At 41.6% G+C, this 229,993-nt stretch carries 232 protein-coding genes, 8 tRNA genes, 3 rRNA genes, 9 pseudogenes, 4 riboswitches and 1 other annotated feature (2 of these 257 only partly in view); of the genes and pseudogenes, 183 read left to right on the top strand and 69 right to left on the bottom strand.

Features of this window, described 5'->3' with window-relative positions; genetic code table 11:
* The 60 genes and pseudogenes from cysE to G6R08_RS11430 form a co-directional block, all read left to right on the top strand.
* Positions 1–130 carry the 3' portion of a serine O-acetyltransferase gene (gene cysE / locus G6R08_RS11135; protein ID WP_163528005.1) on the top strand. The gene continues 533 nt to the left of window position 1, outside the view, so only the last 130 of its 663 coding nucleotides appear in the window; the start codon falls outside the window, past its left edge; the stop codon is at positions 128–130.
* Positions 120–1,520, top strand: a complete 1,401-nt coding sequence (gene cysS, locus G6R08_RS11140) for a cysteine--tRNA ligase (protein ID WP_163528006.1) — start codon at positions 120–122, stop codon at positions 1,518–1,520. The genes cysE and cysS overlap by 11 nt, the downstream gene beginning before the upstream one ends.
* Before the next feature lie 6 nt (positions 1,521–1,526).
* Positions 1,527–1,943, top strand: coding sequence for a Mini-ribonuclease 3 (locus G6R08_RS11145; protein WP_163528007.1), 417 nt, complete (start codon positions 1,527–1,529; stop codon positions 1,941–1,943).
* Positions 1,933–2,676 (top strand): 23S rRNA (guanosine(2251)-2'-O)-methyltransferase RlmB, encoded by a 744-nt coding sequence (rlmB, locus tag G6R08_RS11150; RefSeq protein ID WP_163528008.1) that lies wholly within the window; start codon positions 1,933–1,935, stop codon positions 2,674–2,676. The genes G6R08_RS11145 and rlmB overlap by 11 nt, the downstream gene beginning before the upstream one ends.
* 2 nt (positions 2,677–2,678) lie before the next feature.
* Entirely contained in the window at positions 2,679–3,188 is a 510-nt protein-coding gene (locus G6R08_RS11155; RefSeq protein ID WP_079525091.1) for an NYN domain-containing protein, read from the top strand.
* 80 nt (positions 3,189–3,268) lie between these two features.
* Positions 3,269–3,925: an RNA polymerase sporulation sigma factor SigH gene (gene sigH / locus G6R08_RS11160; RefSeq protein ID WP_163528009.1), complete on the top strand. Its 657-nt coding sequence runs from the start codon at positions 3,269–3,271 to the stop codon at positions 3,923–3,925.
* Between the two features lie 75 nt (positions 3,926–4,000).
* Positions 4,001–4,150, top strand: a complete 150-nt coding sequence (rpmG, locus tag G6R08_RS11165; RefSeq protein WP_163528010.1) for a 50S ribosomal protein L33 — start codon at positions 4,001–4,003, stop codon at positions 4,148–4,150.
* A 40-nt stretch (positions 4,151–4,190) separates the two neighbouring features.
* The gene (gene secE / locus G6R08_RS11170; RefSeq protein ID WP_079525097.1) at positions 4,191–4,364 is read left to right on the top strand and encodes a preprotein translocase subunit SecE; all 174 of its coding nucleotides are present in this window, start codon (positions 4,191–4,193) and stop codon (positions 4,362–4,364) included.
* A gap of 156 nt (positions 4,365–4,520) precedes the next feature.
* A complete protein-coding gene (gene nusG / locus G6R08_RS11175; RefSeq protein ID WP_163528011.1) occupies positions 4,521–5,057 on the top strand; it encodes a transcription termination/antitermination protein NusG in 537 nt (178 codons plus the stop codon).
* Positions 5,058–5,205: 148 nt separating this feature from the next.
* Positions 5,206–5,631, top strand: a complete 426-nt coding sequence (gene rplK / locus G6R08_RS11180) for a 50S ribosomal protein L11 (protein WP_079525102.1) — start codon at positions 5,206–5,208, stop codon at positions 5,629–5,631.
* A gap of 115 nt (positions 5,632–5,746) precedes the next feature.
* A complete protein-coding gene (rplA, locus tag G6R08_RS11185; protein WP_163528012.1) occupies positions 5,747–6,442 on the top strand; it encodes a 50S ribosomal protein L1 in 696 nt (231 codons plus the stop codon).
* Between the two features lie 53 nt (positions 6,443–6,495).
* Positions 6,496–6,636, top strand: a sequence feature (ribosomal protein L10 leader region).
* Positions 6,637–6,691: 55 nt separating this feature from the next.
* Entirely contained in the window at positions 6,692–7,192 is a 501-nt protein-coding gene (gene rplJ / locus G6R08_RS11190) for a 50S ribosomal protein L10 (RefSeq protein WP_163528013.1), read from the top strand.
* Positions 7,193–7,251: 59 nt separating this feature from the next.
* A complete protein-coding gene (gene rplL, locus G6R08_RS11195; RefSeq protein WP_163528014.1) occupies positions 7,252–7,617 on the top strand; it encodes a 50S ribosomal protein L7/L12 in 366 nt (121 codons plus the stop codon).
* Between the two features lie 128 nt (positions 7,618–7,745).
* A complete protein-coding gene (locus G6R08_RS11200) occupies positions 7,746–8,348 on the top strand; it encodes a class I SAM-dependent methyltransferase (protein WP_163528015.1) in 603 nt (200 codons plus the stop codon).
* Positions 8,349–8,666: 318 nt separating this feature from the next.
* Positions 8,667–12,197, top strand: a complete 3,531-nt coding sequence (rpoB, locus tag G6R08_RS11205; RefSeq protein ID WP_163528016.1) for a DNA-directed RNA polymerase subunit beta — start codon at positions 8,667–8,669, stop codon at positions 12,195–12,197.
* Positions 12,198–12,255: 58 nt separating this feature from the next.
* Positions 12,256–15,861, top strand: a complete 3,606-nt coding sequence (gene rpoC, locus G6R08_RS11210; RefSeq protein WP_163528017.1) for a DNA-directed RNA polymerase subunit beta' — start codon at positions 12,256–12,258, stop codon at positions 15,859–15,861.
* A gap of 167 nt (positions 15,862–16,028) precedes the next feature.
* Entirely contained in the window at positions 16,029–16,280 is a 252-nt protein-coding gene (locus G6R08_RS11215) for a 50S ribosomal protein L7ae-like protein (RefSeq protein WP_163528018.1), read from the top strand.
* 96 nt (positions 16,281–16,376) lie between these two features.
* Positions 16,377–16,790, top strand: a complete 414-nt coding sequence (rpsL, locus tag G6R08_RS11220; protein ID WP_163528019.1) for a 30S ribosomal protein S12 — start codon at positions 16,377–16,379, stop codon at positions 16,788–16,790.
* Positions 16,791–16,843: 53 nt separating this feature from the next.
* Entirely contained in the window at positions 16,844–17,314 is a 471-nt protein-coding gene (gene rpsG, locus G6R08_RS11225) for a 30S ribosomal protein S7 (RefSeq protein WP_163528020.1), read from the top strand.
* A 42-nt stretch (positions 17,315–17,356) separates the two neighbouring features.
* Complete coding sequence (gene fusA / locus G6R08_RS11230) at positions 17,357–19,435, top strand: elongation factor G (protein WP_163528021.1); 2,079 nt, start codon at positions 17,357–17,359, stop codon at positions 19,433–19,435.
* Between the two features lie 128 nt (positions 19,436–19,563).
* Positions 19,564–20,754 carry an elongation factor Tu gene (gene tuf, locus G6R08_RS11235; protein ID WP_163528022.1) on the top strand — a complete coding sequence of 397 codons (1,191 nt, stop codon included), beginning with the start codon at positions 19,564–19,566 and terminating at the stop codon, positions 20,752–20,754.
* A 797-nt stretch (positions 20,755–21,551) separates the two neighbouring features.
* Complete coding sequence (gene rpsJ / locus G6R08_RS11240; protein ID WP_079525128.1) at positions 21,552–21,860, top strand: 30S ribosomal protein S10; 309 nt, start codon at positions 21,552–21,554, stop codon at positions 21,858–21,860.
* Positions 21,861–21,892: 32 nt separating this feature from the next.
* A complete protein-coding gene (rplC, locus tag G6R08_RS11245; RefSeq protein WP_079525129.1) occupies positions 21,893–22,528 on the top strand; it encodes a 50S ribosomal protein L3 in 636 nt (211 codons plus the stop codon).
* A gap of 22 nt (positions 22,529–22,550) precedes the next feature.
* The gene (gene rplD / locus G6R08_RS11250) at positions 22,551–23,174 is read left to right on the top strand and encodes a 50S ribosomal protein L4 (RefSeq protein WP_163528023.1); all 624 of its coding nucleotides are present in this window, start codon (positions 22,551–22,553) and stop codon (positions 23,172–23,174) included.
* Entirely contained in the window at positions 23,174–23,461 is a 288-nt protein-coding gene (rplW, locus tag G6R08_RS11255) for a 50S ribosomal protein L23 (RefSeq protein WP_079525133.1), read from the top strand. The genes rplD and rplW overlap by 1 nt, the downstream gene beginning before the upstream one ends.
* Positions 23,462–23,495: 34 nt before the next feature.
* Complete coding sequence (gene rplB, locus G6R08_RS11260) at positions 23,496–24,329, top strand: 50S ribosomal protein L2 (protein WP_079525135.1); 834 nt, start codon at positions 23,496–23,498, stop codon at positions 24,327–24,329.
* 57 nt (positions 24,330–24,386) lie between these two features.
* Complete coding sequence (gene rpsS / locus G6R08_RS11265; protein ID WP_079525137.1) at positions 24,387–24,665, top strand: 30S ribosomal protein S19; 279 nt, start codon at positions 24,387–24,389, stop codon at positions 24,663–24,665.
* A gap of 21 nt (positions 24,666–24,686) precedes the next feature.
* Positions 24,687–25,028, top strand: a complete 342-nt coding sequence (gene rplV / locus G6R08_RS11270) for a 50S ribosomal protein L22 (protein WP_163528024.1) — start codon at positions 24,687–24,689, stop codon at positions 25,026–25,028.
* Between the two features lie 3 nt (positions 25,029–25,031).
* Positions 25,032–25,698, top strand: a pseudogene (gene rpsC / locus G6R08_RS11275) (30S ribosomal protein S3).
* On the top strand, positions 25,692–26,126 hold the full coding sequence (rplP, locus tag G6R08_RS11280; protein ID WP_079525143.1) for a 50S ribosomal protein L16: 435 nt from the start codon (positions 25,692–25,694) through the stop codon (positions 26,124–26,126). The pseudogene rpsC and the gene rplP overlap by 7 nt, the downstream one beginning before the upstream one ends.
* Positions 26,116–26,316: a 50S ribosomal protein L29 gene (gene rpmC / locus G6R08_RS11285; RefSeq protein ID WP_008636054.1), complete on the top strand. Its 201-nt coding sequence runs from the start codon at positions 26,116–26,118 to the stop codon at positions 26,314–26,316. The genes rplP and rpmC overlap by 11 nt, the downstream gene beginning before the upstream one ends.
* Positions 26,317–26,340: 24 nt before the next feature.
* On the top strand, positions 26,341–26,604 hold the full coding sequence (rpsQ, locus tag G6R08_RS11290; protein ID WP_079525146.1) for a 30S ribosomal protein S17: 264 nt from the start codon (positions 26,341–26,343) through the stop codon (positions 26,602–26,604).
* Between the two features lie 41 nt (positions 26,605–26,645).
* On the top strand, positions 26,646–27,014 hold the full coding sequence (gene rplN, locus G6R08_RS11295) for a 50S ribosomal protein L14 (RefSeq protein WP_079525148.1): 369 nt from the start codon (positions 26,646–26,648) through the stop codon (positions 27,012–27,014).
* Between the two features lie 42 nt (positions 27,015–27,056).
* Positions 27,057–27,368 (top strand): 50S ribosomal protein L24, encoded by a 312-nt coding sequence (rplX, locus tag G6R08_RS11300; protein ID WP_079525150.1) that lies wholly within the window; start codon positions 27,057–27,059, stop codon positions 27,366–27,368.
* Between the two features lie 26 nt (positions 27,369–27,394).
* Entirely contained in the window at positions 27,395–27,934 is a 540-nt protein-coding gene (gene rplE / locus G6R08_RS11305) for a 50S ribosomal protein L5 (RefSeq protein WP_079525151.1), read from the top strand.
* 26 nt (positions 27,935–27,960) lie between these two features.
* On the top strand, positions 27,961–28,146 hold the full coding sequence (locus G6R08_RS11310; RefSeq protein WP_035511674.1) for a type Z 30S ribosomal protein S14: 186 nt from the start codon (positions 27,961–27,963) through the stop codon (positions 28,144–28,146).
* Positions 28,147–28,176: 30 nt separating this feature from the next.
* Entirely contained in the window at positions 28,177–28,575 is a 399-nt protein-coding gene (rpsH, locus tag G6R08_RS11315) for a 30S ribosomal protein S8 (RefSeq protein ID WP_079525153.1), read from the top strand.
* Positions 28,576–28,606: 31 nt separating this feature from the next.
* Positions 28,607–29,143 carry a 50S ribosomal protein L6 gene (rplF, locus tag G6R08_RS11320; protein ID WP_163528025.1) on the top strand — a complete coding sequence of 179 codons (537 nt, stop codon included), beginning with the start codon at positions 28,607–28,609 and terminating at the stop codon, positions 29,141–29,143.
* Positions 29,144–29,178: 35 nt separating this feature from the next.
* Positions 29,179–29,541, top strand: coding sequence for a 50S ribosomal protein L18 (gene rplR / locus G6R08_RS11325; RefSeq protein WP_163528026.1), 363 nt, complete (start codon positions 29,179–29,181; stop codon positions 29,539–29,541).
* Positions 29,542–29,561: 20 nt separating this feature from the next.
* Complete coding sequence (rpsE, locus tag G6R08_RS11330) at positions 29,562–30,059, top strand: 30S ribosomal protein S5 (protein ID WP_079525159.1); 498 nt, start codon at positions 29,562–29,564, stop codon at positions 30,057–30,059.
* An 18-nt stretch (positions 30,060–30,077) separates the two neighbouring features.
* Complete coding sequence (gene rpmD / locus G6R08_RS11335; protein WP_163528027.1) at positions 30,078–30,260, top strand: 50S ribosomal protein L30; 183 nt, start codon at positions 30,078–30,080, stop codon at positions 30,258–30,260.
* A 31-nt stretch (positions 30,261–30,291) separates the two neighbouring features.
* A complete protein-coding gene (rplO, locus tag G6R08_RS11340) occupies positions 30,292–30,732 on the top strand; it encodes a 50S ribosomal protein L15 (protein ID WP_163528028.1) in 441 nt (146 codons plus the stop codon).
* A complete protein-coding gene (gene secY, locus G6R08_RS11345; protein WP_163528029.1) occupies positions 30,732–32,024 on the top strand; it encodes a preprotein translocase subunit SecY in 1,293 nt (430 codons plus the stop codon). Before rplO ends, secY begins: the two co-directional genes overlap by 1 nt.
* A 36-nt stretch (positions 32,025–32,060) precedes the next feature.
* Positions 32,061–32,714 (top strand): adenylate kinase, encoded by a 654-nt coding sequence (locus tag G6R08_RS11350; protein WP_163528030.1) that lies wholly within the window; start codon positions 32,061–32,063, stop codon positions 32,712–32,714.
* Positions 32,711–33,457 (top strand): type I methionyl aminopeptidase, encoded by a 747-nt coding sequence (gene map, locus G6R08_RS11355; RefSeq protein WP_163528031.1) that lies wholly within the window; start codon positions 32,711–32,713, stop codon positions 33,455–33,457. The genes G6R08_RS11350 and map overlap by 4 nt, the downstream gene beginning before the upstream one ends.
* A gap of 16 nt (positions 33,458–33,473) precedes the next feature.
* Positions 33,474–33,809, top strand: a complete 336-nt coding sequence (locus tag G6R08_RS11360; protein WP_163528032.1) for a KOW domain-containing RNA-binding protein — start codon at positions 33,474–33,476, stop codon at positions 33,807–33,809.
* Positions 33,787–34,005 carry a translation initiation factor IF-1 gene (gene infA / locus G6R08_RS11365; protein WP_079525173.1) on the top strand — a complete coding sequence of 73 codons (219 nt, stop codon included), beginning with the start codon at positions 33,787–33,789 and terminating at the stop codon, positions 34,003–34,005. Before G6R08_RS11360 ends, infA begins: the two co-directional genes overlap by 23 nt.
* Before the next feature lie 36 nt (positions 34,006–34,041).
* Positions 34,042–34,155 (top strand): 50S ribosomal protein L36, encoded by a 114-nt coding sequence (rpmJ, locus tag G6R08_RS11370; RefSeq protein ID WP_003156543.1) that lies wholly within the window; start codon positions 34,042–34,044, stop codon positions 34,153–34,155.
* Between the two features lie 25 nt (positions 34,156–34,180).
* Positions 34,181–34,546 carry a 30S ribosomal protein S13 gene (rpsM, locus tag G6R08_RS11375; RefSeq protein ID WP_079525175.1) on the top strand — a complete coding sequence of 122 codons (366 nt, stop codon included), beginning with the start codon at positions 34,181–34,183 and terminating at the stop codon, positions 34,544–34,546.
* A 25-nt stretch (positions 34,547–34,571) separates the two neighbouring features.
* A complete protein-coding gene (gene rpsK, locus G6R08_RS11380; protein WP_079525176.1) occupies positions 34,572–34,967 on the top strand; it encodes a 30S ribosomal protein S11 in 396 nt (131 codons plus the stop codon).
* A 175-nt stretch (positions 34,968–35,142) separates the two neighbouring features.
* Complete coding sequence (locus G6R08_RS11385; RefSeq protein ID WP_163528033.1) at positions 35,143–36,087, top strand: DNA-directed RNA polymerase subunit alpha; 945 nt, start codon at positions 35,143–35,145, stop codon at positions 36,085–36,087.
* A gap of 45 nt (positions 36,088–36,132) precedes the next feature.
* Entirely contained in the window at positions 36,133–36,492 is a 360-nt protein-coding gene (rplQ, locus tag G6R08_RS11390) for a 50S ribosomal protein L17 (protein WP_163528034.1), read from the top strand.
* 202 nt (positions 36,493–36,694) lie between these two features.
* Positions 36,695–37,534, top strand: a complete 840-nt coding sequence (locus G6R08_RS11395) for an energy-coupling factor ABC transporter ATP-binding protein (RefSeq protein ID WP_163528035.1) — start codon at positions 36,695–36,697, stop codon at positions 37,532–37,534.
* Positions 37,510–38,382 carry an energy-coupling factor ABC transporter ATP-binding protein gene (locus G6R08_RS11400; protein ID WP_163528036.1) on the top strand — a complete coding sequence of 291 codons (873 nt, stop codon included), beginning with the start codon at positions 37,510–37,512 and terminating at the stop codon, positions 38,380–38,382. The genes G6R08_RS11395 and G6R08_RS11400 overlap by 25 nt, the downstream gene beginning before the upstream one ends.
* On the top strand, positions 38,375–39,172 hold the full coding sequence (locus tag G6R08_RS11405; RefSeq protein WP_163528037.1) for an energy-coupling factor transporter transmembrane component T family protein: 798 nt from the start codon (positions 38,375–38,377) through the stop codon (positions 39,170–39,172). The genes G6R08_RS11400 and G6R08_RS11405 overlap by 8 nt, the downstream gene beginning before the upstream one ends.
* A 16-nt stretch (positions 39,173–39,188) precedes the next feature.
* Positions 39,189–39,929 carry a tRNA pseudouridine(38-40) synthase TruA gene (gene truA, locus G6R08_RS11410; protein ID WP_163528038.1) on the top strand — a complete coding sequence of 247 codons (741 nt, stop codon included), beginning with the start codon at positions 39,189–39,191 and terminating at the stop codon, positions 39,927–39,929.
* A gap of 260 nt (positions 39,930–40,189) precedes the next feature.
* Entirely contained in the window at positions 40,190–40,627 is a 438-nt protein-coding gene (rplM, locus tag G6R08_RS11415) for a 50S ribosomal protein L13 (protein WP_079525190.1), read from the top strand.
* Between the two features lie 19 nt (positions 40,628–40,646).
* Positions 40,647–41,039, top strand: coding sequence for a 30S ribosomal protein S9 (gene rpsI / locus G6R08_RS11420; protein WP_163528039.1), 393 nt, complete (start codon positions 40,647–40,649; stop codon positions 41,037–41,039).
* A gap of 388 nt (positions 41,040–41,427) precedes the next feature.
* Positions 41,428–41,820, top strand: a complete 393-nt coding sequence (locus G6R08_RS11425) for a DoxX family protein (protein WP_163528040.1) — start codon at positions 41,428–41,430, stop codon at positions 41,818–41,820.
* Positions 41,821–41,849: 29 nt separating this feature from the next.
* On the top strand, positions 41,850–42,704 hold the full coding sequence (locus tag G6R08_RS11430) for a VOC family protein (protein WP_163528041.1): 855 nt from the start codon (positions 41,850–41,852) through the stop codon (positions 42,702–42,704).
* Between the two features lie 115 nt (positions 42,705–42,819).
* On the opposite strand, the gene G6R08_RS11435 is transcribed toward G6R08_RS11430, so the two are convergent.
* From G6R08_RS11435 to G6R08_RS11445, 3 genes are all read right to left on the bottom strand, one after another.
* Complete coding sequence (locus tag G6R08_RS11435; RefSeq protein WP_163528042.1) at positions 42,820–44,091, bottom strand: exo-beta-N-acetylmuramidase NamZ family protein; 1,272 nt, start codon at positions 44,089–44,091, stop codon at positions 42,820–42,822.
* 66 nt (positions 44,092–44,157) lie between these two features.
* The gene (locus tag G6R08_RS11440) at positions 44,158–46,227 is read right to left on the bottom strand and encodes a glycoside hydrolase family 3 protein (protein WP_163531285.1); all 2,070 of its coding nucleotides are present in this window, start codon (positions 46,225–46,227) and stop codon (positions 44,158–44,160) included.
* A gap of 50 nt (positions 46,228–46,277) precedes the next feature.
* A complete protein-coding gene (locus G6R08_RS11445; RefSeq protein ID WP_163528043.1) occupies positions 46,278–47,987 on the bottom strand; it encodes a serine hydrolase domain-containing protein in 1,710 nt (569 codons plus the stop codon).
* Between the two features lie 256 nt (positions 47,988–48,243).
* Here G6R08_RS11445 and cwlD point away from each other — a divergent pair, with 256 nt between their 5' ends.
* On the top strand, positions 48,244–48,972 hold the full coding sequence (gene cwlD / locus G6R08_RS11450; RefSeq protein WP_163528044.1) for an N-acetylmuramoyl-L-alanine amidase CwlD: 729 nt from the start codon (positions 48,244–48,246) through the stop codon (positions 48,970–48,972).
* A gap of 74 nt (positions 48,973–49,046) precedes the next feature.
* On the top strand, positions 49,047–50,099 hold the full coding sequence (locus tag G6R08_RS11455) for an Mrp/NBP35 family ATP-binding protein (RefSeq protein ID WP_163528045.1): 1,053 nt from the start codon (positions 49,047–49,049) through the stop codon (positions 50,097–50,099).
* Between the two features lie 53 nt (positions 50,100–50,152).
* On the opposite strand, the gene gerD is transcribed toward G6R08_RS11455, so the two are convergent.
* Entirely contained in the window at positions 50,153–50,770 is a 618-nt protein-coding gene (gene gerD / locus G6R08_RS11460; RefSeq protein ID WP_163528046.1) for a spore germination lipoprotein GerD, read from the bottom strand.
* Positions 50,771–50,908: 138 nt separating this feature from the next.
* Here gerD and G6R08_RS11465 point away from each other — a divergent pair, with 138 nt between their 5' ends.
* Positions 50,909–51,511 (top strand): KinB-signaling pathway activation protein, encoded by a 603-nt coding sequence (locus G6R08_RS11465; RefSeq protein ID WP_163528047.1) that lies wholly within the window; start codon positions 50,909–50,911, stop codon positions 51,509–51,511.
* 25 nt (positions 51,512–51,536) lie between these two features.
* Here G6R08_RS11465 and pdaB read toward each other — a convergent pair whose 3' ends face one another.
* Entirely contained in the window at positions 51,537–52,292 is a 756-nt protein-coding gene (gene pdaB, locus G6R08_RS11470) for a polysaccharide deacetylase family sporulation protein PdaB (protein ID WP_240339694.1), read from the bottom strand.
* A 125-nt stretch (positions 52,293–52,417) separates the two neighbouring features.
* On the opposite strand from pdaB, the gene G6R08_RS11475 reads away from it, so the two are divergent.
* The 15 genes and pseudogenes from G6R08_RS11475 to rocF all read left to right on the top strand — a co-directional run bounded on the left by G6R08_RS11475 (position 52,418) and on the right by rocF (position 61,207).
* Positions 52,418–52,639, top strand: a complete 222-nt coding sequence (locus tag G6R08_RS11475; protein ID WP_163528048.1) for a hypothetical protein — start codon at positions 52,418–52,420, stop codon at positions 52,637–52,639.
* 56 nt (positions 52,640–52,695) lie between these two features.
* Positions 52,696–53,110, top strand: a pseudogene (locus G6R08_RS11480) (HAD-IA family hydrolase).
* 418 nt (positions 53,111–53,528) lie between these two features.
* Positions 53,529–55,095 (top strand): 16S ribosomal RNA (locus G6R08_RS11485).
* Positions 55,096–55,215: 120 nt separating this feature from the next.
* Positions 55,216–55,292, top strand: a tRNA-Ile gene (locus G6R08_RS11490).
* 6 nt (positions 55,293–55,298) lie between these two features.
* Positions 55,299–55,374, top strand: a tRNA-Ala gene (locus G6R08_RS11495).
* A gap of 167 nt (positions 55,375–55,541) precedes the next feature.
* A 23S ribosomal RNA gene (locus G6R08_RS11500) occupies positions 55,542–58,464 on the top strand.
* A gap of 129 nt (positions 58,465–58,593) precedes the next feature.
* A 5S ribosomal RNA gene (rrf, locus tag G6R08_RS11505) occupies positions 58,594–58,707 on the top strand.
* The 16S, 23S and 5S rRNA genes sit together here with 8 tRNA genes alongside, the layout of an rRNA operon.
* Before the next feature lie 17 nt (positions 58,708–58,724).
* Positions 58,725–58,800 (top strand) — tRNA-Val (locus G6R08_RS11510).
* A 6-nt stretch (positions 58,801–58,806) separates the two neighbouring features.
* Positions 58,807–58,882: transfer RNA gene (locus G6R08_RS11515), tRNA-Thr, on the top strand.
* A 19-nt stretch (positions 58,883–58,901) separates the two neighbouring features.
* Positions 58,902–58,987: transfer RNA gene (locus G6R08_RS11520), tRNA-Tyr, on the top strand.
* Between the two features lie 68 nt (positions 58,988–59,055).
* Positions 59,056–59,130, top strand: a tRNA-Gln gene (locus G6R08_RS11525).
* A 268-nt stretch (positions 59,131–59,398) separates the two neighbouring features.
* Positions 59,399–59,471 (top strand) — tRNA-Lys (locus tag G6R08_RS11530).
* A gap of 51 nt (positions 59,472–59,522) precedes the next feature.
* Positions 59,523–59,598, top strand: a tRNA-Ala gene (locus tag G6R08_RS11535).
* Between the two features lie 104 nt (positions 59,599–59,702).
* Positions 59,703–60,221 (top strand): HAD-IIIA family hydrolase, encoded by a 519-nt coding sequence (locus G6R08_RS11540; protein WP_240339695.1) that lies wholly within the window; start codon positions 59,703–59,705, stop codon positions 60,219–60,221.
* A gap of 83 nt (positions 60,222–60,304) precedes the next feature.
* The gene (gene rocF / locus G6R08_RS11545; protein ID WP_163528049.1) at positions 60,305–61,207 is read left to right on the top strand and encodes an arginase; all 903 of its coding nucleotides are present in this window, start codon (positions 60,305–60,307) and stop codon (positions 61,205–61,207) included.
* Between the two features lie 8 nt (positions 61,208–61,215).
* Here rocF and G6R08_RS11550 read toward each other — a convergent pair whose 3' ends face one another.
* On the bottom strand, positions 61,216–61,404 hold the full coding sequence (locus G6R08_RS11550; RefSeq protein WP_163528050.1) for an aspartyl-phosphate phosphatase Spo0E family protein: 189 nt from the start codon (positions 61,402–61,404) through the stop codon (positions 61,216–61,218).
* A gap of 166 nt (positions 61,405–61,570) precedes the next feature.
* On the opposite strand from G6R08_RS11550, the gene sigW reads away from it, so the two are divergent.
* The 13 genes from sigW to G6R08_RS11615 all read left to right on the top strand — a co-directional run bounded on the left by sigW (position 61,571) and on the right by G6R08_RS11615 (position 78,852).
* The gene (gene sigW, locus G6R08_RS11555; protein ID WP_163528051.1) at positions 61,571–62,134 is read left to right on the top strand and encodes an RNA polymerase sigma factor SigW; all 564 of its coding nucleotides are present in this window, start codon (positions 61,571–61,573) and stop codon (positions 62,132–62,134) included.
* 15 nt (positions 62,135–62,149) lie between these two features.
* A complete protein-coding gene (locus G6R08_RS11560; RefSeq protein WP_163528052.1) occupies positions 62,150–62,809 on the top strand; it encodes an anti-sigma factor family protein in 660 nt (219 codons plus the stop codon).
* 184 nt (positions 62,810–62,993) lie between these two features.
* Positions 62,994–63,812 (top strand): diadenylate cyclase CdaA, encoded by an 819-nt coding sequence (gene cdaA, locus G6R08_RS11565; RefSeq protein ID WP_163528053.1) that lies wholly within the window; start codon positions 62,994–62,996, stop codon positions 63,810–63,812.
* Positions 63,805–64,773 (top strand): CdaR family protein, encoded by a 969-nt coding sequence (locus tag G6R08_RS11570; protein WP_163528054.1) that lies wholly within the window; start codon positions 63,805–63,807, stop codon positions 64,771–64,773. The genes cdaA and G6R08_RS11570 overlap by 8 nt, the downstream gene beginning before the upstream one ends.
* A 44-nt stretch (positions 64,774–64,817) precedes the next feature.
* Entirely contained in the window at positions 64,818–66,167 is a 1,350-nt protein-coding gene (gene glmM / locus G6R08_RS11575; protein ID WP_163528055.1) for a phosphoglucosamine mutase, read from the top strand.
* Between the two features lie 457 nt (positions 66,168–66,624).
* A complete protein-coding gene (glmS, locus tag G6R08_RS11580; RefSeq protein ID WP_163528056.1) occupies positions 66,625–68,427 on the top strand; it encodes a glutamine--fructose-6-phosphate transaminase (isomerizing) in 1,803 nt (600 codons plus the stop codon).
* Positions 68,428–68,594: 167 nt separating this feature from the next.
* Positions 68,595–69,416: a TnsA endonuclease N-terminal domain-containing protein gene (locus G6R08_RS11585; RefSeq protein WP_240339696.1), complete on the top strand. Its 822-nt coding sequence runs from the start codon at positions 68,595–68,597 to the stop codon at positions 69,414–69,416.
* Positions 69,413–71,566, top strand: coding sequence for a Mu transposase C-terminal domain-containing protein (locus G6R08_RS11590; RefSeq protein ID WP_163528057.1), 2,154 nt, complete (start codon positions 69,413–69,415; stop codon positions 71,564–71,566). Before G6R08_RS11585 ends, G6R08_RS11590 begins: the two co-directional genes overlap by 4 nt.
* Positions 71,559–73,169, top strand: a complete 1,611-nt coding sequence (locus G6R08_RS11595) for an ATP-binding protein (protein WP_163528058.1) — start codon at positions 71,559–71,561, stop codon at positions 73,167–73,169. The genes G6R08_RS11590 and G6R08_RS11595 overlap by 8 nt, the downstream gene beginning before the upstream one ends.
* A 19-nt stretch (positions 73,170–73,188) precedes the next feature.
* Positions 73,189–75,060 (top strand): TnsD family Tn7-like transposition protein, encoded by a 1,872-nt coding sequence (locus tag G6R08_RS11600; protein ID WP_163528059.1) that lies wholly within the window; start codon positions 73,189–73,191, stop codon positions 75,058–75,060.
* The gene (locus tag G6R08_RS11605; protein ID WP_163528060.1) at positions 75,061–76,638 is read left to right on the top strand and encodes a Tn7-like element transposition protein TnsE; all 1,578 of its coding nucleotides are present in this window, start codon (positions 75,061–75,063) and stop codon (positions 76,636–76,638) included.
* Between the two features lie 272 nt (positions 76,639–76,910).
* Positions 76,911–78,254, top strand: a complete 1,344-nt coding sequence (locus tag G6R08_RS11610) for an MFS transporter (protein ID WP_163531288.1) — start codon at positions 76,911–76,913, stop codon at positions 78,252–78,254.
* 148 nt (positions 78,255–78,402) lie between these two features.
* Positions 78,403–78,852: a GNAT family N-acetyltransferase gene (locus tag G6R08_RS11615; protein ID WP_163528061.1), complete on the top strand. Its 450-nt coding sequence runs from the start codon at positions 78,403–78,405 to the stop codon at positions 78,850–78,852.
* A gap of 100 nt (positions 78,853–78,952) precedes the next feature.
* On the opposite strand, the gene G6R08_RS11620 is transcribed toward G6R08_RS11615, so the two are convergent.
* Both G6R08_RS11620 and G6R08_RS11625 read right to left on the bottom strand, forming a co-directional pair.
* A complete protein-coding gene (locus tag G6R08_RS11620; RefSeq protein ID WP_163528062.1) occupies positions 78,953–80,344 on the bottom strand; it encodes an FAD-binding oxidoreductase in 1,392 nt (463 codons plus the stop codon).
* A gap of 81 nt (positions 80,345–80,425) precedes the next feature.
* Positions 80,426–80,927: pseudogene (locus tag G6R08_RS11625) on the bottom strand (DinB family protein).
* 185 nt (positions 80,928–81,112) lie between these two features.
* On the opposite strand from G6R08_RS11625, the gene G6R08_RS11630 reads away from it, so the two are divergent.
* The 5 genes and pseudogenes from G6R08_RS11630 to G6R08_RS11650 all read left to right on the top strand — a co-directional run.
* The gene (locus G6R08_RS11630) at positions 81,113–82,108 is read left to right on the top strand and encodes a helix-turn-helix transcriptional regulator (RefSeq protein WP_163528063.1); all 996 of its coding nucleotides are present in this window, start codon (positions 81,113–81,115) and stop codon (positions 82,106–82,108) included.
* Positions 82,109–82,264: 156 nt separating this feature from the next.
* The gene (gene ant(6) / locus G6R08_RS11635) at positions 82,265–83,125 is read left to right on the top strand and encodes an aminoglycoside 6-adenylyltransferase (RefSeq protein ID WP_163528064.1); all 861 of its coding nucleotides are present in this window, start codon (positions 82,265–82,267) and stop codon (positions 83,123–83,125) included.
* Positions 83,126–83,326: 201 nt separating this feature from the next.
* Positions 83,327–83,935, top strand: coding sequence for a GrpB family protein (locus tag G6R08_RS11640; RefSeq protein WP_163528065.1), 609 nt, complete (start codon positions 83,327–83,329; stop codon positions 83,933–83,935).
* On the top strand, positions 83,919–84,704 hold the full coding sequence (gene ant(9) / locus G6R08_RS11645; protein WP_163528066.1) for an aminoglycoside nucleotidyltransferase ANT(9): 786 nt from the start codon (positions 83,919–83,921) through the stop codon (positions 84,702–84,704). The genes G6R08_RS11640 and ant(9) overlap by 17 nt, the downstream gene beginning before the upstream one ends.
* Positions 84,705–84,922: 218 nt before the next feature.
* Positions 84,923–85,036 (top strand): annotated as a pseudogene (locus G6R08_RS11650) (DUF4180 domain-containing protein); the annotation flags it as partial.
* Between the two features lie 205 nt (positions 85,037–85,241).
* Here G6R08_RS11650 and G6R08_RS11655 read toward each other — a convergent pair.
* Positions 85,242–86,843, bottom strand: a complete 1,602-nt coding sequence (locus tag G6R08_RS11655; protein WP_163528067.1) for a serine hydrolase domain-containing protein — start codon at positions 86,841–86,843, stop codon at positions 85,242–85,244.
* Between the two features lie 182 nt (positions 86,844–87,025).
* The gene (locus tag G6R08_RS11660) at positions 87,026–87,604 is read right to left on the bottom strand and encodes a TetR/AcrR family transcriptional regulator (protein WP_240339697.1); all 579 of its coding nucleotides are present in this window, start codon (positions 87,602–87,604) and stop codon (positions 87,026–87,028) included.
* 771 nt (positions 87,605–88,375) lie between these two features.
* On the opposite strand from G6R08_RS11660, the gene G6R08_RS11665 reads away from it, so the two are divergent.
* The 12 genes and pseudogenes from G6R08_RS11665 to G6R08_RS11710 all read left to right on the top strand — a co-directional run bounded on the left by G6R08_RS11665 (position 88,376) and on the right by G6R08_RS11710 (position 98,339).
* Positions 88,376–88,594: a helix-turn-helix transcriptional regulator gene (locus G6R08_RS11665; protein ID WP_163528068.1), complete on the top strand. Its 219-nt coding sequence runs from the start codon at positions 88,376–88,378 to the stop codon at positions 88,592–88,594.
* A complete protein-coding gene (locus G6R08_RS11670; RefSeq protein WP_163528069.1) occupies positions 88,594–88,992 on the top strand; it encodes a hypothetical protein in 399 nt (132 codons plus the stop codon). The genes G6R08_RS11665 and G6R08_RS11670 overlap by 1 nt, the downstream gene beginning before the upstream one ends.
* 376 nt (positions 88,993–89,368) lie before the next feature.
* Entirely contained in the window at positions 89,369–89,494 is a 126-nt protein-coding gene (locus G6R08_RS22275; RefSeq protein WP_275897934.1) for a hypothetical protein, read from the top strand.
* 40 nt (positions 89,495–89,534) lie between these two features.
* Complete coding sequence (locus tag G6R08_RS11675; RefSeq protein ID WP_163528070.1) at positions 89,535–89,975, top strand: RICIN domain-containing protein; 441 nt, start codon at positions 89,535–89,537, stop codon at positions 89,973–89,975.
* A gap of 464 nt (positions 89,976–90,439) precedes the next feature.
* Positions 90,440–93,040, top strand: a complete 2,601-nt coding sequence (ppsA, locus tag G6R08_RS11680) for a phosphoenolpyruvate synthase (RefSeq protein WP_163528071.1) — start codon at positions 90,440–90,442, stop codon at positions 93,038–93,040.
* Positions 93,041–93,336: 296 nt separating this feature from the next.
* The gene (locus tag G6R08_RS11685) at positions 93,337–94,305 is read left to right on the top strand and encodes an ATP-binding cassette domain-containing protein (protein WP_163531291.1); all 969 of its coding nucleotides are present in this window, start codon (positions 93,337–93,339) and stop codon (positions 94,303–94,305) included.
* Complete coding sequence (locus G6R08_RS11690; RefSeq protein WP_163528072.1) at positions 94,305–95,135, top strand: ABC transporter permease; 831 nt, start codon at positions 94,305–94,307, stop codon at positions 95,133–95,135. The genes G6R08_RS11685 and G6R08_RS11690 overlap by 1 nt, the downstream gene beginning before the upstream one ends.
* A gap of 515 nt (positions 95,136–95,650) precedes the next feature.
* A complete protein-coding gene (locus tag G6R08_RS11695) occupies positions 95,651–95,851 on the top strand; it encodes a transcription initiation factor TFIIIB (RefSeq protein ID WP_163528074.1) in 201 nt (66 codons plus the stop codon).
* Between the two features lie 159 nt (positions 95,852–96,010).
* A pseudogene (locus G6R08_RS22470) lies at positions 96,011–96,151 on the top strand (SRPBCC domain-containing protein); the annotation flags it as partial.
* Between the two features lie 141 nt (positions 96,152–96,292).
* A pseudogene (locus G6R08_RS22115) lies at positions 96,293–96,676 on the top strand (VOC family protein).
* 446 nt (positions 96,677–97,122) lie between these two features.
* Positions 97,123–97,683 (top strand): DJ-1/PfpI family protein, encoded by a 561-nt coding sequence (locus tag G6R08_RS11705; RefSeq protein WP_163528075.1) that lies wholly within the window; start codon positions 97,123–97,125, stop codon positions 97,681–97,683.
* A 197-nt stretch (positions 97,684–97,880) separates the two neighbouring features.
* Entirely contained in the window at positions 97,881–98,339 is a 459-nt protein-coding gene (locus G6R08_RS11710) for a GNAT family N-acetyltransferase (protein WP_163528076.1), read from the top strand.
* Between the two features lie 137 nt (positions 98,340–98,476).
* Here G6R08_RS11710 and G6R08_RS11715 read toward each other — a convergent pair whose 3' ends face one another.
* The 5 genes from G6R08_RS11715 to G6R08_RS22475 form a co-directional block, all read right to left on the bottom strand.
* Positions 98,477–99,235, bottom strand: coding sequence for a hypothetical protein (locus G6R08_RS11715; protein WP_163528077.1), 759 nt, complete (start codon positions 99,233–99,235; stop codon positions 98,477–98,479).
* Positions 99,232–100,146, bottom strand: coding sequence for an ABC transporter ATP-binding protein (locus G6R08_RS11720; RefSeq protein WP_163528079.1), 915 nt, complete (start codon positions 100,144–100,146; stop codon positions 99,232–99,234). Before G6R08_RS11720 ends, G6R08_RS11715 begins: the two co-directional genes overlap by 4 nt.
* The gene (locus G6R08_RS11725; protein WP_163528081.1) at positions 100,139–100,909 is read right to left on the bottom strand and encodes a MerR family transcriptional regulator; all 771 of its coding nucleotides are present in this window, start codon (positions 100,907–100,909) and stop codon (positions 100,139–100,141) included. Before G6R08_RS11725 ends, G6R08_RS11720 begins: the two co-directional genes overlap by 8 nt.
* 755 nt (positions 100,910–101,664) lie before the next feature.
* Positions 101,665–102,399 carry a 23S rRNA (adenine(2058)-N(6))-methyltransferase Erm(A) gene (erm(A), locus tag G6R08_RS11730; protein WP_163528082.1) on the bottom strand — a complete coding sequence of 245 codons (735 nt, stop codon included), beginning with the start codon at positions 102,397–102,399 and terminating at the stop codon, positions 101,665–101,667.
* A 57-nt stretch (positions 102,400–102,456) separates the two neighbouring features.
* On the bottom strand, positions 102,457–102,516 hold the full coding sequence (locus G6R08_RS22475; protein ID WP_163531292.1) for an erythromycin resistance leader peptide: 60 nt from the start codon (positions 102,514–102,516) through the stop codon (positions 102,457–102,459).
* 730 nt (positions 102,517–103,246) lie between these two features.
* Between G6R08_RS22475 and G6R08_RS11740 the strand changes: the two genes are divergently transcribed.
* The 6 genes from G6R08_RS11740 to G6R08_RS11765 all read left to right on the top strand — a co-directional run bounded on the left by G6R08_RS11740 (position 103,247) and on the right by G6R08_RS11765 (position 106,510).
* Positions 103,247–103,501, top strand: a complete 255-nt coding sequence (locus G6R08_RS11740) for a hypothetical protein (RefSeq protein WP_240339698.1) — start codon at positions 103,247–103,249, stop codon at positions 103,499–103,501.
* 115 nt (positions 103,502–103,616) lie between these two features.
* Positions 103,617–103,814 carry a hypothetical protein gene (locus tag G6R08_RS11745; RefSeq protein WP_163528084.1) on the top strand — a complete coding sequence of 66 codons (198 nt, stop codon included), beginning with the start codon at positions 103,617–103,619 and terminating at the stop codon, positions 103,812–103,814.
* 107 nt (positions 103,815–103,921) lie between these two features.
* Entirely contained in the window at positions 103,922–104,857 is a 936-nt protein-coding gene (locus G6R08_RS11750) for an alpha/beta hydrolase (protein WP_163528085.1), read from the top strand.
* 122 nt (positions 104,858–104,979) lie between these two features.
* Entirely contained in the window at positions 104,980–105,129 is a 150-nt protein-coding gene (locus G6R08_RS11755; protein ID WP_163528086.1) for a small acid-soluble spore protein P, read from the top strand.
* Positions 105,130–105,393: 264 nt separating this feature from the next.
* On the top strand, positions 105,394–106,014 hold the full coding sequence (locus G6R08_RS11760) for a restriction endonuclease (RefSeq protein ID WP_240339699.1): 621 nt from the start codon (positions 105,394–105,396) through the stop codon (positions 106,012–106,014).
* A gap of 117 nt (positions 106,015–106,131) precedes the next feature.
* A riboswitch (SAM riboswitch) is annotated at positions 106,132–106,237 on the top strand.
* Between the two features lie 102 nt (positions 106,238–106,339).
* A complete protein-coding gene (locus G6R08_RS11765) occupies positions 106,340–106,510 on the top strand; it encodes a YezD family protein (RefSeq protein WP_163528088.1) in 171 nt (56 codons plus the stop codon).
* Between the two features lie 60 nt (positions 106,511–106,570).
* Here G6R08_RS11765 and G6R08_RS22120 read toward each other — a convergent pair.
* Positions 106,571–107,448: pseudogene (locus G6R08_RS22120) on the bottom strand (transposase); the annotation flags it as partial.
* A 533-nt stretch (positions 107,449–107,981) separates the two neighbouring features.
* Here G6R08_RS22120 and G6R08_RS11775 point away from each other — a divergent pair.
* Both G6R08_RS11775 and G6R08_RS11780 read left to right on the top strand, forming a co-directional pair.
* Positions 107,982–108,437 (top strand): ABC transporter permease subunit, encoded by a 456-nt coding sequence (locus G6R08_RS11775; protein ID WP_163528089.1) that lies wholly within the window; start codon positions 107,982–107,984, stop codon positions 108,435–108,437.
* Entirely contained in the window at positions 108,434–109,462 is a 1,029-nt protein-coding gene (locus G6R08_RS11780; RefSeq protein WP_163528091.1) for an ABC transporter permease subunit, read from the top strand. Before G6R08_RS11775 ends, G6R08_RS11780 begins: the two co-directional genes overlap by 4 nt.
* 388 nt (positions 109,463–109,850) lie before the next feature.
* Here G6R08_RS11780 and G6R08_RS11785 read toward each other — a convergent pair whose 3' ends face one another.
* The gene (locus G6R08_RS11785) at positions 109,851–110,294 is read right to left on the bottom strand and encodes a hypothetical protein (RefSeq protein ID WP_163528092.1); all 444 of its coding nucleotides are present in this window, start codon (positions 110,292–110,294) and stop codon (positions 109,851–109,853) included.
* Between the two features lie 234 nt (positions 110,295–110,528).
* Positions 110,529–110,711 carry a helix-turn-helix domain-containing protein gene (locus tag G6R08_RS11790; RefSeq protein ID WP_163528093.1) on the bottom strand — a complete coding sequence of 61 codons (183 nt, stop codon included), beginning with the start codon at positions 110,709–110,711 and terminating at the stop codon, positions 110,529–110,531.
* Between G6R08_RS11790 and G6R08_RS11795 the strand changes: the two are divergent.
* A pseudogene (locus G6R08_RS11795) lies at positions 110,669–111,701 on the top strand (Tn3 family transposase); the annotation flags it as partial. The gene G6R08_RS11790 and the pseudogene G6R08_RS11795 sit on opposite strands and share 43 nt — an antisense overlap.
* A 359-nt stretch (positions 111,702–112,060) precedes the next feature.
* Here the strand turns inward: G6R08_RS11795 and cyoE are convergent.
* Positions 112,061–113,002 (bottom strand): heme o synthase, encoded by a 942-nt coding sequence (gene cyoE, locus G6R08_RS11800; protein WP_163528095.1) that lies wholly within the window; start codon positions 113,000–113,002, stop codon positions 112,061–112,063.
* Between the two features lie 232 nt (positions 113,003–113,234).
* On the opposite strand from cyoE, the gene G6R08_RS11805 reads away from it, so the two are divergent.
* The gene (locus G6R08_RS11805) at positions 113,235–114,092 is read left to right on the top strand and encodes a chemotaxis protein (protein ID WP_163528097.1); all 858 of its coding nucleotides are present in this window, start codon (positions 113,235–113,237) and stop codon (positions 114,090–114,092) included.
* Between the two features lie 90 nt (positions 114,093–114,182).
* Positions 114,183–115,031 (top strand): protein-glutamine gamma-glutamyltransferase, encoded by an 849-nt coding sequence (locus tag G6R08_RS11810; protein WP_163528099.1) that lies wholly within the window; start codon positions 114,183–114,185, stop codon positions 115,029–115,031.
* Positions 115,032–115,144: 113 nt separating this feature from the next.
* Here the strand turns inward: G6R08_RS11810 and G6R08_RS11815 are convergent, their stop codons facing one another.
* Complete coding sequence (locus G6R08_RS11815; RefSeq protein WP_163528101.1) at positions 115,145–115,768, bottom strand: fumarylacetoacetate hydrolase family protein; 624 nt, start codon at positions 115,766–115,768, stop codon at positions 115,145–115,147.
* Between the two features lie 148 nt (positions 115,769–115,916).
* Between G6R08_RS11815 and G6R08_RS11820 the strand changes: the two genes are divergently transcribed.
* The 3 genes from G6R08_RS11820 (at position 115,917) to G6R08_RS11830 (ending at position 119,651) form a co-directional block, all read left to right on the top strand.
* Positions 115,917–117,221, top strand: coding sequence for a (Fe-S)-binding protein (locus tag G6R08_RS11820; protein ID WP_163528103.1), 1,305 nt, complete (start codon positions 115,917–115,919; stop codon positions 117,219–117,221).
* Positions 117,222–117,279: 58 nt separating this feature from the next.
* Positions 117,280–118,248 (top strand): bile acid:sodium symporter family protein, encoded by a 969-nt coding sequence (locus G6R08_RS11825; RefSeq protein ID WP_163528105.1) that lies wholly within the window; start codon positions 117,280–117,282, stop codon positions 118,246–118,248.
* A gap of 203 nt (positions 118,249–118,451) precedes the next feature.
* Positions 118,452–119,651 (top strand): S8 family peptidase, encoded by a 1,200-nt coding sequence (locus tag G6R08_RS11830; protein WP_163528106.1) that lies wholly within the window; start codon positions 118,452–118,454, stop codon positions 119,649–119,651.
* Positions 119,652–119,829: 178 nt separating this feature from the next.
* Here G6R08_RS11830 and G6R08_RS11835 read toward each other — a convergent pair whose 3' ends face one another.
* A complete protein-coding gene (locus G6R08_RS11835; RefSeq protein WP_163528108.1) occupies positions 119,830–120,189 on the bottom strand; it encodes a hypothetical protein in 360 nt (119 codons plus the stop codon).
* Positions 120,190–120,327: 138 nt separating this feature from the next.
* Here G6R08_RS11835 and G6R08_RS11840 point away from each other — a divergent pair, with 138 nt between their 5' ends.
* Complete coding sequence (locus tag G6R08_RS11840) at positions 120,328–121,272, top strand: MBL fold metallo-hydrolase (protein WP_163528111.1); 945 nt, start codon at positions 120,328–120,330, stop codon at positions 121,270–121,272.
* A gap of 204 nt (positions 121,273–121,476) precedes the next feature.
* On the opposite strand, the gene G6R08_RS11845 is transcribed toward G6R08_RS11840, so the two are convergent.
* From G6R08_RS11845 to motA, 3 genes are all read right to left on the bottom strand, one after another.
* Entirely contained in the window at positions 121,477–121,578 is a 102-nt protein-coding gene (locus G6R08_RS11845; protein ID WP_079525257.1) for a putative holin-like toxin, read from the bottom strand.
* Positions 121,579–121,726: 148 nt separating this feature from the next.
* On the bottom strand, positions 121,727–122,479 hold the full coding sequence (gene motB / locus G6R08_RS11850; RefSeq protein ID WP_163528113.1) for a flagellar motor protein MotB: 753 nt from the start codon (positions 122,477–122,479) through the stop codon (positions 121,727–121,729).
* A complete protein-coding gene (motA, locus tag G6R08_RS11855) occupies positions 122,457–123,269 on the bottom strand; it encodes a flagellar motor stator protein MotA (RefSeq protein WP_163528115.1) in 813 nt (270 codons plus the stop codon). The genes motB and motA overlap by 23 nt, the downstream gene beginning before the upstream one ends.
* 348 nt (positions 123,270–123,617) lie before the next feature.
* On the opposite strand from motA, the gene cydD reads away from it, so the two are divergent.
* The gene (cydD, locus tag G6R08_RS11860; RefSeq protein WP_163528116.1) at positions 123,618–125,351 is read left to right on the top strand and encodes a thiol reductant ABC exporter subunit CydD; all 1,734 of its coding nucleotides are present in this window, start codon (positions 123,618–123,620) and stop codon (positions 125,349–125,351) included.
* Positions 125,348–127,069, top strand: coding sequence for a thiol reductant ABC exporter subunit CydC (cydC, locus tag G6R08_RS11865; protein WP_163528117.1), 1,722 nt, complete (start codon positions 125,348–125,350; stop codon positions 127,067–127,069). The genes cydD and cydC overlap by 4 nt, the downstream gene beginning before the upstream one ends.
* A 219-nt stretch (positions 127,070–127,288) precedes the next feature.
* Here the strand turns inward: cydC and G6R08_RS11870 are convergent, their stop codons facing one another.
* Entirely contained in the window at positions 127,289–128,521 is a 1,233-nt protein-coding gene (locus tag G6R08_RS11870) for a threonine synthase (RefSeq protein ID WP_163528119.1), read from the bottom strand.
* 150 nt (positions 128,522–128,671) lie between these two features.
* Here G6R08_RS11870 and G6R08_RS11875 point away from each other — a divergent pair, with 150 nt between their 5' ends.
* Positions 128,672–130,384 carry a DNA-binding protein gene (locus tag G6R08_RS11875; protein WP_163528120.1) on the top strand — a complete coding sequence of 571 codons (1,713 nt, stop codon included), beginning with the start codon at positions 128,672–128,674 and terminating at the stop codon, positions 130,382–130,384.
* A gap of 155 nt (positions 130,385–130,539) precedes the next feature.
* Entirely contained in the window at positions 130,540–131,670 is a 1,131-nt protein-coding gene (locus G6R08_RS11880; RefSeq protein ID WP_163528121.1) for an NAD(P)/FAD-dependent oxidoreductase, read from the top strand.
* Between the two features lie 131 nt (positions 131,671–131,801).
* On the opposite strand, the gene G6R08_RS11885 is transcribed toward G6R08_RS11880, so the two are convergent.
* The 4 genes from G6R08_RS11885 to G6R08_RS11900 all read right to left on the bottom strand — a co-directional run bounded on the left by G6R08_RS11885 (position 131,802) and on the right by G6R08_RS11900 (position 136,096).
* On the bottom strand, positions 131,802–132,650 hold the full coding sequence (locus tag G6R08_RS11885) for a GAF domain-containing protein (RefSeq protein ID WP_163528123.1): 849 nt from the start codon (positions 132,648–132,650) through the stop codon (positions 131,802–131,804).
* Positions 132,651–132,840: 190 nt separating this feature from the next.
* On the bottom strand, positions 132,841–133,503 hold the full coding sequence (locus G6R08_RS11890) for a type 1 glutamine amidotransferase domain-containing protein (protein ID WP_163528125.1): 663 nt from the start codon (positions 133,501–133,503) through the stop codon (positions 132,841–132,843).
* Between the two features lie 149 nt (positions 133,504–133,652).
* Positions 133,653–135,119, bottom strand: coding sequence for a UDP-N-acetylmuramoyl-L-alanyl-D-glutamate--2,6-diaminopimelate ligase (locus G6R08_RS11895; RefSeq protein WP_163528126.1), 1,467 nt, complete (start codon positions 135,117–135,119; stop codon positions 133,653–133,655).
* Positions 135,120–135,265: 146 nt separating this feature from the next.
* The gene (locus G6R08_RS11900) at positions 135,266–136,096 is read right to left on the bottom strand and encodes a YitT family protein (RefSeq protein ID WP_163528128.1); all 831 of its coding nucleotides are present in this window, start codon (positions 136,094–136,096) and stop codon (positions 135,266–135,268) included.
* 177 nt (positions 136,097–136,273) lie between these two features.
* Here G6R08_RS11900 and G6R08_RS11905 point away from each other — a divergent pair, with 177 nt between their 5' ends.
* A complete protein-coding gene (locus G6R08_RS11905; protein ID WP_338035430.1) occupies positions 136,274–137,767 on the top strand; it encodes a UDP-N-acetylmuramoyl-L-alanyl-D-glutamate--2,6-diaminopimelate ligase in 1,494 nt (497 codons plus the stop codon).
* Between the two features lie 7 nt (positions 137,768–137,774).
* Here G6R08_RS11905 and G6R08_RS11910 read toward each other — a convergent pair whose 3' ends face one another.
* Positions 137,775–138,317: an HD domain-containing protein gene (locus tag G6R08_RS11910; RefSeq protein ID WP_163528130.1), complete on the bottom strand. Its 543-nt coding sequence runs from the start codon at positions 138,315–138,317 to the stop codon at positions 137,775–137,777.
* Positions 138,318–138,416: 99 nt separating this feature from the next.
* Between G6R08_RS11910 and G6R08_RS11915 the strand changes: the two genes are divergently transcribed.
* The 5 genes from G6R08_RS11915 (at position 138,417) to bioB (ending at position 142,302) form a co-directional block, all read left to right on the top strand.
* Positions 138,417–139,235, top strand: a complete 819-nt coding sequence (locus tag G6R08_RS11915; RefSeq protein WP_163528131.1) for a riboflavin kinase — start codon at positions 138,417–138,419, stop codon at positions 139,233–139,235.
* Positions 139,236–139,271: 36 nt separating this feature from the next.
* Entirely contained in the window at positions 139,272–139,499 is a 228-nt protein-coding gene (locus tag G6R08_RS11920) for a YuzB family protein (protein WP_163531295.1), read from the top strand.
* Between the two features lie 223 nt (positions 139,500–139,722).
* Positions 139,723–140,547 carry an aldo/keto reductase gene (locus tag G6R08_RS11925; RefSeq protein ID WP_163528133.1) on the top strand — a complete coding sequence of 275 codons (825 nt, stop codon included), beginning with the start codon at positions 139,723–139,725 and terminating at the stop codon, positions 140,545–140,547.
* Positions 140,548–140,673: 126 nt separating this feature from the next.
* Positions 140,674–141,276: a biotin transporter BioY gene (locus G6R08_RS11930; RefSeq protein ID WP_163528135.1), complete on the top strand. Its 603-nt coding sequence runs from the start codon at positions 140,674–140,676 to the stop codon at positions 141,274–141,276.
* 12 nt (positions 141,277–141,288) lie between these two features.
* Complete coding sequence (bioB, locus tag G6R08_RS11935) at positions 141,289–142,302, top strand: biotin synthase BioB (protein WP_163528137.1); 1,014 nt, start codon at positions 141,289–141,291, stop codon at positions 142,300–142,302.
* Here bioB and G6R08_RS11940 read toward each other — a convergent pair.
* On the bottom strand, positions 142,299–142,544 hold the full coding sequence (locus G6R08_RS11940) for a hypothetical protein (RefSeq protein ID WP_163528139.1): 246 nt from the start codon (positions 142,542–142,544) through the stop codon (positions 142,299–142,301). The genes bioB and G6R08_RS11940 overlap by 4 nt on opposite strands.
* On the opposite strand from G6R08_RS11940, the gene G6R08_RS11945 reads away from it, so the two are divergent.
* Genes G6R08_RS11945 through uvsE form a run of 3 tightly spaced genes read left to right on the top strand, consistent with a single transcriptional unit; the run spans position 142,543 to position 145,008 of the window.
* Positions 142,543–143,511, top strand: coding sequence for a nuclease-related domain-containing protein (locus G6R08_RS11945; protein WP_163528141.1), 969 nt, complete (start codon positions 142,543–142,545; stop codon positions 143,509–143,511). The genes G6R08_RS11940 and G6R08_RS11945 overlap by 2 nt on opposite strands.
* 7 nt (positions 143,512–143,518) lie before the next feature.
* On the top strand, positions 143,519–144,022 hold the full coding sequence (locus tag G6R08_RS11950) for a GNAT family N-acetyltransferase (protein ID WP_163528143.1): 504 nt from the start codon (positions 143,519–143,521) through the stop codon (positions 144,020–144,022).
* A 29-nt stretch (positions 144,023–144,051) separates the two neighbouring features.
* Positions 144,052–145,008, top strand: a complete 957-nt coding sequence (gene uvsE, locus G6R08_RS11955) for a UV DNA damage repair endonuclease UvsE (protein WP_163528144.1) — start codon at positions 144,052–144,054, stop codon at positions 145,006–145,008.
* A gap of 98 nt (positions 145,009–145,106) precedes the next feature.
* Here the strand turns inward: uvsE and G6R08_RS11960 are convergent, their stop codons facing one another.
* Entirely contained in the window at positions 145,107–145,637 is a 531-nt protein-coding gene (locus G6R08_RS11960) for a YceI family protein (protein WP_163528146.1), read from the bottom strand.
* 387 nt (positions 145,638–146,024) lie between these two features.
* On the opposite strand from G6R08_RS11960, the gene G6R08_RS11965 reads away from it, so the two are divergent.
* Complete coding sequence (locus tag G6R08_RS11965) at positions 146,025–146,600, top strand: cell wall hydrolase (protein WP_163528148.1); 576 nt, start codon at positions 146,025–146,027, stop codon at positions 146,598–146,600.
* A 55-nt stretch (positions 146,601–146,655) separates the two neighbouring features.
* Here the strand turns inward: G6R08_RS11965 and G6R08_RS11970 are convergent, their stop codons facing one another.
* The 3 genes from G6R08_RS11970 to G6R08_RS11980 form a co-directional block, all read right to left on the bottom strand.
* Positions 146,656–147,483, bottom strand: a complete 828-nt coding sequence (locus G6R08_RS11970) for a 5'-methylthioadenosine/adenosylhomocysteine nucleosidase (protein ID WP_163528149.1) — start codon at positions 147,481–147,483, stop codon at positions 146,656–146,658.
* A 79-nt stretch (positions 147,484–147,562) separates the two neighbouring features.
* Complete coding sequence (gene ade, locus G6R08_RS11975; RefSeq protein ID WP_163528151.1) at positions 147,563–149,302, bottom strand: adenine deaminase; 1,740 nt, start codon at positions 149,300–149,302, stop codon at positions 147,563–147,565.
* An 89-nt stretch (positions 149,303–149,391) separates the two neighbouring features.
* Positions 149,392–149,493: riboswitch (purine riboswitch) on the bottom strand.
* Positions 149,494–149,583: 90 nt separating this feature from the next.
* The gene (locus G6R08_RS11980) at positions 149,584–149,994 is read right to left on the bottom strand and encodes an RDD family protein (RefSeq protein ID WP_163528153.1); all 411 of its coding nucleotides are present in this window, start codon (positions 149,992–149,994) and stop codon (positions 149,584–149,586) included.
* Positions 149,995–150,119: 125 nt separating this feature from the next.
* On the opposite strand from G6R08_RS11980, the gene G6R08_RS11985 reads away from it, so the two are divergent.
* From G6R08_RS11985 to G6R08_RS21965, 6 genes are all read left to right on the top strand, one after another.
* The gene (locus G6R08_RS11985) at positions 150,120–150,923 is read left to right on the top strand and encodes an SDR family NAD(P)-dependent oxidoreductase (protein ID WP_240339702.1); all 804 of its coding nucleotides are present in this window, start codon (positions 150,120–150,122) and stop codon (positions 150,921–150,923) included.
* A gap of 85 nt (positions 150,924–151,008) precedes the next feature.
* Positions 151,009–151,111, top strand: a riboswitch (TPP riboswitch).
* Between the two features lie 115 nt (positions 151,112–151,226).
* Positions 151,227–152,015, top strand: coding sequence for a thiazole synthase (locus tag G6R08_RS11990; protein ID WP_163528156.1), 789 nt, complete (start codon positions 151,227–151,229; stop codon positions 152,013–152,015).
* The gene (gene thiH, locus G6R08_RS11995) at positions 152,012–153,115 is read left to right on the top strand and encodes a 2-iminoacetate synthase ThiH (protein ID WP_163528158.1); all 1,104 of its coding nucleotides are present in this window, start codon (positions 152,012–152,014) and stop codon (positions 153,113–153,115) included. Before G6R08_RS11990 ends, thiH begins: the two co-directional genes overlap by 4 nt.
* Before the next feature lie 14 nt (positions 153,116–153,129).
* Positions 153,130–153,714, top strand: coding sequence for a thiamine phosphate synthase (locus tag G6R08_RS12000; RefSeq protein WP_163528160.1), 585 nt, complete (start codon positions 153,130–153,132; stop codon positions 153,712–153,714).
* Positions 153,711–153,914: a sulfur carrier protein ThiS gene (gene thiS, locus G6R08_RS12005; protein ID WP_163528162.1), complete on the top strand. Its 204-nt coding sequence runs from the start codon at positions 153,711–153,713 to the stop codon at positions 153,912–153,914. The genes G6R08_RS12000 and thiS overlap by 4 nt, the downstream gene beginning before the upstream one ends.
* A 90-nt stretch (positions 153,915–154,004) precedes the next feature.
* The gene (locus G6R08_RS21965; RefSeq protein WP_205439418.1) at positions 154,005–154,157 is read left to right on the top strand and encodes a hypothetical protein; all 153 of its coding nucleotides are present in this window, start codon (positions 154,005–154,007) and stop codon (positions 154,155–154,157) included.
* Positions 154,158–154,202: 45 nt separating this feature from the next.
* Here G6R08_RS21965 and G6R08_RS12010 read toward each other — a convergent pair whose 3' ends face one another.
* Together G6R08_RS12010 and G6R08_RS12015 are read right to left on the bottom strand one after the other, a co-directional pair.
* Positions 154,203–154,784 (bottom strand): CDP-alcohol phosphatidyltransferase family protein, encoded by a 582-nt coding sequence (locus tag G6R08_RS12010; protein ID WP_163528164.1) that lies wholly within the window; start codon positions 154,782–154,784, stop codon positions 154,203–154,205.
* Between the two features lie 201 nt (positions 154,785–154,985).
* Positions 154,986–156,392, bottom strand: coding sequence for an alanine/glycine:cation symporter family protein (locus G6R08_RS12015; protein ID WP_163528166.1), 1,407 nt, complete (start codon positions 156,390–156,392; stop codon positions 154,986–154,988).
* A gap of 419 nt (positions 156,393–156,811) precedes the next feature.
* Here G6R08_RS12015 and G6R08_RS12020 point away from each other — a divergent pair, with 419 nt between their 5' ends.
* The 4 genes from G6R08_RS12020 to G6R08_RS12035 are packed head-to-tail and all read left to right on the top strand — an operon-like array spanning position 156,812 to position 160,574.
* Entirely contained in the window at positions 156,812–157,189 is a 378-nt protein-coding gene (locus G6R08_RS12020) for a GntR family transcriptional regulator (RefSeq protein ID WP_163528168.1), read from the top strand.
* Positions 157,182–158,081, top strand: a complete 900-nt coding sequence (locus tag G6R08_RS12025; protein WP_163528170.1) for an ABC transporter ATP-binding protein — start codon at positions 157,182–157,184, stop codon at positions 158,079–158,081. The genes G6R08_RS12020 and G6R08_RS12025 overlap by 8 nt, the downstream gene beginning before the upstream one ends.
* Positions 158,056–160,023: a DUF6449 domain-containing protein gene (locus tag G6R08_RS12030; protein ID WP_163528172.1), complete on the top strand. Its 1,968-nt coding sequence runs from the start codon at positions 158,056–158,058 to the stop codon at positions 160,021–160,023. Before G6R08_RS12025 ends, G6R08_RS12030 begins: the two co-directional genes overlap by 26 nt.
* A 23-nt stretch (positions 160,024–160,046) precedes the next feature.
* The gene (locus G6R08_RS12035) at positions 160,047–160,574 is read left to right on the top strand and encodes an RNA polymerase sigma factor (RefSeq protein WP_163528174.1); all 528 of its coding nucleotides are present in this window, start codon (positions 160,047–160,049) and stop codon (positions 160,572–160,574) included.
* 23 nt (positions 160,575–160,597) lie between these two features.
* Here G6R08_RS12035 and G6R08_RS12040 read toward each other — a convergent pair whose 3' ends face one another.
* The 3 genes from G6R08_RS12040 to G6R08_RS12050 all read right to left on the bottom strand — a co-directional run bounded on the left by G6R08_RS12040 (position 160,598) and on the right by G6R08_RS12050 (position 165,702).
* Positions 160,598–161,119, bottom strand: coding sequence for a PCYCGC motif-containing (lipo)protein (locus tag G6R08_RS12040; protein ID WP_163528175.1), 522 nt, complete (start codon positions 161,117–161,119; stop codon positions 160,598–160,600).
* 132 nt (positions 161,120–161,251) lie between these two features.
* Positions 161,252–162,886: a thiamine pyrophosphate-binding protein gene (locus G6R08_RS12045; protein ID WP_205439419.1), complete on the bottom strand. Its 1,635-nt coding sequence runs from the start codon at positions 162,884–162,886 to the stop codon at positions 161,252–161,254.
* Positions 162,887–162,903: 17 nt separating this feature from the next.
* Positions 162,904–165,702, bottom strand: a complete 2,799-nt coding sequence (locus G6R08_RS12050) for a bifunctional diguanylate cyclase/phosphodiesterase (RefSeq protein ID WP_163528179.1) — start codon at positions 165,700–165,702, stop codon at positions 162,904–162,906.
* Positions 165,703–166,217: 515 nt separating this feature from the next.
* On the opposite strand from G6R08_RS12050, the gene G6R08_RS12055 reads away from it, so the two are divergent.
* A complete protein-coding gene (locus G6R08_RS12055) occupies positions 166,218–166,490 on the top strand; it encodes a GNAT family N-acetyltransferase (protein ID WP_240339703.1) in 273 nt (90 codons plus the stop codon).
* A 94-nt stretch (positions 166,491–166,584) separates the two neighbouring features.
* On the opposite strand, the gene G6R08_RS12060 is transcribed toward G6R08_RS12055, so the two are convergent.
* Positions 166,585–167,541 carry an iron-hydroxamate ABC transporter substrate-binding protein gene (locus tag G6R08_RS12060; RefSeq protein ID WP_163528181.1) on the bottom strand — a complete coding sequence of 319 codons (957 nt, stop codon included), beginning with the start codon at positions 167,539–167,541 and terminating at the stop codon, positions 166,585–166,587.
* 199 nt (positions 167,542–167,740) lie between these two features.
* On the opposite strand from G6R08_RS12060, the gene G6R08_RS12065 reads away from it, so the two are divergent.
* The 4 genes from G6R08_RS12065 to G6R08_RS12080 all read left to right on the top strand — a co-directional run bounded on the left by G6R08_RS12065 (position 167,741) and on the right by G6R08_RS12080 (position 171,397).
* Complete coding sequence (locus tag G6R08_RS12065) at positions 167,741–168,775, top strand: FecCD family ABC transporter permease (RefSeq protein ID WP_420810399.1); 1,035 nt, start codon at positions 167,741–167,743, stop codon at positions 168,773–168,775.
* On the top strand, positions 168,775–169,797 hold the full coding sequence (locus G6R08_RS12070; RefSeq protein WP_163531297.1) for a FecCD family ABC transporter permease: 1,023 nt from the start codon (positions 168,775–168,777) through the stop codon (positions 169,795–169,797). The genes G6R08_RS12065 and G6R08_RS12070 overlap by 1 nt, the downstream gene beginning before the upstream one ends.
* Before the next feature lie 15 nt (positions 169,798–169,812).
* Positions 169,813–170,802 (top strand): NAD(P)/FAD-dependent oxidoreductase, encoded by a 990-nt coding sequence (locus G6R08_RS12075; protein WP_163528184.1) that lies wholly within the window; start codon positions 169,813–169,815, stop codon positions 170,800–170,802.
* An 85-nt stretch (positions 170,803–170,887) separates the two neighbouring features.
* Positions 170,888–171,397, top strand: a complete 510-nt coding sequence (locus G6R08_RS12080; RefSeq protein WP_163528186.1) for a DinB family protein — start codon at positions 170,888–170,890, stop codon at positions 171,395–171,397.
* A gap of 140 nt (positions 171,398–171,537) precedes the next feature.
* Here G6R08_RS12080 and G6R08_RS12085 read toward each other — a convergent pair whose 3' ends face one another.
* Together G6R08_RS12085 and glsA are read right to left on the bottom strand one after the other, a co-directional pair.
* Entirely contained in the window at positions 171,538–171,939 is a 402-nt protein-coding gene (locus tag G6R08_RS12085; protein WP_163528187.1) for a hypothetical protein, read from the bottom strand.
* Between the two features lie 74 nt (positions 171,940–172,013).
* Positions 172,014–172,958 carry a glutaminase A gene (gene glsA, locus G6R08_RS12090; RefSeq protein ID WP_163528189.1) on the bottom strand — a complete coding sequence of 315 codons (945 nt, stop codon included), beginning with the start codon at positions 172,956–172,958 and terminating at the stop codon, positions 172,014–172,016.
* Between the two features lie 150 nt (positions 172,959–173,108).
* On the opposite strand from glsA, the gene G6R08_RS12095 reads away from it, so the two are divergent.
* Both G6R08_RS12095 and G6R08_RS12100 read left to right on the top strand, forming a co-directional pair.
* Positions 173,109–173,726, top strand: coding sequence for a winged helix-turn-helix domain-containing protein (locus G6R08_RS12095; RefSeq protein WP_163528190.1), 618 nt, complete (start codon positions 173,109–173,111; stop codon positions 173,724–173,726).
* Positions 173,727–173,801: 75 nt separating this feature from the next.
* Positions 173,802–174,830: an MFS transporter gene (locus G6R08_RS12100; protein ID WP_240339704.1), complete on the top strand. Its 1,029-nt coding sequence runs from the start codon at positions 173,802–173,804 to the stop codon at positions 174,828–174,830.
* A 326-nt stretch (positions 174,831–175,156) separates the two neighbouring features.
* Here G6R08_RS12100 and G6R08_RS12105 read toward each other — a convergent pair whose 3' ends face one another.
* Positions 175,157–175,927, bottom strand: coding sequence for a class I SAM-dependent methyltransferase (locus G6R08_RS12105; RefSeq protein WP_163528192.1), 771 nt, complete (start codon positions 175,925–175,927; stop codon positions 175,157–175,159).
* A 272-nt stretch (positions 175,928–176,199) separates the two neighbouring features.
* Here G6R08_RS12105 and G6R08_RS12110 point away from each other — a divergent pair, with 272 nt between their 5' ends.
* The gene (locus G6R08_RS12110; protein WP_079525361.1) at positions 176,200–177,030 is read left to right on the top strand and encodes an ABC transporter ATP-binding protein; all 831 of its coding nucleotides are present in this window, start codon (positions 176,200–176,202) and stop codon (positions 177,028–177,030) included.
* 94 nt (positions 177,031–177,124) lie between these two features.
* On the top strand, positions 177,125–177,607 hold the full coding sequence (gene mscL / locus G6R08_RS12115; RefSeq protein WP_163528194.1) for a large conductance mechanosensitive channel protein MscL: 483 nt from the start codon (positions 177,125–177,127) through the stop codon (positions 177,605–177,607).
* 24 nt (positions 177,608–177,631) lie between these two features.
* On the opposite strand, the gene G6R08_RS12120 is transcribed toward mscL, so the two are convergent.
* Together G6R08_RS12120 and G6R08_RS12125 are read right to left on the bottom strand one after the other, a co-directional pair.
* Complete coding sequence (locus tag G6R08_RS12120) at positions 177,632–177,772, bottom strand: hypothetical protein (protein ID WP_163528196.1); 141 nt, start codon at positions 177,770–177,772, stop codon at positions 177,632–177,634.
* 177 nt (positions 177,773–177,949) lie between these two features.
* Positions 177,950–178,936: a DUF3231 family protein gene (locus tag G6R08_RS12125; RefSeq protein ID WP_163528198.1), complete on the bottom strand. Its 987-nt coding sequence runs from the start codon at positions 178,934–178,936 to the stop codon at positions 177,950–177,952.
* A 430-nt stretch (positions 178,937–179,366) separates the two neighbouring features.
* Here G6R08_RS12125 and G6R08_RS12130 point away from each other — a divergent pair, with 430 nt between their 5' ends.
* The 3 genes from G6R08_RS12130 to G6R08_RS12140 are packed head-to-tail and all read left to right on the top strand — an operon-like array spanning position 179,367 to position 183,082.
* Positions 179,367–180,896: a spore germination protein gene (locus tag G6R08_RS12130; RefSeq protein WP_240339705.1), complete on the top strand. Its 1,530-nt coding sequence runs from the start codon at positions 179,367–179,369 to the stop codon at positions 180,894–180,896.
* Positions 180,889–182,007 carry a GerAB/ArcD/ProY family transporter gene (locus G6R08_RS12135; protein WP_163528200.1) on the top strand — a complete coding sequence of 373 codons (1,119 nt, stop codon included), beginning with the start codon at positions 180,889–180,891 and terminating at the stop codon, positions 182,005–182,007. The genes G6R08_RS12130 and G6R08_RS12135 overlap by 8 nt, the downstream gene beginning before the upstream one ends.
* Positions 181,997–183,082 (top strand): Ger(x)C family spore germination protein, encoded by a 1,086-nt coding sequence (locus G6R08_RS12140; protein ID WP_163528202.1) that lies wholly within the window; start codon positions 181,997–181,999, stop codon positions 183,080–183,082. Before G6R08_RS12135 ends, G6R08_RS12140 begins: the two co-directional genes overlap by 11 nt.
* Positions 183,083–183,395: 313 nt before the next feature.
* Here G6R08_RS12140 and G6R08_RS12145 read toward each other — a convergent pair whose 3' ends face one another.
* A complete protein-coding gene (locus G6R08_RS12145; protein WP_163528203.1) occupies positions 183,396–183,824 on the bottom strand; it encodes a BrxA/BrxB family bacilliredoxin in 429 nt (142 codons plus the stop codon).
* Positions 183,825–183,839: 15 nt separating this feature from the next.
* A complete protein-coding gene (locus tag G6R08_RS12150) occupies positions 183,840–184,976 on the bottom strand; it encodes a conserved virulence factor C family protein (protein WP_163528205.1) in 1,137 nt (378 codons plus the stop codon).
* Positions 184,977–185,142: 166 nt separating this feature from the next.
* On the opposite strand from G6R08_RS12150, the gene G6R08_RS12155 reads away from it, so the two are divergent.
* The 6 genes from G6R08_RS12155 to G6R08_RS12180 all read left to right on the top strand — a co-directional run bounded on the left by G6R08_RS12155 (position 185,143) and on the right by G6R08_RS12180 (position 193,196).
* A complete protein-coding gene (locus G6R08_RS12155) occupies positions 185,143–188,568 on the top strand; it encodes an SCO7613 C-terminal domain-containing membrane protein (RefSeq protein ID WP_163528207.1) in 3,426 nt (1,141 codons plus the stop codon).
* A 106-nt stretch (positions 188,569–188,674) separates the two neighbouring features.
* Positions 188,675–189,595, top strand: a complete 921-nt coding sequence (locus G6R08_RS12160; protein WP_163528208.1) for an ABC transporter ATP-binding protein — start codon at positions 188,675–188,677, stop codon at positions 189,593–189,595.
* Positions 189,588–190,544: an ABC transporter permease gene (locus G6R08_RS12165; RefSeq protein ID WP_163528210.1), complete on the top strand. Its 957-nt coding sequence runs from the start codon at positions 189,588–189,590 to the stop codon at positions 190,542–190,544. Before G6R08_RS12160 ends, G6R08_RS12165 begins: the two co-directional genes overlap by 8 nt.
* A gap of 22 nt (positions 190,545–190,566) precedes the next feature.
* Positions 190,567–191,016 carry a DUF4064 domain-containing protein gene (locus tag G6R08_RS12170; RefSeq protein ID WP_163528211.1) on the top strand — a complete coding sequence of 150 codons (450 nt, stop codon included), beginning with the start codon at positions 190,567–190,569 and terminating at the stop codon, positions 191,014–191,016.
* Positions 191,017–191,178: 162 nt separating this feature from the next.
* Positions 191,179–191,275: riboswitch (SAM riboswitch) on the top strand.
* Positions 191,276–191,520: 245 nt separating this feature from the next.
* The gene (gene sfnG / locus G6R08_RS12175; RefSeq protein ID WP_163528213.1) at positions 191,521–192,609 is read left to right on the top strand and encodes a dimethylsulfone monooxygenase SfnG; all 1,089 of its coding nucleotides are present in this window, start codon (positions 191,521–191,523) and stop codon (positions 192,607–192,609) included.
* Entirely contained in the window at positions 192,606–193,196 is a 591-nt protein-coding gene (locus G6R08_RS12180; protein WP_163528215.1) for an NADPH-dependent FMN reductase, read from the top strand. The genes sfnG and G6R08_RS12180 overlap by 4 nt, the downstream gene beginning before the upstream one ends.
* A 37-nt stretch (positions 193,197–193,233) precedes the next feature.
* Here G6R08_RS12180 and G6R08_RS21970 read toward each other — a convergent pair whose 3' ends face one another.
* Positions 193,234–193,410: a hypothetical protein gene (locus G6R08_RS21970; protein WP_205439420.1), complete on the bottom strand. Its 177-nt coding sequence runs from the start codon at positions 193,408–193,410 to the stop codon at positions 193,234–193,236.
* Positions 193,411–193,543: 133 nt separating this feature from the next.
* On the opposite strand from G6R08_RS21970, the gene G6R08_RS12185 reads away from it, so the two are divergent.
* Positions 193,544–194,437, top strand: a complete 894-nt coding sequence (locus tag G6R08_RS12185; RefSeq protein ID WP_163528216.1) for a formate/nitrite transporter family protein — start codon at positions 193,544–193,546, stop codon at positions 194,435–194,437.
* A gap of 313 nt (positions 194,438–194,750) precedes the next feature.
* Here G6R08_RS12185 and katA read toward each other — a convergent pair whose 3' ends face one another.
* The 4 genes from katA to G6R08_RS12205 all read right to left on the bottom strand — a co-directional run bounded on the left by katA (position 194,751) and on the right by G6R08_RS12205 (position 198,318).
* Positions 194,751–196,214 carry a catalase KatA gene (gene katA, locus G6R08_RS12190; protein WP_163528218.1) on the bottom strand — a complete coding sequence of 488 codons (1,464 nt, stop codon included), beginning with the start codon at positions 196,212–196,214 and terminating at the stop codon, positions 194,751–194,753.
* Positions 196,215–196,463: 249 nt separating this feature from the next.
* A complete protein-coding gene (locus tag G6R08_RS12195) occupies positions 196,464–196,934 on the bottom strand; it encodes a DinB family protein (protein WP_163528220.1) in 471 nt (156 codons plus the stop codon).
* A 129-nt stretch (positions 196,935–197,063) separates the two neighbouring features.
* Entirely contained in the window at positions 197,064–197,276 is a 213-nt protein-coding gene (locus tag G6R08_RS12200; protein WP_163528222.1) for a hypothetical protein, read from the bottom strand.
* A gap of 4 nt (positions 197,277–197,280) precedes the next feature.
* Positions 197,281–198,318, bottom strand: coding sequence for an AimR family lysis-lysogeny pheromone receptor (locus tag G6R08_RS12205; protein WP_163528224.1), 1,038 nt, complete (start codon positions 198,316–198,318; stop codon positions 197,281–197,283).
* A 678-nt stretch (positions 198,319–198,996) separates the two neighbouring features.
* Here G6R08_RS12205 and G6R08_RS12210 point away from each other — a divergent pair.
* Both G6R08_RS12210 and G6R08_RS12215 read left to right on the top strand, forming a co-directional pair.
* Positions 198,997–199,626 carry a flavodoxin family protein gene (locus G6R08_RS12210; protein ID WP_163528226.1) on the top strand — a complete coding sequence of 210 codons (630 nt, stop codon included), beginning with the start codon at positions 198,997–198,999 and terminating at the stop codon, positions 199,624–199,626.
* A 75-nt stretch (positions 199,627–199,701) separates the two neighbouring features.
* Entirely contained in the window at positions 199,702–201,105 is a 1,404-nt protein-coding gene (locus G6R08_RS12215; RefSeq protein ID WP_163528228.1) for an FAD-binding oxidoreductase, read from the top strand.
* Between the two features lie 68 nt (positions 201,106–201,173).
* Here the strand turns inward: G6R08_RS12215 and G6R08_RS12220 are convergent, their stop codons facing one another.
* On the bottom strand, positions 201,174–202,685 hold the full coding sequence (locus G6R08_RS12220; RefSeq protein WP_163528230.1) for a UDP-N-acetylmuramoyl-L-alanyl-D-glutamate--2,6-diaminopimelate ligase: 1,512 nt from the start codon (positions 202,683–202,685) through the stop codon (positions 201,174–201,176).
* 170 nt (positions 202,686–202,855) lie between these two features.
* A complete protein-coding gene (locus G6R08_RS12225) occupies positions 202,856–203,407 on the bottom strand; it encodes an NADPH-dependent FMN reductase (RefSeq protein ID WP_163531299.1) in 552 nt (183 codons plus the stop codon).
* Between the two features lie 302 nt (positions 203,408–203,709).
* On the opposite strand from G6R08_RS12225, the gene G6R08_RS21975 reads away from it, so the two are divergent.
* The 3 genes from G6R08_RS21975 to G6R08_RS12235 all read left to right on the top strand — a co-directional run bounded on the left by G6R08_RS21975 (position 203,710) and on the right by G6R08_RS12235 (position 206,526).
* Complete coding sequence (locus tag G6R08_RS21975; protein WP_205439421.1) at positions 203,710–203,862, top strand: hypothetical protein; 153 nt, start codon at positions 203,710–203,712, stop codon at positions 203,860–203,862.
* 215 nt (positions 203,863–204,077) lie between these two features.
* Positions 204,078–205,094 (top strand): thiazole biosynthesis adenylyltransferase ThiF, encoded by a 1,017-nt coding sequence (locus G6R08_RS12230; protein WP_163528232.1) that lies wholly within the window; start codon positions 204,078–204,080, stop codon positions 205,092–205,094.
* A gap of 274 nt (positions 205,095–205,368) precedes the next feature.
* The gene (locus G6R08_RS12235) at positions 205,369–206,526 is read left to right on the top strand and encodes an AI-2E family transporter (RefSeq protein WP_163528234.1); all 1,158 of its coding nucleotides are present in this window, start codon (positions 205,369–205,371) and stop codon (positions 206,524–206,526) included.
* Positions 206,527–206,629: 103 nt separating this feature from the next.
* On the opposite strand, the gene G6R08_RS12240 is transcribed toward G6R08_RS12235, so the two are convergent.
* A complete protein-coding gene (locus tag G6R08_RS12240; RefSeq protein WP_163528236.1) occupies positions 206,630–207,088 on the bottom strand; it encodes a GNAT family N-acetyltransferase in 459 nt (152 codons plus the stop codon).
* A 22-nt stretch (positions 207,089–207,110) separates the two neighbouring features.
* Positions 207,111–208,112 carry a YeiH family protein gene (locus G6R08_RS12245; RefSeq protein ID WP_163528238.1) on the bottom strand — a complete coding sequence of 334 codons (1,002 nt, stop codon included), beginning with the start codon at positions 208,110–208,112 and terminating at the stop codon, positions 207,111–207,113.
* A 117-nt stretch (positions 208,113–208,229) separates the two neighbouring features.
* Between G6R08_RS12245 and G6R08_RS12250 the strand changes: the two genes are divergently transcribed.
* Entirely contained in the window at positions 208,230–209,129 is a 900-nt protein-coding gene (locus tag G6R08_RS12250) for a LysR family transcriptional regulator (protein ID WP_163528240.1), read from the top strand.
* A gap of 314 nt (positions 209,130–209,443) precedes the next feature.
* Here the strand turns inward: G6R08_RS12250 and G6R08_RS12255 are convergent, their stop codons facing one another.
* Positions 209,444–210,655, bottom strand: a complete 1,212-nt coding sequence (locus G6R08_RS12255) for an MFS transporter (RefSeq protein WP_163528242.1) — start codon at positions 210,653–210,655, stop codon at positions 209,444–209,446.
* Between the two features lie 110 nt (positions 210,656–210,765).
* On the opposite strand from G6R08_RS12255, the gene G6R08_RS12260 reads away from it, so the two are divergent.
* A complete protein-coding gene (locus G6R08_RS12260; protein WP_163528245.1) occupies positions 210,766–211,614 on the top strand; it encodes a LysR family transcriptional regulator in 849 nt (282 codons plus the stop codon).
* A 120-nt stretch (positions 211,615–211,734) separates the two neighbouring features.
* Here G6R08_RS12260 and G6R08_RS12265 read toward each other — a convergent pair whose 3' ends face one another.
* From G6R08_RS12265 to ehuB, 5 genes are all read right to left on the bottom strand, one after another.
* Positions 211,735–212,985, bottom strand: coding sequence for a CYP152 family fatty-acid peroxygenase CypC (locus tag G6R08_RS12265; protein WP_163528246.1), 1,251 nt, complete (start codon positions 212,983–212,985; stop codon positions 211,735–211,737).
* A 165-nt stretch (positions 212,986–213,150) separates the two neighbouring features.
* On the bottom strand, positions 213,151–213,927 hold the full coding sequence (gene ehuA / locus G6R08_RS12270; RefSeq protein WP_163528248.1) for an ectoine/hydroxyectoine ABC transporter ATP-binding protein EhuA: 777 nt from the start codon (positions 213,925–213,927) through the stop codon (positions 213,151–213,153).
* On the bottom strand, positions 213,924–214,634 hold the full coding sequence (gene ehuD, locus G6R08_RS12275; RefSeq protein ID WP_163528250.1) for an ectoine/hydroxyectoine ABC transporter permease subunit EhuD: 711 nt from the start codon (positions 214,632–214,634) through the stop codon (positions 213,924–213,926). Before ehuD ends, ehuA begins: the two co-directional genes overlap by 4 nt.
* A complete protein-coding gene (ehuC, locus tag G6R08_RS12280; protein ID WP_163531300.1) occupies positions 214,631–215,290 on the bottom strand; it encodes an ectoine/hydroxyectoine ABC transporter permease subunit EhuC in 660 nt (219 codons plus the stop codon). Before ehuC ends, ehuD begins: the two co-directional genes overlap by 4 nt.
* 68 nt (positions 215,291–215,358) lie before the next feature.
* Positions 215,359–216,240, bottom strand: a complete 882-nt coding sequence (ehuB, locus tag G6R08_RS12285; RefSeq protein ID WP_163528252.1) for an ectoine/hydroxyectoine ABC transporter substrate-binding protein EhuB — start codon at positions 216,238–216,240, stop codon at positions 215,359–215,361.
* A 347-nt stretch (positions 216,241–216,587) separates the two neighbouring features.
* On the opposite strand from ehuB, the gene G6R08_RS12290 reads away from it, so the two are divergent.
* The 6 genes and pseudogenes from G6R08_RS12290 to G6R08_RS12315 all read left to right on the top strand — a co-directional run bounded on the left by G6R08_RS12290 (position 216,588) and on the right by G6R08_RS12315 (position 221,087).
* Positions 216,588–217,745: an acyl-CoA dehydrogenase family protein gene (locus tag G6R08_RS12290; RefSeq protein WP_163528253.1), complete on the top strand. Its 1,158-nt coding sequence runs from the start codon at positions 216,588–216,590 to the stop codon at positions 217,743–217,745.
* A 101-nt stretch (positions 217,746–217,846) separates the two neighbouring features.
* Positions 217,847–218,407, top strand: coding sequence for an NAD(P)H-dependent oxidoreductase (locus G6R08_RS12295; protein ID WP_163528255.1), 561 nt, complete (start codon positions 217,847–217,849; stop codon positions 218,405–218,407).
* 146 nt (positions 218,408–218,553) lie between these two features.
* Positions 218,554–219,107, top strand: a pseudogene (locus G6R08_RS12300) (spore coat protein).
* Between the two features lie 122 nt (positions 219,108–219,229).
* Positions 219,230–220,096 carry a manganese catalase gene (locus G6R08_RS12305; RefSeq protein WP_163528257.1) on the top strand — a complete coding sequence of 289 codons (867 nt, stop codon included), beginning with the start codon at positions 219,230–219,232 and terminating at the stop codon, positions 220,094–220,096.
* Positions 220,097–220,307: 211 nt separating this feature from the next.
* The gene (locus G6R08_RS12310) at positions 220,308–220,484 is read left to right on the top strand and encodes an asparagine synthase (protein ID WP_079525433.1); all 177 of its coding nucleotides are present in this window, start codon (positions 220,308–220,310) and stop codon (positions 220,482–220,484) included.
* 105 nt (positions 220,485–220,589) lie between these two features.
* Positions 220,590–221,087, top strand: a complete 498-nt coding sequence (locus G6R08_RS12315) for a GNAT family N-acetyltransferase (RefSeq protein WP_163528259.1) — start codon at positions 220,590–220,592, stop codon at positions 221,085–221,087.
* Positions 221,088–221,184: 97 nt separating this feature from the next.
* Here the strand turns inward: G6R08_RS12315 and G6R08_RS12320 are convergent, their stop codons facing one another.
* On the bottom strand, positions 221,185–221,709 hold the full coding sequence (locus G6R08_RS12320) for a type 1 glutamine amidotransferase domain-containing protein (RefSeq protein WP_163528261.1): 525 nt from the start codon (positions 221,707–221,709) through the stop codon (positions 221,185–221,187).
* Positions 221,710–221,768: 59 nt separating this feature from the next.
* Positions 221,769–222,140, bottom strand: a complete 372-nt coding sequence (locus tag G6R08_RS12325; protein ID WP_163528263.1) for a DoxX family protein — start codon at positions 222,138–222,140, stop codon at positions 221,769–221,771.
* A gap of 188 nt (positions 222,141–222,328) precedes the next feature.
* Between G6R08_RS12325 and G6R08_RS12330 the strand changes: the two genes are divergently transcribed.
* Positions 222,329–223,228, top strand: a complete 900-nt coding sequence (locus tag G6R08_RS12330; protein ID WP_163528265.1) for a DUF1002 domain-containing protein — start codon at positions 222,329–222,331, stop codon at positions 223,226–223,228.
* Between the two features lie 32 nt (positions 223,229–223,260).
* Here G6R08_RS12330 and G6R08_RS12335 read toward each other — a convergent pair whose 3' ends face one another.
* Complete coding sequence (locus G6R08_RS12335) at positions 223,261–224,541, bottom strand: tetratricopeptide repeat protein (protein WP_163528267.1); 1,281 nt, start codon at positions 224,539–224,541, stop codon at positions 223,261–223,263.
* A 264-nt stretch (positions 224,542–224,805) separates the two neighbouring features.
* Here G6R08_RS12335 and G6R08_RS12340 point away from each other — a divergent pair, with 264 nt between their 5' ends.
* Positions 224,806–225,339: a sigma-70 family RNA polymerase sigma factor gene (locus G6R08_RS12340; RefSeq protein ID WP_163528268.1), complete on the top strand. Its 534-nt coding sequence runs from the start codon at positions 224,806–224,808 to the stop codon at positions 225,337–225,339.
* A gap of 147 nt (positions 225,340–225,486) precedes the next feature.
* Here G6R08_RS12340 and G6R08_RS12345 read toward each other — a convergent pair whose 3' ends face one another.
* Positions 225,487–226,071, bottom strand: coding sequence for an SCO family protein (locus G6R08_RS12345; RefSeq protein ID WP_163528271.1), 585 nt, complete (start codon positions 226,069–226,071; stop codon positions 225,487–225,489).
* 197 nt (positions 226,072–226,268) lie between these two features.
* Here G6R08_RS12345 and G6R08_RS12350 point away from each other — a divergent pair, with 197 nt between their 5' ends.
* Positions 226,269–227,051, top strand: a complete 783-nt coding sequence (locus G6R08_RS12350) for an alpha/beta fold hydrolase (protein ID WP_163528273.1) — start codon at positions 226,269–226,271, stop codon at positions 227,049–227,051.
* A 6-nt stretch (positions 227,052–227,057) separates the two neighbouring features.
* Here the strand turns inward: G6R08_RS12350 and G6R08_RS12355 are convergent, their stop codons facing one another.
* Both G6R08_RS12355 and G6R08_RS12360 read right to left on the bottom strand, forming a co-directional pair.
* The gene (locus tag G6R08_RS12355; RefSeq protein ID WP_163528274.1) at positions 227,058–228,488 is read right to left on the bottom strand and encodes a hypothetical protein; all 1,431 of its coding nucleotides are present in this window, start codon (positions 228,486–228,488) and stop codon (positions 227,058–227,060) included.
* Between the two features lie 206 nt (positions 228,489–228,694).
* A complete protein-coding gene (locus G6R08_RS12360) occupies positions 228,695–228,871 on the bottom strand; it encodes a hypothetical protein (protein ID WP_163528276.1) in 177 nt (58 codons plus the stop codon).
* A 138-nt stretch (positions 228,872–229,009) separates the two neighbouring features.
* On the opposite strand from G6R08_RS12360, the gene G6R08_RS12365 reads away from it, so the two are divergent.
* Positions 229,010–229,993, top strand: partial view of a GGDEF domain-containing phosphodiesterase gene (locus tag G6R08_RS12365; RefSeq protein ID WP_163528278.1) — the 5' portion only. 1,152 nt of this gene lie beyond the right edge of the window; only the first 984 of its 2,136 coding nucleotides appear in the window; its start codon is at positions 229,010–229,012; its stop codon lies off the right edge, out of view.

Below are 229,993 nucleotides of genomic sequence, written 5' to 3' on the forward strand. Positions count from 1 at the left end.
CAGGAAGGATTTAGATCACCACAAGCTTCCTGACCCGGTTTATGATCGGCTGGACCAAATGGAGAAAGAAATTACACGCTTGCGTGATCAGTTAGATAAGGTGGAAGGAGTCAGTCATAATGAGCATTAACGTTTACAATACACTAACAAGAACTAAAGAAACTTTTCAGCCGCTGGAAGAGGGGAAAGTGAAAATGTATGTATGCGGACCAACCGTGTACAACTATATTCATATCGGCAATGCTCGTCCAGCTATCGTATTTGACACCGTGCGCAGATATTTTGAGTATCGTGGTTATGAGGTCGAGTACGTGCTTAATTTTACAGATGTCGACGATAAATTGATAAAAGCTGCCAATGAGATGGGCGAAGAAGTCCCAGATATCGCAAACCGATTTATCGAGGCGTATAAAGAGGATGTAAAGGCGCTTGGTGTGAAAGAAGCCGTTCATCATCCTCGTGTAACAGACAATATGGAAGAAATTATCGCTTTTATCAATGGATTAATTGAAAAAGGTTTCGCCTATGAATCAGAAGGGGACGTTTATTTCCGTACACGGTCTTTTGATGAATACGGGAAACTTTCTCACCAATCAATTGATGAGCTTCGTTCTGGGGCTAGGATTGAAGTGGGCGAGAAGAAAGAGGATCCCCTTGATTTTACGCTCTGGAAAGAGGCAAAGCCAGAGGAGATTTCATGGGAAAGCCCATGGGGTGAAGGTCGCCCCGGCTGGCATATTGAATGCTCAGCAATGGCGCGAAAATATTTAGGAGATACGATTGATATCCATGCAGGCGGGCAAGACCTTACATTTCCTCACCATGAAAACGAAATTGCCCAGTCTGAAGCCAATAATGGTCATTCGTTTGCTCGGTACTGGATGCATAATGGATATATCAACATTGAAAATGAAAAAATGTCTAAATCCTTAGGGAATTTCGTGCTCGCCCATGACTTAATTCAAAAACACGACCCGCAAGTGATTCGCTTCTTTATGCTGAGTGTCCAGTACCGTCATCCGATTAATTTTAGTGATGAGCTATTAGCGGGAGCGAAAAGCAGTCTGGACCGAATTCGGAATGCTTATGAAAATATTCAGCATCGTAAGAAATCCAGTATGAATTTGCAAGAGTCTACAGAGACTTGGATGGCGCAAATTGCCCAGCATAAACAGCAGTTCATGACTGAAATGGACGATGATTTTAACACAGCTAATGCAATTTCTGTGTTATTTGATTTAACGAAGTCAGCTAACCTCTATCTACAGGCGGAACAGACCAATGAAGCAGTGCTTGAACACTTTGAGCAGGCATTGAAAGAGTTGACGGATGTCTTGGGTGTACAAATCGCCAAAGATGAAGAGCTGTTAGATGAAGAAGTCGATTCATTGATTGCTGAAAGGAAGCAGGCCCGGAAAGATCGTGATTTTACTCGTGCTGATCAGATTCGTGATGAACTGAAGGCGCGTAATATTATTTTAGAGGATACCTCTCAAGGTACTCGCTGGAAACGGGGCTGAGCTTCTATGGCGGCAACGAATGTGAAACAAATGAAGAGCCTCGCTCTCGCTTATATGGGAGACGGGGTCTATGAATTATATGTTCGTAAATATTTACTAGATAAGGGTGAAGTTATTAAGCCTCAACAGTTACATCAAGCAGCTGTAAGATTTGTGTCAGCTAAATCGCAGGCAAAAGTTGTCCAGGCATGGCAGGAAGATGCCTTTTTGACAGAAGAAGAGGAAGGCGTGCTCAGGCGTGGCCGCAATGCCAAGTCCGGAAGCATACCTAAGAATACAAACGTCCAGACGTATCGTTACTCGACTGCGTTTGAGGCCGTGATTGGTTACCATTATTTAGCGGGGCATACGGAGCGGCTTGAAGAGCTGATCACAAATGCTATTGATCTGGTTGAAGAAAGGAGTGAGAGCAATGAAAGATGAGTGGATTATTGGTAAAAACAGTGTACAAGAAGCGCTGCGATCAGGACGAGCTATTAATAAATTGCTCGTTTCAGACCAACTTCAGCACAATGCTTTGAAGAAGCTTGAACAGCTTGCTAAAGAGAATGGTGTCATTGTTCAGAAGGTTCCCAAGCGAAAAATTGATCAATTAGTAGAAGGTAACCACCAGGGTGTAGCCGCTGCTGTAGCCGCCTACGAATATAGTGATATTGATGATTTATTTGCTCGTGCGGAAGAAAAAGGGGAGTCCCCCTTTTTTGTTATTTTAGATGAGATTGAAGATCCTCATAACCTGGGTTCGATATTGCGAACAGCAGACGCGAGTGGTGCCCATGGCGTAATCATTCCTAAACGGAGGTCAGTCGGGTTAACGACTACAGTCGCCAAAACATCAACGGGAGCGATTGAATATATCCCTGTTGCTCGGGTGACGAATCTCTCCCGCACAATTGACGAACTGAAAGAGCGGTTTGTTTGGGTCGTAGGAACAGATGCGGAGGGTACAGAAGACTATCGGCAGTTAGACGGGAATATGGCTGTAGCCCTTGTCATCGGAAGTGAAGGAAAAGGGATGAGCCGCTTAACGAAAGAGAAATGTGACTGGATGGTACGTCTTCCTATGACAGGTCAGGTGACTTCTTTGAATGCTTCAGTGGCAGCATCCCTCTTGATGTATGAAGTCTACAGGAAGCGCCGCCCCCTCGGTGAGTAACGATGATTGTTTTACTTGTTGATGGGTACAACATCATTGGAGCTTGGCCGGAGCTTAAGCGACTTAAAGACCGGGATTTAGGTCAGGCCAGGGACCTTCTGATCGAAAAATTGGCTGAATACCAGGCGTATACGGGCGATCGGGTTATTGTTGTTTTTGATGCGTACCATGTAAGGGGTCTTGAAAGGAAGCAGCACAATTTTAAAATTGAAGTCATTTTTACAAAAGAAAATGAAACAGCTGATGAGCGGATTGAGAAGTTGGCTGGCAGCTTAACCGATATACGGACACAAGTGTATGTAGCTACCTCTGACTATGCAGAACAGCGTACGATTTTTGCCCAGGGGGCCTTTAGGAAATCTGCCAGAGAACTTTACATTGAGGTCATGAATATTCAACGGGAAATAAAGAAAGATGTAGAATCTCATAAAGCGGTTCAATATCAGCCGAAGATCCCGATGAATAAAGAGATACGCGACATTTTTGAAAAATGGCGTCGAGGAGGTAAATAACAAGGGCTTGTTGACGCTAGTGAAGCGCTTACTGTATAATATTTCTATATATTTAGGTACCACGGTCGGAGGGATCCTGAGTGAGCATCGGACAAACTGAGGCAGGCATCGAAGAGCTGGATCTTGATAAGCTTGATGACGAGTTAATTATCGAGCGTATTAACCAGGGTCAGATCCAGGCTTTAGATTATTTAATTAATAAGTATAAGAATTTCGTTCGTGCAAAAGCCCGGACGTATTTTCTTATTGGTGCAGATCGAGAAGACATTGTACAAGAAGGCATGATTGGCTTGTATAAGGCAATTAGAGACTATCAAGGGGAGAAATTATCTTCGTTTAAAGCTTTCGCAGAACTGTGCGTTACCCGTCAAATTATTACCGCAATTAAAACCGCCACAAGACAGAAACACATTCCGCTAAATTCTTATGTATCGCTGGACAAGCCTATCTTTGATGAAGAATCAGATCGTACACTATTAGATGTTATAGCCGGTTCTAAGGTCATTGACCCTCAAGAACTAATCGTCAACAAAGAAAAGTTTGGCGATATGGAAGAAAAAATTTCTGAATTATTAAGCGAATTAGAACAGAAGGTGCTCGCACTTTATTTGGACGGGCAATCCTACCAGGAAATCTCTGTTGAGCTGAAGCGGCATGTTAAGTCGATTGATAATGCGTTGCAGCGGGTTAAGAGAAAGCTTGAGAAATATTTGGAAATGAGTGAAATTACGCTATAAGGTATAATTGACAGCCACTTGAAAGCGTGCTACATTTATGAAAGTGATTATACCTCTAATGTGAGGTGATGAAAGATGTCAACAAAGATTATTCTAGCTTGCGTACAATGTCAAAGTCGCAATTATAGCACTCATAAAAACAGATTAAATCAACCCGAGCGATTAGAGGTTCGTAAGTTTTGCAAAACGTGTACAACTCATACACTTCACCGTGAAACGAAATAGAGCATGAAGCCGGCAGGCATAAGTTTGGAGGTAGTGTAGCATGTTTAAATTCTTCAAGAATGTATCTCGTGAAATGCGCAAAGTAAGCTGGCCTAAAGGACAGGAGCTTACGAGGTACACCATTACCGTATTGGGCACTGTAGCTTTTGTGGCTGTGTTCTTTGCGATTGTTGATCTAGGAATCTCTCAGGTACTTGAACTCATTTCTAAATAATAGTAAAGTCTTAATTGTGATATAATATAATATAGCCTTGCAACAAAAACCCGTTTAACGGGTTTTTTATGTTGGTTAAAGAAAGCGAGGATCATAAAATCGCTTTTTTAAATTTTAAGTTAAGGGAGGGAAGGGCAAGCCACTTGTCCTGTATGAATGGAAAAAAGATGGTATGTGGTTCACACTTATTCAGGTTATGAAAACAAAGTAAGAGCCAATTTAGAAAAACGTGTCGAATCTATGGGAATGGAGGATAAGATCTTCCGCGTTCTTGTTCCTGAGGATGAAGAAACTGAAATTAAGAACGGAAAGCGTAAAGTCGCTAAGAAAAAAGTTTTCCCTGGTTATGTACTAGCTGAGATGGTGATGACAGATGACTCATGGTATGTAGTGCGTAACACACCTGGTGTCACTGGATTCGTCGGGTCTACTGGCTCTGGTTCAAAACCAATCCCTCTCTTGCCTGAAGAAGTGGAGACAGTACTTAAACGTATGGGTATGGATAAACCTTCTGCAGCTGAAGTTGATTTTGAAGTGAAGGAAAGTGTAAAAGTTACAGAAGGTCCATTTGCGAATTTCACAGGATCAATTGAGCATATCGATATAGATAAGCAAAAGGTAAAAGTTCATGTCAATATGTTTGGAAGAGAAACACCGGTTGAATTGGACTTCTCACAGATTGAAAAATTATAAATATCTCCCCTCTTGCATTATATGAAAATAAATGCTAAAATTCTAATGTTCTTTATGTGCCTCTATACAGAGGGGCGTTGATGCATATTAGATGAGTGGGAGGGGAAAACCCTATTACCACATCACGGACTTTAAGGAGGTGTGTCTCGTGGCTAAAAAAGTTATCAAAGTTGTTAAGCTTCAGATCCCAGCAGGTAAAGCTAACCCAGCACCGCCAGTAGGACCGGCGCTAGGTCAAGCAGGTATTAATATCATGGGCTTCTGTAAGGAGTTTAACGCTAAAACGCAAGATGAAGCGGGTATGATTATTCCGGTTGAAATTACGGTATTTGAAGACCGTTCATTTACATTTGTTACTAAAACTCCGCCAGCTGCCGTTCTTCTTAAGAAAGCAGCAGGTATTGAATCAGGTTCAGGTGAGCCGAACCGTAACAAGGTAGCAGCTGTCAAGCGTGATCAAGTTCGCGAAATCGCGGAAACAAAAATGCCTGACTTAAACGCTGCTGACGTTGAAGCTGCCATGCGCATGGTTGAAGGTACAGCGCGCAGCATGGGGATCACAGTTGAAGACTAATCCCACAGCGTCACTTTGATGGAGTTAAAGGTTGCGAGAGAGGAAATTTCCTTGCTATCGCAACCTTTATTCGTGGGAGGTTAATCCGTTAAAACCACAACGAGGAGGAAATAAAATGGCTAAAAAAACGAAAAAGCAACAAGAACTTCTTAAACTTGTTGATCGTACGAAATCATATGATGCACAAGAAGCAATTAACCTTGTAAAAGAAACATCAAAAGCAAACTTTGATGAGACCGTTGAAGCGGCCTTCCGTCTAGGTGTTGATCCGAAGAAAGCGGACCAGCAAATTCGCGGGGCTATGGTGCTTCCGCACGGTACAGGTAAAACCCAGAGTGTGCTTGTTTTTGCTAAAGGTGATAAAGCAAAAGAAGCAGAAGCTGCTGGCGCTGATTATGTTGGAGATCAAGACCTTATTAACAAGATTAATCAAGGCTGGTTCGACTTTGATGTAGTCGTTGCGACTCCAGACATGATGGCTGAAGTAGGGAAGCTTGGCCGCGTACTAGGACCTAAAGGTCTTATGCCGAACCCTAAAACAGGAACCGTTACGTTTGAAGTTGAAAAAGCTGTGAATGAAATCAAAGCAGGTAAAGTAGAATACCGTGTTGACAAAGCGGCTAACATCCATGTACCAATTGGTAAAGCTTCTTTCGAGGCAGAGAAGCTAAAAGAAAACTTCGATGCTATCACGGATGCTTTGGTTAAAGCTAAACCTCAGGCGGCTAAAGGAACTTACATGCGCAATGCTGCTGTTTCTTCAACTATGGGGCCTGGCATTAAAGTTGATATTTCTAGTTACGTAAAATAATTATTTACATGTTGACTTTCCGTTTCTAATTTCATATAATAAGTAACGTTGTATAAATCGAATACGTTATACCGTAGACAGCAGGTGCGAATAATCGCTTAATTTCCTGCCGAGGTGTATGGATAAACAGGACAAACGGATGTCCTGGCATACGTACCTCCATGTCTGCATGGAGGTACTTTTTTTGCCGTTATTTGTTGGTCCTGGCATCGGAAGCGGTATGATGAAACGTCAATAGGAGGTGGAACGATGAGCAAAATTATCGAGCAGAAACAGCAAGTTGTAGCTGAAATAGCTGACAAATTCCGTAACAGTAAATCTGCAGTACTTGTAGATTACCGCGGACTTGATGTAGCAGAAGTAACTGAACTTCGCTCACAGCTTCGTGAAGCAGGTGTAGACTTCAAAGTGCATAAAAACACAATGACTCGCCGTGCTGTACAAGAAGCTGAGCTTACAGAACTTGAAGAGGTTCTAGTGGGGCCTACAGCTCTTGCATTTAGTGAGGATGACGCTGTTTCTCCGGCGAAAATTCTTAACAACTTTGCAAAAGATCATGACAAGCTTGAACTTAAAGGCGGCGTGATCGAAGGACAAGTAGCGACTCTTGATCAAATTAAAGAGCTTGCAACTATTCCGAACTACGAAGGTCTTGTTTCTATGTTCCTAAGCGTGCTTCAAGCACCAATTCGCAATTTCGCTTACGCTACAAAAGCAATTGCGGATCAAAAAGAAGAAGAAAGCGCCTAAGCCAGCGCTCGTTATTGGCAATATAAATTTTTATTTAAAATCTGAGGAGGATCTATCTCATGTCTAATGAACAAATTATTGAAGCGATTAAAGAGATGTCTGTTCTTGAGCTTAACGATCTAGTTAAAGCAATTGAAGAAGAATTTGGTGTATCTGCTGCGGCTCCAGTTGCAGCTGGCGGTGCTGCTGCAGGCGGCGAAGCTGAAGAAGAAAAAACTGAATTTGATGTAGTACTAGAATCTGCTGGAAGTTCTAAGATCAAAGTGGTTAAAGCAGTACGTGAAATCACTGGTCTTGGTCTTAAAGATGCAAAAGATCTAGTTGACAATGCGCCTGGTGCTATTAAAGAAGGAATTGCTAAAGAAGAAGCTGAAGAAATGAAATCTAAGCTTGAAGAGGCTGGCGCTTCTGTAGAACTTAAGTAATCGTACTTGTTAAAGTAAAGCTCGCTGACTATCGGCGGGCTTTCTTTATCTCTTTTTATCTACGAAGTAACCTTTGTAGAATAAATCTTCTGAAGTACTACTTCCCGGTAAAAGAAGGTGTTCACAGTATGTCAGAACATTATTATTCAAAGAGAACGAACGCTAAGAGTGAAGAGCGCTCATGGTCATTTAACCTAAGGGGAATGCTATTAAACTTTACGACAGATCATGCTGTTTTTTCGAAAAGAGAGGTAGACTTTGGGTCTCGCCTTCTCATTGAATCGTTCCAGCAGCCGTCTGTTCGCGGTGATTTGCTGGATCTTGGGTGTGGATACGGACCGATTGGCGTATCTTTAGCTAAAGATTTAAAACAACGTCATGTTTGGATGGCTGATGTAAACGAGCGGGCTTTAACGCTTGCGAAACGAAATGCCGAACAGAATGAAATTGAGAATGTTTCAGTTGTAGAAAGTGACCGTTTTTCGAGTATTCAAGGTAAACAATTCGCTGCTATCTTGACGAACCCCCCTATACGTGCCGGAAAGAAAACCGTGCACCTCATGTTTGAAGAATCGAGAGATGCTCTTGTTAATGGGGGAGAACTTTGGGTCGTGATCCAAAAGAAACAAGGTGCTCCTTCGGCCGAAACTAAATTGAATGAATTGTTCGGCGATGTAGAGGTTGTCGAGAAGAAGAAGGGTTATTATATATTGAAAGCTAAAAAGGTTTGACTGCTCTATTGAATTGTGCTAGTATAGAAAAATGCCAATATGACCTTAGTGTTGTCAAGTCCTTTTTTTTCATTATATTGAATAATTTTTTGATAGAAGGATAGAATGGTAAATCGAACAAGCAAAATGAAACGAGGTTTTTATTTGAAAACCCTTTTTCTTTTTTGTCTAACGTTAGAGAGAAATGAAGAAATACCATCCGGTTTGAGCGGATGTTTACAATAGTGCTTGTGGCAAGATCAACCGCAAGCCTGTTCGGCATGTCTTTGCCGAACCCTTTTTTCGTTATAAAAATGCTTGATTTGAGGGGTGAATCAGTTGACAGGTCAACTAGTTCAATACGGACGACACCGCCAGCGCAGAAGTTATGCACGTATCAGTGAAGTTTTAGAGTTGCCTAATTTAATTGAAATTCAAACAGCTTCTTATGATTGGTTCTTAGAAGAAGGTTTGAAAGAAATGTTTAAAGACATTTCGCCAATTGAAGATTTTACAGGTAACCTATCACTGGAATTTGTAGACTACAGCCTTGGCGAGCCAAAGTATCCAGTAGATGAGTCAAAAGATCGAGACGTAACATACAATGCACCACTTCGTGTGAAAGTTCGTCTTCTGAACAATGAAACTGGCGAAGTGAAAGAGCAAGAAGTATTTATGGGAGATTTCCCGCTTATGACAGACACGGGTACCTTTATCATTAATGGTGCTGAGCGTGTTATTGTTTCTCAGCTTGTTCGCTCTCCAAGTGTATATTTTAATAAAAAGATTGATAAAAACGGTAAGCGAGGCTATTCCGCGACAGTAATTCCGAACCGCGGGGCTTGGCTTGAGATGGAAACAGATGCGAAGGATGTTGTGCATGTGCGGATTGATCGTACACGTAAACTTCCAATTACCGTCCTTTTACGTGCGCTTGGTTTCGGCACTGATCAAGAGATTATTGATCTGATCGGGGATAATGAGTATCTAAAAAACACATTGGAAAAAGACAATACTGAAAATAGTGAGAAAGCATTGCTTGAAATTTATGAGCGACTGCGCCCTGGTGAACCGCCAACAGTCGAAAATGCCAAAAGCTTGCTAGTTTCCCGTTTCTTTGATCCAAAACGTTATGACCTTGCACGAGTAGGGCGCTATAAAATAAATAAAAAGCTCCACATTAAAGATCGTCTTTTCAACCAGACCTTAGCAGAAACATTAGTGGATGAAGAAACAGGCGAAGTATTGGCTGAAAAAGGCGCAAAAATAGATCGTCGCTTGTTGGATAAGTTAATTCCGCACTTCGATAATGAAGAAGAAACGACCAGTGAACGTGTGTTAGAGACGGTTGACGGGGTTCTAGAAGAACCGATTCGTGTACAATCAGTTAAAATTGTAGATCCAACCGATCCTGAAGGTGAGCGTTCCATAAATGTAATTGGAAATGCGAATATTGACCGCGATGTGAAAAACATTATGCCGGCAGATATTCTATCTTCCATCAGTTATTTCTTTAATTTATTGCATAATGTGGGTGGCACAGATGACATTGACCACTTAGGTAACCGTCGTCTTCGTTCCGTTGGAGAATTGCTTCAGAACCAATTCCGTATCGGGTTATCCCGTATGGAGCGTGTGGTAAGAGAGCGTATGTCGATCCAGGACACTTCTTCTATTACGCCACAGCAGCTCATTAATATTCGACCGGTGATTGCGTCCATTAAAGAATTCTTTGGAAGCTCCCAACTTTCACAATTTATGGATCAGACCAATCCGCTGGCTGAGCTTACGCACAAACGCCGTTTATCAGCCCTTGGGCCTGGTGGTCTAACTCGTGAACGTGCAGGCTTTGAAGTTCGTGACGTACACTATTCACACTACGGTCGTATGTGTCCTATCGAAACACCAGAAGGGCCAAACATCGGGTTGATTAACTCACTGTCTTCTTATGCAAAAGTAAATGAATTTGGTTTCATTGAAACGCCGTATCGTCGTGTTGATCCTGAAACGGGTAAGGTTACTGCCCAAATTGATTATTTAACAGCTGATGAAGAAGACAACTATGTAGTAGCCCAGGCCAACGCAAAGCTAGACGAAGATGGCTCTTTCCAAGATGAAGAGGTTATCGCTCGCTTCCGTGGTGAGAACACGGTTGTAAATCGCGATCGTCTAGATTATATGGACGTTTCACCAAAACAAGTGGTGTCTGCAGCGACTGCCTGTATCCCGTTCTTAGAAAACGATGACTCCAACCGTTCTCTAATGGGAGCAAACATGCAGCGTCAAGCTGTTCCATTGCTTAAACCTGATGCACCAATTGTTGGTACAGGAATGGAGTATGTATCTGGTAAAGACTCTGGAGCTGCTGTTATTTGCCAGCATGAAGGAACAGTAGAGCGGGTAGAAGCAAAAGAAGTGCTTGTACGCCGTATTTCTGAAGTGGATGGCAGAGAGGTAGAAGGCGATTTAGACCGTTATCGTCTGCAGAAGTTTATCCGTTCTAACCAAGGAAGCTGCTACAATCAGCGTCCGATTGTTTCTAAAGGAGACCGCGTAACGAAAGGTGAAATCCTTGCTGACGGGCCGTCCATGGATATGGGTGAACTTGCGCTTGGTCAGAACCCGCTTGTTGCCTTTATGACATGGGATGGTTATAACTATGAGGATGCCATCATTATGAGTGAACGTCTCGTGAAGGACGATGTGTACACTTCCATTCATATAGAGGAATATGAGTCTGAAGCCCGCGATACAAAGCTTGGACCAGAAGAAATCACACGTGATATTCCAAACGTTGGCGAAGACGCGCTTCGTGATTTAGACGAACGAGGTATTATCCGTGTTGGTGCTGAAGTAAGTGATGGAGATTTACTAGTAGGAAAAGTAACACCTAAAGGGGTTACGGAGCTATCTGCTGAAGAGCGCCTCCTGCATGCTATCTTTGGTGAAAAAGCACGTGAAGTTCGAGACACGTCTCTACGTGTACCGCATGGAGCTGGCGGGATTGTCCTCGATGTGAAAATCTTCAACCGTGAGGATGGAGATGAACTGCCTCCAGGAGTAAACCAATTAATCCGTGCCTATATCGTTCAGAAGCGTAAGATTTCTGAAGGAGATAAAATGGCAGGACGACACGGTAACAAAGGGGTTATCTCTAAGATTCTCCCTGAAGAGGATATGCCGTTCTTGCCAGACGGAACACCAGTTGACATCATGCTTAACCCTCTAGGGGTTCCATCTCGTATGAACATTGGTCAGGTGCTTGAATTACACTTGGGAATGGCTGCTCGTCAGCTTGGCACTCGTGTAGCGACACCAGTATTTGATGGAGCGCGTGAGGAAGACGTATGGGAAACACTTGAAGAAGCTGGTATGTCCCGTGATGCAAAAACCATTCTCTATGATGGCCGCACAGGTGAACCATTCGATAATCGTGTATCTGTTGGCGTCATGTATATGATTAAACTGGCACACATGGTAGATGATAAACTGCACGCTCGTTCTACAGGACCATACTCTCTTGTAACGCAGCAACCGCTTGGTGGTAAAGCACAGTTCGGCGGTCAGCGTTTTGGTGAGATGGAGGTATGGGCACTAGAAGCGTACGGTGCTGCTTATACACTGCAGGAAATTCTTACTGTTAAGTCTGATGATGTCGTTGGTCGTGTGAAGACGTACGAAGCCATCGTTAAAGGTGATAACGTTCCAGAACCAGGTGTTCCAGAATCCTTTAAAGTTCTGATTAAGGAACTTCAAAGTCTGGGTATGGATGTAAAAATTCTATCTGGTGATGAGAAGGAAATAGAAATGCGAGATATCGAAGATGAACAAACAAAAGAATCTGAGAACTTGAACATGGAAGAACAATAGACGTGATTGTGTTCTAAGCTTAGGGTAGAACCTGGAGACTGAAAGGGAGGTAGGCCCCTTGCTAGATGTAAATAATTTTGAGTATATGAAAATTGGTTTAGCATCACCAGACAAGATACGCTCTTGGTCTTATGGTGAAGTTAAAAAACCAGAAACAATTAATTATCGTACGTTAAAGCCTGAAAAAGATGGCTTGTTCTGTGAACGGATATTTGGTCCTCAGAAAGATTGGGAATGTCATTGCGGTAAATACAAACGTGTCCGGTATAAGGGTGTTGTTTGTGATCGTTGTGGTGTGGAAGTAACAAAAGCGAAAGTACGTCGTGAGCGTATGGGGCACTTAGAATTAGCTGCCCCTGTTTCTCACATTTGGTACTTCAAAGGTATTCCGAGTCGTATGGGGCTTGTTCTTGATATGTCTCCTCGTGCTTTGGAAGAAGTCATTTACTTTGCGGCATATATCGTAACGGACCCAGGGGAGACAGCTCTGGATAGAAAGCAACTTCTTTCTGAAAAAGAGTATCGTTCATACCGTGAAAAATTCGGTCAAGGGTTCCAAGCGGCTATGGGAGCAGAAGCAATTCGCAAGTTGCTTTATGATATTGACCTTGACGGAGAAGTGGAGAAACTGCAAGAAGAGCTTAAAACAGCACAGGGCCAACGCCGTACTCGTGCGATTAAGCGTTTGGAAGTTCTTGAATCATTCCGTCACTCTGGAAACAATCCATCCTGGATGATTTTGGATGTTCTTCCGGTCGTTCCACCTGAATTACGTCCAATGGTTCAGCTAGATGGAGGGCGTTTCGCTACCTCTGACTTAAATGACCTTTATCGTCGGGTGATTAACCGTAACAACCGTCTTAAGCGATTGCTGGATCTTGGGGCTCCAACGATTATTGTTCAGAATGAAAAACGTATGCTTCAGGAAGCTGTCGATGCTCTCATCGATAACGGCCGTCGAGGACGTCCGGTTACTGGTCCAGGGAACCGTCCGCTTAAATCCCTTTCTCACATGCTTAAAGGGAAACAGGGACGTTTTCGTCAAAACTTGCTCGGTAAACGTGTTGACTACTCAGGGCGTTCTGTAATCGTCGTTGGACCAAGTCTTAAAATGTACCAATGTGGTCTTCCTAAAGAAATGGCCCTTGAATTATTCAAGCCTTTTGTCATGAAAGAGCTCGTCTCACGCGGTCTTGCCCACAATATTAAATCAGCGAAACGCAAGATTGAACGTGTGCACCCTGAAGTTTGGGATGTTTTAGAAGACGTGATTAAAGAACACCCTGTTCTGCTCAACCGTGCCCCAACTCTTCACCGTCTAGGGATACAGGCATTTGAGCCGACCCTTGTGGAAGGCCGAGCCATTCGTCTTCACCCGCTCGTATGTACAGCTTATAACGCTGACTTTGATGGTGACCAGATGGCTGTTCACGTGCCATTATCTTCTGAGGCCCAAGCGGAAGCACGCATTTTAATGCTGGCTGCTCAAAACATCCTTAACCCGAAAGACGGTAAACCAGTTGTTACGCCTTCTCAGGATATGGTACTCGGAAACTATTACCTTACCCTTGAACGGCCGGGCGCTGTTGGTGAAGGAATGATCTTTAAAGATCTAAATGAGGCTATTATGTCTTATCAGAACGGATATACACACTTGCACACACGTGTTGCCGTTCAAGCCAGCTCATTGAAGAATGAAACCTTTACTGAAGAGCAGCAGCAACAGTTGCTGATTACCACAGTAGGGAAATTAATCTTTAACGAAATGCTTCCAAACTCATTCCCTTACATGAATGAGCCGACACAAGAGAACTTGGAAGTGAAGACATCCGATCGATTCTTTGTAGAAAAAGGCGCAGATGTTAGGAAAGAGATTGCCGGCCGCGAAGAAGTCCTTCCATTCAAAAAAGGAATTCTTGGGGACATTATTGCGGAAGTATTTAAACGGTTTACAATTAGTGAAACGTCCAAGATGTTGGACCGCATGAAAGACCTTGGCTTTGCTTATTCCACTAAAGCTGGGATTACTGTCGGTGTCTCTGACGTTGTTGTACTTCCAGAGAAACAAGAAATCCTTGACGAAGCACAAGGAAAAGTGGATAAAGTGCTTAAACAGTTCCGCCGCGGACTAATCACTGAAGGCGAACGTTATGACCGTGTCATTGAAATATGGTCAGCAGCTAAAGATGATATTCAAGATCGTTTGATGCAGTCACTGAACCCGCGTAACCCAATTTTCATGATGAGTGATTCAGGCGCACGTGGTAATGCATCAAACTTCACACAACTTGCTGGTATGCGTGGTCTGATGGCTAACCCGGCAGGACGTATTATTGAATTACCGATTAAATCGAGCTTCCGTGAGGGGCTTACTGTACTTGAATACTTTATTTCCACACACGGAGCTCGTAAAGGACTTGCTGATACAGCACTTAAGACAGCTGACTCTGGTTACTTGACGCGTCGACTTGTAGATGTGGCGCAAGATGTAATCGTTCGGGAAGATGATTGTGGAACAGACCGCGGCTTAACCGTTTCTTCTCTAAGAGAAGGGACAGAAATGATTGAGCCATTGATTGATCGTCTAATCGGGCGAACTGCTTTTGAAACAGTTAAACATCCAGAATCAGGAGTAACCCTTGCTAATCGCAACGAGGTCATTTTCGAAGATGCAGCGAAACAAATTGTTGACGCTGGCTTAGAAAAAGTCGTGATTCGCTCTGCGTTCACATGTAATACGAAGCATGGTGTTTGTAAGAAGTGTTACGGTCGTAACTTAGCAACAGGTGATGAAGTGGAAGTTGGAGAAGCAGTAGGTATTATTGCTGCACAATCCATCGGTGAACCAGGTACACAGCTGACTATGCGTACATTCCACACTGGTGGGGTAGCAGGTGATGACATCACACAAGGTCTTCCGCGTATTCAGGAGATCGTTGAGGCGCGTAATCCGAAAGGGCAAGCTGTTATCACTGAAATTGCTGGTACAGTTCACGAGATTAGTGAAGTGAAAGAGAAGCAGGAAATTGTCGTTCAGGGCGCTGTTGAAACACGTTCCTATACAGCTCCATATGGTGCTAGACTGAGAGTTGTAGAAGGGGACGAAGTAGTAGCAGGGGAAGCTCTGACTGAAGGTTCCATTGATCCGAAAGAACTTCTAAGTGTTCAAGGACTAGATGGAGTTCAAGAATACTTGCTGAAAGAAGTTCAAAAAGTATATCGTATGCAAGGTGTTGAAATTTCCGATAAGCACGTAGAAGTCATGGTTCGCCAGATGCTTCGCAAAGTTCGTGTGCTCGACTCTGGAGATACAGACGTATTGCCAGGATCTCTTCTGGAAATTCACCAATTTAAAGAGGCTAACCAACGAGTTCTTATGGAAGGCGGCCAGCCTGCTGTGGGACGTCCGGTTATTCTCGGCATTACGAAGGCTTCTCTTGAAACAGACAGCTTCTTGTCTGCAGCATCCTTCCAGGAAACTACGCGTGTCTTGACTGATGCAGCGATTAAAGGTAAGCGCGATGAGTTACTTGGACTTAAAGAGAATGTTATCATTGGTAAGCTGGTTCCAGCGGGTACAGGTATGACAAGGTACCGTAAGATTAAGGCACAGTCTGAAGCCAGTGAAGAAATTCAAACGGCTGAGGAAGTAACACAGCCCTAAGCGAAAACTTAGAGGAACAAGTGATAAAGCCAACAACTAACACAGGATGAACAATAAGGAAGCATCTTCTGTAAAAACTATTTAAAATCCAGTTGACATGAATTTTAGGTAGTGATAATATAATCAAGGTGCTTCCGTTTATCCTTGTTACTTTGGAGGATATGAAGATGTCTTATGAAAAAGTAGCAAAGGCTAAATCTGATATAGTCATTGGGACCAAACAAACACTTAAAGCTATGAAAAATGGCGAAGTGAATCACGTCATTACAGCTGAGGATGCTGATCAGTTTATGACATCGAAAGTAGCCAAACTAGCCGCGCAATTGAACATCCCTCATTCGAGTGTGGATTCGATGCACGAATTAGGGAATGCGTGCGGTATTGATGTAGGGGCTGCTACTGTGGCGATAAAGCAATAAAGTTTTGGCGGTTAAACGCGAAAGCTTTGTTTTTTGCCTTTTTATGAACCACCTGGATGTGTGGGATTAAGAATAGAAGAAGGGAGGACACTCATAATGCCAACAATTAACCAATTAGTACGTAAAGGACGCGTAAGTAAAGGTAAGAAGTCTGACTCACCTGCTTTGAACAAAGGCTTCAACAGCTATAAAAAGCGTATGACTGATCAGTCTTCTCCACAAAAACGCGGTGTGTGCACGCGTGTGGGTACGATGACACCTAAAAAGCCGAACTCTGCACTTCGTAAATATGCACGTGTTCGTCTAACCAACCAACTAGAAGTTAACGCCTACATTCCTGGTATCGGCCACAACCTGCAAGAGCACAGTGTTGTTCTTATCCGTGGCGGACGTGTTAAAGACTTACCTGGTGTGCGTTATCATATCGTGCGCGGTGCATTAGATACTGCAAGCGTTGATGGCCGTATGCAAGGCCGTTCTAAATATGGTACGAAAAGACCTAAAAAGTAAATAAAACACACAAATAATTGTGTCACTAACTGTATAAGAAAGGAGGGGAACATATGCCACGTAAAGGTCCAGTAGCTAAACGTGATGTGTTACCAGATCCAATGTATAACTCTAAGCTAGTAACCCGTTTGATTAACCAAATTATGGTCAATGGTCAGCGCGGTAAGGCTCAGAAGATTCTTTATAAATCATTTGAACTTGCTCAAGAACGTAGTGGGAATGAAGCTATGGAAACATTTGAACAAGCTATGAAAAATGTAATGCCAGTACTTGAAGTACGTGCTCGTCGTGTTGGGGGTTCTAACTACCAAGTACCTGTTGAGGTGCGCCCAGAGCGCCGTCAAGCACTAGGATTACGCTTCATCGTAAACTATGCGCGTCTTCGCGGAGAGAAAACGATGGAAGAGCGCCTAGCTAATGAAATTCTAGATGCTGCTAACAATACCGGTGCTGCAGTTAAGCGCCGCGAAGATATGCACAAAATGGCGGAAGCAAACAAAGCATTCGCTCACTACCGTTGGTAATCATCTGCGGAATAAATTTTCATTGAGGAAGGAGAAAGAATCATGCCTAGAGAGTTCTCCTTGGAAAAGACACGTAACATCGGGATTATGGCTCACATTGATGCCGGTAAAACAACGGCTACCGAGCGTATTCTTTTCTATACAGGACGTATCCATAAAATTGGTGAAACTCACGAAGGGGCTTCACAAATGGATTGGATGGAGCAGGAACAAGAGCGCGGAATCACGATTACTTCCGCAGCAACAACTGCTCAGTGGAAAGACCACCGTATTAATATCATCGACACACCTGGACACGTAGACTTCACAGTTGAAGTTGAACGTTCCCTCCGTGTGCTTGATGGTTCTGTAGCCGTACTTGATGCTCAGTCTGGTGTTGAACCACAAACTGAAACAGTATGGCGTCAGGCTACCACATATGGTGTTCCGCGTATTGTATTCGTAAACAAAATGGACAAAATTGGTGCAGACTTCATTTACTCCTTAGGCACATTGAAAGATCGTCTAGGAGCAAATGCTGCAGCTGTTCAACTTCCAATTGGTGCTGAGGATGACTTCGAAGGAATCATCGACTTAGTAAACATGGAAGCATACTATTACATGGATGACCTTGGGACGCGTGCTGAAGCACGTGAAATTCCTGATGAGTACAAAGAACAAGCTGAAGAGTATCACAGCAAACTAGTTGAAGCTGTTTCAGAACTTGATGAAGACTTGATGATGAAGTACTTAGAAGGAGAAGAAATCACAACAGATGAGCTTAAGGCGGCTATTCGTACAGCAACTCTAAGTGTAGATTTCTATCCGGTTTTCTGTGGATCAGCTTTCAAAAACAAAGGTGTGCAACTTCTAATTGATGGAGTTATTGATTATCTTCCATCACCATTAGATGTACCACCAATCGAGGGGCATGTCCCACAAACTGAAGAAGAGGTTGTACGTAAGGCTGACGATAAAGAGCCATTCTCTGCATTGGCCTTTAAGGTCGCAACAGACCCTTATGTAGGTAAACTGACTTTCTTCCGGGTGTACTCCGGTACACTTGACTCCGGTTCATATGTTAAGAACTCTACAAAAGATAAGCGTGAGCGTGTAGGACGTATCCTGCAAATGCACGCAAACTCTCGTGAAGAGATTTCTACAGTATATGCTGGGGATATTGCTGGTGCTGTCGGGCTTAAAGATACAGGTACAGGTGATACAATATGTGACGAAAAAAGTCTAGTAATTCTTGAGTCCATGGAATTCCCTGAGCCTGTTATCGATGTTGCGATTGAACCTAAATCTAAAGCTGACCAAGACAAAATGTCAATAGCACTTGGTAAACTTGCTGAGGAAGATCCAACGTTCCGTACTGAAACTAACGTGGAGACTGGTCAAACCATTATTGGTGGTATGGGTGAACTTCATCTTGACATCATCGTTGACCGTTTACGCCGTGAGTTCAAAGTTGACGCAAACATTGGTGCTCCACAAGTTGCCTACCGTGAAACATTCCGTGGAAGTGCGGAAGTTGAAGGTAAGTTTGTGCGTCAGTCAGGTGGACGTGGACAATTCGGCCACGTTTGGGTTAAATTTGAGCCAAATGAAGAAGGCGCTGGATACGAATTCGTAAACAAAATCGTTGGTGGTGTTGTACCGCGTGAATACATTCCATCTGTAGAAGCTGGGATTAAAGATTCTATGGAGAATGGTGTACTTGCCGGATATCCAATGGTCGACATCAAAGCTACCCTGTATGATGGTTCTTACCACGATGTTGACTCCAACGAAATGGCCTTTAAAGTAGCCGCTTCAATGGCACTTAAAGAGGCGAAAAACAAATGTAAACCAGTTCTTCTGGAACCAATGATGAAAGTTGAAATTGTTATTCCGGAAGAATATATGGGTGATATCATGGGGGATGTAACTTCCCGTCGCGGACGTGTTGAAGGTATGGAAACTCGCGGTACTGCTCAGGTTGTTAAATCATTCGTACCACTATCTGAAATGTTTGGCTATGCAACTGCTCTTCGTTCAAACACACAGGGACGTGGAACGTACACTATGCATTTTGACCACTATGAAGAAGTTCCGAAGAGTATCTCTGAGGAAATCATTAAGAAAAATGCTGGTGCGTAATTGATTTTTTTGCTAAGTTGAAGTATAACTTGTAATGTAAGCATAGGAAGAGAAATTCTTCCTATTGCTTCATCATAAAATTAATATCAATAATAACTAAGTTATTTATTTAAAGGAGGAAATATACAATGGGTAAAGAAAAATTCGACCGGTCCAAGTCCCACGTAAACATTGGTACAATTGGACACGTTGACCATGGTAAAACTACATTAACTGCAGCAATCACTACTGTACTTCACAAGAAATCCGGTGAAGGCTCTGCAATGGCTTACGATATGATCGATGGTGCTCCAGAAGAGCGTGAGCGTGGAATCACAATTTCTACTGCACACGTAGAGTACGAAACTGAAACTCGTCACTATGCACACGTTGACTGCCCAGGTCACGCTGACTATGTTAAAAACATGATCACTGGTGCTGCACAAATGGACGGAGCTATTCTAGTTGTATCTGCAGCTGATGGCCCAATGCCACAGACTCGTGAGCACATCCTGCTTTCTAAAAACGTTGGTGTACCAGCGATCGTTGTTTTCCTTAACAAAACAGACATGGTAGACGACGAAGAACTACTTGAGCTAGTTGAAATGGAAGTTCGTGACCTTCTTTCTGAGTATGACTTCGATGGTGATGAAACACCAGTTGTAAGCGGTTCTGCTCTTAAAGCACTTGAAGGTGATGAGAAGTACGAACAAGCTATCTTTGACCTTATGGAACAAGTTGATGCTTTCATCCCAACTCCAGACCGTGACACTGACAAGCCATTCATGATGCCAGTTGAGGACGTATTCTCAATTACTGGCCGTGGTACAGTTGCAACTGGTCGTGTTGAACGTGGCCAAGTTAAAGTCGGCGACGAAATCGAAATCATCGGTATGGCTGAAGATGCACGCAAAACTACGATCACTGGTGTGGAAATGTTCCGTAAGCTTCTAGATTATGCTGAAGCTGGCGATAACATTGGTGCACTTCTTCGTGGGGTTAACCGTGAAGATATCAGCCGTGGTCAAGTACTAGCTAAGCCTGGTTCTATTACACCACACACTAACTTCCAAGCTGAAGTTTATGTACTATCAAAAGATGAGGGTGGACGTCACACTCCATTCTTCTCAAACTACCGCCCTCAGTTCTACTTCCGTACAACTGATGTAACTGGTGTTATTCAACTTCCTGAAGGCGTTGAAATGGTAATGCCTGGCGATAACATTGAAATGACTGTTGAACTTATCTCTCCAATCGCGATTGAGGATGGAACTAGATTCTCTATCCGCGAAGGTGGACGTACTGTAGGTTCTGGCGTTGTTTCTAAAATTACTAAGTAATAAATGGTTTCTTAAATCAGGTAACGGCCAATGGTCGTTACCTGATTTTTTTACTTTCATTTGAACGGTTTTTTTATTTGAAAAAAAAATCGTCATTTATTCTGCAGTTCTATCAAATCTCCCCAAGTCTAGTCATGCACATAATTTAAGTTAATTATATTAGGCTAAGCAGTATCCTGAAATCTCGAGTCGAATGTCTCAGAGGAGAAGGAGAGGGGAATTCAATAGGCTTTCATCAAGACACTATTTCGATTTTAGTGAGATTGTTTTGTTGCCTCATTAGCGAAATGGGGATGGGAAACTGCGAGACTCCTACGGGAAAGGAAAGGCTGGCGAGACCCCGAAGGTCGTTGACCAAGGAGGCTTGCCGGTTTTCAAGGAAGTTCGGTTAAAACCGAAACCTCCTGTTTCAACGCCGAACGACCCCATGTCCTGTGGGGCCCCGTGGAAAGCGAGTGGTTTCGAATGGAAAGTGATCCAACAATCCTTACTTTTGTTAAAGAGCCATTATGAAATTGACTCAAATGAAAAGTTCTATAATCATATCTATTTAAAATGAGGGTTGAATTATGCATGAAACGAATGTATAATATCTTGAGGTGCTCACTTCATAAATTTTTATGAAAACACTCTTGCATTGACCGCGTTTCTTCTATATAATGAGTAATGTTGGTCATAAAAGGCGATGATGCGAAAGGTTGTTGATACACCCGGCCCCTTTGCCATGGCGGGTAACATCAAGGAATTTTCGCGGAGAATGTCTATTTTAAAAAATGGGCGAAGAAGGAGGGAAAATAATGGCAAAAGAAAAAATTCGTATTCGTTTAAAAGCGTATGATCACCGTGTGCTTGATCAATCCGCTGAGAAAATCGTAGATACTGCGAAGCGCTCCGGAGCAAATGTTTCAGGTCCAATCCCGCTTCCAACTGAGAAATCTATCTATACTGTACTTCGTGCGACTCACAAGTATAAAGATGCTCGTGAACAGTTCGAAATGCGTACACACAAACGTCTTATCGACATTGTTAATCCGACACCACAGACAGTAGATTCGCTAATGCGTCTTGATCTGCCTTCAGGTGTGGATATTGAAATTAAATTATAAATTATAAAAGGTAACAATAGGAGGTGGAACGGATGACGAAAGGAATCTTAGGACGCAAGGTCGGCATGACTCAAATCTTTTCTGAAGACGGAGAGTTGATTCCAGTAACAGTTGTACAGGCTGAGCCAAACGTTGTTCTTCAGAAGAAGACAGTTGAAAATGATGGCTATGAAGCGTTGCAGCTTGGTTTTGCTGATCAAAAGTCAAACCGTTTGAAGAAAGCTGACCAAGGTCACGCTGAAAAAGCAAACACATCACCTAAGCGCTACATTCGTGAATTCCGTAATTCTAACCTTGATGACTATGAACTAGGTCAAGAGGTTAAAGTAGATATTTTCGAAAATGGTGACGTAATCGATGTAACAGGAACTTCTAAAGGGAAAGGTTTCCAAGGCGCAATCAAGCGTCATAACCAATCTCGCGGCCCAATGAGCCACGGTTCCCGTTTTCACCGTCGTTCTGGATCCATGGGGCAAGGTGCTGACCCATCTAAAGTCTTCAAAGGTAAAGGCCTTGCAGGACAAATGGGTGGAGAAACAGTTACCCTGCAAAACCTTGAAGTAGTGAAAGTGGACGCTGAGCGTAATCTGCTACTCATTAAAGGGAATGTTCCTGGACCAAAAAAATCATACGTTAAAGTAACAAGTGCAGTAAAGGCTAGCAAATAATTAAAGGAAGGGAGGATATGTCATGCCTAAAGTAGCACTATTAAGCCAAAGCGGCTCCCAAGTTGGAGATATCGAACTGAGTGATGCTGTTTTTGGAATTGAACCTAATACTCATGTTTTACATGAAGCTGTTGTGTCACAACGCGCTTCTTTGCGTCAAGGGACACACAAAGTTAAAAACCGTTCTGAAGTTAGTGGCGGCGGTCGTAAACCATGGCGCCAAAAAGGTACCGGACGTGCGCGTCAAGGGTCAACTCGTTCACCACAGTGGGTAGGCGGCGGAACTGTATTTGGACCGACCCCACGTAGCTACAGCTACAAAATGCCTAAGAAAATGCGTCGTTTAGCATTGAAATCTGCTTATTCTTCTAAAGTACAAGAAAACAACATTGTTGTGCTTGAGGACCTTTCTTTTGATGCGCCTAAAACGAAGGAAGTAGTCAACATGCTTAAAGCGTTAGACGTTAATGAAAAAGCGTTGATTGTCACAGCTGATCGCAATGAGAATGCTGTTCTATCATCTAATAATCTTCCTGCAGTGAAGACATTAACATTTGATGAAGTAAGTGTGTTAGATTTACTAACGCATGACAAACTTATCCTAACGAAGGAAGCAGCTGAAAAAGCAGGGGAGGTGCTCTCATAATGAAAGAACCACGCGATATCGTAAAACGCCCTGTCATTACTGAACATTCTGCTGACCTTATGGGAGAAAAGAAATACACGTTTGAAGTGAGCACGAAAGCAAACAAAACGGAAATCAAGACAGCTGTTGAAGAGATTTTCGGAGTTAAAGTTGCACGCGTGAACACAGCAAACCTTAAAGGGAAGTTCAAGCGTATGGGTCGTTACGGTGGATACCGTTCTGATCGTAAGAAAGCAGTTGTTACACTAACTGAAGACAGTGAAGAACTCGAATTCTTTGAAGTATAAACATTAAATCCACTAAGTGAAGGAGGGAAATAAGATGGCGATTAAAAAGTTTCGACCAATTACTAACGGTCGTCGACACATGTCAGTATCAGATTTCTCCGAAATTACTACTGACAAACCTGAACGCTCCCTATTGACACCATTGCACAAGCGTGGTGGCCGTAATAACCAGGGTAGGCTGACAGTTCGTCATCAAGGCGGAGGTCACAAGCGTCATTACCGTATTATCGACTTTAAGCGTGATAAAGATGGAATACCTGGACGCGTTGCTACGATCGAATACGATCCAAACCGCTCCGCAAACATTGCATTAATTAACTACGTTGATGGAGAAAAGCGCTACATTTTAGCTCCTAAAGGACTGAAAGTTGGCCACGAAATCATTTCAGGTGAAGGTGCAGACATCAAAACAGGTAACTCACTTCGTCTAAAAGATATTCCAGTAGGTACAATTGTACACAACGTGGAACTTAAACCAGGACGCGGAGGACAGCTTGTACGTTCAGCTGGTGCTTCAGCACAAATTCTTGGTCGTGAAGAAAAATATACACTTGTACGTTTAGCTTCCCGTGAAGTTCGTCTGGTACTAAGTACATGCCGTGCGACGATCGGTCAAGTTGGTAACCTTGAACATGAATTAATCAGCGTTGGTAAAGCTGGACGTTCTCGTTGGCAAGGTAAGCGCCCAACTGTACGTGGTTCTGTTATGAACCCTAGTGATCACCCTCACGGTGGTGGTGAAGGACGCGCGCCTATCGGTAGACCATCTCCAGTGTCTCCATGGGGTCAGCCAACTCTTGGTTACAAGACACGTAAGCGTAACAAACCATCAGATAAATATATCGTTCGTAGAAGAGGTAAAAAATAACGGGGTTGGACGACGGGCGATAACACCCGTCTCTCAATCACGAAGGGAGGTTTATGCATGGGCCGCAGCCTAAAAAAGGGACCTTTTGTAGATGATCATTTAATGAAAAAAGTTGAGAAGTTGAACGAAGACAGCAAACACCAGGTGGTGAAGACGTGGTCACGTCGTTCTACAATCTTCCCAAACTTTGTTGGACACACAATTGCCGTTTATGACGGACGCAAACACGTACCAGTTTACGTGACAGAAGACATGGTTGGTCATAAGCTTGGTGAATTCGCGCCTTCCCGTACGTTTAAGGGACACTCAGGCGACGATAAGAAAACAAAACGCTAATGGAGAGAGGAGGCTACTCTAATGCAAGCTAAAGCAGTTGCTAAAACCGTTCGTATTGCTCCTCGTAAGGCTCGTTTAGTTATCGATTTGATTCGAGGAAAAAACGTAGGTGAAGCGATCGCAACATTACGCCTGAAACAGCGTGGTGCATCTCCAGTTGTGGAGAAGGTACTTAAATCTGCGATTGCAAATGCTGAACACAATTATGAAATGGACGTGGACAATTTATACGTTTCCGAAGCGTTTGTAAATGAAGGTGTAACTCTTAAACGTTTCCGCCCTCGTGCGATGGGACGTGCAAGCCAAATCAACAAACGTACCAGCCATATTACAGTGGTTGTATCAGAAAAGAAGGAGGGATAATCAGTGGGTCAAAAAGTTAATCCGGTAGGTCTTCGTATTGGCGTTATCCGTGACTGGGAGTCTAAGTGGTACGCTGGTAAAGACTATGCTGACTTGTTGCATGAAGATATAAAAGTTCGTGAATATATTGAACAACGTCTCAAAGATGCTGCCGTATCTACAGTTGAAATCGAACGCGCAGCAAACCGTGTAAACATTACCATTCACACTGGTAAGCCAGGTATGGTTATCGGTAAAGGCGGTTCTGAAGTTGAAGCACTTCGTAAATCGCTAAATAACCTAACTGGTAAACGTGTTCACATCAACATTGTTGAGGTGAAGAAACCTGACCTAAACGCTACGCTTGTAGCTGACAATATTGCACGTCAACTGGAAAACCGTGTATCTTTCCGTCGTGCTCAAAAACAAACAATCCAACGCGCTATGCGTGGAGGAGCTAAAGGTATTCGTACACAAGTATCTGGACGCCTAGGCGGTGCGGATATCGCTCGTGCAGAATATTACAGTGAAGGAACAGTACCACTTCACACACTTCGTGCAGATATCGATTATGGAACTGCTGAAGCTGACACCACATACGGTAAACTTGGTGTTAAAGTGTGGATCTATCGTGGAGAAATCCTTCCAACTAAAAACAACAATTAAGGAAGGGGGAAAAGCATTATGTTAATGCCTAAACGTGTTAAATATCGTCGTCAACACCGTGCTAGCTTAAGAGGTCGTGCTAAAGGCGGCACTTCAGTAGATTTCGGTGAATATGGTTTGCAAGCAATCGATCCAGCATGGATCACAGCCCGTCAAATCGAGGCAGCGCGTATCGCAATGACTCGTTACATGAAGCGTGGCGGTAAAGTATGGATTAAAATTTTCCCGGATAAGCCTTATACTGCTAAACCCCTAGAAGTACGAATGGGTTCCGGTAAAGGTGCACCAGAAGGCTTCGTAGCTGTAGTTAAGCCAGGGAAAATCTTGTTTGAAATTGCGGGTGTATCAGAAGAAGTTGCGCGCGAAGCGCTGCGTCTTGCTTCACACAAACTGCCGATCCGCACTAAATTTGTAAAACGTGAAGAAATTGGTGGTGAAATCAATGAAGGCTAATGAAATCCGTGAATTAACCACTGCCGAAATTGAACAAAAAGTTAAGTCTTTAAAAGAAGAACTTTTTAACCTGCGTTTTCAGCTGGCAACAGGTCAACTTGAGAACACCGCGCGTATTCGCGAGGTTCGCAAGTCCATCGCACGTATGAAAACTGTTGCTCGTGAACGTGAGTTAGGCGTAAATAATTAATAAATGAGAGGAGGTCACCCTCACATGAGTGAACGTAACAATCGTAAAGTTTACACTGGACGTGTAGTATCAGACAAAATGGATAAAACCATTACTGTTCTAGTTGAGACATATAAGTTCCACAAACTTTATGGCAAACGCGTAAAGTATTCAAAAAAATTCAAGACTCATGACGAAAACAATCAAGCTAAAAATGGTGACATTGTGCGCATTATGGAAACACGCCCGCTATCAGCAACAAAGCGTTTCCGTCTTGTAGAAGTCGTAGAAGAGTCTGTTATTATTTAATATAGTTCGCTCGGAATGATTCCGAAGGGAGGTTACAGTGTATGATTCAACAGGAGACTCGTTTGAAAGTAGCCGACAACTCTGGTGCTCGTGAAATCCAGACGATTAAAGTATTGGGTGGATCAGGGCGTAAGACTGCTAACATCGGTGATATTATTACCGCTACTGTGAAACAAGCAACACCAGGGGGCGTTGTCAAAAAAGGTGAAATTGTAAAGGCCGTTATTGTACGTTCAAAGAGCGGAATGCGTCGTAAAGATGGTTCTTACATTCGTTTCGATGAAAACGCAGCAGTAATCGTGCGTGATGACAAAGGACCACGCGGAACACGTATCTTTGGCCCGGTAGCTCGTGAACTTCGTGACGCTAAATTCATGAAGATCGTATCATTAGCTCCAGAAGTATTATAAAAACTCTCTATTGAAATGCCTTGTTAAGGAGGTGCGCGAAGCATGCACGTGAAAAAAGGTGACAAAGTTATGGTTATTTCCGGTAAGGATAAAGGGAAACAAGGTTCAATCCTTGAAGCATACCCGAAGAAAGACCGTGTTCTTGTAGAAGGTGTGAATGAAGTTAAGAAACATGCTAAACCTTCCCAAGATAACCCACAGGGCGGGATTCTTACTCAGGAAGCGCCAATTCACGTTTCCAACGTAATGCCGATTGATCCAAAATCCGGCGAACCAACTCGTGTTGGTTATAAAGTTGAGAACGGAAAAAAAGTTCGTATCGCGAAAAAATCTGGTGAAGCTTTAGATAAATAATCCAGTGACGAAAGGAGGGCCACTTGATGAACCAATTCAAGAAAAAATATCAAGAAGAAATTGTGCCATCTATGATGAGCAAGTTTAATTACGACTCTATTATGCAAGCACCTAAAATCGAGAAGATTGTCATTAATATGGGTGTTGGAGATGCAGTGCAGAATGCGAAAGCACTTGATTCAGCTGTGGAGGAATTATCATTAATCTCTGGTCAAAAGCCAATGATTACAAAAGCTAAGAAATCTATTGCAGGTTTCCGCTTGCGTGAAGGCATGCCAATTGGTGCGAAAGTAACTCTTCGCGGAGAGCGCATGTATGAATTTTTCCAAAAGCTAGTATCTGTATCTTTACCACGTGTGAGAGACTTCCGCGGAATCTCAAAGAAAGCCTTTGACGGACGTGGAAACTACACACTTGGGGTTAAAGAGCAGCTGATTTTCCCAGAAATTAATTATGACAAAGTAGATAAAGTGCGTGGCATGGATATCGTAATCGTCACAACGGCTGACACTGACGAAGAATCACGTGAACTATTAGCTCAATTCGGTATGCCGTTCCAGAAATAATGAGCTAACTTTAAGGAGGGAAAATTGTGGCTAAAAAATCAATGGTCGCGAAACAGCAGCGCAAACAAAAGTACCAAGTACGTGAATATACTCGCTGCGAACGTTGCGGACGTCCTCATTCCGTACTTCGTAAATTTAAGCTTTGCCGTATTTGTTTCCGTGAACTTGCATACAAAGGACAAATCCCTGGTGTCAAAAAAGCCAGCTGGTAAACCCGATATAGGGAAGGAGGTATATGAGTTATGACTATGACAGATCCAATTGCAGATATGCTTACGCGTATTCGCAACGCGAATATGGTTCGTCACGAGAAGCTTGAACTACCAGCTTCTAAAGTGAAAAAAGAAATTGCTGATATCCTAAAACGTGAAGGTTTTGTACGTGATTATGAATTTGTAGAGGATAGCAAACAAGGTGTCCTGCGCTTATTCCTTAAGTACGGCCAAAATGATGAACGTGTTATCACTGGTGTGAAGCGTATCAGTAAACCAGGACTACGTGTTTATGCTAAAGCCGAAGAACTTCCAAAAGTTCTAAACGGACTTGGTGTTGCCGTTGTTTCTACTTCAAAAGGTGTATTAACCGACAAAGAAGCTCGTGAACAAGCCATTGGCGGCGAAGTTCTAGCATATGTTTGGTAATCGAATTAGATAAGACAGGAGGTGCAAATGAATGTCTCGCGTAGGATTAAAATCATTAGAAATCCCTGAAGGTGTAGAAATCATTCAGGATAATAATACAATCACAGTTAAAGGGCCAAAAGGTGAATTAACTCGTACATTCCACGAAGATATTACGGTGAAGATTGAAGATAACGTTCTTACAGTAGCTCGCCCTAGCGATCATAAAGAACATCGTGCTCTTCACGGTACCACCCGCAGCCTGATCGGAAACATGGTTGAGGGAGTATCTAAAGGATATGAGAAAAGCCTTGAAATTATCGGTGTAGGTTACCGTGCGCAAAAACAGGGAGAAACTGTTGTCGTTAATGCTGGTTACTCTCACCCTGTAGAAATTGAGAAGCGTGAAGGAATTGAAATCGATGTACCATCCAACACGAAGCTGACTATTAAAGGAATTGACAAAGAACTTGTCGGCGCTGTTGCTGCAAAGATTCGTGCTATTCGTCCTCCAGAACCTTATAAAGGTAAAGGAATTCGTTATGAAAACGAACGTGTTCGCAGAAAAGAAGGTAAAACAGCTAAATAAGGTGCTAAGGTAAGGAATAGAAAGGAGTGACCCAGATGATCACGAAGGCTGATAAAAATGCCGTACGTAAGAAGCGTCATGCCCGTGTTCGTACAACTGTTGCTGGTACAGCAGAGCGTCCGCGCTTGAACGTTTACCGTTCTAACAAACACATCTATGCACAATTAATCGATGATACGAACCAAGTTACAATAGCAAGTGCTTCTACTGTTGAAAAAGACTTCGGTCTTGATAACACTGGAAACATTGAAGCAGCTGAAAAAGTCGGTGAATTAGTAGCTAAACGTGCCAAAGACAACGGTTATAAAGTCGTTGTGTTCGACCGTGGCGGTTACTTGTATCATGGACGTGTAAAAGCTCTAGCAGACGCGGCTCGCGAAGCCGGCCTGGAATTTTAATCGTTAAAGGAGGGACATAAATGCTAACAAACATTGACCCTAGTAAACTAGATCTAGAAGAACGCGTAGTAACGATCAACCGTGTTGCAAAAGTAGTTAAAGGTGGCCGTCGCTTCCGTTTTGCTGCATTGGTCGTTGTAGGAGACAAAAATGGTCATGTCGGGTTTGGTACTGGTAAAGCGCAAGAGGTACCGGATGCGATTAAGAAAGCTATTGATGATGCGAAGAAGAATCTTATTTCAGTACCAATAAAAGATACGACGATTCCACACGAAATCACAGGACAATTTGGTGCAGGCAGCATTCTTATGAAGCCAGCAGCAGAAGGTACCGGAGTTATCGCAGGTGGTCCTGTACGTGCGGTTCTTGAGCTTGCAGGTGTTCAAGACATCCTTTCTAAGTCACTTGGTTCAAACACACCAATTAACATGGTGCGTGCGACTCTAAGCGGACTTGGCGAGCTTAAACGCGCAGAAGACGTTGCTCGACTTCGTGGGAAGTCCGTAGAAGAACTGTAGGATAAGGAGGGAAATAAAATGGCTAAAAAGTTAGAAATTACCCTCACGCGCAGTGTTATTGGCAGATCTGAAGATCAACGCGCAACTGTTAAAGCGCTCGGTCTAAACAAAATCCGTCAATCTGTCGTAATTGAAGATAACCCAGCGATCCGAGGTATGGCAAATAAGGTATCTCACCTTGTATCGATTAAAGAAGTATAAGCTAAGAATCAATAATTAAGGAGGTGCTCGCATGAAACTGCATGAACTGAAACCAGCAGATGGATCTCGTAAAGAACGTAACCGTGTTGGACGTGGAATGGCTTCCGGTAATGGTAAAACATCCGGCCGTGGTCATAAAGGTCAAGGACAACGCTCTGGCAGCAAGACACGTCCAGGCTTTGAAGGTGGCCAAATGCCTTTGTTCCAACGCTTGCCTAAACGTGGATTTACGAACATTCACCGTAAGGATTTTGCGATTATTAATCTTGATGCTCTTAATCGCTTTGAAGAGGGCACTGAGGTTACTCCTGAACTTCTACTTGAAACTGGCGTGGTCAGCAAGCAAAAAGCTGGCATCAAAGTTCTAGGTAAAGGTTCTGTTGAGAAAAAACTTACAGTGAAAGCTCATAAGTTCTCTGCTTCAGCGAAAGAAGCTATCGAAGCAGCGGGCGGTCAAACTGAGGTGATTTAATGTTCCGGACAATCTCCAATTTTATGCGCGTGGGTGATATTCGGCGGAAAATTATCTTCACTTTATTGATGCTCATTGTTTTTCGCCTGGGTACATTCATACCTGTACCATTTACAAATCAGGATGCCATTAACATCATGGATGAACAAAATGCATTCGGATTCTTGAATACATTTGGAGGCGGTGCACTGCAGAACTTCTCTATATTTGCTATGGGGATTATGCCGTACATCACAGCCTCCATCATTATGCAGCTATTGCAAATGGATGTAGTGCCTAAGTTTGCGGAATGGAAAAGTCAAGGTGATGTAGGTCGTCGAAAATTAGCTCAGTTTACCCGCTATGGAACAATCGCTCTAGCTTTTGTTCAAGCAATTGGAATGTCGATCGGTTTTAACACACTTGCTGCTGGTCAATTAATTGATAATCCCAGTGTGTTAACATACGCTGTCATTGCTCTTGTATTAACAGGTGGAACAGCTTTCCTTATGTGGCTAGGGGAACAGATTACTTCTCATGGTGTCGGGAACGGAATATCAATTCTAATTTTTGCCGGGATTGTTTCAGCGATTCCGACCGGTGTTAATCAACTATATGATCAGTACATCTCTGGTGCTGGAGATCAGTTGTTTATGAACCTTGTAATCATTGCGATCATTACCCTGGTTATCGTTGCTGTAGTAGTTGGAGTCATCTTCATCCAACAAGCACTTCGTAAGATTCCAATCCAATACGCAAAAAAATTGGTGAACCGTTCGCCGGTTGGTGGGCATTCTACCCACTTGCCGATTAAAGTAAATGCTGCAGGGGTTATTCCAGTAATTTTCGCTATTTCATTCATTATTGCTCCAAGAACCGTTGCCGGATTCTTTGAAGGGAATGAAGTGGCATCTGTTATTCAATATATATTTGATTATCAGAACTGGCCTGGAATGATTATCTATGTTGCGTTAATTATTGCCTTCACTTATTTCTATACATTTGTTCAGGTGAATCCAGAGCAAATGGCAGATAATTTGAAGAAGCAAGGTGGGTATATCCCTGGTATTCGCCCTGGTGCAAATACTGAGACTTACCTGACAAGGGTCATGTACCGCTTAACCTTCGTAGGTTCTATCTTCCTAGCAGCTGTCTCACTTCTTCCGATTATATTAGGTGCTGCGGCAGAACTGCCGCCAACTGTCCAAATTGGAGGGACTGGTCTGCTCATCGTTGTAGGGGTTGCTCTTGAAATGATGAAGCAGCTTGAAAGCCAGCTTGTGAAACGCCATTATCAAGGCTTTATTAAGTAGGTAAGCAAGATAATGAAATGAGACGGAGGGAACACGTTGAATTTAATTCTGATGGGTCTTCCTGGTGCCGGTAAAGGTACACAGGCGGAGAAGATAGTCGAAAAATATAACATCCCTCATATCTCAACTGGAGATATGTTCCGTTTAGCTATCAAAGAAGGAACGAAACTAGGCCAAGAGGCTAAATCATATATGGACAATGGCGAATTAGTCCCAGATGAAGTAACCATTGGGATCGTTCGCGAGCGTCTAAGTAAGTCAGATTGTCAAAGTGGCTTTTTGCTGGATGGTTTTCCTAGAACTATTGCTCAAGCAGAAGCGTTGGAGAATTTGCTGAAAGATATGGATGAATCCATTGATTACGTTCTTCATATTGAAGTTCCTAAAGACCAACTCATCGAACGTCTGACTGGGCGAAGAGTTTGTCCGACATGTGGAGCAACTTACCATGTTGTATTTAACCCGCCTAAAGTGGAAGGGAAATGCGACCATGATGGTGCAGAGTTAATTCAACGTGAAGACGACCAGCCTGAAACCGTGAAAAAACGTTTAGAAGTAAATGTGGAGCAATCACAACCTCTTTTAGACTTCTACCAGGATAAGGGATATTTAGTAAGTTTCGATGGCGATAGGGATATCGACCTTGTTTTTCAAGACATTGACAAAAAGCTCGGAGGCCTTGTGAAATGATAAATTGCAAAACACCACGGGAGATTGAAATCATGCGTGAAGCGGGCAGAATTGTTGCCTTAACGCACCAAGAGATGAAGAAAAGTATCCGGCCCGGTATAACAACTGGGGAATTAGATCAAATTGCTGATCAATTTATACGCAGTATGGATGCATTCCCTTCTTTTAAAGGTTATAATGGATTCCGTGGTAGTATTTGCGCATCGGTCAATGAAGAGCTCGTCCATGGAATACCGGGAGACCGTGTTTTAAACGAGGGCGATATCATTAGTATCGATATTGGTGCAAAGTACAAAGGCTACCATGGTGATTCGGCTTGGAGTTATCCTGTCGGCACCGTGGATAAAAAAACAGAGGATTTGCTGAAAGTAACTGAGACATCGTTGCTCAAAGGACTTGATGAAGCGAAGCCTGGTGAACGCCTTTCTAATATATCCCATGCCATTCAAAGCTATGTCGAAGCTGAAGGTTTTTCGATTGTACGCGAATATGTGGGCCATGGTGTTGGGCAAGATCTTCATGAGGACCCTCAAATTCCTCATTACGGTCCGCCTAATAAAGGTCCGCGCTTGAAACCAGGAATGGTTCTGGCTGTAGAGCCAATGGTTAATGCCGGGTCTCGATATGTAAAGACTCTGTCGGACCGTTGGACGGTAGTGACACAAGATGGTAAAATGTGTGCGCATTTCGAACACACCATTGCGATTACGGAAGAAGGTTACGAAGTATTAACTAAATCCTAAGTGAAGGTGATTGTGTTTGAATGAATCTGAGTCGAGTCCACGAATAGGTCAAGTTGTTCGCATTGTGCAAGGACGAGAGGCAGGACAGTATGCGGTTATAATAGATATACTGGATGGCCGTTTTTTGCTGCTTGCCGATGGAGAGAAACGTAAGTACGATCGACCAAAGAAAAAGAATCTGCAACACGTGGAGCTTATGGATTTCATCTCTCCAGAAGTCCAAAACAGCCTTCTGGAAACTGGTCGCGTCACAAATGGCAAGCTTCGATTTGCCGTATCTAAATATGTCAATGAAGAAGTGACTGATTTGAAGAAGGGAGATCAACTCGATGGCGAAAGACGATGTAATTGAAGTGGAAGGAACTGTCGTTGAAACTTTACCAAATGCACAATTTAAGGTAGAGCTTGAGAACGAACATACCGTTTTAGCTCATGTTTCTGGTAAAATTCGTATGCACTTCATTCGAATCCTGCCAGGAGACAAAGTAACGGTGGAACTTTCCCCATATGATCTGACAAAAGGACGTATTACGTACCGTTATAAATAATAGTATGAAGCTCCGTTATAAAAGGAGGTATGGATGATGAAGGTAAGGCCTTCTGTAAAACCAATTTGCGAAAAGTGCAAAGTAATCCGTCGTAAGGGTAAAGTAATGGTAATTTGTGAAAACCCTAAACACAAACAAAAACAAGGTTAATTAAAGAAGGAGGTGCACGTATCCAATGGCACGTATAGCAGGTGTAGATATTCCTCGCGATAAGCGAGTAGTCATATCTTTAACTTACATTTATGGTATTGGTAAACCATTAGCTAGTGAAGTTCTAGCTGAAGCAGGCGTTTCTGAAGATACTCGTGTCCGTGATCTTACAGAAGACGAACTAGGTAAGATTCGTTCAGCAGTTGATAATCACAATGTTGAGGGTGATCTTCGTCGTGAAAACTCTCTTAACATCAAACGTCTAATTGAAATTGGTTCTTACCGTGGAATCCGTCACCGTCGCGGACTTCCAGCTCGTGGACAAAAAACAAAAAATAACTCTCGCACACGTAAAGGACCACGTCGTACCGTGGCGAATAAGCGTAAATAATTCATAAAGAAGGAGGTTAAACCACATGGCACGTAAAGGAAATACTCGTAGTCGTAAGCGTCGCGTGAAAAAGAATATTGAGAGTGGTGTGGCACACATTCGCTCTACTTTTAACAATACGATCGTATCGATCACCGACGTGCAAGGTAACGTAATCGCTTGGAGCAGTGCTGGTGTACTAGGCTTCAAAGGGTCTCGTAAATCTACTCCATTTGCCGCTCAAATGGCTTCAGAAGCTGCAGCTAAAGATGCAATGGATAATGGCATGAAGACGATTGAAGTGACTGTTAAAGGGCCAGGAGCTGGTCGTGAAGCAGCGATTCGTTCACTACAAGCCGTTGGACTAGAGATCACAGCGATTCGTGACGTGACTCCAGTACCGCATAACGGTTGCCGCCCGCCAAAACGTCGTCGCGTATAATAATTCTGAATAGAATTTGTCACCCTGTCTATAATGGGTTATGATAGCTTTTAATCAGCACCGCATTAGACAGTAAATAAGTAGTTGTCTTGTATGGGACTGCCTACCTGAGGAATTTCGGTTAGACCAATTGTCTAACCGGGGTTTCGACGTTTTGAAGGAGGGTTTTGTTTAAATGATCGAAATTGAAAAGCCAAAAATTGAACCGGTTGAGATCAGCGAAGACTCCACATTTGGTAAATTCGTCGTCGAACCGCTCGAACGTGGATATGGTACAACACTAGGTAACTCCTTGCGTCGTATCCTGCTATCCTCACTTCCTGGCGCTGCTGTAACATCAGTTCAAATTGAAGGGGTACTTCATGAATTCTCAACAATCGAAGGTGTTGTTGAAGATGTTACAACAGTTATTTTGAATCTAAAGAAACTAGCTTTGAAGATTTATTCTGATGAAGAGAAGACTTTAGAGATTGATGTGCAGAACGAAGGGAAGGTTACCGCTGCAGATATCACGCATGACAGCGACGTAGAAGTCTTAAATCCAGACCTTCATATCGCGACGTTAGACAGCCAAACGTCTTTGCGTGTTCGTATTACTGCTGAACGCGGACGAGGATATCGTCCAGCTGAGGCGAACAATCATGAAGATCTACCGATTGGCGTAATTCCAGTTGACTCAATCTTTACACCCGTTTCTCGTGTCACGTATCAAGTGGAGAACACTCGTATTGGTCAGACTTCAAACTTTGATAAATTAACGTTAGATGTGTGGACTGATGGAAGCATTCGCCCAGAAGAGGCGATCTCTCTTGGAGCCAAGATCTATATGGAACACCTTAATATCTTTGTAGGCCTTACTGATGAAGCTCAAAAAGCTGAAATTATGGTTGAAAAAGAAGAGGACCAAAAAGAAAAAGTTCTAGAGATGACGATTGAAGAACTCGATCTCTCCGTACGTTCATACAATTGCTTGAAGCGTGCAGGTATTAACACTGTTCAAGAGCTTGCTAACAAGTCTGAAGATGACATGATGAAGGTTCGTAACCTTGGTCGTAAATCTCTTGAAGAAGTGAAGCACAAGCTGGATGAGCTCGGACTTGGTTTGAGAAAAGAAGATTAATTGATCGATCACATCTAAGAGATTCTGATAAGGGAGGGATAATCCATGGCTAGAAAGTTAGGACGTACTACCGATCAACGTATGGCGCTTCTTCGTAATTTAGCGACAGACTTGATCGTTCATGAACGTATAGAAACAACAGAAGCAAAAGCAAAAGAGCTTCGTTCTGTTGTAGAAAAAATGATTACACTAGGTAAAAGAGGAGATCTTCATGCCCGTCGTCAGGCTGAATCATTCCTTTACCGTGCAGATGCGAATGAAGAAGGAGACCAAACAGCCCTGCAAAAGCTGTTCTCTGATATCGCTCCACGCTATGAGGAACGCCAAGGTGGATACACTCGCGTGCTTAAGTTAGGCGAGCGTAAAGGTGACGGTGCTAAGATGGCAATCATTGAACTAGTTTAATGTGAACCATTTGTATGGACACAAAAGGGCAGGGTGGAATCTCTTGTATGAGGTTAACTCCAGCCCTTTTTTTTATTTTGAGATTCATTCTCGAGATTCATCGACAAGTTTTTGCAAATGGGGAGAGTTTGTCGATACGAAGCAGGAAATGTTGAAATCTATTTCCCGGGAAATAGATTTGTCGAGCAGAGGGGGAAACCTTGTGAGTGTGAGTCAGATTGAGTTTAGAAATGTATCCTTTCGTTACCAGGAGGATATGCCTTGGGTGTTAAAAAACGTAAGCTTTTCCATCTCGGAGAATGAGTGGGTGGCGATTATTGGCCATAATGGATCAGGGAAATCAACGATTGCTAAATTGATGAATGGTCTGCTTTTCCCTCAGGAGGGTGAAATTGTGGTTGATGGCCAGAAGGTTGAGGCTGAAACAGTCTGGAGTGTGAGGGAAAATGTAGGAATGGTTTTTCAAAATCCAGACAACCAGTTTGTTGGAACTACTGTACGCGATGATGTTGCCTTTGGGATGGAGAACCATGGTATGCCAAGGCCGCTCATGTTAGAGCGTATCGAGGAAAGCCTTTCTGCAGTAGGGATGAGCGATTACGAGCGTCAAGAGCCGCACCGTTTGTCGGGCGGGCAGAAACAACGGGTAGCAATTGCCAGTGTTTTAGCTGTATCGCCTAAATATATGATTTTAGATGAGGCCACAGCTATGCTGGATCCTCAGGGCAGGAAGGAAATATTATCAACTATGCTCGATGTACAGGAGCAAAGAAATCTCTCTTTAATCACCATTACTCATGACTTGCATGAAGTAGTTCAAGCCGAACGGGTTCTTGTTATGAACGAAGGAGAAGTTTGGCTAGAGGGGACCCCTCGCGACATTTTTGCAAGAAAAGAACAATTAACCAAAATTGGCTTAGATACTCCCTTTGTCACGAAATTGGCAGATGAACTGAAATCTGCTGGTGTTGACCTTAGCCGTGAGCCACTTAATCACCAGGAGTTGCTGGAGGAACTATGGACATTTCATTCGAAGAAGTAAGCTATGTTTATCAGCCGAATAGTCCATTTGAGTATAGAGCATTACACAATCTCTCCTTCAACATACCATCTGGGGCTTTCGTGGCTGTGATTGGGCATACTGGTTCCGGCAAATCCACCTTACTGCAACATCTAAATGGACTTGTTCAGCCAACAGAAGGAGAAGTCACTGTTGGAGAATTTCGCCTTAAAGCTGGAGAGAAAAACAAACAATTAAGAGCATTGCGTGAAAAGGTTGGTGTTGTCTTTCAATATCCTGAGCACCAGCTGTTTGAAGAAAATGTGGAAAAGGATATTGCCTTTGGCCCCATGAACTTTGGTGTACCACAAGAAGAAATTAAACAACGTACAGATGAAGCGATCACATCTGTTCATTTACCTAAAGAGATCCTGGATCGTTCCCCTTTTGACTTAAGCGGAGGACAGATGCGCCGTGTCGCAATAGCGGGAGTGCTAGCCATGAATCCAGAGGTACTCGTTCTTGATGAACCGACAGCCGGACTCGATCCTAGCGGGCAGAGAGAAATTATGAACATGTTTGCCCGTATTCATAAACAGAAAAATCTGACCACAGTGCTTGTTACACACAGCATGGAAGATGCTTTAAAATATGCAGATCACGTGATTATATTGAATCAAGGGGAAGTCTTCATGCAGGGGGCGCCTGCTGATATTTTTCAAAAAAAACAGGAACTGAGTGAAGTTCAGTTGGACGTTCCAGAGATTATCCATTTTTTAAATCAATTCGAAGAAAAATTCAATATGAAAATTCCCTATCATAGACAGTCAGTGGCAGAGTTAGCAAAGGAGTTGGCTCAGATGGTGAAGGGAGGCCGCGATCATGAGTAGTTCAATGATTATTGGTCAATATATTCCGGGGAACTCGGTTGTTCATCGATTGGATCCCCGTTCGAAAATCGCCATAATCTTCTTTTTTGTAGTGATCGTATTTTTTGCTAATTCTGTTCTGAGTTACGGTTTACTTACCCTATTTGCTATCGGAAGTGCTGTAGCGACTCGTATTCCGATTCGTTATATCGTTAAAGGGTTGAAGCCGGTGTGGTTTCTCATTGCGTTCACCTTCCTGCTTCATTTGATTGTGACGAAGGAAGGTGAGGTGCTTACGACAATTCTGGGATGGGATCTTTATAAAGGAGCCCTCATCCAGGGAGCGGCTATCTCATTGCGTTTCTTTCTGTTAATCATGGTTACGTCACTGCTTACATTGACCACAACTCCGATTGAGATTACCGATGCGATTGAACAGCTGCTTGGTCCCTTGAAAAAAGTTCGCTTTCCAGTTCATGAACTAGCGCTTATGATGTCAATTTCACTGCGATTTATCCCGACCCTCATGCAGGAAACGGAAAAAATCTCAAAAGCTCAAGCTTCACGAGGAGTAGACTTTCGCACAGGGTCGTTTAAAGACCGTATAAAGGCTGTTGTCCCACTTTTAGTCCCTTTGTTCGTCAGCGCCTTTAAACGCGCTGAGGAGCTTGCTATGGCCATGGAAGCAAGGGGCTATAAAGGTGGAGAAGGCCGGACGAAGCTGAGAGAGCTTCAAATTGGGCGCACGGACTATTATATTTATATTCTATTTGCTTTGGTAGTGGTGGGATTATTTTTAACAAGGAACTAGGGTGGAGGAGATCGGAATGCAGCGGTTGAAATGCAGGGTGGAATACGATGGGACAGCCTATGCCGGTTATCAAGTTCAGCCAAATGGCGTGACAATCCAGGAAAAGATCGAGAAAGCATTGACGCAGATGCACAAAGGGTTGAAGGTGAAGGTTACTGCCTCAGGCCGAACGGATGCCGGTGTGCATGCAATCGGTCAAGTCCTCCATTTTGACACAAGCCTAAACATTCCTGCTTCCAATTGGAAAAGAGCATTAAGTTCAATGCTTCCGAGCGATATTCGTATTGCAGAAGTAGAGCAAGTTTCCGAAGACTTCCACGCCCGTTATGATGCAAAAGGAAAAGAGTACCGTTATTATGTGTGGAATTCTCATGAAGCCAATTTATTTCGCCGGCTTTATATGTATCATATTAGAAAGCCGCTGGATATAGAATCGATGAGAACAGCGTGCAGATTAGTAGAAGGAGAACATGATTTTACTTCTTTCTGTTCTCCCCGAACTGATTTAAAGGGAAGCAAAGTACGCACCATTGAAAGAGTGACGATAGAACAGCATGAGGCAGAGCTTGTGTTTATTTTTAAAGGGAACGGCTTTTTATATAACATGGTGCGAATTTTAGTAGGAACGATTCTTGAAGTAGGAATGGGTGATCGCACGCCTGATGAGCTTACAACAATGCTTGCGGCTAGAGACCGGAAATCAGCTGGGAAGACTGCACCGCCTCATGGCTTGTTTTTATGGGATGTAGACTATTAATCCCGGTTTAAGTGGTGGTTTCACTCAATTTGACTGCCAAGTTAATCGTTTATGTTTTTACGAGATTCAAAGGGTCATCTATTTTTTTCTAAAAAAACAACGATTCCTGGTGTGCGAAGACTTGACATTGGGACATAGAGTGTTATATTATATTCTATGGCATTTTATTTCTAGACCACGGTTAGCCCCGGAAACTAATCGTATTTGAGATAAATAAAAATAAAGCTATGTGAAACTAACAATTCAGGAGGGAAACCGATATGCGCACAACTTTCATGGCAAATGAAAACAACGTGGAACGCAAATGGTTTGTTGTGGATGCTGCAGGGCAGACACTTGGCCGTTTGGCAAGCGAAGTTGCTGCGATCCTTCGCGGTAAAAATAAACCAACGTATACACCACACGTTGACACTGGTGATCATGTGATCATCATCAATGCAGGAGAAATCGAACTAACTGGTAACAAAATCAATGATAAGATTTACTACCGTCATTCAAACCACCCAAGTGGATTGAAATCTCGTACAGCTAACGAAATGCGTACAAAATATCCTGAGCAAATGCTTGAGCTTGCTGTTAAAGGTATGCTGCCTAAAGGAAGCCTGGGACGCAAAATGGGTAAAAAACTTCATGTCTACGCTGGATCTGAGCACAAGCATGAAGCACAACAACCAGAAGTTTATGAACTTCGTGGATAATTAAAGGAGGTAATCGATAGTGGCACAGGTACAATACTCCGGTACTGGACGTCGTAAAAAGTCGACAGCTCGTGTTCGTCTTGTTCCAGGAACTGGTCGTGTAGTAGTAAACAAACGTGATGCTGAAGACTTTTTCCCATATGAAACACTTCGTATGATTCTGAAACAGCCTCTTGCTGTTACAGAGACTGAAGGTAACTATGATGTTTATGTAAATGTTGATGGTGGAGGTTTCACTGGTCAAGCTGGTGCAATCCGTCACGGAATCGCTCGTGCGCTGCTTCAAGCAGATCCAGAATACCGTACACCACTTAAACGTGCGGGACTTCTAACTCGTGATGCACGTATGAAAGAGCGTAAGAAATACGGTCTTAAAGGTGCACGTCGTGCTCCACAGTTCTCTAAGCGTTAATATTGTTTTTCTAAAAGCCCCTTATCCGATATCGGATAAGGGGCTTTTTTGTTATACAAACTTGGTTTTTCCTTCCCTTTTCCCTTCAAATACGTTTTGAGATCCTCTGATGACAGTTCATGGATATTCTTCAGTCAATGATTACATTTGGATCCGTTATTTTAAAGTATTTCATAGATAATAGATAACTCATATCTCCACTTCAATCAGCTGCTTTATTTTAATACAATTTCCTAATTTTATGCTTGTAGCGCCAAAGGTGATTCATATTTTAAAGGTTTTTGTATCAGGAGAGATCGTCCAGCTATATACTTCTTGACACAATATAATTACTAATATATACTTACTTACATAAAGTAACTAAGTTATAGAAAAGGATGTAATGCAAATGATAGCAAGAGGAGAAATAGGCGCCATTATTCTAAGATTATTTTTAGGCTTAACATTTTTTATTCATGGGCTGTCTAAATTTCAAGGAGGAATTGGCAATACCGCTGGCTTCTTTGAAAGCTTAGGAATCCCTGGATTTGCAGCCTATGTGGTAGCGGCCATCGAGTTAATCGGAGGTTTGGCGGTGATCGTTGGTATCGGAACAAAAGTTATTTCTATTTTATTTGCACTTATCATGGCTGGAGCTATTGTGCAGGCGAAGTTTGCGGCAGGCTTTCTAGGGGGATACGAACTGGACTTAGCTTTACTAGTGATTTCCGTATTTATTGCATTGTCAAACCGAAACATTTGGGCATTAGATAATGTGATTTTCCCCCAAAAACAAGGTTAGATTTTATATTCAAACAGGAGGTAAGAAACGTGGAAAAACAATTTTTTCAAGCGCCCAATACATTTGTCGGACATGTCGAATTAAAAGTCCAAAACCTAGAATCATCTATAAAATTTTATAAGGAGGTACTCGGATTTCAAATTCTAGAACAATCTGAAAGAAAAGCAGCATTGACAGCTGATGGTAAAAGGCCGCTACTGACAATTGAACAACCTGAGCCAGCGGGGCCAAAGGAAGCTAATAGATTCGGACTGTATCATTTTGCGATATTACTGCCTAATCGGTTAGAATTGGCGAAAATATTAAAGCACTTTGCTGAGCAGAACCAAAAGCTAGGAGCATCAGATCATCTCGTGAGTGAAGCTCTTTACTTGAATGACCCTGACGGAAATGGGATTGAAATTTATACGGACCGTAAATCCTCCACATGGAACTGGCAAAACAATGAAGTGGTTATGACGGTAGATCCGTTAGACGCTGAAGATATCCTTGCCGAGCTTGATGGTGAGAGCTGGGAAGGAATGCCGGAAGAAACAGTTATGGGTCATATTCATTTACATGTATCGGAATTACAGAAAACAGAAGAATTTTATAATAAAGGGCTTGGCTTTAATGTAGTATGTCGATTTGGCAAACAGGCGCTGTTTATGTCTACGGGGGACTACCATCATCATATAGGCTTAAACACATGGGCTGGAGTTGGGGCTCCGGCATCATCGGAGCAAAGCGCTGGCTTGAAAGTATTTTCTCTTGTATTTCCAGGTGAAGAGGCTAGACAGGAAGTAATTGAACAAGTACAGAGCCTGGGGTATGAAGTTCTAAAGAAAGACGGCTCGTTTTTTACGAAAGATCCTTCTGGAAATTCGATTAAGCTGACAGTTTAGAAGTGAATAATTATACAAAAACTTCCACCTTAGGTCATCCAGAATCTGGATGACCTGAGGTGGAAGTATATACCATAAGAAAAGGACAACCAGCTCAGTCTGGTTGTCCTTTTCTTTATTTATAAAGGAGGTATTCTTCTCTTACTTTCTTAAACTCTTTTAAGTCTGCCTGCCATCTTTCTTGCATTTCCTCAACGGACTGACCATTTTCGATGGCTTCACGAACCCAGCCGTTTCCGATCAGGTTGTCGAAAAAGGAAACGCCTGCACTGTTCTCAGCTCGAAATTCAAAGTCTTCCGGATAGAGGTCGTGGATCGTTTTCACGATGTGTAACCCTGCAATAACGGGTTGAAAAGCATCTTTATCCGTTACATGGATCTCAATGCCGTGGCTCAACGTGCCGCTATGCTTGGAAAACTGTGGCGTGAAAGAAGCAGCACGGAACGTAACACCAGAGAGATCCTTTTCGTTTAAGGCAGCTGCTAGCTCTGTACTGTTAATAAACGGTGCCCCGATCAACTCAAATGGCTTGGTCGTGCCGCGCCCTTCAGAGACATTTGTTCCTTCAATCAAGGCAGCACCAGGATAAACGAGTGCTGTATCCAATGTTGGCATGTTTGGCGATGGAGCAATGAATTGTAATGGTGTTTCATCATAATACATGCTTCGTTTCCACTTATTCATTTCGACGACTGTCAAATCTGCTCCAATACCAAATTCCTCATTAAATAATTTAGCAAGCTCACCCACCGTCATGCCGTGACGGAGAGGGATCGGATAGTTGCCGATAAACGATTTGTATTCTGGATTTAAAACTGGTCCTGCCACAACTTCGCCGCTCAGCGGGTTCGGACGATCCAGGACGATAAATGGAATGTCATTTTCCTGTGCAGCTTCCATAGCGTAAGCCATCGTGTAAATGTACGTGTAAAATCTTGTGCCTACATCTTGAATATCAAATAGAAGAACGTCAATGTTCTCTAACATCTCTGGGGTAGGCTTTCTAGTTTTCCCATACAAACTATACACGGGTAATCCTGTATTTTCATCAATATAATACTCCACATACTCTCCAGCCTGTGCGCTGCCGCGGACTCCGTGCTCAGGGCCGTATAGTGCTGTGAGGTTCACATCTGGGTCGTTATGCAGAAGGTCGACGATACTGTTTAACTCTTGATCGACGCCGGTAGGGTTGGTGATCAACCCTACGCGCTTACCTTCGATTAATTCTTTTTCTTCTTCAAGTAAAACTTCAACACCTAGCTTGAAGTTACGATATTTTCCTTTTTGCTTTCCATTGTTATCCCCTTTATCTGCAAAAGCGACGGTGAAGGTAGTGAGAACTAACAGGAACACAAGCAACATGATGACAGGCTTCCTTTTCATTTCATCCACTCCCCATTTGATTTTGACCAAGGGTGGAAAATCACTTACTCCTTGGTTTCTTCCCAGCTAATAAGATAGTCCGTGACCGTATTCGTAAAGAGGTGCGCCATTCTCCCCAGGAATGGTTACGGGCAGTAATCCAGTCGGGTTGTTTTCCCCAAACAGCGTAGCTGCCATTGCTTCAAAGCTGGCTTCTCTAAATCCGTATTGGGCCAGATACCCATCGACTTCAGGATATCCCATAATGTCGTAAGGGTTTCGAATTCCGACGCCAATAACGGGGGCATTCAGTTCATCGATAAGTTGATTCACCAACTGCATCTGTGCACTGCTTTCGGATCGGCCGCTGACGTTATAAGTGTAGGTGCCTGCTATGATCCTATCTGCGCTTTCTAATTGATTGAGCTGCTCTTCATTTAGAGGTCCTGAGGCGTCAATCAATTCAGTGTTCTCGTGGTGATCACGAACAGCTTGATACAGGCTGTTGATAAACGTGTTTCCAATAACAACTATTTTTTCACCAAGTGCCGGATTGAGCGGTAATGTACCATCATTTTTGACAAGAGTAATGGATTGTTCAGCTGCTTCCTGTTCAACTTGCTTGTGTGCTTCTGACCCCACAACTTGCTTGGCATTTGCTAAAACCTTTTCCATATTTGGAGCGGTTTCCGATTTAATTACACCGCGATTCAGTTTAAGGGTCAGGATCCTTTCTACAGACTCTTCGATCCGATCTACACTGATCTCTCCAGTCTCTACAGCTTCAAGCAAGCCAGTAACGACCTCTTCAAGGCCCACAGGCATAAGCGCAATGTCGGTACCTGCTTTGACAGCCCGAATCACAGCGTCTACAGGACCAAAGTGTTCCGTGATCGCATTCATATTTAAAGCATCGGTAATGATGACACCGTCATATCCCATGTCCTCCCGCATTAAACCAGTGAGGACCTTATGAGATAGCGTGGCAGGAAGCGAAATCTTCGTGCCATCTTTCTTGGAAATCACCTTGGTGTCATCGATTTTTGGAAAAGTAACATGGGCTGTCATAATGGCATCAATACCAGCATCCATCGCCTGTTGGAATGGATATAACTCAACCTCCATGAGCCGCTCTTTATCGTAAGGAACTTCAGGAAGACCTAGATGGGAGTCAACAGCTGTGTCACCGTGTCCTGGGAAGTGCTTGGCTGTTGCAGCAACACCTGTACTTTGAAGGCCTTCCGTGTAAGCCACACCAAGTTCAGCGACCAATTCAGGTGATTCCCCGAAAGAACGGACACCAATAACAGGGTTATCAGGGTTATTGTTGACGTCTAAGACGGGCGCTAAGTTCATATTAATTCCTAACGCACTCAATTCTTCACCGATGGCTTGTCCGACATCGTAGGAAAGCTCGCTGGATCTTGTTGCACCAAGTGCCATATTACCTGGCATGTCTGTCCCCGATTGTAAGCGAGTAACAATACCGCCTTCCTGGTCAATCGTCATGAGTAAGCCATACTTTTCAGCAGCAGCTTGATAATCAGCGACAAGCTTGGCTGTCTGTTCTGTCGTTACAACATTTTCACGAAAAAGAATGACACCGCCGAGATGATACTCCTTTACCATTTGTTCGATCTCGGGGAGCATTTCTGTTACATTTTCTCCTTCCCAAGTTCTAAAATCAGGCATGAGCATTTGTCCGATTTTTTCATTAATAGTCATGTTTTCAATGGCTTGCTCGATGATGTCATAGCGTTGGCCTTGCTGCTTAACGACTTTTCCTTCAAAAGAAGGCTTTTGTTTTCGTGGCTGCTTAGCTGGTTTATGGTCAATAGCAATTCGGTCTTTATAAGCGCCGTCTGTAACCGTAATGAATGTGCGGCCATTGTGACCAGAAAGGGTAACCTTACCGTCCTCAACAACGGCTACGTTTTTATTTGTAGTGGACCAAGTAAGGTTCTCTGTTACCTTTTCAAAGTGGCCATCTTCATAGACGTGCAAAGCCGTGAGACTTATTTTATTATCGGTAATTTTATTTTCAACCTGGGGGACATTTTCTAATAAAATTAGATCTTTTACGGATGATGAAGAATTTTCAGCAGCAGCGGTGTTCGGCATAAGCGGTACTAGTAAGGCGAGTATGAGCATGAGCATGGTAACGGGATTACGTCTTTGCTTCACCACATCGTTCACTCCCTTTTGAATTAATAACTTCGTTTCTCCCATTGGCTATTAGTAATATTTACAAGTGACGCATCGTTATTCCCACTCGTAAGCTTGAGATTCGTTACATACCACCCTCTGCCGTTGGTACTTCCATCTGTCTCGTAGCGGAAACGGACATATTCTGTGCCTTCAGGGATGGTCACCTTTTCAGACTGCCAGGAAACGCTTGTACCGGTATAAGGCTGATGTATCTGTGACCAGTTTGCTCCGTCGCGGGACACTTCGATCACGCCGAAATCATACCCTTGTTCGATCCGGTACCAGGAATTAAAGGTGAGTGCAGCGGTTTCGTTAACCGAGACCTTGGCTGTTAAGGTTCGGTTTAGTTGATCACCGTAACCTGCGAACCAAGCCTTGTCTTTCGTTGGCATGCTGACAGGAATCGCGTCAGCCACTTTTCTGGCAAATTGCCTGCGAGCCGGGTTAGTCGATACCGTATCTCGTGTAGGGTGAACCCGGTTTGTCAGTAAAATAGCGATCGTTTCATTGTTGGGATTAATCACGATCGACGTTCCTGTGTAACCGGTATGGCCAATTGATGAAGCCTCAGATAAGGCATCCATATACCAGCCCTGAGCAAGTTCCCAGCCCAGGCCGTGCTCATTACCCGGGAATTCTGGTATTTGATTTTTGATCAATAACTCCACCGTTTCCGGTTCGAGGATTTGCTTGCCCCCATATCGTCCTTCGTTTAAAAACATGTGTCCTAATTTGGCCAGATCTTTTGCTGTAGAAAAAACACCCGCATGTCCAGCTACGCCTCCAAGTGACCAGGCATTCTCATCATGGACTTCTCCCCAAACAAGACCGCGTCCTGTCCATGGCTGGTATTCAGTTGCTGCAATCCGTTGTTTTAATTGTTCGGGAGGGTTATACATGGTATCCGTCATGTTGAGAGGTTCCGTGAGGTTTTCTTTGACGAAAGTATCCAGGCTTTGACCTGAAATGCGTTCAATAATAGAAGCTAAGGTAATCATGTTGAGGTCACTGTAGGTGTATGTGGTTCCTGGTGGATTAGATAATGGATACTGGTAGACATATTGCAGCCGCTCCTCTTTGCTATCTCCAATCGTGTAGAGCGGAACCCATGCTTTAAACCCGGAGGTGTGGGTCATCAGCTGTTTGATCGTTACATTTTCTTTTCCGTTTTGTGCAAACTCTGGAATGTAGTCGGCAACCGGGTCATCTAATTCAAACAAACCTTGTTCATAAAGTTTCATAGCTGCCGTGGTCGTGAAAATTTTACTAAGAGAGGCAATATCAAAAATCGTATCTTTCTGCATGGCAATAGGATCATTAACCTTGTTTCCTTGATCATCCTTGTACAAAACTGCACTTCCATACGCTTCATGCTGGACGATATGCCCTCGTCGAGCTACAAACGTCACGGCACCGGGCATTACCTCATTTTCCATCATCGATTTCATCACGGAATCAATTTCTCGTAAAGGAGTTTCCATCATGCCTGCTCCTTTAATGGATCCCGGATGTAAGATAGGGGAAGATGGTCCTGGATTTCCCCAGGAAAAAGCAGGATGTGCCCGCTCTTGAGTCCGCTTTTTTTCTTGCTTTTCAATTGTAGGCTGATTTTTTTCGCTCGCCATCACACTCCTTTCTGAATGTGCCGGTAACATAAATGAAACAGATAACATAACTAAGATCGTCAGTAACGATGTTTCCTTTTTCATATGTGCCTCCTTTCAAACTTGTACCTCTTTTTGAAAAGGTTTACATTGCTTGTTCTCATCATAAGTTAACGACAATATAGTTGTCTATACCACATAAGTCGCATTAATAGTTTGAATAGTGTGAAAAATGGTATAAAGGAAATAGGTAAATAGTTACTCAAATTCTAGTTAAAGGAATTAATGGGTTGCATTTTATACATATCTGATTGCCTTGTCCCATATAGTTAGATAGGTGATGTAAGGGGAGTGGGGAGATATGATACGGCGTATGAAAACAGCTGGATGGTTACTCGTAGTAGTCGGAGTTGTTTGTTTGATTTCCTATCCTGTACAAGAGGTGAAAGATGCCTGGCAGGTATGGTCTTCGCCACTTGCAGGCAAAGTGATCGTATTAGATCCCGGGCATGGAGGTCCAGATGGCGGTGCAGTAGGGGAGAATGGAACAGAGGAGAAAGAAATCACTCTGCAGATTTCGCAATATTTAAGGGATTATTTGCAGCAATCTGGTGCACTGGTTTATTTAACGCGTGAAAATGGGAACGATCTATCTTCTGAAGATGCAGGCAGTTTATCACGGCGTAAAGCTGAAGATATTAGAAATCGCGTTGATTTCATTGAAGATAAAGAAGCTGACTTTTTCATAAGCTTACACTTGAATGCCATTCCTTCCAATAAGTGGCGGGGAGCTCAAACCTTTTACAATTCAAAGAATGAAGAAAGTGAAAGTCTGGCTAAGTTTATTCAGTCTGAAATTCGAACATCCCTTGATAATACAACAAGGGAAGCGATGGGGTTGAATAATATTTATATCCTCAAACATACAGAAGCGCCCGGGGCATTAGTGGAGGCCGGATTTTTATCAAATCCTGATGAGCGGACTTTACTTGAGACTAATGAATACCAAAGGAAAATGGCTGAATCTGTATACAGAGGGATATTACGTTATGTCACAGAACTGGAATATCCCGATGACTCTGAAGAGTAAGCATATTGCTTAGAAAGCGGTTCATGTATGTTATACTTGCACTGATGAAACATTTCTAAGGAAGGTGACATTTTTTGCTTACACAAGAGGAAGTACTGAATATTCTCCACTCTATCGAAGATCCGTTTTTACATAAAACGTTAGAAGAGACGGGTGGAGTTGAGGAGATAAAGATTAAGGAAGAGAAGAATCACGTCAGTGTAAAGGTGTTAATTGCTAAGACCAACACGGCAGAACAAATGGAGCTGCAGCAAACGATCGTCAATGCTCTTAAAAGTGGCGGAGCGGCTACGGTGGGACTTCGCTTTGATCAGCTGCCTGACGACGTAATTGAGAAATTTCAGCCCGCTGCTGAAGAGGCTCAAGAAGCGTCATTGCTCGATGGTAAAACAGGCACGAAATTCATTTCCATTGCGAGCGGGAAAGGCGGCGTAGGGAAATCAACTGTAACAGTTAACCTTGCTATTGCTCTTTCACGCTTAGGTAAAAAAGTCGGTATTATCGATGCTGATATTTACGGATTTAGTGTACCAGATATGATGGGAGTGGAAGAACGCCCGGTTGTCCGCGGAGAAAAGATCATTCCTGTGGAACGTTTCGGAGTGAAAATCGTATCTATGGGCTTCTTTGTGGAGGATAACTCTCCTATTATTTGGCGTGGTCCAATGCTGGGTAAAATGCTGACAAGCTTTTTCAAAGAGGTGGAATGGGGCGATTTGGACTATCTCCTGCTTGACCTTCCTCCAGGAACTGGCGATATGGCGCTGGATGTACATGCCATGCTTCCATCCTCCAAAGAAATAATCGTAACAACCCCACATCCTACTGCTGCATTCGTAGCGGCTCGTGCGGGTCAAATGGCGATTAAAACAGAGCATGAGATTCTGGGCGTTGTGGAAAATATGGCCTACTTTGAAAGTAAAGAAACTGGTAATAAGGAGTTTGTTTTTGGCCGTGGCGGCGGAGCGAAATTAGCTGAAGAGCTGAAAACTGATATTCTTGGTCATGTTCCTTTGCAACAACCTTATGAAGATGAGGATGTATTTGCGCCTTCTGTGTATCAGTCAGATCACCCGATCGGTGTCACTTACCGAAACATGGCTGCTAAAATAATCGATAAATATTAATATAAGTAAAAAGCACGCAGTTTGTTTCTACAAGCTGCGTGCTTTATTGATCGTTAAGCACCTTGTCCTGAGCTGGACTGCTCTTGTCCACCCTGCTTTTGCTTTTGTCCTCCACTTTGCTCGCCGGTTTTCATTTTCTCTGCAGCCTGGAGCAAAGTTTCGGTCATTTTAGCTTGAAACACAGGGCTGTTTAAAGTTTCCTGTATCGTTTTCTCTAAGTGAGCTCTAAATTTCTGACCTTGCATAACTTCAAGCATCTGCTCCATCATTTCAGGGTTTTGATACAGCTCTATAAGTGATTTCTGATATTCAGGGTCTTTCATTAATCCCTTCATCAGTTTTTTTTGCTCTTCTTCAATCACTTTACTGAATTCCTGGACAAATTTTGGATCTGTAAAAAGTTTACTCCAGAATTTTTTGCCTTTTTCTGAAAGCAGGGTTTCACTTACAGCTTGTTTGACCACTTCAGAGTCCAATGCCATAGCTTGCTGCATTTGCTCATCGGTCAGCACCTCTGTCATTGCTTTCTTACCATCATCTGTCTTTAATATATCCACCATCATTTTTTTGGTGGTTTCGTAATCCGCTTCCCCGCTGGCTCCCGAAGTACCGCCGCAAGCGGTTAAGAAAACAACGAGTAAAACGGGACATATCAAGCGTAATATGGACATGAATTATGTCCCCTTTCCTTTGTTCTCCTTGCTTTACTATTTGCATTTCGACAAAAAATTATGCGGACTTGAGGAAAAATTGCACGCTTCATGATAAAATACGAAAGGGTAATTTAATGTAATTTAGGAGGACGTAAAGTGACCAGTCGAAAATGGGTGAGAATGTTTCTAACTACACTGTTAGTCGGTGCAGTATTAACTTTACTTACCAGTTTTGTTGTAAAATCAGACTCCTACCTAAGGGTGTTGCAACCGCTTCAATTAAATGAACTGTTAGGAGTGCTGTTATTTTTCCTTGGATTTGGGCTTATTTTTAGTGTCATCAGCCAAATGGGCTTTTTTGCATACTTAACGGTTAATCAATTTGGGTTAGGGGTTTTTCGAAGTTTTTGGCCATCAATCCAGGTTTTCTTGGTAGCCTTTACGCTATTTGACCTCATCTACTTCCGCTATCGCGCAGCAGAAGAAGCATCGGTTTGGCCCTTCTTATGGACAGCCATCGTTATATTCTTGTTATCGTTATTAGTCGCTTGGTTAAAGGCTAAGGAAACGAATAGGAAGGCATTTATCCCAGCTTTATTTTTCATGGTTGTCGTTACAACTGTCGAATGGGTTCCAGCCTTACGTGCTGAGGGAAGTGCTTACGTATGGTTAATGATTATTCCTTTATTTGTTTGTAATGCTTATCAGCTTTTATTGCTTCACAGGTTAACAGCAAATCATACATCTAAAGTGAAATAAGCGGCCATTATTAGCCGCTTATTTTTCATTCTTCTTTAATTTTTGCCTGACCACCGTTTACTAATTCAGTAATCGTAACAAACTTAAGATCTTTTTGTTTTAGTCCCGGAATAATGACTTCCAGTGCTTTGGCTGTTTGCTTGATTGAATCAGAAGCATGCAGCAATATAATATCCCCTTTTGAACTATTCTCCATGATTTGATTTATGATTGCGTTCGTACCAGGGTTTTCCCAATCACGCGGATTCAGGCTCCACTGAACTGTTTCAAGCCCTTCTTTTTCGATGGCCGTTAATATTTCCTGGTTTAAGTGACCGTGAGGGGGACGCAAATAATTGATATCTTCAAACCCTAATTTTTCAAAAGCCTCTTTTGCCTTTTGGATATCTTTTCTTATTTGCTCAGGCTCCATCTTTACATAGCTTTCGTATTCATATCCCATCATAGCAATTTCGTGTTTACCTTCATGAATTTCTTCTACAATGTCCGGATGTCGTTCTGCCCAGCTCCCGCTAAGAAAGAATGTAGCCTTCGCCTTGTGAGTTTTTAATTTTTCCAGGATATCATGTACCTTTTCATTTCCCCAGCTAATATTAAACGTTAAGGCGATAAATGGCTGATCACCATTTCCTTTAGATAAAGCTTTCGACTCGCCATCATTTGAAAAAACAGGGAGTTGACTACGTTGGCCGATCCACATCATAAATGCACAAAACAATGCAAGGAAAATAATTAGACTATAACGTTTGATTCGATCTGTTTTCCACGTATAAAAACTCACGCTACAGCAACTCCTTTTTACCTCTATATATAGTCCATGCTTATGAAAAATATGGACAAACTATGCTAGAAATCGTAAAAACAGGGTAAAAATAAAAGGAGTTACTTGAAAGAGGGTGGAAGACAATGTACGGTTTCATGACTAATGATAATGAACAGCTTGAAATAGAGTACTTGTTAAAAAGGGAGATGGAGGAAATTACGTTTGATTTAGGGGACCATCGGATTGATTCCGAAATAAAGGCTGCCATGGAAGAAAGATATGCAGTGTTATTTCAGTTATTTAGAAGGTTTGCAAGCCGGGAAGAATGCTTGCAATATATGCCGAGGAAGAAAGAGCAGAATTAACTTTGTTATGTTATATTCACTTAATACGGGAAGAGAAGTGTGAATAGATGAAACATATGAGAGCGATCATTTTTGATCTGGATGGAGTGATCACAGATACGGCTGAATATCATTATTTAGCTTGGCGCGCCTTAGCCAATGATTTAAATATTCCATTTGACCGTGAATTTAATGAGGAGCTAAAAGGAGTAAGCCGGGTTGACTCCTTAAATATGATCCTTAAGCACGGCGGCCTGCACCTGAAAGGGGAAGAAAAAAGGGAAGCCGGATCCAGAAATTTTCCTGACTGCAGCGGCACAACTCGGTGTAGATCCTAATTATTGTGTAGGAGTAGAAGATGCACATGCAGGGGTACAAGTTATTAAAGCGGCTGATATGTATGCAGTCGGCGTAGGGGACCCGGACTCGTTACGCATGGCCGATTGGATTATCGCTGACACCAGGGAGTTGACGTTAGATCAAGTTGACTAAACAAGTCCTGTCATAATTTTAATCATTTCCTTAAAACTCGAAGCCTGCTTTTCGGGTTTTTTTCATGATCCATTTTCCTTTATGTTTGGTCAACTGTTAAAAAGGTAAAAGAAATATGAGAAATTCCTTAAAAGTTATTGCACTATCTTTTCATTCTATGCTATATTATTAATCGTTGTCGGGAAAGGGCGAACGGAAACAACATCGACCTTTCAGAAACAAATAACTTTGTTGAAAAAAGTTGTTGACTTTATGATCTAGACGCGATAGAATAAATCTTGTCGCTAAAACGACAGCCAATTAATTTGATCTTTGAAAACTGAATGAACCAACCAGTACGTCAACATATTCTTTCTATTATATAGAAGGAATTCAAACAAGCACATTCGGTGTGCAAATGAGCAAGTCATTCTCAACTTTTATGGAGAGTTTGATCCTGGCTCAGGACGAACGCTGGCGGCGTGCCTAATACATGCAAGTCGAGCGCAGGAAGCAGGCAGATCCCCTTCGGGGGTAATGCCTGTGGAATGAGCGGCGGACGGGTGAGTAACACGTGGGCAACCTGCCTGTAAGATCGGAATAACTCCGGGAAACCGGGGCTAATGCCGGGTAATCCTTTTTTTCGCATGAGAGAGAGGTAAAAGATGGCCTTTGGCTATCACTTACAGATGGGCCCGCGGCGCATTAGCTAGTTGGTGAGGTAATAGCTCACCAAGGCGACGATGCGTAGCCGACCTGAGAGGGTGATCGGCCACACTGGGACTGAGACACGGCCCAGACTCCTACGGGAGGCAGCAGTAGGGAATCTTCCGCAATGGACGAAAGTCTGACGGAGCAACGCCGCGTGAACGATGAAGGTCTTCGGATCGTAAAGTTCTGTTGTTAGGGAAGAACAAGTACCGTGCGAATAGAGCGGTACCTTGACGGTACCTAACGAGGAAGCCCCGGCTAACTACGTGCCAGCAGCCGCGGTAATACGTAGGGGGCAAGCGTTGTCCGGAATTATTGGGCGTAAAGCGCGCGCAGGCGGTTTCTTAAGTCTGATGTGAAAGCCCACGGCTCAACCGTGGAGGGTCATTGGAAACTGGGGAACTTGAGGACAGAAGAGGAGAGTGGAATTCCACGTGTAGCGGTGAAATGCGTAGATATGTGGAGGAACACCAGTGGCGAAGGCGACTCTCTGGTCTGTTTCTGACGCTGAGGTGCGAAAGCGTGGGTAGCAAACAGGATTAGATACCCTGGTAGTCCACGCCGTAAACGATGAGTGCTAGGTGTTAGGGGGCTTCCACCCCTTAGTGCTGAAGTTAACGCATTAAGCACTCCGCCTGGGGAGTACGGCCGCAAGGCTGAAACTCAAAGGAATTGACGGGGGCCCGCACAAGCGGTGGAGCATGTGGTTTAATTCGAAGCAACGCGAAGAACCTTACCAGGTCTTGACATCCTTGGACCACCCTAGAGATAGGGTCTTCCCTTCGGGGACCAAGTGACAGGTGGTGCATGGTTGTCGTCAGCTCGTGTCGTGAGATGTTGGGTTAAGTCCCGCAACGAGCGCAACCCCTAATCTTAGTTGCCAGCATTGAGTTGGGCACTCTAAGGTGACTGCCGGTGACAAACCGGAGGAAGGCGGGGATGACGTCAAATCATCATGCCCCTTATGACCTGGGCTACACACGTGCTACAATGGATGGTACAAAGGGCAGCGAAGCCGCAAGGTGTAGCAAATCCCATAAAACCATTCTCAGTTCGGATTGCAGGCTGCAACTCGCCTGCATGAAGCCGGAATCGCTAGTAATCGCGGATCAGCATGCCGCGGTGAATACGTTCCCGGGCCTTGTACACACCGCCCGTCACACCACGAGAGTTGGCAACACCCGAAGTCGGTGAGGTAACCTTTATGGAGCCAGCCGCCGAAGGTGGGGCCAATGATTGGGGTGAAGTCGTAACAAGGTAGCCGTATCGGAAGGTGCGGCTGGATCACCTCCTTTCTAAGGAAATATGCAAGGCGGAAGCACCCTTACGGGTGACGGAAGCTGCCGCATACGGAGGACGTACCTGGTTGGTTGTTCAGTTTTGAGAGATCAAAAAACATAATGATCCCTGTGAATGGGCCTGTAGCTCAGCTGGTTAGAGCGCACGCCTGATAAGCGTGAGGTCGGTGGTTCGAGTCCACTCAGGCCCACCATTCAACGGGGCCTTAGCTCAGCTGGGAGAGCGCCTGCTTTGCACGCAGGAGGTCAGCGGTTCGATCCCGCTAGGCTCCACCATATAATGAACTTTAAAACACAATGACATTCTTGTGTTTTAAAAGCAACCCTTAGAATGGGATGAACCTTGAAAACTGGATAAGATATTTCAGAACGTGTTGGATCGTTAGATCCGCACGGGATGACAAGACATCAAACATCAATTTTTTAAACGTCTTTTCACAGATAGTTAAGTGAATAAGGGCGCACGGTGGATGCCTTGGTACTAGGAGCCGATGAAGGACGGGACTAACACCGATATGCTTTGGGAAGCCGTAAGTAGGCTGTGCACCGAAGATTTCCGAATGGGGAAACCCCCTGCTCGTAATGGAGCAGGATCGTTTACTGAATACATAGGTAGACGAAGGCAGACCCGGGGAACTGAAACATCTCAGTACCCGGAGGAAGAGAAAGCAAACGCGATTTCCCAAGTAGCGGCGAGCGAAACGGAATCAGCCCAAACCAGAAAGCTTGCTTTCTGGGGTTGTAGGACACTCCTTTGGAGTTACCAAAAAAGAAGATAGATGAATCGATCTGGAACGATCAGCCAGAGCAGGTAAGAGCCCTGTAATCGACATCTTCTTTTCTCCGGAGTGGATCCTGAGTACGGCGGAACACGAGGAATTCCGTCGGAATCCGGGAGGACCATCTCCCAAGGCTAAATACTCCCTAGTGACCGATAGTGAACCAGTACCGTGAGGGAAAGGTGAAAAGCACCCCGGAAGGGGAGTGAAAGAGAACCTGAAACCGTGTGCCTACAAGTAGTCGGAGCCCATTGATGGGTGACGGCGTGCCTTTTGTAGAATGAACCGGCGAGTTACGACTGTATGCAAGGTTAAGCGTCAGAAGCGGAGCCGCAGCGAAAGCGAGTCTGAATAGGGCGAATGAGTATGCGGTCGTAGACCCGAAACCGTGTGATCTACCCATGTCCAGGGTGAAGGTCAGGTAACACTGACTGGAGGCCCGAACCCACGCAAGTTGAAAATTGCGGGGATGAGGTGTGGGTAGGGGTGAAATGCCAATCGAACACGGAGATAGCTGGTTCTCTCCGAAATAGCTTTAGGGCTAGCCTCAGAATAGAAAGTCTTGGAGGTAGAGCACTGATTGGACGAGGGGCCCCTACCGGGTTACCGAATTCAGTCAAACTCCGAATGCCAACGACTTTGTTCTGGGAGTCAGACCATGGGTGATAAGGTTCATGGTCGAGAGGGAAACAGCCCAGACCGCCAGCTAAGGTCCCTAAGTGTGTGTTAAGTGGAAAAGGATGTGGAGTTGCTTAGACAACCAGGATGTTGGCTTAGAAGCAGCCATCATTGAAAGAGTGCGTAATAGCTCACTGGTCGAGTGACTCTGCGCCGAAAATATACCGGGGCTAAACACACCACCGAAGCTGCGGATTGATCCGAACGGATCAGTGGTAGGAGAGCGTTCTAAGGGCGGCGAAGTCAGACCGTAAGGACTGGTGGAGCGCTTAGAAGTGAGAATGCCGGTATGAGTAGCGAACAAAGAGTGAGAATCTCTTTCACCGAAAGCCCAAGGTTTCCTGAGGAAGGCTCGTCCTCTCAGGGTTAGTCGGGACCTAAGCCGAGGCCGAAAGGCGTAGGCGATGGACAACAGGTTGATATTCCTGTACCGCCTCCTTTCCGTTTGAACGACGGGGGGACGCAGGAGGATAAGGAGAGCGCACCATTGGATGTGTGCGTCCAAGCAGTGAGACGGTCGAGGCAGGCAAATCCACTCGGCAACGTCAAGCTGTGATGGGGAGGGAACTAAAGTACCGAAGCTCCTGAGTTCACACTGCCAAGAAAATCCTCTAGTGAGGAAAGAGGCGCCCGTACCGCAAACCAACACAGGTAGGCGAGGAGAGGATCCTAAGGTGAGCGGGAGAACTCTCGTTAAGGAACTCGGCAAAATGACCCCGTAACTTCGGGAGAAGGGGTGCTCCTCTGCCGAGGAGCCGCAGTGAAAAGGCCCAAGCGACTGTTTACCAAAAACACAGGTCTCTGCGAAGCCGTAAGGCGAAGTATAGGGGCTGACACCTGCCCGGTGCTGGAAGGTTAAGGGGATGCGTTAGCGCGTAAGCGCGAAGCGTTGAACCGAAGCCCCAGTAAACGGCGGCCGTAACTATAACGGTCCTAAGGTAGCGAAATTCCTTGTCGGGTAAGTTCCGACCCGCACGAAAGGTGCAACGACTTGGGCACTGTCTCAACGAGAGACCCGGTGAAATTATACTATGCGTGAAGATGCGCATTACCCGCGACAGGACGGAAAGACCCCGTGGAGCTTTACTGTAGCCTGATATTGAATGTTGGTACAGCTTGTACAGGATAGGTGGGAGCCTGAGAAACCGGAGCGCTAGCTTCGGTGGAGGCGCTGGTGGGATACCACCCTGGCTGTACGGACATTCTAACCCAGGACCGTGATCCGGTTCGGAGACAGTGTCAGGTGGGCAGTTTGACTGGGGCGGTCGCCTCCTAAAGAGTAACGGAGGCGCCCAAAGGTTCCCTCAGAATGGTTGGAAATCATTCGCAGAGTGTAAAGGCACAAGGGAGCTTGACTGCGAGACTTACAAGTCGAGCAGGGACGAAAGTCGGGCTTAGTGATCCGGCGGTACCGTATGGAAGGGCCGTCGCTCAACGGATAAAAGCTACCCCGGGGATAACAGGCTTATCTCCCCCAAGAGTCCACATCGACGGGGAGGTTTGGCACCTCGATGTCGGCTCATCGCATCCTGGGGCTGTAGTCGGTCCCAAGGGTTGGGCTGTTCGCCCATTAAAGCGGTACGCGAGCTGGGTTCAGAACGTCGTGAGACAGTTCGGTCCCTATCCGTCGTGGGCGTTGGAAATCTGAAAGGAGCTGTCCTTAGTACGAGAGGACCGGGATGGACACACCGCTGGTGTACCAGTTGTTCCGCCAGGAGCATCGCTGGGTAGCTACGTGTGGACGGGATAAGTGCTGAAAGCATCTAAGCATGAAGCCCCCCTTGAGATGAGATTTCCCCTTACGCCAAGTAAGTAAGATTCCTCAGAGACGATGAGGTCGATAGGTCCGAGGTGGAAGCGTGGTGACACGTGGAGCTGACGGATACTAATCAATCGATGACTTAACTATAAGGAAAACGTACACATTAAATGTTTGATAACTTGAATGTCTTATCCAGTTTTGAAGGTTTTCAAAAAAAACCTTGAAATTTTCTTTCAAGGGTCATATAATATATCTTGTCCTTGAAAAATAATAAGGTTTGGTGGTGACGGCGAAGAGGTCACACCTGTTCCCATGCCGAACACAGCAGTTAAGCTCTTCAGCGCCGATGGTAGTCGGGTTGATCCCCGTGAGAGTAGGACACTGCCAAGCCTTGTTACATAAAACCCGGAGGATTAGCTCAGCTGGGAGAGCACTTGCCTTACAAGCAAGGGGTCGCAGGTTCGAGCCCTGCATCCTCCACCATTTATCGCCGGCCTAGCTCAACTGGCAGAGCAACTGATTTGTAATCAGTAGGTTGGGGGTTCAAGTCCTCTGGCCGGCACCATTAACGCTTGTATAACAATGGAGGGATAGCGAAGTTGGCCAAACGCGGCGGACTGTAAATCCGCTCCCATCGGGTTCGCAGGTTCGAGTCCTGCTCCCTCCACCATTTAATTATTAAATTACATCTTTTAGCGTATAAGATTTATTAAACAGTACATACTATTTTTGTAATGTTGGGCCATAGCCAAGCGGTAAGGCAACGGTTTTTGGTACCGTCATGCGCTGGTTCGAATCCAGCTGGCCCAGCCATTTTATCTTAATAGGGAATAAGGCTTTTTTTATTTAACAGGAAATACATAAACGTTCTTGTTACTGACTTAGAGGAATACTTTTTACGATGAGTGTGACTTACGAAAGTATGAGCGTCATTATTCAATACGAGCCATTAGCTCAGTTGGTAGAGCAAGCCAGCTACTTGCGTTACTTCCTTGCAGGCTTGCGAGGAGTGCGGCTTCACTGTTTTCCTTGCAACACGACGAGCATCACTTACGAAAGTATGAGCGTCATTATTAAATATGAGCCATTAGCTCAGTTGGTAGAGCATCTGACTTTTAATCAGAGGGTCGGAGGTTCGAGCCCTCCATGGCTCATCCCGAGAGACGGATATTGCATAAGCAATTCCGTCTCTCATTAATACTCTAGGGGCCTTAGCTCAGCTGGGAGAGCGCCTGCTTTGCACGCAGGAGGTCAGCGGTTCGATCCCGCTAGGCTCCACCAATACATATAAGCTTAAGCTGATATCATGATAGATATCAGCTTTTTTTAATGCGTTCTGGTTCTTACTAATATATAAAAATCCTTTCATAAAGGAGAGAAAACTAGTGAAAGCTATTTTTGTCGATCGTGATGGAACTATGGGGGGCTCAGATAGAATTGAGTATCCAGGTGAATTTCAATTGTACCCGGGTGTTCAAGCTAAGTTTTGTGAGGTGCAAGAGAATGGTGTGAAGTTATTTTCCTTTACCAATCAGCCTGGGATTGCTGAGGGGCATGCAACTGTTAAAAGTTTTCAAGAAGAAATGAACGGTTTTGGTCTTGATGGCGTCTATGTCTGTCCCCACACGCCAAAAGCAGGGTGCAGGTGCCGAAAACCGGAGACGGGGATGATTGAACGTGCCTGTGAAGATCATGGGTTACAACCAGAGAATTGTTATGTGATAGGTGACCGTTTGACAGACATGCAGGCAGCTGAACTTGCTGGTTGTAAAGGAATCCTTGTAACTACAGGCGCTGGAGGAGATTCACTAAGACAGTGGCAACAGTCAGGTGTAAAACTAGATATAAGATGGATTGCTAAAGATATTATTCATGCATTAGATTGGCTGTTGGCGTGCAAATAACGTATATATATGCAGAAAGATGTGCGGTTGAACCACTTGTATGAAAACGTCTACAATTAAAGAAACAAAGGAGGACATTACTTATGAATAAACAGCTATCTATAATTGGAGTACCTATGGACTTAGGCCAAATGCGCCGAGGTGTTGATATGGGACCAAGTGCTATTCGTTATGCAGGCATTGTTGAGCGTCTGGAAAATTTAAAATATACGATTGAAGACCTCGGAGATATTGAAATCAAACGTCCTGCCCAAAAAGATGATAACAAACTGGACAACCTCCGTAATTTGAATGAAGTAGCAGAAGGTAATCATCGGTTAGCTGAAACTGTAGACGAAGTTATAGAAAAAGGGAATTTTCCACTTGTTCTAGGTGGAGATCATAGTATTGCTATGGGTTCATTGGCTGGTATTGCTAAGCACTATGATAATTTAGGAGTCATCTGGTATGATGCACACGGTGATTTAAATACTGGGGATAGCTCTCCTTCAGGAAATATTCATGGGATGCCGTTAGCAGTGAGCCTGGGAATTGGGCACGAAAAGCTGACTAATATTCATGATTATCAACCGAAAATCAAACCCGAGAACATTGTAATTATTGGTGCCCGTTCATTGGATGAAGGTGAAAGGATTTTGATTAAAGAAAAGGGCATTAAGGTGTACACCATGCATGAAGTAGATCGTATAGGGATGTCCCAAGTAGTAGAAGAAACGATTGAATACTTAAAGGAACGTACAGATGGTGTTCATTTAAGCCTAGACTTAGATGGATTGGATCCTGAGGAGGCCCCAGGTGTAGGAACTCCTGTAATGGGTGGGTTAAGCTATCGGGAAAGTCATTTGGCGATGGAGATGCTGTTTCAATCCAGCATGATTACGTCAGCAGAGTTTGTAGAGGTAAACCCAATCTTAGATGAGAAAAATAAAACAGCAAATATGGCTGTGGGTCTTATGGGGTCACTTTTTGGAGAAAGTTTAAAATAATGGGGAAGTTAGGAGCAGCTTACCTTACGAGGGGTAAGTTGCTTTTGTTTTAAAGTTTCAAACTCGTTTAATAAACGATCCAGCTTCACACTTATGCGAACCACCTCTTCAGAAGTTAATGCATTTTCGTAAGCTAACCTGCTCATTTCTTTTCTGCAAACTTCAATCTCCTCAAGCAACATGAACTCTCTTTCCATTTTCTTCACCTCCTATGGGAATTTTTTCATACGTTTTTCTTATACCCATTTTACTATATAATAAACATTATACTAGGGAAAATAAACAGTTATAGAATTTTTGAAACCTTTTGCTCCTCTCATTCGTATGAGGAGAACAACCGCACAGATGGCGGAGGTATAGTAAATGGAAACCATGATTATGAAAAAAATTAAAGAAGTTAAGAAGGGTGACCAGTCTGCGTTTGAAGATATCGTGTCCTTTTATCAAAATAAAGTATATCATATCTGTTATCGAATGATTGGGAATGCTTATGAAGCAGAAGATCTTGCTCAGGAGGCATTTATTCGGGCCTACACTAACATTCATACGTTTGACGAGCGGAGGAAATTCTCTACTTGGTTATATCGTATTGCCACGAATTTAACGATTGATCGTATTAGGAAGAGGAAACCAGATTATTATCTCGATGCTGAGGTAAGAGGGACGAATGGATTAAACATGTACTCCCAACTGGCGGTTGATCAAGCGTTGCCGGAGGAAGAGGTAGAAAGCCTTGAGCTGCAAAGTTACATTCACCGAGAAATTCTCGCCCTGCCCCCTAAATATCGAAGTATTATCGTACTCAGGTATTTAGATGAATTATCCCTTCAGGAAATTGCTGAAGTATTAGATATTCCTATGGGGACTGTAAAGACAAGAATTCACCGAGGCAGGGAGGCCTTACGTAAAAGGCTTCGGCATGTGTAAAGGAGTTGAGAGGGAATGAATTGCAATAAAGAAGCTGTGGCGCTCATGCATAAGTATTTAGATGGCGACCTGCTAAAAGAAGAAGAGAGACGACTGCGTGACCACTTACAAGTATGCACAGCTTGCCAGGCTCATTTCCATGAGTTGAAGCGGTCTATCACATTAGTAAAAAATGCTGGACCCATTACAGCACCTTCAAATTTCACATCTAACGTAATGTCCAGCCTTCCAAAAGAGAAAAAGAGAAAAAACTATGTTCGCTGGCTGCAAAGGCATCCAATTATTACAGCAGCTGCTGTGTTTTGCATATTGATGTTTAGCGGGATATTTTCTGCCTGGAATCAAGATCAGCAAGTAACTGTATCAAAACAGGATGATCTAGTGATTCGTGATAATACAGTGATCGTTCCCGAAGGCGTAACCGTAGAAGGTGATCTAGTTGTTCGGAACGGTGATCTTAAGATAGATGGCAAGATTAATGGTGATATCACGCTCATTAATGGTGATATGGTTACAGAATCAGAACTTGATGAGATTACTAATGGTAAGAAGTATCAGGCATATGTTAGTGGTGAGATTCATGAAGTTAACCAAGTATTTGAATGGGTATGGTATCATGTGAAGAAATTCACCACGGAGCTTTTATCATTAGAATCAGAGGAATCAGATAACTAGTGAAGGGGCCGCTATGAAAAACTCATAGTGGTTTTCTTTTTAACGTAAAAAGCTTATCACATTCGGAGACTATACGAGCAGGTTTTGAATTTTAAATTTCCCCATTCCTAGCAATATTCGTAAAAGTAAAAGTATGATATAATAACACAGGCTATGGCAATTTTTTATAAAAGGAAGTGTAGGCATGCTTGATGGGGGAAATGATGTATTAGATTATCTGCTAATTGCTATTGATATTGCCCTTGTCTGGTTTGTTGTATATAAATTAATCATGCTTATCCAGGGGACGAAGGCCGTTCAGCTGTTGAAAGGAATCTTCGTTGTTTTAGGAGTATGGTTATTGAGTAATTTAACTGGACTAAGCACTCTCAGGTGGCTGATGTCACAAGCGATGACATGGGGTTTTCTCGGGATTATTATTCTCTTTCAGCCCGAATTAAGAAGAGCTCTGGAGCAATTAGGACGTGGAAGTTTCTTTAGTCGTACCTCTACGGAAGAGGAGGATAAGGAGAAATCGATTCAGGCCATTATCAAATCCTGTAACTACATGGCTAAACGGCGTATTGGTGCATTGATTACGGTCGAGCGCGAAACAGGAATGGGTGATTACGTTGAAACAGGCATTACTGTTGGCGGTCACCTATCGAATGAACTTTTAACGAACATATTTATTCCGAATACACCGCTCCATGATGGGGCTGTGATACTTAAAGATAATGAAATAGTCGCAGCGGCCTGTTATTTACCTCTGTCGGAGAGTCCGTTTATTTCTAAGGAATTAGGGACTCGGCACAGGGCAGCAATGGGAATAAGCGAAGTAACAGATGCTCTGACGATTGTCGTGTCAGAGGAAACAGGTGCTATCTCTTGTACAAAAAGCGGTGAACTCCATCGAGATTTAAGCCAGGAGACTTTAGAAAACATTCTTAGGAATGAACTAGATTTCGGATCCAAAACCCCTGCCTCAAAATCTTGGAATTGGAGGGGGAAGAAGAATGGATAATTTATTCAGAAATCGCTGGTTTATCCGAATTATCTCATTGCTATTAGCTGTGCTTCTCTGGGTATCGATTAATATCGACGATAGTATGGATTCAGAGGATCAATGGTTAAGTGAGGGATCTTCTGATATGGAAATTATGAATAACATCCCGCTTGACGTACAGTTTGATAGTGAACAATATGTTGTAAGTGGTCTGCCACAAGACGTCGTGGTATCTGTGCAGGGTCCACAAGGGGCAACGGCTCCTGTTGTGAGACAAAAGAACTTTACTATATATGCAGACCTGACTGATTTAGGGCCTGGTACACATGAAGTTTCCTTGCAGCATACGGGTATAACAAGTAATTTAACTGTCAATATTGAACCCAAAGTGGTGGAAGTAACGATTGAAGAAAAAGACAGTGAAGACTTTAATGTCAGTGTCGATTATATAAACGAAAGTAAGGTTGAAAATGAGTATGTCATAGGGGAACCGAAAGTCGAACCCGAAACGGTGACTATCACTGGAGCGGCTAGTGTGATAGACCGAGTAGCTCTTGTTCAAACCATTGTAGACGTAGGGTCCGCGGATGAGTCCATTGAAAATCTAGAGTCTCCTGTGAAAGTTTACGATGCACAAGGGAACGAATTAAATGTTCTTTCAGATCCTTCAACGGTGGAAGTAACCGTACCGATTAAGAAACCTGAAAAGACAGTTCCAATATCGGTAGTACCTAGAGGGGGCGCACCTGAAGGGGTTATTGTGGACAGCATCACTACAGAAACAAAGGAAGTGGTGATTAGCGGGCCTAAGGACGTATTGAGTGAAATAAAGAGTCTTGATGAGATTCCTGTCGATGTAACAGAAGTTACAGAAGACCAGACAAAAGAGGTTGACATCCCGCTTCCTGAAGGGGTCTACAGTGTCGAACCAAACACAGTAGAAGTAGATATAAATGTGGAGCAAGCTGATAACCAATAACAATAAAATGAATTTTGGGGATTAGGAAAGAGAGGTTACTATATATGGGTAAATATTTTGGCACGGATGGAGTTCGAGGTGTTGCCAATAAAGAGCTCACACCTGAATTTGCTTTTAAACTTGGTCGTTTTGGCGGTTATGTCCTGACGAAAAACGTGCAAAGACCGAAAATACTAATTGGACGTGATACACGTATCTCAGGCGAGATGTTTGAGGGGGCTTTAGCTGCCGGACTTCTATCCATCGGAGCTGAGGTTATGCGACTTGGAGTGATCTCAACCCCAGGAGTGGCTTACCTGACTAAAGCCCTTCAGGCGGAAGCGGGAATTATGATTTCCGCTTCACACAACCCTGTTGAAGATAATGGAATTAAATTCTTTGGTCCTGATGGATTTAAACTAACGGATGATCAGGAAGCTGAGATAGAAGCACTGATTGATGGGGAAGAAGACAAGTTACCTCGCCCAGCAGGAGCAGATCTTGGTCAGATTAATGACTATTTCGAAGGCGGACAAAAGTATATGCAGTACTTGAAGCAAACGGTAGAGTATGATTTTGAGGGATTGCATATTGCTCTTGATTGTGCACACGGCGCGACGTCATCATTGGCTTCACACTTGTTTGCTGATCTTGAAGCTGATATCTCATCCATTGGATCTTCACCTGATGGGCTTAATATTAACAAAAACGTCGGGTCCACTCATCCCGAAGCACTCCAGAAATTAGTGATCGAAAAAGGTGCCGATATTGGACTAGCCTTTGATGGCGACGGTGATCGTTTAATCGCAGTTGATGAGAAGGGAAACATTGTCGACGGGGACCGAATCATGTACGTTTGTGCCAAATATATGAATGAAAATGGAACGTTGAATCATTCGACTGTTGTTTCTACTGTTATGAGCAATCTCGGTTTTTATAAAGCCATTGAAACCCACGGAATGAAGAGTGATAAAACGGCTGTTGGTGACCGTTATGTTATGGAGGAAATGCGTCGGGGAGGCTATAACCTTGGCGGTGAGCAGTCTGGACATATTATCTTCTTGGATCATAATACGACAGGGGATGGCATGCTGACCGCTCTCCAGCTTGTAAATGTCTTAAAAGATACTGGGAAACCTTTGTCAGAGCTCGCCGCTGAAATGAGGAAGTTCCCGCAAGTTTTGAAAAATGTTCGTGTCATTGATAAGCAGCGTGTTCAGACTCATCCTCGAATTCAAGAGGCCATTCAAGCCGTAGAAGCAGAAATGGGTGAAAGCGGACGAGTACTCGTTAGACCTTCGGGGACAGAGCCGCTTGTCCGGATCATGGCTGAAGCCCCAACCGAAGAACAATGTGAAGAGTATGTGCAAAAGGTTGTTCAGGTTGTGGAAGAAGAATTAGGGATGAAAGAATAGGTCACTATATGCGCAGGGAGCACAAGATAGCTTCCTGCGCATATGTTATTACAAGCGTTTAACAATCCTATAACGAAAGAAAATTGTTGTTGACCAATTTACCTGCTATCGAGTAGAATGAAGAATGTCTCTGAAAAAATTAACAGAGTTTGTTTGGATTGTTAAGGAGCTCTATTCAAATATATGAAGGAGGAAAGCAGACTTTATTTTTATTAAAGCGCCAGGGCTGTGTAAATAAAAACACAGTTGACGAGGAGGAGAATCATCGAGCGTTCGGCGGATGTCTCCCGGTTGTTCCACTTCAACCGTATGTCCATGTGTTAAACCAGAGAGGCGACTCTTTGTCCAAATCACATGAACAAAGTGATATCAAAATTTGTTTACGGGGAAGGGGCAATCGACTGCCCCTGAATACGCATGTCGGTTGCTCCTTTCTTACTATAGGAGGACACCAATTATGTGTGGAATTGTAGGATATATCGGACAGAAAGATACGACGGACATTTTGCTAAGTGGTTTAGAAAAACTTGAATATCGCGGTTATGATTCTGCGGGGATTGCTGTGCGTAATGCAGACGGGGTTCATGTTTCCAAAGTAAAAGGACGGATTGCTGCGTTAAGAGAAGCGGTAAATGAAGACGTCCATGCCACAATGGGAATTGGACACACTCGTTGGGCGACACACGGAGCACCGAGCCGTGAAAATGCACACCCCCACCAAAGTTCAACAGAGCGCTTCACAATCGTTCATAATGGGGTAATCGAGAACTATATGGACATTCGCAATCAGTACCTGCAAGATGTGGAGCTTCAAAGTGAAACAGACACAGAAATCATCGTGCAGCTGATCGAAGTTCTTTATAACGAGCTTAACGACGTTGCGGCGGCTTTCCGTAAAGCTGTTGAGTTATTGACCGGTTCTTATGCGATTGCTCTAATAGACAGTGAAGATAGTGAAACCATTTTTGTTGCCAAGAACAAGAGCCCCTTGCTAGTTGGTCTTGGTGATGGCTTTAATATGGTCGCTAGTGATTCTATGGCCGCACTTCACGTTACAGATCAGTTTCTTGAGTTAATGGATAAAGAAACAGTTATCCTTCGTCGTGGAGAAGTAGAGATTATAGATCCTGACGGTCAACAAGTTACACGTGAACCATTTAAAGCTGAAATTGATGCCACAGATATCGAAAAAGGCACATACCCTCACTTTATGCTGAAGGAAATCGATGAACAGCCATTTGTTATTCGTAAAATCATCCAAGAGTATCAAAACAAGAACGATGAAATTAAGCTGGATCCACAAATTAGGGAAGCTATGAAAACATGTGACCGTATTTATATCATTGCAGCAGGCACAAGTTATCACGCTGGCCTTTTAGGAAAGCAGTTTATTGAGAAATTGGCGAATATCCCAGTAGAAGTCCATGTAGCCAGTGAGTTTTCTTATAACATGCCACTTCTTTCTGAAAAGCCATTATTCGTCTATATTTCCCAAAGTGGTGAAACAGCAGACAGCCGTTCTGTTCTAGTTCAAACGAAAAAATTAGGCCATCCAGCGTTAACGATCACAAACGTTCCTGGATCCACCCTTTCCCGAGAAGCGGATTACACTATGCACTTGCATGCAGGGCCGGAAATTGCTGTAGCCTCAACAAAAGCTTATACAGCACAGATGGCTGTACTCGCTATTCTAGCCGTTGATACTGCTCGTGCAAAAGGTATCGAATTAGACTTTGAGCCCATGCAAGAACTGGGCATTGTCGCTAATGCTATGGAAGCTTTAACAGACCAAAAAGAAGACCTTGAGGAACTGGCACGTGACTATTTGTCAGTGACCCGCAATTGCTTCTTCATCGGTCGAGGTATTGATTATTATGTAGGTTTAGAAGGTTCGCTCAAACTAAAAGAGATCTCTTATATTCAAGCCGAAGGGTTTGCAGGAGGAGAACTTAAGCACGGAACGATTGCATTAATTGAGGAAGGTACACCTGTTATCGCATTAGCCACACAGGAAAACGTAAATTACTCCATTCGTGGAAACGTTCAAGAAGTTGAAGCGCGTGGTGCGAACAGTATGATTATCAGTATGAAGGGTCTTGATAAAGAAGGCGATGCATTCGTTATCCCTCACGTCCATGACCTGCTGACACCGCTAGTATCTGTTGTACCATTTCAGCTTATTTCTTATTATGCAGCGCTTCACCGCGACTGTGATGTTGATAAGCCGAGAAACCTGGCTAAAAGTGTGACCGTTGAATAAATTATAAGCTTTTACTAACGATAAGTGTGAGGTGATAATAAAGTTCTAAAAAAAATAATAAAGTTGTATAAATCATAATAAAGATCTATAAAAAATGCGTGCTTTGAAGTATAATGGAAATAACTTCTGGCACGCAATTTTTATTGGATATTATTTGGAGGTGTGAAATGGCTAAGCGTAAAAATACATGGACCGAGGATAAAATTGCTCGCTATTATTCAGAAGGACGCGGCAGCGGGGAATTAGGAGATTATAAACCGTGGTTGAACATCCACGATGTTTCATCTTCTGGTCGTTCTCTCCGAGTCATGGGTTGGAAAACTTCTCGTATTCATCATCTATTGTCTGACTTGGAACGGAATTATTTCTATCTGCTTGAATGGGCAGATGAGGTTATAGATATTCGTGAACAATATCCCCTTGATCGGGAAATTACTCACCAAATTGCTGAAAATAAACAAATTAATCATCCCACAGATAAAACAACTAAGACTCCGATCGTATTAACGACGGATTTTTTTATTACCTTAAGGAAAGGACGGGAAATTTCGTATATTGCAAGAACAGTTAAACCCAGTGGAAAACTGGATAAATCCAGGGTGATACAAAAATTTGAAATAGAGCGTGCCTACTGGAAGGACAGGCATGTAGATTGGGGAATCGTTACCGAAAAGGATCTTCCTGTTGAAATGGTGGGAAATATCGGTTGGTTTCATTCTGCTTATGAGTTACCAGCGCCTCCAGATAATGAACTTATTCCGGAGTTATATGGTACCCTCCAACAAAGCAAGGATCCTATCGGAAAAACGTTGCGACAATTTGATGAATCTTATCATCTTGAAAAGGGCAGTGCTTTGGCGTTATTTAAGCATTTACTTGCTCGTAAAAAGGTTTTGTTTAATGTAAAGGAACGTTTCAGCGTAACATGGAATACATCAACCTTAACTTTTCCGGTTTTAGACAGGAATGAAGAGGGAGTGGCAACATGAATCTAGCGGTTAATGAGTTGTTGAAAGACGAGCAGAATGGCAAAACGTTCCGTGTTTTGTGGATTGATGAAGGAAATGTAATAGCCTATTTAATCGATATTCACGATTCGAAGGCATTCCCTTTAGTACATGCAATAAGTGAGTTAATAGATGAAATCGTTCAGGATGAATTAACAAAAGTGAAAAATGACCCATATTCCTTCAACCAAAATCAAAGTGAAAAAAACTTAGACAAACGAGACAAGGCGTGGACCGTGATTGAAAAAATGACTCGAGATGAACCGGCCATTTACGATAAAAAGAAGCGGTCGAAATGGGTAAAGCAAGCTATGGATATCCATGGGGTTAATTATCTCACGGTACATAAATATTTACGAAGGTACTGGCAAAGAGGTAAAACGCCAAACGCATTACTGCCGGATTATTATAAATCGGGTGGAAAAGGGAAGGAAAGGGCAGCCAACTCAAAAAAGCGAGGGCGTCCACGTAAGTATCAATCACAAGGAATTAATGTAGATGAACAAACCAAAAAACTTTTCAGGATATCAATTGAAAAATATTATTTAACAACAAGGAAAAACAATTTATCAGAAGCTTTTAATATGATGATCAAGGAGTTTTATGCTGAAGACTATTACGATAAGGATGGCATTAAAAAGCTTGTGGTCAAAGAGCAAGAAAAGTTGCCAACTCTAACCCAGTTCCGATATTGGTACAACAAAGAGTACAATGTGCAAGAATCAATGATGGCTCGTCAAGGACGTAAAAAATATGAGAAAGACTTCCGTGCTGTCTTAGGTTCTTCAACAACGGAGGCTGTTGGCCCAGGATCCCGATATCAAATCGATGCCACAGTCGGTGATGTGTATTTAATTTCGCGTTATAATGCCGATTGGATTATTGGTCGCCCGGTGATTTATCTCGTCATAGACGTATTCAGCCGAATGATTACCGGTATGTATATCGGTCTGGAAGGTCCATCGTGGATAGGAGCGATGATGGCACTGGCCAATGTTGCAACCGACAAACAACAATTTTGCCAACAACATGGCATTGATATTCCTAAGGAAGCATGGCCGGTACATCATTTACCTGATGCACTTCTCGCGGACAGAGGGGAATTGGAAGGTTCCGATGTGGATCGGTTGGTTTCTGCATTTAATATGCGTGTTGAAAATGCGGCTCCCTATCGTGCTGATTGGAAGGGGATTGTGGAAAAACAATTCGATACCATTCAACGGAAAATAAAACCTTTTTTACCAGGGTATGTTGACAAGGATTTTCAAGAAAGAGGGGCACGTGATTACCGGCTCGATGCAAAATTGACCATTGAGCAATTCACTCAACTGATCATTCAACAAGTGATTTATTACAACACAAAACACTACTTAAAGGACTATCTGAGGGATGAAGACATGATTCAGGATGAAGTGAAGCCCCTTCCGTTGGAACTATGGAATTGGGGGATCCAAAATCGTTCCGGAAAGTTACGGCATTTTCCGGAGGATTTGATTAAGCTGCATTTATTGCCACAGGGTCAAGCAACTGTGACGTATAAAGGGATTAAATTTAAAGGCATGTTTTACAGTTGTGATCGCGCCCTAAAGGAATCATGGTTTCCGACAGCACGACAGAAAGGGAGTTGGAAGACCACTGTTTCCTATGATCCGCGGGATATGTCTACCCTTTATTTACTCAATGGTGATCAACATACCTTTGAGACCTGTTATTTGCTTGAACACCAAAAGCGTTATGAACATAAAACGCTGGAAGAGATCCATTATCTCATAGAGCATGAGAAGCGAATGAGTGATCAAGCCAACCACGGTCAACTTCAAAAGGAGGTTGATTTTATCAACGATGCAGAAGCCATTATCAAGCCTGCCATGAAGACAGCTAGAGAACAACAGTCTGAATCTACTAGCAAAGCCCAAAAGACAGGGGACATTAAAAAGCATCGTAAAAATGAACGGGAGATTCAGAGAAAAGAAGATGTTTTTTCGCTAAGTAAAGATAAGAAGAGCAACCATCGAGCAGCCGATGTTGTTCCATTTCAACAGAACGATACCAACGAGAGACGATATGCCCGACCGTCCATAAAAGAAAGAGGGCTTTGGCACAAAAGAAAGGAGGGAGACGACGATGAATGACATCAGGGGCCAGCTACAGGCACAAGAAGCGGTTTACCATTCACAAGAACTTGTTGATTTTAAAGGGAATCCTTTGATCGAAGCTTTGCCACCAATCATGTCTGAAGAAGAAGCCTTTGAAAAGCTGGGTTGCTACCCTGATTATGATGAAAAAGAGCGTGAACTTTCGCCGCACCTGCGCTATCATGCGTTGATTCGCTTAACACGTTTTTTTCAGCCGGTCACACAACATCTTGACCTTGAACAGCGATTTTCACGGCTTTTACGATATGGTTATGTTGGCCGGAATCCCTTTACGCCGGAATATACCAAAAGCCTTAACACGGCACATCAGTCAATGACCGGTGAATTCTCAACACAGGATGTTCGCTCAACAGCGTCCAGTTTTACTTTGATGGGTTTTTCCGGAATCGGAAAGACTACAGCCATTGAACGGATTTTGTCACGGTATCATCAGTTAATTATTCATACACACCCATTAAATATTACGCAAATCGTGTGGCTGAAATTGAATTGTCCCCATGACGGTTCACTGAAGTCGTTATGTATGGATTTCTTTTTGAAGATTGATCGTCTACTCGGGACCAATTATTATGAGCGATTTGGGGGACGTCGTAATTCTATCAGTTCAATGGTTACGCGCATGGGGCAGATTGCACGCCTTCACTGTATTGGCGCATTGATCATCGATGAGATTCAACATTTATTAACTACGAAAGATAGTGGGTCCGAAAAAATGATGAATTTTTTCGTCACGTTAGTAAATGAAATCGGCGTGCCCATTATGATGATCGGAACCATGAGGGCGAGAAGCGTTCTACAACAGGACTTTCGACAGGCTCGTCGTGGTAGCGGGCAAGGGGATATGGTGTGGCAACAAATGAAACAAGATGATGACTGGGAAGTTCTGATTTCGGAAATGTGGAGGTACCAATGGACAAGAAAGAAGGTTGAGTTAACGGAGGAACTGAATGCTTCGCTATATGAACAAAGTCAGGGCATTATTGATATTGCGATTAAATTATTTGTTCTCTCACAAGGTCGTGCTATCGAGACCGGTGAAGAAACGATTACACCAGCTATGATACGAAAAGTTGCTTCTGACGATCTGAAATTGGTTCAACCGATGTTAAAGGCATTAAGAACCGGGTCACTATCTGAGATGGAAAAGTATGAGGATATCATGCCCATGGATATTGAAGATTATCTCCAACATCGCCAAACGAAAATAGATTTAAAAGCGACAATCCAAAAGAAAAAAGAAAAACAGGCCGAAACTCGACAAAAACGAGAGACAACGGTGCAAGAAAAGGTAATTTCTTCACTAATTGCCTTGGATGTTGACCCTAAAATAGCGGAAAAGGCAACAGTCGATGTGTTAAATAAACATAGTGCGGAAGAAATCTCGCAAGCCGAACTCATGCAAAAGGTGATTGCAATGGTACAAGAATCGGAGAAATCTGATACGCCAAAATTACAGCAGTCTTCCCAGAATAAGTTGGAAAATATCGTGGAGGAAGGGAAGAAGGACGAGCGTTCTGGCTACGAATCTTTAAAGGAGTCCGGATATATCAAAAATCCATTAGAAGAATTCTCAATATAATGTGGAGGAGGTTACGGGAATGCTGTCTTTTTTTCCGACATTGTATGATGATGAACTGTTATATAGCGGTTTAGCCCGTTATCATGTACGTTCTTGCAACTTCAGTCCAAAGACGACTATGAAAGACTTGTTTGGCTCTGCAAGCACCATTGCCGTACCTGATCTACTTACTCATTTGGAAAAACTCTATGAGCAGGTTCAACACTTTCGGGGACCAACAATTAACGAATGGATTCAGGAACACACCTTTTTTCACTATTACACTGAGTTTGCAAAAAAGCAGGTCAAAGAACAAGTCTATAATGCAATGGCCACGGGCAACAAACCGGGGGCTATCCATATGATGACCGGTATGATGGCCAGCAACATTTCTGAACCTTCTTATTTTCGGTTCTGTCCGCATTGTGTGGGTAAAGACATCGAATGTTACGGGGAAACGTTCTGGCATTTGTCCCATCAGTTACCCGGTGTTTTGGTGTGCCTCAAGCATGAAACGTTATTGCAGGATTCCAATGTTCCTTTTCGTGGCCCAAATAAACATAAATATATAGCAGCAACAAAAGAAAACTGCGGTTCAACGGTGAACACATCGGTTTTTAATAACCAAACCATGAGTCATCTCAAACAGATTGCGAAAGATAGCATTCAACTTGCAAAAACGGATTTTTCTTTCAACTGGCAAGGAATTCAACAGGCTTACCATTACCTGCTTCAAAAGCATGGCTATGCGACGGTGAAAGGAACTGTTGATCAAAGGGAATTAGCCGAGCAGTTTAAGCACTATTATGGGGAAGAGCTTCTTAAAGCTTTACAGTCAGCGGTTGATGCGGATCATCCATCCTGTTGGCTAAAAGCGATTACTCGAAAACATCGAAAAGCTTTTCATCCGATTCGACATTTGTTACTGATCCATTTTTTCGGTGAGACCGTAAGCACTTTTTATCAATACGCATCCCGAGTCTATCAGCCCTTTGGCGAAGCCCCTTACCCTTGCTTAAATGCGGCTGCTAGTCATTATCTGAAGCCGGTCATTTCTAATGTTAAGATTACTATTTGCACAGACACACGCCGACCGGTCGGTACCTTTACCTGTTCATGCGGGTTTTGTTATTCAAGGAGAGGGCCTGATCAAGCGGATCAAAATCGTTATAAAATCGGTCGTATTAAACAATTTGGGTCTGTCTGGAAAGAAAAGCTTCATAGGTTGGTTCATGTTGAAAAGCTTAGTTATTATGCTGTGGCTAAACAGTTAAAGGTTGATATTGGCACGGTAAAGAAATATGCCAATCAAAGGTCAAGGCATGATCCTATCAAGATCGTTGATAGCTCTTCGTTATTGCCTGAAAAACGAGCAAAGTGGCTACGATTACAACAGCAGTATTCAACCCTATCCATTACAGAACTTCGAAAGGTCGATCAGGCGTTATATACCTGGCTTTATCGGCATGACCAGCAATGGCTTGACAGGCATTCACCGAGACAAAAGAGCAAGCCTTCAGAAAACTACCGTGTGGACTGGCCTAAACGGGATCAAGAGGTGTTGAAGGAAGTTCAGACAGCGGTTCAACAATTGCATTCTATAAGAAAGCCAATTCATATTAACATCGGTCGGATTGGTAAACAAACCGGACGTCTTGCATTACTTGAGCGTCATTTAGAAAAAATGCCCGAAACGAAAGCCTACTTAAAGCAAGTTGTAGAAACGAGGGAACAGTTTCAGATGCGTCGTGTTAAATGGGCAGCTCAGCAGTTATCACAAGGTCAAGAAGAGGTCGTGGAATGGAAAATACAGCGTTTAGCCGGACTACGGGATGAACTTCCGGATTGTGTTCAACAGGAAATTTCCTTGTGGGTACAACGGTATCAAACAAAGGCAAGGAAAGAGGTGTGAATGATGGAATCCATAAAGTTAAGACCCTGGCCATTTGACAATCGAGTGGTAAAATTACATTGGTTCGGCCACGTAAGGTTAACTTCTTCAAAAAAGTGGCGCATTACCGTTGCCTTTGAAGATCGAAATCAAGTGGAGTTGATTCAATATCCAATTGGTTTGTTACCTATTCTTCGTCTTGGGCAATATTATCAAAAAGGGTATCTTTTAACCTCTCAAAAAGAAGGAATGATCGACGTTACCCGTGTGCATGACCTCACCGTTGGTTATACCTCCAAATCTATTGATGTTGCCCGTCGGTTCCAATATTTCTTATACAAAAAACGCGAATTAATCAATCAGAAAGTGTGGAGTTTCCAGTCGGGAAGTAATTACTATTACATCCCTCATACGGAATTGATCCGGGCGCTTTTTACCAATAACAAGGTACTGGCCAATGCATTGCTTCGCCCTAAAGGGTTAGTGTACTTATTGAGTCATCAGCAAATAAACGGTCGTCATGCATCATTTGATTTCTCTCAAGAAATTCCGGCTACCATCATCAGTGACGATTTTGTACGACATTTTGTCTGGTTATACTCCGTTCCTGAAATCCGAAATGCCTTTGAATCCGTTCAGACCAATGTATACGCAAATGCTGCAAAGTCAAATGGATTGACTAATGGCATGCCGTTAGAATTGGTTCCACCAAAACTAAAAGATTCGTTCTGGACATTTCGAGGGAAACGGCAGGGTAAGCATGTCTTTATTTATGAATTGCTGGACTTTACGGTAATGAAACTACCATTCGATGAAATTGATTATAGTCATGTTTCCATCAAAAAACGTGTGTACAGCAACAATCCGAAAAAGAAACGGATTTCAGAATCAGGAAAAGAACAAGATTTTGAGGTTGATCCTAAAGAGGAAAATCAGGCAAAGGAAGATACTCATCAACCGGTTGTTAAAAGTGAAGCCACACAAATGACTTTTGAAGGTCGGACGGAAGTCAAACGGACAGCCAAGCAGGAACAGCAAGTTAATCAAGGCGATATCTATACGACAAAAGATGGCCGTGGGGGAGCCTTATTAACCGCAGCCAGTGTGGATGAATCAATAGCTGGTGGCAGCATTCAGCCCATTGACTTTAAAACTCTTGAAATTACATATGAAAGAAACGGCTATGGTCTTGAGGATTTTTATAAAATGATTCAATACTTAAAAGAAATGCATTTAGAATTAAGGATTTCAATGAATCTTATCAATTTGCCAATAGGAAGAAAGTTTTCATGGTTACCTGATGGGCGAAGGAGAGTGTGCGCTGTCGTACGTATTGAGAAAAATGGGAGGAAATCTGTGTATATTTTGGAAGTGGCGCGTCCGGATCAACGATCCTTATCAACATTGATTGTTCAAATGGAAGAGGTAAAAAACCGAAAAGGTGAGGAAGAGACAATACATGGGTTGCTTTATGGTTTGGTTTTTAACGGAGGGAACTGGCGTAAGAGAAGCCTTCAAAAGGTAACTTATTCAAAACTGAGGCACACAAGTAAGGACTCTGAACATTGGGCGGAAAGGGTATATGAAAAATTAATGTGACAGCCCAAAGGGATAACATAAAAATGGGAAATTTTAGGTGTCGATAATAAACTGATTTATTTGCGAATTGAGGTCATTTTTGGTACTATATTCATCATTAGAAATACGTTTCCTCATGTGTGAAATTCGCATGGGAACGTAGAGGTGAAAAGAATGATTGTTAAAAGTGAGAAGATAACCTCCTAAAATCAAGATTTAAATTTTAGGAGGTTAAAACATTGAAAATAAAAAGAAATACAGAAGTAAATGCACCCCTTTTACTCATCGTTTTTATGTTAGCTGTTCTAGTGGCCGCGATTACCGTTGATATGGTTAACCCAGTTCTTTCTCTTATAGGTGAAGATTTAGATACTTCTGCGGCCCAAGTTAGTTGGGTGGTAAGTGGTGTATCACTTGTACTTGCGATTGGAGTCCCTCTTTATGGTCGGATTTCAGATTATTTTGAGCTGCGGAAGCTATTCACTTTCGCCATTTTGATTTTTGCGGTTGGAAGTATAATCTGTGCTCTTGCTTCCAATCTTTCATTATTGGTTTTTGGCCGAATGGTACAAGGAGCTGGATCAGCTGCTATACCTGTCCTTTCCATCGTGGCTATTTCACAGGTTTTCCCGGAAGGAAAACGAGGTGGTGCTTTAGGTCTTATCGCAGGGTGCATTGGGATTGGAACAGCTGCAGGACCAATCTTTGGAGGAGTGGTCGGTCAATTTTTCGGCTGGCATGCGCTGTTTTGGGTCACTTTCTTACTAGCGGTGATCATTGTGATTGGTGCGCTTTTGATGATACCGGACATCCCGCCGACGATGGATGCTCCAAGTAATAGGCAATTTGATCTCCTTGGGGGTGTATTACTTGGACTCACCGTAGGTCTTTTCCTTTTTGGTATCACACAAGGTGAGGCTGCAGGGATTGTATCTTTTTCTTCGTTAGGAAGCCTAATCGGATCACTATTCGCGTTAATAGGATTTATTTGGCGAACAACCACCGCAGAACATCCGTTTGTTCCTCCTGCTCTGTTTAGTAATAAACCTTACGTCAGTTCAGTACTGGTTGGGTTGTTTACTATGTTTGCCTATTTTTCGGTATTAGTCTTTGTACCTTTGATGATGGTAGAGGTAAATGGACTTTCCCCTGGATTAGCTGCGATGACACTATTACCGGGAGGCTTAGCTGTTGCGATTCTTTCGCCTTTAGCTGGCAGGATTTCAGACCGATTAGGAGCTAAACCTCCAATTATTGGGGGGCTCACATTGATGGGCGTTTCAACGTTCTTCTTGTCAACGTTTGCTTCTGGAGCTTCTCCCTTTTTGGTGGCAGCAGGGGTTCTAGGCGTATGTATTGGCCAGGCGTTTACGAACTCCCCAGCGAATAATGCTGCAGCAAGTGCGCTTAAATACCAACAAGTGGGCATAGGATTAGGGATTTTTCAAGGTTCATTGTTTCTTGGTGCAGGTACAGGGGCTGGAATAATGGGGGTGTTCTTATCAGCACGTAAAGAAGCTATGGACCCCATCAACCCGTTATATGTTTTGGATGCTATTCCCTATTCGGATGTATTCTTGGCGGTGACGGTCGCTGTAATTTGTGCATTAGTTTTTTCTTTTTGGCTACGAAGGTAGAACAATTAAGAGACCGGTTGTATAGTGGCAACCGGTCTCTTAATACATAATTGAGTAAAAACCTTATTATCATTCAACAGTAATTAAATGAAATTTGGTGTTTTGACTAGGATTTAAGAATAAAAAGTGAAAACTGAGGTGTTCAAATTTGATAAGAGAATTAAATAAGGATGAGGAATTGCCGTTAGACTTATTATTGTTGGCAGATCCATCAGAGAAGCTTGTCAGAGAATACATTTCAAGAGGTAATTGCTTTATTATGAATCTTGATGGAATAATTATAGGTACATATGTGCTTCTTCCAACTCGACCAGAAACAGTAGAAATTGTAAATGTAGCAGTGAAAGAAGATTATCATGGTCAGGGATATGGAAAGCAACTTGTCCTCCATGCAATTGAAACGGCAAAAGGTGAAGGTTATAAAACCATTGAAATAGGAACTGGGAATTCAGGAGTCGTTCAATTGGCATTATATCAAAAATGCGGTTTTAGAATGACTTCTATTGATCGTGATTTTTTTGTTAGACATTATGATAAACCCATTTTTGAAAATGGCATCCAAGTCATCGATATGGTTCGACTTTCACAAGATTTATAAAGGTTGTCGTCTTTTGTGAAATAAAAGGGCTTTAGCGACGATTGTCGCCTCTGGCCCTTAGTATCTATCTGGAAGCTTCCAGTTCTTTCTTAAGCGTATTTTAACTTTCAGTATCCGGCAACAAGTTCAAGTTATTATGAAAAATGTTTTCAGGATCATATCGTTTCTTTAATTCACTTAAACGATTGAGGTTTTCTTCTGAATAAACATCTTTCAATCTCCCATTTTCACCAATTCCCATAAAGTTCACATCAGCTCCTGCAGCATATTTCTTTAATCTTTTCCAGACGTTTTCGTTATAAGCATGATTTTTATCTACTTCTTCCATCGATGTAAAAAAGTTTGTTATGATAACCAAGTAGGGTTTATTTCGGTGAGAAAATGCCGTATAATTTTTGGGTACACGACTGATTGCTCCACCAAGCACACGTGTTTGAATGCTGAGGTTGGAAGTTGGATCCTGATTTATTTCTCTAACAAAAGTCTTTGCCTTTTGCTCGTCCAACGTTTCCATATACATATTTCGACCATAGAAACCTACACCTTCAGGCAGATTCAGGAGTAAATCTTTGTATGGTTGCGGTTTTACTTGATCTAAGATAATGTTTCCAATTTCCCTAAAGGGAGCTATGACTGCTTCACCCTTGTCTATATTGCCTGTATAACAAAATGTTGCGGATATCATAGGTTGATGATGATACTTAGATGGAAGAAACGGAAACGGAGGTGCAGTCATCATATCAACAAATACAATAAGTTCGTCGGGTGCTTTATCAGCAAGTTCCACTATTTTCATAAATTCTTGCGTTTTCATCCCCTCATAATATAAAGCACCTCCGAGTACTTCTCCCCCGTCAAACAGGTCAAATTCAAAATCAGTGATGATACCAAAATTACCAGCGCCACCTCGCACACCCCAAAACAAGTCTGGGTTCTCCTCTTTGCTTGCACGCCGAATCAACCCGTCAGATGTGACCATCTCAACGGAGCGCAAAGCATCAATGGTCAATCCATATTTGCGTGATAAATACCCAATACCGCTCCCTTGTGCAAGCCCTCCTACACCGACGGAAGCCGTATCACCGGACGGAATCGCCAGTTTGTGGGGTTGAAGCGCATCAGCCACATCCCCCCAAATATTACCCGGACCGATGTGAGCAATCCGTGATTGGGCATCTACATCAATATGGTTTACGTCAGATAAATCAATGAAGATTGCTTGATTTTCTGTGTTATACTCAACAAAACTATTATGCCAACCACTTCGTATCGCTATTGGAAGCCGGTGTCTCTTGGCAAAGTCAAGAACTTCTACAATGTCTTGGGCATGCTTAGGCCTTACAATTAAACATGTAGTGGGCTCTGCAGCTATATTCCAAACTTTTTTTACCTGTTTAAACCCAGGGTCTGATGAAAATAAAAGTGACCCTTCAATTTGCTGATCCAGTTCTGTCAGCTGTGATTCTAATTGTGAACAAAAATTTTGATTCATTGGTCTACTCCTTCTTTTAAAATATTGGCCAATCACCTTTTAAAGATTCATTTGGGCACTCTTAGGAAGACACGCTATATATTAAATCTCAGGAGCTTCCAACCCCATCTCGCGCCATTGTTCCCATGCAGGACCATAAACTCCGGGAACTTTTAGCCCGGCTTGACGTATAAGGACAGTAACTTGTCCACGATGATGAACAATATGCTTGATTAATTCCATAATAATCGAAGCATTTGATTGCTTTCTTCCGAATGCATCTTGTACTTGCTTTAGAGATTCATCTGTCCATTGTTGTTCAATCATCTGGGCTGCGTTAGAACTTACCTTTTTAAAGGTCTCAGCAATTTCGTCTGCTGAAGTTGGGACACTTTCTGCATTTTCTACTCCATCCATGTTCAACCCGAAATCAGCCAAATAATCTGGAATACTTGTTGTTATGCCAAACAATCCTTCCCAAAGTACGCCCTTCTGGATAAACTTGTCGCTCTAGTGAGTCATCCGCCAGGCTATCCAAAACGTTTTGAGTTCGTACGGCTTCTTGATTCCACTCTTTAATAAAATCTGAAATGGTTGTATACATTTTCGATTCCTCCGTTTTTAGTAATATAACTTTCCAAAACATAATAAAAGATAATCATGGTTATATCGGTTCGTAATTCCCCCTTCATCAGCCCCATTTTGGAAGAACTCCTGTACTTGGTTTCAATTGTAGTTTATGATAGTGACAAAGGTTGTCATAAATATTTAAAAAAACGGAGAAATGTTATGTCCAAATCGAAGCGACTGATGGAATTAATGATGACTGTCAATCGAAAAAGGAAATTTACAGTCAAGGAACTTGCCGAGGAATTTGATGTGTCATCGAGGACGGTATTAAGGGACTTACAAGAGCTGAGCGAGTTAGGGGTTCCTTTGTATTCGGAAGTGGGACCTCACGGCGGTTATCAAGTGTTAAACGAAAGAGTTTTGCCTCCTATCGCTTTTACCGAAGAAGAGGCTGTCGCTATTTTTTTTGCAAGTCATGCCCTGCGTCACTATCCATTTCTTCCTTTTGAAACGGAATCGTCTTCAGCATTAAAGAAATTTTATTCTTTCATGCCAGACGACATCCGAAATCGTATTGATCAAATGAAGAACCGTTTTGATTTTGTCACACCAATGAGACAATTGAAAGCTGTTTTCTTATCTACTTTTCTCGACGCGGCCATACATCAAAAAGTTCTTCTTATCGATTACGAATCACGAAAAGGAAAATTAAGTCGTGAGATACAGCCGATTGGCATCTATGCGAGCAACGGCTTATGGTACTGTCCAGCTTATTGTTTTATTCGTGAAGATTTTCGTTTGTTCCGCTGTGACAGAGTTCTGTCGGTTGAAATTTCTCCCACAACCAAATCTATGGATTTACGACATGTTAATGTGAGTAATTGGGAGACGTTTATCAAAGAGGATCGGGAGTACGTCGATCTTTATGTGGAACTGAGCAAAGTAGGTGTTCAGAGGTGCGAAGCTGAATTATGGCCTTCGCCAAAAATGCATATTCAGGAAACTGAGATAGGGCACTATCCCAAAATACACGTCCGTGAGGACGGTACAGGTTGGCTGGACAATAACATTCCGAAAAACAGTATTTCATTTTTTGCAAAGTTTTTTATCGGTTTGGGAAATGATGCAACAGTAAAAAATCCACCTGAACTCGTGCATTGTATGAAACGCATGCTTTTTGAGTTGATGGCAAAATATGAAGGTGAAGGAGTTTGACAACCCTTAGATATTTTGTTCGCTGGACACTTCCGGGATTCTTCTAGTCAAAAACATCTTAGCGTAGGATTTTTTCAAAATGTTGGCGAGGCCCCATTATATGGAATAACTTATTGTGAAAATAAGCGACTAAATAAGTGTTGAAGGATGGGTTAAATGCGTAAAGAAGAAGAGATGATAAACCTTTTTGAAAATATTGTTATGAATGATGATGGCATCAGATTATCAGTTCTTGAGGGCTCTAGAACAAATCAAAGCATTCTAAAAGATGACTTTCAAGATTATGATATTTCCTTTTTTGTTATAGATATCACATCCTATAAAAAAGATGATGATTGGCTAAATATTTTTGGTGATATCGTTTTTATGCAAAAACCGGAGGATATGGAGTTATTTCCTGCAGAATTTGAGAACTGGTTCAGCTATATTATGTATTTTAACGATGGTATAAAAATTGATCTTAGCTTAATCCCTATAGATGAGGTCAACCAATATTTTTCTAACTCAGATGGGTTAGTGGAAATATTAGTTGATAAAGACAATCGAACCAATCAAGAGATTATTCCAAGTGATTTTAAATACTGGACAAAAAAACCCAATGAACAAGAGTTTGATGATTGCTGTAATGAATTTTGGAATGTGTCAGCTTATGTAGCAAAAGGATTGTTTAGAAAAGAACTTCTTTTCGCATTGGATCATTTTAATCAAATTCTCCGTCCAGAACTATTAAGAATGATGTCTTGGGAAGTTGGTCTACGTAAAGGTTTTAATTTTAGTGTTGGTAAAAACTACAAATTTATCGATAAATATCTACCCGAAAAGGAATTTGAAAAACTGACTAAAACATTTTCACTAACAGGTTATAAAGAAGCTTTGGAATCCTTTGAGCTTTGTTGTCAAATGTTCAGGACATATTCTAAAAAAGTTGCCTTTACTTTAGGATACAAATACCCTGAATACGATCAAAAAATGACAGGCTTTATTCATAATGTTTATGAAAAAATGAGTGAAAAGTAATTCTATGAAGTGTAAACTCATTTATTAAGCTACCGGACGTTTACGCGGAACAAACATTGCCCGCATTATTGCTTCAGCGGGCCATTTTCTGAAATACTTATGGTCAAGAGAAATAAGAAGCTAACTGTTGTAATTTTACAAACAGCTATGGTATGTTCAAATGCTAAGAAATAAAAAATAATAACGAGGGAGGTGGATGAATTGCCATCAAGGCGGGATGGTTCAAATTCAACACCTAAAAGTGATGAAGATCTTCAGAAAATTACGGTTGGAGAAAGTAAGCCTCACAATGCGCCCATCACCCTCCATGAATATGATTCACGGTGGCCAAAGCTATTTGAACGTGAGGCCAACAGGATACGCTCTGTACTTGGCAGCACGGCCTTGCAAGTGGAACATGTTGGCTCAACGTCAGTGCCGGGACTGTGTGCCAAGCCAATCATAGATATTTTATTGGTTGTAACGGACGCTGCTGACGAAACGGCCTATGTCTCGGACTTGGAGGAAGCAGGCTACACGCTACGTATTCGGGAACCCGAGTGGCTTGAGCACCGTATGTTCAAAGGTCCCGATACAGATATTAATTTACACGTATTTACCAAAGGTGTATCTGAGGTTCAAAGAATGTTGAGATTTCGGGATTGGCTTCGAGCTAATGCGTCTGATCGAGATCAATATGCATCTGTTAAACGTCGTCTGTCTCAGTGTGAATGGCGACATGTACAGCACTACGCGGATGCCAAAGATTCAGTCGTCCAGGGAATCATGGAGCGAGCAGAGGAGTTTGTCGTTGATGAGCAGTATGACTAATGTAGAAATACCAAAGGAAGCGTTTGACGCATTAGGAATTGCGAAGAATGTACTCGGAAGCAAGTTAGTTGGTGTGTCTCTTTATGGTTCGGCAGTTAGCGGCGGGTTACGCATCAAGAGTGATGTCGATGTTCTCGTAGTCGTGAATCAGCGATTATCTGAAGCTACTCGAAGAAAACTAATAGAACGCTTAATGCCGATATCGGGAAAAATAGGAAATGAAAAGGGGATGCGGTATCTTGAATTAATCGTTATTAATGAAGAAGATAGCGTACCTTGGCAATATCCACCAAGGAATGAATTGGTTTATGGTGAGTGGCTTAGGTCTGAGTTTGAGAATGGTCAAATTCCAGAACCAACGTTTGATCCTGACTTAGCTATTGTTTTAGCACAAGCACGAAAGCATAGCGTTTCACTATTTGGTCCTGATCTCTCAACGATACTTGATCCCATTCCGATAACAGATATTCAAAAAGCAATAGAGGAGTCTTTGCCAGAGTTAATTGATGATATTAAGGGTGACGAACGTAATGTGCTATTAACTCTCGCTCGCATGTGGCAAACAATGGCTGAAGGTACAATTTCTCCAAAAGATGTGGCTGCACAATGGGCGATCCCTAAGTTACCGAAGCAGCAAGTGGAAGTGCTCGATATCGCTAGAAAAGCTTATCTTGGCGAGTATGATGATGATTGGGACGGAATGGAAGCCGAAGTCATGTCATTGGTCAATCATATGAGGGGCAAAATAGAGGCTTATTATAGTATCTGAGCAAGTTCTGGAAAACCACGATCTTCCTCAATTGGGTTTTTCTGGAATAAAAACTATTCCGGATTTGGGCCATATTGTGGAACATTGATACTGGATTTTCCTGTTAGTATTGAAAATTTTACTTATAATAGATTTAATATTAAGATAATAAGGGCAGGAAGGTGTTGGTATGATGCCGGACAGGTATTCAGATATAGACGATGTGATTAAATATATTCATTTATACCAGTAAACCACTGAAAGATTTCATTTATGAGTGTAATAAAGGAAGTAATGTATTTTTTGTTCCATCAGAACAAGAAGCGGTTGAAAAATTATCTAATGCAATATAAACATTAGCGGAAAAAGTTTTTAAAAGGACAGGGTGCTTTTGCACGCTCCCCGAAATGGTGGAATAAGCCCGTAACTCTTGTATAGCTTGGGATTCAAAAATAATACAGCCAACCAAATCTAATGTCTTAAAAAGCCGTTGATAAAACGATATCATCTAATAAAATGGAATTTAATGGCTTGTGTCCCAAAAATTAAGAATCATTGTCAACCCCCCATAATCAGTTTGTGGTTTTTTGTAAATAGTCGAAACAGCAATCCAATTTCGGTGAAGCCTTTCAGAAACACAACGATGGCCACAATCTTCAGCCAAATAATCAAGTCGGGTTGATAAATTGTTAGGACATGCCATACTGGTACTACTTCCGTAATCGTCATCAAAAAGACTGCACTGGGCCAGATGAAGTGTAGCAAGAAAATTAGGGCGGCACGCCATAAAGGACCAAACAAGCCTGACATGTTATATTGAAATGAACGCCGATAACGCTTAGCGACTCGTACCAAGGCGAATACCAACCACACGCTCAACAACAGAACCACCCCATTCACGATCCAATACTTCTGGTTGATGCTCAGTCCCTGGTCAGGCAAAGGGCGATTAGAGATCAAACTTATAATGTCAGATGCAATGTGGGAGGCAGTGCTAAACTCCATATTGGGAAGGGATGCATCGATGGCACTGAGTACGTTGCCCATCACCACTACTCCCAGGCGCTGTTCTGGAGTAAACCATATGTGCGACTGGTAGCCGACCGAACCACCAGCATGCCCTATTACCGGAATATCTCTGACTTTGTCGGATAACCACCCCATTGCATATGTATCAGGGACTGGTTCCGTCTGCATAAGGTTGATTCCAGTCGGAGAAAGCACGAAGACATCCTTGTATTTTCCGTCGTTTAATTGCGCAATGAGATAATGGCTCATATCTTCAGCACTGGAAATAATATAGCCAGCTGGCACGTCACCACGGCTAAATGTATGTGAACTCTTATACTCAACGTTAAATCCAAACCATCTGCGATGGGCCGTAGCTAAGCCATGATCTAAAGCCTCCTCATGTGAAACGAAGGTATTGTGCATGGACAACGGTTCAAAGATATGTTCTTTCACATAGTTTCCGTAAGATTGACCAGACACCCTTTGCACAATTAAGCCAAGTAAGACGTAGTTGTCATTCGCATATTCGTAGGATTGCCCCACCGGACGGTTTAACTTCACACGCCCTTCAGTATAAATTTGTGTTCTTTTTTCTAGTGCATCTGTGCCGTTGTACGTTGGGGGTACGGTTTTATCTCCTGGAAATTGTGTAAGACCACTCGTTTGATTAAGCAAATGGCGCACGGTAATCGATGATGAAACATCCTTCGATAATTGATCAGTGGCGGTCATATCGCTGGTAGACGAGTGTGGACCAACTACCTGAAACAAGGGAATGTAGCGCTGAACGGGTGCATCCAGGTCGATCTTTCCCTCTTCCACCAGTTGCAGCACAGCCATCGCGGTAATCGACTTGCTGTTTGAGCCAATCATGAAAGGGGTGTCAGGTGTCACAGCTCGCCCAGATGAATCCGCTTGACCGTAGCCTTTCAGGTGAACGATGCGGCCATCCTTCACAATCCCAACCGCCAAACCAGGGATGTTTTGCCTTTTCATTTCATCGGTAATGTAAGCATCCACTTCCGAAAGAACCGGGGCTGCACTATACGTGCCTTGATGGAGCTGGAGATGGGACGAACTGCACCCTGCTACACACAGGCTCATCATTAAAGCTAAACCCATCAGGATTACTTTTCTTTTTCTACTCATTTCTTGCTCCTCCCATCCCATTACTTAATCTCGTTGGACTTCATATTCCATTTTTTCATTAACTTCGTTTATAAAGCCTGCAGCTTTGTCTCGCCTTCATTCTTTGTTCTGAATTGAAATGGTGGATTTTAATGAATGAATATTTTTTAATTCATTCATATATGGTGAAAAACGACTGCTGTTTATTTACGGCAGTCCGTCAAGCCTTTCATTATAAACTCCGCCAAATATTGTATAATCTGTGGGAAATGGTGAATCCCGATTTCCTCTTTATGCATATCGATATATACTAAAGAGTTAAAAAAGGCAGGTAAAAGTTCATCATCTACATCCTCCCTTATTTTCCCTTCAGCCCTCCATTTATTTAGTAATCCCGTATAAAAATTATGAAAGGCAATATCATTTTGATTAACTTCTTCATGGAAGTATTGTTCTAGCTTACGGAAAACATCCCGGTTGTACCATTCTTTTAGTATCCGATTTGAATTCACCGCTTTAATGTTCTGTGTCATCCATTCTTTCACTAGTGTTTCAGGATCCTGATTGAGATCAAGCGTTTCCATCATATACTTTTTAAGTTTCTCATTTTCTTTGGCATAAACCTCTAAGAAAAGCTTCTCTTTTGAGGAGTAGTAGTTATAAAATGTACCTGCTCCGATCCCCGCCATTTTTGTTATGTCCGATATATTCGTGTCTTTAAATCCTTTGGAGCGGAATAGCTCCATGCCACAATTAAAGATATCTTTTTGTTTATCTTTCAATGACTGATCTCCTTTGAATGAATATTATTTTATTCATTCATATTGAAGCACAGTTATACTCAATCGTCAAGATGAATTAGGGATTTTTAGTTATACAATATTTTTCAAATCCGAACGGCTACAATGTCTACATAGGAAACCTGCTTTGATTCAGGAATGTTCTATTGGTCAAAAACAACCTTAAAGCAGGATCGTTCGAGTAATTGAGACCATTTTTCTTTGGAAAACAAATCTTTTATCTCATGGTCAAACTTCCTGGTTATCTCCCTGCTTTCGCCTTTGAGAAGATACACATGATTGCGTTTCCACAAAATAACTGTTGGAAGGATGATGATAAACCCGCGCCATGTATCGCAGGCTAAACCGCAGAATCAATTCCACCATGATCAGTATAAGATTGAAAGATTTCTGTAAAGTGGTCAGGGACAATAAACATCATCCCATCATTGATTCTTAGCATTATCAAAAACGGAACTAAGGACCTTAAAAAGTTAACGAGTGGTAATCTTAAAATGGATTAGCTTCTTTATTGCTCCAGATAATGGCCCTTATATCCATTTTAAGCTAATACTATTCCACGATTAACGCCTTTGATTGAAGATCAAATTGGAATATTATATCTGCACATTATCCAAAAATCATCCCTTTGTTCAAGATTTTGTTTGTACCACAACCCGAATATGTAAAATGTATTTGACATTTTCTTTGATGAATAATATAATTAAAAAAGTTAAACATGTTTGACAAAATAATAAGCAGAAAGGGCATCTCATGATAAATCGTATTAGGGAATTACGTAAAACCAAAAAAATGTCACAAGAGATTCTTGCGAACAAATGTGATGTTTCTAGACAAACAATAAATGCCATTGAAAATAACAAGTATGATCCAAGTCTTGTTCTTGCATTTAAAATCGCATCTACTTTAAACATAACAGTAGATGACCTGTTTCAATTTCAATTAGAAGAAAAAAGTCAGGAGGAAACCTAATGAAAAATATAAAACTAAAAGTCATTGGTAGTATTGTATTAAGTATTGTTACTCTTTTCTTTTTAGGACTGTATGTTGTAGATTTCTTAAATGATAGTGAAGGCCAGACAGCTGATATTCTGATATGGGTTGTTATTATTTTAACATTCTTCAATTCAGCAACATGGGGAAGTGATTCAAAAACACAAAAAGATGAAATGGGACAACAAATTAAGAATAAAAGCGGAAAGATAAGCTACTATATCTTAACAGTTTTCGTATTTGTTCTTTGGTTTGTATATAGTCAAATAAATGAATCTGATTTAGGTAGCATCTTTTTACTTTCTGCATTTTGTATAGGCGTTATCACGTTTCCAATCGTTCAATTTTTGGTTGCCAGAAGATTTATGAAAGACTAACTTTCTCCCTGTTGAGGATTAATCCGAGATACCTGTATTTTTAAGCATAGTGGGTAAAATTAATCCATATTACTTCGAGAGTAATTGTGTTGCATGAAAAAACGGACTTTCTCCGGAAAAGCATTCCTTATCTAACTTATAAAACGGATAACAATGTAATAGTAATAGCCCAATTATATGAAAGGGCGCATTTCCGGAGTACTTAAACAGACAAGTGAAAAAAGGGTTCTGGAACAGATGATAAATAAAAGGGAAAAAATTACAACCCTTCGGTGAGAAGGGGTACAATCGCGAGAGACCAAATTACTAATGATTTATCGCTCTGGTAATTCTGAAGCCTGTTTTGACGTATAATACTTCAATTAGAGGTCTTCAAATGAATAGTTCAGTAACAAAATGTCCGAAGTGCAGTGGAACAGAAATATGGAAAGGTAAGCATTTAGAATATGCAGTTATGGTTCCAACGAAAAACAAGCTTAGCTTTGGCTCAGAGGTTATGTAGAGGGCACTGTCCATAAGTATAGAAAAGGAGATGATAGATAATGAGAATCAAATGGAAAACATTCATTCGCGGTGTTGTAGCAGTATTTGCGGCGGTAATAGTTATGTGGTCTACCGCTTTCCCCGTATCTGCTGATAGTTTTCAGACTTTCAAAAATGTAGAAACTGGACGTTATATATCCGGGGATTATGGGATTTTACCAGCCTATGCTAGGGTGATTCCAGATTACTGGAATGTTCATCACTGGAATGATGGTACAGTAGAGTTATCGATTGGGGGTTATGCTTTAGACCACAGTGCGCACGGGCTACGAACATACCCAAGAAACAAAAGTGAATACCAGAGTTGGTGGGTCATCAGACACTCTGATGGGACAATATCGTTCAAGAATGAGCAAACTGGTAAATGTATTCAGGACACCTTTTACTATGGTCTCAGTACACATACGTGTAATAATCAACCGAGCCAGAGGTTTTACTGATGTACAGGATTTGACAGGCTCTATAGCTCGTGGGATTAAATAAATTTGTAAGATAAAATGCCTTCTAACCCTTAGTATAAATTGTGACTAGCGATACCCTTGGTGAAATCAACTCAATATAGGGTGGTTTTGGTTTATTTATGAAATGGGCGTAAATCCCAGAATAAATGTTTGCGCCCGTCTTTCACCACTCACGAAATTGTTTTATCAAGTTTATAGGTAGGATAGATCTGTTGGGAGTTATTACAAAAACGGACGGTTTACGATAAATAATCAGTAACTGCCCCCTTTCTCTAATTTAATTATACCATGATTAATCAAGAAATTTTAGTCTTTTTTTAATTTTATTAACTGTTAGTATTATCTATGCGAAGTTGTTGCTTCGATGAGACATTTAAACATAATTCCTAATGCCTCTTTTGTTAAATGTTTCATTGAGGAACAATAATTGGGAGGGAAAAGAAATGAAAAAATATGTTTTGGATTTTCACGGGATTGATAATACGGGACAAATGATGATTGGTGGAAAAGGATTTAATTTAGGGGAACTATCAAAGATTCATGGCATACGAGTGCCAGAAGGATTTTGTGTAACGACAGCAGCCTTTCAAAAAGCTCTTGAACATAACGAAACATTCCATGCATTATTGGATCAATTAACAATACTAAATGCAGAGGATCGTGATCAAATTAGTGAAATCAGCAGAAGGATCCGACAAACCATTACGGAAGTAGAAATTCCTTCCGATATTGCATGCGCAGTTGCTCATGCTCTCTCTCAATTTAGCGAGAACCAGGCTTATGCAGTGCGTTCCAGTGCCACTGCTGAAGATTTACCGCATGCCTCTTTTGCTGGTCAGCAAGATACCTATTTAAATATCATTGGAAAAGAAGCCATTCTGCAGCATATTCGCAAATGTTGGGCTTCCCTTTTTACGGATCGTGCCTTGGTTTACCGTATGCAAAACGGATTTGACCACAGCCAAGTGTATTTATCCGTTATCGTCCAACAGATGGTGTTCCCACAGGCTTCAGGTGTATTATTTACTGCTGACCCCATTACCTCCAATCGAAAGCTGCTGTCCATCGATGCCAGCTTTGGACTGGGTGAAGCACTCGTCTCTGGTTTAGTGTCTGCGGACAATTATAAAGTGCGGGAAGGCAGTATTGTGGAGAAGACGATTTCTACCAAAAAGTTGGCTATCTATGGACGAAAAGAAGGTGGAACAGAGACACTTCAAATTGATCCAGATCAACAAAAGACGCAAGCCCTTACTGACCAACAAATTTTACAACTGGCACGCATTGGAAGACAGATCGAAGCTTATTTTGGGTGCCCGCAAGATATCGAATGGTGTTTGGCTGATGATACATTTTATATTGTCCAGAGTCGACCCATCACGACCTTATACCCCATCCCAGAAGCGAATGATCAAGAAAATCACGTATATATATCTGTTGGCCACCAACAAATGATGACCGACCCCATGAAACCATTGGGATTGTCTTTTTACCTATTAATGACTCCAGCGCCGATGCATAAAGCTGGCGGAAGGTTGTTTGTTGATGTCACACATCAATTGGCTTCGCCTAATAGCAGAGAAATGTTTTTAAATGGCATAGGACAACACGATCCACTTATGAAAGACGCACTCATGACCATAGTAGAGCGAGAAGACTTTATAAAATCGGTACAAGAGGATACAAAAGCTGCGAGTCCCAGTAGTAGCAATCCAGATCCGCTGACACAATTCGAAAACGATCCGACAATCGTCTCGGATTTGATCAAGCGCAGTCAAGCGTTGATTGAACAGTTGAAACAAAACATTCAAACGAAGTCGGGACCGGCGTTATTCGACTTTATTCGGGAAGATATCCAGCAATTAATGAAGTTCTTGAGTGACCCGCAAGGTATGAGTGTCATTATGGCCGTTATAAATGCTTCAAGATGGATCAATGAAAACATGAACGAGTGGTTAGGCGAAAAGAATGCGGCAGATACGCTTTCTCAATCTGTGCCGAACAACGTTACGTCGGAAATGGGTCTGGAGCTAATGGATGTCGCAGATGTGATTCGTCCTTATCCGGAGGTCATTGATTATTTGCAATATGTAAAAGCGGATAACTTTTTGGATGAAATCCATAAGTTTGACGGCGGACAGGAAACTCGAGACGCGATCTATGCTTTTCTCCAAAAATACGGAATGCGGTGCACCGGAGAAATCGATATAACAAGAACGCGATGGAGTGAAAAACCGAGTATGCTTGTCCCCATGATCCTGGGCAACATTAGAAACTTCGAGCCTCATGCCGGCAGCTTGCAATTCAAACATGGGCGACAGGAAGCTATGGACAAAGAACGAGAGTTATTAGATCGATTGAAGCCATTACCGGATGGTAAACAAAAAGCCATAGAAACAAAACGAAGGATCGATCTCATCCGGAATTTCAGCGGTTACCGGGAATATCCCAAATACACTTGGATGAAACACTACTTCGTTTATAAGCAGGCTTTGCTGAAAGAAGCCGAACTACTTGTGAAAGCTAACGTTATCCAGAAAGAAGAAGATATATACTATCTCATGTTTGAAGAATTTCACGAAGCTGTAACAACTAATAAATTGGATTATGAAATAATCAGTAAACGAAAAAATGAGTACAGATTATATGAAAAACTGAATCCTCCGCGTGTTATAACGTCAGACGGTGAAATAATTGCCGGTGAGTACAAACGGGAAGATCTGCCAGAGAATGCTATTGCAGGCCTAGCTGTCTCTTCCGGAGTTATAGAAGGAAGGGCTCGTGTCATCCTGAACATGGAGGATGCTAACCTGGAAGATGGGGATATATTAGTCACCTCCTTTACGGATCCCAGCTGGACACCATTGTTTGTATCCATCAAAGGACTAATCACCGAGGTTGGCGGTCTTATGACCCATGGAGCGGTGATCGCGCGTGAATACGGCCTGCCAGCGGTTGTCGGAGTGGAAAATGCTACGAAGATGATCAGGGACGGACAAAGGATCAGGATGAATGGAACAGAAGGGTATATAGAAATACTATAATTGCATTGTATTTAAATCATAAAAGAAGAATATTCAAATTAGGGAAATCATTGAAATCATGGTGCTTTGCGGTCTATGGTAAGAACCCTGTTACTAGGACATATAAGGGAGCAGTAACTGAAGTTCGATATTAATGTCTGTTACGATTATCTCGAAATCAAGTCTTCTGTTAAAGGGCGCTTTTCCCTAAATAAGGAGTAGCGCCAATATCTCTTATATGGACCGAGTCACAAGCGGTTTAATCCTGATGAAAGAACTGTTACAAAGAAATGATGTTGGCGAGGAGGGTGAATGACATTACTAAGATTGTTGACGTTCATGACCTTAAAAAAAGATACAAAGATTTTGAAGCCGTCAAAGGGGTAAACTTTACTGTAGACGATGGTGAAATTTTTGGATTTCTCGGCCCGAATGGGGCAGGAAAAAGCTCGACAATTAATATGCTATCAACCATAAATAAACCAACAAGTGGTGAGGCATTAATCAATGGATATAATATTGTTACGGATAAAAATAAAGTACGGGAAAGCATCGGACTAATCTTCCAGGAGTCAACACTTGATGAAAAACTGACCGCAAACGAAAACCTGATGCTTCACTGCAGGTTTTATAAAGTACCTAAAGAAAAGCGGGAGGAACGAATCAAAGAAGTATTGGAAATAGTGGATTTATCAGAAAAGCGAAAACAAGTTGTTGAAACTTATTCTGGAGGAATGAAACGCAGGCTGGAAATAGCGCGGGGATTACTTCATTATCCAAGGGTTCTTTTTCTTGATGAACCAACTGTTGGACTTGATCCACAAACGAGGAATCATATATGGGAATATATTTTGCGTTTAAAGAAAAAAGCTGGCATTACGATCTTTTTGACAACACACTATATGGACGAAGCGGAAATCTGTGATCGTATCGCTGTGATGGATCATGGCGATGTGATTGCACTTGATACCCCTGAGAATTTGAAGACCCAAGTAGGCGGGGATATCATTGAATTTAGAACTACCGAAAACGAAAAAGCAAAAACAGAAGTAGAACAAAGGTACAATGTGGAAGTCAAGGAAGTTGACGATAAAATTACATTTCAAGTGAATGAAGGGAATGCATTTTTAGTTCAATTTGTAAAAGAATTCCCGATTGAGATAACCACTGTAAACTTGCGCAGGCCTACATTAAATGATGTATTCTTGCAACTAACCGGACGTGAGATTCGTGAAGAGACAGCTTCCAAAAAAGATAAAAAAACAACCAAAAGGAGGGGGCGTTGATGGAGGCAGTATTCGCCGTATGGCAACGAGATGTTATCAAGTTTTTCCGTGACAAAGGACGTTTAATAGGTTCATTCGCTATGCCATTTATGTTTCTAATATTATTTGGAAGCGGGATGAGTGGTGCCATGCAAGCAATGCTTGGTGGTGGCTCAAACAGTGGACCAGTTGCTAATTTTGACTTTGTTGAATTCATGTTCCCGGGTATTATCGGTATGGTCGTCTTTAATACGGCGATATTTTCTGCCTTATCCGTTGTTCAGGATAAAGAATTCGGATACATGCGTGAAATCCTTGTGTCACCAATGTCCCGGGTATCGATTGCTATTGGTAAGGTTTTTGGCGGTACAACGGTAGCGGTTATTCAAGGATTAATGATGCTGATTTTTGTTCCGTTTATCGGTATGTCCATTTCGCTTGCCATGATTCTCCAATTGGTCCCAATCATGTTCCTTGTTGGTTTCACCATATCCGCCATTGGCTTACTGATTGCGAGCAGTTTAAAAACATCGCAAGGTTTTCAAATGGTTATCCAAATTCTTTTATTCCCAATGTTGTTTTTATCAGGAGCCATGTTTCCGCTAAATGGCCTGCCGTTATGGATGGACATTATTGTAAAAATAAATCCATTAACGTATTCCGTCGATATGTTTAAAGAAATTGTATTACAACCGGAAACAATGAGTGCACCCCTTCGACAGGCGATGGGACTTGACTTGGAAGTATTCGGTCATGTCATTTCCTTTACGGAAGAGATTATTGTAGTCGGTGTTATTGGTGCCATATTTGTCACCCTGGCAACAATGAAATTTTCCAAGTCGGAAGCATAACAAGCTTAATAACAAGCTCAGCAAGCCCGAACTATACAAAATCGGTATCAGTAATATATCTGTCCCCTAGGGACTTTATTGAACCTATACGAAAGAAGGATCAAAAGTGGACTATAGAAAAGAAAGCAAAAGCGAAAGAAACCAAATCCACTTGTGGGATCTATAAACTAACTAATACTCAAAATAAAAATTTCCTTGCCCAACTTAAAAATAATTAATGGGCTCAGACTTCAATTAAACGTTGGTTCTTACCCGAATAAAGAATTACAACAAGACTGGAAAACATACAGAGAATCCCCTTTTACATTCGACATATTAGAAACAGCAGATGAAAAAGCGCTTAAACAGACTAGTAAAAAAAGAGTTCTGGAACAGATGGTAGATAAATGGGAAAAAATTACAACCCTTCGGTGATAAGGGGTACAACCGCGAAAGACCAAATCACTAATGATTTGTCGCTCTGTTAATTCTGAAGCCGATTTTGACGTATAATACTTCAATTTGGAGGTCTCCAAATGAACAGTTCAGTAACAAAATGTCCGAAGTGCAGTGGAACAGAAATAGGGAAAGGTAAGCATTCAGAATATGCAGTTATGGTCCCAATGAAAAACAAGCTGAGTTTTGGCTCAGAGGTCGAGTATATTCTTTGTACGGATTGCGGATTTATCATTGAAAGCTACGTGCAAAAACCAGATAAATTCAAGAAGACTCTTTAAAAAGTTTAAAGTTTTTAGCTTGTGTGGACTGAAAGGATTGGAAACCACCATTTGTAGATTTGAGTTTAAGTCTGACAGCGTATGGCATTATTGCATGCGGTGTACGGATAAAGACCAGGGAGAATTTTATGGGATGGAGTCTAGGGGGGTGAAGGCGTTTATCATATAATTGTTGTATCAGAGAAAATTGTTTACACGGATATGATCTCTGATGAGGAAGGGTACAAACAAAACCGTGCCGTCACACTGGTGACAATGACGTTTGTTAAACACGAAGGAAAAACGAAGTTGATAATGTGATAATGTTCCCAATACGCGACAGTCGTTGATCTGCAGAAAGTCATGGAAAAAGCTATCGTCAAGGGATTAGGCGAACAACTCGACTGCTTAGATGACCATCTGAAGGAAATCCAAGGAAAATAAACGATGAGGTGATTTGAAATGGGACTGCAAGCGAAACAAATTTACGTGAATTTGCCGGTAAAAGACTTGAATAAATCGTTGCTTTTTTTTAAAGTTAGGCTTTGAATTTGACCCTCAAGCTACGGATGAAAATACATTTGTAATGCTGCTCGTCGAAACGTTTTTTTAAAACTCTTACCAACAAAGAAATTGCTGATACATCCAACAATACCGAAGCTATTCCGGCTATTTCTGCTGAAAGTTGGGAACAAGTTGATGAGATTGTAAGAAAAGCGTTGGAAGCTGGCGGAAACAAATGATCCTATAGACCATGGATTTATGTACGGATGGAGTTTTCAGGATATAGACGGCCACCTTTGGGAAGTCATGTACATGGATGAAAGTGCGATGGATCAGGGGTAAACTACCGAAAGTTTTTGTAGCAGAGATGGTGTCTCACAGGCATTTCTTCCTTTTACTTTTTTCAAGTGCTTTAAAGTGGGTGATACTATGGAAAACAATAAAAAGATGGGCAAACTCAAGTTATTTCGTTATTAAATTTAAAATAGTAAGGCGATGAACAGGATAAGGTTTCTCATTTTAAATGAATTTATAATATCGCAGGACTAGAGACAGCGTAACCATATTACGGAAACGGGTGCGAGAAACGAATAAGACTTGGGCCGTTTCTTAAATCTTTGCGCTATATTGTCGAATAAAGAAAAGCCTGAATTTAGCACAATTATGTTAAAATTGGTTTAAAGGACCTTTTCAAATATTTAAAGGGGCTGATATTATGAAAAATAATAAAAGTGGCAATTCCAAGTTGTTTCTTTCTTTAGTCTAAAAAATAATAAGGGGATGAACAGTTGAAAGCATTATTCTTTTTATACGAAGGGTATGTTGATTGGGAAATCAGTCCTTTGTCCTACATCTTAAATGAAACTGGTGTCGATATTAATACGACGGCACTAAGTGATGAAGTCACTCATGAAGGAAAGTTCAGAATCAAAGTGGATTTGAATATTGAAGCATGTGATCCTGCTGACTATGATATTTTAATCATACCGGGTGGTGAGCCTGCCCCGTTTGATAAGGATGATCGTTTGTTGAATCTCATTCGGGGATTTGATGAACAAGGCAAATTGATTTCAGCGATTTGTGGGGGCCCTGCTTTTCTGGCGGCGTCCGATGTTCTACGCGAAAGAAAATATACCACCTCCATTGATGATAATCCGGAATATACTCACTATTTCAATGATAAATTCATGAGTGAAACCGATGTAACCGTATGCGAAAACTTAATAACTGCTGAGGGAAATGCTTATGTTGAATTTGCTGTAGCTGTTGGAAAAGAATTAAAGATTTTCAAAGATAGGGAAGATGAATTAGAAACAGTCCTGTTCTTTAAAAATCAACTAAGAGGATAAACCCTCTGTAATGACAGAAGGTCAACCAAAACGCTGGTTGACCTTTAATACAGCGGATAAATATTACTTATATATTTTTGATTGGAATCTTCCGCTAAAGGGCGCAAATAAGGAATAAGTAACTGACCTCGTATGAGAATGGAGATAATTGAATAATGATACTCTTATACATCGAATAACACTTGGGGGATAGATATATGGAAATCATTCAATTAGAAAAAAAGGATGACTTATTTGATAAAGCAGTTGATCTTTTTTGGCAAGAATGGGGTGAGGAAGGTGGACGAGCTTTTTATGAAGATTGCATGATTAATGCTTTAACCAATCCAAATGACATACCGAGTTTTTACGTTGCTAAAGTAGATGATAAGATTATTGGAACTTATGCATTAATTCGAAATGACTTAAATAGCCGTCAGGATTTAAGTCCGTGGCTGGCATGTTTGTTTGTAGATGAGCAATTAAGAGGCAAATCTCTAGGATCCAAATTGTTGAATCATGGAGTACAAGAAGCAGCAAAGAGAGGGTATAATTTTCTTTATCTTACTTCAGATCTTAACGGCTATTACGAAAAATACGGATGGGAAAAGATTGGAGTTGCTTATGGAACTAGTGGGGGAAATATACCCTTGTTTAAAAAATCAACAGTTCTATAATTAATCATTCCCTTTCTTATTTATGGGGCCGTTTTATTGAATAAGGGGCTGCATACAACATAGGAGAAGAATAAATATTAAAATACTTCTCCAACCCTAATATTATATCTTGTTCAGCCTTCTTCAAAAGAGCATTATTAATAGTCAGTTCTTTTAAATTTCCACAACCCGATAAAAGACGAAATAATGATCCATGCGAAAAGAATGACTGCTGATAACACGAGGGAGCCATTGCTGGAATTGATATCGATAAAGGTACCCAGTGCGTTTTCAGGAAAAATCGCAAGCAAGGGATCTGAGCCGTCAGCAGGAAACATCTTAATGAGTGCGGGAAGAAACATGACACCTAATGAAAAGGTGATACCTCCTGCAGCAAATTGAATAAAAAATGCTCCGGCTGCACTTAGTATACTGTAGAATAATATCATTACGACAGAGCCAATTATTTTCATAAGAATACCACTATCCATCGAAGCTAGCCCGCTTATACCATTCGCAGCTGTAATAAAATGATCGATGACAAGTAATAACGCTGATACTGCTACACTAAGCAGGATGGAAAGAATCGACAAGAACACAATTTTAGAAAGAAAGTATTTACTGCGGATCGGCGTGATCGACAAGTTCGTATGGACTGCTCCTGGTGCCAGATCCTTGGAGATGAAAATGACTGTGAAGATAACCAGCATAATGGCTGTAACATCCATCCCGAGGAATGAAATATCTATCACTTCCATAAAGGTCAGGTCTGCCAATTGTTTTCCCTGGCTAATGCCAATCGTGAGCAGAAAAATGGCTCCAAACAAGATGCTTAAGAATATAGTCATCACTAGAAATTTCCGGTAAGCTGGCAGGTAGAGCATTTTTTTAAAATCCGATTTAATCAAGTTCATCATACATCTTCATCTCCTTGTGATACATAATCTGCTTTTCCAGCGGTAATTTCCGTAAATAATTCCTCAAGGGAAGGCTTTACGTTTTTCAGTTCATAGAGGATTAATTGGTGGTCCCGAGCAAGTTTTCCGATTTCTTTTGCTTCCAGGTTCCGCACCTCAAGGCCAGCCCCACGCTGCTGGATCATTGCCTGTTGTTCCTGAATAAGTTTTTTCGTTTTTCCCATGTTGTCTGCTTCGACATAGACATAGGAGCTTAAACTTTTTGCATTCATTTCCTCCACGGTCAAATCTGCAAGCAATTTCCCCTGACCGATAATGACAACCCGGTCGGCAACAGCCTGAATTTCACTCATTAAGTGACTTGATACAATCACAGTTTTTCCTTCTCCGGCAAGCCGCTTGAACAGTCTGCGGAGCCATTTGATTCCATCTACATCCAGTCCATTGAAAGGCTCATCCAGGATAATCGCATCCGGGTCGCTGATTAGAGCCGTAGCAACACCAAGTCGCTGCTTCATCCCAAGCGAGTAGGACTTCACCTTTTTATTTTTCGCATTTTCCAGCCCCGTGATCTTCAGCATGTCATCAATTCTGACCAGGTCGATATTTGCTGCTGTAGCAATAATGGATAAGTGCTGCTTTGCTGTAAGCTTCTTATCCAATGCTGATGGATCGATGAGTGTCCCAATCTTTTTAAACGGTTCTGGGTAGTCCGTATATTTACACCCGTCGACCAGCACATTGCCAACTGTAGGCTGGACCAGAGATATAATCATTTTCATGGTCGTCGATTTGCCGGATCCATTTGGCCCGAGAAATCCTGTGACTACACCTGGGTTTAGGGTCAGATTTAAATGGTTAACGGCAGTTATATCGCTATAATTTTTTGTTAGGTTTTCTAATTTAATCACTTGCATCACCTTTTCTAAGATAATAGTTATATGCATCGTCTATAAAATCTTTGGAGAAATTATATAAAAACAAATCTTCCTGCGGCCATTTATCGCTTTCTTCCAGACCTTTTTCAAATGCCGAGACCGCATAAGGGTCATCATCCAATATGCTTTTTGTGAATTCATGCCATTTCTTGCCAAATTGAAGTTTTGTCTCAATTTCCTCATGGGTACTGTTCAATTTATAAGAGACGGCTTCCAGGACAAGCTGTTTCCACTGCCAGTAAATCTCAATGATTTCATTATAGTCATCGTACTTGTCAGCAAATAATTCTATCGTTTTCTCATCGAAGTCGACATTCGCATAATCAAGAATCGTTTGCTTATTCAAACCGAGTACAAGCTCTATGATCGGTTCCAGATTCTGCTCCGAATTTGTTTCGATGGACGCATTGACTGCTTCGATGATTGCCAGGTTCATTTTGGTTTCCATTTCCTGCTGGAAGAGGATATCTGCCTGATTTTTTAAAATATGTTTGATGTCAGTTGCATCATCAAAATTCATCTGGTTATTTTTAATCTCTTTCAGCGGAAAGCCAAGACGTTTATAAAATAAGATTTGCTGGAGCGCCATCAAATCTGTTTTTGAATAGTATCTGATGTTATTTTTCTCATCTCTTTTCGCTGCAAGCAAATTGATTTTATCGTAATATTGAATGGTTCTTATGGTTGCTCCAGACAACCTAGCTAATTCACCAACCGTATATAATTTTCCAGACATGCCATTCACCTCTATTCCTATTAAATCATATTACGTAACGTCATATACAAGGGTTTTTAAATTTGGGGCATTAGCCATTGCATTAAATTGTTTATGTAGTTCAATCATAGGTTGGGAAAATAATTGGACTCTTATTGGCATTTTAGGATTAGGCATATTGGTCTGTGGAACGATAGGAATTTTTGACATAAAGCGATCTATAACGGAAGGAAATTAAATTGGATGATTTAAACAATAGGGCGCTAATCTTTAATAAGGATTGGCGCCAATATCGCATATAAGGGCCTTTTTGTTGAACAATACAGATGTGGAAAACGATCAAACTTTTTTATAAAAATTGTATAGTACCTCACAAAGAATGAATTCGTTTTGATCAATCTTTTTTCAAAACGGGTTCTTCTTATTTAACGTAAATTTTGAGTTTTGCGAGGTGTTTTGTTCAAACTTTATTTCAAAGTTACATCGATATCGCTAGAAAAGCTTATCTTGGCGAGTATGATGATTGGGACGGAATGGAAGCCGAAGTCATGTCTGGTCAATCATATGAGGGGCAAAATAGAGGCTTATTATAGTATCTGAGCAAGTTCTTGGAAAACCATAATTTTCCTCAATCGGGTTTTTCTGGAATAAAAACTATTCCGGATTTGGGCCATATTGTGTTTGGGAATATAATGGGTGAACAGAATAAGTCTAACCAAGTATCTGGGGGAAAATAAGTTATAAGGGATTGCTGTCATTAAAGCAACCCCTTAACACTATTTATTAAACAATTTATAACTATTGAAAAGAGATAAAAATTGTTTAAAGTTAACGTTATTTAAGTCATATATTTTTGCATGTTTCAAGGCTTGTCTGAACTGATTTTTAGTAAAAAGAGTGTGATATTCTTTGTTTACCCATCTATAAACAAACGATTGATATTTTTTGTAGTCTTTCTTTAAAATCAATGGCTCGTGGCGTTCAAGAATAATCAATACAGAATCCACACTCGGCTTAGGGTGGAAATACGTTCTCGGCACCTTTGTGAGAATTTTTATATCCATTTCCACCATCAACAGCAAGCCTAAAGCGCGTTGCAGGTTTTGTAGCCTTTTCGAAAAACCTTCCTCCACGATAAGATAACTGTACTTTGCCTGGCTTTCAAAAGTAATTTTTTTAACAATATCCGTACTGATATTATAGGGGATATTGCCTAATATTTTATAGTTTATTTTTTTGGGGAAGGCAAATTTTAGAATATCCGTATGGATCACTTTTACATTCTCGAAAGGCTCCACCGCTTTTTGAGTGGTTAGACATAAATTTTCATCAATTTCTATGGCAGTCAGCGACCGACTCATTTTGACTAGCTCTTTGGTAAAATGCCCTTTTCCTGATCCGATTTCTATTACGTTGTCTTGTTTATTGATATCCGTATGATTCAATAGTTCTTTTACATGCTTTTTAGAAGTAATAAAATTTTGCGTATCTTTTGGGCTCTTCTGGTTCATTATAACCTTCTCCTTGTTGGTTATAATGAACTGACTTTAAGCGTTCATTATAACCAATTAATTTTGGTTTGGTTGATAATGAACTCTATTAATGACAAATATAGAAAATAAACCCATACCTTTATCTCCTTTCCATTCTTTTCATTATAAAAGAGATAAAGTAAAATCGACTACTGCTATGCTAGCACACATATTTGAACCCTCCATGACTTGCCTTTTATGTAACTGATTATATCATTTTCGTAAACAAATACTCAAATACAGGTTCTCGTTTGCAAGCCCCTTAAAACCGTAAGCTTTTTTCCGCAACACGATCGGGCGCTTTTCTGGAATAACAGTTAAGAACTTTTTTATCACAAATTTTGTGTGTGATGATTAGGTGAATGTTGAAAGTAAAGAACTATTTTTTAAAGCAGCCGCATTTTTCAACGGAAGAATGCGGCTTCACGTTGTCAAAAGTAAACAACTTTATTTTTACATAACAATAAGTTTGAAATGAACTAGGACCCTAATTAAATGTTAGGGTCCTTAATTATAAAAAGTCGGGGTATCTTGCCAAAGGGGTAAAATTTTTAAAATAATTATCTCGACTTAATAATAAATTAAATTTGATAAAATGGATATACATTAAAAGCCATTAGCACCTTAGAAGATGGAGTTATAGCGCTTCTGAAATTTCTAATAGAAACTACTACAGTTGATTTGCGTACTCCATTTGATAACATTTTCAATATGAGTCATAATTGCATCTGATCTTATGATAAGATAAGTAGCATAGTAAAGAATGATGATTGAGAGAAATCATCAAAATAGAAGATGTGAACTTTCTCAAAGGGGTGGAGGTATAGTGAAGAAATCCGATTTTCCAACAGAAGAACGTAAAGAGCAATGGGTTAGAGAGAGAAATAAGAAACTTGAGGAGATGGGCCAGTATTTCCAAAGGTACTTTCATTTAACAAAAGTTAGAGAGAACGAAAATAGTTATGAAGTACAAGGGTACGTGTATCATCCGGGCTATGGAGAGATAAGAATGGCGTTTGAGTTTACTTATGATAACGTAGCTAAATTTACGGATTTGTTTGAGAGTGTAGAGAGCGAATAGCCATATAGAAGTATGAATGAACCCGGTTACCATTTCCTTTGGTACTGGGTTCATTTCATTTTTTAGCTCTTGAGCTTGACTGTATTAGCAGAATGAAAATAAGGAGAGGTCTGCCTTGAAACAAGAATTGTCGACGAAAGCAAGTCTCTTTACAGGGCTGTTTACTGGAGTTGTGTTCTTTTTGTGGAGTTATATGGTTCCGGAGGCAAATGACAAGATTTTAACGAGCATTGCAGTCGGCTCCTTAGCAGCGTTTTTAGGTTCTTTATTAGGTTCGAAACTATTCCCTTCCCAAAAGCAGGGAACGAGATAACCTGCCAATAAGTTAAAAATTGCCAAAGTCGATAGGAAACTTCTATAATAATATTAGATTTGTAACCAAGTTAAAGTCACCATTTTTTCAAAAAAGGGGAATGAAACATGGGACTAGATCCACAAGTGAAAATGTTACTACAACAATTAGAAGCAAATGGAGCTCCACCGTTAGAAAGTTTGCCTCCGATATACGCTCGCCAGGCATTTGAGTCCTTAGAAGCTAATTCGGAGGAACCTCAAGAACCCGTACACATTGTTGAAGATCGTTCAATTCCAGGGCCATTTGGAGGCATCAATATAAGGGTTTACACTCCTGAAGGTACAGGGCCTCACTCTGCACTCGTTTTCTGCCATGGCGGCGGCTGGGTCATCGGCAGCCTGGATACTCATGATAATGTGTGCCGTGCACTGACAAACTTAGCCGACTGTGTGGTCATTTCAATTGATTATCGTCTTGCCCCTGAACATAAATTCCCTGCAGCGGTGGAGGATTGTTATGCAGTTGTAAAGTGGATAGCAGATCACCCTTCCATTTTTAACATTGATCCTTCTCGAATAGCTGTCGGTGGGGATAGTGCCGGGGGAAATCTTTCGGCAGTAATTTCCTACTTAGCTAAAGAACGTGGAACACCCCAGCTTGTCCATCAGCTGCTCATTTACCCTTCCACTGATTTCACGGCAGAAACAGCATCGATGAGGGAGAACGCAGAGGGATATTTTCTAACCAGAGGCAGTATGGTCTATTTCCGCGACCACTACCTCCAAACTCCCGAGGATGCTGAGAATCCGCTGGCATCGCCATTTCTCATTGAAGATTTTTCAGGACTGGCGCCTGCCACTGTAATCACGGCAGAATATGATCCTCTCCGTGATGAAGGGGAAGCTTACGGAAGACGTTTAAAGGAAGCTGGTGTACCCGTGGTTCTTACACGATATGATGGTATGATTCATGGGTTTGTAAGCATGGCAGATAAGCTTGATCAAGGAAAGCGGGCTTTAGAGCAAGCGGGGAACGAGCTGCGTACTTCCTTTGAAAAATAATAAACGCAGTCGGAAATGCTTTGTTAAATCGAATCAAATTGTCTTTGTCCCCCTTTCAAGGATGAATAGTTATGGATCAATTTTCAAAAACTATTCATATAAAAGGAAGGAGGAACACAAAGATGTCTACCCCTAAAGGACCGAAACAGCAAAAACAACCGAATTTGCCCAAAAGCCCGGACCAGCCTTATGGAGAACCATTGAGCGGATCCCATAAAGTTAAAAATGCTAATCATTCTCGCCAAAATCAAAAATCCCACCACGATATGTAGAGAACTTAAAAAAGAGAGAGGACGAATTTCCTCTCTCTTTTGGATTCGATGGATTCTATAATTAAGACGCTCACCATCGCTCTCGTCCCCGCCTAAATTTGTTCCTACATAACCAGATCCTTACGTCGGCTGACCATTAAATTTTCAATCTTTTATCTGCAGCCTCATGACAGTTAGACAGATTTTCCCACCTACAGTGAATGAAAGAATTAGACTATGTCAACAATTAATCGTATAGCCTATTGAGACTGGAGGTTAAAACATATGGGGTTAATTGAAATAGCTGCTTTAATTGTCGCAGCCATATCGATCATTCACTTATGGATAGTACGGAAATCCCACCATCATAAAGCTTTAACGATTATTGAACAAATTGAAACGGATGAAAATTTGAAGAGGACTCTGGCGATGGGGATTTACTACAGGTTTAAGAATAAGGAAACAGTCCAAACAAAGGCAGGAGAAGTAGTGGAGGAAAACTACTCCAAACTATTTATCAAGGAAGACCCAGTTACTTTCGAACGATTTGTGGCAAATATTTTTGAAAAGAAATTCAATGGCACTGCCTGGGTCACGAATCCTTCCTGGGATTTTGGCGTTGATTTTGACCTTACCGTAAAGGATAAGAAATATTTAGCACAGGTGAAATGCTATAAGGATGACATGGGATATGAACCAATTGCATTACTTCATTCAAATATAGTGAAGGAAGGCGCAGCAGGGGGCTACGTGATTACCACTGGCTCTTTTAACAAGAATGCTGTGAATTATGCTCATTCACTAAAGGACATTGAACTTATTGATGGATTGGAGCTTGTAGAGTACTGGCTGGAAGGCGTGAAAGAAGTGGATAAGGAGTTAATAGGCGAAATAGAGGAGGCCTAATGTACTTATTTTCTTCTGAAACATTGTGTAGGGTTTGAATAGTCGAAAATTTCACAATAAATGATTGACAATTAGTGCTAGGGAGTGTAAATTATAGGATAATTAAATAATATATATTTCTTATCCAGAGAGGTGGAGGGACTGGCCCTTCGAAGCCTCGGCAGCAGACTGCAATAGTACTGTGCCAATTCCAGCAAGCCGTAAAGGTTTGAAAAGATAAGAAGGGTGAAGTAACCGGATGCTTAAACCTCTTCTTATTTTGTGAGAAGAGGTTTTTTATGTGGGATTGCATGGGCACAGGGAGAAACAATAGAGGAGGGCTTGTATGGCAGACATTGATGAAAGAAAAATTAAGGATATCATCTCGAAGCTGGAAGGATTGGAGTTTGGTTCATTAGTGGTCACGGTGCACAATGGGGAAGTTACTCAAATCGATACCACTGAGAAGCAACGTTATACATCAAGCGACAATGGTTCCAAGAAAATAAATACATAGTAGGGGGTACTCCGAGATACGTGTAAAATTAGGACATAGGATGGGATATAATCCCATCCATTAATCTAATACCAACCGTCCATCTACTGGATGAGGCGCTATCTCTAAGTTAATCGTGTATTCTCCGAACCTTTTAATGTGACTCATTAAGTAAGGGCTTAGATGTCTGATGTCCTCAGTGTGTACCTCATAACCCTCCTTCGAAAGGAACGTAAAACTTTCGTAAGATCTACAACATTGTGAAAGATTAAGGCATTGGATACTAGTTCATTGTACTTCATGATCTTTTCTTGCTGTTTCGGATCGTTTGTAGCGATAATCCCTTGACCGCCGGAGGAAAGCCACTGCGAAAAGTCATGAAAAGCTTCGACTTTGTTCGTTTCGGCTGTAATTTGCTTTCTTACATCCATATCAGATATGTAGAATAATAAGAAAACTGTACGAACCACACGTCCTAGTTCACGGAAGGCTTGATACAGGCGATTTTTACGACTATAATTACTAAGCTTCCGGAGAAGAAGAGGCGACTACATTTTCCCGGATTGAATGGAAAGCACGACCCGCATCAGATCTTGCCAATGCGTTTCGATTAAGGACCAATCAATGGCATCGCTAAATAACGCATTGATATGCTGGTACACTGTATCTTTCGTAGGGCGATAAAATTTTAAAGCCTTGATATTCCGAATGCGGGGCATGAGTTTGATGCCTAATAAATAGCTGAGCGCAAATACCGGGGTGGATTGCCCCTGCGTATCAGCAAACAACGTATCCGGTTGAACATCGGACTCGTTCTTTAAAAGGCCTTCAATAATATAGACGGCCTCCCATACCCCACAAGGAATGAAGTGGCTAAATAAGGAGATATAGTTGTCCGAAATATGGTGGTAAGCAATGCCTCCGTATCCTCCATAGCGAATATGATTTTCGGCAAGCAAAATCTAATGGAAAAATCATTATTCTATCAACACATGATCCACAAATACGTGAATATGCTAATAAAAAATTATCTTTAAATCAATAATGGATACAATTACTTGTTAAGTTGGTGAATCATTTTGGAATGGAAAACTTATTTATTTAGTGAAGTTTTGAAACCTTTCTTTCTAATAGTAGGCATTATCCTAATCAGTATTTCCCCTTTATTTATGACGGTTGAGGGTTTTGTTTGGCCTGGATTCGAAACGATTGGTAGCGTCTTTGGCCAAATGATGCGTCCGGAGTCGCTAGTCTATATAAACCCAACCTCAGAGGTAGAAAGAAGTCTATTCCCCATTATATTTAAGGCCTTTGCAAGTTCCTTGAGAGTATTAGGTCTAGCGCTTATTGTTTCCTTCTTTATTGCTCTTCTTGGAACCATTATTTTATGGCGTGCTCCTAAGAGGGTTTATAAAGTTTGCTTATCATCATCTTCTTTCCTGCAAAGTATTCCAGATGTTGTTTTCGTCGTTGCCTCTCAAATGTTTCTCGTATGGTTATATTTTCAGACGGGGACGACCTTTATATTGCAGGAGCCGGCGAAGAAGAAGCTATTTTAGCACCTGCATTGGTTTTAGCTATCCTTCCAACGATGTATTTTCTCCAATCCATGTTGGAACTTGTAGAGGAGGAGAGGAGAGAGCCTTACTATGACCTTGCTACAAGCAAAGGATTAACCAAATCATTTATTTTGCTTAGACATATTTTGCGGAACATGTTCGTCCGGCTTGCCTACCAAGCGAAATTCCTAATTAGCATAATGATAAGTAATTTACTCATCGTTGAATACCTTTTTGAGAATTTTGGAATGACTTCCTTTTTGCTTACTTATTCTCAACCACCCGTATTTTTTGTGACTGCTTTATTGTTCTTCGGTCCTATCTATTTATTTTTAAAAGTGATTGAACTGTCTTTATACTTCTTCACAAGACAGGAGGTCTCTTTATGATTAAAAAATTGTGTAAGCAGCCTTTTTTCCTTTTGGGGATTGGTTTTTTATTGCTCATGTTAGCTGGAAGTTTTGTGCACGCAATATTCTTTGACTCCTATGTCCTCAAAACTCCATTTTTATATAATGATGAGAATAAGATAGTAGGGCCACCATTTGCTCCTTTTGACCACTCCATATTAGGCACAGATATGAATGGTAATCACTTGGTTTATTACATGTTACAGGGAGCAAAGTTTACAATCTTAGGAGCCTTGTCTATAGGCCTCATTAGTTTTTCTCTTGCCTTTCTAATTGGGATCCCTCTTGGATTCAGGTATAAAGGGAAGTCTAAAATTGTAGAAAATACCATTTCCGTTTTATATTTCATTCCTGCTTCCATGATTGCCTACAATTTTCTTCGACCTTTATTATGGGAACCTATGTCTGGATTTCCAACAAGCCTTGCTTTTCGACTAGGCGTAGAAGTGTTGGTTTTAAGTATTCTATTGGTGCCTCCTGCAGCTATACTCATAGCGAATGAGACGAGTGTTATCTTAAAGAGGGAATATGTCACAACAAGTAAAGTATTAGGGGCAAGACCATACCATCTATATCGTCGTCATCTTATCCCCCATATCAAAGGGAACCTCGTTACAATATTTATGAGACAGACCATCCAAGCTATCCTTGTTATGAGCCACCTAAGTGTATTTGAACTCTTTTTTGGTGGAACTAATGTAGAGTACGGAATAGGGGCTGGTCCACCAACTCCTATCACCTATGAATGGGCATCCATGGTAGGCATGTACTATGATACATTGCAAACAAATGTTCAATGGTTAGTAGGAGTGCCATTGATTTTTCTAGTGTTATTTATTATTGCCTTGATGGGTATGATTCGTGGTGTTAAGAATGTTATGAAGCTAGATGACCGAACCGTTTTCTTAAAGGAAAGAAGAAAGGTTAAAAGAACTGAAAGTGAAAGGAATTCAGCAAATTTAGGATCCACACATTTTACAATGGTTAAAGATTCATCTAGGTAAAGACCTTTTAGTTAAAGTATGAGTTTGTTTGGAATGAGCTCAATATGTAACTACGGCCATTTAACATTTATCTAAAATAGCCGACTCTTCTTAACGTCGTAGGAAGGGTGCAGTACATAAGCTCACACGCGACAAGCGAAACTATGAAGTGCTATACATACGGATTACCAAACGGACACCAAAACTCGGTATACCGAGGATATTTGCTAAGCAGTTTTCTCTCGATCAAACAAGGGGGAAAACTGCTGCCAGCTGTTTCCAATCCTGGTATCCGAGTTTGCCAGACCGTTAGGTCAAAAGCAAGTAAAAAGAGAGAAAAAGAAATAAGGGTTACCATTAAGGCAACCCTTGAGGCTATAACTATTCTAGCTTGTATCAAAATAAACAATTAATCATATGTCTTTCCGGTAACATATTCTGCCTGTCCATCACTATAAAATTGAACTTTAAATTGAAATTCAGCCTTATTATTTGAACCGTCTACCCATTCTCCTATATCACGAAATTCAAAACATGCTACTCCATTGGGACCGATCTTTTCTGCAGCTGGTATTTCATAAAAACTAAGAACTTCATCGTATCCTCCCATTTCCTTTAACCATACCCGAACAGTGGTATTCGCATCATTACCGTCAAAACCCGACAAACAAACCCGGAAATCTCCACCAGTTGAATAGAAAGTTTTAGACCACGAGGCAGATGATCCATCACGCGTACCATAAACAGAATCGCTTCCTACATAATCCCACCCTGAAGAAGCTAATACAGTGGAAGGGATCAATACAAAGATTAGTAGAACAAACATAGAAACTTTCAATTTGGAAATTCGCACATTTAATTCCCCTTTCAAAGAAGTAGATTATATATTATAGCCCTAAATAATAATTTTACAATAATTTAACAATAATTCAACAATAATTGTCAAATATCCTCTTTTAAATTTAAAATATAAGAAAGGTTGTCATATCAGCTTAACGTATGAAATTTTTTAATAATTGGCGAGACCCCTGCAATAGATTGTTCCGTTGTTCCCTTCGATTTCTTGACCACAATTAGCGCATTTCATTTACTTCGCCCCCTCATTGACTACTTTATAAACTGTACTGCGTGCTATGTTGTACTCTTTCGCTATGTCATTTGCTCGTTCTCCACTCTCATATAACTTTCTGATCTGTTGTTTTTGACTTTCCTTTAATGCAGGGCGCCCAAATGGCAAATGTGTCTCAATGGCGTATGTATGATGATGCAATGAATAAGGCCCAAGCTAGACTCGTTAATTTTCAGCATCATCTAGACCTACCCTCGTACTGGGGAGACGGGACCACCTCATCTTCTGATGGTATGCGTGTTCGAGTTGGTGTCCCCTCTCTTTATGCGGATCCTAATCCGCATTATGGGCATGGGAAAGGGGTCACCTTTTACCGCTCTACAAGTGACCAGTATGCCGCCTATCATGGTAATGTTGTTCATTCTAATTCAAAGGATGCCCTGCACTAGGTGGATGCCTTGTTGCATCATGAAACTGAACTGAATATCAAGAACATTATACGGATACGGATGGATACACGGATCAAGTTTTTGGATTATGTCATTTGCTTGGATTTCAATTTGCCCCTCGTCTTCGTGACTTAGGGGATTCTAAGCTATACGTTATTGGCCAAAAGAAGGAATTTCCCAAACTCGAAAAACTACTCAAAGGACGTATTAATTTAAAAAGCATTCATGAAAATTATGAGGATATGCTGCGTTTAGCCCATTCCATTCAAGAAGCCAAAGTGTCCGCGGCATTGATGTTGGGGAAACTAGGTTCTTATGACAGACAAAATAAACTGGCTGCCGGACTCCGAGAAGCAGGAAGGATCGAGAAGACGATTTTTATCTTGGATTATATATCAAATGAGGCCATAAGGAGAAAAATTCATCTGGTTTAAATAAAGGAGAAGCTATGAATGCTTTAGCAAGAGCCCTGTTTTTTGGTAAGCGCGGTGAATTACGAGAACGGGCTATACAAGATCAACTCCAGAAAAATAGTGCATTGAATATAATCATTAATGCCATTAGTGTATGGAATACGGTTTACTTGACTGAGGCCGTCAAGACTCTCAGAAATAAAGGATCATTAAATGAAGAGATGCTTCCCCATGTATCTCCGTTAGCTTGGGAGCACATTAACTTCCTTGGAGAGTATTCTTTTGACTTAAAGAACCGAACGGCTCCCTTAAGATCTTTAAACATATAACATGAGCTCCCGGAAACTTCCTTAGCGTAGGAATTTCCGGGTTTTTAATGGTGAAAATTGTCTTAGCGCGGGTCAAACGTCAAAATGTTGGCGATACCCCTAGTAGAAGTCGGTTATTTTTTGTGTCGAGTTTGACCTAGCACTGATTTTCTGCAGCTGGTTGTGCTCCATAAGGAAGTCTAGAAGAGTGGTAACTCTTATTATGTATTTATTTTCCACCCTATGTCCTATTTTTGCACGTATCTCGGAGCACCCCTAGTACTGCTTAAACAATTAAAGGCACCTTTCTATGTTAAATGTAATAGAAAGGTGCCTTGCTGTTGTAATAGGAAGGTAACCTGCCGTGTTCAATACCAAACCTATTTGAAAAAGGAACCAACAAAGGAGTATAGGATAATGGTGACGAATAAAATAGTCAGGTGGTTAAGTGAAAAAATAAACATCGTTTTAGCCCACTTTTCTGGACTCATTTTTCTATAGCCGACAATACTTAATACGAGCCAGGCTGTGCTGAAGAATAAAGCAGCCATCATAATCCCAATTGAAAGTGAGGCGAATAAGAAGCTGGCTCCGATCAAGGCAACTAAATAGATGTTCGTCTGAATATACGTGCGTCTTAGCCCTTTTACAACAGGGAGCATAGGTACATTAGCCGCTTTATATTCATCGTGTCGACGAATAGCAATCGCATAAAAGTGCGGCATTTGCCAGAGAACCATAATGAGAAATAATCCAATTAATCCCGGGTGAAGCATATTGGAAGAAATCGCTGCCCACCCAATCAGCGGGGGTACGGCCCCTGACAAGCTGCCGATTTCTGTATTGTAAATCGTTTTTCGTTTTGACCACATGGTGTAGGGAACAACATAAATAAATAACCCAATAAAACCAAACAATGCAGCAAGCGGTGAAGCCAGTGCTAGAGTGATCAGACCTATTAATGCCATAGATATACCAAGCGTGAGAGTGGATTTCAACTCCATCCTCCCTGTTACAGTTGGGCGGTTCTTAGTACGGTCCATGATGGCATCAATATCTCGGTCATACAAATTATTAAAGGCTCCCGCTGCTCCAATGACGAGAGAAGAACCGATCAAGGCAAAAATAACCTCTGGAAGTTTCGTAAGCGGGTGAATCCCGTTCACATATAGAGCCAGTGCAAGACCTGCAAACATGGCAATTACATTTGATTTGACGATTCCTGTTTTTATCGTTTCAGCTAGGACTTTTGACAAAGCCTGCTTTGGTATAGGAAGAGAAGACTCTTTAATGCTTTTGTCCGTCTTTACACTACTTCTCATAGTTTCCCTCTTTTCTTTTGCATTACACTATCTAAGAGAATTCTATCACATTACGTTAAAAATAACCTGTCAGCGGGGTAAATTTCGGGAAAATGTCAAGAAGTTTTGAACGAATTTTGACAAGTTATTCTCTGATAGATCAGAGCTGTAGACCGCTTTCGACATGATTAGCTGTTTCTGCGAATAGAAGAAATTGGAATGAAAATCCGTTCAAAGGCTTAGGAGGGGGAAGATGACACAGAAGCTTGCTGTTGCTATTTTACATGGTGCTGGCACTCCAGAGAAAAATTTTGCAGAAGACATGATCGGAAAAATTTATAAAGGGTTCGCGAAAGAAGTGAAAGTCCAACACCCTGAACAAGAATTAGAAATTGTACCTGTGTATTGGTCCTCCATATTTGAAGAGGAGGAAGAAAGACTTTGGAGAAAATTACAGCAAAGTGCGGACTTGGACTATGTTAGACTGCGTCGGTTTGCCGTTGAATTTCTGGCAGATGCTGTGGCTTATCAACCATCGTCTGTAGCGGATAATAATTATGATAAAGTACACGCTGTGCTGGCCCGGGCATTGAACCGTTTGAAGGAGAAAGCGGGTCCCACTGCTCCGTTATGTATCATAAGCCATAGTCTCGGGTCAGTAGTAGCAAGCAATTATTTTTATGACCTTCAGCTTAAACATGAGAATATAGGTATCCATACGGGAAGACACACTGGACAGTCACCTCTGGAGAAGGGGGAAACATTGGCGTTATTTTATACGATGGGCAGTCCTATGGCCTTATGGTCCCTACGGTTTATTGATTTCGGCCTTCCTATAAGAGTTCCCTCTCCCATGGTCAAGAAATATTATCAGCATCTTCAGGGTGAGTGGCTTAATTTCTATGACAAAGATGATGTTCTGGCCTATCCTTTAAAAGGTTTAAATGACCATTACCATAGCGCTGTGACGAAGGATGTGCAAGTTAATGCAGGCGGACTTTTAACAGGGTGGAATCCTTTTTCCCACAGCAGATATGATACTGATCGAAGCGTAATTGCTCCAATGGTAGAGGGATTAGCCAGAACCTGGATGGAGGTGAATAAGAGTTAGGAATTAGAAATTGGGACAATGACACATCACAATGAAAGTTGAATAAGATAGTACATACGTTTAATACCTAACCTGGAAAAGAGGTATAGCATGATTTTACTATCGGGAAAGCCACTTCAACAAAGTGACATGTGGCCCTCCACTAGTATGGAAGATATCATCCTTGAGGAGATGCAAGGGGATCATATCATTTATTCCTTTTCGTCGTTTGATCAGTTAGTGTTTGCGCTTCAGTTACGAAAGCAGATCATTTTAAGTGCTGAAGCAATGAATCAAAGTGAGATGGAGTTCGCAGTGTTTGCAACTTCCCGCTGTAATCCAGAGTACTGGCGTTTGACAGAATTAGGCGGATTTCAGTTGCGCAGGGGTGTAAAGCCTTCTGCGGCTATTCAGGATTTTTACAAGAATAGTTCGCTGTATGCCTTTGAATGTGCAGGGGCCATGCTAATTATTTATTACCATGCTGTTCTTAATACCATTGGTGAAGATGCATTTAATTATTTATTTCCTGACCTCTACATTTACAGTTGGCACTCTGATTCTGATCTCGGAATTCATTCTATTTATACGCATGACTTTCTACCAGGTGATGTCGTCTACTTTAAAAATCCGGATTTTGACCCTAATGCTTCTCAATGGAGAGGGGAAAATGCAGTAGTCATGGGGGATGGAACATATTTCGGTCATGGTTTGGGAAGACGTACAGCTGAAGAAATGATAGAAGCGTTAAATAAAAATAGAAAACAGGGCTCAAATCAATCAGCTTATCTAATGAGTGCAGCTAAAAGACTTTCATTTAAACATTTGGCGGAATTCTCTGTACCGCAAAGAAATCATCCGAAGCAAAAGTATAAATATCCTATCGTCCCTCACAATAGAACTTCAATTCAGTTTGAGGACTATCTTATCTTCCTTTATTCCATGTATAGAACGTCATAAAATCTGTCACTCACCTCATTTCCTTCAGGAGCCTGAAATGAGGTGAGTATCATATTGATTTGATAGAGCGAGCGGCTGCTGAGTATCTGTATCCTTCAAGAGTGATAACGGATTCAAAATTTAATGGTGCACTCTCCTAAGTTGTCCTCTCCCCATTGCAGGCAGAAATGATCGTTGTTTGAGACGGCCCCCACCCCTTCTGGAGTACCCGTGAAAATCAGATCACCTTGCTGAAGGCCCACATGAGAGGCACAATAATCAAGTAATGTTTGGAAGTCAAAAATTAAGTCCTGGATATTCCCTTTTTGTACTTGTTTTCCATTGATTGTAAGGCTAAAGCTCCTTTTCCTGCATTCTTCTACACCTGGAAAGGTTATAAAGCGACTCAAGACCGCTGAGTTGGGAAACCCTTTAGCCAATAACCATGGGTGGCCTTTTTTCTTCAAATCACTTTGAATATCTCGTAAGGTAAAGTCAATTCCGATAGCCATTTGATCCACAATCTCATCAACGATGATTCCTTTTTTATAAGGTTTTCCTATTTGGAGGACTAATTCAGCCTCATAATGGACGTCCCCACGGTCTCCTGGCAGATAAATATCAGCTCCATTTGCACGGGTGTAGGAATGGCTTGGTTTTGTAAACAGCAGCGGAGATTCTGGAACATCATTATTCAATTCTTCCGCATGACGTACATAATTCCGTCCGACACAATAGATCGTACCAATTTGGTTCATATAATCACCCGCTTTTCACACTATATTATTTTAAAACGTCTTTAATAGCACTTTATCATATCTCATCTCTGTTTGTTGTCAGTAATTTGAATGTCATATAAGCTGAGAATTAGGGTAAAGACCTGCATAACCTCTGGAGGTGCATGGTATGAATGACGTTCAGGAACTTCAGGAAAAAATTAATTATGATAAAACATTTGATTGCGTTCAGTGTGGATATTGTCTTCCGGCCTGTCCAACTTATGAAACAATGGAGAGAGAAACTCATTCGCCACGTGGGCGCATTAACCTCGTGAAACTTGTCGCAGAGGGCAAGGCTTCTGTAGAAGATTTACAAGAGCCGATTGAGAAATGTCTCGGGTGCATGGCTTGTACAACGGTTTGTCCTACTAATGTTCAATATGGACAAATCCTAGAAGGGGCAAAGGAAGTGATTGAGGACCATCAAGTAAAATCTACGTGGCAGAGGAAAACAGAAGATTTCCTGTTTGGCTCCTTTTTTCCGTCCGGCAAATGGATGGGGAGGTTAGGAAACTTCACGTGGTTTTATCAAAAATCCGGCCTGCAGTATCTGGTGAATTCTTTATCTCTGACGCAAGCAGCTCCTTTTCACCTGGGTCAGTTTGAACAGGTTCTGCCTGCCCAACCTGCACCCAAGCAACGTGCCAGACGTGCGAAGCGGTACATACGCCATAGACCAGCAGCGGGGAAGGTCGCCTTTTTTACGGGGTGTGTAATGGATAGTGTGTTTTTTGAAACCAATGAGAACACGATTGAACTGCTGTTACGAAGTGGTTTAGAAGTTGTTCTTCCAGATCACCAAACTTGCTGCGGAGCTCTGCACGCCCACTCAGGAAAGGTGGAAGACTCGCGGGAGTTAGCTAAACGCAATATTCAAGCATTTGAAGAGGAAAATGTTGATTATATAGTGAACAATGCTGGAGGCTGTGGAGCCAGGTTGATAGAATATCATCATTTATTTGAAGAAGGCAGCTCGTGGCATGAAAGAGCTAAACGGTTTATCTCCAAAATAAAGGATATTTCAGAAGTTCTGGCAGGTGTTGAGGGGTTGGAATTTACCCGGCCGATTCATCGAACGGTTACTTATCAGCCATCTTGTCACATGACCAATGTGCAAGGGGTTCAAAGTCCGCCCCTGGAATTAGTGAAAAAGATACCAGGAGTTACCTTAAAGGAACTGGATCGTCCCGATTTCTGCTGTGGATCAGCTGGTATTTATAACATCATTCATTACGATGAATCGTTGGAGGTATTAGATGTGAAAATGAAAGATGTATGTGGTGTCCACCCGGACTCGATTATCACTACAAATCCGGGGTGTCTTTTGCAAATGAAACTAGGAATTGAACGAGAGGGGGCGAATCATGAGATGGACGCTCTCCATCTTGTAGATTTGTTATTAGAAGCAGAGCCAAGAGTGAAACGTGCCTAATACGTTAATCTACTTTATGAAATCGCTGGATCTGTTTAAGAGTTAGGAGTCAGAGCTCATGTTAGAAACCATCAATATCTATTTACAAAAATTTATGCCATTTATTACACCGATCTCAGTCGTTGTTGGGGTCGTCTTTGATGAATGGCTTAGCGTGTTTGTGTTTCTAGTTCCATGGATATTTGCATTCATGACTTTTTCAGGAAGCTTGGGCTCCAATTTCAGCGATCTAAAGAATGTGCTTCGTCATCCCTTGTCCCTGATTGCCTGCTTAATTGTCTTACATTTGATTATGCCGCTCATTGCGCTCGGAGTAGGAACACTGGTCTTTCCGGGCGATACGTATACCACGATGGGCCTCATTCTATCTTTTGTTATTCCGACTGGGATTACGAGTTTAATATGGGTGTCTATCTATAAAGGGAATGTCGTATTAACCCTTTCGATTATTTTGGTAGATACATTGCTTGCTCCATTTATTATTCCATTGATGATGCAATGGTTGGCAGGAAGTGCGGTGGAAATAGAGGGCAGAGAAATGATGACGGGGCTTTTATGGATGATTGTCGTCCCATCTTTGATTGGAATGCTTGTGAATCAATTTGCGAACAAGGGTGTTACGCGTTCACTTGAGTCAACTTTAGCTCCTTTTACAAAAATAGGAATAGGGGCCGTTGTGGCTATCAATAGCTCAGCTGTCGCCCCATATTTAAAAGACATTGATGGAAAATTACTGTTAATCGCTTTAATCGTGTTCATGCTGGCCATCTGTGCTTATACGATTGGCTATGTTTCAGGGAAGCTTATGAAGACAGACCAAAGTACCGTAATATCTCTCACATTCAATAGTGGTATGAGAAATATAAGCGGGGGTGCAGTGATCGCCATTACCTTCTTCCCGCCAGCTGTAGCTGTTCCTGTGATTGTTGGCATGTTGTTTCAACAAGTATTAGCAGCATGTACGGGCAATATTCTGGGCAAATTTTCGTTGGATCCAAGGAAAGAAGAAGTGAATGTGCCCTCCTAGAAACGAGATAATAGCTCGGTAAAGATAAGTCTGTGCCTCTCTATGGGGAGAGAATCTAATTGAAAATGTTAACCTGTGCAATATAGCGCATGAGCCCCCGCTTAAAGGGGCTTTTTTCATGTCGTGTTTCCCAACTCGAAAATGAAGGAATTTTCTCACATTTAGCTGAATGGTAATAGTAACCCTAAAAAAGGAGGAATTTGATGAAGTTCAAAGCTTTAGCAACATTGTCGCTCGCCATGTCGTTGACCATTTTGCCGAATGTTGGAGATGTTTCTGCAGAAAGTGAGGTTAAGGTTCCAGAAAAGTCGAAAGAGGTAAACGTTCAGGTTGATAAAGGCAATTACGTCAAAGGTGAAGTCATCGTAAAATTCAAGGATAAGGGTAAGAATGCTAAAAAAGCACTTAATGGCCTAAATGCAGAGGTTGCCGCTGAAAAGGATCCAGTAGATTCGAACTTTAAGGTGTTAGAAGTTGGGAATGTTGAGGCAGCCGTGAAGGCCCTTAATAAAAACCCTAATGTAGAATATGCCGAGCCTAACTACAATTTCAGTGCGACTTGGACACCAAATGACTATTACTATAGCAGTGTACAATATGGACCGCAAAATACTTATACTCCTTCAGCATGGGACTATGCAAGAGGGAGCAGCAGTCAAGAGATTGCCGTGATTGATTCTGGTGTTGATTATACACATCCTGATTTAGATGGAAAAACAATTCGGGGCTATGATTTCGTAGATAATGATTATTATCCAATGGATGAAAACGGTCATGGTACGCACGTGGCAGGTACGGCTGCTGCAGAAACGAATAATTCAATCGGGGTTGCTGGTATGGCTCCAAATACTAGCATTCTAGCCGTTCGTGCTCTAAATGCAAGTGGAAGTGGCTCCCTTGCAGATATCGCAGATGCTATTCGTTATTCTGCGGATTCAGGGGCTGAGGTTATCAATCTATCATTAGGATGTAACTGTGATACGCAAACTCTTGAGAATGCCGTAAATTATGCCTGGAACAGTGGATCTGTCGTAGTTGCAGCTGCGGGTAATAGTGGAGTCTCCACAACGTTTGAACCAGCTTCTTATGCCAATGTAATTGCAGTAGGTGCTGTAGACAGCAGTGATAATATAGCTTCGTTTTCTAACTACGGTACATGGGTAGACGTGACGGCCCCGGGAGTACAGATTGCATCAACTGTGCCAAACAATGGATACGCTTACAAATCTGGAACTTCTATGGCTTCACCGCATGTAGCAGGACTTGCAGGACTGTTAGCGGGTCAGGGCAGAAACAACGTTCAGATTCGAGCGGCCATTGAGAATACAGCTGATCCAATTAGCGGAACAGGGTATTACTTTGAACATGGACGCATTAACTCCTTTGATGCTGTAAGATATTAAGAACTGCAAAAGAATCCATATCTTAGTATTGAAAAAGGCCCTCCGTATCTGGAGAGCCTTTTCTCTTTAACATTCACTTAGCGCAAAGGCTTGTAGTTTCATTAATGAGGATGTAAATATGACGTGTGCTTATGGCATTATTTATTTATAAAAAAAGAGAGGCACATGGCTCTCTCTGTTAATAGTAAGGATAGTATGGGTAATACGGGTAGTATGGACGATAGTAAGGATACAGAGCTAATCCTGCTAAAGCTGCAAGCGGGAAAGCGAGTCTCCTAAAGCGTCTTGCTCTGCGACGGCCGTAACCGTATCCATAATCACCATACTGCCTGCTTTCGATTTCATCCCCATTGTCATCCACCATAACATCCTCACTTACGAGAACAGTGATTCCGTCATCATCGACGTGAACAATAACACCGTCAATAGTGGCTCCGTCTGATAATGCAATCATCACATGGTAGTATTTATACTTTTCACATTTGCTATAGGTAGGCTTTTCGTAACCATTATCATACATATTCCGTTCGTCGGTCATATGACACCCCTCCCTTTACAAAATCATGATACGCACCCAGACCATATGTGTGACAAAAAATTATGATAAGTCATAATTCTTAATATATAATCCCATTTTTAGTAAACTAAAAGAAACCATATAGATGAGGTGATGGAATTGGAAAAAAGAGCACCGATTGACCTTGGTAACCGTATTCACTTGATTGATGGCTTTGATCTTGGCATACCAGGCCGCACAGGTACATATGTGATAGAGGAAGAAAACTTAACATTGGTGGAAACAGGGCCGAGCCCATCTGTTCCCCGTATTCTGGAAGGGCTGAAGGAATTAGGACAAGAGCCGGCTCATGTGAAATACATTATTTTGACCCATATCCATCTTGATCACGCAGGTGGTGCGGGTCTTCTATTGAATGAGTGCCCTGAAGCTAAGGTGATTGTCCATAGTCGGGGCAAGCGTCATCTTGCAGATCCAACAAAATTGATTGCGGGTGCCCGTGCTGTTTATGGAGACCAATTCGACCAATTGTTCGATCCTATTTTACCGATACCTGAAGAACGACTACTAATAAAAGAGGATGGAGATACCCTAACCATAGGGAGGGACTGCAGCCTTAAATTTCTTGATACACCTGGACATGCAAAGCATCATTTAGGGATTTATGATCCAGTCAGTAATGGGGTTTTTACAGGGGATACAGTAGGAATTCGCTACCATCAAACGGATGATCGTGGATTAACTTTCTATTTGCCCTCGACTTCGCCTAACCAGTTCAATCCTGAAGCGATGCAGCAATCAATCGATCGAATCAAAGGAATGAACATTGACCGAATTTATTTCGGTCATTTCGGGGAGTCTAGAGATCCAGCCAAGGTGTTTAAACAAGTGTCTGAATGGATTCCTGTCTTTGTAGAGGCCGCAGAAAAATCGTATGCGAATGGTGAGGGTGCAGCAGGTACTCAACTTCGGCTCCTTGAAAAAGTTTCCGGCTATTTAAGCGAACACGGAATACCCGATGATCATCCTGTTTATGAAATATTGAAACTTGATTTTGAAGTATGTGCAATGGGGTTGATGGATTACTTGGACAAAGCCAAATAACCTTTCCTTCTTCAGCCGGGGAATTTTCCTAGCAGGTTGTGTAAATGATCAAGATTTATGGTATAATAATCTATAGGAACCATATAATAAAAAAGGTTGCAGCTGTCACTGCAACCCTTCTAGATAATGATTCCCCCCAGGGGATCAGCTATCCACTTAAGGAGTAGACCTCTCCCGATTAACATGTCAGGCTAATAGGGAGGTCTATTTTTTATTGATCATTTTTATGATCAACGCGAGCAATGCAATCAAAAACGTCCCGAATGAAAATAAAACCATCAGAACTTCATACATGCTAATAGGCATCACCCCCTTACTGCCATTGGGGTTAGCCGACCTACCCTAAAAGGAATATTATCTGTATATTATTGTATCACATTCCATTAGGCAATCCTACCATAAAAAGGAACATATGTTCTGGTTTCGGGCTGCCTTATCTCATTTCACTCAAGACTCACTGCACGAAATTAGGGAGAATTAACACTTCAACCCGTCTGTTTTTTGCCCTATTTTGCGGGGTATCGTTTGGCGCTACAGGGCTGTGCTCACCATAACCTTTGGCACTAAAGAGCCGGGGGTCGAGCTTTTCATTATTTAACAGTAAACTCATAAAGTTTACGGCTCGCATTACGCTCAACTCCCAGTTGGATTGAAAATCACTGTTACGAATTGGGCGGTTGTCCGTGTGGCCGCTAATGATGATTTCATGCGGTTCCTTTGTATTAAGAATCTCTGACATATCTTTAGCAATGCCGATACCGTCTCTTTTAACTTCTGCACTGCCTGAGTCAAAGAACACGTTATCTAAAATAACGACTAACAATCCCTTTTCTGATAAACTCGTTGTGAGCTCACCGATTAGCTTATTTTCTTCGATATAACCTTCAATTTCCTTCTGTAAAGATTTTAAAGGTAACAGTTTGTTCTCTTCTGTCTGAGTTTTAACTTTTGGTTCTTCTTCCTTTTCTTCCTCATCACTGCTTATACTTAATGGTTCTATTGGGCTCTCCTCATGTTCCATGGGTCCTTCCCCACCACTGAATTCATTTCGGAAAACCTCAGAAAACTCTTTGAACTTTTGTGCATCAATTTCACTTGAGGCAAAAAGAACAATAAACAATGCTAAAAGCAGTGTTAACATGTCAGCATAGGGTAAAAGCCAGGACTCATCGGTGTGATTTTCCTCACGCCGTTTCTTCTTTCTCATTGGTTTCCTCCTTGTCTGCCTCCGAATGTAGTTTAGCAAGGTCAGAGGGTGATAAATAGACACTTAATTTATCTTTAACCACAAGCGGTGATTCTCCTTCTGTAATCGAAAGGACACCCTCGATGATCACATATTTATACTGTACTTCATTTTTTGACTTTTCCTTCAGCTTGTTTGCGAAAGGATGCCATAACACATATCCTGAGAAAATTCCTAAAAGCGTAGCAACAAAAGCTGCTGAAATTGCATGGCCAAGAGCTTCGGTATCATCCATATTCCCTAGTGCCGCAATAAGACCGATTACTGCCCCGAGTACTCCAAGTGTAGGGGCATAGGTGCCGGCTTGTGTGAAAATAGCTGCCCCTTTTTGGTGCCTGTGTTCCATGGCGTCCACTTTTTCTACTAAAACATCCCGGATAAATTCGGGTGTCTGACCATCGATCGTTAATTGCAATCCTGATCTTAAAAACGGGTCATCCAGTTCATCGATCCTTTGTTCTAATGCAAGCAATCCTTCTTTACGGGTAAAGTCTGCTAGTTCTGTAAAAAGGGTAATTAAATAATGAAAATCATGTCCCTTCGTTTCCTTAAACAGAATCTTCATAAGGGCAGGGATACGTTTAATTGTACTCATGGGAAAGGCGATGAATACAGTTGCTGCTGTGCCAAGAAAGATAATGAGTAATGCAGCCGGGTTGATGATCGCAACTAAGCTGACGCCTTTTAATACCATTCCTGCCGATACTGCAATTATGCTTAAAATGATTCCAATTATTGTTGATTTATCCATATTCCCACCTCTTGCTTATCTTGTAGTTTATATAAAACTTCCACGGAATGCTTTCTGTCAGTAAGTAAGTGATTGACTCCAAACACGCTGCAGCCTCCTCTATTTGCCGGATGAATTCACCTGTACTTGTATGTAACGTAATTTTGACGGAAACTATAACTAGTAACTCTATTTATTTTATCGTTCAATTCGTGGCATTTATAAAGTAAAAAAAGGGAATCTATTAAGGTGAATTTTGACAATATGAAAAACTCAGCCTTAGCACGTAAGCAGAAAATTTATTATAATGAACCCGAAGACATTGTGAAGTATTTCACTAATTACACCAGTTGGGAGATAGTGAGGACTATGAAGCATCTAAGTAAAATAGCTTTCGGACAAAAAAATCTGATCGCACTGTTAGTCGTTTCATCTGTCTTAATCGGGATGATGATACTTGGTCAGGCATACTTTTTTGTGGCTATTATTGAACGGATTTATTTGCAGGAAGAGCCGTTCGAGGGAGTATTCCTCTTATTAGCTGGATTACTATTGGTCATTATTGGACGTGCATTGCTTACTCACATTAATGGGTGGGCAGGGGTGAAAATAGCTTCTGAAGCCAAGCGTGATCTAAGAGATTCACTTCTCGCTAAGTATTCTCGTAACCCTATCCAAGCATCATTGCAGGGTCAATCTGGTCAGAAAGTAAGTGTGTTGATGGATGCGGTGGATGAAGTTGACCCGTATTTTAGCAGTTATATTCCACAGATCATTCAATCTGCAATTGTTCCAGTCATGATTTTAGTTGTCGTGTTTACACAACACCTTTATTCAGGACTGATCATCGTGGTGACTGCCCCGTTTATTCCCTTTTTCATGGCGATTATAGGGATGAAAACCAAAGATAAATCTGAGGAGCAGATGGATAAGCTTGCCGCTTTCTCTGGACAGTTCCTGGATACATTACAAGGGCTGACAACCCTGAAGCTATTTGGACAGTCTTCCCATCAGAAGCAAAAGATTCGTAAGAGCAGCATCAATTTTCGCGAGGCTACCATGGAAGTGTTAAAGATTGCTTTTGTTTCTTCTTTTATGATGGAGCTTATCTCTATGCTTAGTATAGGATTGATTGCGCTTGAAATAGCCATTCAACTTGTTGTCTATGAAAATATCAGCTTTTTTACAGCGTTTTTCATTCTAATTCTTGCTCCTGAATTTTTCTCCGGGCTAAAGGATCTGGCTAGTGCTTTTCATACTGGCAGGGGAAGTGCAGGGGCAGCGGAGAAGGTGCAAGGTGAATTGGATGAACAAGAAGTGTCAGTACGCTGGGGGGAACAGGATCTTCAAAATGGGGGAAGACCACCTTATATAGAGTTAGAAAATTTATCTTTCAGTTATGGACAAGATTCTTTTGCCTTACATCACATTTCCACGATCATCCCATCATACGGTCAAATTGCGATTGTTGGGAGGAGCGGTTCTGGGAAAACAACATTGCTTCATTTATTAGCTGGACTGATGAATCCGCAAGAAGGAACAATTATCGTAAATGGACAGCCCTTATCAGATTATAAGGAACAGGATTGGTTTAACCAGTTAAGTTATATTTCTCAACAACCGTATTTATTTTCAGGATCGATAGCAGAAAATATTGCGATCGGCGGTAAAGATAACCCTTCACGAATGAATATTGATAAAGCAGCCCGCAAGGCAGGGCTTGCTAACCTGATAGACTCCCTTGAATCTGGATTAGATACGCCTGTGGGTGAGGCGGGACGAGGACTTTCCGGAGGCGAGCAACAGCGTGTTGCTATTGCAAGAGCCTTCCTGAAACAACCCGCTGTTATTCTCTTCGATGAGCCTACAACAGGGCTTGACCTTCGTACGGAAAAAATTATGCAGCAGTCCATGAAAGAGTTAGCCCAGACTTCGACCGTCATTACGGTTGCCCATAGGTTGCACACGATTAGACAAGCAGATCAAATTCTTTTTCTGGATCAGGGAGAATTAGCAGGACAGGGAACGCATGGAGACTTAATCGAATCCACTACCGAATATCGTCAGATGGTTTCTGTTCAACAGGGGAGTGATGCGAAGTGAAAGACCTGTCCATGGTAGTGAAGCTCGTAGTTAGAGAGAAAAAAGATATCCTGCTATCCATTTTGTTCGGATTTCTTGCAGGAATAACAGCTGTTGGACTATTTGGGGCGAGTGGCTATTTGGTATCAAAGGCTGCGCTCATTCCTCCGCTTTACACGCTGATTTTAGTCGTATCTTTCGTTAAACTGCTAGGGTTCATAAGAGCAATAAGCCGCTACATTGAACGATATGTTTCTCATCGAGCCACTTTTACGATTTTGAGTCATTTACGTGTGTCCTTTTATGAAAAATTGGAACCGCTGGCTCCAAGGATTTTTCAGAAGTATCGCAGCGGTGATTTGTTAGCTAGAATTGTAGGGGATGTAGAAAGTCTGCAAAACTTCTTTCTACGTGTATTTTACCCTCCTATTGTCCTGCTGATTGTGTTTCTGTTTACGATCATATTTACCACTTTTTATTCACTGTCTATTGCACTTGTTCTGCTTGGGGGATTGCTCGTCACTGTCCTGGTGGTGCCGCTGTTATTCGCTATGCGGCAGCGGAAAATTGAAGGTCAAGTTCGCGAAGTACGGGGAGTTCTATCAACAGAGACAACAGAATTGCTATACGGTTTTCGCGATCTGAAAATCTATCGTAAACTCGCGGAAAAGGAAAGCCAGCTAAAAAGGTCCTCAGACTACTATATTCGAGAGCAGGAGAAGATTGGGGTCCATGCTTCCTTAAGTCAGGCTATGAATTCATTAGCCTCTTTAGTTGCATCCTGGGTTGTACTGGCTTTAGGTGCTTATTTGGTTGCTGAAGGCCAATTAGAGGGGATCTTCCTTGCGATGCTAGTGATGATTTCACTGACTGTATTCGAAAACGTTACCCCTATGGCCGTCTTCCCAATTCATTTAGAGGACAGCCGTCGGGCAGCAAACCGGTTATTTTCTGTAGTTCTTACCAATAGTGAGGCGACTCAGCCTAACCAAGCTACTATTCAGTTTCAGGAGCACCAAGATTTGGCAATAGATATACATGAGGTAAGCTTTACATTTCCTGATGAAGTAAGGTCGACCTTGAAGAACGTCAACTTGCACTTACCTGCAGGATCGAAAACGGCCATCGTTGGGCCAAGTGGTTCTGGTAAATCCACATTGCTGCAGCTTATATTAAAAATGCAGATGGAGTATACAGGGAAGGTCAAAGTTGGGGGGACATCACTGGACTTCCTCGATCAGGAAAGTCTCTGGAGTCATACAAACGTAGTGCTGCAGGAAAATCACTTTTTCTACGGTACTATAAGAGAAAATTTAATGCTGGCGGGCGATGATTTAACGGATAGACAGCTGGAAGAAGCACTGGCGAAAGTGAAATTGCATCATGTTCATTTAACTGATTCAGTTTTAGAAAAGGGCGAAAATCTTTCTGGTGGTGAAAAACAGCGTTTAGCAATAGCTCGGACACTGCTTAAATCGAAGTCCTTATGGGTTTTAGATGAACCCACTTCATCAGTAGATGCGCTTACGGAAACAACAATCTACAAGCATTTATTTGAGGCAGCCGAGGATGATACGCTCATCCTTGTAAGTCATCGATTAACAGGGCTTGAACATATGGATAAAATTGTTGTGATGGAGCAAGGCGAGATTGTGGAAGAGGGAACTTTTGATGAATTAATGGACAAGCGGGGTTACTTCTACCAAATGAAACAGATCGAGAAAAGTTTATTTATGTAGCGGGGGCGCTAGATGTTTTAAGAGTGATGTTCAAAAAGAAGTTGTGCATAAAGTAAGAATAAAATGCATGTGAATGAATTTCATAATTCTCAGCTGTTCCCTCATCTGGATGAGGAGTAGTGGGACGGAGTAATTTTGACTAAGTACGGGGATAGACGCAGTTCGGCTAAAGTCGAAACCTCCTGTTTCAATGCCGAACTGCCCCGTGTCCTGGGATAACTATTTTACAAAAGAGGAGGCTAATGGAAGTGATTCACCAGGTTCAAGGACTGGAACATCAACTTCCGCGGTGTCAGGGTACTTAATACCAGCTCCTGTATTAAGAACGACGACACTCTCCTCCTGTTTAATCCAGTTCTGTTCTCTTAGCCGGCGGGCAGCTAAGAATGCAGCGGCACCTTCTGGGCATACAAAGGAACCTTCAAGCTTGGCGACTTGTTTCAGTTCTTTAAGGATCTCATCTTCTTCTACGGCGATTGCACATCCGTCTGTTTCATAAAGGGCGTGAAGAATAAGGAAATCACCAATAGCCTTAGGAACGTTTATGCCGAACGCTTGTGTCTGTGAGTTTTCCCAGAATACAGATTCGGTTTTTCCTTGTTTCCAGGCTTCCACAATAGGCGCACAGCCTTCTGCCTGCACAGCTACAAGTCGAGGCATTTTTTGGCCCTCCAGCCAACCAAGTGCCTGCAACTCTTGAAGTGCTTTATAGATACCAATTAATCCAACGCCGCCTCCTGTTGGATAGAGGATTACATCCGGCAGCTTCCAGTTCAACTGTTCAGCTATTTCCAGCCCCATTGTTTTTTTCCCTTCAATTCTATAAGGCTCTTTTAGTGTAGACACATCATACAGGCCTTGCTTCTTTACAGCTTCAGCTACCATTTTTCCAGCATCACTGATCAGGCCGTTTACTAGAAAGAGATTAGCACCGGATAAGGCACATTCGTTTCTTGTAATAGATGGAGCATCTACAGGCATTACAATAGTAGAGCTTATATGTGCTCGAGCAGCATAGAGGGCCCAGGCTGCTCCTGCGTTTCCATTTGTGGGCATGGCAAGAGCTTCGACTCCCAGTTCTTTAGCTTTTGATACACCAACAGCTGCACCTCTAGCTTTGAATGCCCCTGTAGGGATAATTCCCTCATCTTTCATTAATAGATTCGGCAGTTCCATATCTTCACCAAGTGTCGGCATCGAGAGGAGTGGAGTCATACCTTCCCCCATTGTCGTGACATGTTCCTCTGACTGGACGGGAAGAAGTTCGTGGTAGCGCCATAGATCAGGTTTTCTCCGCTCTAAATCGGCGGGCCTCCATTCTTTCGCTAACCGATCCAGGTTATATTCAACTAGCAGCGGAGCCCCACAATCACATAAATGATGAATGGCATCTTTCTCATAGGTCTGCAAACATTTCGGACAGTAAAGATGAGAGATATAACTATAATCCAATGCAATTCCCTCCAATAGATAAAGTTGTTTTTATAGTATCATAGTATTCAGAAAAAATTATCAAAGTCTGACGGTGATTTTTGAAACGAAATGGCGAGTTGCTCCGTAAGTAATGATGGCAATTAAAATGCAAACAGAGGAGAGAGTGTCATGACGGGGATATTTCTAGCTGCTTTATTTCCTTTTTTATTGTTTTTATTACTAACGATCATCGCGGCTCTGCAGAATAAAAACAAAGCAAAAGGTATCATTCAAGGAGCGTTTGGATTATTTATTATCGGATATATAATTGTTTTAATCATCACCTACATTTGGATGCCAGCCATTACAGTTCCTAATATGCTGCTAATGAACGCAGTCGTTGCCATTATATTAGCACCGGCTATGTATGTGGGAGCAGGAACAGTATTCAATAAAAAAACGATCCACAAATCAACGCCTGCTATCGTGTTTTTTATTACGGCCCTGGCTATTGCAGCGATTTTTGTAATCGGTATTTTCTCGGTGAATCAGACGTATGATTCGATTTCGAAACAGGAGGCAGGAGAAGCGAAGCCTTTAAATGAAGAGAATACACCGATATCTGTAGCACCGGAATCAGCTCGTAACAAAGTTCAGAAGTCGATGAGTGTCGTACCGAATACCCAGTTTTATGACCTTGGAAAACTACAAGTCCAGGAAGTGAACAATGAAATTTCGTATGTCGCCCCAGTCGAGTTTACAAGCTTCTGGAGATACTTTCGCGGGAAAGAGACAGAGGGATATTTTACGATTCCAGCAACGAACATTAATGCCCAGCCTGAATTTGTAGAAAGCAAGATGCGCTACACAAATTCAAGTTATTTCAATCACAACGTTCAGCGTCAGGTCTATATGGAACTTCCATATTATATCCAAAGTGGAGAAGCTCAGATCGAGGTGGACGATGATGGGAAGCCATGGTATGTTCAAACGATTTACAAACCAGTTTTGTTGACCAATCGACCAGATCTCGAGAAAGTGAAAGTTGCTGTGGTTGATCCTGTTTCAGGAGAGGTAAAGGCTTATGAAGCCAGCGAGGCTCCTGATTTCATTGAAGGTTCGATCAGCTCTGAACTTGCGACAGTTGAGAATGAATACTTTGGTAAGTATGTTCATGGTTTGTTCAATTCCATTTTTGGAAAAAAGGATGTTAAAATCCCTAATGAGTCAGGAACAGAAAGCAGTGTAACTCCTATCTTTGGAGATGATGGAGACATGTATTATTTTACAGACATGGCTTCGCCTAAAGAAAATATTGATTCAGCACTGGGTTATACATTAATTGATGCAAGGACAGGAGAATTAACCTATTATAACGGCAAGCAGAACAGCGGGATTATGGACAGTAAAGGGGCAAGGCAAATCGTAAATAAGCAGTTCCCTGAGAAAAACTGGACTGGTTCCATGCCGGTTCTGTACAACGTGGATGGTCATCCTACTTGGATCGTCAATGTGCTTGATCCTAATGGGCTGTTTAAGCGATATGCATACATTAAAGCGAACGATTCTGATTTTGCTGTTTTTGGTGAAACAGCTAAAGAGACACTTACTGCGTATCGACTACAGCTAGCTCAAGACCCAAGCAATGTTCAAGGAGGCGAAGGCGTTGAAATGACTTCAAAAGGTGGCGTAGTCAACCGTGTACTTGTGACTTCAACAGATTCCCGTCAAGTTGTGCAATTTATCCTTGAAGGGGATACAACGATTTATACAGTCAACGTTAGTAAAGCACCGTTGGCCATATTCCTCCGGGAGGGAGACCATGTGCAGATGCAGGTAAAAGTGCGTGAGAACGGACCGGCAACGGTAGAGGAAATGATAGTAGAAGAATTGAACAAATAAGTTATTTCCATGAGCAGGAGCTCGAAACTAAACAGTTTGGGGATCCTTGTCATTCTCATGAGTTTCACGTGGAACAACCCTCCATTTTGTGACCTATCCTCGTATCTTGTAGAATAAGGGGATAGGTTAAATTTTAATTAGAAAAGGTGTTTTTTGTGGAGAAGAAGTACATTGTTATAGGTTCAGGGATACTTGGTGCCTCAACTGCCTATCATCTTGCTAAGGCAGGGGCCGAAGTGACGGTAGTTGACCGTAGAGACCCTGGTCAGGCGACAGATGCTGCAGCAGGAATCATTTGTCCATGGCTGACGAAACGGAAAAATAAAGCTTGGTATCGATTAGCTAAAGCGGGCGCGAAATATTACCCTGCATTGGTTGAGGAGCTAAGAGCAGATGGGGAGCAGGAGACAGGATACAAACGTGTTGGAGCACTCCGCCTTCATACGGAGGAAGAAAAACTGGATGAAATGATGGAGCGGGCCCTGGAGCGCAGGGAGGATGCACCGGAAATGGGCGAAATCACTCGTCTTTCTCCGTCAGAAACGCAGGCGATGTATCCACCTGTTGCTGAGGAATATGGTGCTGTTCACATGAGTGGTGCTGCTCGTGTAGATGGCCGAGCTCTTCGCGATGCTTTAGTAAAAGCGGCAAAACGAAAGGGCGCTGTATTCTTAAAAGGCAATGCTTCCTTAATTGTGAAAGGTCAGCAAATTACAGGAGTGAAAACGGAAAAAGAAAAGTTGGAGGCTGACCAGGTGATTGTGGCAGCGGGTGCATGGGCGAAGGAAATTGTTGAACCATTAGGCGTGAATTTTCTCGTGCATCCTCAAAAGGCGCAAATTGTGCACTTGGAATTGCCGGCAACAGAAACAGGTGATTGGCCGGTTGTGATGCCGCCAACAAATAAATATTTGCTCAGTTTTGATCAAGGAAGAGTTATAGTAGGCGCAACACATGAAACGAAAGAAAAGTTTGATTCACGTATTACTGCCGGAGGGATTCATGAAATTCTCGCTAAAGTGCTGGCAGTAGCGCCAGGACTGGCTCGAGGTACAATGCTTGAAGCACGGGTAGGTTTTAGACCGTTCACCCCTGAATCCCTTCCTGTTTTTGGAGAGATACCAAATTTCGAAGGCGTCTTGGCAGCGAATGGCTTAGGAGCATCAGGTCTTACCACAGGTCCTTTTATTGGGGCGGAATTAGCAAGAATAGCCCTTGGTAAAGACACGGAACTTCATAAAGAGGATTATAAGATCGAGCATGCCCTCCCAAAGGAAAACAAATAAGTAAAGAAGAGGCTGGGAAATAAGTAAAGCAATAATTCCAAAAGACGTAAAATAATCCGAACTTATCTCAATAGAGAAATGTTCGGATTATTTTACGTTTTTTCAGTTTTGTCCCCGCCTCTTCTTTACAATTATTCTTCTTTAACGAGGCGAAACCCTACCTTCTTTAAGGCCTGTTCAAGGTTGCGTGTAATTCTGAGATCTTTGTACATAGGATCTTGACTCAGGTGACTCATCGCCATGTCAGGGCGAATCCCTGTAAGAATAGGGGTAACCCCCATCAGTTCCAGAGCTTTAACAATATCTGATAAATGGCTGGTAAACAAGTCGTCAAAGCTCACCATGCCAGAAAGGTCAAGTATAAAGTAATCCAGGTTTTTTTGATAAATTCGCTGAAGTATGGTTTCGAGCAGATGATTCGATCGATCTTCATTCACGATTCCCACTAAAGGAAGAACGACCACCCCTTCTGTCACTGGGACAATGGGAACAGACAAAAGGTCAACACGCTGTTGAGTCTGGTCAAGGCTAATAATATAGCTGAAAATCTGGCCGACAGACCGGAGGAAATATGCTTCCTCTTTAGTAAATTTTCGCGGCTCTTGATCCATCACGCACAGTGTGCCGAATTCCCTTCCTTCTCGATCGAAGATTTTCACTCCCATAAAGGCTTTCACACTAACATCTACGGGCAGGTCTGCATTTTCCTTTATGTAGTGTAATGATAGGTCATTTGAGGTGAATACTTCTTCTCCGGATTCTATGACAAATTGACAAAAAGATTGCTCATAATCCATACGAATATTCGCATCCAGAATATGGTCACTGTGATTATAAGCATCGATGATGTTCATGTGCCCATTATCTTTCTTAGCTATGTAAACAGTATTAACATCGATAACCTTACTAACATGTTCCAGAATTTCGTCAGCAGCTTCTTTAACAGAAAGATAGTGAAGGTCATTTGAGTGGTTATGCATTTTCTTCATACTCCTATCCCATACATCTTTATGCGTTATTAATTCTCCACGTGCTGTAGCAATCATCGTAAACGTGTACATAAAACAATGACGATAACATTTTTGTTAGTGTCATTATACCATGTGACGAAACTGATTTATACGAATAAGGATTAGGGAGTCCTGCTCGGGGGCAGGACTCTTCCCCCATTTAGCGGCCAAGCTGATTCATGAATTCTTTAGCAACGACTAAAGTAGATTGAGGGTTTTGTCCTGTAATTAAGTGACCATCTACTTCTACATGTTTAGACCAATTATCTGCCGTCACAAAGTTTGCTCCTAACTCACGAAGTTTGCTTTCCAGGAGAAAAGGCATGTACTCATCGAGAGAGGTGTCAGCTTCTTCAGAGTTTGTGAACGAATTGATCTGCTTTCCTTTAACAAGCGGTTCTCCGTTTGAATGCTTCACACTTACCAGCCCTGCTGGACCGTGACAGACAGCCGCAACAGGTTTATCTGACTCATACATGTCCCGGATTAATTCTGCAAGCTTCTGATTGTCTGGGAAATCGAACATCGTGCCGTGCCCGCCTGGCAGGAAAATGGCATCAAAAGAATCAGCAGACAGCTCATTAATAGAAATCGTATGTTCGAGATGTTGTTTTGAGTCAAGGATCTCCTGTGGTTCATCTTCGCTGACACTGTTTGAATCAACTGGTGCTTTACCACCCTTTGGGCTAGCAACGGTTACCTCATATCCATGTTTTATAAATTCATTATAAGCTTCGCCGAATTCGGACAACCAAATTCCAGTTGTTTTATCTTCATTAATTTTTTCATGATTGGTTACTACCATTAAAATCTTTTTTGACATTTAAAATTCCTCCAGGTTATTGATAAGTTACATAGATCGACTATTCCCGTATTCATAGCCTTACAAAACATGAAAACAAAAGGGAGAAAAGCTGTGCAGGGATGGAGCATCTACAAAAAAACGTGGGCAGCTAATACTAGCTGCTCACGTTAGTTGGCTTCAGAGATTTCATTTTTTCGTACATAATTTACTGTGTCTTCGTCGGTATATGTGGGTAGCGAATAGGATTGGGTATACTCTTCATGCCCTTTCCCCGTAATAACGATCCATTCTCCAGGTTTGCTGTTATCTATAGCTGTTTTAATCGCGAGAGTCCGGTCTGGGATGAGTTCACCTTGTCCGAATTTTGTATGGTTTAAATAAGAGGTCAGCACTTGCTCCATGTCGCCCTGAGGAACCCCGTTTAAATCATCCATTGTTAAAATAAATTGATCACTCATTTCAGCAGTAATGTTCATCATTTCCTGCCTTTTCGTTTGATCCCGATTGCCTCGAAAACCGAAAATATGGGTGATTTTTTTCGCTTCTGCTTCCTGAACAGTTTGTAAACAATTGAATACCGCATCCGCTGTATGCGCATAGTCTACCACGACTGTAGCACCGTTCTTAAGGGAATACGTTGTAAAACGACCAGGCACACCAGGAAAGCCGCGAATAGATTCTAAAACCGTTTCCGCCTCTCCATCAAGCTGCATCGCTGCGGCGTAGGCTTGGAGAGTGTTGTACAGGTTGTGAATTCCGGCCATGGGAGAGTGAAGTGTATGTATGTGATGACCTTTGAATCGGCATGAGGGCGGGTCAACAGATAGATGTTCTAATATTTGTAAATCATTTGCAGCTGACATGCCAAGGGTGTATGTTCGTAAGCCATCTTGTTTAAGTTCCTTAGCTAACTGTTCCCCGTAGGCATCATCGGAATTGATGACAGCAGTGCCATTAGGTTTTAATTTTCGAAACAATGCTTTTTTGACTTCATAGTATTGGTCGATGCTTCCATGGTAGTCAAGGTGTTCATGTGTAAGGTTTGTAAATAAGCACAGATCAAAATTCAGACCTTCCAAACGGTATTCCGCTAATCCATGTGAGGAGGCCTCCATAATGACAACCTCGTCATCGCTTTTATCGATTAATTGATTAAGAGTCAATGCATTTGGAGTGGTATTGACTGTTTTTGAATACTCCCCGTTGATAACGTTTTGAATGGTACCAAGGAGGGAACAGGTGTAACCCATGTTCTCAAGAATATGCTTGACTAAATAACTGGTCGTTGTTTTCCCGTTTGTTCCTGTAATTCCGATCATAATTTTGTGTGAGGCAGGGTTCTGGTAGTAATTGCGTCCAAGAATCCCTAATGCTTGTTTGCTGTTTGGAACTTGTATATAAGGAACTTTTGTAACTTGGTAATCCTTTTCACCGATAATTGCAGCAGCTCCATTATTAATAGCATCTTGAATGTACGCGTGCCCATCAAGCTGATAACCTGAAATGGCGACAAATAGGAAACCTGGCTCCACCCTGTGTGAAGAGTCAGTCAATCCATGAATGACCACTTCATCAAACTTGGGCGGATCCTCGTGATGAAAGGGAATATCTTGCAATAGTTGATCAAGTTTCATTTAAATCGTGCACACCTTTTTCGTATTAAAATTAAGTCGAGTTTTAATGCTAATTTTATCAAATAAGCAGCATGCTATGTGGTAAAAAAGAAAAATAAGCTAAACGATTCATAAATAAGCCATAAAGAGGGAATGGCGCTATAACCTTATCGCCCCTTATATCCTTTGCGAAAAATTTCCTGAACGCCATGCACCGTAACGTAAGCATTGGGGTCAATGTTTAGAATGATCTTCCTGAAGGGTACAATTTCATGTTTGTTAATAACAAGATAAAGCACTTCTCGTTGTGAACCTGTGTAACCGCCTTTTCCTTCAAGAACTGTGATTCCACGAGCCATTTGGTTTGTCACTGCATCGAGTACTTGATCGGGGTAGCTTGAGATGATCATAACCGCAGTACGTTCGTTTGCTCCTTCTACCACGACATCGATAACTTTTGCACCGACATAAACAGAAATAAGAGTGTACATGGCTTTTTCCTGCCCAATGATGAAGGCAGATCCTACTATGACGGCAATATCAATAACAAGCATTCCTTTGCCAATCGTCCATCCGAAAAATTGATTTCCCAGCCGGGCAAGAATGGCGGAGCCGCCAGATGTACCGCCAGAACGGAAAATCAAGCCAAGACCGAATCCGACAGCTAAACCAGCGAATAAAGCCGCAAGTAATGGATCACTAATCTGTTTGCCCCAATCCACTGTGAAGTGTAAGAAAAGAGAAGAAGAAATAATCGCAGCAACAGTATAGACAATCACGCGTCTATTAAAAAATTTGTACCCGACTGCGACGAGCAGGGTATTCAGGACGAAGTTTACAATACCAGGCGACCATTCAAACAAATAATAGGTGACAATCGTAATCCCGATCACGCCGCCCTCAGATAGACGGTTTGGGATTGCGAAATAGTTTACGCCAATCGCAAAAACAAATGATCCTAAAATAATCATGATCATGTCTTTTACTTCACGTTTCATAGGTATGCCTCCTTTCTTTTATTTTATTATATTTCGAGGAAGGAAATATACCGAGAATCGTAAGTCTTACAATTCATACTAAATGCTTAATAATATATTCGGATAAGTAAATAATAAGTAGAGATAAAAACACAAGCATCCGAAGGCGACTATAAAAACAATGAGTGAGGAATAACTATGATGACAATACGTTTCGACCAATTAAAAGGGGTTGTTGTGAAGCAAATTCACGGACCAAACGAACAAATGGTATCAAACCTTGCCTTTCATTCTGGACGGGCCTCAGCCTCTTCACTGTTTTTCAGTATCAAAGGAGATAAGGAGGACGGACATCACTATATCGAAGATGCGATCAGCACTGGTGCTTCCGCAATTATCGGCGAAAATGCTGTACAGCTTACAAGGTTAAGTGAATCTTATCCTTCCTGTACTTTTGTTGTCGTTGAAGATGTAAGAAGCGCGATGGCCCATATGGCCAAACACTTTTATAATTATGCGGATGAACAAATTGCTACGATCGGAATAACGGGCACAAATGGAAAAACCACTGTAGCCGCCTATGTGCGTTCTTTAATGAAGTTGTTAGGGGTCCCCAGTGGTTCGATCGGTACGACAGGGATATGGTCATCGAGAGAAAAGTGGACATATAAAAAGAGTACGCCAACGACTCCTGAAGCGATTGATCTTCACCAGATTTTTCGAGATTTGAAAGAGGCCGGAGATGAAGCAGCGGCTATGGAAGTTTCTTCGATTGCTTTGGCTCAGAAGCGGGTAGAGGGGATCATGTTTGATATAGGTATTCATACTAATTTCTCAGAAGAGCACTTGGAATATCACAAAACGATAGACCATTATAAAGCAAGTAAAATGAAATTATTTGAGCAATCCAGGCAGGCGGTTGTTAACCTTGATGATGAAGGAATGGCCATGGATCTTATTAATTCCTATACAGGACCGATACTAACATATAGCTTAAAACCAGAAAGCGAAGCAGACCTCATCGGCACAGGGATTGAAGTAACCGAAGAAGGGTCTATGTTTACGATTCAATACAGGGATAAAACATTTCGCGTTTTCACCCCTGTGTTTGGAACGTATAATATAGCAAATGTCCTCTCTGCTATAGCTGTAGCTCTGCTTCAAGGGTACACGATAGAAGAAGTTGCTGCTGTATTGCCAGAGCTTCAAGGCCCTGAAGGACGGTTTCAAATTATTGATGTCCCTGGTCGTACCAAAGTTATTCTCGACTACGCTCATACCCCTGTAGCCCTAGATAGACTTGTAGAAGAAGTCAAGAAAATGAAGCACGGACGCCTTATCGTCATGATTGCTGGGATTGGAATTCGTGATTTTGGTAAAATGCCTAAAATGGCTGCAACCATTGAAGGGAGAGCAGACGAAATCATCGTAACCGTTGACCATCCAGGCTACCACGACCCTCAAACCATCGTGGACGAAGTTATGAAAGGCTTTAAAGATCCCGGCGCAGCCAACATTCATCCAGCTTTAACCCGTAAAGAAGGAGTAAGAAGCTCCCTTAAGCTTGGACAGGCTGGAGACATTATTCTGTTAACGAGCGGCTGCATTAATAATGCACAAATTGTAAGAGGGGAAGAGATTCCGCATTCTGATGAACACATCATCCATGAGCACTATTTACAATCAAATTAAAGGATGGCTAATTTCGAAAAAAGCGTTCGACAGCTTTTTGATACAAAAGAAAAAAGGCAGGAATTTCATCGTTAGGAATTCCTGTAGTCATGTGCTCAGCTATTGATTCATTGTACCATTTTTGCAGTGAATACCCTGCGTTAAAGTGTTGCCACAATGCCTCGCCATCGCGTTCGAAATCTTTTTCAAGCGATAACAAATTGTCTAATTTATCTGCAACAATTAAACACTTCACCTCAAGGGAGCCCGTTCGAACCGTATCTACCGTGTGCTGTTTACGTACCTGCCATGGCTTTGATTTATCTTCTGTATGGGCTGCCACTAAATCACGCACCGTCTTTGTGAATTCTCGTTCGATATCTGTAAGTTCATACTTTGTATCTTCCACGACGTCATGCAGATACCCAGCGCAAATCACCTCTTCGCGGCATCCAGCTGATTTTAAGGTATCAGCCACCTGAATGGGATGAATGATATAGGCAGCATTAGAGTTCTTCCGTTTCTGCCCCTCATGTGCCTTTTCAGCATATTGTTTCGCCCTTTCTAACATAGCAATCACTCCTTTTTTAAGCGTAAAAGTTGTCGGACTATACCCGTGGAAGATACCATAGATACAGGGTTATAAAATGGAGTAGAGGAGTCATGTATAATGAAAATCAATCAGATGGATGATCAGCCAGTTGTACTCATAATAGCAAGATTTGATAGTCTTCACCGCGGGCATCAGCACTTAATAAATAAGGCTAAACCTTATGCTGAATCTCAGGGCGAACTAGCTGTTTGGGATCTGTCCAATCGTGAACCTATTTTAACTTCCCTTGAAGATAAATTGCGCATCCTCACCGATCTAGGTGTTGAACGGTATTATGATCATTCGAAGCTCAAGCAGTTAAACTGTAAGCGAATCGTGGTCGAGGAAGATTTACAACAAGAGGCAGCTGAATTGTATGATTTTCATGACATCCCTGTTACCATTGTACACCAGCCCGCGTTAAACCATGAGAAGATTCAACGATCAGCCATTCAAACCTTTGTAGAAAAAGGACAGATGGAAGCCGCTCAGGCTCTTATGGGCCGTCCCTATCAAACGAGAGGCACTGTCGTTAAAGGGGATGCTCTAGGACGCCAGCTTGGTTTTCCAACTCTTAATCTTGGCGGCATTGATGAATACGTCAAGCCAAAGCCTGGCGTGTATCTCGGCGTAGTAGAAGTGCACAAAGAGACTTCAGCCTTTTATTACACGTTAATTAGCGCAGGCTATCGTCCGACCGTGAATGGAGAAACCTTTAAAGTGGAAGCCTATTTACTGAACTTCTCAGGTGATTTATACGGCGAAGAAGTGACCGTAAGCTATTTGCGCCATATGCGCGATGAAGAGGATTTTGACGGACTCGATGTACTCGTCGAACAAATGAAACAGGATGAACGGAATGCAAGAATGATCTTAGGCATGCCGGTCATTTTATAATAAAGGAGCTATCATTATGGGGTAGTTGTAGTTGAAATATGTGATGGCAATTTGATTAACAAGCTTGATGTGGAGACCCTTATAGAATCAGAGTATCCAGATGTGGCTGTGCTGATGAGCGAATGTTTATCATTTTGCGGTCTGTGTGCGCTAAAGCCATACGCACTCGTTAATGGAGCGCGCATTTTTGGTAAAACGCCTGAAGAGGCTTTGGACAAGATTAGAAAGAAAATAGAAGAAGAATTAGCGTTATATGCTGAATGAGTAGAGGCTGCCAAGTGAAGCAGTCTCTTTTTTTATGGACTTGGGCTGTACGCCAGGGGGCGGAGCGAAGTTGGGTGGGGTGTGAGCGCTCAAGTTTTCCAATAAACGCTCTAAATTGCGTTATTTACGCTCTCCCCTAAAAAGTTCTATAAAGATTCCATAGAGTATGATGTGCTAAACTTGCTGGGTAACACTTTTATAATAGAAAGGAAGAGATAGCAATATGAACACAGTGAAATTGCATGACAAGATTGACATGCCTCAACTAGGGTTTGGTGTATTTCAGGTTGAGGAAAAAGATGCCGAGCCGGCTGTGTCAAAAGCGATTGAAACAGGATACCGCTCCATCGATACAGCTGCGATTTATGGAAATGAGCGCCAAGTCGGAGAAGCGATCGCTAAAAGTAACGTACCGCGTGAAGAGCTGTTTATCACAACCAAAGTGTGGAACACAGACCAGGGCTTTGACAACACATTAAAAGCCTTTGACGTAAGCCTGGAGAAACTGGGGCTGGATTATGTAGATATGTACCTTGTCCATTGGCCAACTCCAGAGTATGACGACTATGTAGAAACGTATAAAGCTCTCGAAAAGTTACAGAAAGATGGTAGAGTGAAGGCCATTGGCGTTTGCAACTTTAATATCAACCACCTGCAGCGTTTACTTGATGAATGTGACGTGAAGCCTGCTGTGAATCAGGTGGAGTGTCATCCATATTTAGCACAAAATGAATTAAAAGAGTTTTGTCATAAAAATGGAATTCTGCTTGAAGCCTGGGCTCCGATCATGCAAGGCGGAGACGTGCTGACTGATGATGTTATTCAATCCATCGCGCGTGAGCATAACAAATCCTCTGCCCAGGTCATTATTCGCTGGCATCTTCAAAACGGAACGGTCGTGATTCCTAAATCCATTACACCTTCACGTATTGAAGAAAATTTTGATGTTTTTGACTTTACGTTGAGTGATGCGGAAATGAACAGCATCAATGAACTCGATCGCGGGGAGCGCAAAGGTCCGGAACCGAGCGAAATGAATGTACGATAAATATGATTTAGTTAAAAGGGCGCTGGTTGAGCGTCCTTTTTTACGTCTAATATGTTAACCTATTATTTATTGAGTTGACGTAAATTGAGTTATTACTTTATGCTATAAGCAGAGAGGAGGTAAAACATGGAACTTAGAAGAAGATGGAGTCCTTTGGATTTAACGATGGGAAGTTTATTTGTTGCGATGATGGCAATTGGAGCAAATATTACATCAATCGTTCCCTTCATGGTCATTGGAGGCGTCCCCATTACGTTACAAACCTTTTTTGCAATTTTGGCCGGGTTGATACTTGGGAGTCGATTAGGGGCGATGTCTATGTTTACGTACATGGTGCTGGGGTTAGCTGGTGCGCCAATTTTTGCCCAATTTAAAGGGGGCTTTTCAACACTGCTTTCCCCGACTTTCGGTTTTATTGTGTCATTTATCTTCATTGCTTATCTTGCCGGTAAGATGGCAGAAAGAAAACGAAGCTTACCTATGTATATCTTAGCTTCCTTAATGGCCATGGCCGTTAACTATATTTTCGGAACGAACTGGATGTATGCAGCATATGTCCTCTGGTTTGATGCCCCGGAAGGGTTTACCTATAAGATGGCCTGGTATTGGATGGTCTTTCCACTGCCAAAGGATATTGTGCTGTCAGTTTTTGCAGGGGTCATGGCTTACCGGCTTGAGAAAAGCATCGTTTCAAAAAGCGCTTTTCGTCAGCAAAGGGAAATTGCTTAAAGGAGGAATCACATGCAGAACTGGAAACTTTTAGCTGAACATGTTCTTCGAGGCGAAGAAATAACGGATCAGGAGGCGCTCGCTGTCTTAAATAGTCCGGATGAGGAACTCTTGGAGTTGTTACATAGTGCGTATTTGGTTCGTAAACGTTATTACGGCAATCAAGTAAAATTAAACATGATTATCAATACAAAATCAGGATTTTGTCCGGAAAACTGCGGATATTGCGCTCAATCTAGGGATTCAGGTGCCCCTATACAAAAGTACCGAATGATGGACAAGGACACAATTATTGAAGGGGCCGAACAAGCCCATCGATTGCAGTCAGGGACGTATTGTATCGTAGCGAGTGGACGTGGACCATCAAAGCGGGAGCTGGACATTGTTACTTCAGCGGTCAAAGAAATTAAAGGCAATTATGACATGAAGGTTTGTGCTTGTCTCGGATTGCTGAAACCTGATCAAGCACGACAACTAAAAGAGGCCGGGGTTGATCGTTACAACAATAACATTAATACCTCCGAACAGCATCACGACAACATCACCACAAGCCACACTTACCAGGACAGAGTTTCTACCGTTAATCATGCTAAAGAAGCGGGGATTTCCCCATGTTCAGGAGTCATCGTCGGAATGAAGGAGTCTAAGCAGGACGTCATTGATATGGCACGTGCACTAAAAGAACTTGACGCTGACTCAATCCCCGTTAATTTTCTACATGCTATTGATGGAACATTACTGGAAGGAACTGATGAATTGACGCCGACCTACTGTTTAAAAGTACTCTGTTTATTTCGCTTTATTAATCCGACGAAAGAAATCCGGGTCTCGGGCGGAAGAGAAGTCAACTTGAGAAGTCTGCAACCGCTCGGTCTTTATCCGGCAAATTCGATCTTTGTGGGAGATTATTTGACTACGGCAGGGCAGGAAGGAACCAAGGATCACCAAATGCTCGAGGACCTTGGGTTTGAAGTTGACTATGTAACACAACCTGTGAAGGCGATGACTGAAAAAAATTTGGATTAATCATTAAAAAGGCGCGCTAGGCGCGTCTTTTTAATGGAAGCGCCGATAAAAGGAGAGGAAGCGCCGATAAAAGGAGAGGAAGCGCCGATAAAAGGAGAGGAAGCGCCGATAAAAGGAGAGGAAGCGCCGATAAAAGGAGAGGAAGCGCCGATAAAAGGAGAGGAAGCGCCAAAAAAAGAAAAGAATTCTTTTTCCTTTGAGGAAAACGGTATATAATCTTTATAAGAAAGGATGAAAAGCATGATTATTAAACCTCGATCGTATCCTCTGAGATTAAGAAAGTTAGAGGCACTACAAAGAAGACTCCCGCCACATCACCCCAAGAACTCTTTGGTGCAAGAAGCACTCGCCCGAACGCGTGCTGGGTACCATGGTGAAAGATCAATAGATTTCCATTTGAATTTTATTCCTCACAAAAATTACCTCATCATTCATGACCTCAGATTATTTGACGGACAGCATTTTTTCCAAATGGATACTGTTCTTGTTTCCCGAAAATTTATCCTTATCCTAGAAGTGAAAAATATCTCAGGTTCATTATACTTAGACAGTGATATTTATCAATTATCCCGGACTTTAAATGGTAAGGAAGAGTCCTTTCCAGATCCCCTCCTGCAAATTGAACGACAGCAGCTCCAACTTTCAAATTGGATTCAAAATCAGCTATCATTAACCATTCCGGTTGAATCTCTTGTTTTGTTCTCAAATAAACAGGCTGTTCTACATTTGAAGAATGATAGAGATTCGGAGAAAGTAATAAAGAGTGAAGGGTTAGTGAATCGAGTGAACGTAATAGCACAAAGGCATGACAAGGTCTGCTTCAATGTAGATCAGCTGAATTCATTGGCTTATCGAATGGTCCAGTCTCATCATGAACCACGACAAAGTGTACTGGAATCGTTCGACATAAAGGAATTTGACCTAGTAGAAGGGGTTATTTGCCAATCATGCCTTTCACAAATGTCCTGGCTAAAAGGAAAGTGGCAGTGTTCAGCGTGTGGAACGAGAGCAACAAATTCCCATGTTCTTGCATTACAGGATTACGCCTGCCTTTGCCACCCTCAAATATCAAATAAACAAGCTAGGAAATATCTTAATATTAACTCAGAAGATACTGTTAAACGATTGTTAGCCAAATTAGGCGGAAAGAAAATCGGAACCTATAAGAGCACAAAATACGAAATACCGCTAGAAAATCCCAAGAGGTGAAAGAGCTTTGAAGGTACATATAAGAAGGTTCAACCAAAACGATTGGCCTGAAGTAAAAGCAATCTATCAATTAGGTATTGAAACAGGCAATGCTACACTTGAGCCATCAGTTCCAAGTTACGACAATTGGATTTCTTCCGGAGACCCTGCTTGCACCTTTGTTGCATATACAGGACAAAAAGAGAGCATCTTAGGATGGAGCAGGCTAGCCCCAGCCTCTACACGCAAAGTATACGAGGGTGTAGCTGAGGTCAGTGTGTATGTTCATCCTTCTCAAACTGGTAAGGGTGTCGGAGGGTTTTTGCTGGAAAAATTAATTCACGCTTCAGAAAAGAAAGGATACTGGACATTAACAGCCGGCATTTTAGTGGAAAACAGCAGCAGTATTGCGTTACATAAGAAACATGGATTTAAGGAAATGGGAGTTCGTGAGAAAATAGGTAGTTTAAACGGGAAATGGCGCGATGTCCTTTTTTTAGAAAGAAGAAGCCGAATCGTCAACTGGGATTAAAGAATAAATGTGTGAAGAAGGAGCTCATTATGATCATTCGATTTGGATATGTGGCGATGGCTACTGCGTTATATGATGCAAGTCCATCTAAAACCATGACTTTTTCTCGCTACAAACAACTCGGGAAAGAGGAGCGAGTCAAGCAGCTTAGGAACATTACGAAAGCTAATTTAGAACATACGAAACGTGCGTTACACTACAACATTGCTCATCAGATCCATCTATACCGATTCTCATCTTCACTCGAACCCCTTGCTACCCATGAAGAAGCTCAATGGGATTATCTGAGCCCTTTTCAGGAAGAGTATAAGGAAATCGGCGAGCTTGTAAAAAAGTATCAAATGCGGACAAGCTTTCATCCCAATCAATTTACCCTTTTCACAAGTGATAAAGAGCACGTAACGGCAAATGCAATCAAGGATATGGAGTATCACTATGCTTTGCTGGAAGCGATGGGGCTTGAGAAGGAATCCCACATAAATCTTCACGTAGGGGGAGCTTATGGTGATAAGCCGGCAGCTGTAAAACGGTTTCACGAAAATCTAAAACAGCTGCCTTCACGGATTAAAAAGCAAATGACGCTTGAGAATGACGATAAAACCTATACAACTAGCGAAACCCTAGCAATTTGCCAAAAAGAAAACATTCCGATGATGTTTGATTACCATCACTATATGGCAAATTATGAGAAGGAGGAAAAGTTGGAAGATCTGTTGCCGCGCTTCTATCAGACATGGTCAAAAAATCCTTTTCCTCCGAAACTGCATGTTTCCTCACCAAAATCAGAAAAGGCTTACCGAAGTCATGCAGATTTTGTTGATATTGAGTTTATTAAACCGTTGCTCAAAGAATTGAAGTCACAACAAGTGGATGTAGATTTCATGATTGAGGCAAAGAAGAAGGATAGAGCGGTTTTGCAGTTAGTTGAAGATGTGGCGAAAATAAGGGGAGTGAAGCGGTTAGATGGGGCGACGGTGGAAATGTGAGGAGCTGTCAATTTTAATGCTTTTTAGGTTGGTGTAGGACTTATAATAAAATTAACCCCCTGGATTTTCTCTTAGGATAATCCAGGGGGGCGCATTTTTTAACCTTCTACGATAAACTCAAAGTCGCCTTCGAATTTAACATCTTTACCAAGAAGCATACCGCCAGTTTCAACAGCTGCATTATAAGTCATACCATAAGCTTCACGGTTTACTTTCCCAGCGACCGCAAAACCAGCAACTGTGCTTCCGTCAAGCGGGCTCTTAGAAGTTCCGTTGTATTCAACAGTAAATGTTTCTTCATTAGTTGTTCCTTTGATGGTAAAATCACCAGTTACTTTGAATTCATCGTCGGATACCTTTTTAACGGATTTACTTTGAAAAACCATGTTTGGATATTTCTCAGCTTCAAAGAAATCACCTGATTTAAGGTGTCCGTCTCGGTCTTCATTACCTGTATCAATAGAAGTAACAGGAATTGTTACTTTAAAGTTTGCTGATTCAAGGTCAGAAAGGTCACCGCTGAAATCAACATCGAAATCCTGGAATTCACCCTTAGCTTTAGAAACCACCATATGCTTGATTGAAAAATCTAAACTGCTGTGTACTTTATCTAGTGTTAATGTTGCCACTTTTATTCCTCCTATTTATTGGATATACCAATGTTTTTATTATTGTTCTCTTTAGTGTGGAGATTATCCCCTAATCACTTACCTTATGTAAGTAACTTTACAATACATATTGAAAATCGTCAAGAGGAATATCTCGAATTCGAGTATTTATTTATGGAAGTTTCGTTCAACCACCTGTCTCACTACACATTCCTGTTGTTGAAAAACTTTAAACCTTATTAAGTGTGACTAAATTAGGAAGGTGAAAAAAAGGTCCTAAGCTAGAGAGCATCCTGATGTAATAAGCAAGAGAGGCTGGCCAAATGGAAACAATGGAAATAATTAATAGTGATATCCTGTCCAGACCTGTGTTAACTTGTAAAAGATTAAACATCAAGGAGGTAAATCATGTTAAAACGAATGATGGTTGCAACGATTGCAATCGCCTGTTCATTGACGTTTACAAGCCAAGTTTTTGCTCAAAACAATGCTCATACCGTTCAAAAAGGTGAGTCTTTATATATCATTTCTAATCAGTATGGAATCTCAGTAGACCAGCTTAAAGCTATGAATAATCTCGAAAGAAACGAAATTTATCCTGGTGAGCAGCTGGAACTGCCTGTTACACCTGATGAAGATGGGAAAGATTTGCTTGCCAGGTTAGTAGAAGCTGAGGCTAAAGGAGAAAGTTATGCCGGTAAGGTAGCCGTAGCGACGGTCGTGCTCAACAGGGTGACAAGTGATAAATACCCTGACTCTATATATGGAGTTATTTACGATGGATATCAATTCTCTCCTGTCTTAAATGGAACAATTAATCAGCCGGCAGGTGAGGAGTCTAAGCGTGCGGTGGAAGAGGCACTAGGTTATCAAGGATATGACCACGAGTCTCTATTTTTCTATAATCCTGATAAGGCGACCAGTGAGTTCTTGAGTAATCAGGAAGTAACGACAGTGATTGGCAATCATGTTTTCCTAAGATAGTTCATTTATCATTAAGAAAGGCACACTCCCTGTATTTGGAGAGTGTGCCTTTTGGTTATTCCATATTTTTTAGCATATTTTCGATAATGAAAGAGGAGTTGTTAATAGCTTGTTGTTTGAAATCTTCCCATTTCATAACGGCTTCTTCCCCTGCATCATCTGAAGCAGAGCGAATGACAATATAGGGAACATCATTTAGGTAGGCTACTTGTCCAACTGCTGCTCCTTCCATTTCGACTACGTAGGCGTTAAACGTTTCATAAATCCATTCTTTTTTTTCAGCACTTGCGATAAATTGATCTCCTGTGGCGATTAGTCCTTTGAAAACGTCGACCTTCTCCGGCAGCTTTTTCGCAGCTTGTTCTGCAAGGGCAATGAGGTCTTTATCTGCTTTAAAGTATCCTTTGTCTAAACGCGGTATAATTCCTGGTTCATAACCTTTTGCGGTTTCGTCCATGTCGTGCTGAACAGTTTCGGTGGAAATTACGATGTCCCCGAGTCCTACATCGGGATGAATGGCTCCAGAGATTCCGGAATTAATGAGTTTATCTGCATGAAAGTGACTGACTAACAGCTGAGAAGCCATGGCAGCATTTACTTTGCCGATACCTGATTGTACTAGGACAATATGTTGCCCCTTTAATGTTCCTTCGTAAAAGGTCATGCCTGCAATATCTTTCGTTTCTTCTACTTCCATATCGGAATGTAAGATTTCAATTTCTTCTTTCATTGGGCCGATAATACCAACGATTGTTTCATCGGTTTGCTTTTCTGAATCATTTGTTTCGGCTGTTGCCTGTTGTTCCTGTTGCGAGCATCCAATGAGCAGAATACTTAACAAAATAAATAAGATAGGATAAGTGCTTTTTTTCAAAAGGGTCATGATAGGTTTCCTCCAATGATGATTTTTAGTTTATATAAAAGATGGATAACTTTGTTGCTCCCAGGTAATTAATTTCATATTAAATTTCTACCCGAATGTGTTGAAAAGTTTCTACATCGAATAGACCTAAATCCGTTAATTTTAATGATGGGATGACAGGCAGGGTAAGGAACGAAAGAGTTAAGAACGGATCATAGTCACCAGCAAATTCTAAAGTGGACAGGGCTTGTTTTAATTCGATGAGTTCCTGATTTACAGCTTGATAGTTTCGATCGGACATTAATCCAGCTACTGGAAGCGAAAGGGAAGCAATCGTTTTCTCGTTCTTACTAATAGCCAAGCCGCCATGAATATCATGCACAGCTTCAATTGCCTTGAGGATGTCTGTATCGTTTGTACCTGCTGCGACAATGTTATGGGAGTCATGGGCGATTGTAGTTGCGATCGCTCCTGTTTTAAACCCGAATCCCTTTACGGCCCCTAACCCGATGTTTCCTGTATTATTGTGTCTTTCTACCACTACAATTTTAAGTTGGTCCCTATCAATTGAAGGGGTAAAATAACCGTCTTTAACATCTACGTTTTCTATTAATTTATTGGTCGTTAATTGATTGGGGTTCACTTCGATAATATTCGCTTTTCCTGATTGACCGATCGGAATTTGCAGATCCTTTTGACTTAATTCAGGAATGTGCACACTATGTTTGAAGGGTTGATCTGTCATTACTTTTGCTGGAAAATCGCCCGCATAGTCACCGTTATGGGCGACTAGCTGTCCTGATTTATAGACTTGCGAAATTGTAATAGATTCCAACTCGTCCAAGAGTAAAAAGTCTGCATCATAGCCGGGTGCGATCGCTCCTTTATCTTGTAACTTGTAACATTCAGCAGCGTTTAAAGAGCCCATTTGAATAGCAGATAGGGGTTCAATGCCGTGTTGAATAGCTAAACGGACATTATGGTCAATACTGCCTTCCTCCACTAAATCATCCAAATGTTTATCATCCGTACAAAACAAGCAGCGTCTTAAATTACTGTTATTTACGACGGGGATTAGTGTAGATAAATCCTTAGCAGCGGATCCTTCTCGAATCAATAGGTACATTCCGCGCCTGAGGCGTTCTAATGCTTCCGAAGCAGTATGGCATTCATGATCGGTTTGAATTCCTGCTGATTTATATACATTTATCGCATTTGTATCTAATCCGGCCAAGTGTCCGTCGATTTGCTTGCTATCGGAAGAGGCCGATATGATTTTATCAATGATCGAATCGTCGGCGTTTTGCAAGGCAGGATAATCCATTACCTCAGCTAAACCGAGAACTCGGTTATGGTTGTAAAAAGGTTCCAAGTCAGCAGCGGTTAACTCGGCACCGGAATTTTCGACTGAGGTAGCCGGTACACATGAGGGGAGCATAAAGAATACATCGAGCGGGATATGATCAGAATCATTCAGCATAAACTGAATTCCATCTTTGCCCAAAACGTTCCCTATTTCATGGGGATCTGTCACAACGGTGGTGACACCATGAGGAAGAACGACTTTCGCAAATTCAGAAGGCGTTACCATGGAAGATTCGATATGTACATGCCCATCAATAAATGAAGGGCAAATATACCGGCTTTTGGCATCGATAACTTGTTGTCCCTGATAGTCCCCTACCCCAACAAACATTCCATCAGAGATGGCAAGGTCGCCTGTAATAATTTCCAAGTTGAATACATCGATGATCTGCCCGTTTTTAATGACAATGTCGGCAGGAATTTGTTTATTGGCAACTGCAATTCTTTTTGTTAATTTTTCTTTGTTTGCATTCATGGATATCTTCTCCTTAAAAATAAAAAACCCCAGGAATCCCCGGGGTTTGACATAGAGAAGGAGACTGGAGGCTATACCAAATGATTGCATAAAACTCCAGTCTCCCTCGTAGTCAAACCATTTACGGTAGTTTGGTAGAAACTTATGGACCCTATCTCCAATATTATACGAGTGAATTAGTAATAATTTTTTAAATGATTTATTCACATTCTATAAGGCTTGTATAAGGACGTCAATGCTTTACGAAAAGTTGGAAAATTAGGTTTATTTTTGTTTAAAGGTTAGAGTTCTCCTGGTTTTGCTTCCGTAACATACGTGCCTGCGATGAAGTCATGGATGGAACGATTATCTTCTCTGAGTCCAACCATAAAGGCGCTGACAATGAGTCCGATTCCAAGTGTTAACACATAAACAAGGCCAGCCACGATTAAACGCATGAACATCGTCCAGAGCCCAACATTTCTTCCGTCTATTTTCACAATTCGGATGCCCATAATTCTTTTCCCTACCACATATCCCTTCCAAAGAACGGGTACTACTAATGAATAGGGAAGGATGACAAGGTCGGTGTATGAACTGTCGAAATCCCAGCCAAACAGAATCATACCTAATATGGCAATTGGTGTTATTACAAGGACGGAATCAAGTACATTAGCACCAAGGCGCTTCCAAAATCCTACTGATCGATCCATAAAATCTTCCTTTCTAGTAACATAAGACTATTGTACGGTTTCGCGTGATTGTAATGCAATATAGACAGTTTCATAACTCGTATAAAAAGGTACTGAAAGACATAGCTGAAAAGGAGGCGGAATTTGTGACTGCTATTTTTTCAAGTGAAGCTCTTAAGAAAGGACACATACTAATTACTGGTGCTACAGGAGGAATTGGGCGCGCCACAGCCAAAGCTGCTGTTCAAGCTGGGGCCTATGTGACGATTACTGGCAGGAGAGAGAAGAATTTAAACGAGCTTAAGGACGAATGTGAACAGTTAAACGAGTCTGTACATGTATATGTGCATCCTGCTGAACTTAATGATGAGAAAAATCGAAATCACTTAGTTGAACAGGCAGTGAAGGAGAACGGGCCGATTACTGGACTCGTTAATTCTGCAGGCGTTGTCGGAGGTGGTACTCTCGACACTTTAACAGAACAGGCTCTTCGTCGGGTGATGGAGTTAAATTACTTTTCTACTGTACTTTTTACACAGCTTGTCTATGAAAAAATGAAGCCTCAAAAGGCAGGGGCCATTGTCAATTTATCTTCTTTATCAGGAATCCGTGGTACGCATGCAAACACAGCCTATAGTGCCTCGAAGTTTGCGATAACAGGATTCACTCAATCCTTCGCTGTAGAAGCGATAGACCACAACATTCGGGTAAACGCTGTTTGTCCGGGGTATGTCGATACCGATATGGGCAGGGACTCAATTGCCACAAAAGGCGAGCGGAATAATCGAAGTTTTGAGGAGCAGTTAAAGGTGGCGGAAGACGGGATTCCTTCCGGGAGGATATCTACGGCTGAAGAAGTGGCAAATGCGATTGTGTTTTTGTTGTCCGAGGCAGCTGGTAACATTATCGGTGAGTCTATGAAAATTTCCGGTGGCAGTGTGATGAGGTAAAAAAATCCAAGGAGGACTGTTCCCAAATTGGAATAGTTTTGCTATCCTTTAAGTACGAGTTCAAATAATTCTCAACAAATTGAATAGGAAAAGCTAGGGGTGCCAGGCATGTGGCTGAGAGGAATAATTCCGACCCTTTGAACCTGATTTTGGTTAGAACCAGCGTAGGGAAGCTTTCGAGGAAACTGCATGTATCGTGTATTGCATAAAGTAATTCGAAGCTCACCCTAGTGCCGGGTGAGCTTTTTTTATTGTCTAGCTGTCCATTGGGGGCTTTTGAAAAATTAACGAGGAGGAGATGTCATGAAGGATCCGTTAATCATCGCAGGGGAAGAAATCGAAAGTCGTTTATTTACAGGAACAGGGAAGTTTGCGGACCACAGTGAGATGCGGAAGGCGATTGAACAGTCTTATTCACAAGTGGTGACAGTCGCCATACGAAGAGTGGATTTAAGCGGTTCCGGCAAACATATCGTCAGCGATATCCCTGATGAAGCGACCTTAATGCCGAACACTTCAGGAGCAAGGACAGCTGAAGAAGCAGTTCGGATTGCCCGGCTTGGAAAGGCTAGCGGAATGGGCAATTGGGTCAAAATCGAGGTGATTTCTGATCAAAAATACCTGCTTCCCGATAATGAGGAAACGATTAAAGCAACGGAAATGCTGGTGGACGAAGGGTTTGTTGTCCTGCCTTATATGAGTCCTGATTTAATGGCGGCAAAGCGCATGGAAGCGGCCGGAGCAGCAGCCATCATGCCGCTGGGTTCTCCAATTGGTTCCAATAGAGGAATCCGCATGAAGGAAATGATTCGGATAATGATTGATGAAATTCATGTGCCCATTGTAGTGGATGCAGGGATTGGGAAGCCGTCTGAAGCCGCGGAAGCGATGGAAATGGGGGCAGATGCAGTCCTTGTGAATACAGCGGTAGCAACGGCGGCGGACCCCGTGGCTATGGCAAAGGCTTTTGATATGGCAGTTAGAGCCGGGAGATTGGCTTATACGACAGGCCTTGGTCCATCATCGATTCAAGCGAATGCCTCCTCGCCGCTGACCGGATTTTTAACACCTACAGGAGGTGATCAATCATGAGTTTTTATAACGTATATGAAAAGCTGAAAGACCAGCCGATTCACACAAAGTTTGAAGAAGTCACTACGACTGACGTCGAAAAGGTTTTACAAAAAGACAGACTTACGGAGTTGGATTATTTCACTTTACTGTCTCCTGCTGCGGAAGGTTATTTAGAAGATATGGCTCAGAAAGCACATCAAGCCACATTGCAGCACTTCGGCTATACGATGCAGTTGTTTTTGCCGCTCTATGTGTCTGATTACTGTGTTAACACATGCAAATACTGCAGTTTCAGTGTCGATAACGTTTTTCCTAGAAGGCGTTTAACAATGGAAGAAGTAGAGGAAGAGGCACAAGCGATTGCAGCGATGGGGATCGAACAAATTATTATCCTTTCGGGAGAATCTCGTATTCATTCATCTGTTGATTACTTAACAAAAATTATGAAGGTGCTGAAGAAGTATTTTTCTTCAGTGGGGCTTGAGGTTCAGCCGATGGATCGAGACGATTATGAAAAATTGACAGCGAGCGGAATTGATACGCTGACGGTTTTTCAAGAAACCTACGATGAAACGATATATCGCAACCTGCATACAAAAGGCCCGAAGCGATTTTACAAGTATCGATTGGATACACCTGAGAGAGGATGTCAGGCTGGGATGAGGTCTGTCACGATCGGAGCTCTGCTTGGTCTTGATGATTGGCGTAAAGAAAGTTATATCGCCGGATTGCATGGGCATTATCTTCAAAATAAATACTTAGAGACAGAAATTGGCATGTCATTTCCGCGGGTTCAGCCGAATGCAGGCAGTTTTCAACCAGAGGTTCATGTGACGGATCAAAATATGGTCCAAGCTATGCTCGCGTTCAGATTATTTTTACCAACGGCAGGTATTGTCCTATCAACGCGTGAAACTCCTCAATTACGCAATGCACTTATTCCACTAGGGGTGACAAAAATGTCAGCTTCCTCCTCGACTGAGGTTGGCGGTTATGCTCAAACAGAGGACACTCAAAGTCAGTTTGAGATTTCCGATGAACGTTCTGTAGAGGAGATTCGTAAACTGCTTCAAACCAAAGGATATCAACCCGTTATGAAAGATTGGCAAATCGTGTAGAGATGGAATTTCATGTGATCTCTAATGGTATTTGGCCAGTTAAGAAGTTTGCCGACAGCATCGAACCCCTTCAAGGTGAAGATGTATTTGTTCATTTCAGGGAAAAGCAAAAGCCTGCAGATGTTGTGGCGGAAGGAATAAACGATTTGCAGAAACGAGGGTTTGCATCCGGGAAAATTGTGGTGAATGACCAAGTGGATATGGCCCGTAGTTTAGGGACAGGTGGCGTCCAGCTCTCCGGACAAGGGGTGCGGGTATATGAGGTCCGGCAGAGCTTCCCTGACTTGCGAATTGGAAAGTCTGTACATTCAATAGAAGAGGCTGTGCAAGCTGAATTTGAGGGAGCTGACTATGTGATGTTCGGTCACATTTTTCCAACGTTATCAAAAAGGGGCAAAAAGCCACAGGGGTTACAAGCGTTACATGAACTGACAAGTGCTGTGAAGGTGCCCGTCATCGCCATTGGTGGAATCAAACCGAGGCATATGTCAGAGTTAAAAAGGGCAGGAGTTGCAGGAGCGGCGGTTATTTCAGGTTTGCTTGAAGCGGATGATGTACAAGGAATACTTGAAGAATATAAGAAAGGATGGGTCAAATGACTATACGTGTTAACGGTGAATCATTAGAGTGCCCGGAAAGAGTTGTAACGGTGACTGACCTTCTCGACTTTTACAAATTAGATGGGCGAATGGTTGTTGTTGAATATAATCAAACGATCATTCAACGCGATTACTATCCGATCGTTCACTTGAAAAACGACGACCAAATTGAACTGGTTCATTTTGTTGGGGGAGGATAAGGTGTCTTGCAAATTATGGGCTTGCTGAATAAAGAAGAGACAAAAATCAAAAGCTAATACAAATCGTGCCACCAGAAAGGAGTCAAAGTCATGAAGAATAAAGATAAGAAAGTGGACAACCAATTTAAAGAAAACAAGAATCACGGAGAGCATCGAAATGGCCGCTTGAGCCAATTTAAGAATCACAATGATAAAAACGGCGAAGAGCCGAATGAATATATCAGCAACCAAATAGACGAGTAAGAAATATTAAAAATAGACCTCTGGAGGTTAGATGGAGGTCTATTTTTAACGTAAAATCTTCCTGGCTTCCATAAATCGCTGAACGCCAGTGAATAGTTCAACAGCAAAGAAGACAAACGTCGTCCAATATAGAATGCCAGGGAATAATAGCATCATGCTGAATAGGATAAACCCTTCCGACCGTTCAGCAAGCCCAGCTTGATAATAAAATGATTTCACCCCTGCTTTTTCCGAAACTGCCCCCACCACTAAGAAAATTGTCATAGAGATAACAATGGAGACGCTTAATAGAAGGAGCGGCCACATCACCTCTGGGTGAATGAAAGCAAGAGCAACAATGATAGAAACTTCCACAACACGGTCAAAAGTAATATCCATCACTGTACCGAATGGGGAGGTCTTTGTATGTCTGGCCATTGTACCGTCTACAGCATCTAGAAATCCAGAGAGCCATAATAAGCCTACTGCGATAACAGGCTGCCCCATAATATACAAAATGCTCGTAGAAATCCCCAGTATAAAGGCTAGGATCGTAATTTGATTGGCTGACAGCCCTTTCTTCAGCAACCATGTGGCGGTATGGTCGATGGAAGGCTGAACCATTTTTCGCGCATGAGTATCTAACATAAATATAAGCTCACCCCAAACCCCCAAGTAACGTTATTCCAGTATAAATACATCCCCCCGTTATATCAAGGACCCACTCTTATCATCCATTATTCAGAGTATCCATTATCTGGATGACCTGAGGTGGATGGAATTGGAAGATAGACCGCAAAAGAGGCTGATCCTCTTTACGGAGGAAGCAGCCTCTTACTTTTTTAGCTATTAGTCTTCTTCTGCGAATAGTTTAACCTTTCTTTCTGTTGTTTTTTTCTTGAGTACTCTGTTTACATAGTCATCACTAATCGCTACGATTTCTTTATGGAGGAAAATGAGCGGTATAATGTTGGCCAAGACGACAAAAGCAAGCGTAATATCGAGGAATTGCCATATTAATTGAAGTCCTCCGACTGCACCGATAAACGCTGATACAATATAAACGAGTCTCATCACTTTAGCTGCTTTTAAACCATACAAGTACTCGGCCTGTTTCTCACCATAGAAGATCAGCACGCCTACTGTGGTAATAATAAAGAATAAGAGAAAGATGGACACGAAAGCACCGCCAAATACATCTCCTAATTCAGTTGCAAAAGCAACATTAATCATATTAGATGCATTCGCTGCGCTAACATCCTTCCAAGCGCCTGTTACTAAAACCACAAGTCCGGAAACTGTACAAATTACAATGGTGTCGACAAATACACTAAAGATTCCCCACAACCCCTGTTTAGAAGGATGGTCCGTTTGTGCGGCTGAATGGGCAATGGGGGCAGTACCGATTCCAGCCTCATTAGAGTAAAGTCCCCGGGCGACTCCCCAACGCAGTGCTTCTGCAATTCCAGCTCCTGCAAAGCCGCCGACAGCTGATATAGGGGTGAATGCGTTAGAAAATATTAAACTGAACACGTGTGGGATTTGATCAATATTTACGAAAATAACGAATAGAGCTACTCCTACATAAATGATAACCATAGCTGGGACAATTTTATCCGTTACCTTGGCAATTCGTTTAATTCCTCCAAACACAACAAGTGCGATCAGGGCGCACATAGCAAATCCAGTTATATACACGGGCCAGCCAAAAGCACCTTCTGTCTGTGTCGCAATGGAATTGGACTGCACCATAACGCTAGGGATCAATTCGATCATTAGGAAAAAAGCGAAAGCTGAAGACACCCATTTCCAGCCGAGAGCCTTTTTTATGTAATATTGCGGTCCGCCAACCCAGACATTATCCTTATTCTTTTCACGGTACTTGATCCCGAGCATAACTTCCGCATACTTTGTGGCCATCCCAATCAATGCCACAAACCACATCCAGAATAGAGCTCCCGGTCCTCCTAAGGCAATCGCTACAGGGACCCCGACGATATTTGTGGCACCTGCTGTTGAGGCTAAGGCTGATGTAAAGGCTTGAAAGGGAGAGATTGTTCCGGGATGTTTGTTCTTCTTAAAAATTTGCCCAACGGTTTGCTGAAGTACGTGACCAAAGAAACGAAATTGGAAAAACTTTAAGCGAATAGTAAGAAAAATCCCCCCGAAAATGAGAATAATGGATAGAAGATAAGTCCATAAAAATGCTGATACGTCTGCTATTGCTGCTTCAAATAAACTCCAAATTTCAACCAAGGAAATGGCCCCTCTCTAAAGATGATATGCCCATATATTCCCTATTTTCAATTCAATAAAACAGAATTGTGACAATTTTCTGTTTGGGTAATCCTTCCACCTCAGGTCATCCATAAAATGGATGACCTGAGGTGGAAGGATTTGGGTGTGATGTGATTGTGGGAGAGGACTTTCACCTGTTGGCAGAATGGCTGGGGATTATACATATGTTAAAAAGTTCTATAACTTGCCAACAACAGATAAAGATAATGCATAAACACCTGAATCTTTTAGTAGATCAGGTGTTTTTTTACGGATTTTACTCTGAAATCGATTTTTTTAAATAAAATACTTCTCAAACTTCACTTAGTTATATATACTATCACTGTACTACGTTTATTAATACAGTTAGTACAGTGGTGTATTTAGGAGGTGTATTTATGTTCGAGTTAGATATAAGGAGCCGTAAACCCATTTATGAACAACTTGTAGAAAAACTAAAACATCTTATTATTAATGATATTTTACAGGAAGATGAGAAGCTCCCGTCTGTTCGTGAACTGGCTCAACAGCTGACCATTAATCCTAATACAATTCAAAAAGCTTATCGAGAACTCGAAACACAGGGATACACCTATTCTGTTAAAGGGAAAGGGAGTTTCGTTAATCCTGCTTCTCCATTTAAGGATAAGCAAAAATTAGGGGAAGTGCGCGCAGAACTAAAGAAGCTGTTTGCAGAAGCAATATATCTTGGTATGACGGTACAAGACATAAAGGCATTAGTTGATGAAGTAAAGGGGGGACCTGATCATGATTGAAGTGAAGAACATCACTAAATCTTTTGCAAAAGATTTGGTTGTGAACGACGTGAGCTTCCATGTGAAACAAGGATCGATTTATGGGCTTCTTGGTTCAAATGGTGCCGGTAAAACGACACTTATGCGTTTAATAAGCGGAATTTTAAAGCAGAACTCAGGTGCAATCCACATGTTTGGTGAAGACGTATTCGAGAATTTACGTGTGAAAAGCAGACTCGTCTTTATACCAGATTCTCTTTATTTCTTTCCGCAATACAATGTAAAACAGCTTGCCAACTATTATAAGGAAATGTATCCAAATTGGAGCGAGGAACGCTACGAACAGCTCAAGAAGGTTTTTAATTTGAATGAGAATAAGAAAGTACATCAGTTTTCTAAAGGCATGCAGAGACAGGTTGTGTTTTGGTTATCGATGTCAGCAATGCCTGACATTTTAATTCTGGACGAACCATTCGATGGTCTTGATGCCGTGATGAGAAGGAAAATTAAGAGTCTAATTATTCAAGATGTAGCAGAGCGTGCCATGACAGTCCTTATTTCTTCTCATAATCTGCGGGAAGTAGAAGATATTTGTGACTACATAGGCATTTTGCATGACGGCGAAATGTTGCTTCAGAGGGATTTAGACGACTTAAAAACAGACATCCATAAAGTTCAGGTTGCCTTTAAAGACTTCGACATAGCTCCGCTTAAGCGCAGGCTGGATATTTTATATCATGAGAAACGTGGGAGTGTCTACCTTCTTATTGTTAAGGGAAAAGAGGCCGAAGTAAGCCATACGATTGAAAAATATTCTCCTGTTCTGTACGATCGCCTGCCTCTAACTCTGGAAGAAATCTTTATTTATGAATTGGGAGGTGCAGGATATGCCATCGAAAACATCACCGTTTAAAAAAGAGGTCATCAAACAAGATTTTAGAAATGTCGGCTGGATCGGAATCGTCTACTTAATCGGATTACTGTTCACCTTGCCTCTTCAATTGGTGATGGACATGAACAATGAACACAGTAGAGAGATGTATTATGAAAATGGATTATTTGATCCAGTTTTCCTGTATGGAATTCAAATGATTTTACTATTTGTTCTGCCTGTACTAATGGCCATCTTTCTATTTCGTTACGTTCATGTCAGGGGATCAGCTGATTTCATTCATAGTTTGCCGATTAAAAGAAGTTCATTATTTAATTATCATATTATCTCGGGAACGCTTCTCTTAATTCTTCCGATTTTAATTACAGGCGCCATTCTTTTTGTCTCTTATTTCATATGGGATGTAGGAAACTATTATACTCTTAGCGATTTAGGCTATTGGGCTTCTGTTTTTGCAGTATTCTCACTGTTTCTATTTTTAATAAGTATTTTTGTTGGATCTTTGACCGGATTATCTGCTGTACAGGGTGTATTAACGTATGTTCAATTATTATTTCCAGCTGGTATGTACGGATTAATTTCCTATAATCTGAATCTTTTTGTAAAAGGTTTTTCTGTTGATAAGGCGATGGCAGAGGCTATAGAAAAATATTCGCCTCTTCTAGATTTTTTAATGTATCAGCCTAGAGCTCCAATCGGTATGGAGGTCAGTCCGCCTGTCGACTCCACAAGTATAGTAGTTTATTTTGGCTTAGCTATTTTGTTATATGTGGCTTCCTTATTAATCTATCAAAAACGTAATATCGAGAACGGTAACCAGGCAATCGCTGTGCTCACTCTTTGGCCCGCTTTTAAATATGGAACTACCTTTTGTTTTATGCTCCTTGGAGGTATGTATTTTAGCGAATCTCAATTAAGCTACTCTTGGTTATTTATCGGCTATGCTATTGGAGCAATCTTTGGTTTTGTCCTATCTGATATGCTTCTGCAAAAAACATGGCGTGTTTTTCATATTCGTAAGTTGAAAGGATTAGGCAGCTATGCTGCAGTAGTTGTCGTTCTCATCTTAGCCTTGCCGATCGTTGCCAGGGGATATGAGTCAGCTGTACCAGCTAAAGATGAGATTAAGAATGTGTACATGGGCAGTAGCTATTCCGATTACCAAACGAAACATGAATTAGGTGCTCCTCTAATTCACGGGTCAGACAACGTTGAGGCAGTAAGAAGAGTGCATGATGAGTTAATTGATGCAGCAAAACCGATGGAAGAGGGAAAACGTACAATCTTCTTAGCCTATGAATTAAATAATGGTGAGAAGGTTTTTCGTGAATATCAGGTGAAACAACAACGAAGAATTCCCTACATGGAAAAGGTCTATAGCAGTGAAGAATATAAACGGATGACTTATGATGTATTTCAATTAGCTCCTTCAAAAGTAGATCAGTTAACGCTGCATCCCCCCATGTCGGAAGAGGGGCCAGTAAGAATTACTGACAATGAAGAAGTAACCCGTGCCTTACAGCTAATCAAGAAAGATATCCTAAGCCAATCCTATCGAAATATGACAAAGCCTAACAGGTTTGCTACAGGTCTGGATATCGGGGTAGGATACGAGCATTATAACGTTCAACTCTCCACAAGTTTTACGAACTTTAACCAATGGCTTAAGGATGAAGGTTTATATGATCATGCGTACCTGCAAGCGAAGGACGTGCATAAAATAGAAGTCCTCAGGGTGAGTTCAGAAGCGAGAAAAGGGGAGAGTCCGTTTGATATCTTACTAAGGGAAAATGGTTTAGAAACATCGGACAAAGAAAAGATTGCTGATGTGATTTCTGCCGCAAATGTGTATGCAGGTGACGGTTACCTGATTGGTTTTTACCAAAGCGAGGATGAAATTTCTACGATCGCCAATCTAGAAGCAGGTGAAGCACCAGGTTGGATTACGAATCATTTTAAATAATTGTGAAGAAAGGAAACATAAAGATGGAAGAAGATTTTGATGGAATCTATCTGCACTATTATAACAGAGTCTATTATGCAGCCTACCGAGTGACAAAGGAACAACGATCTGCAGAGGACGTTCTTCAGGAAACGTTTATAAAAGCCTATCGAAATCTTAACCAGCTTAAAGATGGGGAGAAAATCGGGGCATGGCTGTCTACTACTGCTACTCGAACAGCTATTGATCTTTTGCGAAAAGAGAGAAAGTATGTTGTAACGGAGATCGAAGAAGTGACACGGCCGGCAGATGAAGCTGCTTCATTTAATTCAACCGTAGAAGAGGAATGTGAGAAGCGGGCAATGGAAGAAGAGGTATGGGAAAAAGCGAATACCTTGTCTCCGAAATTGAAGGAGATTTTCAAGATGAAATATTTCTCCTATTATAGGGAGACTGACATTGCTGATCAACTACAGTTATCGCTTTCGGCTGTAAAATCACGACTCTATCGAGCAAGAAATTATATGAAAAAGCAGATGGAAGGTCTGATCGGACAAGATCAGACGGCATAAAAAGACCCGCTTTTGGCGGGTTTTTAAATTTCAGGAGTCGGTGTGGGTTCGGCATAACCTTGTTTGTATTGTGCATCGATGTCCTCTCGAATTTCCTCCACCGATTTGCCATTTTGGTAGTCAATCATAGCTTGAGCGGCAATTTCAAGACATACTCCACATTTTGTTCCATGTTCGTCCCAAACAATGGCTCCGTTTTCTTTGTTTTCATGTATAAAACAGTCGTAATTATTTTTATGACCGACAGATTCACCACAACCGCAGTAACATGGCATTTGTTCTAGCAATTCTTTATGTTGAGAAGCTGATGTATAGATAAGCTGCATATTTTCAGGCTTGCTTTTTAAAAATTCCGGCATCACTTCGTAACTCGGTGTTTCAACTCGTTTATCCCCCATAACCATGTGGCTGGAATGTTGTTGTGACTCAGTTTCAGATTGCGATGGAGATGAGGTATGCTGTGATTCTTCTGTATGATTGCTTGAACATCCCGTTATGAAACTGCCTAACAAAAAAGCGCCTACGATCAAAAGCTTTTTTTTCATTCATGCATTCTCCTTTCAGGTAACACTCGCTTCTATCTTAGACGCTATCAAGGCGGAGAGCAAGCCGATGATCAAAAGTTCGAAAAATAGACATGGAGAATTTCTTATCTTAGCTGCCCCCTGGTTAAAAACTTATTTTCCGAATGAAGAAAGGAATTTTACACGATCACCCATTGGCGGCATGCGGTCGTCTACTAAGGCCACCTCTAAAAGCGCTGGCCCCTTTTCCGTTAATAGCTGTTTAATCTTAGCTTCATCAAGATCATTCATGTCATCTATCCGTAAGCTAGGTATGCCTAAAGCTTGAGCCATTGCTGAGAGATCGACAGGTTGTTGAGCAAAACGGTCGTGTGCTCGTTTATATTGCAAGGCATGCCCATGGTGCACCATCCCAAGCCGCGCGTTATTCATGACCACAAACAAGACGGGAACATTATACTCTTTGGCTGTGAGCAGCTCCATGCCATGCATGAAGAAACAACCATCCCCTGTAATGCTTACGGTCGGCCGCTCCGGGTCCGCTAACTTGGCGCCAATCGCGCTTCCTATCCCGCTCCCCATTGCCCCAAAATGAACATTTATATCGAAAGTGTCATAATCCAGAACGCTCATATGATGAATAACATAAGCCATAAATTCCCCGATATCAATAGTGTAGCGTGTTGACTTGGGTAGTTTTCTTTGCAGAGTAAGCAGGACATTTTTTGTACTATATTCGTCATTGATGGCTTCGGGTGTATGAGGCTGAGTAGGGGAGGTATGTCTAACAAATCCTTTTTGTTTCAAGCCATTATTAAGCGCTGAAACGGTTAAGGAGACATCTCCTAGTATGGGCAGGTCGACTGAATACTTTCGACCGAAAACCTCCTTGTCAAAATCAATTTGAATCGTGTACTTATCTTTTGTAATAGCAGGGTTCCAGTTATTTGTAGCTGTCTCTCCAAGACTTGATCCAATCACAATGACAGCATTTGTATCTCCATCATTAATCAGATCCGAGGCTAAATTATGCCCAGCAAACCCAAAGACCCCTTTGAGTAAATGGTGATTATCAGGGAAAAGCCCCATCGCTTGAGGAGAAGTAACGATTGGCCACTTCAGTCGTTCAGCCAATTCGAGCACATCTAATTCAGCACCCCTAACTCCCTGTCCTGCAAAAATATACCCGCGCTCAATGGATGATAACTGTTGAATGGCATCGTCCACTTGGTTTGATTCCGGTAAAAGTGGAGTGCGCACAGGGAAATCCGGGATAGAAACCTCCGGAATATCTTCAATCTGTACATCTATTGGCAAGGCGACGTGGACCGGTCCAGGCACCCCTGACAGAGCAATCTCACAGGCCTTATGCACCTGTGGCAATAAATCTTCAGCACCATCGACACGTACACTATATTTTGTTACTGGTTTATAAAGTGGATCTGCATCTAGCTCTTGTGAAGCATTTAGCCCGACTGTATTCACAGGAACAGCACCTGTTAAAAAGAGAACTGGCAAATGCTCACGCATGGCGTTCGCAGCTCCTGTAATAAGATTGGTTCCTCCTGGCCCGCTGCTTCCAATACAAACAGTAAGTTGTTTAGAATATTTAGCATAAGCACAAGCCATGTAGGAGGCAGCCCCTTCATGTTTAGATACGATCGGAGTGATGGCGGGAATTTCATATAATTCATCAAAAAAGGCGTTTACGGAGCCTGCAGGAATTCCGAATACATAAGAGACTTGGCCGGACTGTAGATAATGTAAGACACTTCGTATAGCTTTCACTGTTAATCTCCTCATTTCTAATCTGAAAATGGTTTAGGATAGAATGTCTGAATAAATGTTTTGGCAGGGAGGGGTTCGCTAAAATAATAGCCCTGGATAACGCGGCATCCGTGTTGGTTAAGAAATGCTGCTTGCTCTAGCGTTTCCACACCTTCGGCAATCACTTTTAAAGATAGGTTTCTTGCCAGGGTAATAATCGTGTTTGTGATAGCGGCATTATTTTCATTGGATGAGATATCATCAATGAAAGATTTATCAATTTTTAATGTGTCTACAGGGAAATCCTTTAAATATCCCAATGATGAAAAACCTGTACCAAAATCATCAATTGAAATTTTAATTCCTAAATTTTTTAGTTGTTGGATAGTTGCCAGAGTGTTGTCCGTATTATGGATGATTAAATTTTCTGTAAGCTCGAGTTCTAAGCAATGAGCTGGCAATCCTGTTTCCTCCAGTGTTTGTTCAATAAATTGGACAAGGTTATTTTGATTAAATTGTTGGGGGGATAAATTTACGGATACTTCTAGAGACGTGTGCCCGAGGTTATGCCACTGTTTAGCTTGCTGACAGGCTTCCTTAATGACCCACTCCCCGATCGGCGTAATAAGCCCTGTTTCTTCGGCTAACGGGATAAATTCACTTGGTGAAATGAGACCTTTGTGAGGACGATGCCATCTGATTAGAGCTTCTACTCCCATGATTTTGTTAGAAACCGTATCGACTTTTGGTTGGTAATGCAGAATAAACTCCTCGTTTTTCAATGCTTTATACAAATCATTTTCCAACTCAATGCTTTCTAAAGAACGCCCATCAATATCAGGTGTATAAACTTGAAAGCGGTCCCCTGAAAGGGCTTTGGCTTTGTACATCGCTACATCCGCATGCTTGATCAGTTGTTCAGAATTAACACCATTCTGTGGGAAGAGACTAACACCAATACTTGTTTTAATGATAATTTCCTGCCCATTTATATAAAAGGGGTCTGAAAAGGCTTTCAATATTTCGTGAGCACAGTTCTCAGCGTCCGTAATAGAAGATACTTTAGGCAGTAAGATAATGAATTCATCCCCGCCCTGGCGAGAGACGGTATTCTCTTTGGGAAGAGTAGTAGTAAGACGTTGTGCTACTTTCCTTAGGACAATGTCCCCGAACGCGTGGCCGAAAGTATCATTAATTTTCTTGAAGCGATCAAGATCTAAGAATAGAATTCCAAGCGAACTTTCGTTTAACTCAGCGAAGGTTAAGGCCTGATTTAGACGGTCATGGAATAAGACACGGTTAGGTATATTGGTGACACTATCGTAATACGCGTGATACTTGATCTTTTCTTCCAATTCCTTTCGTTTGGTTACGTCTTTAAAGGTAATCACATATCCGACTGTTTTGTCGTGTTCGATTTGTGGTGTAATCACATATTCAACCGGGAATTTAGAGTGATTTTTTCTATGGAAGTATTCTTCATTACTCCCTTTATTATTGAGATTCTTTTCTTGAAAACAATCAAACGAATCTCCATCTTTTATGTCAAAAATGTGCTCGCACGATACTCCGATTAGTTCCTGCTGGTCTCCATATCCGAGGATTTTGGCAGCGGAAGGGTTACAGAAGGTAATTGACCCTTGTAAATCAAGGCCGAAGATCCCTTCACCTGCAGAATTTAAGATAAGTTCCTTTTCGCGGCTGATTTGTTTTACTTCCGTAATCATATTTTCTAGTTCAATGTTTTTCCTGGTCAGTTCAGATGTTCGTTCTGATATGATCATTTCCTGTTTCTCAATATATAATAAGTTTGAGAGAACAGGTGCAGTCGCATCGACAATTGATTCTGCTAGCTGCATGGCGGAGTTAGAATAGCGTTGTCCAGCTTGGTGTAAATTAACGATGGCTGTCATTCCGAGTACCTCGCCCATAGCTACAAATGGGATCACATATAATCCTTTAATCCCGAAACTTACACACAGTTCGTGATTCGGTCTCGAGTCCTCGAGAATATTTGGTATCATAATCGATTTTTTCGTTTTAGCAACTTCTTTAAAAATGGGGTCTTCGTGAAAATTACCTCCCACACGTTCATGAGTTTTCTTCCATTCTTCTTCTGACCAGTCACTATGTTTACTTAAAGAAGTTGGTTGTAAGTGATGTGAAGCGACAGGGTCAAGGAAATGAGCACCTATGTTAGAGTTATTCAACACTTCTCCTAAGTAAGCAAAACATCTATCCATCACTTCTCGTAACGTTGAGCAATGAGAGAGATCGCGGGTAACATTGAGGAGCAGCTGTTTATCTGAGATAAGTGCTTCTTTACGAGTTAAATTGTTTGCGTTTCTAACTGCTACAGCAGCCATGTTGACATATGCTTCAATCGATTCAATTTCTGAATTTGTTAAGTTCATGGGAGTGCCATAGTCAAATAAAAACACAAGTCCATACAATTCCTGTTCATAAGACATGGGAAGAACGAGTAATGATTTGATTTTAAAAGCATGAACCGCCCTGGGGTCTGGTCTGGAATCCCTTGAGGTGTCGGGGATATAAATGGCTTCCCTCGTCTTAATGACTTCCTTTGCAAGGTGATCCATCTCTAAATCTATGATGTGCATATCAAGACTCATTCCGTTAATCAATTCAGGCTTCCCGACGAATCCTCGGTACGTTCCATCCTCTTGAGGTAAGTAGATTCCAACAGAGTCACAGGAAACAATTTCTTCAGAGATCGCTGTGACAACGTGTTCCAGCGCTTCTCTTAACTTAAGATTCGTATTAATCAGTTTAGTAATTTGCGCCAGACGGGAATATCTAGTTTGTTCGTTTGCCACAAGTGATCCCTCCAGATTTAACATCTTGCATGTTAATCCAAGCTATTTCCTTCTACTTATCTATTTAAATTATAAATTTTTTCAGACAAAAATACAGGGATATTTGCACGAAAGTGGAATATTTTTCTGGTTTGAGTCAATTTCATAATGACTCTTTTATAAAAATAAAGACTGACAGGTCACTTTCTATTCGTGCTGCTCCAAATGAAGCTGAGGAGACTCACCGTATGCCCACGGAAAGCGAGTTATTTCCTCGACTACCTTCTTCTCATTTAATAACATTTATTTCAAAATCATAGAAGGGATCAGAATTATAGAAATTCATCATACAAAAATGAATCAGTGTATCTATATGATAAAAACTCGACAACCTTGTGTGGGTCAAGAAGGTCGGATGCTATAAATTCAATATTTAGGAAAAATAAAAAACAGGGGAATTTATATTAAGGACGATGTTCAATCATGCAAATATAAGGGTATAACAACTAGACAAATCATAAAGAAGAGGTGGATGTATGCGAAACATTGTAAAAGAGGGCGATCAATTTGTAATGAAAGAAGAAGGCAACCGTATTGCAGAAATTTCTATTGTTCCTTCGGGGAGTGACCAGCTTATTGTAGATCATACCTTTGTTTCGGAAGCGCATCGCGAGGAAGGGAATGGTGAAAAGCTCGTGGAAAGGGTTGTCCAATTTGCCCGTGAGAAGAATAAAAAGATTGTCCCATTGTGTTCTTTTACAAAAAGTGTGATGGAGCAGAATGAGGCATATCAGGATGTATTAAATTAATCCTTCTTCAAAATGAGAGAAACCTCCCCGAGCTCTTCAGCATGCAGGGAGGTTTCTAAATTCCGCAGTCGTGTCCATCAGCGATTTTTAGTCCTTATTTAGTCAGTGTTTCCACGATTTTGTCAATTGACATACGATGAGCGATTACCCCATCAATCGTCCAGTGACTCGGCTCGTTCATGACATAAATCTGATCATTCTTAGCAGCAGGAATACTCTGCCAGACAGAACTGTTCTTCAGAGTTTCTAATCCTGCTTCCCCTTCTGATCCAATTAAAAATACATGATCTGCCTTAAGCTGTCCTAACTTTTCTAATGATATTGGCTTCCATTGTTCGCTGGCTTCAGGCAGGTTTTTAACAAATTCAGGTTGGGTAATCCCCATTTCGTTATAAACTACCTCGGCAATATAGCGGTTATTTTCAAAAACAAAAAACTGGTCTCCTATCGTCCATACGAAGGCGACAGATTCATCTCCAATCGCTTCCTGCAGGCTTGCTTTAGCTTCTTCCACTTTCTTGTCAAAATCAGCAAGGACTTGTTCAGCTTTGTCTTCTTTTCCTAAGATTTCTCCCATTCGTTTCAGCTGTTTTCTCCAGTCCGAACTTACCTTCTCTTTGTACACATAAGTTGGAGCAATCTGGCTGTAATCTTCGTAACTGCCATTTTGTAAAGAAGAAGGGGAGCTGAAAATCAGAAGATCCGGGTTATGTTTAAGTACTTGTTCGAGCGGCATATCCCAGGCTATCTTAGGAACTCCTTCAAGCTGTGGCTGCAAGTAATCAAGAACGTCGTTACCGATGGACCATTGAGCAGCAGGAGTCACTCCAAGAGCAAGTAAGGAATCTTCTAAGTAGGGAGCAATAATTCTTTCAGGCTCAGCGGGGATGGTGACTTTACCGGATGCATGTTCAAGGGTACGTTCTTTGTTGGCATTTTCCTCTTTTTGCGTTGAATCAGATGAACCTTCCTCATTGCCGCTTCCGCAGGCTGTGATGAAAGTTAAAACAAATAACAAGCTAAACAATAAACATATTTTTTTATTAAACATGAGGTTCCTCCTAAGTAATAATGGTCATATACGATAATGATAATCATTTTCATTTGATCAGTCAAATCTTATTTTAGTATGGGGATAAAACCTTGAATTATGAGAAAGAGAATTATATACTAGTTTAAGTGATAATGATTCTCATTATAGATAAAATAAATGATTTAAAGGCTGTTGGAACTAGAGAGGGTTGAATGAAGTGGGAGAAATAGATAAGGCTCACATAGAAGGGCTAACGAGCCGCTTTTTCCGAGCGGGAATAATTTTCGTGGGTGGTTTTTTCGCCCTTATTTTATCACTGGGGGTTTCAGTGGCCCTGGGTGTGACAGATATCAAGCTTGCAACGGTATGGCAAGCTGTCTTTACTTTTAATCCAGAGCTGACGAACCATCAGGTCATTAGAGAGTTAAGGCTGCCGAGGGCGATTGCTGCTGCCCTTATCGGAGGGTTTCTAGCGGTTTCAGGTGCCGTGATGCAGGGGCTCACTAGAAATCCGCTTGCCTCTCCTTCAATTATGGGCGTGACTCACGGGGCTGCCTTTGCTTTGATCATAGCGCTTGTCTTTTTTCCAACTGTCAGTAATCTGGGCATGACGATTGCCTCCTTTGTTGGAGCTGGAGCAGGGGTGATTCTCGTGTTTGCCGTCGGCTCCTTTTCAAAAGGAGGACTTACTCCAATTAAGCTGGCTCTTGCTGGTGTAGCAGTAGGCGGTATGCTTAGCTCGCTTTCCACAGCTATTTCACTGCATTTTCAAGTCGCAAAGCAAATGAGTTTCTGGTATGCAGGAGACCTATCCAGTACCAGCTGGACATCTGTGCAGCTATTGTTGGCAGCTGGAGCGGTTGGATTACTATTAGCGGTAATCATATCGAGAGCTGTGACCATTCTGAGTTTAGGGGAAGAGGTCTCAAAAGGATTGGGACAGAACACGCTTGTCGTTAAGGCACTTGGGGTGGTCGTCGTGCTTGTCTTGACGGGTGCAGCTGTGTCAGTAGCAGGAACTGTTGGATTCCTTGGACTGGTGATTCCTCATATAACTCGTTTTCTCGTTGGAACGGATTATCGTTTAATTATACCGGTATCAGCTGTGCTTGGCGGTTTGCTGCTTGTACTTGCTGATATGGGTGCACGGCTGGTGAATGCTCCGTATGAAACGCCGGTGGGAGCCATTACGGCTTGTATTGGTGTGCCGTTCTTTCTTTATCTGGCCCGCGGAGAAAGGAGCGGGTTATGATGGAACAGCTTTCCTTACAAAACAGAGGCCGCTTTTGGTGGACTGTGGGGAGTTTGATTGTACTAATTGTGGTCATGCTGTTAGTCAGTTTAAATACTGGTGTTGTCCAAATTGCCCCGATGGATGTCATGCGGACAATGTTTGGGTTCGGCAATGAAAGGCAGGAACTGGTGTTATTTGATTTCAGGCTGCCAACCATTGTTATAGCTTTGTTAGTTGGGGCTGGGTTTGGAATTTCCGGTGCTATCCTGCAAGGGGTCTCGCAAAACGAATTGGCAGACCCGGGAATATTAGGAATTAACACGGGAGCGGGATTGGCAGTTGTCGTGTACATATTCTTTTTTCAAAGCTCACTGGCCAATATTAGTGGTCTTGGTGTTTATATTCTCCCAGTATTTGCATTGATCGGTGCGTTTGCAGCGGCTGTGCTCGTGTATCTTTTAGCATGGAAAAAAGGAGTTAACCCTGTAAGGTTGATTCTAGTTGGGATCGGGGTTAACGCGGGATTTAGCGCTGCTTTAATTATTTTTCAAATAAAAATGAATCCGCAAGATTTCACGCAGGCTTTAGTCTGGCTTTCAGGTGACATTTGGGCTTCAAATTGGAGCTTCGTCATCGCTCTTTTTCCTTGGATTATAGGTTTGATCATCTACAGCATGTATAAATCGCCTGTTATCAATATCTTAAATTTAGGGGATCAAATGGCCGTGGGATTGGGCGCGCGAGTTGAACGGGAACGTCGCCTGCTTCTTTTGCTGGCGGTAGCCATCGCTGGTTTATGTGTAGCAGCAGCGGGGGGAATTGCGTTTCTTGGACTGATTGCCCCACATATTGCCCGAAGGATAGTTGGTCCTAAGCATCAGCAGCTGCTCCCGGTCACGGCTTTAATCGGAGCTCTCATATTACTTGCGGCGGATACGATCGGGAAGAATATTATTGCACCTGCTGAAATCCCGGTTGGTATTGTAGTCACTATTGTTAGCACACCTTATTTTCTCTATCTGCTTATGAAAACGAAATAAAAGGAGACTGGACGTATGAGTGAACTTTATGATGTAACAATAATTGGCGGAGGAACGACAGGGCTTTATACGGCCTTCTATAGCGGCATGCGTGATTTGAAAACGAAAGTCATTGAATACCAGCCAGACCTTGGCGGCAAAGTCTCCTTTTTCTACCCGGAGAAAAAGCTCTATGACGTTGGAGGCTTTCCTGGGGTGCTGGGAGAAGATTTGGTTGTCAATGTGAAGGAACAAGCGTTAAGCGTTCAGCCGACCATCGTAACGGGGGATAAAATTACAGACTTTGAGAAGCAGGAGGATGGGACAATCGTGTTGACGGCTTCTACTGGTGAAAAGCATTTCACAAGAACCGTGATTGTGGCATCGGGATTAGGAACGTATGATATGCGTCCTCTAGATGTGGAAGGAAGTCACTTTTATGAAGGTAATCATATCCACTATACGATCCAGAACCTTATGCAGTATACAGGTCAAAAAACTGCTGTCATTTCGGAGAATCGGGTTGGTTTAGATTGGGCTCTAGCCCTTGAGAACGTGGCCGCTGAAGTTCATCTCATCAATCGCGGGCCAGAATTTAAAGCTGTTTATGAAAATGATTTGGAGAAGCTGAAGCAATCAGGCGTCCATGTTCATATGGAAGCGAAAATAGAAAAGCTGGAAGGTACAGAATTGGAACTGGAAGGAGTCATTCTTGACAACGGGGAGCAAATTCAGACGAACCACTTGCTCGTTTATGAAGGGCTTCAAATCGATAAAAGTTTGTATGACCAATGGGGATTAGTAACAGACAAGGGACGACTTCCTGTAGGCACTGATATGGCAACTTCAATGGAAGGTGTGTTTGTGGCAGGGGATGCAGCCGTTTATCCGAGCAAAACGATGTTGATTGCTTCCGGTTTTAATGAGGCCATGACGGCCGTAAACAGTGCCAAATTATTTATTGATCCAAAGGCTAAATCGCAAGTATATAGTACGGTGATATATAAACATGGCCACAACGAGTAATATTTCTCTCAATCTTCTGTTCTATTAAAGGTAAGTAAGGTAGAGTGAAGATATACCTGTTTAGTAGTAAGAGAGGAATGAAGAAATGAATCCATTATTGTCAAAGCAGTACGAGTTTCATATTTGGGCTTATGAAAAATCGTTTAGACATATAAAGGGTCTGCCGGAGTACATTTTCGAAAAGGAAATAGAAAATGTATTCCCTTCGTTATCTGAAGTGTTTGCACATGTGTACGTTGTCGATAACATTTGGCTGGGAGCTATCTCAGAAAAAAATTTTAATGAAATTCGCAGCTCTATTGGGCAGTGGACAAAGGAAGCCCAGGTGAACAGCATCGTTGAAATGGAGGAAATATTTAGACGTCTTTTTCAACAGTACAGGGAATTCCTCTATGATAAACAAGGAGATAAAGTCATTAAGGTTGACCACCCTGAGTTTGGAAGTTTGACCGCAACTTATTCCGACCTTCTCCAGCATGTTGTAAATCATGGCACCTATCATCGGGGAAATATTACTTCAGTGCTGCGCCAGTTAGGTTATGAAGGAGTCTCGACTGATTATATATTTTACTTATATGAAATAGCGGAAGAGTAGCTTCTATAGGTAGATGGTAAAGTAAAGAAATAAATACACATAAAAAAGGGACCACTGGCTAATCGATGGTCCCTTTTTTATGTGTGCACTTGCCAGTTAGTCATTATTCTGAAGATCCTGATCATTATCTATGAACCTTCTTACTTAGGAATAGTTGGATTTGCTACACCTGTTTCGATGTAAGAGCGGACAAGCTGCCATTGATTATTCATTAACTTAAATATGTTGAAGTATAGATGAGGGGCCGCTTCTTCTCCTTCAATGATCGGCGAAAGATAGAAACTGGCCAGCCATTCATCTTCTTTCAACTTTGTTAAAGAATGATCTGTATATTTCCACTCCATCTCCATGTCTGCAAAATGGTCGAACGCCTGCTTCCAACCTGCGATGGATTCTTGATATGAGTAATCTGTTACTTCACCTTCCCTCACTTCTCTAGCTATGAGGTTTTTTGAAGTCACTCGTTTTAAGTAAGAAAGGTCATGTTGACTTGCTCTGATTTTAAACTGTTCATAAAACTCTTTGAAAACTAGATCTTCCATATCATATCTACCCCCTATTGGATAATCCGCCTATATTTTACCATAATTAGGAGGGATATTATTTAATTTTAAAGTTAAATAATCTCAGTTCGGAACATATTTAGCTTCAAATCCTTAGATAACTTCTTAATAAGAGCGCCTCCAGCTGTACTGTTTCCTTTTTTGTCAATCGCGGGTCCAACAACGCCTATCCCCATACGGCCTGGTACAGCTCCAATAATACTGCCAGAGACACCGCTCTTACACGGGAACCCAGCTTCAACAGCGAATTGCCCGGAGGAGTTATACATTCCTGAAGTCATCATAATAGCTTTCACGGTTCGCAGGTGATGGGGAGGGATCAACTTTTCGTTGCTGTCGGGTGCTTTTCCACCACGAGCCAGAAAAAGGCCGACTTTCGCAAAGTCATCGCAGCACATCATCACAGCATTGATACGGAAATAGAGGTCAAGGGCTTCCTCTACATCTGTAATGAGTGCTCCAGTGCTTTGCATGAAATAGGCTAAGGAACGATTCCGTGCTCCGTTTGCGATCTCGGCCTGATACACTTTTTCATCCAATTCCAGGTTTGGATTATTTGTTAGATTTCTTAAAAAGTGTAAATAACGTTCAAAGCGGTTATCGTTATTGCCGCCTTTTATTAAGGAGCAAACAGCAATCGCTCCAGCGTTCACCATAGGATTAAAAGGTTTAACTTCGTCATGAGATTCGAGGGCACTAATGGAATTAAACATCTCCCCGGTAGGCTCCATACCAACCGCTTGAAAGACTCTTTCCTTGCCAAAGTCTTGTAAGGCAAGCATGAGCGCAATGATTTTGGATGTGCTTTGCATAGGGACTTTATGCGATGAATCACCGGCTGAGAATTGCTCCAGGGCTGGGGTAATGATAGATATCCCCAATTTATCTCTTAATGTTTCGTCAAAATTAGGAAGTGTCGTATTTACATGTCCATTTACGGCATAAGGTCTGCTGTCTTCAATTACTTTGTTCAAATAGTCGTTTGATAGTTGTTTCATAAGATAACTCCTTAGTTTGGGTGGTAGTGATATGTACCCGATTATGGTAAAACTAATTACTTTTAAAGTTCTCCTAATTTAATTTGACAATTCATGGATTTCTTATATCATATAGTTAAATAATTTTTACCGAATAAAAGGAGTTAACCGATGAAAGACATACAACTGCTGACCACCCATGAACAACTCAAAACATTAAGTGACCCTTTTCGCTCTCAATTGTTGCTTCGCCTTATGGAGAAATCCATGACAGGACAGCAATTGTCAGAGGTTTTTGACTTATCAAGGGCCCGAATTCATTATCATTTAAAGGAACTTGAGAAAAATGATTTGGTCCATATTGTAAAAAAGGAAGAGAAGAACGGAATTGTCCAGAAATTTTATCAGTCGGTATCACGTGGTTTTGTTGCGGATCGCTCATTGCTGCCTCATACAGAGGAGATGAGTGAATCTATTCGACAGATGATGATTAATATGTTGGATCGCTCTCAAAGACGGGTGTTAAGTGCACCGGAGGAAGCCTTACATGAGGGAACCGGTTCTCAGGACCCAACGGATTGGAAATATTTATCGGCATCATTCGAATTTAAGGCGACAGAAGCTGATTTTAAAGCCTGGCAGAAAAAATACTTTGCGTTGATGGAGGAGTTAAGTGATATACAGAAGCAGACTCAATCGCCTGATGCTAAAACGTATTATTTTCATTCATTAGGGATTCAAGTTGATGAACCATTATTTGAAAAAAAGTCTGAAGAAGAAGAAAGCTGACTCAGGCTTTTCTTTTTCGCAGTACAGTAAAATTATTTTTACTGAATTATTTTTTTTATCTGAGAGGTGGTTACGATGGAGGGGCTGCAACCAGTGAAGGAATTGGAGTTCTCGGGACGTTCGTTATTTAAAACTAAATCATTTGTTAAGTTATGGGTAGCTTCTTTGTTTTCCAGTTTAAGCATGTCTATATTTATGTTTGTGCAATCGTGGTATGTGGTGCAAGGACTAGGACTCGAGGCTGCATTAGGCATCGTTCTTATTTCTCTGTCTGTTCCGAGAATTATTTTTATGATGGTGGGAGGTGTGCTTTCCGACCGAAAGGACCAGGCAAGAATTATGTTTTGGTCAGATTTATCTAGAGCTTCCCTTGCTTGTGTGCTGGCTATCTTGTTTGTATTTGCCCATCCGCTCCCCATTTGGGTGCTGGTCATCAACGCAATAGTTTTTGGAATACTGGGAGGGCTCTTTGAACCTGCACGAGACTCGATTTTACCAACTGTGGTTGAACCGCAAATGCTCACACGGGCAAATTCGGTTCTTCAAGGGACCATGCAGACAGCTCTTTTTGCCGGGCCATTACTTGCCGGTGTCATTCTAGGTATAGCTGGGTACGGAGCATTATTTTTACTTATCGGTGGTTTATTGGTGTTGGGATCATTGTGCGTGGTATCCGTCAACACTGATAAAGCAAAAAAGGAAATTACAGAGCAATTCAATAAGCGTCCTGGATTTTGGGTTCAATTAAAAGAGGGGTTTGCGTATCTGTGGAGCTCAAAACTACTAAGAGCGTTGTTTATTATAGCGATTGTTGTAAATTTCTTTTTGTCAGGTCCGTTGTTCATGGGTCTGCCCATTTTCGTTGAAGGAGTCCTTGATGGCGATGCTCTTGATTACAGTTACGTGCAAGGAGGTTTAACATTTGGGATGATTCTTGGGTCGGTCATCATGGGGATCATTAATCTTCGTAGAAAACGAGGTTTCTATGCTCTATTTTTGATGGCGGCTCAGGGAATTATCATGATATTATTCAGCCAGGTCAACATGGTTTGGCTGGCAGTAGGGGTTATTATTTTCGTTGGATTGCTGAATCCCTGCGATTAATATACCGTTAATTTCCATGATTCAAGAATACACCGATCCAGACAAAATAGGACGAGTGATGAGTCTGATCCGCATGGCCTCCTTTGGATTAATGCCGCTATCCTATGCAGTGGTTTCTTTCCTGCTTGGCTTGGGAATTTCTATTCAAGCGATTCTTTTTTGGAGCGCTTTTCCATTAATGGTTAGTGTAGTGGTGCTGTACGCCTGTTTTCCAGTCCTTCGGAAAAAGAATTAAAATGAATTAACAGACCAGGTCATCCTTACATTGGGTTACATACCAATAATTGTATGAACTGGTCTTCCAATAATTTGCATTAAAGTAAGCTTTATAGTTTTCTTACTTTGATCATCCATTCGTCGATAGAGAATTCAGTGATTTCTTCAGCCTGTTGCTGGACAGCAAAGTACGTTTTTACAGCAGCGTCTGCGTTCTGTAAATAGTTCGTTACTTGGTCTTTATCAGTTTCATCCTCAAGTGTCCGATTCAGCCAATCGGCAAATGGCAGCTTTTTTTTGCGTTGTAATTGGTGTTCTAGCTGAAATCCGTTTTCTCTAAATAATTTCTCCCACTGAGAAACCTTCAATGCTCTAACATGACTGTGATCTCTCATTTTTTCAAGCGTGTTGTAGAAGTGATCCAGTTTATCGTCTTCTGGGGCTATATTATCGATCATAAGAAAGTATCCGCCTTTTTTTACTACACGCTGAACTTCTGAAATAAATCGTTCCGGGTGAGGAAAATGGTGTGGTGCAATCCTGCATGTTACGATATCGAAGCTTGAATTGAGAAAAGGCAGTTCCTCTGCGTCGGCAATCACATAGTGGATGTTATCAAATGAAGACAAGTGAGAAGCCGTATTCTCGAGCATTTGTTCGGTTAAATCAGTCGCAAACACGGTCCTCACATCAGGACTTAATTGTCGGGCGACATGTCCCCCGCCTGTTGCAATGTCTAAGGCAGACCATGCAGGATCCGGCTTAAGCCACTCTGTAATTAAATTCAAATCTGTCTGGTTGTTATGAACCTGGCTCTGCACGTAAGCTTCATTATTTTTAGAAAAGGTCTCCTTCACACGTCGTTTAGTCTCATCTTTCAAAATTCGCCACCCGCTTTCGAGAAATGTGATACTTCTATTGTAAGCAATTGAATAGAATAAGGATAATACACAAATTGAATAAAGAATGATAAACAAAGCTTATCATTATGAAATGGAAATGAATGGATGACCTGGTCTGGAAATTGGAAATTGGATACTATCAATACGTCTTGCACTTATCGGAAAAATACTTTATACTTTTCAATGATAATGATTTTCATTATCGTGATAAAAATAATTCTCATGTTTACATATATAGGGAGGATTTTTGCATGGCAAAGCTAACAACTAAACATGTAGATATTGCTTATGGTGACCATCGAGTGGTGGAAGATTTAACATTGGATATTCCTGAAAATAAAATTACATCTATTATAGGACCAAATGGATGTGGTAAATCCACCATCTTGAAGTCGCTTGCAAGGATCCAATCTGTTAACAGTGGCTTTGTATATCTGGATGGCAAGGCTATTAAGAAAGAGTCATCGAAGCAAATAGCAAAGAAGATGGGGGTATTACCTCAGTCACCTGAAGCTCCTAATGGGCTGACGGTTGCGGAACTAGTTTCTTACGGACGCTTTCCCCATCAAAATGGTTTTGGTAAACTAACCAAACATGATTTTGAAATCATACAGTGGGCGATTCAAATTACAGGAGTTTCCGAATTTGAAAACCGTCCCATCGACTCCTTATCCGGAGGGCAGCGTCAACGTGTATGGATAGCTATGGCTTTAGCTCAGGAAACGGAAATTCTAATCTTGGATGAGCCAACGACCTATTTAGACCTTGCTCACCAGCTCGAGGTCCTCCAGTTGCTTGAACGGTTAAACAAAGAAGAAGGCCGGACGATTGTGATGGTCATTCACGATTTAAATCAGGCCGCCAGATTTGCTGATTATATTGTAGCCATTCATAAAGGGGAGATCATCAAAGAAGGTACACCCGAAGAGGTTATCGAGAAAGACGTGCTTCGAAACGTATTTCAAATTGATGCAGAGGTCGTTACGGATCCAAGAACAAAGAAGCCGGTCTGCCTTACTTACGATTTAGTAACTGAACAATCGCGTACCTATACAGAAGATAAGGTCGTTGCATTTATGTAAATGAGAAACCCCTGGGCTGACAACAAGGCCCAGGGGTTTCTCTGTATTCATAGCTTATTTCTCTCCTCATATACTAGTCCAAGGGGGAAAAGCTATGCGATTGCTGCAGGAATTTAGGGAATTTGCTGTCAGAGGAAATGCGGTAGATATGGGTGTTGGAGTTGTTCTGGGAGCAGCCTTCAGCGGGCTGATCGATTCGTTTGTTTCGGATATATTATTACCACCCATCGGGGTGATTCTAACGAAAATGAACTTTGAGAATCTCTACATTAGTCTTACAGGAGAAACGTTTGCATCGTTAGCCGAAGCGAAAGCTGCTGGTGCAGCTACCATTAATTATGGAATATTTATTACAGCTTCCATTCGCTTTCTTCTCGTATTATTTACCGTTTTTCTCGTAGTAAGGCAAATCAATCGTTGGAGAAAACCACATAAGAGTCCAATGGATTCTTTGATGAAAAAGGAATGCCCTTATTGCTGTTTGCCAATTCCTCAGCCTGCGATTGTCTGTCCAAATTGTGCTAGTACATTAACTAAAGAAAAATCAGAACAAAGTCCGCGTTGGTTTGTTAGATAATTAGCGCCCCTGAGGCTTCAGCTGCTAGCTGGTATGGTCTTCGCACTTCTTTGAGTGTTCTTCGGCTATCCAATTAATAAATTGTAATTCTTCCTTTTTCAGTGATCTCTCAAGTTTAGCCTCGAATTCTTCAATCAGAGATTGATAAAAAGTTTCTTGATTCACAATTGGGTCACCTCTCAGGTGTTAATGTTAATAGTGCTTCGTGCTTACTTTAACATAAAACGTTCATAAATAGTGCATCCTTATTAATTGTTTATATAAAGTTTAAATAATGGAAAAAACCCCCACCTCAGGTCATCCAATTATTGGATGACCTGAGGTGGGGGTTTTTGGTAATTTCTACTGTTTTAGGTTAGATGGTTGTGGTACTTGGAATGGTTCCTCGGGCCAGCTGTTTTTTATCATTAAATCTACTCCGTCCTTGGCATAAAGACCAATTTCTACTGACAACCTTTGGTAGGTGAACATCAGATCGTATCGCATGCTTGCGGTTGATGCAGACGAATAATTAGCCTGTCCCGCTGAGCTCAGCACCGTCATTAAGAAAACGACCATTCGGTTAGTAAACACAGGGGTCGTTGATTTTGTAATCATGCCGCTGGATGGAAGGGCAGGATTAATATCAGATTCTTCTAAGGTATTGGCAAAAGTTTTTCTATGTTTATTTGAAATTTGCTTTCCTTTTTCCATGTAAGATTTTACTTCTTTCGATGTTGTTGTTTGTGCGAATGCCTTGCATAATACTTCACCGATTAAGTTGGTTTTTGTATTTTCAAACAAGTGAGTGATTTCAACAGTATTAAGGGAACGCTTATGGAAAGGACTAAAATATTTATGTGATTCTACATATTCTGTCTCATCTTCTATGTTCACTTGTGGAGAGCTTACAAAATAACCTTTGGCTTTAGAAGTATTTACGCAGTGATTGAATAATTCAATGGTGTCATTTAGTGCCTTCCCCATGAACTTCCTGATATCTTCCCTGATAGAAAAGCCTAGAGACAAACCATGAGTCGTTAATCCTACCTTCCCAATATGTTCAATACACGTCAATATGAAAGCATCTGTGAAAAGGCTGGGTGCACTAAGGTCAACATCTTCATCGTTAAATCCATTTGGTACAGGAGCTCCATCTTCTTGCAGTAACCTTTTGCATACAGTTACGGACTCTGTTGATATTACAGAAGCTTCATCAATAATGGATTTAACATCCTCGTCCTGAGCTGTTTTCATAAAGTAACGCAAAAGCTGTACAACCATACTATTTTGAATATACTGTGTCCAAAGTAGACCGAGTTCATTTGCTGTTAAACTTTCCTTATTCACAATAACCCCTCATTTCCCATCGTAATTTTGTACCTATGTTCACCTTAATATCCCCTATTATTAATAGACCTTGAGCAGTCTACCAAATTTCGTCTTCGGTTTCCGAGCGTTTCCTAATTCTAACCTCCTCTCTGTAGAGCAGAATGAAAGGTATAGACATAAGCCAAATAATATATATGAATAAGAAAAATTTCGCAAACCCTTCCAATAAAAAAAATACTGAAACGAAGAACGCTGCAAGTAATAATAATGGGCTGGTATATATTAGGACTTGAATCATGGATTCCCTCCTCACCATTCTCTCCTATTATCCTTTCCTGACTGGTATAAATTATTACCTTAGGGTGAAAGATAAAAATAGCAAATTATGTACCATTCATACGTTCAACATAAATAAATGACAGCATGGTGTAGAAGAAGGAGATTTCTAATGTTTAACTGGATGAAGAAAAAGAAGGGGAAAAAAGCCGAGCGAAATATTCAAAAAGAGATGCTCAAAAATAAGCAGCAAGAACAATCCTTCCAAGAACTGTTTGAATTAGCGAACCATTCTAAGGACTTTGTTGTTTACCATCATACCGGCCGGACTAAATGTGTTCTCTCGTATTATAAGACTCTAAGCGGCTCTAAATTTCTCAATGACTCTATTTTACCCCCTTTAAAAAAACATACGTTGTTAACGTTAGAAGATATAAAAGAAAAAATTCCTGTCGAAAACGCCTATGTCACAAATGATTTGCAAAAAGTTAAGGAAAATATCACCCAGGGATTTGTCATAATTAGATTGAATGAAATGGATGAAGAAGTACTTCTTATTCCCGCCACGAAAAATGAGGGGCGTTCCATTAGTATTCCGGAAGTAGAATATAGTGTAGTGGGTCCTAAGGAAGCCTTCGTGGAAAATCTGGATCAGAATATGAATCTTATTCGTAAACGATTGCCCGTCCCCGAGTTAACGATGAAGGAGGTTACGGTTGGAAGCATAACTAAAACACGGATAGCGGTTGTCTACATTGATGGGATTGCCAATAAAGAGAATGTTAATACCGTTCTACAGCGTTTAGACGATATTCAGTATGATCAGATTATTGACAGTTCTTTTATTACCCAAATGATATCGGATAACTCTAACTCTCCCTTTCCGCAATCATTAGATACTGAACGGCCGGATCGTGTGGTCGGGACGCTCGTAGAAGGAAAGGTTGGCATCGTAGTAGACGGATCACCGCATGCTTTAACTGTGCCGACTACAATCACTGAATTCTTCTCATCTTCAGATGATTACTTTTTGCCATGGCATTTAGCAACAGCCTTCCGTTTGATCCGACTATTTGCAATTTTCTTCTCCGTATTAAGTACACCTTTATATGTAGCAATTTTAACGTATCACCATGAAATGATTCCTCAGGAGCTTCTAGCGACGATTAGTTCCTCACGAGCTGATATACCTTTTCCGCCAATTCTTGAGGTAATCATCCTTGAGCTGACGATTGAATTATTAAGGGAAGCCGGGGCGCGTCTTCCAAGTAAAATCGGCCAAACCATTGGTATTGTTGGTGGTATCGTTATTGGGACAGCTGCAGTTGAGGCAGGTCTTACTAGTAATGTGCTGTTAATTACAGTCGCATTAGCAGCGTTGGCGTCGTTTACAACACCGGTTTATCAAATTGGTAATACGGTCCGTCTTGTTCGTTTCCCTTTTATCATAGGAGCACAAATGTGGGGGTTAGTCGGGGTTTCGATGTGTATGGGGGTATTTCTTGGGCACCTGATGAATTTGCAGTCGATCGGAAGACCCTTTTTCGCACCTCTATATCCGCTCAGGTTTCATGACTTGAGGGATGCATTTATACGTTTGCCATTTAACAAGCAAAAAAAGCGGCCTATGCAAATGCGCCCGGTCCATTCAGCTCGATTTAATCCGGAATTGGTTAAGGGAAAGAGGGATATTGATGAATAAAAATTCGCGCCCTATTGAAGGACTCTCCATCCCAGAAAACCTCCTGATCACACCAACCTATGTCTTTTTTTTAATCCATGCGATGCAAGTTGGGGTGGGGATTTTGGGGTTTGAAACATATATCGCCAAATATGCTGGGTTTGATGCATGGATTTCGATTCTGCTAGGTGGTTTAGGGATCCATGTGCTGTTATGGATGATTTACCATATTCTTCAGGATAGTAAAGGAGATATTGTATCTGTCCATAGGAATATATTTGGTAAATACCTTGGCGGTTTTTTCAGTTTATTGTTTAGCCTCTATTTCTTGCTGCTAACTTTAACAGTACTCAGGTCATATATAGAAGTAATTGAGGTATGGATTTTCCCTGAGTTACAGCTATGGCTATTTACATTTGTATTTGTTCTAATTGTCTATTACTTTGTGAAAAGTGGATTCCGTGTCGTTACCGGTTTATGTCTGATCAGTGTTATTTTGGCGCTTCCCATTTTACTGTTAAAATTCTTTCCCATTTTGGAGGGAGATGTGATGAATCTCTATCCAGTTGTTGACCATAGTGTTGGAGAGATTCTTCGTGGTACACAAAAGAGCGTCCTTAGCTTTCTTGGGTTTGAATTATTATTGGTTTTCTATCCTTTCATAAAAAACCCGCATGCTTCTAAAAGATGGGCACATTTCGCTGTGTTTTTTACGGTCTCTATATACTTAATCACAGCCCTTGTATCGTTTGTTTATTTTAGTGAAGGTCAGCTGCAATATGTCATCTGGGGGACTATCACCCTTTGGAAAATTGTTGAGTTTCCATTTATTGAACGGTTTGAATATATTGGTATTGCTATGTGGTTCTATGTTGTCTTGCCGAATATAGCTTTGGCACTATGGGCAGCAAGTCGGATTCCAAAACGCGTTCTAAAGATCAAACAAAAATATGTGCTGTTCCTATTTAGTATCATTCTTATTGTGGTATGTTCCATGTTTACGGACCGCCAGGCTATTGACAAGCTCAACAGTATGACTAGTAGAATCGGGCTTTATGTATTGTTGTACATACCCGTTTTATTTGTTCTATCGAAAATCATGGTTAAAGTGAGGAATCGAGATGAAGCTTAAGTGGCTATGTCCATCAATCATCGCATCGTTAATGTTACTTACAAGCTGTATGCCTAATGTCAGTGTCGAGGATGCAGCAATAGTTCAAATAGCCGGATATGATTTTGTTAATGAAGATAAAATTAAAGGAACCTTTGCGGTTGCCCAGTATAATAAAAGTGAGCAGAAGACATCCGCTACGGAAGTTAATTTGTCCACTACGGCGAACACCATTAAAAACATCCATGCCAAGTTGCAGAGACAATCCTCCAGACCGATATCTACCGGGAAGTTAACCATTGTTTTATATGATAAAGAACTTGCTAAGAACGATATGTCCAAGTTTATTGATTCTTTAAGCCGTGACCCAAGGATTGGGAGAGATATTCTGCTCGCGATTGTAGATGGAAACACAGAAAAAATGATTAAAACACAATATAAACAAAACAATACAACAGCAGCATATATGAAGGGTATGATCGAGCATAATATGTATAGCAACTTTCCAAACACAAACTTGCACAATTTCGTGCAAGCTTATTTTGGGGAGGGGGTGGATGCCTTTCTCCCTTATCTGGAAAAAGTAAACAGCCATATAAAGATCAAGGGGATTGCATTTTTAAATGACGGCCGTTTAGTCCATTCGATCCCTTATTCAAAAAGCTTATTCTTTAAAATGATGAGGGAAGAAGTAAGAGAGGGAATGCAGGAAATGAACTTCCAAGGGGAAGGGATAATGATGGAAAGTATCAGTTCAAATGTGGATATCCATATTAAAGGAAACACAAAGAACCCTGAATTTCTAGTTAAAATCAAGGTGAGAGGGATTATCAATGAAATTTCTAATTTGGCCAGTGCTTCAACTCCTCCTCTCGTTGAGAAAATGGAGAAGGACTTTACTAAATTCTTCGAAAAGAATTGCCAGGCGTTAATTCGTGAGTTTCAAGAACAAAATATTGACCCTGTTGGTTTTGGGAATGCCTTAAAGAACCGCAGAAGAAATGTGGACATGAAAAAATGGCAGGATCAATACCCTGAGGTACCGATTGACGTGAAAGTAGAATTAGAAATCACCGAAACAGGTATATCAGCTTAAGCAATGTGGGCACAATTCACAAAAGAATTGTGTCCATTTTTTTCGAGAAGTGTTTAAGTTCGTTTAAACATTTCCCGGGAAATAACGACTGCTTTTAACAAAATTCGAAAATACGAGGCTGGGAAAAATTCAAATTAACCATAAAATAATCCGAACTACTAAAATAAAATCAGTTCGGATTATTTGTGTGCCAAGAAAGGATTTTTTACCCCTTTCCGATAGAGTACGGTGAGCTTCCTCAGGCTGTCGCATTGCGGGTTCTGCGTTTATACTATTCAATTTTATTGTTCGATTTTTGGATTCCGGAAACTAATTAACAGTATTGGTTATAGGCGGTAGTTAAGTTGTGAACAATTTCCTCAACATCATGGTCCTCAATTTCTTCGCGAGGTATGAAGTGAAGGACTTGTCCGTTCTTTAGAAGCGCCATGGAAGGTGAGGATGGTTCATACCCTTCTAAATAATCGCGCATGCGGCTAGTTGCTTCACGGTCCTGACCAGCAAAAACGGTTACCAGATGCTCGGGCTTCTTCTCATTTTCCAGCGACTCTCTTGCGGAAGGGCGTGCTAACCCGGCTGCACATCCACATACAGAATTGATAACAACGAGGGATGTCCCTTCTTTGGAGCTGATAAACTCATCGACGGACTCCGGGGTCGTTAACTCGGAGAAACCTGCATTGGTTAACTCATCTCTCATAGGTTGGGATATTTCTTTCATATAAGCTTCATATGGATTCATTAAAAAAACCTCCAATTATTTTTGTTTTGTAGCTTGAGTCATTTGATGCCACACAGAACCTTTTGCTTCTTTACCGCCCTCAATCCGTTCAATAGCCATATTGATCTGCATGCGAACTTCAAATTCAGGATCGTCCGCAGCCTTTTTCAGGGCGGGCAGAGCAGATTCATCGCCCAACTCATAGAGGAACATGGCTGCTCTCCATCTTACTAAGCGGTTATTGTCGGCCAATGAGTCGATCATTTCAGGAATTGCTTCTTTTAAGCCCAAATCAGATAAGCAGTCTCCCGCTGTTCTTCTCACCGTCACTGTCTTATCTTTCAAGGCTTTGTATAGATATGGGAGAACTTCTTGTTCTTCAATCATCCCTAAATAAGCTGTCGCTAATCGTCGAATGGATGCTTTCTCATCACTTAGAGCTTTATCTAAAACAGCTAAATCCTCTATTGTCGGATCCATCCGGTCAAGTGCTGCATAACGCACTTTCCAGTCAGGGTCATTCAGGGAGGTCAGAGATACTTCCTGACCTTTGACGGCCTCCGGTTTACTCGGATTTTCTTCGAAAGCTAGTGTTACTAATGTCTTCAGCCGCTCTACATCGTAACTAGCTGTAAGTTCTTCTTTAACTTGTTCGCCAATTTCCATTGGATCACCATAGCGAGGGCTTTGTTCGACCCATTTCCGTTCCATGATCATATTTGGAGAAGCTGGCGCGGCTTCCATTGCTGCTTCGGTAAACATCTCAGGCAAGCCAACACGTTTTTCTTCCTCCCCGTCTTCCAGCTTTACTTGCATAGGGATTCCGCGAAACATTTGAATAAACACTTTCACTTCGCCAAAAGAATCATCAAGAGCTTCCTCGCCTCTTTGACTCGTATTATCTCCTGCTTTCTCTGAGCCAAAAACGGACCGAACTTCCGGTAGAATTGCCTCCCAGCTTACTTTAGGGTGTCTTTCTAACGCGATAAAATCGGCCACGTGATACAAGCCTTTAACCCCTTCAACCTCAAAGAGCTGTGAGATGAAGGCAGGAGCCGTATCGAAATTGTCCCCTTGTTTATAGTTACGGGTATCGCCGCTTGGCAGTTCTTCATTTAGATTGATCTTCATCGAGTTAGGGCTGGGTGTCGGCTCGATCGACACGATCTTCATAGTTTAATCCCCTCCAGACATTCTTTACATTGATTTTATCAAAGAAGTATGGCTACTTCCATTGATAGGCATGTAGGTTGATTGGAAAAAATAGGTTGATCTTCAATTTGCAAGGGTGTTATATTACACGAGGAGAGGAATAAAATGGTACGAGGGGGGCGAGCGGATGGGGGATTATTCTCGTGAGCAGCAAGAAGAAGTATTTCGTAATGAATTAAGAGAATTGAGAGAGAAGCAGTACATAACTGGGGATGAGTACAGACGAGTACTTGAAGCGCATGAACAATATGTAAAGAGTCAATTCATAGAGCATGAAACCGTTGATGAACAGATGAAGGTACCGGAAGATTTAGTTTCAAAACCGAAAGTAATAAAGGAGAAACCAGTAAAGCCAGCTAAACCCAAAAAAGAAAAGACAAAAGAGCAAGTGCGTGAGAGAAATATCACTTGGTCTTTAATTATGGGTGTTGTTCTATTACTCATTAGTGGACTAATTGTAGCGACTAGTCAGTGGGACCAAATGGGACCCGTAATGAAGGTGTTCTCTATTTCTTTTGTTTCTCTGTTTTTCTTGGGTTTAAGTTATATTTCAAGAAAGTATTTAAGAATCGAACAAACTGCTTTTGCTTTTCTCACGCTTGGAAGCCTGCTTGTGCCCATTGTAGTCCTTGCAATTGGCTATTTTGAGCTGTTTGGCAGCTATTTATCCCTCAATGGTCAAGGACGATATCTTTTAGGAATAATGGGAGCAGCAATTCCGCTGCCCCTTTATATTAAAAATGCTTTTAATCATCAATCTCGCTTATTCGTATGGATTTCCTTTATTTCCCTCTCCCTTGCAGTTGGTTTTACTCTTGGGGCTTTAAAACTGCCTGTGGATGCTTTTTACCTACTATTAATGCTATTCAATGCCGTTCTGCTATTTTTCTATCATCGCTTTGAAAAAAAGACGATAGGGAAGTTGTTTATAAAGGAAATGCCATTATATGCCCAGGCTAATCTAATTCTGTCTACATTGCTGATGCTTATACTGTTTGAAAATGAATTGATGTACAGCTTTAATCTTTTTCTGACTGCAGGACTCTATATGGCTATGGTTTTTGTATATAAAACAAAAGAGTATCAATTTGTTTTTTCAGTATTATTTGCCTACGGAGTGTATCAACTGGTAGAACATTCGCCTTTGCAAGTTGCTGATTATGTGGTTTATGCCTCTGCGGGTATGCTCTACCTTGGATTTGCCTATGCTGCCCGAAATCATGCGTTTATGAAGCAAGCCTTTCTGTACACGAGTGGGGTAATCTCATTCTTCGCTTTTATTTACGTAAGTTATGAAGGGATCTTACTTCAGGCAGAAGAAGGTTCAGTTTTGCTTTTGTCAGCTTACTTAATTGTAGCCCTTAATTATGGGGTGCTCGCTTATTTAGCAAAACAACAAGTATTTGAATATCTCACACCAGTGTTTATCTTTGCGGCGGCCTGGCAGCTATGGATGGTAGCTAATCTGGGCTGGCTGAGTATAGAATTGTTTATGTTTCTAGTGGCAGGAGCTATGCTGCTTTACATTGGTTTGTGGACGGAGCATAAGTGGTTACAGCCTATTAAAGAAAGCAGCTTTTATGAAGCTGTTGTAATCATGGTGATTTGTATTGGCTTTGGGGCTCAAACGAACGAATATGGTGCAACAGCTGTTATGTTGTTTCTATTCGGAGTATGTGCTTTTTTATCATTTAAGAAATCTGCTAGTAAAGAAGTGTTAGAGTTCGCAGAATGGGTATTTCCATTGAGCTGGCTTTTATCCCTTGTTATGATTTATTTTCTTTTGGCTAATCAAATTACCGGACTAAGGGATGGATATGGGGAAGCTGCTCATTTAGCTCTTAGCGGATTGTTATTATTAGCCGTAAGCATCGGATTGGGATTGGTTAAAGAAGAAAAACTATCTATGTCTATGTTTTATATCGGTCAATCTGCGTATGCCTTGTCTATCTTCTTTTTACTTAATGGTACGGTCATAGAGTCAGACTGGTTGCGTTCATTGATTCTGTTGGCAGGGGTCAGTGTATTTACGTGGCTGGTTCGACGCTCAGCTGTTTCTCAGCTCTGGATTATCGTTTCCTTAACGGTATTGTCGTTTTATGTATCGCTTATTCCATTGTTGTCATTACAGGGGCTCCCTGACCTATTAATGTTTCTAATTGGTGCCCCTGTGCTGCTTATTGGGATCGGGTATTTTGCTGCAAAAAAATGGCCTGAAGTGAACCCGTATTTCTTCTGGGTCGCTCACGGGGCTATGGTGGTTCTAATTGGTATTATTTTGCTGGAACAGACCATTTCTATGAGATTAACGCCTTTTATTCTAATTGTTCCGATAGCAGTTTATATCTATAGCAGTTTGCTTAATAAGCAGGAATGGCAAGTGAAATTATTCCTTTATGCCAGCTTCACGATCTTGTTCTTTTTGATTACTAATACAGGTCTCTATTATGCTTTATTTGAAGTCATGTCGGTGGAATATACTTTCTTGGTTACGAGTGTTATCCTCTCCCTGGTTTGGTATGGTACACCTGAAGTATGGAAAAGACGAATAGAATGGTATGTTATCCCTTTTTCCATCATCGGTTTGTTTACCTTAATTTATCAGACCGCTCAACTTCATATCATAGAAATAGTACCGATTCTTGCCTACGTAATGTTGATCTGCTTTTTTACATGGGTTCGAAAGTGGTCAGTTATTACGATTTTACCTCTCGCAGGGACCATGTCCATGTGGGGAGAATACCGTGATGGAATAGAAACTCCTATCTTGCTTCTCCTTCTAGTTATCAGTTTCGCTTTGCTTACTGGATTAGGAAGGTTCTTGCATAGTTCCTTAATTGTAAAAAAAGAGAAAACATTTGTGGTAGATAGCTTCTCATGGGTAGCTCTCCTTTATATTCCTTATTATGCTATGTTTTTGGAAAGGGGTTTGACGATTTGGCTTCAAGTTCTGCCGTGCTTCCTGCTGAGTATTTGGCTGATTTTGAACCGGTTCAGGTGGGAGTCTCGACGTGTATCGCCTGTTTTTGAGACGTTAGGTGTATTGAGTATCTATCCCGCTTACTTGCTTATTATAGAGGAATACGATTACTTGTGGACTGATTTAATACACGCAGAGCTTCAGGTTCTGCCGCTTATCGGGGTATTGGTGTTCCTGCGCCGGCATACTTGGCCCGAATATAAGAAAGCGATGAATCATGTGCAGCTTGGATTATTGTTAGGCATTTCCGCTTTTTTAGTAGTAGATGCTATATGGAGTCATACCATCTGGGATGCATGGATTATTGGCAGTCTCTCCCTGATTTCATTGGTGACTGGAATGCAGCTCAGAATTAAATCCTACTTTTTTGTGGGCGCAGGAGTGTTGGTTTTTAACGTGATCTACCAAACCCGTCCATATTGGGGCAATTTACCTTGGTGGGTTTACCTGCTTCTCGCCGGCTTCTTGTTGATAGGGATTGCCAGTTACAATGAATGGCAAAAACAGAAAGACCATAAACCTCTGGAAGAAAAGGTCAAACGAGTTCTCGCCGCTTTTAAAAAATGGAATTAGAAGCAGCTTCGACAATATATTTCATGAAATTAGAAGATCTGTGAAACATAATTAAGCCTTGTTCGTAGAATAGGTGGACATGGAAAGAAAGGGAGGGTTTTTGGTAATGTCGGAACCTGTAATGAAGTTAAAAAATCTTAAGAAAACGATACGTAATAAACCGATTATTAAAGGGTTGGACTTTGAGATTTATAGTGGTGAGGTATTTGGTTTCCTCGGACCAAATGGGGCAGGGAAAACGACTACTATCCGAATGATGGTTGGGCTTATGGGCATGACAGATGGAGATGTCATGATTAAAGGCCACAGTGTGAAAACTGATTTTAAAAATGCAGTTCGTCATGTGGGGGGGATTGTAGAAAACCCGGAAATGTATCCATTTATGACGGGATGGAAGAACCTCGTTCATTACTCAAGGATGATCCCGGGCATTAGCAAAGAAAGAATACAGGAGGTTGTGCGTCTCGTTGGGCTTGAAAAAAGGATTAAAGATAAAGTATCCAAATATTCTTTAGGAATGAGACAGCGGCTTGGGATTGCCCAGGCTCTATTACATAGTCCTTCCATTCTTATCCTTGATGAACCAACTAATGGATTGGATCCTTCAGGGATTCGCGAAATTCGTTCCTACATAAGAAGACTGGCAGCCGAAGAAGGTGTGGCAGTTATTGTCTCAAGTCACATTTTATCTGAAATGGAAATGATGTGTGACCGAATCGGTATTATTAAAAATGGTGAGCTTGTTTCGATTCAGTCTGTACAGGACGCTTTGCAGCAATCAGAGCAAAAAGAAGTAGCGCTTGAGGCAGAGCCAATAGATCAAGCCTTTCAGGTGCTGCAGCAACTGTTAGAGGGAACTGTAAGTCAAGGTGAAAATGAGTTACTGTTTTCAATCGAGAAAACGGAAATTCCGAATGTCATCCAGAAACTTGTCGAACAAAATATTAATATCTACAGCGTGAACGTAAACCGTTCTACCTTGGAAGATAAATTTCTAGATTTGATCGGAGAGGGAACCATTGAGTAACTTTATCCAGTTAGTTAAGAATGAACAGATGAAAACGTATTCCCAGATAGCTACATGGGTGATGTATATCGTATTAGCGGTCTTTATTATTGGGTTTGGTGTTTTTATGAAGGTAGATCAAACTATCATGGACGATGAACAATCTACAGATGGGAATTGGAAACAGGAATTGCAAGCTGAGAATGAACAACTTCGTCAACAAGCTAAGGAACAGGAGTTTGCGGCATCCATGAATGAAAGGCAAATCGCTATGAATGAATACCGGATCGAAAATAGTGTGGAGCCGGGCGGGTATGATGTTTGGAATTTTGTTCAGGACAATAGGGCGAATATTTCCATTATCAGTCTTCTGACGATTATTGTGGCAGCGGGTATGATTGCGAATGAATTTAAATGGGGTTCCATTAAGTTACTGCTTATCAGGCCCATCTCCCGTACGAAAATATTAGCATCGAAATATGTTTCTGTGCTACTATTTGCCATGACCATGTTATTATTTTTATATGTACTATCGTTCCTGACAGGTTCTGTTTTATTTGGCTTTGAAAACTTTATGGAACCTTATTTATATTGGAAAGGGGAAGAGATTCAACAAGCTCCGATCTTCCAATTAACGTTGACGCAATACCTGCTAAGTTCTGTGAATTTGGTTATGATGGCAACTTTTGCATTTATGATTTCTGCTATTTTCAGAAACAGTTCACTTGCGATAGGAGTCGCTATTTTTCTGATGATGACAGGAAATTCAATTGTCGGTTTCTTTAGCGATAAAGAATGGGCGAAATTTATTTTGTTTGCTAACACAAATTTGAATCAATTTTTTACAGGAACACCAATTATTTCAGACTTAACCTTAACTTTTTCCGTATCAGTCTTGATGGTTTACTTAGTTTTGTTCCTAGGTTTATCCTGGTTTTTCTTTTCCAAAAGGGATATCGCGAATGCTTAGTCAATAAAGGAGTGTGAGTAATATGAAAAGAATTGTAGAAACCGTGTTTGTAGTAATCGGATTGCTTATTTATGGAATTACTACTGCTTTGAGCTTTGTTTTCCTCAATATACAGGATAATGAGGGATGGAGAGCAGAAATGCAGAGTATGTTGGATTCAGATCCCAACCTCGAACAAGCTCAACTCTCTGTTGATCAAATTATGGAAGGTGTAGCTTCTGTGACTTGGTTGATCATCATTTCTGCTTTAGTGGCGATTATCCTGGGAATCCTAGCTATTGTTTTCCTTAAAGGAAATAAGAAGCCGAAACCAGCCGGCATTATCCTGATCATTACAGCTGTCGTTACAACTGTTGGAACAATCGGGTTTGGATTGTTCGGAGGACTTGCTTTCCTAATTGCCGGAATAGTTGCTTTAGCAAGGAAAGAGAAGAAGCCATTGGAAGAGGAGAGCTCTTCTGTAAATTACTAATGCATAGGTCCTGTACTGCGGAGAGTCGGTCTTAGCCGAACTTCCTGAATAGGAGAGCAATTTCTCATGGTAAATAATTATGTAAATATTTAAAAAGCGGATTGACAGGAGATAATATAGACATTATGATAGGGTCTAATCATTCAATTAAATAACGATTTCTTCTTATCAAGAGAGGCGGAGGGACTGACCCTATGAAGTCTCGGCAACCAGCGTTTGCATGGTGCCAAATTCAGTGGATTGCATCCGAAGATAAGAAGGTCGTGTTAGTACGGATATTTGCCCGCTGCTATATACGCCCTTTCTTGCTTCGTGAAGCAGGAAAGGGTTTTTTAATTGAATTTTAATTGAATGAAAAAGGCAAAAGGTGCTGCAACACCTTTTGCCGGGCTGATCATTTAAGTCCTTCCCGCCTAAGGGAAACACGGACATCTACGACCATTATTATTAATGTATCATGGCCGTATTGTGTCCGTCTACTTTAAGAGAGGAGACGGTTTAATTATGGGAAATTTAAAATTTGCTTATTGGGTTCCAAATGTAAGTGGAGGGTTAGTGGTTTCAAAGCTGCCTCAGCAAACGGATTGGAGTTTTGAGGCGAATAAAAGATATGCGCAAATTGCTGAGGATTCGAACTATGATTTAGCTTTATTACAGACGAGGTTTTTTGCAAGCTATGGAGCTGAAAACCAGCTTGAGGCGATTACATTAGCTTCAGCGCTGGCAGCCGTTACAGATCGTTTACAGCTGATCTCTGCAGTTCATCCTGGTTTATGGCATCCGGCCGTGTATGCGAAAATGTTGTCGACGCTGGATCAAATCAGCGAGGGTAGAGCCGCTGTTAATGTAGTGAGCGGCTGGTTTAAACAAGAATTTACTGGATTCGGTGAACCTTGGCTAGAGCATGATGAACGGTACCGCCGTTCGGAAGAATTTATCCGTGTGCTGCGAGAATTCTGGACAAAAGAAAAAGCTGCGTTTAGCGGGGACTTTTACAAAATAAATGATGCACCATCTAAACCAAAACCTGTTCAAGGAGGCGATCTCCCGATTTTCCAAGGAGGGAATTCTTCAGCAGCTAAACAGATGGCAGCGCGTGTCTCAGATTATTACTTTATGAATGGAAATACACTAGAAGGATTTAAAAAGCAAATTGATGAGGTACGTGAACTGGCACAACAAGAAGGACGCGAGGTCAAATTCGCTGCACATGGTTTTGCGATTGTGAGGGATTCTGAAGAGGAAGCCTATCAACAGTTGAACGATATCGTTCATGCTGCAGATGAGGACGCTGTTGAAGGATTTAAGCAATCTGTACAAGAAGCGGGGCAATCCACACAGGATAAGCAAGGCATGTGGGCTGATTCCAGCTATGAAGATCTGGTGCAATATAATGATGGCTTCAAGACAGGATTGATTGGTACCGCTGAACAGGTAGCGAATCAAATCATCGAGTTGAAGAAGATCGGGGTGGACCTGATTCTTACCGCACACTTTCATTATGAACAAGATCTTGAGCGCTTTGGAAAAGAAGTGATTCCGCTTGTGAAAGAGAAGGAAGCAAAGCTTAAAGCTGAAGGAGTTCTGGCATGAAGGTATTAGGCTTGTCGGGAAGTGTGACGTTGAGTTCGAAGACGTGGGTTTCCGTTAAACAAGCTATTGAAGCGGCTAAAGAAGCTCTTCCTGATGCTGAAACAGAGCTTGTGCATCTCGGTGAATACGATACGGTGCTATGTGATGGACGTGATCCCTCATTATATGAAGGAGATACAAAAGCACTCATAGACTTAATTGTTGAAGCTGATGCACTGATCATTGGAACGCCTGTCTATCGCGCTTCATTGACAGGGGCTTTGAAAAACGTTTTTGACTTAATACCGAACGATTCGTTAAGAGGAAAGGCAATTGGTTTTATTGCGTCTGGAGGCAGCTATCACCATTATTTAGTGATCGACCATCAGCTGAATCCGCTTGCTAATTATTTCCGTGCCCATGTTATACCAGGCGGAGTGTATGTTCATAATGGTCATTTTAGTGAAGGGGAACTGGTGGATGAAGATGTCAAAGGCCGTTTATATCAATTGGGTAAGGCAGCTGTTCAATTAACGGATAACCTTCAAAATAAGGATCTTGAGATTCAACAGCCTTCGATTCCAAGGCGAAAGCTGCACCAAACTTAAAAAGAAGTGCTGGACTCATGCCAGCACTTCTTTTTTTCTAATCTAAAATACGGTTTGTCTCATCTACATCGGCTGGCTGTCGATTAACTACGTTTGTACCCTGAGGCATAAATCCATCACCATTACAAATTTTACAAGTATAATGCCATTCTTCATCGTCCATAAGCAGTCCCCGACCATCACACGCTAGACAAGCCTGATCTCTACTGGGCACAGGATCCCCTCCTTGATAAGGATATTGTAATTAGTAATGTGCGCTTCTAGTCCCAAAAATATACCCAAGGAGATAAAATAGGTTATCCGTTTCGGGAAATCGGGTATAGCAGAAGAATTGGAGGGTGAGATCTATGGCTAATGAAGATAAACATGAACAGGATATTACATCTAGCGGGCCCGTTGATCGCCCAAGCCGTCAGTTCTATATTCCTTCCCAAATTATCGAAGAATTTGGGGAAAAGGGAAGAGATCATTTAAATAAACCATTTAGTGGTCAGTTTCTACTGGCTATGACGGCGGGGTCGTTTATGACCTTTGGAGCTGTCTTTTCCATCCTATTAGCAGTAGGCGTGGAAACAAAGGGTATCTACCACTTACTGTCTGGATTAGGATTCGCAGCAGGTTATGCGATGGTATTTATTTCAGGAGCCGTGCTGTTCACGGAAATTAACGTTCTCCTGCCATCCTACTTGTTTAATAAAGCCAATCTTATGAAAAAAAGTATCTATCGCTTCTGGGCCGCTACTTATATTGGCAACATTATTGGTGCTTTCTCAGTTGCGGTATTAATTCAAATGTCAGGCTCACTCGCACCAGAGTTTTATTCAGAGCTTTCGATGTATTTGGATCATAAAATGAAGTTTTTAGACCATGGCGTGAAAGGTTGGTTTGAAGTGGTTATATCAGGGATATTGGCCAACTGGCTCATCGGCATGGCAGCTTTTTTGACGACTGCAGCACGGGATTTTACCGGTAAAGTTCTAGGAACTATGCTTCCGGTAGTTTTATTCGTTGCAGGTAACTTCCAGCACAGTGCTGCCAATATGGGATACTTTAGTATGGGGGTTCTGGCTTCAGATCAATATACTTGGTATCAATATATACTGTTTAATCTTATACCGGCGAGTATTGGCAACCTAATTGGCGGTGCCATACTGGTATCACTATTATTTTCTTACGCATACAAGGAAGATATCCAAACTTCTTTAGGACAAGGTAAACAAAAAAAGAAACAAAATCATTAAAGTTTTTCATAAACTGAGGCTGGGACAAAACTGAATTAAGCATCAAATAATCCGAACGATTCGTTCGGATTATTTGTGTGCAAGAAAGGATTTCTGATTCGCTCCGTCAAAACACTTCGCTTTCCGTGGGCGGCTGTTGAGCCTCCTTGTGCTGGCGCACAAGGAGGTCTCACCTAGGCCTGTCCTCCCACAGGAGTCTACGTATTTTGACTACGCTAATGACTGCATTTATACTATTCATCTTTTTATCGTTCGCTTTTTGAAATCATTACTTTACTTATGTCTTAGCCTCTTATGGTTTGATTTAAAATGGTTAAGCCTTTTGAGGAACCTGCAAACCTAAGCCTTGGGCTACTCGTGTTCCGTATTCAGGGTCTGCTTTGTAGAAATGCTCAATCTGGCGAAGTTTCACTTCATCTCTTTCTACAGGTTTCATGGAATCAACAACGTTCTGAACGAGACGAGTTTGTTCTTCTTCACTGAGCAAACGGTAAAGATCTCCGGCCTGAGTGTAATGGTCATCATGGTCATAACTCACACTGTCCGCGAGTCCAGAAACTTCATAGGCAGCTTGTTTGTTTTCAGACTGTTCAGCAGGTCCTCCGAGGCTGTTCGGCTCATAATTCGGCGCACCGCCTCCGTTGCCATCAAAACGCATAAAGCCATCTCGCTGATAATTGTGCACCTGAGCTCTCGGACGGTTAACAGGAAGTGCTTCATGGTTTGCTCCAACACGATAGCGGTGTGCGTCAGAGTATGCAAACAATCGGCCTTGAAGCATCTTGTCAGGAGAGACCTCAATTCCAGGTACTAGTGCACCAGGTGAAAGAGTTGCCTGTTCTACTTCTGCAAAGTAATTCTCAGGGTTCTGATCAAGAACCATACGACCCACCTCAATAAGAGGATAATCTTTTTGTGACCATACTTTCGTTACATCAAATGGGTCAAAGCGATACGTGTTTGCATCCTCAATCGGCATGATTTGAACATATAGCTTCCATGCAGGATAGTCGCCATTTTCAATCGCTGCATACAAGTCTTGTGTATGGAAATCAGGATTTTCTCCAGCTAGACGTGCGCCAGTAGCCTCGTCCATATTTTTTACTCCTTGTTCTGTTCTAAAGTGGTATTTCACCCAAACAGAATCGCCATCAGCATTTGTCCATTTGAACGTATGGCTGCTGTAACCATGCATATGTCTAAACGTAGCCGGAATACCGCGGTCAGAATGAAGTACTGTCACCTGATGCAGCGATTCCGGTGAAAGCGAGAAGAAATCCCAGACTGCATTTGGATCTTTCAGGTTCGTGGCTGGATTCCTCTTTTGCGTGTGAATAAAGTCCGGGAATTTAATAGCATCTCTTAGGAAAAAGACTGGTGTATTGTTCCCGACCATGTCGTAGTTGCCATCCTCTGTATAAAACTTTAGTGCAAATCCGCGAGGGTCACGTACGGAATCAGCAGAGCCTTTCTCGCCGGCAACTGTTGAAAATCGGGCAAACATTGGAGTACGTTTGCCGACCTCGTCCAAGAACTTGGCCTTCGTGTAGGCAGTTACATCATTGGTCACTTCAAAATACCCGTGAGCTCCTGCGCCTTTGGCATGGACAACGCGTTCAGGAACACGTTCGCGATTAAAGTGAGCCAGTTTTTCTAATAAATGTACATCTTGTATTAAAGTGGGCCCTCGTGACCCAGCTGTGATGGAGTTCTGGTTGTCACCGACGGGTGCGCCGGCGTTGTTTGTTAAATGTGGTTTGCGATTATGATCTGTCATTACTTCGGTCCCCTTTCAACATTTACTACACTAATTATTATAATGTAAATTTAATAAAAATCAATATTTATTTATAATAATTTTAAATAAAGAGCTGATTAGATTAGCGAAAGGTATTTATGCAAGGTTTTTGAAAGTAATGTGGAAAAAATTGATAAGTAACCTAGCCTCCCAAGGTGTGTTTACTATCAATTAATCTTGTGTATTTTCAATTATATATAAAGGTTGTTCATAAGAGAAATAAAGTGCCTATTCAAATAATAAAACCTCCGGGTCCTTGTTATAAGTATGAACGAGCATAGCATGAAGTTGTCCGCGATGGTGGTACATATGCGCAATAATTTCGAGGAGCCATTCAAAACGTGTGTAGGTAACTCCCCACCAGGAAGTCGTTTGTGTGAATAATTCTTTTTCCGAGTAACTATCAAATTGCTCTTTTAGTAATGAGAAATGTTCATATAAGGCTTCTGAAATTTCGCTCTTTGTCGTTAATGTAATAGAACTGTACAAGGTAATCATGTCTTCTTCGGAGGATTCCTCCAATACTTTACCATCAGCGATTGGGATCATAGCTAAATGTGCAAGGGTTTCACCGACTGAGAACTTACCCTGCGTAGGTCGAAAGGTCAAATCTTCTTCTGATAACTGCCCAATAATTTCAGAAAGGGAAGCAATGACAACTTCTAATTGATGAAAAGCATTTTGACAATATATATTCATGGGAGAACCCCTTTTGATAGATAGTGTAAATTTATATTTCTATATGTACCTGGTAAGTTCCTACCTCATTGTAAAAATATTCATTAAAAAGAGGCTGCCGATTGTTCGGTCAGCCTCGCTCTAATGATATTAACCCATTCCAGGATCACCTGGATCTACATATGACGGCCCCTCCGTCGCTGTAAGTTCAATAGAACCCATTCCTGGGTCACCTGGATCTACTGCTAACTCGATCGATCCCATACCAGGATCACCGGGATCATATACAAAAGCACTGTAACCTGAACCGAAAGCACCCAATAAAACCAACGTTAAAAATGAAACAGAAAGTATCTTTTTCATAAAGTTATTCCTCCTGATTGGTGTGATGGATTCGCTCCAAATAGTAAAGAGGCAATTGGGCAAAAAAATGATCGCCGTATTCCTGAATGAACCTATTATGGGCTCGCTTTAGCATTATTCGATCTTCCCTTGCCAGGCCTAAATAGCTTTCTTGGAACGGTGTTAATACAGATAGCTTTGAAAGAATGGACTCTGCCTTGTTTCGATCATTATTAGCAATAGCTAAATGAGCTGTCTCAACTGGGTCAGGCGTTGTAATGTTTAGTGTTCTTTTGTGAAAAGCTGAGATAAAAGGGATCGTATAATTTTGAATCGATGTAATAACCTTATTTAATTGATTTTCGCGGGCAATGCTAAGTCCTGCATAAGCATAGCCGATTGATAAATCGTAATCTTCGTAGAGGTGGCATAGCGCCAAGTTGTGGTTCATGCCACTTTGTTTCCGTGGTGAAAGGTCTGTGTTAAGAACTTTATAAATATACTTTTTAGCTAAAAGAATGTTATTGGTCTTCCAATAGTGCTGAAAAAGTAGTTCATCAAATCTCAATTTCATATAGTAGTAGAATAAAGGTTCATTAACGTGCAAGAGGGCATCATAGCACTCATCTACATATTTATCTAATCCTGTGTACTGTTTACTATCATAGTAAGCATAGACTAAGGTGAATAAATGAAGACATCTCAAGGATGGGTGACTGAAGGAAAGTGTCTGCAGCCATTCTAAATCTTCATTAGTCAAGGGCTTTGAGTAACGAGTTAATAGAATCTGATATAACAAAGGAACTTCAGAATTATCCTGAGTAGTAGAGAGAGCTTCATCCAATTCCCGGAAATAGTCGTTCATATAGAGAAATTCATAACTTGCCAGCTTGTCTTCTGTCTTAACATGCGCGCTTGAAAGACAATAGTTCTTCGTAGCTTCAGCAGCTTCTTTACTCGAAGTGTGTCTAAGCTGATCATGATAGACTTGGTAAATTGTCGACACTTCGTTCATATGGGCTTGGCTTAATCTACTAGGTTCAATAACCTTATGACTTACCATGATAATCCCTCAACCTTTCTCTACTATAGGTTTAGTATAAAACTATTATTTACCATTACAAGTGATTTGACAATACAACAGAAAACTTCCTAATAAACGACAATATTCCCTGGGAAATAAGGATTGACTCTAACGTAACGTTAAAGATAACTGTAAGTAGGAATAGATTTTTGTTGGAGAAAAAATCAGAATGAAGTCGAATGGCTGCTACGTTCATATAGATCATAGTTTATAGCAAAAATATAAATCCCGCCATAAAGGGGTTTTTTGCTTAGTCATAAATGAATGTTTGCGTGTTTTTAAGAACATGTCGAATGTTTATTCGACAAAAAATAAGCACCCATTTCCTCTAAATGGGCACCTGTGTATCTAAATTAATTTATAAGGTGGAAAACAGGCTATTAACGCGGACAGACTAATCTGTTACGCCTTTTAATGTACCCAAGTTTTATAATATTAAAACCGCTTTCCTACATGTGTAAACTCATTTGTTCTTCTGTCATTAGTCCAAGGTAGTCTAAAAGGGAAAGATTGTTCTTTCCTCCGTCGATAAAGCGACACCTCCTATCAATTGTTTTAATATATACTAATGATAACGCTTTCACAAACTGCGGTAAATGATTTAATTTCAGGCTGGACGGGAATAGATATATAGATTAGAAGGAGGGCGAGTTAAGAATGGATGATTTAAAAGCAATCATATTAAATGCTTCACTTAAGAAAAGTGATGAAGCGTCTAATACAGCAGCGTTAATTGAGAAGGTCACTGACATTTTCAAAAAAGAAAAAGTCGAATATGAAATGGTTCGTCTTGCTGACTACAATATAAGCTATGGAATTAGTGATGATTTAGGAAATGGAGATGAATGGCCGGGAATTTTTAAAAAAATCAAAGAGGCCGATATAGTCATATTAGGAACACCTATATGGCTGGGAGAGAAAAGTAGTTTAGCTGCACTAGCGATCGAACGTATTTATGGCGGGGCAGGAGTGACAAATGATAAGGGGCAGTCGATCTACTATAACAAGGTAGGAGGTGTGGTGATCACTGGCAATGAAGATGGAGCTAAAACAGCAGCCAGATCGATTCTTTATGCGCTTTCCCATGTAGGGTTTGTTATCCCGCCTAATGTTGACACGTATTGGCTTGGGGAGGCTGGACCAGGGCCGTCTTATATGGAAGCAGAAGGCGGCGTAAACGAATTCACAGATAAACATGCCACGATGGAAGCCTATAACTTAATCCACCTGGCAAAGATTCTGAAGAACAACCCTATACCCGCAAAAGGCAATACAGCAGATAGCTGATGGAATATGAAGAAGGAATGAACAAACATAGTCTGCTGCTCGCTTACTATCTGATTTATGGTAGGAGGGATGAATATGGAAGATTGGATCACAGCCATTCAAAGGGAGTTACCTGCCAATCAGGTGTTGACAGAATTAGCGGATCGTTACAGCTACAGCTTTGACGCGTCATTTGGAGAGTATTTGCCAGAAGCCGTCGTTCAAGCTAAAAGTAAATCCCAAGTCGTCTCGGTGTTAAAAATTGCTAATACTTATAAAATACCTGTGTATCCTCGAGGGCAGGGTACGTGCCTGAGTGGAGGGCCGTTACCGGTACATGGAGGGATTGTTCTCGATTTATCCCAGTGGCCGGAATCTATTGATGTATATGCTGATGATTTGACTGTTGTAGTCTCTCCAAGCACGCTGACTGCAAATATTAATAAAGCAGCGGAAATGTATGGTCTAATGTACGCACCTGATCCCAGTAGTGCCCATGTGGCCACAATTGGAGGGAATCTGGCTGAAAACTCCGGCGGGCCGCGCGGGTTAAAATATGGAGTAACCAAAGACTTTGTGCTTGGTCTCGAGGTTGTAACACCTGAAGGAGAGATCATTCGTACAGGTGGTCAAACGATCAAAAACGTTACAGGTTTAGATTTAACTAAACTATTGGTCGGGTCTGAAGGGACACTTGGGGTAATTACAGAAGCTACGCTGAAACTTATTCCAAAACCACCTGCTGTTCAAACACTGATGGCGGTGTTCGATGACATGCGTTTGGCAGGTAAGGCAATTTCGAAAACATTAACTTCAGGGGTTCTGCCATCTAAGATGGAATTCATGGACCAATCCTGTATCCGAGCTGTTGAGAACTTCCAGCCTGCCGGTTTGCCTGTTAATGCCAGGGCAATTGTCATCATTGAGTTGGATGGACACCCTGAGGCTCTGAAAATCGAAAAAAAATTAGTAGAAGAAATTATGAAGGACCTTGGAGCGACAGACACAGTCATCCCGAAGTCGGGTGAGGAAGCAGCAAAGATTTGGCATGCGAGAAAACAAGTTTCTCCAGCGATTGCGAGGATTAAACCAACGAAGGTGTCTGAAGATGCAACAGTGCCGAGAAGCAAGATTCCTGATATGATGGATCGATTGCAGGAGATAAAGGAGAAGTACGAGGTAGAAGTAGTCGTCTTTGGGCATGCAGGGGATGGTAATCTTCATCCAAATGTTTTGTGTGATAAGCGTGACCAGGAGGAAATGGCCAGAGTTGAGCTTGCGGTTGAAGAACTTTTTCAAGCAGCGATTGAACTTGGTGGAACGTTATCCGGGGAACACGGTATTGGAACAATGAAAGCTCCTTTTATGGAGAGCGAGGTTGGAGAAGTTGGACTTAGCATGATGAAGAGGATCAAGGATAGCTGGGATCCAAATGGCATCATGAATCCAGGGAAAATCTTTCCTGAAAAAGGGCAGAAGCTGGTTCTTCGAAGTGAGTGATGTCCTTTATATGCCTTCATGAAGACAAAGGAAAAATCGCCGGCTGTGCAATAAGCTGGCGATTTTTATTAGACGGTTTCTTTCAATGTTGACTTATTTGTAGAAAAATATTGATCAATCACTTCGAGTTCTGAATAGGGTACTTTTTCATCACCGATTATTTGATAGCCGCCAAAGCCAATTCCTGTCAGCAAAACGAGATCACCAGGCTCCGCTAAATCTAAGGCATGATGGATGGCTTGTTCTCGATATAGTCGTGAATGGATATTATTCGTACAAGGATCAGTGAACCCTTTTAATACGTCATTCACCACTTCTTCCCGATTTGCAAAACCTGGCTGATCGACACTAACAATAATTTCGTCAGCCAATTCCTCGACTTCCTTGGCCATGAGCGGCCGTTTTCTGGGGTCTCTCAACCCTACCCCCGTAATCATTACAATAAGCTTTTTGTAAGGAATCTCCTTTACAGCTCGCAGTACGTGAGAGAGAGCGTCAGGAGTGTGTGCATAATCGAGGACAATTTGGTAAGAAGCATCATGGTTATCTACTATTTGAAAACGTCCTTCAGGGCTTTTAACTTTAGGAATGACTGATAGAATTTCCTTCAGGGAGAAACCTAGCTGGTGGCAAGAGGCTATAGCCGCTAATAGATTGGAGACGTTGTATTTTCCATAAATGGGGGCTTCAATCTTGTGCATCTCCTCTAGCGCGTGCAAGGTAAATGATGTCCCCTTATCAGAAAAATTAAGATCTGTTGCTTTGAAGTCAGCCATTTCAGTAACACTGTAAGTTACAAAGGATCCATCAAATGAATCGATAATGTCCTGGGACATCCCCTTATCATCTACATTAATAACCGCTTTTTTTGCTTGTTTGAAGAGTTTCATTTTTGCTAGTCTGTATTCCTCCATGGTTTTATGAAACTCCAGATGTTCAGGTGTCAAATTAGTGTGGACAGCCACATTGAATTCGATACCCTCAAGCCTTTTTTGAACCAAGGCGATCGAAGTTGTTTCCAGAACGGCTGCTTGAATACCAGTTTCATGAAAGTGATGAAGGACATGATGAATGTCCGGCGCTTCTGGAGTGGTGGGGACAGTTTGCTTGAAGTCTGTTTTTTTCTGATCGCTCCAAATCCCAGCTGTGCCAATAGAACCCGTACGGAAAGATAAGGCATTCAGCATGGAATAAATATAGGATGTGACAGTCGTTTTACCATTTGTCCCAGTGACCCCTACTGTAGATAAGTGGTCTGCAGATGAATTGTAAAAAGCTGTCGATAACCTGGCTAAGGCCTTCTTGCTGTCATAGACCTTAATGAAGCTGACATCGTTATCATAATATGAATATTTGTTTAAGTGTGAAGAATCTGTCCCTACAATCGCTTTTGCCCCATTGTTTAAAGCTTGCTCTATATACAGGTGTCCGTCGTGATGTTCCCCCTTTATACAGACAAATACAGATCCGCTTGTTGCCTCTCTTGAATCATATACTATTGAGCTGACTGCCTGAAGCGATGGCCCGCTTATCGTGCACGTTTCCAGGCATTCAGGAAAATATATAGATGGAATGGTCATTGGGATAACCCCTTTCTCTGGTAAAGAAAATTTTACATCGAAAAATAGCCGTAGGGGTATATTCCCGAACATTCAGTTTGTAAAACATGATACCCAGCGTAAGTCATAATTTAAAGGAAATAAAAAATCCCTTATGCATTAGGGGCATAAGGGATTAATAGGAGCATCAGTTATGATTTAACCAATTGGGCTTCTGTAAATAAAATAAATTGCTCGATGACTCCATCAATAAATTCAATTGTATCCTGATCAGCAAGTTGACCTTGGTCATTTACCTTATTTTGCACGGAACCTATAAGGATTTCGTTTCCGGGCAAGACATTTGCTCCCATACCTGGAGCGTTCAGGATTTGACGGAGCTGCATTTGTGCTCTTACTGTGCCAAGTGCACCCATAGAAGCACCAGCAATAAAAGTAGGCTTCCCGGCCATTTCGCGATTTCCGCGAGATAACCAGTCCAGGGCATTTTTTAATACTCCTGGTATCGAGTGATTAAATTCCGGTGTCACGACTAGAAACGCATCAACATCGCTTAATTCACTTTTAAAGCGTTTTACAGAGGCAGGAGCCTCATGCTCAATATCCTGATCATAATGAGCTATATCACGAATCGGCACGACATTTATGTTTAAGCGATCTTTATATCGTTCTTGTATGAAATTTGTCAGTTTCATGTTATATGAATCTTTTCGAATGCTCCCGACAAGAGCTGCAACTTTAATCATTGTAAAAAAATCCTCCTCAATAGTAACTAATAGTAATTATAAAAAGTATGAGGAGATAATTCTAGATTTATGCTCACAGATAGGGTCTGTCCAAATCACGAGTCGAAAGCCCCTTGTTATAAGGCGTAGGAGGCGTCAAATTCGAATTTGTAGAATATGGTCGAAAAATGGGTAAAAAAGGTTATAAAAAAGTGTTGCGTAACCCCCACTATAAGGAGTAAAATTTCTGTAATTCCTAAGTTTTACCCATAAATACTTCGGGAATTGATTTATATCCTACCAGAAAGGAGGTCACCACGATGACTATGCTATATTCCAAGGCTCGTGAGCTATTTGACGAAGATTACAAAAATAGCCCTGAAGCTAAGGAATCTAATATGGCCGCTCCAAAAGTAAAGCGGACCATGAGCGGGAAACTTCTAATCCCATTCCGTAAAAATAAACGGAAGTAGTGACTAAGAAGTGGTGACGTTTAGCTATGCGAGAACAAATTAACAAATTAAAAGTGAATGAGCCATTGGCCGTTCCTTGGATCAGCGTCGTAGAGACAAAACTGTCTTTAGGCGCTGATTTTTAATTTTTATATATATACAAAATGTTGAAGGAAGAGAGTTGAACCAATTTTTGCTACACTTATACATAAAGGCCAGATAAAGGGGGAGAAGTTATGAGTTCAGATCGGTATTCACGACAAAAGTTGTTCGCTCCTATTGGACAAGCCGGCCAGCAAATGATTAGTGAAAAACATGTAGTGATTATCGGAGCCGGAGCTTTAGGGACCAGTAGTGCTGAGCAATTGGTTCGGGCTGGAATCGGAAGTGTTACCATAGTTGATCGTGATTACGTTGAAATGAGCAATCTTCAAAGGCAGCAGCTTTATTCAGAGCAGGATGCGGAATTAAGGACCCCGAAGGCGATTGCTGCTAAGGAACGTCTGCAGCAAATTAACTCAGATGTATCGATAACGTCCCTGATTGCGGACGTGCAACGTGAGGAGTTGGAAGAGCTTTTTCAAGAAGCGGACCTCGTTCTTGACGCAACTGATAATTTTGAAACAAGGATGATGATCAATGATGTATCGCAGCTATACCAAGTGCCGTGGATTTATGGAGGGTGTGTTGGGAGTTATGGACTCAGCTACACAATTATACCTGGTCAGACTCCTTGTTTGCACTGCTTATTAGAGACTGTTCCGCTTGGTGGGGCAACTTGTGACACAGTCGGGGTCATTAGTCCGGCTGTCCAAATGGTTACAGCCCATCAGGTCACTGAAGCTTTGAAAATTCTCGTTGAAGATTTCGATTCTCTTCACCAGAAATTAGTTTCCTTTGATTTATGGAACAATCAATATACATCAATCAAAATGGAGAATGTCAAAAAGGCGGATTGCCCAAGTTGCGGCGAGGATCCCAGCTTCCCTTTTTTATCACATGAGAACCAGACGAAGACAGTGGTGCTGTGCGGGAGAAATACTGTACAAATTCGTCCGGCTGTCAAACAAGACCTTAACTTGGAGTCTTTACGTGCACGTCTGCATGAAGGAGATACAACATTAAACCCCTTTTTATTGTCTTATAGAACAGGGGATCAGCAAATGGTCTTTTTTAAAGATGGCCGTGTATTAATTCACGGGACAAAAGATACTACAGAAGCACGTCGGCTTTACCATAAAATTTTAGGATGAACGCTTAGTAGAAATAATCTGTTTTAATTTGAAGCTGCTGGGGGAACTATAAAGACAAAGGCATAATATAGGAGGAGTAAGATGGGTAAATTGATCAAACGTTTAATTAAATACGGTCCAATGATCTATCCAATTATAAAGAAAATAATGAACAAACGCAGATCAAAAAGATATTAACATAATCGTGCCTTTTTAAAGGCATGATTTTTTATTCATATGCTAGAATAATAGATATAGTAAATTATGGTTGAGGGTAATAAAGGGGCTGTAGAAAATGAATCGATGGGATGCAACACCGGTAATCCGCTTCTTTGGCGGGCGCAATTTGTTGTACATACTTGGGATTATCCTTTTTATAGGAGTAAATATATTAGTCTATACAAAAGTTTCTTTTATTTTCCACCCGCTCGTTGTATTTTTAGAAACCATTGCTTTACCCGTCATTCTAACAGTTGTGGCTTACTATTTATTAAGGCCGATCATCGGTCTATTGGAGCGGTTTCATATCAAAAGGATATGGGGGATCCTCATTACCCTTGTCCTTGTTGCGGGAATGATTACTTTTCTAGTTATCCTTATCATTCCCTTTCTGGAGAAACAGTTCATGAGTCTTGCCGAAGAACTTCCTCAGTACTTGATGGAGATGGCGAATTCTATTGACGAATGGTTAAGGAATTCTATGTTTGCGGGTTACTATGATAACTTATTTACGGATGTTGGCAGTTTGGTTGACCGTTTGCCAGAGGATCTTTCCACTTTTGCAGGGTCGACGATCGAAGGGATTACGAACTTTATCTCTACATTAACCACGGTCATTATTGCGATCATCACTTTACCATTTATTTTATTCTACCTTCTTAAGGACGGGGAGAGGCTGCCAAGGATGATTCTCAGAGTGCTTCCTCCTAAAGTCAGACCCGAGATTTCCAGCGTTTTTAAAGGAATTGATCATCAGCTTAGTGCTTATATCCAGGGGCAGATCATTGTAAGTTTCTGTATTGGTATTATGATGTATATTGGATTTATCATTATCGGGCTGGATTATGCGCTGCTATTAGCGGCAATTGCCAGTGTTACCAGTGTTGTTCCGTATCTTGGACCGACGATTGCGATTATGCCTGCGTTGATCATTGCTATTGTAACATCGCCGTTTATGGTGTTAAAGCTGGCGTTTGTCTGGACTGCTGTCCAGCTTTTGGAGGGAAAATTTATTTCCCCTCAGATTATGGGGAAAAGTTTACACATTCACCCTGTTACAATAATTTTTGTCCTGCTGACAGCCGGCCATTTGTTTGGGGTGTTAGGAATTATTGTGGCGATTCCTGGATACGCAATTTTCAAAGTGCTTGCTGTCCATTTATTCTACTGGTTCCAGCTCAGGTACAACAAATATGTGAGAGAAGAAAAAGACCAATATGAGATACACAAATAAAGCCCGGGATTCCCGGGCTTTATTTGTGTAGAGGGAGATTGTAAGAAAGTTCCACCTCAGGTCATCCAAATAATGGAAGGTCTATTAGTTAGAGGACGTGAGGCTATCGTTCAGGAATTCGCTTATAGTGATTGATCCATAGATTTGGTGCGGCTTGGGTGACTCCTGTCTGAATGAAACCTTCGTTCTCATAAAGGGTTTGAGCAGGGGTGTTGCCTTTCCCAGTACTAACTATGAAAGTCGAGTTTGGAAACTTTTTGAATAACGATGATAATAACGATTTTGCAACTCCTTGCCTGAAATAGGCTGGGTCAACCACAAGGCGATGGATATCCACCAGGTTAACTTCCTTTTTCTTAAAAGAGATGAAGCCGATAAGCCGCTCTCTTTGGAAGTAACCGAGAAATCTTTCATCACAAGACAGAATATCGTTAACAGAATCATAAAGCCTCGGAATGCGGTCCGTTTGTAAGAGTCTTGATTCCTCTCGATAAGAAGGAATTTGAACAGTTAGGATTTGCCGAGCTATTTGTAAACTTTTATGATCTAACTTCGTGATCATTGTGTACCTCCAAGGGTCCATGTCATACGAGCGCGTACGAAACGATAGATAATAGAATCGAAGTAATGACAACAGCAATTATAGGCTTGACCGCTTTATCTCGTAAATCATGCAGACTGATATTAACACCAAGGCCCACCATAGCCATTGTTAAAATAAACGAGGTCACGACAGAGACTGCATTAGTAAATGAATCAGGTACAGGAATATAAGTACCTAACACGTAACTTCCTAGCAAGCTCATCACAATAAAACCGACTAAAAACCAGGGGAAGGCTGCTTGATTGTTGGATTCTTTGTTTCCCTTTCGCCCCATGATCCAAATGATGATTAGACTTACAGGTATAAGTAGAAATACACGTCCAAGTTTAGCAAGTAAAGCCATAGCCAGCCCATTTTCTCCAGCAGGTGCTCCGGCCAATACTACGTTTGCCACTTCATGAAGGCTGAGCCCGGCCCACATGCCGTAAGCTTCTGCTCCAAGTGGAAGGAAGGGTCTCAATATCGTATATATTAATGCGAAAACGGTGCCAACAAATGAAATGATTCCTACGCTAATAGCTGTATCCTCTTCTTTTGCCTTCAGAATCGGGGAAACGGCAGCGATCGCAGACGCCCCGCAAATACCAGTTCCAATCCCAATCAGCAAGGAAATGGAGCGGTCAGCTTTGAAGAGGCGGGCAAGCATCATCATCACCCCAATTGCGAAAAGAATGACGAACAGATCTCTTAAAAATAAAGCTGCTCCTTCATTTAAAATGACGTTGATATTAAGTTTGAGACCGAATAAAACGATTGCGATACGCAGCAACTTTTTAGAGGAAAACTGAATCCCTGTATGAATTTTTTCAGGATACCCCAAAAAGTGCCGGTACAACACAGCAATGAGAATAGATGTGGCCAGAGGGCCAATCTGATTCAAACCTGGCAATAAAGCGAGGCCGTAACCGAACAATGCTAGTAAAAAAGTGAAGCCAACCCCTGTTAACCAGGGACCCATTTTATTTCCTTGATAAGCGAACATAATTTTACCTTCTTTAATAATTGAGTATAAACATACTATACGATTCGGACTAGTTATTAGTAAAATAAAACTTTATAATAGTAAGTATTAATAATTTTAATCATTAGGGTGAACTACATGGATTTTGAAGCGCTAAAAACATATATCACGGTCATCGAATTGCAGAGTTTCACAAAAGCATCGAAAACTTTAAATCTTTCTCAACCTACAGTAAGTTTCCATATTAAAAATTTGGAAAAGTTTTATCAATCAACGTTAATTGACCGTTCTCCGAAAAGATTTCAGCTGACACAAACAGGAGAATTAGTCTATCAGAGAGCACGCCAGGTTTTAGGAGTCATTGATAAATCACGGACGGAAGTTAATGATTACCATAATCAATTGCGAGGTTCTTTGCATATAGGCGCGAGTTATACGGTCGGGGAATATATTCTGCCTGGGCTGCTGAAGGTTTTTGACGAAAGATATCCAGAAGTTGATTTGGAGATTGAAATTGAAAATACAGAACGGATTAATCGGGGTGTTCAGCTGCATGATTTGGATATTGGTCTCGTAGAAGGGCAAGTCAGTGAAAGGGATCTGGACTCTGTGCCGTTTTTAGAAGACGAAATGGTCGTGGTCGTGCCTCTTGAACATTCCATGCGCAAACAGGAGGAAGTGGGATTTCATCAACTTCAAGATCATACTTGGATTGGGCGTGAAGCAGGATCGGGAACACGGGCAGTGATGGATTCTATCCTTGAATCTTATAATATACGTCCTCGTAAAATGATTACGATTGGCAGTAATCATGGAGTCATCCAAGGAGTGAAACAAGGACTTGGTTTATCTTTAATTTCAAAAACGGTTGTAGACCACTCCCATGCTCATCATCATATTTATGATCTTCCATTTATCAAACCGCCTACACGTTTCTTTTCATATGTGTTCCCAGCTTCAGAACAGGAACTGTCCAAAAACGCGGAAGTATTTATCGAATTGATGGAGGAATTCTTTAATCTGCAAGGAAATCTATAATACCTGCATAATTTAGCTTGCTGAAGGGTATGGTAAAATTGGAGAAAAAGTTGAAACATTCGAATGAGTCCTAACGTACACAATAGATGGGCACGATTAGGTGTGGCTTCGAGCCAAATTTTGCAAGTTATACTGAGGTGAAAACATGAAGAGCCTGGACCAGTTCGTCGATTATTTGAAGACTCTGGGAGTTGAGGTAGAGAAAGTTTATAAAACACCGAAGGAAGAAACAAGATAAACGCAAAGCTTGCTTGCAACGTACTTAATTAGAACATATGAAAAAATGAGGTGTGTCTTAATGACATACCTCATTTCTATGCGCTTTTATCTGATGTAATTTCAATGAAAAGAGGATGGCGGGACTGATAGATTGACCAAAGCATTCCTAAACTAACTGGGATAAGAAGCGTCATAAATACGATATTTGCGCTAAACGTGGACGCAAGGATACCGAATAATGGGCCAGTGATGACAACAGATGTTTGGTTACATAACATCCGAAAGCTTGACATTCTTCCATGATATTCTTTTTCCGTAGCTATTTGTTGAACAGACTGCAACAGAGCTCTTACAAAAGAGGTACCGACCCCGACGAAGAGAACACCAATAAAGGCTATCCATATATTCCTTGTAATACCTAACAGGAGCAACCCTAAGGCTACACTTGCCAGTGAATAAAACGCCAAATGGTTTTTCAACTTTTTCCACCACCATGCTCCTAATAACCCGGCTGTAATCCCTCCAATTGAAAAAGTAACATCGAGGAACCCGTAAATAAGTGCTGAACGATTTAAATACGCACTCGTATACACAGAGAGAAAACCAAGTGTTGTATGAAAGGTGAGCTGTCCAAGCATCATCATCACAAATAGACTATGAAGTATGGAATGACTCTTTAAGTAGGAAAAACCGTCTTTCAACTCGGATAAAAATCGCTGTTTTTTTATATGATCCCGCTCGGGTGATGGAGTATAGGTCATTAGGAAAATGGAGAAGAAGGCCCCCAGGTAAAAGACGAGCACCATGGCCAAAGATAAAGGAGTTTCAACCCAACTGGAAAAGAGCCCTCCTAAAGCTGCTCCTGATAAACTTCCAGAAATGGTAGCTGATCCCGATAATGAAAAAATCCTCGGTAACTCTCGTTGGTCAAATACTTCAGCAACTAATGCTTGAAGCGATGGACGGAACAAGGAACCCGTAGTCTGAAGAACCATATGGGTGACGATAATCCACCATGGGGTGACCCAATCGTAAACAAATGAGACGAGAAGCACACATAGAATGAACAGGCTCATTCCACCTGCAAGGTTCGCAAGCATCTTACGATTATGTCGATCCACAAGCACCCCGAAGATTAAATTTGAGAACAAACCCGGAACGAACCCTAAGCTGACAAATAATCCAGTAAATATGGCGTTCTCAGTCCATTGAAAGAGAAACCATGTAACAAGAACAAAGTACATAGCCCTTCCGCATTCGTATAAAAAGTAGCCTGATAACAGCTTATTTCTATTTAAGCGATTCATCCGAACACCCCACATCTTTGAACTAATTTCATCCTACCGCAGCTTATGAAATAAGTATAATATTGAATTATAATTAAAGTTGATAAGAATAAGTTATAGGGAGGGGTCTTATGAGAATAGAGGACTACCAATTGCTTTTATATTTAAAAAAGCATAAAACGATCAGAGCAACAGCGAAGAAAATACTTATATCACAGCCCGCTATCACGCAGCGCTTGAAATATATAGAAGATTACTTTGGAGTGAAGGTTTTCCTGCGTACACCAAAGCAGTTAGTTGTAACGGCTGCGGGTGAACAAATTATCAAACATGCTGAACAATTGCTTGTTCAGGAAACTAAATTACATCATCAGCTGATCAAGTCAGTGGATGAGGTGGCGGGGACCCTGTCACTTGGTGTTTCTTCTTTAGTAAGTCAGCATTATCTCCCAATGATTCTAGACGCTTATACAAAAATTTATCCTAAGGTCACCATTGATCTAATTACAGGGATAAGTGAAGAAATACGGCAGTCAGCTGCTGATTTTCATGTATCCATTGTTCGCGGAGAACCACCCTTAGATTACAAATCTTATCACTTATTCAGTGATCAGCTCTATCTTTTTGACACGAAAGAAATCGGGAAGGAACAACGTCCATTCATAGAGTTTAAGACAGACGCTGACTATCAAAAGTTAATAGAAGGCTGGATGCTGGAACAAAAGAGTTTGAATATGCGGCGCTCGATGAAGGTGGATCAGTTTGAAACAGCAAAGGAGTTGATGAAGACAGGGTTAGGGATGACGGTTCTTCCTAAGAGTATGGTGACAGAGGAATTAATGGATTTACCTCACCTTTCATTAGAGCTAAGTGGAAAACCGTTAGTCAGAGAAACATGGTTGTGTGTAAAAGAGGAGATTTGTGCTCTTCCTCAAGTAGAAGCATTTGTGGATATGCTGAACAATAAGTCGTGGATATAGAAAAGGGTCGTGCAAGTATAGACAATTGCAGGATGATCTTCGGATTTTAAAGCCAAATTGAAAACTCCAATCAGCATGGACTGGAGTTTCAATGTGCCTGAATGAACGTGATCTCTAAATCTATTTTAGCTCAACGTTAGTCATTATGAATTTGCTCTTAGGCAGTGTAGGCATCCTAACCATACTATAATTCAGGTTTTGCTTGGGCACTTTATAGTTAAGTTGATGTAAAAAGTTTAAGCTGACCTTCATGGCTTCAATCGTTGCCCATTCTCCAGGACACCGGTGATTCTTATAATAGTCGCCGCCTTGCGGAATCAAATCAAATAGGCCGCCATTCCAGTCTTTGAATCGTTTGGGAGTGAAAGTGTATGGTTCCTTCCATAAGCGTGAATCGTGATTGGTTCCATAAATATCGAGCAACACTAACTGGCCTTCGTTAAAATGGCATTGATTCCAGATGAAACTGCGTCGTACACGAGCTCCTAAAAATGGCCCGAAAGGATAGTACCGTCGGACTTCCTGAATAAACATTTGTGTACGGTCTTCATTATAATCCTTCACCTCGTCGTGCAATTCAGGATGTTTATGCAACGCTAAGGCACCAAATGTAATATAAGTGGCAATGGCTACAATGGGACGCAGTACATTAATTAATTCGATAGCGGCCATGCTTATATTCAATGGTTTGCCTTCTAAGTCTTTATGAAAGGCCATAGCATATGCGGCGCTTTCTTCATCTGCCTTTAATTTACCAGAACGGATTTGTTTAATAACTTGTCGAATCCATTTCTCTGCCCTGGCTCTTGCTTTTCTTCCTCGCCAATGTCTTGGCCCAACGGCTCCAAAAGCATCCACCATATTGGAAAAATCAGCTGCTCTTTGGGGGATATCTGCTTTTTTAATTGGCACACCGGCCCATTCGCAAGCGGCCTGGCATAGAACCTCCTGCGCTTCATTGAACAATACTATTTTATCTTTTTTCTTCCATTTGGCAGCTCGCTGCTCCCAATAGTGTTTGGTTAATTCACCGAGCCGTTGCAGTCTTGAATCTGTCATGAGTGACATAAAAAGCTGCTTACGGTGTTCGTGCGGTGATCCATCCATTGTTTGAATTCCGTTTTCACCAAATAACGTTTTTTGGATTCTTTTTGGGGCGGCACCATCGCGTTGGAATCGTTCTTTATCATAGAACATCTTTGCCGCTTCTTGACCTGACATACAAATTACCTTTTGCCCGAGCAGTCTCGTTTGAAAGAGATCTGTTCCGTAGCGAGCAGTTCTTTTTGGAATGAATTGGTAACCTTCAGACAATAAAGTAATACTATGATCTAATCCTTTTTCCCGAGTGATGTTATTGGATTTTTTCATGAGCAGCGTTCCTTTCAATCGTTTTTTGATCATGAATGTTATTTTGTATTAATCTTCCCGAGAGAGGAAGCATTAAACTCCTTCAGTTTTTTTAAACAGTTTGTAAAAAACAAAAAACCACTTCACCGTAAAATACGATGAAGTGTTTTTTTTGCGTCTTTGCTTCTATAGGGTAGAGCGGAATCGTTCCAGGAAGGATTGTAGACGGTCACTTTCTGGATTCTCTAATATTTGCTGAGGCGGTCCTTGTTCGGCAATTTTTCCTCCTTCAAGAAAAACTATTCGATCCGCTACATCTCGTGCAAAATCCATTTCATGAGTAACAAGGATCATAGCCATTTCGCCCTCCTTGGCAATGTCCTTAATGACTTCAAGCACTTCTCCCACAGTCTCCGGATCGAGCGCAGAAGTAACTTCGTCAAAGAGCATGACTTTCGGGCGCATAACAACAGCACGGGCGATCGCTACACGCTGCTGTTGTCCTCCTGACAATTGGGCTGGGTAAGATTCAAGTTTATCTCCAAGCCCAACTTTGGTGAGCATTTCTTTAGCTCGTTGTTCGGCTTCCTCCTTAGAAATACCTAACACGTTAATAGGAGCCGACGTGCAATTCTTCAAAATGGTCATATGGGGAAACAAATTAAAATGTTGAAAAACCATGCCGATGTTTCCCCTTACCTGGCGCAAGTGTTTCTCATCAGCTGGAACAAGTTCCCCTTTTACTTCTTTATGCCAAAGTGGAGTACCGTCGACATTGATGATGCCGGATGTTGGTTTCTCAAGTGTCATTAGCATGCGGATGATTGTCGTTTTCCCGGAGCCGCTTGGTCCAATCAGGGCAAGCTTTTCTCCGGGGGTCACTGTCAAGTTAATGCCTTTAAGTACTTCAACATCGTCAAATGATTTGTGTACATCTTTATATTCTACGAGTGGTTGGCTCATGAGGCTGTCACTCCTTTTTTATTAGGTTTTTTATTGTCAGATTTGTAGCGTTTATTTAATTTTTTCTCAAGCCATTGCACAAATAGAGCTGATGGATAACTCATCGCCAGGAAGAAGAAAGCAACGAGTGTGTAGGGTTCTAAATATTCGAAGTTATTGACTCCGTACACTTCAGCAGCAGTCAGCATTCCGGCCACACCCACAACAATGGTTAAAGGAATCTCTTTAAACATTATGATCAAGTAGTTACCAAGCATCGGGATGACAGGCGGGATCGCCTGGGGTAAGATGATTTTTGTCCATTTTTGTGCTGTTGTATAATTCAGTGCTGTTGCCGCTTCTAATTGTCCTTTCGGCACGCCTTCGATTCCAGAACGGTAAATCTCGGAAATATATGTGCTGAAATGAACACCTAAACCAAGAATGGCCACAGTAAACGGCTCTAGCGTTACCCCGACATAAGGGATTAACGGCCATGCGAAGAACAGAAAATAAAGCTGGACAAGCGGTGGAGTAGAACGAATAAATTCAATTATGAAACTAATAAGCCAATAGACTGGTTTGAATTTAATTCTTCTAAGAGCTGTCCATATCCCGCCTACTATAAGCGATACAGTAAAACAAATAATGGTTAGGCCGAGAGTCGTCCACATGGCTTCGAAAATGTAAGGGAAAACATCAACAACTGTACTCCAATTCCATTTCATTCAGTAGCCACTCCCTTCGAAGCCCAGCGTTCAAGCCAGCGTGTTAAGCCGATGAGCGGAAGGGCAATGATGAAGTATAGCACAAGGAGCATTGTAAAAACTGCCACACCTTCAGAGATGTTGGCATCGCGGTACAGTAAGCCTACATAAGTAATATCGGCCAGCGATATGATAGAAACGAGTGAGGTCGCTTTTAACATTTGAATGAGGTAATTTCCAAACTCCGGGAGCATCATACGAATGGCCTGGGGCAGGATTACGAATCTCATTCGCTGAAAACGAGACATATTTAATGCAGTCGCTGCTTCTGATTGTCCTGAGGAAACAGCTAAAATCGACCCACGGACGACTTCAGACATATAGGCACCATAATTCATTCCTATCGTGATAACTCCTATGAGATAGGCGGACAGTTCAATACCTAATAAACCCGGGAGAACATAGAAAAACCAGAACAACTGGACAACTAATGACGTCCCTCTAAACACTTCAATATAAACTTTGGTGAAGTTTCGAATTAAAAAATTCTTAGAAAGGCGTCCGAACCCGGCTAAAAACGCAATAAGATAGCCAAAAATAGCTGATCCTATTAGAACAGTAATCGTTATATTTAAGCCTTCTAATAGTATGGGAATTATCTCAATATAATTGCTAATTTGAGTTCACCCTTTCGTTTTTCTGAAAAAAAGGCACCCGGGTATCGGGTGCCTTTCACATTCGTTATTTACCCTTTACAAAGTTGTTCTACTGTTATGTCTTCTGTGATGAGATTATTATCGCCGAAGAATTCTACGGAGTTTACAATCTCCGCCAGCTCACCGCTTTCTCTCATTTTTTCGAGCTCTGCGTTATAGGCTTCACGGAGTTCGTCAGCATCTTGAGCGAAGCCGGCCGCACCGTAACTTGGAACGCCTTCTACATCTGGCTGTTCGAAATCTTCAACATATTCAAGTGATTCGCCGCCTGTTGATTTCATAGCTTTTTTCACGGTTAGTTCAGTAGCAGTAGTTGCCTGAGCGCGTCCAGTTTTAACAGCATCAAGAGTAGCTGCAATATCAGGGTATGTTTCAATTTGATCTTCACTTACTCCTGCGCTTTTCAGAAAGTCAACCTCTGTAGCTCCTGACATAACCGCAACTTTCACATCTGAGTTTTCTGCAATATCTTTGTAACTAGTTAAAGAAAGAGGGTTTCCTTTTTCAACAACCATTCCTTCACCATATTTAATTCCTGGCATACCGAAGTCAATTTGTTCACAACGATTTGGTTTAATAGCCATCGCAGCGGTAATAACGTCAAATTTTCCGGTTTTAACACCTGGAATAAGCTGTTTCCATTCTGCGATTTCACCTCTTACTTCTTCAATTCCCATATTCTTAAATGCTGCTTTTGCGATTTCAACAGCTACACCCTTTAGCTCATCTCCTTCTTTATACGCATAAGGTGCTTCGTTCGCAAATCCAACTGTCACATAACCTTGTTCTTTAACTTTAGCGAGAGCAGAATCTCCACCATCGCCGCCGCCATTAGATTCTTCAGATCCACAGGCTGCTAATAGCATGATGGAAAACGCAATCATAAGAATCGAGAGTACTCTCTTTTTCATAATTGACCTCCTTAGATTGATTTATATTGTAAGTATAAAGAAATGTGGTGCATCAGTCTTAGGGCGGGATATCTAGGCAAGTAGTATTCATACTACCAAGCCTATAAAAAAACAGCAAACTCTAAATTTTCCGATTATGATGAATATAAGCTTTTTAGACAGGGTATATTACGGACAACTTCCATATCCTTTAAATACATAGGGAATTTGTAATAAGTTTGTAAAATAAGCGCTTTTGTACATGCTATGAAAGTATTAAAAGAAATAGACATAGAATCGAATAGTTGTTCTAAACCCGACTCATTTAGTATGATTTAAGAATGAAAGCAATGGGGAGTGAGTAGTGAATGAATACAATATTAGATTCTTTCATTAAAAATGAAAGGCAGCAGCGTTTAATTAAAAGAGCCGCGAATATAGCAAAAGAAGCTCGGTTACACGTGAGCGATTCAGACCGGGAGGCTGTTTTTTCTGATGAAACTCTGAAAGTCATCAAACAAGAGGGATATCCGTCTTTTACCTTGCCTGCCAAATATGGAGGCGAAGATCTTTCTTTGTACGAATTTCTACTATTACAGGAAACGATAGCCGTCGGTGATGGCTCAACAGCCCTGTCCATGGGGTGGCACCTTGGAATTGTGATGGAACTAAGTGATGATAAACCTTGGAAGCTGGAAACATTTGAGCGGTTAGCCTCCGAGATCGCAAGTGAACAAAAGGTTGTGAACCGTTTAGCGACGGAAGCAGGGACGGGGAGTCCAACCAGAGGTGGTATTCCGGAAACAAAGGCTGTAAAAAGAGAGGGGCGATATGTGCTCACTGGCCGTAAAACATTTGCATCAATGGCCGACCACTTGGATTATTATATTGTCTCCGCCTACGTCGAAGACCTAGATGAAGTAGGATGGTTCTTAATTGACAGGCATCAGCCTGGTCTTCGTATTGATAAAATCTGGGACACACTAGGAATGCGTGGTACGGAGAGTGACGATTTAATTCTTGATGAAGTGGAAGTGAATGAACACGATTTAGTTGAGATCAAGGGGCAAAGTAAGCCTTCTCCAAAGGGGTGGCTGCTTCATATTCCTGCATGTTATTTAGGAATCGCTGTAGCAGCTAGAGACGCGGCTATTGAGTTTGCCGTATCCTTTCAGCCAAACAGTCTTGATACGACAATTTCAGAGGTAGGGCATATCAGGGATAAAATTGGCGAGATGGAATGGAAACTCATGCAGGCACACAGCTTTATGTATGCAACGGCTAGGAAATGGGATGAAGAGCCGGAGAAACGTATGAAGATGGGTACCGAACTTGCAGCAGTAAAGCTTGCGGTGACGAATACAGCAAATGAAGTTGTTGATCTGGCTATGCGGATCGCTGGCGGGCGAGGATTATCGAAACAACAGCCATTTGAGAAGTTGTATCGAGACGTTCGTGCAGGTCTTCATAATCCACCGATGGATGATGCAGTGTTAAGGATGTTAGCAGGCAAAGCTCTTGATTAGAAAGAAAGCATGTTCCTTTGGCGAGGAACATGCTTTTTAATTAGGAAGAGAAAATTAGGGTATCCATAATAGTATAACTAAACAACCAGGGGAGGTTTAGCATGAAAACTCTTGTTATTAACGGGCACGAATATTATCCCCATTCCAAAGGTGAACTCAATCAAACCCTTTTTCAATACCTGATCGAAAAATTAAGGAAAACATGCGAAGTTAAAACAACGACCATACAAGAAGGCTATGAAGTGAGAGAAGAACAAGAAAAGGTGAAGTGGGCAGATATTGTAATATACCAAACTCCGGTCTATTGTTACAGTGTTCCCGCCCTGTTGAAAAAGTATTTTGATACCGTTCATGAGTATGGAGTATTTTTCAAAGGAAATCAAAGTGATTATGGGACGGGGGGATTGCTTCATGGTAAACGGTACATGTTTTCAACAACATGGAATGCCCCGCGTTCTGCATTTAACAATCCAGACAAATTTTTTGAAGGAAGGGGTGTGGAGGAAGTTCTTTTTCATCTGCATCTAATTCATAAATATACTGGAATGAAGCCAATTGATACATTTGCTTGTTTTGACGTAAAGAAACAGCCTGAATTGGATCAGTATAAAAGTGAACTGGATTCCCATATCAATCGTTTTATTCCTGAGATAACTTTTTAATAGTACTTGCAAGCCATCTTCCTCCCATCAAAAAACTCTTTCGAAAGTGGATGAGATGATAAATATAATGAGGTTATATTATTTTAAATTCAATTGTACAGAATAAATATGTGCTTGGTTATTAAGAATTGAGGAAGGAAGATCATATGCAGTTAGCATCACATGAACTACACGATTTAACTGAACTAACAATGGGCTGCTATAATACAATTGGCTGTATGGCAAGTTTTATTCAGCAAGCGCAAGATCCTGAACTTAAAGATATGCTGACACGTCAATTTCCCTACACGTAGCGGATTACAATTTGAAGGTTGAATTTTTACAAAGCCAAACCACTCCAGACATCAGTAAATTTCAACCTGATCAGCCAGTAAGAAAACTGTCAGACTTCACGACTGGAACTGTGCCTTTTCAACCTGGACAACCGAGAACAGAGGTGCAAACACACAATGACAGAGAGATTGCTACGGCATATTTATTAAATCAAAAGGGTTCAGCAAAAAACTATGCTGCTGCAGCGGTGGAGTGTGCGAACCCTGATTTGCGTCATTTTTTAGAAAAGGCTTTTTTAAACAGTAACCGACATGCCTATGAAACGTGGCAGTATATGGTGCAAAAAGGATACTATCCTTTAATGCCAGCACCACAGGAAGCTACACAGGATATGGCAGGTTTCTTCACTCCTGTTCCGATGCAATAATGTGCATAAAGTCCGTCTTCAACTATGAAGGCGGATTTTTTTTGGCAAAATTTATCGGGGATAAAAGCATTTTTTTCACAAAAAATAATAAAAGTAAATGACTAATTGAAAAGGGGAATAAGATGTTTTCACATGTAAAAGAACTTCAATATAACGCTAAACCCTCTCAGCCTGACCCGGTTTATGCAAAAAAGCTTCAAGAAATATTAGGCGGTCAGTATGGGGAAATGTCAGTAATGATGCAATACCTTTTTCAGGGGTGGAACTGTAGAGCTGAAAACAAGTATAAGGACATGATCTTAGATATTGGTACAGAGGAAATTGCCCACGTAGAGATGATTGCCACAATGATTGCCCAATTACTCGATGGAGCACCAGCACATGATCAGGAACAGGGTGCCAAAGATCCTGCAGTAGAAGCTGTACTAGGCGGGATGAACCCTCAGCATGCAATTGTAAACGGTCTTGGAGCCCAGCCGAATGATGCAGCCGGATACCCATGGAACGCACGCTATACAATTGCCAGCGGCAACTTGCTGGCAGACTTCAGAGCAAATTTAAATGCGGAGTCACAGGGGCGTCTTCAAGTTGTTCGTCTATATGAAATGACAACTGATCCTGGGGTAAGGGATATGCTTTCTTTCTTGATCGCCAGAGATAAAATGCACCAAAATCAATGGATGGCTGCTATTGAAGAATTAGAACAAACCCAGGGTGCTGTGGTCCCTAGCACATTTAGTCCGGATCACGAGAAATTAGATGTGGCTTATTCGTTTATGAACTTTTCTGAAGGAGAGGAAAGCAGTACGGGGCGTTGGGCCAGTGGTCCAGCATTGGATGGAAATGGTACATTTGAATATGTTCAGAACCCAGGGGCCAATGGTCAGAACCCGAATCTTATACCAGCCCCAGCTTATATTCATGGTACACCACCTGAAGATATGAGAGTTATGCAAAATAGCGGAGGAATACAGCCCCATCTGCAGTAAGGAATAGAGGGAATGTTCTATGAAAAGAATTTACTCAAATTCGAACAGGGAAGGAAAACATGAAGAAATCAGGCAGCAGCAATTCTTGGAATGCCCTGTGATGATTCATTATTTCTTCTGATTTCAGCACCAATGACTGAATAGTTACACGCTGAAGGCTAACAATAAAAATGGTGCAAAGTCACCAACTAACTTTGACTGCGAGAGGACAATGACTACTATGCGTGAAGGTGTAATTCCAACTGCATTAGGTTCAGCTGTTACGACCACTGGTTATGTCTTGAAGCAGAAACACGGTTCAAATAAAATGGTTGCCAACACTATTTTTGGCTTCGGATTAGCCCATGTAGTATTAGGTACCATCGATCTTGTTCAACATCGCCGCTAGGCAAAAGGGAGCACAAATCAAGTGCTCCCTTTTTTATATTCTACAATCAGGTATAATAACGAGAAAAGTGATATACATAAGGGATATACATAAGGGAGATCTATAATGGAGATTAAACAAGTTATGCCTGAAGATGCGGGGAAGTTAGTGGGATTAATTAAAGAGGTTGAAACAGAATCACGGTATATGCTGTATGAAGCAGGTGAAAGAAAGACTACGAAGGAACAAATGCATTCTCGAATAGTGGGGATGGAGAAGGCAGGAAATTCAATTATTTTTGCTGCCCATGAAAATGATCGGTTTATAGGGTATATCATGGCCATAAATAGCTCTGCCAGACGACAGCAGCATTCGGTTCACTTGGTCATTGGAATTTTAAGTACAAATAGAGGCAAAGGTGTAGGAAATGAGCTTTTCAAAACAATGGAGCAATGGGCGCTTGGACAAAGTCTTCACAGGCTGGAATTGACAGTTGTGGTCAATAATGAGGCGGGGGTGGGCTTATATACAAAGAGGGGATTTGAAGTAGAAGGGAGGAAACGAAACTCTTTGTTTATTGACGGGGAATTTGTGGATGAGTATTACATGGCTAAGCTTTTATGATCATCGTAGTAAGAACCATTTGGGAAAGCATTATATTGTTAGGACGCACCGCTTGAAAGTCCAGTCATTTTTAAACTGTGACTTTCAAGCAAATGACCTAGGATTCAGCTAATAAATCAGCGAAAGCTTTTGCGTATGGCGGAAGATCCGGAGGACGGCGCGCAGAGATAATATGGCCATCTTTGACAACAGCCTCATCGTACCATGTTGCTCCAGCATTGATCATATCATCTTTAATGCCAGGCGTGCTGGTAACTTGGCGTCCTTCTAAAATACCAGCCGAAATCAGTACCCAGCCGGCATGGCATATTTCACCGATCGGTTTGTGATGTTCATTCATATGACGTACCATGTTAAGCACACTGTCATAACGGCGCAGTTTATCAGGTGACCACCCGCCCGGAACAAGAATGCCATCGTAGTTTGCCGGATCAATCTCATCAAAGGCATAGTCAGAAGCTGCGGGCACCCCATACTTTCCCGGGTACACTTCGCCTGCTTTCTCGCCAACTAGATGTACCGTTGCTCCTTCTTCCTGCAAGCGCAGCAATGGATACCATAGTTCTAAATCTTCGAAGTCTTTACTTACGAGTTGAATAACTTTTTTTCCTTGTAAGCGCATGTGGCAGCCTCCTTATCATGTCATAATATAAGTGTATCAAACAGAATAAGCGGTTTCGACTATTTTGATACAGCTAGCACCCACCAAATCAATAACGGCTGCAGAAATGGTCTAATCCAAAGAAGAACCAGACTTGAATCCTCGCTCCACGGTGCAGGGATTCCATTTATGGCAGCATAAATATTAGCCGGAAGAACAGCGACGAGGAAAAGAGCTGTTGCGATTCCGGCTGCACGTCTGGATTGCGGAAAGATAAGCAGCAATGCAAGCAGCCATTCCGTATTACCTGTCATATAGACAATCTCAAGCTCGAGCGGTATAAAATCAGGAATCATTTGTGCATAGCCTTTATCATAAATAAAGTGAGTTACCCCCGCGATGAAAAGCCCTAAGGTAAAGAGGTATAAACCGAATTGCTTTAAAATCTTCATACCTTTCCTTCCTTTCTAAAATAACCAGAAGTGAAACGTTTTCCCATTGAAGAACGTATAATTATATGAAAAAAATATTAAAATAAGCCGAAGAGTTGATGTTATCTAATTAAAAATAGGTATAATAAAGTCTAAGTTTAGCATAATCTTATTCGAGTTGTGAATCTAGCAAAAAGGGAGTTGTGGTTATGAAGAAGCAAAGTCTGTTGCTCTTAGCATTCATTATGATCGTTAGTTTTATAATCCCAAAAGGAGTGTTCGCTTCTACAGGGAGTGAAGGAATAAATGAAAAGCTGGGATTGCCGATCGTAGTTTATGGTGAAGCCCTGACGCAGTCGCAGAAAAGCAAAGTGTCTGAGCTGCTTGAGGTAAATCAACATGAACAAGTGGACGAGTTTACCGTTACAGGTCAGGATATTGCAAACTATATTGGAGGAAACCCGAATTCAAATATGTACTCCTCCGTTAAAATTATACACCAGGATAATGGCACAGGGCTAAATATTGAGATCGTAACACCAGATCATATCACAGAAGTAACGAAGGAAATGTACGCAAATGCTCTATTGACAGCTGGTGTAGAGAATGCAGATGTATTCGTCGCTTCTTCTGTAAAAGTTAGCGGACATTCTGCTTTAACAGGTATTTACAAAGCTTACGATGCTAAAGGAGTTCAACTCGATAAGGAACGCATGGAAGTGGCCAGCGAAGAGCTGGATGTAGCGACTTCTATCAGTAAAGAATCAGGAGTTGACCAAGCGCAAGTCAGTAAATTGTTGACGGAAATTAAAAAAGCGATCGCTGAACAAAATCCTGCTACTAAAGAAGAGGTAGAACAAATTGTGCAGGATCAGCTGCAGAATTTAAATATTGAATTAAGTCCTGAGGACCGCCAACGACTCGTTGATCTCTTTGAACAAATGCGTGATTTGAATATAAACTTTGATCAAGTGAAGGACCAGCTTGATGAACTAGCAGGCGGTATTCAAGACTTAGTGAATGATGAGGGATTCTGGAACAGCCTCACATCAGCTGTACGGAACTTCTTCCAATCATTAGCTGATTTCATTCGCTCAGTTGTAAGTTAATTAGCATTTATTCCAGTTTGCACCACCTCAGGTCATCCAATAATTGGAAGATCAGAGGTGGTTTTTATGTGGGCGAGGTAATAGTCGGCGGCTCGCTTGTATTTTCCTAACTCATAGAAGTGATCGCCAAGTTTTTGATAGAGTGTTTCTAGCGGTTCTTTATCTGTTCCTTTTTCAAAGTAAGCAATACAGCTTTCTAATCCTTGCTCGTAGCGGACTTGATCTCCTGTTTGTCGATAGTAATCAAGAAAGGACTCGAGAAGATAGTAGTGGTCAGCCTCATCACTAATCTCATCTTTTGCTGTATTAAAAATACTTTGAGCTTGCGGCAAATCTCCTTCTTGTAAATAAGACTTACATAAGGAATGATAAGAAATTTGTTTATTTGCAGTCTCTCCTTCTAGTTCCTTCAGTTTAAGGGCGCGTTCTAGGAAGGAACAGGCTTTTTTGTTTTGCCCAAAATTCCTCATCACCACTCCTTTATTATGAAGAATCTGTGCAAGGAGATAGCGGTTCTCGTCTTGCTCAGACAGCTCCTGGGCTTGGTCTAGAAATTTCATGGCCTCCTCAAATTGTTTTTGATTGAGATAGATAACCCCAAGCAGGTTCAAAATCATGCCCACATCTTCTGTTTGATTAAGACTTTCATAATAGGTTCGCACTTCTTTACAATAATCTATCGCCATCTGGTAGTCCTCGAGAGCATTTGATAAAACGGCCCGATTATAAGTAAGAGCAGCCTTTATAGGAAGGGGACTTTTGGCAAGGGAAAAGTCCTGATAATGACGCAAACTGGTTAGGAAATCAGCTTGCTGATAGGTTCTGATACCCTGACAGTAATGATAGGCATTTCTCACATAAGGAGGTAAATCCTCAAGCGCATATTTGTGAAGATAGGCTTGAATATACCGGTCGTAAAGCATCTTGGCCTTCTTGGCCATACGTGATTTGCAATAATAGCTGCATTTTAATAAAAGAAAGTACATTTCCTGATTAACATGGTATAAATATTCATAATAATTCTCATCTATGGCTTCAATAAGGGGACCTGCCCTGTCTAAATCGGTAATAATAAACAATTGTAACTGGTTGAGGACGTGGCGTACTTCATGGTCTTCCGCTTCATATTTAGTGAAAAAGGCCTCCGGCATGCCCAATGCTTTAGAAATGACCTGTAAAGTGTTAACACCTGGCCGTCGGTGGCCATTTTCTATTTTACTAAGATGGGCCGTAGATAGATGTTCTCCGCCAAGCTGCTGCAAGGTCATATTATGTAACTTACGATAGATGGAAATTCTCCTGCCAATATCCATTATCCTACACCTCCTTGAAAAAATTACCTATCTCTATCATACAGGAATCGACAAGTTAAGAATAGGTCTAAAGTTACATAAAAATGGAACAGCTGTAAAAACATAAGTGTTTCTTAATTTTCAGCTGTAATTTTTAATATTCATTTGCTTTTTTGTCCCTTGATAATAGTTCAATAAAAAGATTTGAAAATATATGAAATATAGTACGATTAGATTATATAAAAAGAATGAATGAGTGCAGGGGATACAATGGAGTGGGCAAAAATGATAAATGATAAAGAGATCGTGCTGACAGAAGTCATGAACCATGAATATTCAACATTACTGCGTACGGCACAGTCCTATGTAAAAGATGTGATGATAGCTGAGGATATGGTTCAGGAGGCATTCTTGAAAGCATATGAAAAATTCGATTCTTTTCAGCAGGGAAATAGTCTTCGGGCCTGGGTATTTAGAATAATGATCAATCAATGCAAAGATTATCTTCGCAGCTACACTTATCGAAAGGTTTCCCCTTGGGAGGACCAATGGCTGCATGTTGTACAGGCGGACCAGCAGAATCCGCTGGCGGTCATGGTGGAAAAAGAAGATAATGAGATGATTCATGAAGCAATCGGGTTATTGCAGCCAGACTATCATGAAGCAGTAGAGCTTTACTATTTTAAAGAATTATCTGTTAAACAAATGTCCTCAGCCCTTCATATGAATGAGAACACGCTAAAGACACGGATGAAAAGGGCCCGTGATCATCTAGGGAAGTGCTTGAATGCTCATAAAGAAAAAGTTTATTCTGCCTGAAGGGCCGCGTATAAGAAAAAAGCTGAGTACCTGTCAATTCAGGTAATCAGCTTTTTTAGTGGCTGGAACATAACTAAACTTCTTAAGTGAAATTACTTTTAACCCAGCTCCGTTTTCAACCGAACTTCGGGCGCCGGAGCTGCTGTTCTAGTTAGCGACAATCTTGACGTCTTCAACAATTTGCCCAAACGGTACATCACTTGCGCCTCGATAATACTTTACAACTTTCCCCTCTTGATTAACTAAAAAAAACTGGGATCCGTGAGCCACTTGATCAGCACCTTCCGGCTTATCAGCGATTGTATGGAAGCTTTCTTTAGCAAATGATTCGATTTTATCTTGCGTGTAACCTGTAACAAATGTCCAATTGCTAAAATCAGCTCCTTGAGCAGAAGCGAATTCTTTCAGCTTTTCCGGCGTGTCTACTTTAGGGTCGACACTGAATGATACGATTTCAGCTTCGATCCCTTCTTCTTTAAGCATATCTTGGATTTTAGCCATATTCCTGGTCATAGGCGGGCAAACTGTCGTACAGGAAGTGAAGATAAAATCAGCGAGCCACACTTTTCCTTCCATTTCATCAATCGAAAATTCTCCTTTATTCTGGGTGGTGCCCTGGATACTGCCAATTTCCCAATTTAGCGGCTCTTTTAGCTCTTTGGTACCGCAACTGGCTAATATAAGGGCAACGATAACAAGTAATATAGGTATAATTAAACGTTTATGATTCATGAAGGCACCCTTTCTTCCTTTGTTTCTATACATCAGTTTACGACTCTGTAATAGTCAGGTCAATTTTAAGAGAGAGATATTTAAGCATGTCCTTATTAAACGTCAAGGAATATTCACAAAATTGTGGATGGACATTACATAATTCAGAACGTTTCAGGGGAGAATAATGGTCTAAGAAATGTCAGTGAGGGATGCTTATGCCTTATTTTACAAACCAATTTGGGCAAAGGTTGTTTTATGAAGATGCAGGGGAGGGAGAAGTACTTCTGTTCCTCCATCCACCGGGGATGGGAAGAAAAGTGTTCATGCAGCAGCATGAACTTGCTGACCGATATCGGTTGATTCTTCCTGATCTGAGCGGCCATGGAGATTCAGATACGACTGATCTTTCCCCAAGCCTTGAAGATTTTGCGGAAGAAATTAAACAATTAATCGATGTTTTGCACATTGATCAAATCATTCTTGTTGGGTATTCAGCTGGAGGAGCCGTAGCTCAATATTTTGCCCTTCAATACCCTAATAAAGTTAAAGCACTTATCTTGTCAGGTGCTTTCCCTTTCGTCGATACGTTCTTTTTACGCTTTGAATTCAGCATGGGGATGAGGTGGGTGAAGAAAAGTCCTCAGACTCTTGCTATGCTTTTAGGAAAATCCCATTTTAGAAGGCCGGAATATAAACAGGAACTTCGTGAGCACATGAACAAATCAGATCCAAAGGTATGGTATGAGTTTTATAAGCAGGCCTTTAATCATGATTGCCGTCAACATTTAGATCAATTAAAGATGCCCATATTATTAATGTACGGGGAGAGGGCAGTCTGGATTAATCACCACGCAAAGTTTTACCGTGCGTGTCCGGATGCGACTTTAGTTATTGTGGATCGTGCTTTACACCAGCTTCCAGCCACCCACTGGCCAACCTTTAATCAGTCCATTATCGATTTCATCGAACGTAAAATAGAAAAATATACAGCCAAGTGATCTTTGTCACTTGGCTGTTTTTAGATCAAAAGTGAATGTATGATTGATGCGTTTACTGATGCCGGCATGTTCTACAGTAAAGGTTAATTCCTCAGCACCCATAATGGAGTAGGCAGAAACCCAGATATGCAGTGATTCCTGATCAGGAGAAAAAACATGGACCTCGTCTTTGCTGCCTTGGTCGTTTTCTACTGTAAATGGTTTCTGGGTGTAGTCGTTTCCCATGATGAAGCTATTGTGAGGAGCAAGGGAAATGGCCTGGTCCTTTTGTTTCGGTTTAAATGTTAGAATGAATTTTGATTGGTCAGGAAGTTGATAAATTTTCTTTTTTAAATAGACATCCGTGTTATACAAGGCTGCTACTTTTTGATGAACATCGACTACTTTGCCTCTGCTGTTTTTCCCTATGTTTTCTTTGAAATCAGTGACATCTACTTTGAACGAATAACCCTGATCTGATTGCAGGCCAACTTGTTCAAGCTGGAAAGTTAAGGAGTCGGGTGTTTTCTCAAATGGAGAGAATTCAGCCACGTACATTTCCTGATTCTCCCCGTAAGGCGCTAGAAACCTTACGTCTTTTTCTTCCCCGTAATTCGATTTGATGGAAGCTTGAAAATAGTTGGTAATCGGCAAGGATTGGTGGCTCATATCTAAGATGATTCGAGTATCCGTCAGCCCCACTTTTGCTTTTTTAAGCTCGACAGTGAGCCCGTCCTTCTGATAGGTTTGATGCAACTTTGCTGTCTTTAAAATGCTATCTCCAGGTTCATAGGTGAAATGGATGGGAGCCGCCTCTGTCTTATAGCGGTCCCCGTTCACTTCTACATGGAGCGCGGTAAGCACTGTTTGATCAAAGGGTACCCCTTTCCTGTTTCGGAAAGAAGTGTTATTTTTCAGCCGAATGGTCGGGATCGTTGCAAAGGTGTACAGTTTTCCGTTATAGGCGATCGAGTCTCCAGAATCAGCGAAAGCTACTTGCAGAGATTGTGTAGGAATGTTCCCGTCTAAAGCTTCCAATTCAATATCGGAAATAGCTACTGGAAGTTTTTCTTTGTCTTTATTATGATCATAATCCTCAACTAAACTAAGGTCATAACTGTAATAGATAAAAATACGATTTCTGGTGTACCATACATCATTTAAAAACAAATTTCCTTTATGTTGGGGAATAGAATATTCCTGGTTCGGCGAGGAGACGATTTCAAGCGTTTCAGCCTTTGTTATCCCCGGTGTGAGGGTTTCATAAAATTGACTAACTTCTGCTTTGTTCTTGGCCATCTTTATGTCATCGGGAAGATTCTTGTGGGTCATGGAAGGTAACGTTTCCTGGGTAAGACTGGGTTTTGTCCCTTCATCCATAGAAAACTGGACAACAACAGCGAAGGTGATGAGGAGGATGGCAATTCCAACCCACTTAAATAGTTTTTTGTTTTTCATAAACAGGCAGACCCTTTCTTTGCCCCGCACGACGTGCCGTTTTTAATCGCGAACTGAGTCAAATTTATTTTGTCGCGCTACTGGGGTCGCTTGCGCTTTTATTCTTATAAAATAGTTGGTGTCTATATAGTAACAAAATAGTTTGAAAAGTGAATAGGTTATCTGCCCATAAAAAATAAGCTTTGCCTCAAGGTTTGAGACAAAGCTTACTTCGTGTCATCATCTGAATAATGTTCAAACATGGCATCTGACTCTTGTTCATTTTCAATATCCTTTTCTTCATGTTTATGGTCGAAAGCATCTTTAAGCTTTGACCGTTTTCTAAAAGAATTCGCTAGTTCATTTGTGACATGCTCTTTTTCTTCGTGTTTTTTATTACTCATTGGTAAAGTCTCCTTTCCTTATATTCTTGTTCCCTTCTTCCGGACTGCTGTAAACCTTTGCTTAACGTTTATGAAAAGATTCCGATAGTAAAAGTAGCGTGAGTGATGAAGGATCCTAAGTAAAGCAGGTGAAGGAAAGTGACTCAGAAAATTGGACATCCATGGAAGGTACTTAAACAGCTGTCCATCCCGATTTGGTTTTATTATAAAGAGGAAGATAGGATTCATCTCAACACCCCTTTAAAGCAAAAGCTTTCAGCACAACATTCTTCTTTTAGTTTAGACGATTTTGCTTGGATCATACATCCAAATGATGTGGCACATGTAATGGAAGCTCTCCAAAGTCAACAGAAGGAGCCGTTTTATTTGAATTATCGGCTGAAGGTCGATGGTCAGTACATATGGGTTGAGGATATGGTTGCCCCTTATCATGAATCAGGAGGCACCTGTATAGGCTATACAGGTCAATCGTTATCTTTAACAAGTTATAAAGAGGAACTGGAAGGGCTGAAAAGATCAGTCATCGAAATAGGGCAGTCTTTCTCTGCTAACGTAGGACAACCCTTCTTTGATTATCTTGTCAAATATTTAGCAAAGATACTTCAAGTGGAGACCGTATTGATTGGTGAACTGACGAGTGGGAATGTTGAACAAATTACGGCTGTATCCATGTTCCATAAAGGCGCAGTTTCTAAAGGGTTCACTTACTTAGTAAAAAATACTCCGTGTGTAGAAGTGGTACGGGGGAAGGAATACTACATTCCTCAAAGAGCTTACGAGTTGTATCCTGAGGACGAGTTGTTTGTGGAAAATAAATTCGAGAGCTACTTCGGTGCCCCGTTGCTTAATTCTAAACGAGAGGTGATCGGAGTTCTTGCCATAATGGATACAAGCCTTAGGAAAAATGGCCCCATGAGCAAGGCACTCTTCCGGATTTTTGCAGACCGGATGGCTAATGAGTTGTCAAAGAGACGAACAGAACGAGAATTAAAGCACATATCCCAGTTTGATCCTTTAACAGGATTGGTAAGCAGGAACTATTTCAAAGACTTACTCGCAGAACAACTGGATGATTCAAGACAAAAGGATCAGCAGCTCGCTATGATCTTCATTGATCTGGAT

The sequence above is a fragment of the Halobacillus ihumii genome (genome assembly GCF_902726645.1).
GTDB classification, from domain to species: Bacteria; Bacillota; Bacilli; order Bacillales; family Halobacillaceae; genus Halobacillus_A; species Halobacillus_A ihumii.

Excerpts from the sequence above, each read along its gene's own strand:
- glmS (WP_163528056.1), top strand. The coding sequence starts at position 66,625 with ATGTGTGGAATTGTAGGATATATCGGACAGAAAGATACGACGGACATT.
- G6R08_RS12170 (WP_163528211.1), top strand. The coding sequence starts at position 190,567 with ATGAAAAGAATTGTAGAAACCGTGTTTGTAGTAATCGGATTGCTTATT.
- G6R08_RS11715 (WP_163528077.1), bottom strand. The coding sequence starts at position 99,235 with ATGATGAACTTGATTAAATCGGATTTTAAAAAAATGCTCTACCTGCCA.
- G6R08_RS12130 (WP_240339705.1), top strand. The coding sequence starts at position 179,367 with ATGTTTAACTGGATGAAGAAAAAGAAGGGGAAAAAAGCCGAGCGAAAT.
- G6R08_RS11910 (WP_163528130.1), bottom strand. The coding sequence starts at position 138,317 with ATGTTAGAAAGGGCGAAACAATATGCTGAAAAGGCACATGAGGGGCAG.
- motB (WP_163528113.1), bottom strand. The coding sequence starts at position 122,479 with ATGAGAAAGAAGAAACGGCGTGAGGAAAATCACACCGATGAGTCCTGG.
- ppsA (WP_163528071.1), top strand. The coding sequence starts at position 90,440 with ATGAAAAAATATGTTTTGGATTTTCACGGGATTGATAATACGGGACAA.
- G6R08_RS12255 (WP_163528242.1), bottom strand. The coding sequence starts at position 210,655 with ATGAATCGCTTAAATAGAAATAAGCTGTTATCAGGCTACTTTTTATAC.
- G6R08_RS12295 (WP_163528255.1), top strand. The coding sequence starts at position 217,847 with ATGAAAACTCTTGTTATTAACGGGCACGAATATTATCCCCATTCCAAA.
- rpmC (WP_008636054.1), top strand. The coding sequence starts at position 26,116 with ATGAAGGCTAATGAAATCCGTGAATTAACCACTGCCGAAATTGAACAA.
- G6R08_RS11425 (WP_163528040.1), top strand. The coding sequence starts at position 41,428 with ATGATAGCAAGAGGAGAAATAGGCGCCATTATTCTAAGATTATTTTTA.
- G6R08_RS11560 (WP_163528052.1), top strand. The coding sequence starts at position 62,150 with ATGAATTGCAATAAAGAAGCTGTGGCGCTCATGCATAAGTATTTAGAT.
- rpsH (WP_079525153.1), top strand. The coding sequence starts at position 28,177 with ATGACTATGACAGATCCAATTGCAGATATGCTTACGCGTATTCGCAAC.
- uvsE (WP_163528144.1), top strand. The coding sequence starts at position 144,052 with ATGATCATTCGATTTGGATATGTGGCGATGGCTACTGCGTTATATGAT.
- G6R08_RS12040 (WP_163528175.1), bottom strand. The coding sequence starts at position 161,119 with ATGAAAAAAAAGCTTTTGATCGTAGGCGCTTTTTTGTTAGGCAGTTTC.
- cydD (WP_163528116.1), top strand. The coding sequence starts at position 123,618 with ATGAAGCATCTAAGTAAAATAGCTTTCGGACAAAAAAATCTGATCGCA.
- G6R08_RS11765 (WP_163528088.1), top strand. The coding sequence starts at position 106,340 with ATGGCAGACATTGATGAAAGAAAAATTAAGGATATCATCTCGAAGCTG.
- map (WP_163528031.1), top strand. The coding sequence starts at position 32,711 with ATGATAAATTGCAAAACACCACGGGAGATTGAAATCATGCGTGAAGCG.
- G6R08_RS12060 (WP_163528181.1), bottom strand. The coding sequence starts at position 167,541 with ATGTTTAATAAAAAAATATGTTTATTGTTTAGCTTGTTATTTGTTTTA.
- G6R08_RS12265 (WP_163528246.1), bottom strand. The coding sequence starts at position 212,985 with ATGAAAAAATCCAATAACATCACTCGGGAAAAAGGATTAGATCATAGT.
- G6R08_RS12345 (WP_163528271.1), bottom strand. The coding sequence starts at position 226,071 with ATGAATCATAAACGTTTAATTATACCTATATTACTTGTTATCGTTGCC.
- glmM (WP_163528055.1), top strand. The coding sequence starts at position 64,818 with ATGGGTAAATATTTTGGCACGGATGGAGTTCGAGGTGTTGCCAATAAA.
- G6R08_RS12155 (WP_163528207.1), top strand. The coding sequence starts at position 185,143 with ATGGGGGATTATTCTCGTGAGCAGCAAGAAGAAGTATTTCGTAATGAA.
- G6R08_RS12145 (WP_163528203.1), bottom strand. The coding sequence starts at position 183,824 with ATGAATCCATATGAAGCTTATATGAAAGAAATATCCCAACCTATGAGA.
- glsA (WP_163528189.1), bottom strand. The coding sequence starts at position 172,958 with ATGAAACAACTATCAAACGACTATTTGAACAAAGTAATTGAAGACAGC.
- G6R08_RS11215 (WP_163528018.1), top strand. The coding sequence starts at position 16,029 with ATGTCTTATGAAAAAGTAGCAAAGGCTAAATCTGATATAGTCATTGGG.
- G6R08_RS12160 (WP_163528208.1), top strand. The coding sequence starts at position 188,675 with ATGTCGGAACCTGTAATGAAGTTAAAAAATCTTAAGAAAACGATACGT.
- G6R08_RS11475 (WP_163528048.1), top strand. The coding sequence starts at position 52,418 with ATGTACGGTTTCATGACTAATGATAATGAACAGCTTGAAATAGAGTAC.
- G6R08_RS11440 (WP_163531285.1), bottom strand. The coding sequence starts at position 46,227 with ATGCTCATGCTCATACTCGCCTTACTAGTACCGCTTATGCCGAACACC.
- G6R08_RS11750 (WP_163528085.1), top strand. The coding sequence starts at position 103,922 with ATGGGACTAGATCCACAAGTGAAAATGTTACTACAACAATTAGAAGCA.
- rpsL (WP_163528019.1), top strand. The coding sequence starts at position 16,377 with ATGCCAACAATTAACCAATTAGTACGTAAAGGACGCGTAAGTAAAGGT.
- G6R08_RS12340 (WP_163528268.1), top strand. The coding sequence starts at position 224,806 with ATGATAAATGATAAAGAGATCGTGCTGACAGAAGTCATGAACCATGAA.
- rpsS (WP_079525137.1), top strand. The coding sequence starts at position 24,387 with ATGGGCCGCAGCCTAAAAAAGGGACCTTTTGTAGATGATCATTTAATG.
- rpmD (WP_163528027.1), top strand. The coding sequence starts at position 30,078 with ATGGCTAAAAAGTTAGAAATTACCCTCACGCGCAGTGTTATTGGCAGA.
- G6R08_RS12215 (WP_163528228.1), top strand. The coding sequence starts at position 199,702 with ATGGAAGATTGGATCACAGCCATTCAAAGGGAGTTACCTGCCAATCAG.
- G6R08_RS11965 (WP_163528148.1), top strand. The coding sequence starts at position 146,025 with ATGTTAAAACGAATGATGGTTGCAACGATTGCAATCGCCTGTTCATTG.
- cwlD (WP_163528044.1), top strand. The coding sequence starts at position 48,244 with ATGATACGGCGTATGAAAACAGCTGGATGGTTACTCGTAGTAGTCGGA.
- tuf (WP_163528022.1), top strand. The coding sequence starts at position 19,564 with ATGGGTAAAGAAAAATTCGACCGGTCCAAGTCCCACGTAAACATTGGT.
- G6R08_RS12240 (WP_163528236.1), bottom strand. The coding sequence starts at position 207,088 with ATGATCACGAAGTTAGATCATAAAAGTTTACAAATAGCTCGGCAAATC.
- G6R08_RS11550 (WP_163528050.1), bottom strand. The coding sequence starts at position 61,404 with ATGGAAAGAGAGTTCATGTTGCTTGAGGAGATTGAAGTTTGCAGAAAA.
- G6R08_RS11780 (WP_163528091.1), top strand. The coding sequence starts at position 108,434 with ATGATTAAAAAATTGTGTAAGCAGCCTTTTTTCCTTTTGGGGATTGGT.
- G6R08_RS11810 (WP_163528099.1), top strand. The coding sequence starts at position 114,183 with ATGATTTTACTATCGGGAAAGCCACTTCAACAAAGTGACATGTGGCCC.
- ehuD (WP_163528250.1), bottom strand. The coding sequence starts at position 214,634 with ATGAAATGGAATTGGAGTACAGTTGTTGATGTTTTCCCTTACATTTTC.
- G6R08_RS11900 (WP_163528128.1), bottom strand. The coding sequence starts at position 136,096 with ATGAAACGTGAAGTAAAAGACATGATCATGATTATTTTAGGATCATTT.
- G6R08_RS12085 (WP_163528187.1), bottom strand. The coding sequence starts at position 171,939 with ATGGAAGATCTAGTTTTCAAAGAGTTTTATGAACAGTTTAAAATCAGA.
- G6R08_RS12180 (WP_163528215.1), top strand. The coding sequence starts at position 192,606 with ATGAAGGTATTAGGCTTGTCGGGAAGTGTGACGTTGAGTTCGAAGACG.
- G6R08_RS22275 (WP_275897934.1), top strand. The coding sequence starts at position 89,369 with ATGAATAGTTCAGTAACAAAATGTCCGAAGTGCAGTGGAACAGAAATA.
- infA (WP_079525173.1), top strand. The coding sequence starts at position 33,787 with ATGGCGAAAGACGATGTAATTGAAGTGGAAGGAACTGTCGTTGAAACT.
- rplN (WP_079525148.1), top strand. The coding sequence starts at position 26,646 with ATGATTCAACAGGAGACTCGTTTGAAAGTAGCCGACAACTCTGGTGCT.
- G6R08_RS11725 (WP_163528081.1), bottom strand. The coding sequence starts at position 100,909 with ATGTCTGGAAAATTATATACGGTTGGTGAATTAGCTAGGTTGTCTGGA.
- G6R08_RS12360 (WP_163528276.1), bottom strand. The coding sequence starts at position 228,871 with ATGAGTAATAAAAAACACGAAGAAAAAGAGCATGTCACAAATGAACTA.
- G6R08_RS12035 (WP_163528174.1), top strand. The coding sequence starts at position 160,047 with ATGGAAGAAGATTTTGATGGAATCTATCTGCACTATTATAACAGAGTC.
- G6R08_RS12250 (WP_163528240.1), top strand. The coding sequence starts at position 208,230 with ATGGATTTTGAAGCGCTAAAAACATATATCACGGTCATCGAATTGCAG.
- G6R08_RS12320 (WP_163528261.1), bottom strand. The coding sequence starts at position 221,709 with ATGCGCTTACAAGGAAAAAAAGTTATTCAACTCGTAAGTAAAGACTTC.
- G6R08_RS12100 (WP_240339704.1), top strand. The coding sequence starts at position 173,802 with ATGGAGGGGCTGCAACCAGTGAAGGAATTGGAGTTCTCGGGACGTTCG.
- G6R08_RS11655 (WP_163528067.1), bottom strand. The coding sequence starts at position 86,843 with ATGAGTAGAAAAAGAAAAGTAATCCTGATGGGTTTAGCTTTAATGATG.
- G6R08_RS12195 (WP_163528220.1), bottom strand. The coding sequence starts at position 196,934 with ATGAATATATATTGTCAAAATGCTTTTCATCAATTAGAAGTTGTCATT.
- rpsQ (WP_079525146.1), top strand. The coding sequence starts at position 26,341 with ATGAGTGAACGTAACAATCGTAAAGTTTACACTGGACGTGTAGTATCA.
- G6R08_RS12140 (WP_163528202.1), top strand. The coding sequence starts at position 181,997 with ATGAAGCTTAAGTGGCTATGTCCATCAATCATCGCATCGTTAATGTTA.
- G6R08_RS11405 (WP_163528037.1), top strand. The coding sequence starts at position 38,375 with ATGAGTAGTTCAATGATTATTGGTCAATATATTCCGGGGAACTCGGTT.
- sigW (WP_163528051.1), top strand. The coding sequence starts at position 61,571 with ATGGAAACCATGATTATGAAAAAAATTAAAGAAGTTAAGAAGGGTGAC.
- bioB (WP_163528137.1), top strand. The coding sequence starts at position 141,289 with ATGCAGAACTGGAAACTTTTAGCTGAACATGTTCTTCGAGGCGAAGAA.
- G6R08_RS12260 (WP_163528245.1), top strand. The coding sequence starts at position 210,766 with ATGAGAATAGAGGACTACCAATTGCTTTTATATTTAAAAAAGCATAAA.
- rplA (WP_163528012.1), top strand. The coding sequence starts at position 5,747 with ATGGCTAAAAAAACGAAAAAGCAACAAGAACTTCTTAAACTTGTTGAT.
- sfnG (WP_163528213.1), top strand. The coding sequence starts at position 191,521 with ATGGGAAATTTAAAATTTGCTTATTGGGTTCCAAATGTAAGTGGAGGG.
- G6R08_RS12230 (WP_163528232.1), top strand. The coding sequence starts at position 204,078 with ATGAGTTCAGATCGGTATTCACGACAAAAGTTGTTCGCTCCTATTGGA.
- G6R08_RS11445 (WP_163528043.1), bottom strand. The coding sequence starts at position 47,987 with ATGAAAAAGGAAACATCGTTACTGACGATCTTAGTTATGTTATCTGTT.
- rlmB (WP_163528008.1), top strand. The coding sequence starts at position 1,933 with ATGAAAGATGAGTGGATTATTGGTAAAAACAGTGTACAAGAAGCGCTG.
- G6R08_RS12330 (WP_163528265.1), top strand. The coding sequence starts at position 222,329 with ATGAAGAAGCAAAGTCTGTTGCTCTTAGCATTCATTATGATCGTTAGT.
- rplV (WP_163528024.1), top strand. The coding sequence starts at position 24,687 with ATGCAAGCTAAAGCAGTTGCTAAAACCGTTCGTATTGCTCCTCGTAAG.
- G6R08_RS12220 (WP_163528230.1), bottom strand. The coding sequence starts at position 202,685 with ATGACCATTCCATCTATATATTTTCCTGAATGCCTGGAAACGTGCACG.
- G6R08_RS11710 (WP_163528076.1), top strand. The coding sequence starts at position 97,881 with ATGGAAATCATTCAATTAGAAAAAAAGGATGACTTATTTGATAAAGCA.
- G6R08_RS11605 (WP_163528060.1), top strand. The coding sequence starts at position 75,061 with ATGATGGAATCCATAAAGTTAAGACCCTGGCCATTTGACAATCGAGTG.
- secE (WP_079525097.1), top strand. The coding sequence starts at position 4,191 with ATGTTTAAATTCTTCAAGAATGTATCTCGTGAAATGCGCAAAGTAAGC.
- G6R08_RS11890 (WP_163528125.1), bottom strand. The coding sequence starts at position 133,503 with ATGTCAAAAAAGATTTTAATGGTAGTAACCAATCATGAAAAAATTAAT.
- katA (WP_163528218.1), bottom strand. The coding sequence starts at position 196,214 with ATGACAGATCATAATCGCAAACCACATTTAACAAACAACGCCGGCGCA.
- G6R08_RS11670 (WP_163528069.1), top strand. The coding sequence starts at position 88,594 with ATGAAAAATATAAAACTAAAAGTCATTGGTAGTATTGTATTAAGTATT.
- G6R08_RS11915 (WP_163528131.1), top strand. The coding sequence starts at position 138,417 with ATGAAAATCAATCAGATGGATGATCAGCCAGTTGTACTCATAATAGCA.
- cdaA (WP_163528053.1), top strand. The coding sequence starts at position 62,994 with ATGCTTGATGGGGGAAATGATGTATTAGATTATCTGCTAATTGCTATT.
- secY (WP_163528029.1), top strand. The coding sequence starts at position 30,732 with ATGTTCCGGACAATCTCCAATTTTATGCGCGTGGGTGATATTCGGCGG.
- rplX (WP_079525150.1), top strand. The coding sequence starts at position 27,057 with ATGCACGTGAAAAAAGGTGACAAAGTTATGGTTATTTCCGGTAAGGAT.
- G6R08_RS11755 (WP_163528086.1), top strand. The coding sequence starts at position 104,980 with ATGTCTACCCCTAAAGGACCGAAACAGCAAAAACAACCGAATTTGCCC.
- rplF (WP_163528025.1), top strand. The coding sequence starts at position 28,607 with ATGTCTCGCGTAGGATTAAAATCATTAGAAATCCCTGAAGGTGTAGAA.
- G6R08_RS11945 (WP_163528141.1), top strand. The coding sequence starts at position 142,543 with ATGATTATTAAACCTCGATCGTATCCTCTGAGATTAAGAAAGTTAGAG.
- G6R08_RS11825 (WP_163528105.1), top strand. The coding sequence starts at position 117,280 with ATGTTAGAAACCATCAATATCTATTTACAAAAATTTATGCCATTTATT.
- G6R08_RS12185 (WP_163528216.1), top strand. The coding sequence starts at position 193,544 with ATGGCTAATGAAGATAAACATGAACAGGATATTACATCTAGCGGGCCC.
- G6R08_RS12290 (WP_163528253.1), top strand. The coding sequence starts at position 216,588 with ATGAATACAATATTAGATTCTTTCATTAAAAATGAAAGGCAGCAGCGT.
- G6R08_RS12350 (WP_163528273.1), top strand. The coding sequence starts at position 226,269 with ATGCCTTATTTTACAAACCAATTTGGGCAAAGGTTGTTTTATGAAGAT.
- motA (WP_163528115.1), bottom strand. The coding sequence starts at position 123,269 with ATGGATAAATCAACAATAATTGGAATCATTTTAAGCATAATTGCAGTA.
- gerD (WP_163528046.1), bottom strand. The coding sequence starts at position 50,770 with ATGTCCATATTACGCTTGATATGTCCCGTTTTACTCGTTGTTTTCTTA.
- rplC (WP_079525129.1), top strand. The coding sequence starts at position 21,893 with ATGACGAAAGGAATCTTAGGACGCAAGGTCGGCATGACTCAAATCTTT.
- G6R08_RS11690 (WP_163528072.1), top strand. The coding sequence starts at position 94,305 with ATGGAGGCAGTATTCGCCGTATGGCAACGAGATGTTATCAAGTTTTTC.
- rplM (WP_079525190.1), top strand. The coding sequence starts at position 40,190 with ATGCGCACAACTTTCATGGCAAATGAAAACAACGTGGAACGCAAATGG.
- G6R08_RS11620 (WP_163528062.1), bottom strand. The coding sequence starts at position 80,344 with ATGAATCAAAATTTTTGTTCACAATTAGAATCACAGCTGACAGAACTG.
- G6R08_RS11400 (WP_163528036.1), top strand. The coding sequence starts at position 37,510 with ATGGACATTTCATTCGAAGAAGTAAGCTATGTTTATCAGCCGAATAGT.
- G6R08_RS12070 (WP_163531297.1), top strand. The coding sequence starts at position 168,775 with ATGGAACAGCTTTCCTTACAAAACAGAGGCCGCTTTTGGTGGACTGTG.
- G6R08_RS11970 (WP_163528149.1), bottom strand. The coding sequence starts at position 147,483 with ATGACCCTTTTGAAAAAAAGCACTTATCCTATCTTATTTATTTTGTTA.
- G6R08_RS21975 (WP_205439421.1), top strand. The coding sequence starts at position 203,710 with ATGACTATGCTATATTCCAAGGCTCGTGAGCTATTTGACGAAGATTAC.
- rplJ (WP_163528013.1), top strand. The coding sequence starts at position 6,692 with ATGAGCAAAATTATCGAGCAGAAACAGCAAGTTGTAGCTGAAATAGCT.
- G6R08_RS11590 (WP_163528057.1), top strand. The coding sequence starts at position 69,413 with ATGAATCTAGCGGTTAATGAGTTGTTGAAAGACGAGCAGAATGGCAAA.
- rpsK (WP_079525176.1), top strand. The coding sequence starts at position 34,572 with ATGGCACGTAAAGGAAATACTCGTAGTCGTAAGCGTCGCGTGAAAAAG.
- G6R08_RS12010 (WP_163528164.1), bottom strand. The coding sequence starts at position 154,784 with ATGTTAGATACTCATGCGCGAAAAATGGTTCAGCCTTCCATCGACCAT.
- G6R08_RS12245 (WP_163528238.1), bottom strand. The coding sequence starts at position 208,112 with ATGTTCGCTTATCAAGGAAATAAAATGGGTCCCTGGTTAACAGGGGTT.
- G6R08_RS12315 (WP_163528259.1), top strand. The coding sequence starts at position 220,590 with ATGGAGATTAAACAAGTTATGCCTGAAGATGCGGGGAAGTTAGTGGGA.
- rplO (WP_163528028.1), top strand. The coding sequence starts at position 30,292 with ATGAAACTGCATGAACTGAAACCAGCAGATGGATCTCGTAAAGAACGT.
- rplQ (WP_163528034.1), top strand. The coding sequence starts at position 36,133 with ATGGCTAGAAAGTTAGGACGTACTACCGATCAACGTATGGCGCTTCTT.
- G6R08_RS11600 (WP_163528059.1), top strand. The coding sequence starts at position 73,189 with ATGCTGTCTTTTTTTCCGACATTGTATGATGATGAACTGTTATATAGC.
- G6R08_RS11630 (WP_163528063.1), top strand. The coding sequence starts at position 81,113 with ATGTCCAAATCGAAGCGACTGATGGAATTAATGATGACTGTCAATCGA.
- G6R08_RS12200 (WP_163528222.1), bottom strand. The coding sequence starts at position 197,276 with ATGAAAAAGATACTTTCTGTTTCATTTTTAACGTTGGTTTTATTGGGT.
- thiH (WP_163528158.1), top strand. The coding sequence starts at position 152,012 with ATGAGTTTTTATAACGTATATGAAAAGCTGAAAGACCAGCCGATTCAC.
- G6R08_RS12080 (WP_163528186.1), top strand. The coding sequence starts at position 170,888 with ATGAATCCATTATTGTCAAAGCAGTACGAGTTTCATATTTGGGCTTAT.
- rplL (WP_163528014.1), top strand. The coding sequence starts at position 7,252 with ATGTCTAATGAACAAATTATTGAAGCGATTAAAGAGATGTCTGTTCTT.
- G6R08_RS11145 (WP_163528007.1), top strand. The coding sequence starts at position 1,527 with ATGGCGGCAACGAATGTGAAACAAATGAAGAGCCTCGCTCTCGCTTAT.
- G6R08_RS11875 (WP_163528120.1), top strand. The coding sequence starts at position 128,672 with ATGACGGGGATATTTCTAGCTGCTTTATTTCCTTTTTTATTGTTTTTA.
- G6R08_RS11570 (WP_163528054.1), top strand. The coding sequence starts at position 63,805 with ATGGATAATTTATTCAGAAATCGCTGGTTTATCCGAATTATCTCATTG.
- rplP (WP_079525143.1), top strand. The coding sequence starts at position 25,692 with ATGTTAATGCCTAAACGTGTTAAATATCGTCGTCAACACCGTGCTAGC.
- G6R08_RS12210 (WP_163528226.1), top strand. The coding sequence starts at position 198,997 with ATGGATGATTTAAAAGCAATCATATTAAATGCTTCACTTAAGAAAAGT.
- G6R08_RS12055 (WP_240339703.1), top strand. The coding sequence starts at position 166,218 with ATGCGAAACATTGTAAAAGAGGGCGATCAATTTGTAATGAAAGAAGAA.
- G6R08_RS12305 (WP_163528257.1), top strand. The coding sequence starts at position 219,230 with ATGTTTTCACATGTAAAAGAACTTCAATATAACGCTAAACCCTCTCAG.
- G6R08_RS11200 (WP_163528015.1), top strand. The coding sequence starts at position 7,746 with ATGTCAGAACATTATTATTCAAAGAGAACGAACGCTAAGAGTGAAGAG.
- G6R08_RS11925 (WP_163528133.1), top strand. The coding sequence starts at position 139,723 with ATGAACACAGTGAAATTGCATGACAAGATTGACATGCCTCAACTAGGG.
- G6R08_RS11885 (WP_163528123.1), bottom strand. The coding sequence starts at position 132,650 with ATGCATAACCACTCAAATGACCTTCACTATCTTTCTGTTAAAGAAGCT.
- G6R08_RS11815 (WP_163528101.1), bottom strand. The coding sequence starts at position 115,768 with ATGAACCAAATTGGTACGATCTATTGTGTCGGACGGAATTATGTACGT.
- truA (WP_163528038.1), top strand. The coding sequence starts at position 39,189 with ATGCAGCGGTTGAAATGCAGGGTGGAATACGATGGGACAGCCTATGCC.
- G6R08_RS12335 (WP_163528267.1), bottom strand. The coding sequence starts at position 224,541 with ATGGATATTGGCAGGAGAATTTCCATCTATCGTAAGTTACATAATATG.
- G6R08_RS21965 (WP_205439418.1), top strand. The coding sequence starts at position 154,005 with ATGAAGAATAAAGATAAGAAAGTGGACAACCAATTTAAAGAAAACAAG.
- mscL (WP_163528194.1), top strand. The coding sequence starts at position 177,125 with ATGCGATTGCTGCAGGAATTTAGGGAATTTGCTGTCAGAGGAAATGCG.
- rpsM (WP_079525175.1), top strand. The coding sequence starts at position 34,181 with ATGGCACGTATAGCAGGTGTAGATATTCCTCGCGATAAGCGAGTAGTC.
- rplB (WP_079525135.1), top strand. The coding sequence starts at position 23,496 with ATGGCGATTAAAAAGTTTCGACCAATTACTAACGGTCGTCGACACATG.
- G6R08_RS11905 (WP_338035430.1), top strand. The coding sequence starts at position 136,274 with ATGATGACAATACGTTTCGACCAATTAAAAGGGGTTGTTGTGAAGCAA.
- G6R08_RS11155 (WP_079525091.1), top strand. The coding sequence starts at position 2,679 with ATGATTGTTTTACTTGTTGATGGGTACAACATCATTGGAGCTTGGCCG.
- G6R08_RS11830 (WP_163528106.1), top strand. The coding sequence starts at position 118,452 with ATGAAGTTCAAAGCTTTAGCAACATTGTCGCTCGCCATGTCGTTGACC.
- G6R08_RS11760 (WP_240339699.1), top strand. The coding sequence starts at position 105,394 with ATGGGGTTAATTGAAATAGCTGCTTTAATTGTCGCAGCCATATCGATC.
- G6R08_RS12235 (WP_163528234.1), top strand. The coding sequence starts at position 205,369 with ATGAATCGATGGGATGCAACACCGGTAATCCGCTTCTTTGGCGGGCGC.
- rpsJ (WP_079525128.1), top strand. The coding sequence starts at position 21,552 with ATGGCAAAAGAAAAAATTCGTATTCGTTTAAAAGCGTATGATCACCGT.
- G6R08_RS12110 (WP_079525361.1), top strand. The coding sequence starts at position 176,200 with ATGGCAAAGCTAACAACTAAACATGTAGATATTGCTTATGGTGACCAT.
- rpmJ (WP_003156543.1), top strand. The coding sequence starts at position 34,042 with ATGAAGGTAAGGCCTTCTGTAAAACCAATTTGCGAAAAGTGCAAAGTA.
- G6R08_RS12355 (WP_163528274.1), bottom strand. The coding sequence starts at position 228,488 with ATGAAAAACAAAAAACTATTTAAGTGGGTTGGAATTGCCATCCTCCTC.
- G6R08_RS12095 (WP_163528190.1), top strand. The coding sequence starts at position 173,109 with ATGAAAGACATACAACTGCTGACCACCCATGAACAACTCAAAACATTA.
- G6R08_RS11980 (WP_163528153.1), bottom strand. The coding sequence starts at position 149,994 with ATGGATCGATCAGTAGGATTTTGGAAGCGCCTTGGTGCTAATGTACTT.
- G6R08_RS11665 (WP_163528068.1), top strand. The coding sequence starts at position 88,376 with ATGATAAATCGTATTAGGGAATTACGTAAAACCAAAAAAATGTCACAA.
- G6R08_RS11895 (WP_163528126.1), bottom strand. The coding sequence starts at position 135,119 with ATGAAACTTGATCAACTATTGCAAGATATTCCCTTTCATCACGAGGAT.
- rpsG (WP_163528020.1), top strand. The coding sequence starts at position 16,844 with ATGCCACGTAAAGGTCCAGTAGCTAAACGTGATGTGTTACCAGATCCA.
- G6R08_RS11820 (WP_163528103.1), top strand. The coding sequence starts at position 115,917 with ATGAATGACGTTCAGGAACTTCAGGAAAAAATTAATTATGATAAAACA.
- rpsE (WP_079525159.1), top strand. The coding sequence starts at position 29,562 with ATGCTAACAAACATTGACCCTAGTAAACTAGATCTAGAAGAACGCGTA.
- G6R08_RS11385 (WP_163528033.1), top strand. The coding sequence starts at position 35,143 with ATGATCGAAATTGAAAAGCCAAAAATTGAACCGGTTGAGATCAGCGAA.
- G6R08_RS11610 (WP_163531288.1), top strand. The coding sequence starts at position 76,911 with ATGTTAGCTGTTCTAGTGGCCGCGATTACCGTTGATATGGTTAACCCA.
- G6R08_RS11695 (WP_163528074.1), top strand. The coding sequence starts at position 95,651 with ATGAACAGTTCAGTAACAAAATGTCCGAAGTGCAGTGGAACAGAAATA.
- G6R08_RS11595 (WP_163528058.1), top strand. The coding sequence starts at position 71,559 with ATGAATGACATCAGGGGCCAGCTACAGGCACAAGAAGCGGTTTACCAT.
- G6R08_RS11930 (WP_163528135.1), top strand. The coding sequence starts at position 140,674 with ATGGAACTTAGAAGAAGATGGAGTCCTTTGGATTTAACGATGGGAAGT.
- cysS (WP_163528006.1), top strand. The coding sequence starts at position 120 with ATGAGCATTAACGTTTACAATACACTAACAAGAACTAAAGAAACTTTT.
- G6R08_RS11435 (WP_163528042.1), bottom strand. The coding sequence starts at position 44,091 with ATGAAAAGGAAGCCTGTCATCATGTTGCTTGTGTTCCTGTTAGTTCTC.
- G6R08_RS11835 (WP_163528108.1), bottom strand. The coding sequence starts at position 120,189 with ATGACCGACGAACGGAATATGTATGATAATGGTTACGAAAAGCCTACC.
- rplW (WP_079525133.1), top strand. The coding sequence starts at position 23,174 with ATGAAAGAACCACGCGATATCGTAAAACGCCCTGTCATTACTGAACAT.
- rplE (WP_079525151.1), top strand. The coding sequence starts at position 27,395 with ATGAACCAATTCAAGAAAAAATATCAAGAAGAAATTGTGCCATCTATG.
- rplD (WP_163528023.1), top strand. The coding sequence starts at position 22,551 with ATGCCTAAAGTAGCACTATTAAGCCAAAGCGGCTCCCAAGTTGGAGAT.
- G6R08_RS11675 (WP_163528070.1), top strand. The coding sequence starts at position 89,535 with ATGAGAATCAAATGGAAAACATTCATTCGCGGTGTTGTAGCAGTATTT.
- thiS (WP_163528162.1), top strand. The coding sequence starts at position 153,711 with ATGACTATACGTGTTAACGGTGAATCATTAGAGTGCCCGGAAAGAGTT.
- nusG (WP_163528011.1), top strand. The coding sequence starts at position 4,521 with ATGGAAAAAAGATGGTATGTGGTTCACACTTATTCAGGTTATGAAAAC.
- G6R08_RS11845 (WP_079525257.1), bottom strand. The coding sequence starts at position 121,578 with ATGCCTATTAGCATGTATGAAGTTCTGATGGTTTTATTTTCATTCGGG.
- rplR (WP_163528026.1), top strand. The coding sequence starts at position 29,179 with ATGATCACGAAGGCTGATAAAAATGCCGTACGTAAGAAGCGTCATGCC.
- fusA (WP_163528021.1), top strand. The coding sequence starts at position 17,357 with ATGCCTAGAGAGTTCTCCTTGGAAAAGACACGTAACATCGGGATTATG.
- G6R08_RS12030 (WP_163528172.1), top strand. The coding sequence starts at position 158,056 with ATGCCATCGAAAACATCACCGTTTAAAAAAGAGGTCATCAAACAAGAT.
- G6R08_RS12150 (WP_163528205.1), bottom strand. The coding sequence starts at position 184,976 with ATGAAGATCGTGTCGATCGAGCCGACACCCAGCCCTAACTCGATGAAG.
- ehuB (WP_163528252.1), bottom strand. The coding sequence starts at position 216,240 with ATGAAAAAGAGAGTACTCTCGATTCTTATGATTGCGTTTTCCATCATG.
- G6R08_RS12135 (WP_163528200.1), top strand. The coding sequence starts at position 180,889 with ATGAATAAAAATTCGCGCCCTATTGAAGGACTCTCCATCCCAGAAAAC.
- ehuA (WP_163528248.1), bottom strand. The coding sequence starts at position 213,927 with ATGAGCCAACCACTCGTAGAATATAAAGATGTACACAAATCATTTGAC.
- G6R08_RS12325 (WP_163528263.1), bottom strand. The coding sequence starts at position 222,140 with ATGAAGATTTTAAAGCAATTCGGTTTATACCTCTTTACCTTAGGGCTT.
- rocF (WP_163528049.1), top strand. The coding sequence starts at position 60,305 with ATGAATAAACAGCTATCTATAATTGGAGTACCTATGGACTTAGGCCAA.
- G6R08_RS12025 (WP_163528170.1), top strand. The coding sequence starts at position 157,182 with ATGATTGAAGTGAAGAACATCACTAAATCTTTTGCAAAAGATTTGGTT.
- cyoE (WP_163528095.1), bottom strand. The coding sequence starts at position 113,002 with ATGAGAAGTAGTGTAAAGACGGACAAAAGCATTAAAGAGTCTTCTCTT.
- G6R08_RS11775 (WP_163528089.1), top strand. The coding sequence starts at position 107,982 with ATGGTTATATTTTCAGACGGGGACGACCTTTATATTGCAGGAGCCGGC.
- G6R08_RS11990 (WP_163528156.1), top strand. The coding sequence starts at position 151,227 with ATGAAGGATCCGTTAATCATCGCAGGGGAAGAAATCGAAAGTCGTTTA.
- G6R08_RS12205 (WP_163528224.1), bottom strand. The coding sequence starts at position 198,318 with ATGGTAAGTCATAAGGTTATTGAACCTAGTAGATTAAGCCAAGCCCAT.
- G6R08_RS12020 (WP_163528168.1), top strand. The coding sequence starts at position 156,812 with ATGTTCGAGTTAGATATAAGGAGCCGTAAACCCATTTATGAACAACTT.
- G6R08_RS11585 (WP_240339696.1), top strand. The coding sequence starts at position 68,595 with ATGGCTAAGCGTAAAAATACATGGACCGAGGATAAAATTGCTCGCTAT.
- G6R08_RS12310 (WP_079525433.1), top strand. The coding sequence starts at position 220,308 with ATGACTACTATGCGTGAAGGTGTAATTCCAACTGCATTAGGTTCAGCT.
- G6R08_RS12075 (WP_163528184.1), top strand. The coding sequence starts at position 169,813 with ATGAGTGAACTTTATGATGTAACAATAATTGGCGGAGGAACGACAGGG.
- G6R08_RS11940 (WP_163528139.1), bottom strand. The coding sequence starts at position 142,544 with ATGCTTTTCATCCTTTCTTATAAAGATTATATACCGTTTTCCTCAAAG.
- ade (WP_163528151.1), bottom strand. The coding sequence starts at position 149,302 with ATGAATGCAAACAAAGAAAAATTAACAAAAAGAATTGCAGTTGCCAAT.
- rpmG (WP_163528010.1), top strand. The coding sequence starts at position 4,001 with ATGTCAACAAAGATTATTCTAGCTTGCGTACAATGTCAAAGTCGCAAT.
- G6R08_RS11805 (WP_163528097.1), top strand. The coding sequence starts at position 113,235 with ATGACACAGAAGCTTGCTGTTGCTATTTTACATGGTGCTGGCACTCCA.